178 protein-coding genes (2 of these 178 cut by a window edge) are annotated in these 230686 nt (G+C 67.5%); 92 read left to right on the top strand and 86 right to left on the bottom strand.

Annotated features, from left to right (window positions below; translation table 11 throughout):
• From IFSED24_RS14465 to IFSED24_RS14450, 4 genes are all read left to right on the top strand, one after another.
• On the top strand, window positions 1-890 hold the 3' portion of the coding sequence (locus tag IFSED24_RS14465; protein ID WP_491332183.1) for a hypothetical protein. 367 nt of this gene lie to the left of the window's left edge; the window shows 890 of its 1257 coding nt (coding positions 368-1257); the start codon falls outside the window, past its left edge; its stop codon occupies window positions 888-890.
• A gap of 347 nt (window positions 891-1237) precedes the next feature.
• Complete coding sequence (locus IFSED24_RS14460) at window positions 1238-2890, top strand: thiol-activated cytolysin family protein (RefSeq protein WP_491332182.1); 1653 nt, start codon at window positions 1238-1240, stop codon at window positions 2888-2890.
• 235 nt (window positions 2891-3125) lie between these two features.
• Complete coding sequence (locus tag IFSED24_RS14455) at window positions 3126-3257, top strand: hypothetical protein (RefSeq protein ID WP_491332181.1); 132 nt, start codon at window positions 3126-3128, stop codon at window positions 3255-3257.
• Complete coding sequence (locus IFSED24_RS14450; RefSeq protein ID WP_491332180.1) at window positions 3254-3796, top strand: LamG-like jellyroll fold domain-containing protein; 543 nt, start codon at window positions 3254-3256, stop codon at window positions 3794-3796. Before IFSED24_RS14455 ends, IFSED24_RS14450 begins: the two co-directional genes overlap by 4 nt.
• Before the next feature lie 117 nt (window positions 3797-3913).
• On the opposite strand, the gene IFSED24_RS14445 is transcribed toward IFSED24_RS14450, so the two are convergent.
• The 3 genes from IFSED24_RS14445 to IFSED24_RS14435 form a co-directional block, all read right to left on the bottom strand.
• Window positions 3914-4534, bottom strand: coding sequence for a carbohydrate binding domain-containing protein (locus IFSED24_RS14445; RefSeq protein ID WP_491332179.1), 621 nt, complete (start codon window positions 4532-4534; stop codon window positions 3914-3916).
• 311 nt (window positions 4535-4845) lie between these two features.
• Window positions 4846-5793, bottom strand: coding sequence for a glycosyl hydrolase family 17 protein (locus IFSED24_RS14440; protein WP_491332178.1), 948 nt, complete (start codon window positions 5791-5793; stop codon window positions 4846-4848).
• Between the two features lie 15 nt (window positions 5794-5808).
• On the bottom strand, window positions 5809-6762 hold the full coding sequence (locus IFSED24_RS14435; protein WP_491332177.1) for a glycoside hydrolase family 17 protein: 954 nt from the start codon (window positions 6760-6762) through the stop codon (window positions 5809-5811).
• A gap of 228 nt (window positions 6763-6990) precedes the next feature.
• Between IFSED24_RS14435 and IFSED24_RS14430 the strand changes: the two genes are divergently transcribed.
• The 3 genes from IFSED24_RS14430 to IFSED24_RS14420 all read left to right on the top strand — a co-directional run bounded on the left by IFSED24_RS14430 (window position 6991) and on the right by IFSED24_RS14420 (window position 11126).
• Complete coding sequence (locus IFSED24_RS14430) at window positions 6991-8421, top strand: glycoside hydrolase family 30 protein (protein WP_491332176.1); 1431 nt, start codon at window positions 6991-6993, stop codon at window positions 8419-8421.
• A 132-nt stretch (window positions 8422-8553) separates the two neighbouring features.
• The gene (locus IFSED24_RS14425; RefSeq protein ID WP_491332175.1) at window positions 8554-10041 is read left to right on the top strand and encodes an MFS transporter; all 1488 of its coding nucleotides are present in this window, start codon (window positions 8554-8556) and stop codon (window positions 10039-10041) included.
• Window positions 10042-10088: 47 nt separating this feature from the next.
• Entirely contained in the window at window positions 10089-11126 is a 1038-nt protein-coding gene (locus IFSED24_RS14420) for a glycoside hydrolase family 17 protein (protein WP_491332174.1), read from the top strand.
• A 35-nt stretch (window positions 11127-11161) separates the two neighbouring features.
• On the opposite strand, the gene IFSED24_RS14415 is transcribed toward IFSED24_RS14420, so the two are convergent.
• Window positions 11162-14629 carry a 1,3-beta-D-glucan phosphorylase, GH149 family gene (locus IFSED24_RS14415; protein WP_491332173.1) on the bottom strand — a complete coding sequence of 1156 codons (3468 nt, stop codon included), beginning with the start codon at window positions 14627-14629 and terminating at the stop codon, window positions 11162-11164.
• Between the two features lie 379 nt (window positions 14630-15008).
• On the opposite strand from IFSED24_RS14415, the gene IFSED24_RS14410 reads away from it, so the two are divergent.
• From IFSED24_RS14410 to IFSED24_RS14395, 4 genes are all read left to right on the top strand, one after another.
• Window positions 15009-17168, top strand: coding sequence for a hypothetical protein (locus tag IFSED24_RS14410; protein ID WP_491332172.1), 2160 nt, complete (start codon window positions 15009-15011; stop codon window positions 17166-17168).
• Between the two features lie 45 nt (window positions 17169-17213).
• A complete protein-coding gene (locus IFSED24_RS14405) occupies window positions 17214-18485 on the top strand; it encodes an ROK family protein (protein WP_491332171.1) in 1272 nt (423 codons plus the stop codon).
• Entirely contained in the window at window positions 18482-19333 is an 852-nt protein-coding gene (locus tag IFSED24_RS14400) for a glycoside hydrolase family 16 protein (protein WP_491332170.1), read from the top strand. Before IFSED24_RS14405 ends, IFSED24_RS14400 begins: the two co-directional genes overlap by 4 nt.
• Before the next feature lie 90 nt (window positions 19334-19423).
• Window positions 19424-20776 (top strand): MFS transporter, encoded by a 1353-nt coding sequence (locus IFSED24_RS14395; protein ID WP_491332169.1) that lies wholly within the window; start codon window positions 19424-19426, stop codon window positions 20774-20776.
• 57 nt (window positions 20777-20833) lie between these two features.
• On the opposite strand, the gene IFSED24_RS14390 is transcribed toward IFSED24_RS14395, so the two are convergent.
• Window positions 20834-24193, bottom strand: coding sequence for a glycosidase (locus IFSED24_RS14390; protein WP_491332168.1), 3360 nt, complete (start codon window positions 24191-24193; stop codon window positions 20834-20836).
• Between the two features lie 498 nt (window positions 24194-24691).
• Between IFSED24_RS14390 and IFSED24_RS14385 the strand changes: the two genes are divergently transcribed.
• The gene (locus tag IFSED24_RS14385; RefSeq protein WP_491332167.1) at window positions 24692-26305 is read left to right on the top strand and encodes a FlgD immunoglobulin-like domain containing protein; all 1614 of its coding nucleotides are present in this window, start codon (window positions 24692-24694) and stop codon (window positions 26303-26305) included.
• Between the two features lie 145 nt (window positions 26306-26450).
• Window positions 26451-28250: a glycoside hydrolase family 2 TIM barrel-domain containing protein gene (locus IFSED24_RS14380; protein WP_491332166.1), complete on the top strand. Its 1800-nt coding sequence runs from the start codon at window positions 26451-26453 to the stop codon at window positions 28248-28250.
• Between the two features lie 87 nt (window positions 28251-28337).
• Here the strand turns inward: IFSED24_RS14380 and IFSED24_RS14375 are convergent, their stop codons facing one another.
• The 5 genes from IFSED24_RS14375 to IFSED24_RS14355 all read right to left on the bottom strand — a co-directional run bounded on the left by IFSED24_RS14375 (window position 28338) and on the right by IFSED24_RS14355 (window position 37508).
• Window positions 28338-30662 (bottom strand): Kelch repeat-containing protein, encoded by a 2325-nt coding sequence (locus IFSED24_RS14375; protein ID WP_491332165.1) that lies wholly within the window; start codon window positions 30660-30662, stop codon window positions 28338-28340.
• Window positions 30663-30772: 110 nt separating this feature from the next.
• Window positions 30773-33271 carry a radical SAM protein gene (locus tag IFSED24_RS14370; protein ID WP_491332164.1) on the bottom strand — a complete coding sequence of 833 codons (2499 nt, stop codon included), beginning with the start codon at window positions 33269-33271 and terminating at the stop codon, window positions 30773-30775.
• 220 nt (window positions 33272-33491) lie between these two features.
• A complete protein-coding gene (locus tag IFSED24_RS14365; RefSeq protein WP_491332163.1) occupies window positions 33492-35366 on the bottom strand; it encodes a T9SS type A sorting domain-containing protein in 1875 nt (624 codons plus the stop codon).
• 189 nt (window positions 35367-35555) lie between these two features.
• The gene (locus IFSED24_RS14360) at window positions 35556-36578 is read right to left on the bottom strand and encodes a FlgD immunoglobulin-like domain containing protein (RefSeq protein WP_491332162.1); all 1023 of its coding nucleotides are present in this window, start codon (window positions 36576-36578) and stop codon (window positions 35556-35558) included.
• Between the two features lie 201 nt (window positions 36579-36779).
• The gene (locus tag IFSED24_RS14355; protein WP_491332161.1) at window positions 36780-37508 is read right to left on the bottom strand and encodes a phosphatase PAP2 family protein; all 729 of its coding nucleotides are present in this window, start codon (window positions 37506-37508) and stop codon (window positions 36780-36782) included.
• A 158-nt stretch (window positions 37509-37666) separates the two neighbouring features.
• Between IFSED24_RS14355 and IFSED24_RS14350 the strand changes: the two genes are divergently transcribed.
• Window positions 37667-40774, top strand: coding sequence for a cadherin-like domain-containing protein (locus tag IFSED24_RS14350; protein WP_491332160.1), 3108 nt, complete (start codon window positions 37667-37669; stop codon window positions 40772-40774).
• A gap of 148 nt (window positions 40775-40922) precedes the next feature.
• The gene (locus IFSED24_RS14345; protein ID WP_491332159.1) at window positions 40923-41864 is read left to right on the top strand and encodes an AraC family transcriptional regulator; all 942 of its coding nucleotides are present in this window, start codon (window positions 40923-40925) and stop codon (window positions 41862-41864) included.
• An 83-nt stretch (window positions 41865-41947) separates the two neighbouring features.
• Here the strand turns inward: IFSED24_RS14345 and IFSED24_RS14340 are convergent, their stop codons facing one another.
• Entirely contained in the window at window positions 41948-42808 is an 861-nt protein-coding gene (locus tag IFSED24_RS14340; protein ID WP_491332158.1) for a hypothetical protein, read from the bottom strand.
• 304 nt (window positions 42809-43112) lie between these two features.
• On the opposite strand from IFSED24_RS14340, the gene IFSED24_RS14335 reads away from it, so the two are divergent.
• On the top strand, window positions 43113-44714 hold the full coding sequence (locus IFSED24_RS14335; protein WP_491332157.1) for a right-handed parallel beta-helix repeat-containing protein: 1602 nt from the start codon (window positions 43113-43115) through the stop codon (window positions 44712-44714).
• A gap of 7 nt (window positions 44715-44721) precedes the next feature.
• On the opposite strand, the gene IFSED24_RS14330 is transcribed toward IFSED24_RS14335, so the two are convergent.
• On the bottom strand, window positions 44722-46332 hold the full coding sequence (locus IFSED24_RS14330; protein WP_491332156.1) for an outer membrane protein assembly factor BamB family protein: 1611 nt from the start codon (window positions 46330-46332) through the stop codon (window positions 44722-44724).
• Between the two features lie 494 nt (window positions 46333-46826).
• Between IFSED24_RS14330 and IFSED24_RS14325 the strand changes: the two genes are divergently transcribed.
• Together IFSED24_RS14325 and IFSED24_RS14320 are read left to right on the top strand one after the other, a co-directional pair.
• The gene (locus IFSED24_RS14325; RefSeq protein WP_491332155.1) at window positions 46827-47378 is read left to right on the top strand and encodes an outer membrane beta-barrel protein; all 552 of its coding nucleotides are present in this window, start codon (window positions 46827-46829) and stop codon (window positions 47376-47378) included.
• A 33-nt stretch (window positions 47379-47411) separates the two neighbouring features.
• Window positions 47412-47585 (top strand): PLDc N-terminal domain-containing protein, encoded by a 174-nt coding sequence (locus tag IFSED24_RS14320; protein ID WP_491332154.1) that lies wholly within the window; start codon window positions 47412-47414, stop codon window positions 47583-47585.
• Between the two features lie 72 nt (window positions 47586-47657).
• On the opposite strand, the gene nrfD is transcribed toward IFSED24_RS14320, so the two are convergent.
• The 5 genes from nrfD to IFSED24_RS14295 form a co-directional block, all read right to left on the bottom strand.
• The gene (nrfD, locus tag IFSED24_RS14315; RefSeq protein ID WP_491332153.1) at window positions 47658-48821 is read right to left on the bottom strand and encodes an NrfD/PsrC family molybdoenzyme membrane anchor subunit; all 1164 of its coding nucleotides are present in this window, start codon (window positions 48819-48821) and stop codon (window positions 47658-47660) included.
• 26 nt (window positions 48822-48847) lie between these two features.
• Complete coding sequence (locus IFSED24_RS14310) at window positions 48848-49591, bottom strand: 4Fe-4S dicluster domain-containing protein (RefSeq protein ID WP_491332152.1); 744 nt, start codon at window positions 49589-49591, stop codon at window positions 48848-48850.
• Between the two features lie 4 nt (window positions 49592-49595).
• A complete protein-coding gene (locus IFSED24_RS14305) occupies window positions 49596-50531 on the bottom strand; it encodes a hypothetical protein (protein ID WP_491332151.1) in 936 nt (311 codons plus the stop codon).
• Window positions 50512-52335 carry a DUF2339 domain-containing protein gene (locus IFSED24_RS14300; protein ID WP_491332150.1) on the bottom strand — a complete coding sequence of 608 codons (1824 nt, stop codon included), beginning with the start codon at window positions 52333-52335 and terminating at the stop codon, window positions 50512-50514. The genes IFSED24_RS14305 and IFSED24_RS14300 overlap by 20 nt, the downstream gene beginning before the upstream one ends.
• Window positions 52336-52536: 201 nt before the next feature.
• Complete coding sequence (locus tag IFSED24_RS14295) at window positions 52537-54804, bottom strand: FlgD immunoglobulin-like domain containing protein (RefSeq protein ID WP_491332149.1); 2268 nt, start codon at window positions 54802-54804, stop codon at window positions 52537-52539.
• A 308-nt stretch (window positions 54805-55112) separates the two neighbouring features.
• Between IFSED24_RS14295 and IFSED24_RS14290 the strand changes: the two genes are divergently transcribed.
• Window positions 55113-56519, top strand: coding sequence for a hypothetical protein (locus IFSED24_RS14290; RefSeq protein WP_491332148.1), 1407 nt, complete (start codon window positions 55113-55115; stop codon window positions 56517-56519).
• 6 nt (window positions 56520-56525) lie between these two features.
• On the opposite strand, the gene IFSED24_RS14285 is transcribed toward IFSED24_RS14290, so the two are convergent.
• Window positions 56526-58037, bottom strand: coding sequence for an NAD(P)/FAD-dependent oxidoreductase (locus IFSED24_RS14285; protein ID WP_491335063.1), 1512 nt, complete (start codon window positions 58035-58037; stop codon window positions 56526-56528).
• Between the two features lie 162 nt (window positions 58038-58199).
• Here IFSED24_RS14285 and IFSED24_RS14280 point away from each other — a divergent pair, with 162 nt between their 5' ends.
• The gene (locus IFSED24_RS14280; RefSeq protein ID WP_491332147.1) at window positions 58200-58664 is read left to right on the top strand and encodes a GtrA family protein; all 465 of its coding nucleotides are present in this window, start codon (window positions 58200-58202) and stop codon (window positions 58662-58664) included.
• Complete coding sequence (locus IFSED24_RS14275; protein ID WP_491332146.1) at window positions 58661-59698, top strand: NAD-dependent epimerase/dehydratase family protein; 1038 nt, start codon at window positions 58661-58663, stop codon at window positions 59696-59698. The genes IFSED24_RS14280 and IFSED24_RS14275 overlap by 4 nt, the downstream gene beginning before the upstream one ends.
• 31 nt (window positions 59699-59729) lie before the next feature.
• Here IFSED24_RS14275 and IFSED24_RS14270 read toward each other — a convergent pair whose 3' ends face one another.
• Genes IFSED24_RS14270 through IFSED24_RS14260 form a run of 3 tightly spaced genes read right to left on the bottom strand, consistent with a single transcriptional unit; the run spans window position 59730 to window position 62103 of the window.
• On the bottom strand, window positions 59730-60212 hold the full coding sequence (locus IFSED24_RS14270) for a zf-HC2 domain-containing protein (RefSeq protein ID WP_491332145.1): 483 nt from the start codon (window positions 60210-60212) through the stop codon (window positions 59730-59732).
• Window positions 60209-60796, bottom strand: coding sequence for an RNA polymerase sigma factor (locus tag IFSED24_RS14265; RefSeq protein ID WP_491332144.1), 588 nt, complete (start codon window positions 60794-60796; stop codon window positions 60209-60211). The genes IFSED24_RS14270 and IFSED24_RS14265 overlap by 4 nt, the downstream gene beginning before the upstream one ends.
• 17 nt (window positions 60797-60813) lie before the next feature.
• Complete coding sequence (locus tag IFSED24_RS14260; RefSeq protein WP_491332143.1) at window positions 60814-62103, bottom strand: hypothetical protein; 1290 nt, start codon at window positions 62101-62103, stop codon at window positions 60814-60816.
• A 190-nt stretch (window positions 62104-62293) separates the two neighbouring features.
• Here IFSED24_RS14260 and IFSED24_RS14255 point away from each other — a divergent pair, with 190 nt between their 5' ends.
• The 4 genes from IFSED24_RS14255 (at window position 62294) to IFSED24_RS14240 (ending at window position 65931) form a co-directional block, all read left to right on the top strand.
• Window positions 62294-62638 (top strand): hypothetical protein, encoded by a 345-nt coding sequence (locus IFSED24_RS14255; RefSeq protein WP_491332142.1) that lies wholly within the window; start codon window positions 62294-62296, stop codon window positions 62636-62638.
• Entirely contained in the window at window positions 62602-63252 is a 651-nt protein-coding gene (locus IFSED24_RS14250) for a DUF481 domain-containing protein (protein WP_491335062.1), read from the top strand. The genes IFSED24_RS14255 and IFSED24_RS14250 overlap by 37 nt, the downstream gene beginning before the upstream one ends.
• A 190-nt stretch (window positions 63253-63442) precedes the next feature.
• Window positions 63443-65428, top strand: a complete 1986-nt coding sequence (locus tag IFSED24_RS14245) for a hybrid sensor histidine kinase/response regulator (RefSeq protein WP_491332141.1) — start codon at window positions 63443-63445, stop codon at window positions 65426-65428.
• Window positions 65404-65931, top strand: a complete 528-nt coding sequence (locus IFSED24_RS14240; RefSeq protein ID WP_491332140.1) for a macro domain-containing protein — start codon at window positions 65404-65406, stop codon at window positions 65929-65931. The genes IFSED24_RS14245 and IFSED24_RS14240 overlap by 25 nt, the downstream gene beginning before the upstream one ends.
• Before the next feature lie 100 nt (window positions 65932-66031).
• On the opposite strand, the gene IFSED24_RS14235 is transcribed toward IFSED24_RS14240, so the two are convergent.
• Genes IFSED24_RS14235 through IFSED24_RS14225 form a run of 3 tightly spaced genes read right to left on the bottom strand, consistent with a single transcriptional unit; the run spans window position 66032 to window position 67665 of the window.
• Entirely contained in the window at window positions 66032-66598 is a 567-nt protein-coding gene (locus IFSED24_RS14235) for a DUF4252 domain-containing protein (protein ID WP_491332139.1), read from the bottom strand.
• Window positions 66599-66631: 33 nt separating this feature from the next.
• Window positions 66632-67144 carry an anti-sigma factor family protein gene (locus IFSED24_RS14230; RefSeq protein WP_491332138.1) on the bottom strand — a complete coding sequence of 171 codons (513 nt, stop codon included), beginning with the start codon at window positions 67142-67144 and terminating at the stop codon, window positions 66632-66634.
• On the bottom strand, window positions 67141-67665 hold the full coding sequence (locus tag IFSED24_RS14225) for an RNA polymerase sigma factor (protein WP_491332137.1): 525 nt from the start codon (window positions 67663-67665) through the stop codon (window positions 67141-67143). The genes IFSED24_RS14230 and IFSED24_RS14225 overlap by 4 nt, the downstream gene beginning before the upstream one ends.
• A gap of 119 nt (window positions 67666-67784) precedes the next feature.
• Between IFSED24_RS14225 and IFSED24_RS14220 the strand changes: the two genes are divergently transcribed.
• Complete coding sequence (locus tag IFSED24_RS14220) at window positions 67785-68495, top strand: cytidylate kinase-like family protein (RefSeq protein ID WP_491332136.1); 711 nt, start codon at window positions 67785-67787, stop codon at window positions 68493-68495.
• A 10-nt stretch (window positions 68496-68505) separates the two neighbouring features.
• On the opposite strand, the gene IFSED24_RS14215 is transcribed toward IFSED24_RS14220, so the two are convergent.
• Entirely contained in the window at window positions 68506-71136 is a 2631-nt protein-coding gene (locus IFSED24_RS14215) for a DUF5916 domain-containing protein (RefSeq protein WP_491332135.1), read from the bottom strand.
• Between the two features lie 192 nt (window positions 71137-71328).
• Between IFSED24_RS14215 and IFSED24_RS14210 the strand changes: the two genes are divergently transcribed.
• Complete coding sequence (locus IFSED24_RS14210; RefSeq protein ID WP_491332134.1) at window positions 71329-72315, top strand: hypothetical protein; 987 nt, start codon at window positions 71329-71331, stop codon at window positions 72313-72315.
• Between the two features lie 110 nt (window positions 72316-72425).
• A complete protein-coding gene (locus tag IFSED24_RS14205) occupies window positions 72426-73124 on the top strand; it encodes a cytidylate kinase-like family protein (protein ID WP_491332133.1) in 699 nt (232 codons plus the stop codon).
• A 15-nt stretch (window positions 73125-73139) separates the two neighbouring features.
• On the opposite strand, the gene IFSED24_RS14200 is transcribed toward IFSED24_RS14205, so the two are convergent.
• The gene (locus tag IFSED24_RS14200; protein WP_491332132.1) at window positions 73140-75428 is read right to left on the bottom strand and encodes an ATP-binding protein; all 2289 of its coding nucleotides are present in this window, start codon (window positions 75426-75428) and stop codon (window positions 73140-73142) included.
• Window positions 75429-75663: 235 nt separating this feature from the next.
• Here IFSED24_RS14200 and IFSED24_RS14195 point away from each other — a divergent pair, with 235 nt between their 5' ends.
• From IFSED24_RS14195 to msrA, 3 genes are all read left to right on the top strand, one after another.
• On the top strand, window positions 75664-76719 hold the full coding sequence (locus IFSED24_RS14195) for an isocitrate/isopropylmalate family dehydrogenase (protein ID WP_491332131.1): 1056 nt from the start codon (window positions 75664-75666) through the stop codon (window positions 76717-76719).
• Window positions 76720-76800: 81 nt separating this feature from the next.
• The gene (locus IFSED24_RS14190) at window positions 76801-77409 is read left to right on the top strand and encodes an LON peptidase substrate-binding domain-containing protein (protein WP_491332130.1); all 609 of its coding nucleotides are present in this window, start codon (window positions 76801-76803) and stop codon (window positions 77407-77409) included.
• Between the two features lie 133 nt (window positions 77410-77542).
• Entirely contained in the window at window positions 77543-78091 is a 549-nt protein-coding gene (gene msrA / locus IFSED24_RS14185; protein WP_491335061.1) for a peptide-methionine (S)-S-oxide reductase MsrA, read from the top strand.
• A 71-nt stretch (window positions 78092-78162) separates the two neighbouring features.
• On the opposite strand, the gene rbp is transcribed toward msrA, so the two are convergent.
• Both rbp and IFSED24_RS14175 read right to left on the bottom strand, forming a co-directional pair.
• Window positions 78163-78516: an RNA-binding regulator gene (gene rbp, locus IFSED24_RS14180; protein WP_491332129.1), complete on the bottom strand. Its 354-nt coding sequence runs from the start codon at window positions 78514-78516 to the stop codon at window positions 78163-78165.
• A gap of 289 nt (window positions 78517-78805) precedes the next feature.
• The gene (locus IFSED24_RS14175; protein ID WP_491332128.1) at window positions 78806-79198 is read right to left on the bottom strand and encodes a VOC family protein; all 393 of its coding nucleotides are present in this window, start codon (window positions 79196-79198) and stop codon (window positions 78806-78808) included.
• 171 nt (window positions 79199-79369) lie between these two features.
• On the opposite strand from IFSED24_RS14175, the gene IFSED24_RS14170 reads away from it, so the two are divergent.
• The 3 genes from IFSED24_RS14170 to IFSED24_RS14160 all read left to right on the top strand — a co-directional run bounded on the left by IFSED24_RS14170 (window position 79370) and on the right by IFSED24_RS14160 (window position 85463).
• Window positions 79370-80377, top strand: a complete 1008-nt coding sequence (locus IFSED24_RS14170; protein ID WP_491332127.1) for a hypothetical protein — start codon at window positions 79370-79372, stop codon at window positions 80375-80377.
• Window positions 80378-80391: 14 nt separating this feature from the next.
• Window positions 80392-82371 carry a DUF11 domain-containing protein gene (locus IFSED24_RS14165; protein WP_491332126.1) on the top strand — a complete coding sequence of 660 codons (1980 nt, stop codon included), beginning with the start codon at window positions 80392-80394 and terminating at the stop codon, window positions 82369-82371.
• A 74-nt stretch (window positions 82372-82445) separates the two neighbouring features.
• Window positions 82446-85463: a CapA family protein gene (locus IFSED24_RS14160; protein WP_491332125.1), complete on the top strand. Its 3018-nt coding sequence runs from the start codon at window positions 82446-82448 to the stop codon at window positions 85461-85463.
• Window positions 85464-85470: 7 nt separating this feature from the next.
• Here IFSED24_RS14160 and IFSED24_RS14155 read toward each other — a convergent pair whose 3' ends face one another.
• A complete protein-coding gene (locus IFSED24_RS14155) occupies window positions 85471-85857 on the bottom strand; it encodes a VOC family protein (protein ID WP_491332124.1) in 387 nt (128 codons plus the stop codon).
• A gap of 141 nt (window positions 85858-85998) precedes the next feature.
• Between IFSED24_RS14155 and IFSED24_RS14150 the strand changes: the two genes are divergently transcribed.
• From IFSED24_RS14150 to IFSED24_RS14120, 7 genes are all read left to right on the top strand, one after another.
• A complete protein-coding gene (locus IFSED24_RS14150; RefSeq protein WP_491332123.1) occupies window positions 85999-86574 on the top strand; it encodes a hypothetical protein in 576 nt (191 codons plus the stop codon).
• Between the two features lie 31 nt (window positions 86575-86605).
• Complete coding sequence (locus IFSED24_RS14145; RefSeq protein WP_491332122.1) at window positions 86606-87133, top strand: hypothetical protein; 528 nt, start codon at window positions 86606-86608, stop codon at window positions 87131-87133.
• Window positions 87130-87678: a DUF1697 domain-containing protein gene (locus IFSED24_RS14140; protein ID WP_491332121.1), complete on the top strand. Its 549-nt coding sequence runs from the start codon at window positions 87130-87132 to the stop codon at window positions 87676-87678. Before IFSED24_RS14145 ends, IFSED24_RS14140 begins: the two co-directional genes overlap by 4 nt.
• Window positions 87679-87752: 74 nt before the next feature.
• Window positions 87753-88169 carry a DUF1801 domain-containing protein gene (locus IFSED24_RS14135; RefSeq protein WP_491332120.1) on the top strand — a complete coding sequence of 139 codons (417 nt, stop codon included), beginning with the start codon at window positions 87753-87755 and terminating at the stop codon, window positions 88167-88169.
• A gap of 24 nt (window positions 88170-88193) precedes the next feature.
• A complete protein-coding gene (locus IFSED24_RS14130) occupies window positions 88194-89066 on the top strand; it encodes a 5'-3' exonuclease (RefSeq protein WP_491332119.1) in 873 nt (290 codons plus the stop codon).
• Between the two features lie 125 nt (window positions 89067-89191).
• On the top strand, window positions 89192-91867 hold the full coding sequence (locus tag IFSED24_RS14125; RefSeq protein ID WP_491332118.1) for a protein kinase domain-containing protein: 2676 nt from the start codon (window positions 89192-89194) through the stop codon (window positions 91865-91867).
• A 132-nt stretch (window positions 91868-91999) separates the two neighbouring features.
• Window positions 92000-93898 (top strand): immunoglobulin domain-containing protein, encoded by a 1899-nt coding sequence (locus tag IFSED24_RS14120; RefSeq protein WP_491332117.1) that lies wholly within the window; start codon window positions 92000-92002, stop codon window positions 93896-93898.
• 6 nt (window positions 93899-93904) lie between these two features.
• Here IFSED24_RS14120 and IFSED24_RS14115 read toward each other — a convergent pair whose 3' ends face one another.
• Entirely contained in the window at window positions 93905-94357 is a 453-nt protein-coding gene (locus IFSED24_RS14115) for a CoA-binding protein (protein ID WP_491332116.1), read from the bottom strand.
• Window positions 94358-94455: 98 nt separating this feature from the next.
• On the opposite strand from IFSED24_RS14115, the gene IFSED24_RS14110 reads away from it, so the two are divergent.
• The 3 genes from IFSED24_RS14110 to IFSED24_RS14100 all read left to right on the top strand — a co-directional run bounded on the left by IFSED24_RS14110 (window position 94456) and on the right by IFSED24_RS14100 (window position 97906).
• The gene (locus tag IFSED24_RS14110; RefSeq protein WP_491332115.1) at window positions 94456-96480 is read left to right on the top strand and encodes a hypothetical protein; all 2025 of its coding nucleotides are present in this window, start codon (window positions 94456-94458) and stop codon (window positions 96478-96480) included.
• Window positions 96481-96564: 84 nt separating this feature from the next.
• Window positions 96565-97350, top strand: coding sequence for an SGNH/GDSL hydrolase family protein (locus tag IFSED24_RS14105; protein WP_491332114.1), 786 nt, complete (start codon window positions 96565-96567; stop codon window positions 97348-97350).
• 148 nt (window positions 97351-97498) lie between these two features.
• Entirely contained in the window at window positions 97499-97906 is a 408-nt protein-coding gene (locus IFSED24_RS14100) for a hypothetical protein (protein ID WP_491332113.1), read from the top strand.
• A 47-nt stretch (window positions 97907-97953) separates the two neighbouring features.
• On the opposite strand, the gene IFSED24_RS14095 is transcribed toward IFSED24_RS14100, so the two are convergent.
• Window positions 97954-98451: a P-loop NTPase family protein gene (locus tag IFSED24_RS14095; RefSeq protein ID WP_491332112.1), complete on the bottom strand. Its 498-nt coding sequence runs from the start codon at window positions 98449-98451 to the stop codon at window positions 97954-97956.
• A 174-nt stretch (window positions 98452-98625) separates the two neighbouring features.
• Between IFSED24_RS14095 and IFSED24_RS14090 the strand changes: the two genes are divergently transcribed.
• The 7 genes from IFSED24_RS14090 to IFSED24_RS14060 all read left to right on the top strand — a co-directional run bounded on the left by IFSED24_RS14090 (window position 98626) and on the right by IFSED24_RS14060 (window position 110611).
• A complete protein-coding gene (locus tag IFSED24_RS14090) occupies window positions 98626-99135 on the top strand; it encodes a hypothetical protein (protein WP_491332111.1) in 510 nt (169 codons plus the stop codon).
• A gap of 221 nt (window positions 99136-99356) precedes the next feature.
• Window positions 99357-100733 (top strand): T9SS type A sorting domain-containing protein, encoded by a 1377-nt coding sequence (locus IFSED24_RS14085; protein ID WP_491332110.1) that lies wholly within the window; start codon window positions 99357-99359, stop codon window positions 100731-100733.
• 98 nt (window positions 100734-100831) lie between these two features.
• Entirely contained in the window at window positions 100832-104614 is a 3783-nt protein-coding gene (locus IFSED24_RS14080; RefSeq protein WP_491332109.1) for a S8 family serine peptidase, read from the top strand.
• 171 nt (window positions 104615-104785) lie between these two features.
• A complete protein-coding gene (locus IFSED24_RS14075) occupies window positions 104786-107746 on the top strand; it encodes a chemotaxis protein CheB (RefSeq protein WP_491332108.1) in 2961 nt (986 codons plus the stop codon).
• A complete protein-coding gene (locus tag IFSED24_RS14070; protein WP_491332107.1) occupies window positions 107743-109503 on the top strand; it encodes a hybrid sensor histidine kinase/response regulator in 1761 nt (586 codons plus the stop codon). The genes IFSED24_RS14075 and IFSED24_RS14070 overlap by 4 nt, the downstream gene beginning before the upstream one ends.
• 96 nt (window positions 109504-109599) lie before the next feature.
• Window positions 109600-109815, top strand: coding sequence for a hypothetical protein (locus IFSED24_RS14065; protein ID WP_491332106.1), 216 nt, complete (start codon window positions 109600-109602; stop codon window positions 109813-109815).
• A 160-nt stretch (window positions 109816-109975) separates the two neighbouring features.
• On the top strand, window positions 109976-110611 hold the full coding sequence (locus IFSED24_RS14060; RefSeq protein WP_491332105.1) for a hypothetical protein: 636 nt from the start codon (window positions 109976-109978) through the stop codon (window positions 110609-110611).
• Here the strand turns inward: IFSED24_RS14060 and IFSED24_RS14055 are convergent.
• The 5 genes from IFSED24_RS14055 to IFSED24_RS14035 form a co-directional block, all read right to left on the bottom strand.
• Complete coding sequence (locus IFSED24_RS14055; RefSeq protein WP_491332104.1) at window positions 110592-113240, bottom strand: cache domain-containing protein; 2649 nt, start codon at window positions 113238-113240, stop codon at window positions 110592-110594. The two genes, IFSED24_RS14060 and IFSED24_RS14055, sit on opposite strands and share 20 nt — an antisense overlap.
• A 158-nt stretch (window positions 113241-113398) precedes the next feature.
• Complete coding sequence (locus tag IFSED24_RS14050) at window positions 113399-114802, bottom strand: GTPase/DUF3482 domain-containing protein (RefSeq protein WP_491332103.1); 1404 nt, start codon at window positions 114800-114802, stop codon at window positions 113399-113401.
• Window positions 114799-116319 carry a DUF2868 domain-containing protein gene (locus IFSED24_RS14045; protein WP_491332102.1) on the bottom strand — a complete coding sequence of 507 codons (1521 nt, stop codon included), beginning with the start codon at window positions 116317-116319 and terminating at the stop codon, window positions 114799-114801. The genes IFSED24_RS14050 and IFSED24_RS14045 overlap by 4 nt, the downstream gene beginning before the upstream one ends.
• A gap of 178 nt (window positions 116320-116497) precedes the next feature.
• A complete protein-coding gene (locus IFSED24_RS14040) occupies window positions 116498-118297 on the bottom strand; it encodes a hypothetical protein (protein ID WP_491332101.1) in 1800 nt (599 codons plus the stop codon).
• 11 nt (window positions 118298-118308) lie between these two features.
• Window positions 118309-118812: an acyltransferase gene (locus IFSED24_RS14035; RefSeq protein WP_491332100.1), complete on the bottom strand. Its 504-nt coding sequence runs from the start codon at window positions 118810-118812 to the stop codon at window positions 118309-118311.
• Between the two features lie 316 nt (window positions 118813-119128).
• Here IFSED24_RS14035 and IFSED24_RS14030 point away from each other — a divergent pair, with 316 nt between their 5' ends.
• From IFSED24_RS14030 to IFSED24_RS14020, 3 genes are all read left to right on the top strand, one after another.
• Entirely contained in the window at window positions 119129-119587 is a 459-nt protein-coding gene (locus tag IFSED24_RS14030) for a hypothetical protein (RefSeq protein WP_491332099.1), read from the top strand.
• A 163-nt stretch (window positions 119588-119750) separates the two neighbouring features.
• The gene (locus IFSED24_RS14025; RefSeq protein WP_491332098.1) at window positions 119751-120530 is read left to right on the top strand and encodes a dienelactone hydrolase family protein; all 780 of its coding nucleotides are present in this window, start codon (window positions 119751-119753) and stop codon (window positions 120528-120530) included.
• Between the two features lie 32 nt (window positions 120531-120562).
• Window positions 120563-121174, top strand: coding sequence for a peptidoglycan DD-metalloendopeptidase family protein (locus tag IFSED24_RS14020; RefSeq protein ID WP_491332097.1), 612 nt, complete (start codon window positions 120563-120565; stop codon window positions 121172-121174).
• A gap of 8 nt (window positions 121175-121182) precedes the next feature.
• On the opposite strand, the gene IFSED24_RS14015 is transcribed toward IFSED24_RS14020, so the two are convergent.
• On the bottom strand, window positions 121183-121746 hold the full coding sequence (locus IFSED24_RS14015; RefSeq protein WP_491332096.1) for an NUDIX hydrolase: 564 nt from the start codon (window positions 121744-121746) through the stop codon (window positions 121183-121185).
• Between the two features lie 182 nt (window positions 121747-121928).
• Here IFSED24_RS14015 and IFSED24_RS14010 point away from each other — a divergent pair, with 182 nt between their 5' ends.
• The gene (locus IFSED24_RS14010) at window positions 121929-122207 is read left to right on the top strand and encodes a hypothetical protein (RefSeq protein ID WP_491332095.1); all 279 of its coding nucleotides are present in this window, start codon (window positions 121929-121931) and stop codon (window positions 122205-122207) included.
• Window positions 122208-122274: 67 nt separating this feature from the next.
• Window positions 122275-122712 carry a CGGC domain-containing protein gene (locus IFSED24_RS14005; RefSeq protein ID WP_491332094.1) on the top strand — a complete coding sequence of 146 codons (438 nt, stop codon included), beginning with the start codon at window positions 122275-122277 and terminating at the stop codon, window positions 122710-122712.
• 10 nt (window positions 122713-122722) lie between these two features.
• Here IFSED24_RS14005 and IFSED24_RS14000 read toward each other — a convergent pair whose 3' ends face one another.
• Window positions 122723-123688: an alpha/beta hydrolase family protein gene (locus IFSED24_RS14000; RefSeq protein WP_491332093.1), complete on the bottom strand. Its 966-nt coding sequence runs from the start codon at window positions 123686-123688 to the stop codon at window positions 122723-122725.
• 184 nt (window positions 123689-123872) lie between these two features.
• Between IFSED24_RS14000 and IFSED24_RS13995 the strand changes: the two genes are divergently transcribed.
• From IFSED24_RS13995 to IFSED24_RS13975, 5 genes are all read left to right on the top strand, one after another.
• Complete coding sequence (locus tag IFSED24_RS13995) at window positions 123873-126071, top strand: APC family permease (RefSeq protein WP_491332092.1); 2199 nt, start codon at window positions 123873-123875, stop codon at window positions 126069-126071.
• A 58-nt stretch (window positions 126072-126129) separates the two neighbouring features.
• Window positions 126130-127728 (top strand): right-handed parallel beta-helix repeat-containing protein, encoded by a 1599-nt coding sequence (locus IFSED24_RS13990; RefSeq protein WP_491332091.1) that lies wholly within the window; start codon window positions 126130-126132, stop codon window positions 127726-127728.
• A gap of 101 nt (window positions 127729-127829) precedes the next feature.
• The gene (locus tag IFSED24_RS13985; protein ID WP_491332090.1) at window positions 127830-129212 is read left to right on the top strand and encodes an MATE family efflux transporter; all 1383 of its coding nucleotides are present in this window, start codon (window positions 127830-127832) and stop codon (window positions 129210-129212) included.
• 125 nt (window positions 129213-129337) lie between these two features.
• On the top strand, window positions 129338-130810 hold the full coding sequence (locus IFSED24_RS13980; protein ID WP_491332089.1) for a C10 family peptidase: 1473 nt from the start codon (window positions 129338-129340) through the stop codon (window positions 130808-130810).
• Window positions 130811-130968: 158 nt separating this feature from the next.
• The gene (locus tag IFSED24_RS13975) at window positions 130969-131508 is read left to right on the top strand and encodes a hypothetical protein (protein ID WP_491332088.1); all 540 of its coding nucleotides are present in this window, start codon (window positions 130969-130971) and stop codon (window positions 131506-131508) included.
• 9 nt (window positions 131509-131517) lie between these two features.
• On the opposite strand, the gene IFSED24_RS13970 is transcribed toward IFSED24_RS13975, so the two are convergent.
• Window positions 131518-133251 (bottom strand): FlgD immunoglobulin-like domain containing protein, encoded by a 1734-nt coding sequence (locus IFSED24_RS13970; protein WP_491332087.1) that lies wholly within the window; start codon window positions 133249-133251, stop codon window positions 131518-131520.
• 193 nt (window positions 133252-133444) lie between these two features.
• Here IFSED24_RS13970 and IFSED24_RS13965 point away from each other — a divergent pair, with 193 nt between their 5' ends.
• Window positions 133445-134707, top strand: a complete 1263-nt coding sequence (locus IFSED24_RS13965; protein WP_491332086.1) for an ROK family transcriptional regulator — start codon at window positions 133445-133447, stop codon at window positions 134705-134707.
• 81 nt (window positions 134708-134788) lie between these two features.
• Here IFSED24_RS13965 and IFSED24_RS13960 read toward each other — a convergent pair whose 3' ends face one another.
• The 3 genes from IFSED24_RS13960 to IFSED24_RS13950 form a co-directional block, all read right to left on the bottom strand.
• Window positions 134789-135508, bottom strand: coding sequence for a hypothetical protein (locus IFSED24_RS13960; protein WP_491332085.1), 720 nt, complete (start codon window positions 135506-135508; stop codon window positions 134789-134791).
• A 311-nt stretch (window positions 135509-135819) separates the two neighbouring features.
• Window positions 135820-136422, bottom strand: a complete 603-nt coding sequence (locus IFSED24_RS13955) for a hypothetical protein (protein ID WP_491332084.1) — start codon at window positions 136420-136422, stop codon at window positions 135820-135822.
• A 128-nt stretch (window positions 136423-136550) separates the two neighbouring features.
• The gene (locus tag IFSED24_RS13950) at window positions 136551-137489 is read right to left on the bottom strand and encodes a calcium/sodium antiporter (protein WP_491332083.1); all 939 of its coding nucleotides are present in this window, start codon (window positions 137487-137489) and stop codon (window positions 136551-136553) included.
• Between the two features lie 218 nt (window positions 137490-137707).
• On the opposite strand from IFSED24_RS13950, the gene IFSED24_RS13945 reads away from it, so the two are divergent.
• From IFSED24_RS13945 to IFSED24_RS13925, 5 genes are all read left to right on the top strand, one after another.
• Window positions 137708-138883, top strand: a complete 1176-nt coding sequence (locus IFSED24_RS13945; RefSeq protein ID WP_491332082.1) for a FlgD immunoglobulin-like domain containing protein — start codon at window positions 137708-137710, stop codon at window positions 138881-138883.
• Between the two features lie 77 nt (window positions 138884-138960).
• Window positions 138961-140049, top strand: a complete 1089-nt coding sequence (locus tag IFSED24_RS13940) for a PPC domain-containing protein (RefSeq protein WP_491332081.1) — start codon at window positions 138961-138963, stop codon at window positions 140047-140049.
• Between the two features lie 101 nt (window positions 140050-140150).
• Window positions 140151-142145, top strand: coding sequence for a FlgD immunoglobulin-like domain containing protein (locus tag IFSED24_RS13935; protein ID WP_491332080.1), 1995 nt, complete (start codon window positions 140151-140153; stop codon window positions 142143-142145).
• 137 nt (window positions 142146-142282) lie between these two features.
• Window positions 142283-142828: a C-type lectin-like domain-containing protein gene (locus tag IFSED24_RS13930; RefSeq protein WP_491332079.1), complete on the top strand. Its 546-nt coding sequence runs from the start codon at window positions 142283-142285 to the stop codon at window positions 142826-142828.
• 128 nt (window positions 142829-142956) lie between these two features.
• Window positions 142957-144168 (top strand): acyloxyacyl hydrolase, encoded by a 1212-nt coding sequence (locus IFSED24_RS13925; RefSeq protein ID WP_491332078.1) that lies wholly within the window; start codon window positions 142957-142959, stop codon window positions 144166-144168.
• A gap of 34 nt (window positions 144169-144202) precedes the next feature.
• On the opposite strand, the gene IFSED24_RS13920 is transcribed toward IFSED24_RS13925, so the two are convergent.
• From IFSED24_RS13920 to IFSED24_RS13900, 5 genes are all read right to left on the bottom strand, one after another.
• A complete protein-coding gene (locus IFSED24_RS13920; protein WP_491332077.1) occupies window positions 144203-145126 on the bottom strand; it encodes a hypothetical protein in 924 nt (307 codons plus the stop codon).
• A 2-nt stretch (window positions 145127-145128) separates the two neighbouring features.
• Window positions 145129-145785: a porin family protein gene (locus IFSED24_RS13915; protein WP_491332076.1), complete on the bottom strand. Its 657-nt coding sequence runs from the start codon at window positions 145783-145785 to the stop codon at window positions 145129-145131.
• 123 nt (window positions 145786-145908) lie between these two features.
• A complete protein-coding gene (locus IFSED24_RS13910) occupies window positions 145909-146637 on the bottom strand; it encodes a protein kinase domain-containing protein (protein ID WP_491332075.1) in 729 nt (242 codons plus the stop codon).
• Window positions 146638-146756: 119 nt separating this feature from the next.
• Window positions 146757-147212, bottom strand: a complete 456-nt coding sequence (gene mscL / locus IFSED24_RS13905) for a large conductance mechanosensitive channel protein MscL (RefSeq protein ID WP_491332074.1) — start codon at window positions 147210-147212, stop codon at window positions 146757-146759.
• 165 nt (window positions 147213-147377) lie between these two features.
• Window positions 147378-149810 (bottom strand): M14 family metallopeptidase, encoded by a 2433-nt coding sequence (locus IFSED24_RS13900; protein ID WP_491332073.1) that lies wholly within the window; start codon window positions 149808-149810, stop codon window positions 147378-147380.
• 211 nt (window positions 149811-150021) lie between these two features.
• Here IFSED24_RS13900 and IFSED24_RS13895 point away from each other — a divergent pair, with 211 nt between their 5' ends.
• On the top strand, window positions 150022-152691 hold the full coding sequence (locus IFSED24_RS13895) for a protein kinase domain-containing protein (protein ID WP_491332072.1): 2670 nt from the start codon (window positions 150022-150024) through the stop codon (window positions 152689-152691).
• Between the two features lie 43 nt (window positions 152692-152734).
• On the opposite strand, the gene IFSED24_RS13890 is transcribed toward IFSED24_RS13895, so the two are convergent.
• From IFSED24_RS13890 to IFSED24_RS13880, 3 genes are read right to left on the bottom strand one after another with little or no spacing between them, the layout of a single operon-like run.
• Window positions 152735-155029: a hypothetical protein gene (locus IFSED24_RS13890; RefSeq protein ID WP_491332071.1), complete on the bottom strand. Its 2295-nt coding sequence runs from the start codon at window positions 155027-155029 to the stop codon at window positions 152735-152737.
• Window positions 155030-155082: 53 nt separating this feature from the next.
• The gene (locus IFSED24_RS13885; RefSeq protein WP_491332070.1) at window positions 155083-155289 is read right to left on the bottom strand and encodes a helix-turn-helix transcriptional regulator; all 207 of its coding nucleotides are present in this window, start codon (window positions 155287-155289) and stop codon (window positions 155083-155085) included.
• Entirely contained in the window at window positions 155282-155728 is a 447-nt protein-coding gene (locus IFSED24_RS13880; RefSeq protein WP_491332069.1) for a hypothetical protein, read from the bottom strand. Before IFSED24_RS13880 ends, IFSED24_RS13885 begins: the two co-directional genes overlap by 8 nt.
• Before the next feature lie 243 nt (window positions 155729-155971).
• On the opposite strand from IFSED24_RS13880, the gene IFSED24_RS13875 reads away from it, so the two are divergent.
• From IFSED24_RS13875 to IFSED24_RS13865, 3 genes are all read left to right on the top strand, one after another.
• Complete coding sequence (locus tag IFSED24_RS13875) at window positions 155972-158215, top strand: LVIVD repeat-containing protein (RefSeq protein WP_491332068.1); 2244 nt, start codon at window positions 155972-155974, stop codon at window positions 158213-158215.
• Between the two features lie 91 nt (window positions 158216-158306).
• Window positions 158307-159065: a hypothetical protein gene (locus IFSED24_RS13870; RefSeq protein ID WP_491332067.1), complete on the top strand. Its 759-nt coding sequence runs from the start codon at window positions 158307-158309 to the stop codon at window positions 159063-159065.
• Window positions 159066-159102: 37 nt separating this feature from the next.
• Window positions 159103-159627 carry a hypothetical protein gene (locus IFSED24_RS13865; RefSeq protein ID WP_491332066.1) on the top strand — a complete coding sequence of 175 codons (525 nt, stop codon included), beginning with the start codon at window positions 159103-159105 and terminating at the stop codon, window positions 159625-159627.
• A 13-nt stretch (window positions 159628-159640) separates the two neighbouring features.
• Here the strand turns inward: IFSED24_RS13865 and IFSED24_RS13860 are convergent, their stop codons facing one another.
• Complete coding sequence (locus IFSED24_RS13860) at window positions 159641-160171, bottom strand: hypothetical protein (protein WP_491332065.1); 531 nt, start codon at window positions 160169-160171, stop codon at window positions 159641-159643.
• 258 nt (window positions 160172-160429) lie between these two features.
• On the opposite strand from IFSED24_RS13860, the gene IFSED24_RS13855 reads away from it, so the two are divergent.
• Window positions 160430-161680 (top strand): hypothetical protein, encoded by a 1251-nt coding sequence (locus IFSED24_RS13855; protein ID WP_491332064.1) that lies wholly within the window; start codon window positions 160430-160432, stop codon window positions 161678-161680.
• A 116-nt stretch (window positions 161681-161796) separates the two neighbouring features.
• Window positions 161797-162810, top strand: a complete 1014-nt coding sequence (locus IFSED24_RS13850; RefSeq protein ID WP_491332063.1) for a hypothetical protein — start codon at window positions 161797-161799, stop codon at window positions 162808-162810.
• Between the two features lie 27 nt (window positions 162811-162837).
• Here the strand turns inward: IFSED24_RS13850 and IFSED24_RS13845 are convergent, their stop codons facing one another.
• Both IFSED24_RS13845 and IFSED24_RS13840 read right to left on the bottom strand, forming a co-directional pair.
• Complete coding sequence (locus IFSED24_RS13845; protein ID WP_491332062.1) at window positions 162838-163485, bottom strand: response regulator; 648 nt, start codon at window positions 163483-163485, stop codon at window positions 162838-162840.
• Window positions 163482-165608, bottom strand: coding sequence for an ATP-binding response regulator (locus IFSED24_RS13840; RefSeq protein ID WP_491332061.1), 2127 nt, complete (start codon window positions 165606-165608; stop codon window positions 163482-163484). Before IFSED24_RS13840 ends, IFSED24_RS13845 begins: the two co-directional genes overlap by 4 nt.
• 514 nt (window positions 165609-166122) lie before the next feature.
• On the opposite strand from IFSED24_RS13840, the gene IFSED24_RS13835 reads away from it, so the two are divergent.
• Window positions 166123-167163, top strand: a complete 1041-nt coding sequence (locus IFSED24_RS13835) for a hypothetical protein (protein WP_491332060.1) — start codon at window positions 166123-166125, stop codon at window positions 167161-167163.
• Between the two features lie 107 nt (window positions 167164-167270).
• Here IFSED24_RS13835 and IFSED24_RS13830 read toward each other — a convergent pair whose 3' ends face one another.
• A complete protein-coding gene (locus tag IFSED24_RS13830) occupies window positions 167271-168011 on the bottom strand; it encodes a DUF4386 domain-containing protein (RefSeq protein WP_491332059.1) in 741 nt (246 codons plus the stop codon).
• Between the two features lie 267 nt (window positions 168012-168278).
• Between IFSED24_RS13830 and IFSED24_RS13825 the strand changes: the two genes are divergently transcribed.
• On the top strand, window positions 168279-170237 hold the full coding sequence (locus IFSED24_RS13825) for a hypothetical protein (RefSeq protein ID WP_491332058.1): 1959 nt from the start codon (window positions 168279-168281) through the stop codon (window positions 170235-170237).
• Window positions 170238-170385: 148 nt separating this feature from the next.
• Here IFSED24_RS13825 and acs read toward each other — a convergent pair whose 3' ends face one another.
• Both acs and IFSED24_RS13815 read right to left on the bottom strand, forming a co-directional pair.
• Window positions 170386-172347 carry an acetate--CoA ligase gene (gene acs, locus IFSED24_RS13820; protein WP_491332057.1) on the bottom strand — a complete coding sequence of 654 codons (1962 nt, stop codon included), beginning with the start codon at window positions 172345-172347 and terminating at the stop codon, window positions 170386-170388.
• Between the two features lie 108 nt (window positions 172348-172455).
• The gene (locus tag IFSED24_RS13815; RefSeq protein ID WP_491332056.1) at window positions 172456-173889 is read right to left on the bottom strand and encodes a 3'-5' exonuclease; all 1434 of its coding nucleotides are present in this window, start codon (window positions 173887-173889) and stop codon (window positions 172456-172458) included.
• A 177-nt stretch (window positions 173890-174066) separates the two neighbouring features.
• Here IFSED24_RS13815 and IFSED24_RS13810 point away from each other — a divergent pair, with 177 nt between their 5' ends.
• On the top strand, window positions 174067-175875 hold the full coding sequence (locus IFSED24_RS13810) for a DUF294 nucleotidyltransferase-like domain-containing protein (protein WP_491332055.1): 1809 nt from the start codon (window positions 174067-174069) through the stop codon (window positions 175873-175875).
• Window positions 175876-175932: 57 nt separating this feature from the next.
• Here IFSED24_RS13810 and IFSED24_RS13805 read toward each other — a convergent pair whose 3' ends face one another.
• From IFSED24_RS13805 to IFSED24_RS13795, 3 genes are all read right to left on the bottom strand, one after another.
• Window positions 175933-177705, bottom strand: a complete 1773-nt coding sequence (locus IFSED24_RS13805; RefSeq protein ID WP_491332054.1) for a sodium:solute symporter family protein — start codon at window positions 177703-177705, stop codon at window positions 175933-175935.
• A 58-nt stretch (window positions 177706-177763) separates the two neighbouring features.
• The gene (locus IFSED24_RS13800; RefSeq protein ID WP_491332053.1) at window positions 177764-178015 is read right to left on the bottom strand and encodes a DUF4212 domain-containing protein; all 252 of its coding nucleotides are present in this window, start codon (window positions 178013-178015) and stop codon (window positions 177764-177766) included.
• 176 nt (window positions 178016-178191) lie between these two features.
• The gene (locus IFSED24_RS13795; RefSeq protein ID WP_491332052.1) at window positions 178192-180123 is read right to left on the bottom strand and encodes a propionyl-CoA synthetase; all 1932 of its coding nucleotides are present in this window, start codon (window positions 180121-180123) and stop codon (window positions 178192-178194) included.
• 350 nt (window positions 180124-180473) lie between these two features.
• Here IFSED24_RS13795 and IFSED24_RS13790 point away from each other — a divergent pair, with 350 nt between their 5' ends.
• Window positions 180474-182822 (top strand): FlgD immunoglobulin-like domain containing protein, encoded by a 2349-nt coding sequence (locus IFSED24_RS13790; protein ID WP_491332051.1) that lies wholly within the window; start codon window positions 180474-180476, stop codon window positions 182820-182822.
• A gap of 22 nt (window positions 182823-182844) precedes the next feature.
• Here IFSED24_RS13790 and IFSED24_RS13785 read toward each other — a convergent pair whose 3' ends face one another.
• Both IFSED24_RS13785 and IFSED24_RS13780 read right to left on the bottom strand, forming a co-directional pair.
• On the bottom strand, window positions 182845-183306 hold the full coding sequence (locus IFSED24_RS13785) for a DUF4844 domain-containing protein (RefSeq protein ID WP_491332050.1): 462 nt from the start codon (window positions 183304-183306) through the stop codon (window positions 182845-182847).
• Window positions 183307-183340: 34 nt separating this feature from the next.
• The gene (locus tag IFSED24_RS13780; protein WP_491332049.1) at window positions 183341-183712 is read right to left on the bottom strand and encodes a VOC family protein; all 372 of its coding nucleotides are present in this window, start codon (window positions 183710-183712) and stop codon (window positions 183341-183343) included.
• 153 nt (window positions 183713-183865) lie between these two features.
• Here IFSED24_RS13780 and IFSED24_RS13775 point away from each other — a divergent pair, with 153 nt between their 5' ends.
• On the top strand, window positions 183866-184969 hold the full coding sequence (locus tag IFSED24_RS13775; RefSeq protein ID WP_491332048.1) for a DUF481 domain-containing protein: 1104 nt from the start codon (window positions 183866-183868) through the stop codon (window positions 184967-184969).
• A 33-nt stretch (window positions 184970-185002) separates the two neighbouring features.
• Here the strand turns inward: IFSED24_RS13775 and IFSED24_RS13770 are convergent, their stop codons facing one another.
• The 5 genes from IFSED24_RS13770 to IFSED24_RS13750 form a co-directional block, all read right to left on the bottom strand.
• The gene (locus IFSED24_RS13770) at window positions 185003-185530 is read right to left on the bottom strand and encodes a hypothetical protein (protein ID WP_491332047.1); all 528 of its coding nucleotides are present in this window, start codon (window positions 185528-185530) and stop codon (window positions 185003-185005) included.
• 163 nt (window positions 185531-185693) lie between these two features.
• A complete protein-coding gene (locus tag IFSED24_RS13765) occupies window positions 185694-186170 on the bottom strand; it encodes a methyltransferase family protein (RefSeq protein WP_491332046.1) in 477 nt (158 codons plus the stop codon).
• A gap of 62 nt (window positions 186171-186232) precedes the next feature.
• Complete coding sequence (locus IFSED24_RS13760) at window positions 186233-186919, bottom strand: hypothetical protein (protein ID WP_491332045.1); 687 nt, start codon at window positions 186917-186919, stop codon at window positions 186233-186235.
• A gap of 152 nt (window positions 186920-187071) precedes the next feature.
• Window positions 187072-188733 (bottom strand): right-handed parallel beta-helix repeat-containing protein, encoded by a 1662-nt coding sequence (locus tag IFSED24_RS13755; protein WP_491332044.1) that lies wholly within the window; start codon window positions 188731-188733, stop codon window positions 187072-187074.
• A gap of 225 nt (window positions 188734-188958) precedes the next feature.
• Complete coding sequence (locus tag IFSED24_RS13750) at window positions 188959-189216, bottom strand: hypothetical protein (protein ID WP_491332043.1); 258 nt, start codon at window positions 189214-189216, stop codon at window positions 188959-188961.
• Between the two features lie 176 nt (window positions 189217-189392).
• Between IFSED24_RS13750 and IFSED24_RS13745 the strand changes: the two genes are divergently transcribed.
• Both IFSED24_RS13745 and IFSED24_RS13740 read left to right on the top strand, forming a co-directional pair.
• Window positions 189393-191036, top strand: a complete 1644-nt coding sequence (locus tag IFSED24_RS13745; RefSeq protein WP_491332042.1) for a M28 family peptidase — start codon at window positions 189393-189395, stop codon at window positions 191034-191036.
• A 79-nt stretch (window positions 191037-191115) separates the two neighbouring features.
• Window positions 191116-191886, top strand: coding sequence for a nitrilase-related carbon-nitrogen hydrolase (locus IFSED24_RS13740; RefSeq protein ID WP_491332041.1), 771 nt, complete (start codon window positions 191116-191118; stop codon window positions 191884-191886).
• Here the strand turns inward: IFSED24_RS13740 and IFSED24_RS13735 are convergent.
• A complete protein-coding gene (locus tag IFSED24_RS13735; RefSeq protein ID WP_491332040.1) occupies window positions 191883-193115 on the bottom strand; it encodes a pyridoxal phosphate-dependent aminotransferase in 1233 nt (410 codons plus the stop codon). The two genes, IFSED24_RS13740 and IFSED24_RS13735, sit on opposite strands and share 4 nt — an antisense overlap.
• A 272-nt stretch (window positions 193116-193387) precedes the next feature.
• Between IFSED24_RS13735 and IFSED24_RS13730 the strand changes: the two genes are divergently transcribed.
• Window positions 193388-194332 (top strand): FlgD immunoglobulin-like domain containing protein, encoded by a 945-nt coding sequence (locus tag IFSED24_RS13730; protein ID WP_491332039.1) that lies wholly within the window; start codon window positions 193388-193390, stop codon window positions 194330-194332.
• Between the two features lie 56 nt (window positions 194333-194388).
• Here IFSED24_RS13730 and IFSED24_RS13725 read toward each other — a convergent pair whose 3' ends face one another.
• Window positions 194389-194658, bottom strand: coding sequence for an Lcl C-terminal domain-containing protein (locus IFSED24_RS13725; protein ID WP_491332038.1), 270 nt, complete (start codon window positions 194656-194658; stop codon window positions 194389-194391).
• A 69-nt stretch (window positions 194659-194727) separates the two neighbouring features.
• Between IFSED24_RS13725 and IFSED24_RS13720 the strand changes: the two genes are divergently transcribed.
• Both IFSED24_RS13720 and IFSED24_RS13715 read left to right on the top strand, forming a co-directional pair.
• Window positions 194728-195750 (top strand): hypothetical protein, encoded by a 1023-nt coding sequence (locus tag IFSED24_RS13720; RefSeq protein WP_491332037.1) that lies wholly within the window; start codon window positions 194728-194730, stop codon window positions 195748-195750.
• 116 nt (window positions 195751-195866) lie between these two features.
• Window positions 195867-197558 (top strand): Ig-like domain-containing domain, encoded by a 1692-nt coding sequence (locus IFSED24_RS13715; protein WP_491332036.1) that lies wholly within the window; start codon window positions 195867-195869, stop codon window positions 197556-197558.
• A gap of 244 nt (window positions 197559-197802) precedes the next feature.
• Here IFSED24_RS13715 and IFSED24_RS13710 read toward each other — a convergent pair whose 3' ends face one another.
• From IFSED24_RS13710 to IFSED24_RS13695, 4 genes are read right to left on the bottom strand one after another with little or no spacing between them, the layout of a single operon-like run.
• Window positions 197803-198450, bottom strand: coding sequence for a cytochrome c3 family protein (locus IFSED24_RS13710; RefSeq protein WP_491332035.1), 648 nt, complete (start codon window positions 198448-198450; stop codon window positions 197803-197805).
• A gap of 1 nt (window position 198451) precedes the next feature.
• Window positions 198452-199795, bottom strand: a complete 1344-nt coding sequence (locus tag IFSED24_RS13705; protein ID WP_491332034.1) for a (Fe-S)-binding protein — start codon at window positions 199793-199795, stop codon at window positions 198452-198454.
• Between the two features lie 17 nt (window positions 199796-199812).
• Window positions 199813-200457: a TmcC family electron transfer complex membrane anchor subunit gene (locus IFSED24_RS13700; RefSeq protein ID WP_491332033.1), complete on the bottom strand. Its 645-nt coding sequence runs from the start codon at window positions 200455-200457 to the stop codon at window positions 199813-199815.
• Window positions 200454-201743, bottom strand: coding sequence for an electron transfer complex subunit TmcD (locus IFSED24_RS13695; RefSeq protein WP_491332032.1), 1290 nt, complete (start codon window positions 201741-201743; stop codon window positions 200454-200456). Before IFSED24_RS13695 ends, IFSED24_RS13700 begins: the two co-directional genes overlap by 4 nt.
• 268 nt (window positions 201744-202011) lie before the next feature.
• On the opposite strand from IFSED24_RS13695, the gene IFSED24_RS13690 reads away from it, so the two are divergent.
• Complete coding sequence (locus IFSED24_RS13690; protein ID WP_491332031.1) at window positions 202012-203376, top strand: hypothetical protein; 1365 nt, start codon at window positions 202012-202014, stop codon at window positions 203374-203376.
• A gap of 128 nt (window positions 203377-203504) precedes the next feature.
• On the opposite strand, the gene IFSED24_RS13685 is transcribed toward IFSED24_RS13690, so the two are convergent.
• Together IFSED24_RS13685 and IFSED24_RS13680 are read right to left on the bottom strand one after the other, a co-directional pair.
• Window positions 203505-204176, bottom strand: a complete 672-nt coding sequence (locus IFSED24_RS13685; RefSeq protein WP_491332030.1) for a potassium channel family protein — start codon at window positions 204174-204176, stop codon at window positions 203505-203507.
• A gap of 210 nt (window positions 204177-204386) precedes the next feature.
• Complete coding sequence (locus IFSED24_RS13680; protein WP_491332029.1) at window positions 204387-206828, bottom strand: alpha/beta hydrolase family protein; 2442 nt, start codon at window positions 206826-206828, stop codon at window positions 204387-204389.
• Between the two features lie 155 nt (window positions 206829-206983).
• Between IFSED24_RS13680 and IFSED24_RS13675 the strand changes: the two genes are divergently transcribed.
• A complete protein-coding gene (locus IFSED24_RS13675; protein ID WP_491332028.1) occupies window positions 206984-208018 on the top strand; it encodes a hypothetical protein in 1035 nt (344 codons plus the stop codon).
• Window positions 208019-208095: 77 nt separating this feature from the next.
• On the opposite strand, the gene IFSED24_RS13670 is transcribed toward IFSED24_RS13675, so the two are convergent.
• On the bottom strand, window positions 208096-209289 hold the full coding sequence (locus tag IFSED24_RS13670; RefSeq protein ID WP_491332027.1) for a PP2C family protein-serine/threonine phosphatase: 1194 nt from the start codon (window positions 209287-209289) through the stop codon (window positions 208096-208098).
• 513 nt (window positions 209290-209802) lie between these two features.
• Here IFSED24_RS13670 and IFSED24_RS13665 point away from each other — a divergent pair.
• Window positions 209803-211893, top strand: a complete 2091-nt coding sequence (locus IFSED24_RS13665; RefSeq protein WP_491332026.1) for a FlgD immunoglobulin-like domain containing protein — start codon at window positions 209803-209805, stop codon at window positions 211891-211893.
• A 132-nt stretch (window positions 211894-212025) separates the two neighbouring features.
• A complete protein-coding gene (locus IFSED24_RS13660; RefSeq protein ID WP_491332025.1) occupies window positions 212026-213951 on the top strand; it encodes a FlgD immunoglobulin-like domain containing protein in 1926 nt (641 codons plus the stop codon).
• Window positions 213952-214014: 63 nt separating this feature from the next.
• Here IFSED24_RS13660 and IFSED24_RS13655 read toward each other — a convergent pair whose 3' ends face one another.
• The 3 genes from IFSED24_RS13655 to IFSED24_RS13645 all read right to left on the bottom strand — a co-directional run bounded on the left by IFSED24_RS13655 (window position 214015) and on the right by IFSED24_RS13645 (window position 217681).
• A complete protein-coding gene (locus tag IFSED24_RS13655; RefSeq protein ID WP_491332024.1) occupies window positions 214015-214671 on the bottom strand; it encodes a hypothetical protein in 657 nt (218 codons plus the stop codon).
• A 36-nt stretch (window positions 214672-214707) separates the two neighbouring features.
• Window positions 214708-215340 (bottom strand): YiiX family permuted papain-like enzyme, encoded by a 633-nt coding sequence (locus IFSED24_RS13650; RefSeq protein ID WP_491332023.1) that lies wholly within the window; start codon window positions 215338-215340, stop codon window positions 214708-214710.
• A 184-nt stretch (window positions 215341-215524) separates the two neighbouring features.
• On the bottom strand, window positions 215525-217681 hold the full coding sequence (locus tag IFSED24_RS13645; RefSeq protein ID WP_491332022.1) for a hypothetical protein: 2157 nt from the start codon (window positions 217679-217681) through the stop codon (window positions 215525-215527).
• A gap of 537 nt (window positions 217682-218218) precedes the next feature.
• On the opposite strand from IFSED24_RS13645, the gene IFSED24_RS13640 reads away from it, so the two are divergent.
• Window positions 218219-220891, top strand: a complete 2673-nt coding sequence (locus IFSED24_RS13640) for a FlgD immunoglobulin-like domain containing protein (protein WP_491332021.1) — start codon at window positions 218219-218221, stop codon at window positions 220889-220891.
• A 145-nt stretch (window positions 220892-221036) separates the two neighbouring features.
• Here the strand turns inward: IFSED24_RS13640 and tsaA are convergent, their stop codons facing one another.
• The gene (gene tsaA, locus IFSED24_RS13635) at window positions 221037-221504 is read right to left on the bottom strand and encodes a tRNA (N6-threonylcarbamoyladenosine(37)-N6)-methyltransferase TrmO (protein ID WP_491332020.1); all 468 of its coding nucleotides are present in this window, start codon (window positions 221502-221504) and stop codon (window positions 221037-221039) included.
• 16 nt (window positions 221505-221520) lie between these two features.
• Window positions 221521-222966, bottom strand: coding sequence for a glutamine synthetase family protein (locus tag IFSED24_RS13630; protein ID WP_491332019.1), 1446 nt, complete (start codon window positions 222964-222966; stop codon window positions 221521-221523).
• Window positions 222967-223460: 494 nt separating this feature from the next.
• Here IFSED24_RS13630 and IFSED24_RS13625 point away from each other — a divergent pair, with 494 nt between their 5' ends.
• Together IFSED24_RS13625 and IFSED24_RS13620 are read left to right on the top strand one after the other, a co-directional pair.
• The gene (locus IFSED24_RS13625) at window positions 223461-223787 is read left to right on the top strand and encodes a hypothetical protein (RefSeq protein ID WP_491332018.1); all 327 of its coding nucleotides are present in this window, start codon (window positions 223461-223463) and stop codon (window positions 223785-223787) included.
• A gap of 87 nt (window positions 223788-223874) precedes the next feature.
• A complete protein-coding gene (locus IFSED24_RS13620; RefSeq protein ID WP_491332017.1) occupies window positions 223875-224795 on the top strand; it encodes a hypothetical protein in 921 nt (306 codons plus the stop codon).
• 41 nt (window positions 224796-224836) lie between these two features.
• Here the strand turns inward: IFSED24_RS13620 and IFSED24_RS13615 are convergent, their stop codons facing one another.
• A complete protein-coding gene (locus IFSED24_RS13615; RefSeq protein WP_491332016.1) occupies window positions 224837-226024 on the bottom strand; it encodes an NHL repeat-containing protein in 1188 nt (395 codons plus the stop codon).
• Between the two features lie 104 nt (window positions 226025-226128).
• On the opposite strand from IFSED24_RS13615, the gene IFSED24_RS13610 reads away from it, so the two are divergent.
• A complete protein-coding gene (locus tag IFSED24_RS13610; protein WP_491332015.1) occupies window positions 226129-226389 on the top strand; it encodes a hypothetical protein in 261 nt (86 codons plus the stop codon).
• On the opposite strand, the gene IFSED24_RS13605 is transcribed toward IFSED24_RS13610, so the two are convergent.
• Window positions 226383-226562: a hypothetical protein gene (locus tag IFSED24_RS13605; protein ID WP_491332014.1), complete on the bottom strand. Its 180-nt coding sequence runs from the start codon at window positions 226560-226562 to the stop codon at window positions 226383-226385. The genes IFSED24_RS13610 and IFSED24_RS13605 overlap by 7 nt on opposite strands.
• Window positions 226563-226802: 240 nt before the next feature.
• Window positions 226803-227543, bottom strand: coding sequence for a sulfurtransferase (locus IFSED24_RS13600; protein WP_491332013.1), 741 nt, complete (start codon window positions 227541-227543; stop codon window positions 226803-226805).
• Window positions 227544-227561: 18 nt separating this feature from the next.
• Here IFSED24_RS13600 and IFSED24_RS13595 point away from each other — a divergent pair, with 18 nt between their 5' ends.
• Window positions 227562-228008: a hypothetical protein gene (locus IFSED24_RS13595; RefSeq protein ID WP_491332012.1), complete on the top strand. Its 447-nt coding sequence runs from the start codon at window positions 227562-227564 to the stop codon at window positions 228006-228008.
• A gap of 729 nt (window positions 228009-228737) precedes the next feature.
• Here IFSED24_RS13595 and IFSED24_RS13590 read toward each other — a convergent pair.
• From IFSED24_RS13590 to IFSED24_RS13580, 3 genes are all read right to left on the bottom strand, one after another.
• Complete coding sequence (locus IFSED24_RS13590; protein WP_491332011.1) at window positions 228738-229619, bottom strand: alpha/beta fold hydrolase; 882 nt, start codon at window positions 229617-229619, stop codon at window positions 228738-228740.
• 147 nt (window positions 229620-229766) lie between these two features.
• Window positions 229767-230264, bottom strand: a complete 498-nt coding sequence (locus IFSED24_RS13585; RefSeq protein ID WP_491332010.1) for a hypothetical protein — start codon at window positions 230262-230264, stop codon at window positions 229767-229769.
• A gap of 130 nt (window positions 230265-230394) precedes the next feature.
• Window positions 230395-230686, bottom strand: partial view of a hypothetical protein gene (locus IFSED24_RS13580; RefSeq protein WP_491332009.1) — the 3' portion only. 170 nt of this gene lie beyond the right edge of the window; 292 of the gene's 462 nt are visible here — the last part of the coding sequence; its start codon lies beyond the right edge, outside the window; the stop codon is at window positions 230395-230397.

Here is a 230686-nt window from a genome sequence, read left to right as displayed (position 1 = left end):
TGGTGGATGTTGGACTATCCGCCCTTCGACCTCCGGCACCGACCAATGTGTCGGCTTCGACGAACTTCCTCCAGCAGATCAAGGTCTCATGGGACGCTGCGGACCGTGCGACCAGCTACAAGGTCTATCGCAGCCTCTCGTCGAGCGGCAACTACTCGCTCCAGACCACGACGACTTCGACCACGTGGGTGGATCAAGGCGTTGACCAGGCCAGGACTTGCTACTACCGCGTCGTCGCCTCGAACGAATCCGGAGACAGCCCGCATTCCACCGTCGCCTCTGGATATCGTCGCGGCTGGCGCTTCGATGATTCCGAGACCCGCATCAAGGACACCGACAGCGGCATCGGCCTCGAGTACGATCTCTACGCTTATGGATACAAGGATCTGCAGCGGGTTCTGGCGATCTTCGCCGTCTACAAGGTTGGAGACAGTTATTACTATGTGCCCGGGTCGGGGCGCTGGAACATGGTCGTCTTCGAGTATTCGCGTACGCCGTCGGGCAACAAGACGTTATTCAATGATGATTGGGCGGTGATCTACGATAGTACCTGGCACCCGGCTTACAGGAATAACAACTTCCCGCAGTACATCGCTGTCCGTGTGTATAAATCGTCGTCCATCTCGAGCCTGAATGATCCTTACTACGACCAGACAGAACTGCACCGCATCTATTGGTCGAATTCGGCTGCCGGTATGATGATCCCGCATCTGGCTGGAGATCCTCCGGTCGCGATCGAGGATAATGAGATCTCGATCCAGTCCGATCATGACCAGGCTTTCGAACTCGAATTTGCAGGAAACGGTCCGATGGGTGGCGCGAAAGGCCAACAGGCGAGCATTCATCAGATCGAACTCGAAAGAAGCCTCTCAGAATCTTGTGGACGATGAGATTATGACTTGATTCAGGTGGTCTCGGGTGGCCATGGAAGGACCCTGGCGGGTAATGCCAGGGTCCTTCTCTTGGGGGCGAGGCAGTAGCAACGTAGGGAATTTTGACTCGGGTCGTTCCATTGTTGAGAGCTCTCTCCTTCCCAACCTGACCGCTCCCCATCCTCCTGGGAATCTTAGTCATGCCTCGCCCCTGCTACCCGGAAAGTCCCCATGTCCAGCTAGCTGCTGTCCACAAACCGCCACGACCACCTCCCAAAAAAACGTGATCGCTTTAATCCTCAATCTGCGCGTCTCCCGGTAAGAACCCGATGCTTCACACCGGACCAGACCTGGAGGACACGACCATGCACCCGCTCCGCACCTTCCTGACCCTGATGCTCATCGCCGCCCTGATGGCCCTTCTGCCCGCCTGCAGCAGCGATGACGAGACCATCGCCCCGGACCAGACCACCTTCAACGAGGTCATCGACAGCGGCGGGACCTACGAGATCGTCGAACCCGTCGCCAACATCGAGGTCTTGGGAACGCCCGCCGAGGAGGAGCTTCCCGACGGCACCATCATGGTCTGCGCCACCGAGCGCCACTCCATCGTGGACGCTCCCCTCGACTACGCCACCTTCGACCCCAACGCCGAGCTCATCTACCCCGGTAGCCTGCTACAGGGCAACAGCCTCGGCGGCGCCACGCCCAATCCCATCTCGGTGGATCGCGCCGGCGGCACGGTCACCATCAACCTGCTGAACGGCTCGACCGCGGTCAGCCGGACCGTGGACGAGGTCCGCTACGACACGGTCATCCAGGCCATGAACGACATCATCGCCGACAACAACGGCGTCCTGCCCGCCCAGTTCACCTACCAGTCGGCCGAGGTGCAGTCGCGCGAGCAGATGGCCCTGCGCATGGGGGTCAACGTGAACACGCTGACCTCCGACGTGAACGCCCGCCTGAGCATCAACACCGACTCCAGCTACAGCAGCTTCCTGGTGGAGCTGAACCAGCGCTACTTCACCATGGTCTTCAACATGCCCACCTCGGTGGACGGCCTGTTCGCGGACTCGGTGACCCCGGCCGACCTGGCGCGTTTCGTGTCCGACGGCAACCCCGCCACCTACATCTCCTCGGTGACCTACGGCCGACGCTTCTACCTGCTGATCGAGTCCACCGAATCGGTGGCGGACATGCAGGCCAGCATCTCGGCCTCCTACGACGCGGCCCTGGCCGGCGGCTCGGGCGAGCTCGAAGGCCGCGACTTCTCGACCCTGGAGAACGTCAACGTGAAGGTGTTCGCGCTGGGCGGCGACCACCAGCTGGCCCTGGCCGCCTTCAACGGCGACGTGGACGCCGTGGCCGCCTTCCTCACCGAGGGCGGCGAGATCGACACGGGCGTGCCCATGAGCTACACCGTGCGCAACGTGAAGGACAACAGCACCGTGGCGATCAAGGTGGCCACGGACTACGAGGTGCGGAACTGCCTCGTGCAGTCGGTCGGCCAGTACGTCAACGACTTCGACGGCTCCACCGAGGGCTGGACCGGGTACGCCGATTACCGCGACTTCGGGGTGTACTACGGCGGCGCCATCGACGGCGGCTACATCAAGCTCTGGGACCGCGGCCAGGGCTACACCTGCTACTTCCGGGCGCCCCTGGCCTATCATGGCGACTGGTCGCAGTTCTACGGCGGCGAGATGTCCATGTACCTCTGGGTCGGCGGTCCCGGCAGCTACTCGGCCGTCGACGACGTCGTCTTCTACGACGGGTCGAGCAACCGTCTGGCGCTCCGTTTCGGCCAGCCGAGCCGCACCGGCTTCTTCCCGAAGTACGTGCCCCTGGACGACACCGGCGCCTGGCTCTACAACGGCGATCCCGCCACGGAGGAGGACATCCGCGCCGTGCTCTCCGACGTCGCGGACCTCTTCATCCGCGCCGAGTATTACAACCAGGCCGGCGACTGGGCGGCCATGGACCGTTTCCGGGTGGTCCGGGCCGAGGACAAGTAGCGGAGCGGAAGGGGCGTGGCCGCTTCGGCGGTCGCGCCCCTTGCGACACGAACAGCCCTGGCGATGAGCGTCATGGGATTGGCGCCATGAGCCTAATTCGAATTTCATCCTGATCTACATCCTGTAGCCCGACGGTCTTCTCTGGGGCGATCACTGGAGACACCGCTCTTTCAATTGCCCTATCTTCACGCCAACCCCGACCCGATCGCCCTCCCCCACCAAGGAGCCGCCCGCCATGCCTCGCTCCCTCGCCCCCATCCTCCTCCTCCTCGCCCTGGCCACCTTCGCCGCCGCCCAGACCGTCCCCATCGCCCACTACCCGCTGGCCAGCGACGGCCTGGACGTCACGGCAACCAGGCCGCCATGACCATGGAGAACACGCCGTTCCAGGACTACGGGGTCTATTGCAACGGGGTCTACGGCGACTACACCCTGTACACGCCCAACCTGGTCGGCTTCGATTCCGAACACTTCACCGTGCAGTGCATCTTCAAGTGCGCGGGGTTCAGCGGCTACCACCTGTCGCCGCAGGCGATCATCGTCGGCGGCATCGGCTTCCGCTGGGTCGGTGCCCAGGTCGACGCGGACGGTCTGCTGTACATCCTGCACAACAACGCCAACAACACTCCCACCAGCACCTATCTGCAACTCGACACCTGGTACAACCTGGTGCTCTGCTACGACGGCGCCAGCGATGCCCTGGCGGTCTACCTCGACGAGAGCCTGATCTTCACCCTGACCGACTACCTCCCCGTCCACGGCGACGACTTCTTATTCAGTCCGACCAACTACGGCAGCGGCAAGACCCACCACGGCGTCATCCACGACCTGAAGATCTACGCCGTCTGCGACGCGCCGGTGACAGTGGAGACCCGGACCTGGAGCCGGGTGAAGTCGATGTTCTGAGCGGCTTTGGGTTTCCAGGTTTTCGGTGCACGAAGGGCAACGCCGGACAGGACAGGGAAACGAAAAAGGACCGCCTCCGGATTCGGAGGCGGTCCAAGACACTCGACCTTGACCAGGTTACCGATACAGATCCTTGATGCCGCTCCAGGTCGAGGCTTCGGTCCCCACGGTGGCGTCCACGATAACGCTCAGGTTGTCGTAGTACACCTGCGCGAAGCTCGAGGGGTCGCCGCCGGTGGTGGCCGTCAGCTGGACCGTCACGCCGCCCGACACGTCGGGGCCGGTGGTGGTGGTGAAGCTGAAGGAGGTCCAGACCTCGGGATCGGCGTTGAGCGCCAGCGGGGCGCCGCCGAGGATCTCGGAGCTGGAGACGCCGCCGCCCTCGAGCTCGGAGAAGAACTCCGCGAAGGCCACGCCGCCGGCCATCACGGTGCCACGGGCGTCGAAGGAGATGGTGACGGTCTCGCTGGGCTCGACCACACCGATGCCGATGTTGGCGTTCTTCATCAGCGCGGCCGACGGAGCGACCGAGTTGGTGATGCAGGCGGCGTAGTCGCCCACCGAACCCGGGGAGACGATGGTGAACTGCTCGTCGCCGGTGGGGAAGAGGGACCAGCCGGTGAAGTCACCGGTCTCGAAACCGCCGTTGACGGCGAGATCGACGGGATCGGCCTGGGCGAAGCCCGCAGTGAGGGCCACGGTCGCGATGGCGACCACGATGAGTTTCTTGAAAGTCATGGAGCAACCTCCTGGATTCGGCGCCACTCTCCCGTTCCGGCGGGCTGCCGGCCCGGCGGCGGCGCGTGCAATACGAAGCGTTTCGGGCGATGGATCCCCCTCCGCAGACGATGGACGGCCGCGGAATCGGTAGCCAACGAGTCGCATTATACACTATGTTTGGAAACCGAACAAACTAATTCTACACTTTTTTTCACATGGGAAATGCGACGGGATCCGACCGTTCCGTCCGATCCTTTTTGTTCGGAGACCATACCAAGTATGTCGTGAGCGGATCATCCCGCCGCGGATCCACCGGTTCCCGACCGCTGTCAGACCACCGGCCGTAGGTGCGGGAACGCCTCGCGCATGACTAGCTTGGGCCGGCGATCCACGGTGAACAGGCCCCAGTGCTTCTCCGGCTCGTCGGGGTCCGGCGAACCCTTCCAGGGCTCGTCGAAGGCCTCGAAGACGTAGGTCAGGATCCGCTGCTTGCGGCTCCATCGCATGAGCTCGCGGTAGTACTGCGCCTGGAAGCGTTCGGAGGCGTTCACGGGATCGATGCCGCGGCCGTTGGCCCGGGTCGTCCAGCCGGCCTCGGTGATCACCACGGGCTTGTCGGGGTAATGGCTCGCCACCTGGTCGTAGTTCTGTCTGGTGTAGTCGAGGGCGACGTCCACCGACTGATATTCCCAGACCGGGTAAGTATGCACCGAGAGGAAATCCAGCTCGGCGGCCAGCGGTTCCAGCTTGCCGATCCACGGCACGTAGTTCTCGCAGAAGGTGACCGGATGCCCGATGGACTGCTTGATCCGCCGCACGAATCCGATCAGCGTCTCCACGCTCACCAGATGATCGGTCCATTCGACCGTGGCCTCGTTGCCCACCGACACCGAGGACACCACTGACGCGTGTTCGCCGGCCAGGGCGATCAGCCGGTCGATCTCGCGGCTGTTCGCCCGCCGGTTCTCGGCGAGGGTCTCGGTGTCGAAATCGGCCTGCCAGGGGCAGCCGGGATTGCTCTGTTCGGGGCGCATATCCGCACCGAGCATCACCTGCAGGTTGAGGCCCTCGCGGCGGATCACCTCCAGCACGATCTCCGCGTGCCGGCTGCTGTCGTACAGCCGGATGTGTCGCCAGTAAGGGGCGAGGATCCGCAGGTCCTCGGCGACCTGCTCCACGGTGGGATAGGTCCCGTCCACGGGGGACTGTCCCTCGCGGTAACCGGAATAGCAGATGGCGTTGCCGAACTTGAGCGGTGGCGAGGGTCGTGTCTCCATGCCTGATCATGCTCCTCAGCTGTACTTCAACCGGCCTTCGGTGTCCCACAGACCCCAGAACGCGCCCACGTCGCCCTCGTCTCCGGTCTTCCAGGATTCGTCGAACGACGAGAAGTAGAAGATGTCGATACCTTCCTCCTCGGCCCAGAGGAAGGTGTTGATGAAGTAGTTCAGCGCCTGATCCCGGCCCGGCACCGCGGCGCCGTAGGGCGTGCCCGTGCTCGGCCAACCCGTCTCGCTGATGATGATCGGCTTGCCGTCGGCGATGCGCTGGATGCGCCGGTACATCTCCTGCATGTGGTGCAGCGAGTATTCGAAGGGGCAGCACTCCCAGAAGGGGTAGCAGTTGATCGGGAGCACGTCGCAGGCGGCGGCGATGCGCGGATGCTTCTCGAACAGGAAGTAGGCGTCGACGTATCCCACGGGGACGCCGGGCACCGCTCGCCGCACCCGCGCGATGAAGTCGAGCAGCTGGTCCTCGCTCAGGTCGCCGCGCAGCAGCACCTCGTTGCCCACCGCCAGGATGTCGGCGTGGCCCGCGCTCGCCGCCGCGATCCCGTTCTCCAGCTCGCGCTCGTTCTCCTCGGCGTCCGGACCCAGGTCGATGCCGACCAGGGTCTTCAGCCCCAGTTCGTGCGCGATTCGCGGCGACTCCTGGTTGCCCTCGGTGCAGGAGAAGGTCCGGACCCACCGGGTGTGGGGCGCGATGATCGCCAGGCGTTCCCGGATCTGCTGCTCGCCGATCTCGATGCCGGGGGCCTGGCCGTCGAGGTAGGGGCTGAAGGAGAGCCCGTGCACCTTCCGGTCGAGGATGCGGCGGAACAGGGCGATCCGGTCGTCGCGGGACATGCTCTGGAAATCGACACCGGGAAACCCGGTCGGCGGCGACTGGAAGGAGTCCGGTCGACCGGCCGTGTGGGCGCTGGATCGTGAATCCACCGGAAAGGCGTCGCGATATCCCCTGGACATGATGGTTCCTCTCTCGACTCGCGTCCATGACCCGGTCGCCGGGATCTCTGCTGGCGACCACTTTGTACGGTTTCCGAATATAGTCGACATGCCCGAAGATTTCCACAACCGTGCGTGCCTCGTCGGCTCGTGATCCTGGCGGTCGGGTCAGACGTTGACTCGGGTCGATCGCTGGCGATAGAGTCGTCACCGGCCGCACTCACCCTCCCCCGATCCTCCAGGGAAACGATGATCGAGATCTACCAGACCAGCCGCCAGGGGGATCGACTGGTCCGTCGCGACACCGAGTCGGCGCGCACGGGGAGTGCGGACCGCACTCTGGTCCTCGACGAGTCGCAGACCTTCCAGACCCTGCTGGGCATCGGGGGGGCGTTCACCGAGTCCGGCGCCTCCGTCCTGGCGGAGCTGTCACCGGAGCGGCGGGCCGAGGTGCTGGCGGCCTACTTCGCGCCGGACGGCGCCCGCTACTCGCTCACCCGCACTCCCATCGCGAGCTGCGACTTCTCGGTGCGTCCCTACACCTACGCGCCCGTTCCCGGAGACGTGGCCCTCGAGCATTTCTCCATCGAGCCCGACCGCATCTACCTGCTGCCCATGATCCAGCAGGCCCTGGCCGTGGAGGGGGCGGCGTTCGAGATCATCGCGTCGCCCTGGACGGCCCCGCCCTGGATGAAGACCAACGGGACCTGGAACGGTGGCGAGCTCGAACCTGCGCACTACCGGACGTTCGCCGACTACATCGTCAAGTACCTCCAGGCGTACCGGCGCGAGGGGATCCGCATCGGTGGCATCACCCCCGTCAACGAGCCCCTGGGGAACAACGCCAGCTGGGAGAGCCTGCACTTCACGCCGCAGCTCATGCGCCGCTTCATCGTGGATCATCTCGGCCCGGCACTGGCTGCAGCGAACCTGGATACGTCGATCTGGATCTACGACCAGAACCGCGACCAGGTCCTGCTCGAGTGGGCCGACGTCATCCTGGGCGACGAGGCGGCCGCCAGGCTGGTGGCGGGCGTGGCGGTGCACTGGTATCAGAGCACCATCGACGTGGGCGGCGCGGTGCTCGACGAGGTCCGGCGGCGCTTCCCGCATCACGCGATCCTGCACACCGAGGGCTGCATCGATGCCCTGGGCGACGACGAACCCGCGGGATCCTGGCTCGAGGAAGACTGGTACTGGCGGCCCGAGGCCACCGACTGGGGCATGTACTGGGCCCCCGAACACGAGAAGGTCCACCATCCCGCCTACCGCCCGTTCTACCGCTACGCCCGCGACCTCATCGGCGGCCTCAACCACGGCCTGGTGGGCTGGATCGACTGGAACATGGTGCTCGACCTGCGCGGAGGGCCGAACCACGCCCGGAATTACTGCCTCGCCCCCGTGCTGGTCGACGGCGGCCGCGACCACGTCTACTACACGCCGCTCTACCATGCCGTGGCCCATTTCAGCCGTTTCATGCGCCCGGGCGCCCGTCGCATCGGCCTTGGCGGCCACGATCACCACCTCATGGCGACGGCGGTAACGAATCCCGACGGTTCCGTGGCCGTCGCCGTGTTCAACCTCGCCGAGCACGACGCCCGCTACGATCTGGTGCGCGGCGATCGGTCCACGCGTGTGATGATCCCGGGGCAGGCCTTGCAGACGGTGATCATGTCCTGAACCACCGGCGGACGCGCTCCCGATCTCCTCGCGAGGGCCCAGAATGCCGTTGACTCGGGGATACTGGTAGGGTACTTTGTTCGGGCGACGTACAAAGAACGCGTCTCCTACCCGAACGGAACCGGAGCCCCGATGAGCGGCGTGATTCACTCGCAGACGGCCCCCGAGGACCGTATCAAGCCGACCCAGCGCCTCGCCTACAGCGCCGGGGCCTTCGTCAACAACCTGCTGGCCGCAGCCAGCGGAGGCATGATCATCGTGCTGAACCTGGGGTTCGGCCTGAGTCCGGCCCTGGTGGGTCTGCTGGGCGCGCTGCCCCGGCTCACCGACGCGTTGACCGACCCCCTGATGGGCTACATCTCCGACAACACCCGCACGCGCTGGGGTCGGCGCCGGCCCTACATCTTCTGGGGCGTCATCGCCGCCGGCGTGCTGTTCGCCCTGCTCTGGCAGCTACCGGCCGGACGGAGCGAGACCTTCTACTTCGTGTACTTCCTGATCGGCTCGATCCTGTTCTACATGGGCTACACGGTCTGGGTCACGCCGTGGGTCGCCCTGGGCTACGAGCTCACCCCCGACTACCACGAGCGCACGCGCCTGATGGGCACGCAGAACTTCATCGGGCAGCTGGCCTACGTGGTGTCGCCCTGGTTCCTCTGGATCATGAACTCGGGCACCTTCTTCCGCGACACGAACGGTGAGCCCGACCAGGTGGCGGGCGCGGCGGGCCTGGCCATGGTGATCGGCGCGGTGGTCATCGGACTGGGCGTCCTGCCGGCCATCTTCCTGCGCGAGCGCATGCAGACGATCGCCGTGACGGAGCACGCGGAGCATGGCGAGAGTAGCAGCTTCGTGCGCAACATCCTCGGCTTCTTCCGGGGCTTCGGGGAGACGCTCAAGTCGGGCGCGTTCCTCAAGCTGTGCGCGGCCACCTTCCTCGTGTTCAACGGCTTCATGCTTATCGCCTCGTTCCAGTTCTACGTGATCATCTATTACGTGTGCGGCGGCGACCAGACGGCCGGCGCGAAGTATGCCGGCATCGCGGGCACCGTGGGCGCGGTGAGCACGTTCGCGGTGGTGGCCTTCGTCACCTGGTTGGCCACGCGCATCGGCAAGCGGCACGCGTTCTTCTGGTCGATCGGAATCTCGATCATCGGCTACGGAATGAAGTGGGTCTGCTACAACCCCGACATCCCGCTACTGGTGGTGGTGCCGGCGCCGCTGATGGCCTTCGGCCTGGGCGGACTCTTCACGCTGGTGCCGTCGATGGTGGCCGACGTGGTGGACGCCGACGAGATCATCACCGGCGAGCGCCGCGAGGGCATGTTCGGCAGCATCTTCTGGTGGACGGTCAAGCTGGGCATGTCCGCGGCCCTGGCCGGCGGCGGCTACATGCTCGAGGGCACGGGATTCGACGAGGCGCTGGGCGGCGGCCAGGCCGCGAGCACCATCACCATGCTGCGGGCGCTCGACGCCGGCATCCCCATGCTGGCGTCGGCCGTGGCCATCTGGGCGGTGGCGAGGTTCCCCATCACCGAGGCCAGGGCGCTGGAGATCCGGCAGGAACTGGAGCGGCGCCGCGGCCGGCCCGATGCCGCCGGCGACGTCGCCGGGGCCTGATCGGCCGATCCCGGGGGCGCCGGAACATTCGGAACGGAGATCAGAGCATGATTCCCATCACCGACTTTCACCACACCGGACGGTGGGGTCGCACGCTCCTGCTGGCCGCCCTGGTCGCCGGCGGAATGGGCTCCGCACAGGGTGAACCGGGCTTCCAGCAGGCGCCTGACGCGCTCCTGGAGGGCGAGGTCATGGCCATCGCCTATTCCGGCTTCCGGGAGGGCCAGCACCCGGACCGAGGCGACGGCGCGGTGAACCCGAGCCGGGAGGAGATCCTCGAGGACCTCCAGATCCTGGTGCGTGGAGGATTCCGGCTGATCCGTCTCTATGATGCGGGGGAGAACTCGCGGACCGTGCTGGAACTCATCCGGGAGCATGGCCTGCCCCTCGAGGTCCTGCTGGGCATGTGGCTCAACGCCGAGCTGAGCAACCACGAGGGCTGCGCGTGGCTCACCGAACCGATTCCCGATGAGACGTTGCAGGCCAACAAGCGGCTGAATGCCGCGGAGGTCGAGCGCGGCATCGGACTGGCGAACGAATACCCCGGCATCGTGGTCGCCGTGAACGTGGGCAACGAGGCGCTGGTGGACTGGAACGACCACCTGATGTCCGTGGAGGGGGTCATCGCCTACGTGCGGCGCGTCAAGAGCCGGATCGCCCAGCCGGTGACCGTGGCCGACAACTACGTCTGGTGGATCAACGAGGGGGCGGACCTGGCCAGGGAACTGGATTTCGTGGGCGTCCACACGTATCCGGTGTGGGAGGGCAAGACCATCGACGAGGGTCTGGCCTACACCATCGAGAACATCGAGGGCGTGCGCGCGGCGCTGCCCGACAGCCGGATCGCGGTGCTCGAGGCCGGGTGGGCCACCACGGCGGAGGAGTTCGGCGACCGGGCCGGCGAGGTTCAGCAGCAACGCTACTACGAGGAGATCGAGGCCTGGGGCCGCAAGACGAACACCACGATCTTCTTCTTCGAGGCCTTCGACGAGCCCTGGAAGGGCGACCCGGCCCGACCTCTGGGCGCGGAGAAGCACTGGGGGATCTTCTTCGAGGACCGCACCCCGAAGCTGGTCATGCGGTAGCGCGCCATCGCCCAGGGTGGCCACGTCGGCGCGGATCAGTCGCGCCGGATCATGGCCTCCGGAATGCCCACCTCGAGGGCGGCGATGCCGCCCTGGCGCGAGAGGATCCTGGCGCTGGCCGTCCTGTCGAGGCCATGGCCCGGGTGCCGGACCACGGCGCCGTCGTCGCCGGTCGTCTGCACCCAGGGCGCGTCGTCGCTGCGGACGTAGATCACCGGCACCTGGCACAGGGTCCAGGCCAGACGGCCCGCGGGCATGGCGAGGGTCCGGCCTTCACCCCGAAGATCCACGTAGTCGAACCGGTCCGGTTCCCTGGTGAACTCGTCGCCGTGGAGCAGGACCGGCGCGAACCTGACCACGCCATCCTCCACGACCACGCCCAGCTCGCCGCGCCGGGTGAGGATCTCCTCCTTCACCTGGCCGGTCATGCCCGGCTGCTTGGCGCCGCCGCCAGGTGGGGTGTGGGAATAGGGATCGGGCGGAAAGGCGCCGTACTCCGACGCCGATTTCTGGTAGCCGATGCCCGCCCGGATCCGCACGTACATGGCCGCCAGCCGGCTCTGCGTGTCCGGTGGCAGATCCCCCCGCAGGGCGAATTCCTGCACGGCGAGCAGCAGCTTGGCAACCATGTGCCAGTAGATGCAGCCGAGCCCCTCGTAGCCGTACATCACGCCGGAGCGTCCGGTGTACGACCGGTGGTGGAACATCTCCTCGAACAGCTCGAGCACGGCATCCCCATCGCGGGCCACGGCGTCGGCCCAGCGCTCCTGACCGGCGAGGCGCTGGAGGATCGACGCCACGTCGGCGGCCTGGCCGATGTCGCCATGGAAATGCACCACCCCGTCCACGTCGGCCGAGACCAGCGAGGGGTCGTTGCAGTCCAGCAGCTCGCGCAGCAGACCGATTCGCCGGGCCCGCTCGCCAGCGATGGCGTTGCGCTGCAGGAACCCGGGACGCGGCCGGGCCGGGTAGAGCAGGAAGCTGCGCTGCCGCTCGTCGTAGAGCTCGCTCGCCAGCAGCGCGTCGAGCAACGACAGGGCGTCGGCAGGTTCGAGCACGCCGGAGCTGAGCACCGCGACCTGGCCCTCCAGCATCTCCGGCAGGCGGGACAGCGAGGCGCTGGTCCCGTCGCGGTCGAATGCGAGCAGGTTGTAGGAGTGGTACAGACCATCGTCGCGCCGGTTGGTGGCGATGGAGTGATCGATGGCCGCAAGCGCGAGCCGGCACAGGGTGCGGACGCGGTCGATGCGGAGCGTCCGCCGGCCCGAGAATCCTCGCTCGTACAGGATGGTCCGATACTGGGAGAAGGCCTCGCCCAGGGCGTCCATGATGCGCTTGCGCTGGCGGTCGTCGCGTCGATCGCCGGCGAGGCACTCGTGCTCGGTGTCGAGGACGGCGATCACCCGGTCGAACCAGTCGACCACCTCGCACGAGACGGCGAGTTCCTCCGACTCGAGCGTGGCCAGGCGGCGGACCAGGAAGTCCAGGAAGCGCCGCAGGTAGCACAGGGTCACCACCGACACGCCACCGCCGGCCAGGGCATTGTTGGCGTCGTTCCATTCGGGCCGCTGGGTGTTCATCCAGATCCCGGTGTCCGGCACCAGGTTCGACAGCTTCGCCAGGATGGGCACCAGCAGCTTCTCCAGCAGATTCACGTGGAGCACGCGGCCCTCGTCGTCGACCCGGAGCTTGCCGTCGGTTCCCCGGGCGGCCACCCGCCGGTCGATCTCGGCTGCCCACTCCTCGTCGAAGTCGATGGTGTCCCGGGCGTCGGCCAGGATCGACGCGTACGGCTTGATGCGGTAGGGCACGTCGGCGTAGCTGAAGATGTCGGCGGCCATCAGGCCGGGGAGGGCCCCGGGGTCGTGGGCGTCGAGAGACTCGAGCAGCTTCAGCAGATAGACGATCTGGTGGTCGCCCCAGTAGCCGATGTTGCTCCAGGGATCCTCGGGCTCGGGGACCTCCCAGTCGATCCCGTCGCGGGTGAGCCGGTACGGATTGAACCCGTCGGCGGTGGAGGCGTTGACGAACGTCGCCACCATGTTGCGCAGGAACGCCGGGAAGGACACGGCCAGGGCTTCCCAGTTCTGGAAGATGTCGCGCCAGTTGCCCTCGTAGTGCAGCAACGGGTGGCCGTCTTGATCGCGGACGCGGATCTCGAACTGGTTCCAGGGCCGGCTGGGGTCGCCGTGGCGCCGGCCGAAGTAGAGCGGCAGGTACTCGTGACCGAGGCGGGACAGGTCGTGGTCTCCGGTGTCCATCACGGCCGCGCGCAAGGCGTCCACCGTGAGTCGCTCGGGCCAGGCCGCCAGCAGGCCCTGGTGTCGCTCGGCGACCTCCCGATTGCGAACCCCGAGGAAGGCCACGAAATCGTCGCGCTCGACGTCGTGATTCTCCGCGAAGACCCCGCCGCGCATGACGTTGAAGAGCACGTTGGCCAGGTGATGGGCGGAAGCCTCGGGACACGCGCTCTTCTGCAGGCCGTCGGCGCTGGCGACGATGCGCCGGAGGTTCTCGCTGGCGGTGTCGAGGGCTTCGTTCACCGCGTCGGGCAGCCCGGCCTTCGCTCTCAGGTCACGCCGCAGGCTCGCGATCTGCAGGTGATCGCGACCGCTGTCGGCGGCCATGATCCAGGTGACACTGGCGCCAGGCGGCAGACCCTGGGCGAAGCTCACCAGGTAGTTGCCCCGGCGTCCGGCGAGCCAGCGATCGGCCGGAGGCCGGTCACCGTGCCGGAAGGCGTCGAGGGCGTCCAGGGACAGGTGCACCTCGAGATCGTCCGGGCCGCAACACCAGACCGTGTTGGCTCGCAGCACCTCGAGGGCCTCGGCACGATCGGTGATGCCGGCGCTCAGGGAGAAGATGCCCAGCCCGGTCTCCGGGTCCACCTCGCTGGTCTTGTAAGCATCGACGAGGTTGCTGGCCCGTTGGTAGAGGCGCAGGGGCGCACCACTGGGCAGGATGTTCCGCAAGCCGTCCATCACCCTCACCGTGCGCGGGGTGGCGCCGAGATTGGTGAGGGTGGCCGTGCGCACCCAGCCGAAGCGGTCGCACCCCGCCCAGCGGTAGCGGAGGGCCAGCTCCGACCGACGGTCGATCTCCTCGAAGATCAACCGGTTGCCTAGCACGTTCTTGTAGAGGCTCCGCTCGACGTCGGGCCTGGTGAAAGGCTCCCAGAGTTCGGGCTCTCCGGTCTGCGCTTCCACGCGGACCAGCGTGATCGGCCCGGTGTGGTGGTGGGCGTCGTGGAGCTGGTCGCTGGTCAGGTAGGGGAAGAGGCTGCCCTGGGCATCGACCCGGCCGGCGGTCAGGCCGCCGTCGCTCGTGGCGAACATCCAGAGATCGGTGTCCGTCGGCACGTTCATCAGGAACGGATCCATCTCGTGGAGATCCTGGATCCGGTAGTACGTGTCGCCTTCGAGGTCGACGAACCCGTTGTGCGTCGTCGCCGAGGAGGCCGCGCTATCGGGGTTCGCCGGTGTCTGGATCGGTCGTGGTCTCATGAGGCGCCTTCGTCCTGAAGGTTGCGGATGTTTTCCATCCTATTTCTTCCGCGAGCCAGTCGGATTTCCAGGCTGCAACTATGATATCGTATGTACGGACACCGAACAAACAAATTCTCCCGATCCGGTCGAATGCTGGCGGCCGCTTGGGATGGGAAACGACCTGGCCGACACCACCACGACTCCAGGCATTCGACCCGTCGGGCTGGACCACGGTGGCCGCCAGCCGAATCGAAATAGCGGGGTTGACAGGAATTGGAAAATGAAGCATTCTTTGATCGGTGCCCGTACAAAGTGTTCCGAGCCGCCAGGATGCCTGTCCTAACCCGGCGCGCGGTACGGCCGTAAACGGCGTTTGGTCCCAACACGGAGGCGCGACGTGAAAGCAAACGATGTGGGTCGACCCATACGAACTGTCATCGCGGCGATGCTGGCCGCTCTGGCCTTCCTGACGGTGGGCGGCTGCAGCGACCGGGACCTGAACACGTTGCAGCCCGCCACCGGCGATGACAACCCCGTGGTGTTCTCCGACGCGTTCGAGGGCGGTCTGGACTACTCGGCCTTCGAGTACTCGTTTTACGACGCCTTCACCATCGACGGGGTCGAGACCTTCCGGGGCAACGCGTCGCTGAAGATCTCGATCCGGGCGGAGGAGGGCAAGGCCTGGGCTGGCGGATCGTTCTACACCCAGGGGCCGCGGAACCTGAGTTCCTACAACGCGCTGACCTTCTATGCGCGCGCCAGTCGCGCCTTCACCATCGACGCTCTCGGCTTCGGCCTCGGCATCTTTTACCCGTCGGATTACCAGAGCGAGACGCAGGGCATCCCGTTGACCACCGAGTGGACCCACTACGTCATCCCCATACCGAACTCGTCGCGCATGACCCTCGAGCACGGGATGTTCTGGTACAGCGCCACCGTCAGCGACGGTCCTCCCACCGATATCTGGTTCGACGAGGTGAAGTTCGCCAACGTGTCCGGCATCACCAACGTGCGTCCGGTCATGCCGACCCGATCGGTGCAGGCCCTGGTGAACGAGCAGTTCGAGATTCCCGGCACCCGGACCACTTTCAACGTGAACGGGCGGGACATCCTGGTCCGGCACACCTTCAACCACTTCGACTACACCTCCTCCGACGAGTCGGTGGTGGCCGCGGAGGGCAACATCATCACCGGTGTCAGCCTGGGCGAGGCCACCGTCACGGCCAAGCTGGGCGAGGTGGACGTTCAGGGCGAGATCACGGCGAATGTCGTCTCGGAGATCACGCGCCCGGTGGTGTTCATCGACGACTTCGACACCGGCCTGGACTACGGTTCCTTCGGTGACGGCCAGTATCTCGAGGCCCTCTCCATCGACGACACCGGCGGCGTCAACGGTTCGGCGGCCATCCGGATCACGATCCCGACGGGCCGATTCGCGGGCGGCGCGACCTACTCCACCGATGGCGGGCGCGACCTCACCAGCTTCAATGCCCTGATCTTCGACGCCCGTGCCGATCAGGAGGGCTATAACCTGGCGAACGTGGGCTTCGGCATCGGCCTGGGTGCCGGCGGCATCGACTACATGGCGGATATCCAGGATGTCGAGCTCGGCACCACCTGGCGTCGGGTCGTCGTGCCGATCCCCGCCGCCGCGCGCCTGACGGCGGAAGCCGGCGTGTGGTGGTACTCCGCGGGCCAGCCGGGCAGCATCTGGTTCGACAATATCCAGTACACCACCCTGGACGAGACCGAGCTCAACGACATCCGGCCGGTCATGGACTCCACCTCGGTGGTCGCCGAGATCGGCGACACCGTGAACATCACGGGAACCGGGACGACCTTCGGCGTGGACGGGACCGATGTGGCCGTGGCCCACGGTCCGCTGTACTACACCTATGCCTCGTCCAACGAGAACGTGGCCGTCGCCTCCGCCGGCGTGGTGACCGTCATCGGTGGCGGCACGTCGACCATCACCGCCACCCTGGGCAGCACCCCGGTGGCGGGCGAGGTCGTCGTGACCGTGATCGCCCCACCGAGCACGCCCGCGACCCCGCCGACCCACGACCCGGCCGGCGTGATCTCGCTCTTCAGCGACGTCTACGACGACATCACCGTCGACACCTGGCGCGCCGACTGGAGCTCTCCGCCGGTGACGGTGGAGGACCAGCAGATCCAGGGCGACAACGTGAAGGCCTACGACGGGCTCACCAGTCCGGCCCTGTTTTGCGGCATCGAGTTCACCAACGACCTCATCGATGCCGAGGCGACGGGCATGACCCATTTCCACATGGATATCTTCGCCCCGGCCGGCACGCTGTTCGGTGTCGTCCTGGTGGACTTCGGCGAGGACGGCGAGTTCGATGGCGGCGACGACACCGAGTTCCGGGTGGACTTCAACGCCGACTCGACGCCGCCGCTGGTCAATGGCCAGTGGATCTCTCTGGACATCCCGCTGACGGAGTTCCAGGGCATGAACTTCGGCCACCTCGCGCAGATCCTGCTCACGAGGACCAACACCGGCAGCCTGTGGCTCGACAACGTCTATTTCCACGACTAGGTGCGCATTCGCCGCGATCGGCGGACCACAGCGAGGAGACCGCAGATGCCGAACATGGACTGGACGCGCAAGGGCGAGCGCCGGGTGGATCCCGACCAGCCTCGTCCGCTCGCCGGCGCCGTGCTGCGGTTGATCTGGCAGGAGCGCCGCATCTCGCGCGCGGAGATCGCGCGGATGGCGGGCCTGTCGCGGTCGACGGTCTCGGAGATCGTGGGCGAACTTTTGCCCACCGGCCTGATCGCAGAGACCGGCGCCGGCCCGTCCCGCGGGGGGCGCCGCCCGATCGTGCTCGAGTTCCAGGACGACGCGTACGTTGTGCTCGGCGTGGAGATGGGGGCCAACCACGTGTGCGTGGCTCTCACCGACCTGCGTGGGCGTGTCATCAACTGGGCCTGCCGGCCCCATCCGGTCCGTGATGATCCCCGGGGCGCGCGGGGGGTCATCACCGAACTCTGCACCCAGAGCCTCGATCCGATCGTGGCCGGCGGCATCCCCCTGGCCGGAATCGGCGTGGCCGCGCCCAGCCCCGTGCATCCCTCCGATCCCTACCACCTGGACCGGGTGGTCATGCCGGCCTGGGGAGGCGATCTGGGTCTGCAGGCCCTGGCCGATTCCTTCGGCGTGCCCCTGATGGTGGACAACGACGCCAATCTGGGCGCGCTGGCCGAGCGCTGGTGGGGCGAGGGCCGCGAGGTCGACAACTTCGTCTACATCAAGCTGGCCACCGGCATCGGCGCTGGCTACGTGCTGGACGGCGAGATCTACCGCGGCGCCACCGGGGTGGCCGGCGAGATCGGTCACGTCGCCATCGACCCGCGGGGCAAGACCTGTGTCTGCGGGCTGCGTGGTTGCCTGGCCACCATGGTGGGCGCCGAGGCGCTGTTGCAGCGGGCCGCCGAGCTCGCCGCCGACCAGCCCGACCATCCGGCTCATGGCGGGCGACTGGCCATGAGCGGCTTGTTGCAGGCCGCCCTGGCCGGCGATCCCTTGGCCCTGACGGTGGTCCGGGAGGCCGCCGAGAACCTCGGCATCGCCGTGGCCGGCCTGCTGAACGTCCTGAATCCGTCGCTGGTGGTGGTGGGTGGTGATCTGGCGCGGCTGGGCAGGCTGCTGGTCGACCCGCTCGAGGCCACGATCCAGCAGCGCACGCTGGTGACCTCGATGAAAGCGGTCGAGATCCGGACCAGCGGACTGGGCCTGCAGGCGATCGCCGTCGGAGCCGCCACCCTGATCCTGGAAGCGGCCCTGGCAGACTGCCAGCGTTTCCCCGCCGTTTCCCATCGGTCCCCAAAATCTAGCAGGAGTATGGGCGCATGAAAGACCTTCGTATTTCCGGCCTCCTCGTCCTGGTCTTGATCCTCGCCGGCTGTGCCTCGGAGCCCTACGACCCCGACGTCCATGACGTCCCGCGGGAAGACGACGGCACCATCGAGTACACCCTGGTCTGGGAGGACGACTTCGAAGGCGACGCGGACCAGAGCCCCGATCCCACTCGCTGGACCTACGACGTGGGCAACGGCGACAACGGCTGGGGCAACGCGCAGCTGGAGTACGACACCGCGCGTCCGGAGAACGTCTCGCTCGATGGCGGCGGCAACCTGCGCATCATCGCCCGCGAGGAGTCCTACAACGGGTTCGACTACACCTCGGCCCGCATCAAGACCCAGGGCCTGTTCTCGCAGGCTCAGGGGCGCTTCGAAGCCCGGATCCGGCTGCCGATCGGACAGGGTATCTGGCCGGCCTTCTGGCTGCTGGGCGACGCCATCACGGACGTGGGCTGGCCCCAGTGCGGCGAGATCGACATCATGGAATATCGCGGCCAGGAGACCAACCGAGCGAACGGGGCGCTGCACGGGCCTGGCTACTCGGGCGGGGCCGCGCTGTCCGGCAGCTACACCCTGCCGGGGGCGGGCTTCGACGAGGGTTTCCATATCTTCGCCGTGGAGTGGACGCCCAGCTCGATCTCGTGGCAGGTCGACGGCGTCACCTACATGACCGTGACTCCGGGCGACCTGCCCGGCGGCGCGGAATGGGTCTTCGACGAGACCTTCTTCATCATCCTGAACGTGGCGGTCGGCGGGACCTACGTGGGTTCCCCGGATGCGAGCACGGTCTTCCCCCAGACCATGCTCGTCGATTACGTGAAGGTGTACGAAGCCAACTGATCCGCGGGCCGCCCGCGGCCGCGAATCCGATCCTGACGACGGCGCCGGTGATCGGCGCCGTTTCCCTTGCCGGCCTTCGTGGAGGTGACCATGCCGGACGCGCACCGGATCTCGATCAAGGAGAAGATCGGCTACGGGCTGGGAGACACGGCCTCCAATCTCTACTTCCAGATGTTCATCATCTACCTGCTGTTCTTCTACACCGACGTGTTCGGCATTCCGGCCGCTGCGGCCGGCACCATGCTCATGCTCTCGCGCTTCTGGGACGCGGTGAACGACCCCCTGATGGGGATCATCGCCGACCGCACCCGCACGCGCTGGGGCAAGTTCCGTCCCTACCTGGTGTGGATCTCCATCCCCATCGGTGTGATCGGCGTGGCGACCTTCTACACCCCGGACCTGAGCGTCGGGGGCAAGATCGTCTATGCCTACATCACCTACACGCTCATGATGATGGCCTACACCGCCATCAACATCCCCTACTCGGCGCTGATGGGCGTGCTGTCGCCCGACACCCTGGAGCGCACCAGCGTCTCCACCTATCGCTTCGTGCTGGCCTTCGTGGGCGCGTTCCTGGTGCAGGGGCTCACGCTGCCGCTGGTCCGGCTGTTCGGCGGCGGCGACCAGGCGGCGGGATTCCCGCTGGCCATGGCCGTGTTCGGGGTGCTGGCGGCGATCCTCTTCTACGTGACCTTCGCCACCACGCGCGAACGCGTGCAGCCGCCCGCGAGCCAGCAGACCTCGCTGAAGAGCGACCTGCGCGACCTGACCCGCAACCGCCCCTGGATGATCCTGCTGGTGATGAGCATCTCGTCGCTCGCCTACGCGATCATCCGCAGCGGCTCGACCGTGTACTTTTTCAAGTACTGCGTGGGCGACGAGGGTCAGGCGTCGTTGTTCATGGTCACCGGCACCGTGGCGGTGATCCTCGGCGTGGCCGCGACCCAGTTCCTCGCCCGCCGGCTCGGCAAGACGCGCCTGTACATCGCCGTGATGGGGCTCAGCAGCATCCTGACCGGCGTCTTCTACTTCGTGCCCACCGACCAGACCGTGCTCATCTTCGCCCTGAACATCGTCACCATGCTGGTGATGGCGCCGCAGGCCCCGCTGATCTGGGCCATGTACGCCGACACCGCCGACTACTCGGAGTGGCAGAACGGCCGGCGGGCCACCGGTCTGGTGTTCTCAGCGGCGACCTTCGCCCAGAAGTTCGGCATCGCCCTGGGCGGCGGCGCGGCGGGCTGGCTGCTGGCGGGGTTCGGCTTCGTGGCCAACGCCGAGCAGTCGCCAGAGACGCTGCGCGGGATCCGGCTGATGATGAGCTTCATCCCGGCCGCCGCCGCCGCCGTGGCGGCCCTGGCGGCGCTGGCGTACGGGCTGGACGACGCTCAAATGAAGCGCATCGCGGACGAGCTCGCCGACCGCAAGGTCGACGCCCAGTAGAAGGCCGGCCCGGGTCGCGCCGGGCCGGCCTTGCTCCGTCGAACATCCGACCGTGGATCAGATCGACAGATGCAGGTACGTGCGCACCTCCCACTCGGTACCGTCACCCTGCTTGCTGATGTCGTTCTGGAGATCGTCCCAGCTCGTGTAGGCTGGCTCGTCATCCTCGTCCAGACCGTAGGGCAGACGATAGCGGTTGGAGGACTGATCGAGGGTCCGGTACAGGAACCGCATGCCGATCTTGGTTTCCGGCAGCCCGAAGTGCTGCGGATCACCCAGCGACCAGGACACGTCGGCCACCAGCTGCAGCGGGAAGGTGTAGTTCCAGTCGCGGTGGTAGTCGTAGACGCCCCAGTCGTTGATCTTGACCATGCCCATGAGCGACCACGAGTTGTGGATCAGCCGGACGTCGGCGCCATAGCGGTGGATGATGCGGTTGAGGTTGGTCTGCAGGAAACGGCTGTTGACGGCGTCCTGGCTGCCGTCGAGCGTGTCCACGTCGGTGGCCTCGAAAGTCCAGCCGTTGGGTTCTGCTTCGCCGGCGTAGAGGTTGGCGATCAGCCGTGTTCTCTGGCCCAGCTTGGCCGCGATGCGCGAATGGATCTCCCATTCGACATGACCGGGCGCCGCGCCCGGGAAGGCGAACTGGGTGATGCCGTCGGTGTCGTAGAAGACCCGTGCATCGCGGGTGGTGGGCATGTTCTTGTAGACGAAGCCCAGGTTGAAGGCCCAGGGGGCGCCCTCGCGCTTCTCGTTGTCCCAGGCGTAGAACCAGGTGGTCGGATCCGGGTCGTAGGTCAAAAGGACCTCGAAGGCCGTCATCTCGCGGTTCTCGAGCACGGCGAAGGGGTCGGTGGTCTTGCCGGTCACCGGGTTGTAGAGCAGGTTCCGGCCCACCAGGAGTTCCGACCGGTCCTGATCTGCCGGCGCGGCGGGGATCGGACCCACGTTGGGCTTCTGGTACAGGAAGTTGGGTCCGATCTGCCAGTCGCCCGTGTTGTAGGTGAAGCCGGTAAGCACGTTCTTCTGGTTGCCCAGGCCCGAGTCCTTCAGCTTCCAGCCGGTGAAGGTGATGGTCTCGGTGGGGCCGGCGTCGGCCACCAGGCCCATGTAGGCGCCCTGGCCGTACCAGCGGAAGGCGCCCTTCTCCAGGGAGACCTTGCCCTTGAAGCCCCAGGTGTCCTCGTTCTTGATCTGGTCCTCCTTGACCGGGGCATCGGGATCCGACGGGTCGTAGAGATTGAAGACGTCGTCGACCTTGGGCGACCCGGACCATAGCGCGCCGCCCTCGAAGGCCCAGTCGCCGTAGCGGGTGGCCGCCTGCAGCGAGGCCTTGCGGGTTTGCTCCACCGGCTGGACGCTCGACGTGACCGAGGCGTCGCCGGCGGCGATGTCTTCCTGGAAGATGCCGGCGAGGGCGAAGCGACCGACGTCGCGCTGGTACTTGAGGAAGATGGCCGGGTTGGCGCCCCACCAGAGCTGCGGGCCGAAGGCGGCCTTCAGTCCGCTCAGGTCGTGCTTGAAGGCCACCTCGGCACCGATCGGCGCCATGCCGTTGTAGATGTCGATGTTCTCGCCGTAGTAGGCGTTGCGGTAGAGCCCGAAGAAGTCACCCTCGAAGCCCCAGTGCAGGTGGCCGGTCCGGTAGAAGGCGTTCATCTCGAACCACTTGTCGTCCCAGCTCAGCGAGGCCTGGTAGACCTTGACGCGTTCGATGTCCTCTACGAGGAACGCGTCCGCCTCGTACCAGTTGCCGCTGCCCGGGGGATTCGCCAGTCCGTTCCTCAGCATGACGCTCGGGCGGCCGCGGTTCTCGTAGAAGATCTCGTCGACGGGGTTGCCGGGCACGTTGCCCAGGATGTTCACCGACACGTTGGCGATGACGTTGTCGGCGGGCTTGGCTTCCGCGTCGATGTAGAACGACTGCATGTGGTCGAAGCCCATGAACGAGGGGTAGTCTCCGAGGGGCAGGGCGGGGAACTCGGGCGTCGTGGTGACGGTGCCGCCGGTGCTGTAGGTCTCGAACTCCATGCGTACGCCGGAGATGCGCACCTTATCCATGACCGAGGCCTCGCGCGCGGCCTTGTCGCCGCGGGCCTCGAGCAGGCTCCGGCTCGGGGTGATGGTGTCGAAGTGCGCACTGATCGTCGCCAGATCGGTGCCGGGGGCGTAGGGGTCGAGCTTGAAAGCCTCCGCCAGGGCGTAGTACGCCGCGCGTGGATAGAGCTCGAAGAAGCCATGGGCGTTGGTGGGACCCTTGGCGCAGATGCCCCACCACTCCTCGTTCATGTTGTTCTCGCCGTCGACATAGTCCTCGACGTAGGCGCCGTTGGGCCAGGACGCATTGGTGTCGTGGATGTCGAGGCGCTCCTCCTGGCGGAACTTCCACCAGCCGTCGGCCCACTGGAAGATCATGCCGCCGACGTGGTTGCCCTCGAGCCCCTTGCCGTAGGAGCGTTCGTAGATCTCCCGCCACTGCCCGATGAGGTAGCGGGCCTGCATGGCCTGGTCCTCGCTCATGGTGCGGGCGTTGAAGGCGTCGGAACCGAACTCGGTGTAGCACAGCGGGATGTCCATGGCGTCCTTGACCCGCTGGTTCATGTCGCCCACCGAGATGCCCCGGTACTGGTTGGTGCCGAAGATATCGAGGTTCGGGCACTCCTCGACGATGATGTCGAGGTACTGGATGTCGCCGTTGGCCATGCTCACCGGCCGCTTGCTGTCGCGGGCGTGAATCTCGTCGATCAGTTCGCCCATGAGCGAGTAGAGGAAGCGGGCCCGTGTGGCGTTCTGCTCGCCATCGGGCAGGGCCTCGATCTCGAAGGAGCTCCACGAGAGGCCGTAGTTGTTCTCGTTGCCGAGCAACCACATGAGCACGCCCGGCGTGTCCTTGAACTCCTCGACCATGGCGGCGATCTCGCCCTTCACCATCTCGCGCAGCTTGGGGTCGGAGTAGTCGGTCACCGGTACCCAGACGCCGTCGATGCTGGCGCCCCAGCGGGCCACGGGATGGTTGAGGATGGTGTAGATCCCGTAATTCTCCCAGATGTACTCCACCCAGTGCGGCGGGATGCCCACGTACTGGCGGATGCTGTTGACGCCCATGTTCTGCAGCATGGGCATCTCCGTCGCCAGCACGGACTCGATGAAGTCGTCGGGCTTCCCCCAGAAATCGTAGGAGTAGTTCTCGCCGATGGGCATGTAACCCCAGTTCATGCCGAAGACCATGAAGTCGCGGCCGTCGACCTGGAGCTTCATGCCACGGGCATCCTTCAGCACGGAGACCTGTTCCACGCGGTCGGAGCCGGCGGCCTGGGCCGGAGGGGGCGATCCCAGCATCGTGAACAACATGAGCGCGGTCGCGCCGAGGGCCATCAGCTTGGAGTGGCGGCGGTTGTCGGTCGCTGTCGGTATCACGAGATCCTCCTTGACGCGGTGGTTCGGACCTGGGTCGAGGACGGGGCATGCTCGATGCCGGGAATCGATGGAGTCGATGAGCCGCGTTGGGACCGAGCGGGTAGGTGTTCCAGGCTCCACTCCGCGTTCTTTGTTCGGAACCCGAACATAGTGAACGATTCCGCGGAACCTGTCAAGTTGGGAATGCGCGTGAAATCGAGAATGTCGCGGACGCCATGACGTTGGTGTCGATCCCATCAACAATTTCGTCCGTATCGAAAAAATGCTTTGTGCGGAGACCGAACATAGTGTAAGCTGGACCGTGTGCGGACACAGTAGTCATCGATACGCAGAGGCTCGACAACCGAGACCCGACCACGGAGGTGATATCCTTCGCTGGCGGGGAGTCCTGACGGGATCGCGATCCCGTCCCAGCGAGCCGGCGCCCTCTGCACTGGCGCTCGGGCCACCCATCGGGCGTCGCCAGCGGCGGAATGTCGGCCTGAGAGGTTTGGAGCGATGAAAACTCGAGAGAAAGCTCTGGTGGCGATCGCGGCGGCGATCTTTCTGATCCCCGTCGCGGCCTTCGCCGCGATTCCGGAATTCACCCAGGATTTCGAGTCCCTCGATGCGGCCGATCCGGACGTGCTGGGCAACGACGGCTGGCTGATCTACGCCACCGTCTTCGAATCGGGCAGCGGCGATGTCCTTTACGGCTACGGGCCGTTCCCGGCTCCCAACGATCCCTCGGCGCCGGCGTTCAGCAACGTCGTCACGGGCGAGGGCGGCGTCGAGCAGGGCGATCAGCAGCTGTCGGTCTTCAGTGACTACGAGAACAGCGAGGCGCATCTGGCGGGCGACCTCATCGAGGCCAACGTGTACAAGGAATTCACCATCGAGGCCGCCGACGTCGGCAAGGTCTGCACCTTCGCCTTCCAGGCCAAGATGGGCGCGCTGGAGCCGCCTTCCACGGCCGCGGCGTTCATCAAGACGCTCGACCCCAACGCCGGCTACGCCATCACCAACCTCGTCGACGAGGACATGACCGCCATCCCCGAGGCCTGGGGCGGCTGGTCGCTGCAGTTGACCATCGACGCGGGCCTGGTGGGACAGCTGTTCCAGGTGGGTTTCACCAACACCTGCACCGACTACGACGGCTCCAGCATCTTCTACGACAACGTGGATCTGAGCACCGAGGGCGGCAGCACCCCCGAGGGCATCGAGGCCTACAGCCAGGATTTCGAGGCGCTGAACATGGCCGACCCGGACGCCCTGGGCAACGACGGCTGGCTGGTCTTCGCCAATGTCTTCGAGGCCGGCACCGGCAACTACCTCTACGGCTACGGGCCGTTCCCGGCCCCCAACAACCCGTCGTCGCCGGCCTTCTGCACCATCGTCAGCGGCGAGGGCGGCGCCGAGCAGGGTGAACAGCAGCTCTCCGTCTTCAGCGACTACGAGAACGCCGACGAGCACCTGGCGGGCAACCTCATCGAGGCCAACGTCTTCCAGGAACAGACCATCGGCCCCGACGACGTGGACAAGACCTGGGTCTTCGAGTTCCAGGCCAAGAAGCCGGCTTTCGGGGGCGTGACGCCGCCGACCACGGCCCTGGCCTTCATCAAGACCATCGATGCCGGCAACAACGTGACGAACTTCGTCACCGTGGACATGTCCGACGTCACCACCACCTGGGGAAGCTACTCGCTGAACCTGACCATCGACGCCGGCCTGGTGGGCCAGCTCTTCCAGATCGGCTTCTCCAACACGGCCACGGACTACGACCCCTCCACCGTCATCTACGACAACGTGGCCCTGAGCGAGTATGTCGTCGGGGTGCCCGACGTCTCCAGCGTGCTCGACGCGGCGCTGCGCCAGAACTACCCGAACCCGTTCAATCCCCAGACCCGTATCGAGTTCTCGCTGGACCGCGCCATGCGCGTGGACCTGGCGGTCTACGATATGGCTGGTCGCCTGGTGACGAATCTCGTGAGCGAGGATCTTCCGGCCGGCGATCATCACGTGACCTGGAACGGCCGCACCGAGCGAGGAACGACCGCCCCGTCCGGCCAGTACCACTACGTCATGAAGACCCCGACGGGTCAGACGTCGCGCAGCATGGTCCTGCTGAAGTGACATGGTACGGGGTCTGTTCCTGACGATATCTTGAAGATCGGGCCCCGGCATCAGCCGGGGCCCTTCGTCATGATCGGAGTGGCCGGCCGCGGCACGGAATGCGGCGGCGTCGGCACGCCCGGTCGATCCAGGACGGAGGCGAGAAGTGCATCTCGATCGCGTGCGTTGCTCTTTGACCCTGCTGGCCGTCGTGGCCGTCCTGGCCGCCGCCCAGGTCGCGGGGGCCGCGGCCATTCCCGTGGAGGTCGTGCCCACCGCCGACGGCGGCTGGCAGCTGTTGCGTGACGGCGAGCCCTATGTCCTCAGGGGTGCCGGAGGCGACGGGCCCAAGGACATGCTGGCCGCGGCCGGCGGCACCACCTTCCGCACCTGGGGCGTGGGACCCGAGACCGGGGAGCTCCTCGACCTGGCCCACGACCTGGGGCTGACGGTGGTCGTGGGCCACTGGCTCGGCCACGAGCGGCACGGCTTCGACTACAACGACGTCGACCAGGTGACCGAGCAGTTCGAACGCGTACGGCGGGACGTGCTGGCCTACAAGGATCACCCCGCCCTGCTGGTCTGGGGGGTCGGCAACGAGATGGAAGGGTTCGGGGAGGCCGGGAACGCCGCGGTCTGGTCCCACGTGCAGGCCGTGGCCGCCATGATCAAGACGCTGGATCCGCATCATCCGACCATGACGGTGACCGCGGACATCGGCGGGCGGCGCGTGGATGCGGTCCACCGACTCTGTCCGGCCATCGACATCATGGGCATCAACTCCTACGGCGGCATGCCGTCCATTCCGCAGCGCTATCGGGCGGCGGGCGGCACCAAGCCGATCATCATCACCGAGTTCGGGCCGCCGGGGACCTGGGAGATCGAGCTGACCAGCTTCGGCGCGCCCCCCGAACTCACCAGCACCCAGAAGGCCGCCGTCTACCGCGACGCCTACCAGCGGGGCTGCCTGGACTCCGGCGACCTCTGCCTCGGCGCCTTCGTCTTCACCTGGGGCTTCAAGATGGAGGCCACGTCCACCTGGTTCGGCATGTTCCTGCCCGGCGGCGACAAGCTGGCGGCCGTCGACGCCATGACCGAGCTGTGGAGCGGCCGGCCGCCGGCCGACCGCTGCCCGGAGATCCGGTCCTTCGGCCTGCGCGGTCCCGACGTGGTGGCGCCCGGGGACACGGTGCGGGTCGACCTGGCGATCGTGGATCCGGAGGGCGCCGAGGTCGCGGTGGCCTGGACCATCCGCGGCGAGGCGGAGGAATACGTCACCGGGGGCGACGCTCAGGCCATTCCCTTCGAACTGGACGGCATCATCATCGAGTCCTCGCCCGCGGGCGCCACCCTCGTCATGCCCGGCGGCGGCGTGTACCGCCTGTACATGACCGCCAGCGACGGCCACGGCGGCGGGGCCACGGCCAACGTGCCCCTCAAGGTGGACGGCCCGGCCGGGCCGGTGCGCCTGAAGATGCCGCTGGCGGTCTACGCCGACGGGCAGCCCGCCCCGTGGGCACCGTCGGGCTGGATCGGCACCTTCGACGCGTTGAGCATGGACTACCGATGCACCGACTCGCCCCGCAGCGGCGAGACCTGCCTCCGGTTCACCTACGAGCACCCCGGCATGTGGGCGGGGGTGGCCTGGCAGCATCCGGCCGACGACTGGGGTGACCAGCCGGGCGGTTTCGACCTGACAGGCGCCAGGAAGCTGACCTTCTGGGCCCGCGGCGAGGAAGGCAAGGAACGGATCGACTTCGGGGTCGGCCTGCTGACCTCGGGCAAGCCCCATCACGACACTGTCCACGCGGAGAAGAAGAACGTCCGGCTGGGGACCGAGTGGAAGCGCTACACCATCGACCTCGGGGGCGAGGACCTGTCGCAGGTGAAGACGCCGTTCGTCTGGACGGTGGGAGGGCAGGGGCGCACGATCACGTTCTACCTGGATGATATCCGCTTCGAATAGGCCATGCTGCCAGTGATGCTGACCGGGAGCCAGAGCGAAACCTGAAGTCCGTCGTGAGGACCTTCATCGCGCCCCGGTGATCCCGCGCTAGCGCGTCAACACCATCCGCCCCCCCGTTTCCCGTTCGCCGGCCCGCAACCGGAACAGATACACCCCACTGGCCACCGGCCGCCCATCCTCCCCCCGCCCATCCCAGTCCACCCCGTGCCGCCCGGCCGCCCGCACCTCGTCGCACAGGACCCGCACCCGCCGTCCCGCCAGATCCACGATCTCCACCCGCACCGGTGCCGCCGCCGGCAGCGCGAACTCGATGGTCGTGCGGCCCACCAGCGGGTTGGGATGCGGCGGCCCGAGCAGCAGGCTCGCCTGGGTCGTCGACCCGCCGCCCGGCGCGGCGGTGACGATACCCTCGAACGCCCAGGCGTCGCCGAGCGTCGGCCACCAGGAGCCCCGGCCGCCGAAGACGACCAGCCGGTCCGCGGCCAGGTCCATCACGGCCACGTGGCTTTGTCGCACCCCCGGATACACGTCCCCCTGATCGAGCTCGACCCAGTGCGGGGTCGCGCCGAGCTCGAGTGACCACAGGTCGCCGAGCTCGCCGGGGTCTTCCTGGCTCCCGCCGTGCAGGAGCACCCGGTCGACCACAGGGTCGTACGCTGCGGCGTGCGAACAGCGCGCTACCGGCTGCGGCCCGCCGAGCCACAGCTCCTGCCAGGCCGGCACGTCCCCGAGCGAAAGTGCCCACACGTCGTCGAGATAGTGGTAGGCATTGTCCAGGCCCATCATCATCAGCATCCGCTGGCGGACGGGGTCGTAGATGGCCGTGTGGCCGTCGCGGGGCAGCGGCGCCGTGTCCAGGTCCAGCTCCTGCCAGGTGGGTGTGTCGTCGAGCGAAAGCGTCCAGGTGTCCGCGAGCGTGCCGGTGGCCGTGCTGTAGCCGCCGAAGACGACCATGCGCTGGTTCGCGGCGTCGTAGATCGCCGCGTGGCCGCCGCGCGCCGGCGGGGTCGGCCCGTCCGGCTCGAGCGGGCGCCACTCGACGACCGGTTCGAGCGAGAGCGTCCACACGTCGGCGAGGGCTCCATCGCTGTAGCCGCCGAAGAGGACGAGCCGCCGGTTCGCCTCGTCGAGGATGACCGTGTGCTCCATGCGCGGCTCGGGATCGGTGGGCCAGGTGCCGGCCGGCTCGATCACCGACCAGGCCGGCGACTCGCCCAGCGTGAGCTGCCAGACGTCGTTGCCATACCCGTCGGTGACCCGCGTGCCGCCCACCACCAGCATGCGCTCGCCCACCGGATCGTAGACGGCCGCGTGGCGGTAGCGCCGGCCGTCGTACGTCGGGATCGGGATCCAGGAGGAGTCGGTGCCCAGATGGAGGCGCCAGCAGTCGCCGAAGTAGTACGGCAACTCGTCGATGTAGCCGCCGAACACGATGGCGTCGCCGAAGTCGGGCCAGTAGACGGCCGTGTGCCCCCGGCGTTCCCGCGGGGCCTGACCCGACGGCGTGACCTCCGACCACGCCGGCGCCATGCCCAGCTCCAGCCGCCAGACGTCGCCGTACATCTGTTCGCCCTCGCCGCCGTGGATCACCAGGTCGTGGCTGCCCGGGTCGATGTAGCCGACGTGGCCCCGGCGGGCGGGCGGCCGCTCGCCCGCCGGCTGCAGCTCGGACCAGCCCTGGATCCCGGAGCACTGGAACGCCCAGACGTCGTCGTATTCCTGGCTGACGTCGGTGCCGCCCATCATCAGCAGGCGTTTGGCGTCGAGGTCGAACGCCACGACGCAATCGAAACGCGGATCCGGCGACTGCTCGCCGCTCTCGATCTCGGTCCACATCGGCGCGCCGTGCAGGTTCATCTCCCACATGTCGCCGAGGACGTCGCCGTTGAAGCCGCCGTAGACCAGCATCCGGTGGTTGACCGTATCGTAGGCCACCGCCGCGCGCTGGCGCCCCGGCGGCGGCGTGCCGCCGACCTCCAGCAGCGACCAGGTCAGGGTCTCCGTGGTCAGGTCCAGCTCCCACACGTCGTTCAGGAAGGTGTAGCCGTCGGACTGGCCGCCGAACACGAGCAGACGCCGGTCCTCGGGATCGTAGATCGCGCGCTGGCCGGACGCTCCGATGGGAGGGCCCTCGCCGAGTGGCGTCACCGGCCGCCACACGAACTCGTCGGCGGGCCGCATCTCCCACATATCGTGGAGGCCCGCGCCGTGCTGGCCGGCCCACATGATCAGTCGCTGACCGATGGGGTCGGCGACCATGACGTGGCCCATGCGGTGGCCGGGGCACTCGGGGGCGGAGGGGAGCTGTTGCCAGGTTCCGGCGCGGACCGCCGGCGGGGTGAGCAGGACGAGGGCGGCCAGGAAGAGGCCAGCCGCCGGGAATATGCGGACGTTGGGCGACGTCGCCGGCATGATGGGCTCCTCGGGCTGGGTGGGGCTGCAATCTCCTGAGAAGAGTTTATCACATCCGGGGGCGGGAGCCCAGAGCGGCGCCGTCCTCGATCCCGAGCCACCGCCAATCGTCACGGCCGTCGCGGCGGCCCCCAGCCTTTCCGGCAACGCAGCCCCGGCATCAGGACGACCGGGTGCCCCGCCTCCTCGCGCACCCCGTCGGGCCACGCGAACGTGGGGTCCAGCGAGCGGAAGTGCTCCAGCGTGTAGGGCCACATGGCGATCTCCGCCACACCGCGCGAAGGTCCGGGCCGGATGTGGCAGCCCGGTCCGAAGTCCACTTCCCCCAGCTCGGTCGCGATCATCAGGCGCGGCAGCTCGCGGCCGCTGCCGGTGCGGCGCAGCTCGGTGGCGATGCCGACGATGGTGTCGATGTCCACCGGTCGCCCGGCGTTCCAGCGTCGCTGGATCTGCGCGCCGGCGACGTACAGGTGGTGGAACTCGAAACCGAAACGGCGGCAGCGGGAGGCGAGCGCCCGCATGGCGAGCGCGCTGTCGTTGACATCGTGCATCAGGCAGGAGTTGAGGTAGACGGTGACGCCGCGCTGCTGGAAGAGCTCGACGACCCGGCCGTGGGAGTCCTGGAGCTGGTCCGCACTCAGGACCAGTGTCTCCAGCTCGAAGCGCACGGGGTCGGCGACCTCGAGTTGCTGCAGCGCCGTGTAGCGTTCCACCACCGAGGCGTCGTAGAGCAGCGGCTCGTCGTGGAAGACGCGGCTGCGCATCCGGAAGGATCGCACGTTCGATCCGTCCCGCAGGGCGTGCACCACGCGCTCGACCTCGTCCAGCGAGTCGGGCAGGTCCGTGTCCGTGCGCAGCACGGCGTCCGTGATCTCGGGTCGTGACGCCACATATTGGACGATCTGCTCGAGCTGGCGCTCGTCGCAGTCGGCCCGCACCTCGACGCGGGTGCGATGCACGCGGCAGAGCTTCTCGCAGCCGCTGGCCACGATGTCCGGTCCGATGTCGGGCAGGTAGCCGTAGAGTTCGGCGATCTGCTCCTCGTCGTAGGGAAGATCCTCGTCATCAAGGTCGTCGACATCCGGCAATTCGACGCGGGGGGTGACGAAGAGCGACTCGTCGCCGATGTCGGCCATGAAGCGCGCTTCCAGCATGCCGTCGGCGTTCTCGCGCACGCCGTCGATCTCCAGGTCGCCGGCGAACTGGCTGAAGTACTGGCGGGTGTACGGGGTCCGGATCCAGAGGAAGTCCGGGTCGGCCTCGTCGCGCTCCACCGCCCAGCCGCTGGTGAACCAGTCGATCTTCCCGATCCGCGTCGCCGTCGTCATGTGGGGGATCGCGCGGTCCGAGAGCCGGGCCCGCAGGTCGTTCGCCGCCCGCAACGCCGTCGAGATCGGGCTCCAGTAGCGGCGGTTGCCCTTGATCGCGCTGCAGGGGAAGAAGATGTAGTGCATCTCGGCGCCCCGCAGCCGCAGTTCGTGGAAGAGCCGGGCCAGCGTCTCGCCGTCGTCGTTGCAGCCGGCGAGGAAGGGCGTCTGGACGTAGACCGGAATGCCGTTGCGCGCCAGCTCGGCGATGATCTCCAGCGACGCGACCGAGGCCTCGTCCGGATGGATGAAGTGCCCGGCGACCTCGAGATGCTTGCCCACCGCCGCCAGATCCTCGCGCGCCTTGATCAGGAAACGCAGCCAGAACCCGTCGTGAGAGCGCAGCATCTGGGGATGGTAGGAGATGGTGCGGGCCGCGAGGCGCACGGTCTCGATGTGGGGGATCCGTGCCAGCCCGTAGATGGCCTGCTCCACCGTCTTCCGGTTCATCAGCGGCTCGCCGCCGGTGAGCACGACCTCCCGGATGTGGTCGTTTTTCCCGAGGTATTCCAGCGCCGCGTCCACGTCCGCCACCGTCGGGGGCGGCTGCTCCCGGCATTCCTTGTGCTTGCGGAAGCAGAAGCGGCAATAGACCGGACAGCTCATGTGGAGCACCAGGATCACCCGGTTGTCGTACATCTGCTCGACCACGCCCTGGTGGAACTGGCCGATCCACGTGTGGACCTGGCCCTCGTCCGAGAGCTCGTCGCCGAAGGGGAGGTACTGGTAGCCGATGCCCTCGGAGAGCCGGACCTGCCGCAGCGTGTGGTGCGAGAGCCGCACCGGGTAATCGCGAAGCACCCGCCGGATGCCGTCGCGTTCGTCCGCGGGAACCTCGACGTTGCACAGCGCCTCGTACTGCTCCAGCTCGACCACGCTGACGAAGCCGTTGCCCGGCATCATCTCTTCCAGGAACATGAGCAGGAGTTCCCGGGGCAGTTCTAGATCCCCGCAGCGTACCTGCGCAACCGATCGGGGCGACGCCTGGCTCAAGGCGTCCAGGACCGTCCGGATGAACGCCTCGGCCTGGTCCTCGAAGCCGCAGGCCGCGATCAGCCGCGCCAGGCGTTCCTCACCGTCTCCCTCGCCCAGCACGGCGGCCAGCCGCGGTCCGACGACGGTCGCCACGCCGTAGCGGTCGAGGAAGTCGACCAGGCGATCCTGCACCAGACTGATGTCGAGTTCACCAAGCGAGAACGGTGCCGTGTGACTGCCCGACCAGATGCCGGTTTCGGAATGCATGTCTTCTCTCGCTTTCACTCGCGCGAACCAGGATGCTCGAGAATGGCAACTCCTTTGCGGAGCCGTCTCCTGCGAGACGGCGAGTAGCATGAACAGACGTGGCCATCGTTGGCACCTTACCAGAAGAGCGGTCGACTGACCAGGAGCGCCGCCGCTTGCGGATCCTCTCGCCTCGGATCCAGGCGGTGGCCGACCCGTCCCTGGCGGATCGGCCTCCTGCTCACTGCACGAGCAGCAGCTTCTGCGTCTGTACCTCGGATCCGGCCGCCAGCCGCACCAGGTAGGTGCCCGACGCCAGTCCCCGGGGCCGCCAGGTCAGGTGGTGCACGCCCGCGGTCCTGGTGCCGTCGACGAGCTCGGCGAGTTCCCGCCCCTGGAGATCATGGACGGACAGCCGCACGCGCCTCTCGGCACCGAGGGTGAAGCTGATCTCGGTGCTGGGATTGAAGGGGTTGGGGCTGGCCGGCAGCAGGCGGATGTCCGGGGTCGGCACCTCCACGCCCGTGACGACGACGTCCACCGTTTCGCTGGCCAGGACCACGGGTTCGTTCGAGCTGGCGGCGTGGTACTCGAGGAAGGTCGCCACCTCCGGCGTGTCGAATCCCGCGAGGTGGTCGACGAAGGCCGGATTGACGCTCTGGAAACACACCTCGACCTCGACGCGCGCGGCCGCCGGGATCCGGTAGCGGATCACGTCGGCGCCCGAGCCTTCCTGGCCGTCGGTGCGGTTGAAATCGTCGTCCTCGGTAGCGGCGCCCACGGTGGCGATCAGCGCCCACTCAGGATCCGCGCTGGTCGTGCCGGCCGCCGGCAGCCGGTTGTCCTTCAGGAACCCGGCGGCCCGCAGCAGGGTGTAGGTCGCCTCGTCGTTGACGTCGTGCATGATGCCCTCGTAGACCTGCACCTGCCCGGGCTCGGTGATCAGTTCGTGGTGGGGCTCGAAGGATTCGTCCACGCCCGCGATCCGCCCCTCGGCATCCCACGCCCCCGAATCGAAGACCACCGCGCCGGCCTCATCGTAGGCCGTGAGGTGCACCCACACCCGGCGCAGGGGAATCCCCGTGGGCAGCTTGTGGCCCGTCAAGTTGCGCAGGGTCACCGCCACCTCGGTGTGGCCATCGACCAGTTCGACGTCGGTGGCCAGCTCGACGGTGCGCTCACGCAGGTTGACCAGCGTGTGCTCGATGGTCGCGTCGAGGTGCTCGGACTCGGCCGTCACGCCGATGGCGTCGGCGTTGTCGCGGAGGATGCCCAGCATGTAGGCGTTGCCGCCCACCAAATCGTGGGTCCAGTAGGGCTCGCGCTCCACCGTGTGCCAGGGCGGCATGGTGGAGATGTCCACCGGGTCTTGCGACCGCGGCATGTGGCACTCCTGGCAGGTGGTGCCCGCCGCGGCATGATCGCTGGCGACCCATTCGGTGTAGGCGAGCTGCTCGGGAAATTCGCCGGCCACGTTGCCGTCGTCGTCGACGTAAGGGGTGAAGAGGTTGTGGCAGGTGCCACACAGGCCCGACTCGGCCAGGTGGGCGCCACCCACGGGCAGAAAGCCGGTGATGTTGACCATGGGGCCGGTGAGCGGATCGGCGTAGGGGCCGTACATGAGATGGTCCTCGTTCACCTCGTAGCCGCCGGAGAAGCTCTCCTCCTGGCCGAAGTTGTCGCCCCGGACCTGGTGGCACAGGGTGCAGCTGACCCCGTCGAGGGCGAGCTCGTCCGCCGTCATCTCCGCCACCGAATAGGGCAGTTCGCCGGCCAGCTCGGCCTCGGCGTGACCCAGGGGCGCATGGCACCCCGTGCACTTGTCCTCGATCACCGACTGGAGCTGCGGGTGGGCCGCCACTTCCGCCGAGACGGTCGCCCGCCAGAGCGGATCCTTGGCGGCGTTGGCCATCATGGTCGACCGCCACTGGCTGGTCGGGGAGATGTCCACCCCGTCCTCGATCATGATCGTGCCGCTGCCTGTGTGGCAGGCGGCGCACACCCCCGCGCCCGCGAAATGCTCGGAGTAAGAGGTGGGGAGCGGCTCGCTGGCGAGGCTCGCGGCCACGGGGAGCAGGATGGTCAAAAGGGCGGACAGGCACCGGTAACGACTCATGGCGATCAGACCATCCTTCGGGGTGGGGTGTGCGAGACGACGCTTCGGCTTCACCAGTTGCGGATGGTGGCCCGGGCGGCCGGGACCGTACGATCCATGCCGCCCATATGATAAAAGGTTCATGTTAATGCGCATTCATTATCGTTCACTCGATCCAGCGATAATCTCGAGAACGTCCAGGCGGCTCCATCATTGCACGAGGGTCAGCTTGATCGCCTGCACCGTCGAGGGAGCTGCCAGGCGCGCGACATAGGTGCCCGACGGTACCGGCGACCCACCTGCATCCTGCCCGCACCAGGTCCAGGAATGCGGCCCTGCTGCGCAATCGCCGTCGACCAGGACCGCCACCACCCGGCCGGCGAGGTCGTGGATGGTCAGCGTGAGGTGCCGGGGCTCGGTCAGGGAGCAGCAGATCTGCGTCTGCGGGTTGAACGGGTTGGGATACGCGTCCAGCGCCGCGATCACGGCCGGCGTGGTTCCGACCGCCGAGACCACGGCGGTGGGGTTGTCGAGGTTGACCGCGCCGGTGTCCTCGAGCTGGATGTCGTCGATCAGCAGCGGACCGATCTGGCCGTTGCCGCCGCCAGTCTTGATGAAGAAGGTGCGCAGGTCGCCGGACGAGCGGTCGCGGAAGGCGAAGAAGGTCTCGGCGTCGCTGGCGAGCTGGTCGGCGGCCGTGGCCGGATCGCCGTCGCGGTCGTGCAGCCAGATCGTGGTGCCGTCGTTCGCGTCGTCGATCAGGAGCCAGCAGTTGTACCAGGTTTGCGGTGCCAGCAATGTCAGGACTTCGTACTGGCCGTCGTTGTTGATGCGCAGCTCGTTCGTGGCGTTGGTCATGCTCAGTTCCGCATCGAAATCCCCGAACTGGGTCGGATACGTGGAGCCGGACATCCCGAACGAGAAGTTGAGCTGCTCCTCGTAGCGGAACCGCAGGAAGAGCATACGGACCGTGCCGTCGGCGATGAACGCCGGGTGGTGGAGGAACGTGGAGTTGGTGACCACCGAGAGGACGTGGTTGTCGGGATCCGCGGGATCGAGGGCGACGGTGGAATCGATGCTCGGGGCGCGCCAGTCGTTCAGTCCGTCGATGGGCCCCAGGGCGAGGTTCTCGAAGTCGTCGACCGGGACGAAGGCGGCGTGGGCCGCTCCCAGCGACGCGACCAGCGCGGCGGCCGTCAGGAGCAGGCGAAGGCGAAATGATCTTGTGACCATGGTAGGACCCCCAGGCAAGAGTGAGATCGGGAAGAACCGACAGCAATCTGGCAAGGCGTGGACCGGAATCTCATCCTTGATAAGTGCTTGTCTCATAAGCATCGAAAGGGATTCTAAGCATGAGGGCTGTACGCAGCGGTACGCTGTCGCTCCGTCCAGTACAGCGAGGCGGCTAGGTGTGCGGGCTCTCCGGGCCACCCATCAGAAGCGCCGCGCCATCGCCAGGCCCATTCCCGCCGGCACGACTTGCCAGGCGGCCTGCGGGTCGTGTCCACACCGGGCCACCGTCCGCCCGATGATCCAGCCGATGGTGGCGCCGGCCGCCACATCGCTGGCCCAGTGCTTCATGTCCTCCATGCGGCCCATGGCCGTGAAGCCGGCCAGGACCAGGCTGGCGCCGCCGACCCAGCCGCCGTACCGTCGGGTCAGGACCCCGGCGGTGGTGAACGCCGTTGCCGAGTGCCCCGAGGGGAAGGAGTAGCGCTCGCCGTTGGGTCGTTCGCGGTCGACGGCCACCTTCAGCAGGCTGGTCGACGCGTAGGAGAGGATCAGACCACGGGTCAGGACGTAGCCCGTGCCGGCGGTGCGCGGATCGTCGGCCCAGGCGCCCACGCCCCAGGTCGCCAGCGCCAGCGGGATCTGCAGACGCGCATCGCCCCAGATGTTGCCCAGGTCGGACATCCCGTCCCAGATCCCCTGGTCGAGGGCGCGCGCGGCGCCCTCGGCGTCCTCGAACTGGTAGACGGCGATGGTCAGGGCGGTGCCGCCCAGCAGCCAGAGGCCGTTCTCGGTGGAGGGCAGGGCGCCGAGGTCGTGCAGGAGGTCGCCGGGAAGATCGGCGATCCGTGGGAGGCTGGACTGGGCGGCGGCCGGGGCCGGGGCGAGTGCGGACAGCAGGAGGAGGGTCAGGAGGGTCGCGGTGTTGCGCATCGGTTCTCGCCTTTAAAAGAATTGGGGCGCTGGCGTGGTGGACATTGTACCAGGATGACTTGTGCCATGGAGCCGGAAGTCTGGATGTAACACTCCCCATTATTTGCTAGAATGAACGCGATCTCCTCAACCTCTTGGCCCCAATCAGGAGATCGGCCATGGATTCTCATATCCGGAAGCTCTGGCGTTCCACGATCCTCGTTCTTCTGCTCAGCTTCGCATGTTTCATTGGCTGTGAACTCTCGGACCCGCATCGATCACCGGATCCGTTCGACGGGGGATTGGGCTTCTCCCTCGTTTTTCCTCCTGACAATACAGCGAACGTGGCAAAAGCGGGCGTCGGTGAAAACGATACCGTCAGGGTCTGGCTATACACACTCGGCGTGGATGGCGACGACGCGTTCGCCTGCCGGCCGGCGCCCGGCGACTCGGTTTGGGTTCCCGAGGCCGAGGCATTCCGGATCGGCCCCGGCTCGCTGGATCTGGAGATCGAAACCGTGCTCGAGCTGACCTGGTGGCGTCTGTGGGTCGCGGTGGACTCGCTCCTGGGGCAGACGACCTTTCCCCTGAACGCCGAGGAACTCCAGCGCTCGGTGACCGTCGTCCTGCCGCCGGCGAGCACCGGACGCGACCGGATCGTCGTCTATGGCGGGCTGGCCGTTGGATCGCTGTCCCACTCCGATCAGGATCCCGAAGAGAACGACGTGATGCTGTACCCGGTGGCCGTCGAGAACAACTCCGATCTGGCGGGGCTGGAGCTGGTCTTCGCGGTGGCCGGGGCCGATTCCGTGGACCTGCTGCTCGATCCCGGCTGCAAGCTGTATGCGAGCGGCGACCAGGAGGCCTTCGATATCGCGCTATCCCTCTGGCCGCGGAGTGATCCCGGTCTCCCGGTCTATCGCCTGCAGATCGATGGATTGACGGGCGCGACGCTCGCCAGCGGCTGCGAGGTCCTGTTCTACGTCCTGGCTCACGGGGAGGGCGTCTCCACGGACCTGTGCCTGGTTCCTGGCGCTGGCGATTCGAGTCGAACCGTCTTCCGTCTCACCGATGGTGGCGAGGCATACCCGACGGTGATCAATGGCGGAGAGTGTCGTTTCGCTCCCCGCGCCCTGGACGACCAGGTAGAGGCGCAGGAAGACACGCCATTGTTGATCGACCTGCTCGCCGACAATGGCAACGGTGCGGATTACGATCTGGACGGTGTGATCGACCCCACCACCGTGGCGATCGTGACATGGCCGAACCGGGGCCACGTCACGAACCACGGTGACGGAACCGTGACCTACTCGCCGAATCCCGACGATAACGGAACAGACGTCTTCACCTACACGGTGAGCGACGACGAGGGCACCGTTTCGAATGAAGCGACGGTCAGCATCCACATCGGTTCGGCGAACGATCCGCCGATCGCGGTCGACGACGACGTCCAGACCGATGAGGACATGCCGCTGGTGATCGAGGTGCTTGCGGATAACGGCAACGGAGCTGACCACGATCCGGACGGCGTCCTTGATCCGACGTCGGTAGCGATCATGACCGAGCCGAGCAACGGCCAGGTCGAGAACCACGGTGACGGCACGGTGACCTATACGCCGTCCGCCAACTTCTCCGGAGAGGACTCGTTCACGTACACGGTCAGCGATGACGACGGGGCCGTATCCAGTCCCGCGACAGTCTCGATCCTGGTCGGCGCATCGACTGATCGACCGGTCGCGATCGACGACGACGTCCGTGCCGTAGAGGATGTTCCGCTGTTGATCGACGTGCTCGCGGACAACGGGAACGGCGCCGATTTCGATCCAGACGGCGATATCGATCCAGCCTCGGTGAGGATCATGGCCGAACCGAGCCATGGCGAGATCGACAACCATGGCGATGGTTCGGTGACCTATTCGCCGGCTCCCGACTACTTCGGGACGGACGGGTTCACCTACACGATCAGGGACCTGGAGGGTGGGGTGTCCAATACGGCCTCTGTCGTGATCACCGTCGCGTCGGTGAACGATCCCCCGGTGGCCATGGACGATGAGGCCGCCACCGTCCAGAACGTGGCGATCATGATCGAGGTGTTGAAGGACAATGGCCATGGCGCCGACCACGATGTGGATGGAGCCATCGATCCCGCCTCGGTCGCGATCAAGACCTGGCCCGGCAACGGCGAGGTCGAGAATCATGGTGATGGGACCGTGACCTACCGGTCGGCACCCGAATACTCCGGTAGCGATACTTTTACCTATACGATTAAGGACGAGGATGGCGCCGAGTCCGATCCAGCCACCGTGACGATCGAAGTTGCACCTGGCTGCCATGTCGAACCGCTGCTGATCGATTTCGGAGAAGTCTTCATCGGAGGCTACGAGGAACGTCATCTGTATGTTTTCAACGATGGCGAAGACGATCTATCAGGCAGCATCGTCTGCGATTCGCCTCATTTCTCTCTCCTGGGCGGCGGCCAATACAGCATTCCGCCCGGCATGTTCCACGAGACGATCGTCATCTTCGAACCACAGGCTACCGGCTCGTTCGAGGCCGAGATCGCGACGGGTTGCGAACCGGTGGCCGTCCAGGGCACCGGGATCAGCGAGTGCTTCGCCTTCGATCTGAACAGCGACGAGAACTGGCATCTCAGTGTGGCGATCAGCACACCAGACACCTTGCAGGACTGGTGGAATCATAACCTCGAGCTGTTCTGGGATGATGATACGAACTTCGATGGCGTTCCCGGCCAGGATGGGTATGACGGACGTGGCTCGCTCGATCTGGACATCCCCTATGGTCATCCCGAGGTCAACGATCCGCCGGACGATGCGCTCACCTGGCGTGCTTACTTGTGGTCGCCGAACCTGGAAAGCGATCCTTACTGGCAGTCGGCCATTGCCTATTCATTGAGATACTACTGTGGTGTCACGAATCGTGAATCACTAAGGCTCAAGCTCTGGATGAGATACAGGGACAACAACACCGGGCTAGTGGACTGGACCAACAACAGCATGAGCATATACGAGGACTATTCCTGGCAGTACGCGGATGTGGACTGGGACCATCTTCCGTCGGATATCACCGTCATCTCGATCGTTGTCGAGCTCCTGGGTTATGTGGATGAGAGTTACTATGGCGATTTCTATGTCGATGAGGTTTGTCCGGAAGACCACGTCCCCAGCGGTGCAAAAAGAGCGTTCCCTTCCGGTGGAGCCGTCGTGGAGAGGAATGGTCAAGAGCCGCCCCCGGATCCATCCCCGCCGGCGGCGACGCGGATCCGTTGACGGCGGGATGGAACCAGCGCCGAGGTCGGGGAGAAACTGAAAGTCGGCTCCTCGTTCATCCTCGGCTCTGGGCTTCCAGCCCGCTCATCTTGCCCTTTCTTTTGCTGCGAACAGCGGAAGCTCATCACCGACGCAAGGGGCACTCTCCATGAAACGATCGCGCCCGGCCCCCGCCACCCGCCACATCGCCCACGAGTACCGCCGCCGCATCTGCAACGCCATGAACCTCATCAGCCGCAATCTCGACCGCGACCTCTCCCTCGACGAGATCGCCGCCGCCGCCGCGTTCTCGCGCTTCCACTTCCATCGCGTGTTCAAGGTCGTGGTCGGCGAGACCGTGGCCGCCTTCACGCGGCGCCTGCGCCTGGAGAGCGCCGCCAACCGCCTGCAGGCCGCGCCCGAGGAGCCCGTCACCACCGTGGCCATGGACTACGGCTTCTCCAGCTCGCAGAATTTCGCCCGGGCCTTCCGCCAGCACTTCGGCCTCTCGCCGACCGAGTACCGGAATAGCAAGCCTGGACACACGGTCCGCAACGGCGGCAACGCGGCGTCGCTGCAGGCCGCGTACGATCCCGACTCCGCTTTCACCAACACGGTCGCATACCGCTGGAGGAACACGATGAATGCAGAAGTCAGGGAGATGCCGGAGTACCACGTGGCCTACGTCCGCAAGCTCGGACCCTACGGCAAGGAGACCTGCGAGGACGCCTTCGGCGAGCTGGCGCGGTGGGCCGGTCCGCGCGGCCACTTCGCCGGCGGCATCATGCTGGGCGTCTACTGGGACAATCCCGAGGTCACGCCGCCGGCGAAGTGCCGCGTGGATGCGTGCCTGACCGTGCCCGTGGGGACGGTCACCGAGGGCGCGGTCGGGACACAGACCATCCCCGGCGGCCCGCACGCCGTCTGCCGCTTCGAGATCCAGGCCGACAGCTTCCAGACCGCCTGGGACGACTCGTTCGCCTGGCTGGTGAGCCAGGGCCACGAGTGCGCCGACCGGCCGTGCTACGAGCTCTACCACAACAACGGGGCGACCGATCCCAACGGGACGTGGGTCTTCGACATCTGCATTCCGTTGAAGGCGCGTCTTTAGCGTGTCCGTGGGCGCGGTTGGCGGCGGCGTCGGGCCGACATCGTTGCCGCCGGTCGCGCCTCATCCTTCCTCCGCCCGACCCCTCAGAACGTGACCGCCGCTCCCAGCTTGATCGACTCCACCGTCAGCGGCGTCTCCGACGAGAACGGCCAGTTCATGTTCTGGCGACTGGCGTAGTAGAAGACCGCCGAGACGCCCGTCTTCAGGGCGAACCAGAGGATCGGTCCGACCACGGGCGAGACCTCGATGATCTGCTCGGAGAAGAACTGGATCGCGCCCTGGGCGCCGGAGTAGACCGCGGCGCCGCCGAGCCAGGGCCAGAAGACGGTCCGCGGGAAGATCACCCCGCCCTCGACACCGCCGGTGACGGCGAGGGACTTGAAGACATGCACCTTGAGGCCGGCCGCGAAGAGTTGCCCGAAGCGCAGCTGCTTTCCGTACCGGTCGAAGACCGCCTGGGCTCCCGAGCCGATGTCGTCGTAATCGGTGGCCTCGAGCGAGGTCCAGTTGATCGCGTTCTGGTTGTACATCTCCAGCCGGAGCGCGCCCCCGCCGAATCCGTAACCCAGACGATTGCCCAGGCCGAACCGGGCCAGCTTGCTGCCGAACTCATCCTCCGCGGGCGAACCCGACATCCGGAGGTCATCGGAGAGGAAGCTGCCGAAGCTGTAGCGTTCGTCGATGGAAACCAGTCCGTCTTGCAGGTTGTCCAGGGCGGTGAATCCCAGCTTGAGCTCCAGCAGTCCCAGCGATGCGAAATCCCCGTCGAGGCCGTCGAATTTGGGCTTGGCGAGACCGTAATCGACTTCGATGAACGGGCGATTCTTTCCCCTCTTCACGTCGGCGGCGAACTGGTCGTCGCCATCGTCACTCCAGCGGCCGGGCTGTGCCGAGGCCGCCTGCGACAGGCAGAGCGCGGCGACGAGCAGCAACAGTGTACTCATGCGAATCACGGGAGTGTCCTTTCGACTGGCTGTGCGAACGGTGGCGCACACCGGGACAGGGGGGACTTTTCCAGAGTAAGGCCAGCCGTCGATCTTGACCATGGCCAGTCACATCGGATGGTCGCCTACGCTGCTATCTTGCCTGTTCCCGAGCCCGGGGTGGCGGAATGGACCGCGCGACTCGAATCGCCGGAGTAGCTGGTGTCTCGGGGCCGCAGCGTGTAGAGTCGTCGGGACGGTCGGATCCTGCATCGATCCCTGGCCATCCGGCGACCACCGCGAGCCGTTCCCCTAGAGGTCCCCCATGCGCACCATCGCCCTCCTGCTGCTCCTCCTGCTCACCCTCGGCACCCTCGGCTGCGACGACGATTGCCCCTCGTGCCCGGAGGTCCAGCCACCCGACCCGGAGACCGGCACCGGCACCCTGCGCGTGCCCCAGGACCACTCCACCCTCGCTGCGGCCCTCGCCGCGGCCGCCGTGGGAGATACCCTGCTCATCGCCGGCGGCACCCACGCCGCGGTCGATCTCGACCTGAAGCCCGGCCTCCTGATCCGCGGCACCGGCACCGCCGACGCCCCCACGATCCTCGACGCCGGCGGCCAGGGTCGCATCTTCCGCTGCGAGGGACTCGACTCCCTGGTCGTCCTCGAGAACCTGACCCTGACCGGCGGCTACCTCGAGGGCAACATCGACAGCCGCGGCGCGGCGATCTGGTGCCGGCAGAGCAACCTGCGGCTGGTCGATTGCGCCATCGCGGACAACGTCACGGCGACCCATGACGGCGCCGGCATCGGCGCGAGCAGCTCGGAGCTGGAGCTCGTGCGCTGCCGCTTCGAGGACAACGCCAGCGGGTACTACGGCGGCGGCATCCATGCCGATGCCTGGTCGACCCTGGTGGTGAGCGACTGCCAGTTCGTTCGCAATTCCGCGGTCCGCGGCGGCGGCGGCGTGGCGATCCAGGGTGCGCTGGAGCTGCGGGGCTGCCTGTTCGAGGACAACGACGACGGCGGCGCCAAGCTCGGCAACGGCGCGCTGGTGAGCCAGTGCACGTTCCGTGGCAACCGGGACCGGGGCCTGGACCTGGGGCGCGACTGCCGGGTGGAGAACTGCCTCTTCATCGACAACGTCGGCTACGACGGCGGCGCCGGCCTGCGTGGCGGCGACAATCTCGAGTTTCACGACAGCCTCTTCATCGGCAACAGCTGTCTCGGCGGCGACGGCGGGGGCGCCAGGGTCTACGGCGACAGCCTCCTCGTCACCGGCTGCGGGTTTCTCGCCAACGAGGCTGTCGGCGGAGGGGGCGGTCTCAAGGCGGAGAATGCCGTGATCCAGTCCACGACGTTCAGTGGCAACCGCGCCCACGAGGGCGGCGGCCTCCTCGCGCAGGAGCTGGACCTGATCGACTGCGACCTCGTCGACAACCACGCCGATTTCAGCGCGGCCGTGAGATGCTGGCTGGGCCGGTTCGACGGCTGCGTCGTCGTGCAGAACACGGGCCGCGGCTGGACCGTCCGCACCGGCACCGCCTCGCAGTTCGAGCGCTGCACCGTGGCGGCCAACACGGTCGAAGCCGAATATGGGCTGTTCCGGCTCGGCTATCCCGCCGACCCCAGCCAGTTCTCCGCCTGCATCGTGGCCTTCAACGACGGGGTCCCGTTCACCGACGAATCGGTGATCCCGTCGCTCGCATCCTGCGACCTGTTCGGAAACTCCGGCGGCGACTGGACCGGCGGCATCGCCGACCAGGCGGGGCAGGCCGGCAACCTCTCGCTCGACCCGCTGTTCTGCGACCTCTCCCTGGTGGACGTCTCGCTCTGCGCCGACTCGCCCTGCCTGCCGACCCCGGGCGGGCCGGACCGGATCGTCGGCGCGCGCGACCACGGCTGCGTCTCCTGCGGCGACTGAGTCCGCCCTACTCCTCGGCCGGCGGCGCGTGCTCGCCGTCGGCGTTGATCCGCAGCACCCACAGGTGGCGCTGGGTCGTGGGCTGGCGGCGGTCGCCGCAAATGGCGTGGCCGTCGTCGCCCGCGCGGCACACGGCGTACACGCCCGCGTCCGGCGCGAGCCGCCACAGCTCCTGCCCCGCCGCGTCCAGGCGGAGGATGTCGGTCTCGCTGACCGCCACGTAGCCGCCGCCGGCCGCCGTCGCCAGCGCGCGGTAGTCGGCATAGCCGCCCAGCCCGACCTCCCACAGGTACTGCCCGTCGAGGTCGAACCGGTAGAGCCAGCCGGCGTCGTCCAGGACGGTGTAGCCGCCGTCGCTCTCCACCAGGTCCACGCCGGGCTGGCTGAAGGGCAGATCGCCGCCGGCGAGGTCGGTCCGCCACTGGACGAGGCCGTCCTGGTCGGTGCCGAGCAGGAAGGTGCTCTGGCCGTAGTAGTCGCCGGTCACCACGAAACCGCCGTCCGGGCGCTCGAGCACCGCGGCGGCCAGGGTGGGGCCGTAGGTGCACTCCCAGATCTGGTGGCCGTCCTCGCTCGCGCGCAGCAGCCAGGCCTGGCCGTCCCGCGTGCCGGCCGCCACGAAGCCGCCGCCCGTGCAGGGGCGCACGCATAGACCGTAGTCGAAGCCCTGGGAGCCGAAGTGCGGCCGGGTCCAGACCTCCGATCCGTCGGCGGCGAGGCGGGTCAGCACCAGGTCACGGTCGGCCACGCCCACGGCGACGCAGCCGCCGTCGTCGACCGCCGCGATGTCGTGATAGCGGCCCTCGAAGTAGGGCTCGTAGGTCCAGAGCGGGTTGCCCAGGGGATCGAGCCGGCGGATGAGCGGGCTGTAGCCGTAGCTGCCGGCGACCAGGTAGCCGCCGTCCGCGGTGGCCGCGATCCCCAGGCCCAGCGAGGAGTTGTTGCCGCTGTAGACGAGATCGCGCTCGAACACGGCGCCGCCGTAGAAGACGCCGGTCTCGCTCCACGGTCCCCAGGCTGCGCCCGTCGACCGCGCCCGGACGCGCCAGTACTGCCACTGCCGCGCGGCGGCCGGCACGGTCACGGTGGTGTCGCTCGTGGTGGCCGTGTGCGCGGGGTCGGCGAGGTCGGGATCGAGGCTCACCACCACCTCGTACGCCGCGGCCAGGGGATCGCGCAGCCACGACAGGGGCGCGCTCTCCGGATCGCCGAGGCCGCCGCCCGGCGGCGGAAAGAGCAGCACGCCGCAGACGCCGGCGGGGATCCGCATACCGAGGCCGTCGCTGTCGGTGCGGCCGTCGCCGGCGTGGCCGGTCGCCAGCAGGTAGTGGAAATCGCCGTCCGCGTACAGCGCGACGTTCCAGAGGAATTCGAACGGTGCGGTGCTGTCCACCGCCGCCTCGACCCCGTCGACCTGGAAGACCACCCGGGTCAGCTCGAGATTGGCCTCCACGTGGACGGCGAACGCCGCTTGCGGGTCGTCGTCGACCGGAGAGACGAGATCGATCTTCAGCTCCTCGGTCTCCTCGGGCGTGACCGGGTCGTCGGAGCAGGCGGTCATGGCGGCCAGGAGGATCAGAATGAGGAGCAGGGGGAGGGGCCTGATAGGGTTCGGCATGGAGCATCCTTTGCGGGAATGGCGGGTTCCGATGCGGTCGATTGTCCTCTCTTCGATATTCCGCTGTCAATGATCGCGGTGAAGGGGACGGTGTCGCGCTCGGCGGGTCCCCTGCCTGGTCCGGATGCCGGCGAACACGGAGGGTCGCGAACCAGGGAACCTCTCCATTGCCGGCACCCTGTCCATGGTCTGGAGTATACCGGATATGGAGCGGGGGGTTGGAACACCGAGACCTCTATATTGTTATTTTGAAATCATTTATAGAAACATCGTCCCCCGGGAGTTGTCTTGGGCACATGTTTTCGATAGCGGAGAATGTCCCGCATCCCGCCGTGGCCCCATTCTCCCCCCGCTTCCCGAGATTTCGGCCCGGGTGACGACTACGCGCGGCATGACGGGTAGCTGACTCGAAGACTCTCCCTTAAAGTGGTGGAGTTCACCCGCATCCATGTCGGCAGGAAACGCCTGGCGCCGCCAGGCGTGGGAGGTAGACCATGAAGAATCGCCTCGCGGTCTCGTCAATGCTCCTGATCCTCGTGCTCGCATCCTCCGCGGTCCAGGCGGAAGGACTCTACGTCGGCGCCGGTCTCGGCAACACGTTCTTCAGCTCGAAGTTCGATGTGGGCGACGTGACCGACCAGGTCCAGGAGATCGACGAGAACTCCACCGCCTGGAAGATCTTCGGCGGCTTCAGCGGCCAGGGGTTCCTCGGCGTCGAGGGCGGCTATCGTCACTTCGGCACCATCAAGAGCGACTTCGGCGACGGCGAGATCGAGAACAGCATCAAGGGCTGGGATATCGAGGCGCTCGGGAAAGTCACCATCGCCATCGTCGACATCTTCGCCAAGGCCGGCGTCATGTTCTGGGACAGCGAGGTGACCTTCGGCGATACCTCCGCGGACGACTCCGGCACCAACTTCCTGTGGGGACTCGGAGCCGGGGCTCACCTGGGACCGATCGGCGTGCGGCTCGAGTGGGAGAGCCTGGAGCAGAAGGACGTGGACAATCTGTCGGTGGTGAGCCTCGGCGCCACCTTCGGCTTCTAGACCGCCCCGCCAACCCGCACGAGGGAGAATGTCATGCTCGAAACCGCTCTCGGACTCATCCACCTGATCCTGTTCATCTGGGCCGTGCTCAGCATCTGGGGCAGTGGGGCGTCGCTGCTCGCCAAGCTGATCTGGAGCGTGGTCGTGTTCGTGTTCCCGTTGATCGGGCTGATCATCTGGTTCTTCGCGGGGCCGAAGAAGGGCTGACGCCACCGGCGTCGGCTTCGCCGGCGACCGTCGATACGGGGCGGAGACCCGCAACCGGGGTCTCCGCCCCGTTCATTTCGAGCCGCCCGATCCCTCCCGCGCCATCGCTTCCGGAAACAGCGGCACGATCTTGTTGAACACCCACAGGATCCCGAACGGCAGCGTGAAGATCACCACCGCCACGGCGATCCCTTCCTTCTCCCAGACCCCGGGGAAGTAATCGGTGAACCCGCGCATGGACTTGGACACCAGCTGGCCGCCCACCACAACGTTCCAGCGCATGAGCAGCACCTGGACCAGGAGCATGGCGGACGCGGTCCAGACCATGGCGTTGGCCACGCGGTCGCGCAGATTGAAGAGCGAGTTGATGCCCAGCAGGAAGAAGGGGATCAGCGAGAACACCAGGTACTGCAGCACCACGTAGGAAACGAAGAGCTTCTCACGGATCAGCATCCCCAGGACCTCCCACTCCTCGGTCTGCTTGTAGGCGATGGACAGGACCTCCAGCAGCTCCAGCGACACGGCGATGATCATGAAGCCCCACAGGTACCTGGTGAGCGAACGCACGCACGGCTGGTCCAGCTTCCAGCCGTTGATCCGCGCCACGATCATGTAGTGGAAGATGAGCACCGCGATGCCCGAGACAATGGCCGAGAAGATGAAGATCACGAACATCAGCGGGGTCGACCACCACGGGTTGGCCTTCAGCGAACCGAACAGGAACCCCACGTAGCCGTGCAGCAGGCAGGCCATGGGAATGCCGAGGCCCGCCAGGAACCGGGCGATGCGGTGATCGGCGGCGCGGGTGGCCGCGTCCTCGTGCGTGTTGCCGAGCAGGATCATCCGGCAGAACCAGGCGATGGGGCCGGTGCCCCGGGCCCGGGCGATGAAGCTGTGGCGCATCACGAACCAGATCTCCAGCACGACCACGATCAGGTAGGCCGTGTAGATGAACCCGAAGCCCGCCATGGCCGAGTTGAAGTTGGGCGTGATCATGATGTTGAACGCCCGCTGGGGCTGCCCCAGGTGCATCAGGAGCGGCAGCGGCGCGAACAGCAGGAACACGAACGCCGACGCCAGCGAGAACCGCGCCACGGCCTTCAGCTCGGTCTTGCCGAACACGTGATAGAGCGACGACACGATGAACGCCCCGGCCACCAGCCCCGTGATGTAGGGGTACAGCACGATCATCACCGTCCAGGTGACGTTCAGCTCGTTGGGGAAGACGAAGTCCACGGTTCACCTTTCGGCATGGGTGCGGGTCAGACGACCACGCGGTCCAGTCCCAGGTAGTAGCACTTGGGGTGCGTGCCCAGCTCCGGCTTGAGCAGGCGGTAACGCTGCTGGCGCAGCAGCACGCTCAGCTTGCTCTTGGGATTGTTCAGGTCGCCGAAGAGCCGTGCCTCGCGGGGGCACGCCAGCACGCACGCGGGCGCGAGTCCCCGGCCGAGGCGGTGGTAGCAGAAGGTGCACTTGTCGGCCATGTGGGTCCGCGGGTTGATGAAGCGCGAGCCGTAGGGGCAGGCCTGCACGCAGTAGCCGCAGCCGATGCAATGCTCGCCGTCCACCAGCACCACGCCGTCGTCGGTCTTGTAGGCCGCGCCCACGGGACAGACCTGGTTGCACACCGACTTCTCGCAATGGTTGCAGATCTTGGGCACGAAGAACGCCCGGGCCACCTCGCCCTCGACCGATTCGAAGACCGGGTCGGTACCGGTGGCGGCGTCCACCCGGACCTCGCCGTCGGGGCCGATGCGATAGCGTTCTATCCAGGTGCGGTACACATCCTCGGGCACGTCGTTCTCGGCGCGACAGGCGCGCATGCAGGCGCAGCAGCCGATGCAACGGGTGGTGTCCACGGCGTAAGCCCAGTAGGGCGCGCCCTCGCCGCCGGCCGCCTCGTCCTCGCTCGCCAGCAGTGTGCCGATGGGAAAGACCAGCACGCCGGAGCCGGCGGCCAGCAGCTTCAGGATCTCGCGACGCGATGGGTTGCGATCGTTACGCATGTCTCTACTCCTCGCGGCCATGGCGGATGTTGCCGGCGGCGGCGCTGCTGGTCGGCAGCGGGTGGATACGGTCCTGGTGACAGTCGATGCAGCGCTTGTCGAGGTCGCTCTCGTCCTCGGCCATGACCTCGCGGTGTTCGGGCCAGTCGATGCCCGGCGGCGCGTCGTCGCTACGGAAGCTGGCGTCGCGGTGGCAGAGCAGGCAGAAGCGCGGGTCCGAGTCGCGGAGGATGCGGCCGGCGGACTCGGATTCGCGGAAGAACAGGTGGCAGGTGGTGCAGCGCACGCCGCTGTGCGGACGTTCGGCGAACCCGCGCGCCACCTCACCGTGGCAGTAGTCGCACGTGAAGATCGCCGGATGGCCGGCCGGTCGGGCCAGGGTCTCGTCGGTGCGCCCGACGTGGCAGTCGCGGCAACGATGGATCAGCGGATGCAGCCGTGCGGTGCGCAGGTCGCGGTCCATGAAGAGCGGCTCGTGGGGGTCGTGGCAGGCGATGCACTCGACCTCGGGGTCGGCCACGCCCACGAAGCGGTAGTGGTCCGCGGGCACGATCTGCGCGAAGTCGCCGGGTCGGGCCGGCAGCAGCTCGTGGCACACCAGGCAGGCCGCCTTGCCCCCGGGTCGGACGATCCCGCCCTCGCCGTCGGCGGCCACGTGCGCCGCGCCGGGGCCATGGCAGCTCTCGCATTCGACGAAGGCGTGGGCGTCCTTGGCGTGCAGCGCGACCACGTCGTCGTGGCACTCCTCGCATACCGCCCGCCCGAGGTGCTGCGGTGCGAACCGCCGGGCCTCCGTGACGGCGTCGGCCCGGAAGTGGCCCAGATCGCCGAAGGACTCGGGGACCAGCAGCGAGCGGACGATCAGCGCCGCCACCACGGCGCCGCCGATCAACACGAACAGCCGGATCGTATGCCGGTAGCTATGGCGTGTCGGTTCCATGGAGCCCTTCACTGGCTGGGCCCGGGAGGTCCGTCACGCTCTCCGGGCCGGGTTCATTGGTGGAATCGGCCCGCCGCCGACGCAGGCGCGGCGCCACGATCAGGGCGATGCCGAAACAGGTGAAGCCGAAGAAGAGGGCGAGCGGCGTGCCGGCGCGAAGATCCTCGAGGAGCACCTTGAGCCCGACCAGCACCAGCAGCGGATTGACGAACCAGGCGAGTTCGGCCAGCAAAGGCCGGCGCCCCAGCGCGGCCAGCAGCACCGTCACCGCCGACAGAACCGCCGTGCGCGTCACGGCCACCACGGCGGCCTCGGGCCACGGCAACACGCTGGTCCCCCAGACCGCCAGGGCGGTCACCACCACGATGCCGGCCCCGATCAGCACGAGCATCGCCACGAGGAAGCGCGGCACCCGCCGCCAGTTCGAGACCTCCCGGCTCCTTTGCGCTCCCACCAGGAGCCCATAGGCGGCAGCGGCCAGGATCGTGACGATGAGGCCCGCGGTGGTGAACTCTTCCCAGGACGGGGTCCGGCGCGCCACGAACACCGCGAAGAAGCGCGCCGCCGTCCCGGTGACCACGGCGGCGCCGATCAGGTAGACCGCGCAGTGCAGGCGCAGCGTCCAGCGGTCGAAGATCCCCCCGGTGATGGCCGCGGCCACGCCCAGCCCGGCCCACAGGTACGGGAGCCACGAGCCCGAGACCACGAGCGCCGTGCCGATGAACGTGAGCACCAGCCCGAGCCACGCGTGGTAGAAGAAGTTCAGACCGCGCCCCTGGCGGTTGCGCACCAGCATGAACGCCACCACGTAACCGATGACAGCGACGAGGAGCGTGGCCCAGCCCAGTGCCGCGGTGCTGCGGCCCTCGACATGCAGGAGATGGATGGCGCCGACATAGCCCGCCATGACGCAGCCCAGCGACTGCAGGATCTCGAACAATCCCGCCTCCCGCCGCTGGATCAGGGTGCGCCAGGCGAAGCTGATCAGGTAGACCAGCGGCAACGCCAGCGCCACCGGCAAAGCGCCCGCGGGAGAGGGGTCGGGCCGGCCCGCCGCCTGTTGCGCAGGGTGCGAGGCCAGCATGACGGTGACGAAGACCAGGAAGTTGACCACTCCGGCCACGAACCACTGCGGTCCCTGCCAGTCGCGCAGGTAGCCCAGCCAGACCGTGGCCACTCCCAGCGCCACCAGCACGGCGAGGAAGAGCACGGTGGCGTCGGTGGACCAGTAGAGCCCTGCGCATACCGCGACGGCAGCCAGCAGAACGATCCAGGCGAGCACCTTGAGACGGTGCCGGAGCGCCACGCCGAGGGCGAGGGTCGTGACCAGCACCGTGACTGCTGCGGCGCCCCTGGCGGGCAGGAGGCCGAGCTTGGTGGTGGTCTCCCAGATGAAGGGGTAGGCGACCAGGACGGTGGCCGCTCCCACGAGATTGGCCCGGGCGCGCCGATCGTGCCGCCCGTCGCGGTCGGTCAGGAAGAGCAGCGCGAGGACGTAGGCCAGGCCCAGGGCGAGTCCGATGGGAGCGGAGAGCATGCCGGCGTCGGTGATGGCCCGCAGCAGGAACGCTCCGGCCAGCATCAGGAAGGAGATGCCCACGGCGGGCAGCTGGAAGCCTGGTTGCGAGCGGGGGGCTTGCACGGGGACCTCGGGCGGGCCCGGGGGCGGCGAGGGGGAACTGGTGGCGGTCGGGGCGGTGAGTCCGAGGTGGTCCTCGATGGCGGCGATCCGGATCGCCAGGGCCTCGATGGTGGCGGTGAGTTCGGCCTGTGAACTCGGCTTCTGGCGGCCAGGGTCCTGCATCGAGATGCCTACCTCGACGTGTGAGGGACGAGCAAGCCGGCGGCACCATGAGGGGTCAGAGCACGTCGGGGGCGATGCTCGAATCGGGACCGTAACACAATGTCGATCTTATTAATAGGAGTTTTTGATAATCACAATATCCATTATCAAAAAAGCCATGGAGCTGGCGTCTGGCGGATCGGGCGTTCCGGTTGCTCATCGCTATCGCACCAGCACAGCCTTCTTCATCGCTGCCTCGCCATCCGCCACGACCCGCACCAGATACACCCCGGACGCCACCTGCCGGCCCCGATCGTCCCGGCCCTTCCAGACGAGAACATGGGGCCCGGCCTCGTACCGCCCCCGCGCCAGCGACGCCACCAGCGCGCCGTCGACCCCATGCACCGACGCCCTCACGCTCGCGGGCCGATCCAGCCGGAAGGTAATCGTCGTTGTGGGATTGCACGGGTTGGGCTGAAGGGCCAGGTCCAGCGCCACCTCCGCCCCGGACGGCGTGGGCTCGTCGACCACGCCCGTCACCCCGCCACATTGCCCGGGCCAGATCTGCAGCGAGGAGGGAGCCACGAGGGCGTACACCAGCGATCCCGACACACACACCGCGTGGGTCGAGCCTCCGGTGGCGGCCTGACCGAGGTGGGACAAGCCCGCTGGATCGCCCATGGCCAGCACCTGGAGCGCCCCGCAGGTCGGCCCGTCGCCGACGCCGGCGTAGACGCATCCGTGGGCCACCGCCATGCCTCCCGACCAGCGCGCCAGGTACGAGCTGGCCACGAGCTGGGGCGTCGCGCAATCGCCGACGTCGTAGAGGCGGAGGTACGGCCCCGGGAAGTCGGCATTCCATTGATAGCACTCCAGGGCGGCATGGCCGTCGCCGGCGGCGAGCCGAGAACCGGCCCAATCCCCGAGATACATGGAGCCGCCACCTTGCGGGTGCGTCGGATCGGCGATGCCCAGGGTTCCCAGGAGGAACTGGGGGTATATCAGGCCGTGCAGGCCAGTGATCACGAGACACGAATCGCTCACGGCCAGGCCGTCGGCACGCCCGAACTCCATCTCGTACACGACCTCCGGAGCGTACGGATCGCTGAACGCCACGATCTGCAGAGCGCCGCTGGTATACACGCCGACGCTGGCGATGGCGTGGCCGAAAGCGGTCACGAAGGTATTCAGCGGTGCGGACAGCTCGACCAGGCCGATCAGCACGAGCTGGGTGGGGTCGGTGACGTCGACGGCGGCCAGCTTGCCGCCCCGGAAGCCCACGACGAGGTAGGGTGGCAGCGCGGCGATCCGCGCGGCGTCGGCCACGAGCTCGAGGCGGCCGATCTCCTGCGGCTGCTCGGGCTGCGAGATGTCGACCGTGAGCAGGGCTCTGCCGGACCACTCCGGGTGATCGGCGAGGATGTAGGCATGGGGTTCCATGATGCACAGATCGTGGACCGCGACACCGAGGTCCAGCGAGCCGAGGGCAGGCGGGCTGTGCGGCTCGGTGGCGTCGATGACCATGATCACGCGACCGGGCAGGTCGGCCGGCGTCTCGTCGAAGCAGGACAGGTAGACCATGTTGCCGGCCGTGGCCAGGCCGGTGACGGGGCGCGCCGCCATGATGGCGCCGATCACGTGCGGCGCCCAGGGGTCGGCGAATTCGACCACCATCAGCCCTCGATCCCGAATGGCCAGGAAGGCCTGCGTGCCGTCGGTCGCCACGTGGTTGGGGGCCTCGGGCAGGCCCACCGTGCCGCGGAGCTCCGGCTGGGTGGGCGCCGAGCAATCCACCACGCACAGGCCCGGGCCGCCACCGACCAGCGCCGACATGTTCGTGGTCGCGGCCACGGCGTCGGCGCCGCCGGGAATGGGCAGGCTGCCCATGATTTCGGGCATGCCCACGGTGGTCAGGTCAAGGACGTGCAGGCTGTCGGCGGTCCCCACGAGTCCCCAGGTCTCCTGGCAATCCACGCCCACCGCGGGCGCCAGGTCCAGGCTGCCCACGACCAGCGGCGCGGTGGGGTCGCCCATATCCACTACCAGCAGGCCGGCGTTCCCGCAGGCCACGCAGACCGTGGTGCCGGCCACGGCGACATCGTGAGCCGGTCCCGGCAGCTCGACGCGGCCGAGGATCTGCGGATGGGTCGGGTCCGCGATGTCGATCAGCGAGCAGTGATACTGATAGCCATCGTAATGGCCGCTGACGGAGACGAGCAGATCTCCGCTCATGGCCAGGGCGCTCTGGAAGGGCCCGATCTCCAGGGAGCCGACCCAGGCTGGATTCTCCGGGTCGGACACGTCGAACAGCATCAGATGGCCGAACGAGACCGCGGCCAGACGATGGCCGTCGGTGGCGATGGCGTCGGCCATGCACCCGATCGAGGCGACCTGTCGCAGATAGTCCTCGTAGTGGATGCAGGGCTGCGAGCGGGCGGTTTCGCAGGGGATGATGATCAGGAGCACGAAGAGGACGAGGACGGACTTCATGGCTCTGCCTCTTGTCCGGAGCGGCGGCGTTCTTGGCAGAGGTCGGGGTGGCGGGGAACGCCGCAAAATCAGGGCAACGAAAGTATTGTATCACATGTCTTGTGCCACCGAGAGTGTGTCCGGGCCATTCTGGGATATTTATCGCCGCCATTGTTGATGTTCCGGTACATAGGATGCAACAATCGTACTGTCCGCAGGGCGCTGGTCGGCCCGGACACAATCTCGTTGGCACAACCCGTGGTACTTGAACCTCTCTGGTTTCGCTATTACCCTGATTCGACCCCCCCCTCGAACCCATGGACCAGACCGTGCTGCCAGCCCTCCAACGAACACTAGACCGCATCCCGCTCCAGGCCGTCTTCGCCGTGAGCCTGCTCCTGTGCATCTTGATGGTGCGTGGCGGGCAACCCTGGGGCAACGATGCCACGCTCTACCTGGGCCAGGCGCGCGCGCTGGTCGAGGGCGACCTGGATGGCTACGCCACCGGCCTCGCCTTCGCCACCGAGCACACCGTCGCCCATTTGCCGGCCGTCCTCTACGACTGGGGCTTCCCGCTGATCCTGGCCCCGGTCTACGCCGCCAGGGGCATCGATTTCACCGCCTTCAAGATCCTGATGATCGCCTTCTTCCTGGCCACGGGGCTGGTGATGCACCGCGTCCTCGCCATCGACGGCTTCGGTCCGGCCGCGAAATGGGGCGTGGCACTGTTCCTGATCAGCCCCCTGCTCACCGACTTCACCAATCAGATCCTCTCCGACCTGCCCTCGCTCTTCTTCATCTTCCTGGGGCTGCTCGTGCTGCGGCGCTGGCGACGGGCGGGATCGCCGGCGGGCTGGGGCGTCCTGCTGGGCGTGGTCGTCTGGTATGGGTCCTGGATCCGGCCCAACGGCATCCTGGTGGCGGCGCCCATCGGGATCATCCTGCTCGCCAGCCTGTACCGGCGCCGGTGGAAAGACGTGGTCCGGCAAGCCGTCCCCCTGGTGACGCTCTTGGGCTGCCTGGCGGCCGCAGCGCTGGTGTTCCCCTCAGCCCGGTCCGACGCCTTCATCCTCCGCGACATCGGCCTCGAGAGCATCTGGCACAACGTCATCTTCTACCTGCGGGAAGGCGGCGAGCTGTTCCGCCGCAGCATGGGCCGCTACCTCTTCTGGGTGGGGCTCGGCCCCGCGGTGATCGGGCTGGTGGTGTCCTGGCGGACCCACTGGGCGACCAGCCTGGTGATCCTGCTCAACCTCGTCCTCTACCTCGTGTGGCCGGCGACCCAGGGTCCGCGGTTCCTGTTCCCCGTGCTGGCGCTCTATTGCTTCCACGTGTTCGTGGGCCTGGACTGGCTGGCCGGGCGCCGTCGCGTGCTCGGCTGGCTCCTGCCGCTGTACCTGGCCGTGGTTGGCGGCCACCTGATCGGGGTGTACCTGTACGAGATTCCCGACCGGTACTGGTTCTCGGACGAGAAGGTCGAGGAGGGACCGGAGACGCCCGATGCACACGAGCTCTGGGCGTTTCTGCGCACCACCGAACCCGACGCTCTGGTCGCCTTCCACCGTCCCGGGGCGGTGTACCTCTACACCAGGCGCCGCTGCGCAGGGTACCGGAGGGCGGTGCCGCACGAGGCCGTGGACTACATCGTGATCTGGCGCCAGCGGCACGAGGTGGCGATCGAGGGGCCGGTGGTGTTCGAGAACCGATCGTATGTGGTGATCGGCCCCGGCCGGTGACCCCCGCTACTTCTCCTCGTGGTATTCCTTCTCGGTGTTCACGTCCCAGATGTTGGCCTTGTCGCGGCGGCCGCTGATGATGTTGTCGACCGCGGTCATGGCCGTCAGCATGGAATGATCCTGGTTGTTGTAGCGGTGCATGCCGTTGCGGCCGAGCAGGAACAGGTTGGCGAAGCCGTCGAGGTACGACCTGAGCCGGTCGAAGCGGTCGTAGGTGCCGAAGTAGGCGGGATAGGTCTTGGGCATGCGCAGGACGGTGCCGTCGCGGACCAGATCGCGGTCGATGATGCCGATGCGGTGGAGCTCCTCGCGGCCGAGGTCGATGAGTTCCGCGTCGCTGCGCGACCAGATCGCGTCGCCCTCGTTGCAGAAGTACTCCAGCCCGATCCAGACCATGCCCGGATCGGCCACCATGTACGGGCTCCAGTTGTTGAAGATCTGCAGGCGGCCGACGAGCACGTCGGGTTCCTGGATGTAGATCCAGTTGTCCTTCAGCAGCGAGGCTTTCGGATCCTCCTCGTGGACCTTGAGCTCGTCGACGAGCAGGCCCACGGTGAGGAAGTCGCGGTACACCAGCCCGGCGCCGACCTCGCGGACCTCGGCGGGCACGTCGGTGTCCAGGGCGCCGATCAGGTCGCGCACGGGCATGGTCGAGAAGCAGACGTCCGCCGGGTGGGTCGTGGTCGCGCCGGTGTGGACATCGCGGGCGACCACGCCGGTGATCCCGTCCTCGCCGATCTCGAGTCCGACGACCTCCTGGTTCATCAGCACCCGCCCGCCCATGGCCTCGACCTTCGCCGCGCAGAGCTCCCACATCTGGCCCGGGCCGTACTTGGGGTAGAGGAACTGCTCGATGAGCGAGGTCTCGGTGTCCTTCTGGGCCAGGCCCTTCCTCTTGAAGGGCTTGCTCAGGGCGTGGGTCAGGGTCTTGAGCACCGACAGGCCCTTGATGCGCTGGGCGCCCCAGGACGCCTGGATCTCGCGGCACGGCACGCCCCACACCTTCTCGGTGTACGACTCGAAGAACGTCCGGTAGAGCTCGCGGCCGAACCGGTTGATGAAGAACTGCTCGAGGTTCTGCTCGTGGCGGATTGGTTTCAGACGGGCCTGCAGGTAGCTCAGGCCGATCCGGACCATGCGCGCCAGGCCGAGGTTGGTGATGGTGCGCATGCTCAGGGTGATGGGGTAGTCGAAGAACTTGCGCAGGTAGTAGACGCGGCTCCGACGCGACCGCAGGAGCATCACCTCGTCGGTCTCGGCCGGGTCGGGGGCGTCGGCCTGGCCGGTGGCCGCCCGTTCCGCGGGGAGGAAGTCGAGCCACCAGTCCATGACCCGGTCGGACTTGGAGAAGAAGCGGTGGCCGCCCAGGTCGATGCGGTTGCCCTTGTAGTTGACAGTGCGGGCGATGCCGCCCAAGATATCGTCCTTCTCGAGCACCACGGGCGTGATGTTCGTGCGCTTCAGAAGCTCGTAGGCGGCGGTCAGACCCGCGGGCCCGCCACCGATGATCACCGCCATTCTGCTGGCCACGTGGTCGCCGCTCCCCGGTAGGTGTGAGGATGGCCCTGGAATCTAACCGCCCGGATCATGGTGGTGCAACATGATCTTGTTAGCCAGGTCGTGCCGACGTCGCACCGAACGTTCCGCAGCGGCGCGCGACCGTGCGGCCCTCCGCTCGCCATGAGGGCGCTCCTGAGACAGCTCCTGGTCGACGATACCGATTCCACCCTGCTCCAGCTCTTGCGCTACGCCCTGGTCGGTGGCTGCGCGGCCGTGGTGGACATCGGTTCCTTCACGGCCTTCACCGTCTGGCTGGGTCTCGATTACCGGGTCGGGGTCTTCCTGGCCTTCAGCCTGGGGACGGCCACCAACTTCACGCTGAGCAACGCCTTCGTCTTCAACCGGCGCTCGCTGCCGTTGCGCGTGGCCTTCGTGCGGCACTATGTTTCCAGCCTGGGCGGCCTCCTGGTCAACGAACTGGTCATGATCCTCTGGGTGGAGGCGCTGGATCAGGATCAGCTGCTGCTCGGCAAGGTGATCGCCACGGGGCTCGCCTTCGCGGTGAACTTCACGCTGATCAAGATGTACGCCTTCAACCACCGCATCTCGCTCTTCCGGCGCCTGTTCAAGGGGGACCACACGTGAGCACCTACCTCGTCACCGGCGGATCGGGCTTCTTCGGCGAGATCGTCAAGAACCGGCTGCTGGACGAAGGCCACACCGTGGTCAACGTCGACCTCGAGCAGGACGAGGTCACGCACCCCCGCCTGACCTCGTACCGGCGCGACATCGGCGTGCCGGGTACACTGGACGACATCTTCGCCGCCCACGCCTTCGACGGCGTGATCCACTGCGCGGCGATCCTGGCCCACGCGGTCAAGGACAAGGGGTTCCTCTGGCGCTCCAACGTGGACGGCACCCGGCTGGTGGCCGAGATGACCCGGCGGCACGGGGTGCCGCGCCTCGTCTTCACCTCGTCCAACTGCCTGTGGGCGCACAATCTGGGTCGGCCAGTACGCGAGGACGACCAGCCCGCGCCCGTGGAGATCTACGGTCGCTCCAAGTGGGAGGGCGAACGGATCCTGCAGGAGTATACCGACGACTTCCACGTGATCATCATCCGCTGCCCCACCATCATGGATCACGGGCGGCTGGGGCTGCTGGCCATCCTCTTCGAGTTCATCGAGGAAGGCCGGAAGATCTGGCTGGTCGGCGGCGGGCAGAACCGGTACCAGTTCATCTACGCCCAGGATCTCTGCCGTGCCTGCCTGCGCGCCCTGGAGTTCGACGGTTCCGGGGTCTTCAACATCGGCTCCGACCACGTCCGGTCGTTCCGCGAGGTCTACCAGTTCCTCATCGATCGGGCCGGCACCGGCAGTCGCCTGGCGACCCTGCCCAAGGGACCCGCGCTGCTGGCCATGCGTGCGGCCTACCGGCTGGGCATCTCGCCGCTGGGGCCCTACCAGTACAAGATGATCGCCGAGGATTTCATCTTCGACACGGCCAGGATCAAGGAGCGGTTGGAGTGGGCGCCCACCCTGAGCAATGAGGAGATGTTCTGCCGCGCGTACGAGTACTACCACGAGAACCTGGCGGAGATTCGCTCGCGCAAGAACGTCTCGGCACACAAGCAGCCGGCGAAGATGGGGGTGATCCGGCTGCTGAAGTGGGTGTCCTGATTCCCGGTGACCGCCTCCGGGCGGTGCGCCCTCAGTTCCAGGTGGTATCCCGCGAGGCCAGGCCCCCGAGCCGATCCACATCGGCCACCACGAAGGTCACCCGGGGCGGGGCCTCCGCGGTCCTGCGGGGCTCCACCGCGGCCGTCGGCACCACGCCGGCCTCGTCCTGCATCGGTGCGGCCACGCCCTGACGGCCGACCCAGACCCCGCCGAGGAAGATCAGCCCCGCCACGGCCGCGGCCAGCCCCACGTCGGCCACGCGCCACCGCCACGGACCACGCCGACGCCGGCCGAGCCTCTCCTGTTCGGCCAGCAGCCGGCGCAGGATCCGCCCGTCCACGGTCGCCGGCGCCGCCTCCCGGTAGACCGTCAGCGCCGCCTGCAGCGCCGACGTTTCCTCGGCGCACGCCGCACACACCGCCAGATGCTGTTCGACCTCGTGTTGCGCCGATCCCTCGAGTTCACCCAGCACGTAGGCGCGCAACCGTTCGGCTCCCAGATGTCCGCCGCTCATGATTCCTCGCTTCCGGCCGGTCGTCCGGGCCGCGGTTCCGCCACCGCGAGTCGCTCTCGCAGTCGCTGCAGGGTGTGATGCACGCGCGAGCGCAGCGTGCCCTCGGGATCGCCGGTCATGGCGGCCATCTCGCGGTAGCTGAAGCCCTCGCGCACCCGAAGATGGAACGCGGCGGCGTAGTCCCCGGGCAGATCGTCCAGGACCGCCTCCACCAGGCGCAGTTGCTCCTGCGCCGCCAGCGCCTCGTCCGCGGGGGGTGCCGGGCGTGGCTCCGCTCCCTGATCCAGACGCTCGACGAGCCGTTCCCGGCTCTGCTCCCGCCGGCGCCGGTCTCGCGCCGCGTTGGCCGCCACCGCGAAGAGCCAGGGCCGGAAGCAGCCGCGTGCCTCGAAACGGCCCCGACCCTCGAGAACCTGCAGGAAGACCTCGTGCAGGATGTCCTCGGCGGCGTCGCGTTCGCCGGTCATCCGCCGCAGGAACGCCAGCACCGCCGGGGCGAACGCGCCGTACAGACGCGCCAGCGCCGCGGCATCGCCCTGCCGCGCCAGCCCGGCCAGCCGATCGGCTTCCCGCGCTTCCATCATCTCGCCCCGTTTCCGCGCTAGCGCCAGCGGTCGATCTCCGGATTGTCCGGGTCCAGCTCGCGCCAGTATTCCGCCACCGCCGCCACCAGATCCTGCTTCCCGTGGAACGCCGCCATCGTGAGGCCGTTCCGGAACGCGTAGCACATGATCGCCGCGTCGCCCGCCTCGCCGGCGGCCGTGGCCAGACGGAACAGCACGCTGTGGTAGTTGTCCATGAGCGAGGCGACGCTGCGGTTGCGCGCCCAGGGGAACGCCAGGTCGGTGGCCGATTCCAGGCGGTAGGGTCCGGTGAACAGCTCGTGGGTGCGGGCGACGTCGGTGCCCGCATCACCCGCGCCGCCGTCGCCGTCGGCCACCAGGCGCCAGAGCATCCCCTCCAGGCGGCGCGGCAGCGGACAGTTCTCCTCCACCGCGGGGGCGACGGTGAGCGCCAGGTAGACCGGCCCTTTCCACTCGCCCGCGGCCAGCTTCCCGGCCAGGGCCTCGACCACCCTGGTGGAATACAGCTTGTGGTCGCGGACGTAGTTGGCCATGAACTCGTCGCGCAGACGGGCGCGCTCGTCGGCCGACAGCGGGCTGCGGTCGCCAAAGCGCGCGAAGAGCGTCGTCTCGATCTCGGGCTGGTTCAGGAGCGAGAGGTTGAGCACGTGGACGTCGGGACGGAGGCCCCGCGCGGCCTGCAACGCGTGGCAGCCATAAGTGTCGTTGTCGCCGTTGGTGAAGATGATCGCGTCCGGGGCGGCGCCCACGAGCATGTTGTAGCAGTAGTCGAGGACCGGCGCCGGGATGCTGCCCTTCGCGATCAGGGCGGCCATGTGCGCCTGGGCCTCCTCGTAGAGCCCCAGGACCATGGCCAGCGGCGCGAGGGTGAAGTGGGGCTCGGCCCAGTCGGGCGCCAGTTCGACCGCGCGCTGGCCCAGGGTGTAGCAGCCGGCCGCGCCGTCGGCCAGGGGTTCCCATTCCCCGAGGAAGGTGGACGCCGCGGCGTCCAGGGCCTCGGGACAGCGCGGGTCCAGCTCGAGGGCCCGGGCGAAGTGCGCCCGGACCTCGTCGGCCGCCGTGCCGGCGTAGCGCAGGGCACGGCCGAGCTGAACCTCGGCCACGGCGCTGCGCGGGTGCGCCTCGGCGTAGGCGCGCCACTCGGCCGCCAGGGCGTCGTACTCCGCGGTGGTGAGGCGGTCGCAGCGGATGGAGACCACCTCGCGCGGCATGCCGGGCAGCAGGGAGGGGGCATTGCGGGCGGAGGCGAGGATGGGGCAGACCACGGCCAGCAGGATGGCGATGGCGAGAAGAGGGCGGGTGATCATCGGAACCTCCGGGGCTTACGGTCACTCCAGGCGATCCTGGAGGCAACGGTCGACATGGAGGTAACGCGCCCGGGGTCGCTGATGTTGAGTGGAAAATCGGCCGTGGGCGGGATCAGGCGATGGTGGGTCGCCGACCGGGGACGAACCTCGAAGTTGCCCGATCGCGTGCCATCCTTCATGCTGGGTCATCATGAAGACCCGCCCCCGCATCACGGCCTTCGTCTGCTCCTGGCTGCTGGCCAGCCTCGCCGCCGTCACCGCCCATGCCCTGCCCAAGACCGACACCGTCACCCTGTTCAACGGCGACCGCACGACCTGTGAGATCAAGGAGATGGTCCGCGGCAAGCTCAAGGTCAAGACGGTGGGGATGGGCACGGCGTACATCGAGTGGGACAAGATCGTCCGCGTCGACAGCAACTACGCGTTCCTGTCAAGACCCGCGAGGGTCTCCTGGCTTTCGGCCGGTTGCCCGATTCCGGCACCGATGGCGAATTGCTCGTGGCCTTCGCCGACCATGCGGTCCGGTTCCCCATGATCGACGTGGTGGAGATCCAACCGTCGCGCCTCGAGCTGTGGGACCGGCTGAGCCTGTCCGTCTCCCTCGGCTTCAACTACACCAAATCGACCGAGATCACCCAGATCTACCTGGACGCCAACGCCGATTATCGGGGTCAGGTCTACAGCTGGGGCGCCAGCGTCAGCTCGAATCTCTCCGAGACCAGCACCGAGGACCTCAAGCGCCGCGTCGATTCCAACGCCTTCATGCGCCGGCGCCTCACCGGCCAGTTCAACACCTCGCTCAACGCCGGCTACCAGCGCAACGACGAGCTGGGTCTGCGCGCCCGCCTGCTCGGCGGCGGCGCTCTGGGCTACGAGATCGCGACCACCAACCACCTCGCCCTGGACACCAGCGGCGGTCTCAACCTCACGCGCGAATGGTCCAGCAGTCTCGATGATCCGGCGGAGAACAACCTCGAGGCCCGATTCGACGCCAGCTTCTCGCTCTTCTTCTACGACAGCCCCAAGACCGATCTGCGCCTGCAGGCCGCGGTCATCCCCAACCTTACCACCGAGGGCCGCGTGCGCTTCGAGCTGGACACCACGCTGCGCTACGAGCTGATCACCGATCTCTTCCTCGAGCTGACCTAATACGAGAGCCAGGACAACAAGCCGCCCGCCGGTGCCAGCGGCAAGGTCGACCGTGGGATCGTGTTCTCGCTCGGCTGGTCCAAGTGACCGTCTGAACCGAGGTTGACGCCGGCCGACGGTTCGGGCCAAGATGGGCCCAGTCTTCAGGCGACCGGCCACGCTACTCCTCGCGGATTCATGGAGGTTGGCCATGCCCGATCCCCGCCACGACCTCGAGCGGATCATCGCCTCCCGGATCCTCGACAACATCCCCCAGGCCGTCTTCTGGAAGGACCGCGACTCGGTCTACGTGGGCTGCAACGCCGCCTTCGCCACCGCCGTCCAGCTCGACAGCCCCGAGGAGATCATCGGCAAGACCGACTTCGATCTGCCCTGGCCGCGCGAGGATGCCGAGGCCTACCGCGCCCACGACCGCGAGGTCATGGCCTCGGGCGAGACCAGGCGCGGCATCCTGGAGCCGCTGCAGAGGATCGACGGCGACCGGTCCTGGATCCAGACCACCAAGTTCCCCCTGCGCGATGGTAACGACCGGATCACCGGCGTCCTGGGCATCTTCACCGACGTGACCGCCCAGCGTCGCCAGGAGATCGATCTGCAGGCCACCCGACTCATGCTGCGCACCGTGCTGGACAACATCCCGGTGCGTGTCTTCTGGAAGGATCGCGAGAGCATCTACCTCGGCTGCAACCTGCTCTTCGCCCGCGATGCGGGGCTCGCGCGGCCCGAGGACATCGTCGGCAAGTCCGACCACGAGCTGGGCTGGAAGAACGAGGCCCAGCTCTACCGCGACGACGACGCCCAGGTCATGCGCAGCAAGGAGCCCAAGATCGGCTACGAGGAGCCGCAGACCACGCCCGACGGCGCCAAGATCTGGCTGCGCACCAGCAAGATCCCGTTGCAGGGCCGCGACGGCGAGGTGGTCGGCATCCTCGGCACCTACGAGGACATCACCGCCAGCAAGCAGGCCGAGGCCGAGCAGCGGCGGCTCGAGGCGCAGGTCCTGCACGCCCAGAAGCTCGAGAGCCTGGGGATCCTGGCCGGCGGCATCGCCCACGATTTCAACAACCTGCTGGCGGCGATCCTGGGCCACGCCGAGCTGGCGCTGGCGGACCTGCCGCAGACAACAGTCGGCGCCTCGCACGTGGCCGATATCCGCACCGCGGCATTGCGCGCGCGCGAACTCACCAACCAGATGCTCGCCTACTCGGGCAAGGGGCGCTTCGTGGTGCGCGACCTCCAGCTCGGCGAGGTGGTGCGCGAGATGGGCAACCTGCTCGAGGCGGCCATTCCCAAGAAGGTGAACCTGCGCTACGCGCTGGCCGGGTCGCTGCCCCCGGTGTCGGTGGACGTGGCGCAGATCCGGCAGGTGGTCATGAATCTGGTGACCAATGCGGCCGAGGCGGTGGGCGATGACGCGGGTCTGATCACCCTCACCACGGGTCGCCAGGTCGCCACCGAGGACTATCTCGAGAGCGATTACCTGCAGGAAGAGCTGCCGGCGGGCGAGTACATCTTTCTCGATGTGTCCGACGACGGCTGCGGCATGGATGCCGACACGCGCGCGCGCCTCTTCGAGCCGTTCTTCACCACCAAGTTCCAGGGTCGGGGACTGGGCCTGGCCGCGGTGCTGGGCATCGTCCGCGGCCACGGCGGCACCATCAAGGTCGACAGCGAACCGGGCCAGGGCACGTCGATCAAGGTCCTGCTGCCGGCGCACGGCCAGGCGACCGCCTCGCCGTCCGCCGCCACCGAGTCGGCCGCCACCGGCGAGCCGCTCCACGGTGTGGTGCTCGTGGTCGACGACGAGGAGTTCGTGCGCCGGGTCGCCGGTCAGATGCTGCAGCGTTGCGGCCTCGAGGTGCTGACCGCGTGCGACGGGGTCGAGGCCCTCGAGGTGTATCGCGACCACGCCGCCGACATCGTCCTCGTCCTGCTCGACATGACCATGCCCCGCATGGACGGCGAGGAGACCTTCCGCGAGCTCCGCCAGCGCGATCCCGCGGTCCGGGTCATCCTCTCCAGCGGCTACAACGAGCAGGATGCCACCAACCGTTTCGTGGGCAAGGGCCTCGCCGGGTTCATCCAGAAGCCCTTCACCATGCGCGATCTCGAGGCCAAGGTCCGCGAGACGCTCAAAGCCGGAGGCCCCCCATGCCAACCTGGCGCGACAGCCTGACCCTGATCCAGGACGACATCACCGCCCAGGACACCGATTGCATCGTCAACGCCGCCAACGAAGAGCTCCGGCGCGGCGGAGGCGTCTGCGGCGCCATCCATGCCGCCGCCGGACCCGAGCTCGAGCGCGCCTGCCTCGCCATCGGCCACTGCGGTACCGGCGAGGCCGTCCTGACCGGCGCCTTCGAGCTGCCCTGCCGGGCGGTCATTCACACGGTGGGGCCGGTCTGGGGTGGCGGTGCCGGCGATCTGGAGGATGAGCTGCTGGCCTCGTGCTACCAGGAGAGCCTCGAGCTCGCCGCCAGTCACGGCCACCGCTCCATCGCCTTCCCCTGCATCAGCACCGGGATCTATGGTTTCCCCATCGCGCGCGCCAGCCGGGTGGCGCTGTCGGCCATAGCCGAGGCGCTGGACGCATTGCCGGAGATCCTGGAGGTACGGGTGGTGTGCTATTCGGCGGAGGACCTAGCGGTCTACGAGGCGACGCTGGCCGGAATGGCCTGACTGGCGTCACGGCCTGGTCCGGTATGGCTCGCCGATGGCCGTCAACGCGAAGCGCCCCCAGCTCGTCTGCCGGGGGCGCCGTCGTTCGCGGCTGTGGCGCTCAGTACGAGCGCCGCTTCTCGTGCTCCTCCACCATCACGTCGATGTCATCGAGGTCGAAATCCTGAGCCAGGCCGAGCAGCTTGCCCAGGTCCAGGTCGCCCACCACGTTGATGAAGGCCGCGTTCTCGCCGGGCTCGTAGACCACCACCATCAGTCCCACCATCTCGCCGTCGTGGCGCTTGGTGCTGACGCTGAGGGTCTCGTCCTCGTTCTTCACGTAGATCATCTTCTTCCAGTCGTCCTCGAGGAGCTGCTGGTTGATGCGTTCGACCGCGCTCTCGGTCCGCGTGTCGTTGGCCCGCACCGAGAACGCCTTGACGCGGATCGAGCGGACCATGGCGATGGCCTCGGCCAGGCTGTCCTCGCCGTCGTCGCGGGCGTCCTTGGCGAGGTCGTCGAGCATGTAGCTGAGATCGATGTCCTGGATCTCGCGGGCATCCGCGGGAATCTCGATCCACTCCAGGTCGACGTAGCCGGGCTCGCGCTCGAGCGGACCGGCCAGGGCAAGGCCGGCGGTGAGCAGGACGGCCCAGAAGATCATGGTGTAGAGGTCGTGGCGTTTCATGGTCTTTCCTCCTGAACGTCGTCGTGCGTGCGTCTAGGACCCTGTCTGGAGATGGCGCAGCATGTCGGCGACGGATTGTTTCTCGGTGCGGTCGATGATGTTGGCGGTGTAGGCGAGGACCCACTCGACATCGAGTCGAGCTCTATCCAGATCATCCTGCGTCCAGGAATTGGTTTCCGGGGTGGCGACGGCGAGGTCTCCCGAGGCTGATGTTTGCGGTGCCCGAGTGGGCAGCACCAGGGCGAGCAGCACAGCGGCGGCCACGAGGCCCAGGCCGGCTGAGGTGCGACCCCACCAGTGGCGCGGCGCGCGCGGCGTGAGCGTGGGCTCCACGTCCACCTGGATCGACCGGGTCACGTGGGCCGGGCATGGGATCGCTGGCAGGTCGGCCAGCGTGCGGCGCAGGCGCAGTTCGCGCGCCAGCTCCTCGCGGCAGGCGGGGCAGGCGGCCAGGTGGCTCGCCACTGTGTCCCGTTCGCGGGGCGCCAGTTCGTCGGCCGCGTACTCGGCCAGCAGCAGTTCGATGTGTTCGCAGCGCTCGTTCATCCCGTCATCCGTTTCGCCGTGGACGCGTCGTCGTGCGCGTCGTCGAGGACCATGCGCAGCGCTTTGCGCGCGCGGTGGATCCGGACCTTCACCGAGTTGACGTTGAGGCCGAGGTGGTCGGCGATCTCGCGCACCTTCAGGCCCTGCCAGTAGTGCATCATCATCATGCTCCGCGTCTCGGGAGGGAGCGTCTGCAGGGCGTCCAGGAGCGCGCGCTGGCCGTCGTGGTCGGGTGTCGTGGGGGCGGCCAGGCCCTGGGCCGCCTCGGTGTCCGGGGCGCCCAGATAGGTGTGGACGGTGCGGGCGCGGCGGGAGTGGTCGATGACCAGGTTGTGGGCCACCCGGGTCAGCCAGGCTGCCAGCCGGGACTCGTCCAGATCGGGCCCACGGTGCCAGAGCCGCAGGAAGGCCTCCTGCGTCACGTCGGCCGCATCCTCGGGGTTGCGCAAGCAGTGCAAAGCATGCCCGTAGATGCGATCGCGGTGGTCCTTCAGGACCCGGTTGAAGATCTCTTTTCTCATGACAACAACAAGGACGCGCGGGGTCGCCGATGGTTACATGGGGACCGTGGCGATCCCGTGAAAATCGATCGATGTTGTAGCTGCTGGCATCGTGTCCATCCCGGCCTGGGGGTTTCGCCATGTCCCGGATCGTCGTCGAAACGCTCATCTCCCGGCAGCTCCACCAGTACAATCGCCTGAAGTCCATCCTGCGCGAGGACCCCGCGGCGCCGACGCCCGAACGCGGTCCCGTGGTCACCATCAGCCGCATGGCCGGCTGCTGCGCCCGCGACCTCGCCGCCGAGCTGGCCGAGCGCCTGGACGTGCAGGTGTGGGGACGTGAGCTGGTGGACCTCATCGCCAGCGACAAGGGCCTGCGCCGCGAGGTGGTGGCCAAGCTCGACGAAGGCGTGATCAACACGGTGGACGCCTGGGTGCGCGGCATGCTGGGCCGCCGCCTCTTCCTGCGCGACGACTACGCCCTGGCCCTGGCCCGTACGGTCAAGACCCTGGCCGAGACCGGCGGCGCGGTGATCGTCGGCCGCGGCGCCGGCTTCATCCTGGGCGACCGCGCCGACCTCCGCCTGCGCCTGGTGGCCGGCGACCGCCACCGCATCAAGATCCTGCGCGAGCAGCAGAACCTCAGCCAGGCCGAGGCCCGCGAGATCATGTCGCGCACCGACGCCGCACGGGTGGCGTTCGTTCGTGCCTACTTCCAGGCCGACGTGGACGACCACCGGCACTACGACCTGGTGGTCAACACCGAGCGGATGGACCTGGAAGTCCTGGTGGAGGCGTGCCTTCAGATGGTAGCGGTGAATCGGAGGCGGACGGTGGAGGCGGAGGCCTAGAGGTTCACCTCTACAGCGAGATCCACGTGTTCACCTTCACCAGGAACACGTCGCTGGGCGGCCCCGCGAAGAGCGCGTCCAGATCCCGTCCCAGGTCGAACTCCCCGTCGTTCACGAAATCGCTCCGCCCCTGCGACCACACCAGGTACAGCGTCGACCCCAGCCGGTACTGCCAGCGCACCACCAGGTTGCTGTTGAACTCGCGCACGTTGAAGTCGGGCCGGCCGAAGCTGTAGTCGGTGGCGCCGTCGCCGTTCTCGTCCACGTCGTAGCCATCGTCGGTGGCGGTGAGCTGGTCGTCCGTGTAGACCGCGAAACGGTCGGCGTAGCGGTCGGCCCGCGGGTCGGTGATGCGCTTGAAGGTGTGGTAGCGGCCGGCCGAGACGAACGGCGAGCCGTAGTACTGGATGGTCAGGTTCGGGGTGAGGCAGAGGTCGGCGCGGAAGGTGAGCGCGGTGGTGTGCTGGTCGATGGTGCCGAAGACGTAGCGGTCGCCCAGGTCGCTGCCGGTGGTCTCCACGTACTGCATGCGGTCCAGGTTGCGGGTGTACGACGGGCTGGCCGACAGGCGCAGGCAGTTGCTCGGCTGCCAGACGAGGCTGCTCCAGATCTGCCACTCGTCCCGGCGGTCCTCGTCGTGGAGCGCGGCCCAGGCGCCCAGGTTCAGGCGCACCGGGCGCCGCTGGTCGGTGTTGAAGCCGATGTCGAGGTCCCACAGGCCGGGCCAGCGCGAGCTGGGTCCGCCGCGCAATTCGGTGTTGGAGATCTGCTCGAACGTGCGCGAGCAACCCAGCCAGTAGCTGTCCTGGCTGCGGAACTCGCCGTTGGTGTTGAAGTTGACCGCCTTGCGCAGGAGCGTGCCGCCGAAATCCCAGTCCAGCCAGTAGTTGGCGTTCAGCTGCATGCGGTTGAACACACCGAAGGGATTGCGCTCGACGTAGCTGACCCAGGCCGAGTTGTTGACCTCGTCGGCGCGGCGCATGTAGCCCAGATCGTTGATCTCGAAGCCCGGCGACCGCCAGGCCAGGTTCATCTGACCCTGGACGTGGCTGTTGTTGCCGGTGCGCGTGAGCATGACCGAACCGGCGTGGCCGCTCAGGGTGGTGCGGGTGGAATCGAGGGTGGCGTAGGTCTTGTCGGGGCGCTGGTAGTAGCGCGCCGACGCGGCCTGCGCCTCGAGGATGGACTCCTGGCTGCCGCGCAGGTGGCTGCCCAACAGGCGCACGTTCAGGCGCCAGTCGCGGTCCAGGAAGAAGTGCTGCAGGTCGGCGCCGCCGGCCCACGCCTTGCGCGACAGGAACTGCAGGTGCGGGTCCTGGATGTCGCGGATCACCGAGGTGACCATGCCGCCCAGCACGGTGTCGCCCTCGCGCAGGTCCTGGGTGACACGGCCCACGAAGTAGTTGGTCAGCGGCTCCACCGTCTCCTCGCGCTCGCCGCCGGGGTCCGCGATCTGCGCGCGCTCGCGGGCGGTGATGCTCTCCAGCACGCCCACCGACAGCCCGCCGGCGGTCTTGCCCGAGAGCTTGGCCGCGCCCAGGATCGACGTCTGGTCGGGAACGTCGGCGTACTCGTCGTCGCCCAGGTCGGGGCTGTGGTGCGGGCTGCGGCCGATGCGCCGCGAGTAGAAGAGGAGGTCGCGGGTGAAGTGGCCGCCGGTGATGGCCGGGGCCAGCGGCAGATCGAACACGTCCTGGCCCTCGATGAAGAACGGGCGCTTCTCGGCGAAGAAGGTCTCGAACGCGGTGAGGTTGACCTGGGAGGGGTCGGCCTCCACCTGGCCGAAGTCGGGGTTGACGGTGATGTCCAGCGAGAAGTCGCTGCCCAGGCCGAACTTGGCGTCCAGGCCGGCCGACAGCTTGGCGTCGCTGCCGTCGCGGTAGGGGTTGCCGTCCTCGGCGGGGTAGCGGTCGAGCTGGCCGACCACGTAGGGCAGCAGCTCGGCGCGGCCGGCGGGGACCAGGTCGTCCAGGCCGCAGAGGTCGCCGAAGTTGCTCACCCAGCCGCTCTGGTCGCGGGGGATCTCCTGCCAGGTGGAGCGCTCGCCCTCGCGGAAGATACGGCGCTGGACCTGCAGGCCCCAGGGCCGCTCGTTGGCGGGGTCGAAGCGGAGCTGGCTCAGCGGGATGCGCATCTCGGCGGTCCAGCCCTCGTCGTCCACGCTGGTGGCGCCCTCCCAGACGGGATCCCAGTTGCTGTCCCAGCGGTTGCCGTCGTTGCTGATGTACTCGTCGCCGCGGGTGCCCGAGAGGCTGAGGGTGAACGAGTAGGCGGTGCGGTTGTCGGCGCGGCTGTCGATGTTCACCTCGATCCAGTCGCCGGGGAACCAGTCGTGGCGGGCGAGGTGCGGGGTGACCAGCGCGGGGTCGTCGTAGGCGCGGAAGGCGAAGTAGAGCGCCTCGTCGTCGTAGAGCACCTTGAACGCGGTCTGGTGCGCGGGCGGGACGCCGTCGGCGGGCTGGCGCTGGATGAAGTCGCCCGACCAGTCGACCTGGTTCCAGGCGGCCTCGTCGAGCCGGCCGTCCAGCGCGATGCCGCCCTGGCAGCGGCGGGTCTGGTAGGTGCGGGTGGTCTGGGCGGCGGCGCCGGCCGCGACGGCGACGAGCGCGGCCAGGCAGAGGAGCCGGACTGCGGATTGCATACGGGACCTCGGGGTGTCTGGAGCCGGCGCGCCGTCGGGGGGTGGCGGTCCGGAGCGTCATGCGGTTAGACGTTGAATCGGGGAGGAAGGTTGTCAGCAGTCTTCGGATCTCCGCCAACCTGCAACTGGACGCCCCCACCCCCCGTCCCTAACCTCACCCCACCCCCGAACGCCCCAACCCGGAGGCCCCGCATGCCCCGCCTGCTCCTCGCCGCCCTCGCGGCCGCTGTCCTGATCGGCTGCGCCCAGACGCCCCGTCCCCAGGGCCCCTTCCTCGGCCAGCCCCTCCCCGGCGCCGAGCCGGAGCTCTTCGCCCCCGTTCTCGTCAACGGCGGCATGCGCACGCGTGACATCGCCATGACGCCCGACGGCCGCGAGCTGTACTTCGGCCAGATGGTGGGCGGCTACCGCTACACTACCGTCCTGGCCGCCCGCCAGCAGGACGACGGCTCGTGGAGCGACCCCGCCGTGCTGCCCCTGGCCGCCGACCCGCGCTGGCACGTCATCGAGCCCCACGTCGCCCCCGACGGCCGGCGCCTCTTCTTCGTGAGCGACCGCCCCGAGCAGGACGCGGGCGAGCCCGGCGACGAGGACCTCTGGGTCGCCGAACGCCAGGGCGACGGCTGGTCCGACCCCGTCCGCCTGCCCGCGCCGATCAACACCGAAAGCAGCGAGTTCTTCCCCTCGGTCACCCGCGACGGCGCGCTCTACTTCACGCGCCGCGATCCCGAGTCGCGCCGCGAGTTCATCTTCCGCGCGCGCCCCGACGGCCAGGGCGGCTGGTTGGAGCCCGAGCAGCTCCCCGAGACGGTCAACGCCGCGCCCACCCAGTTCAACGCCTTCGTCGACCCCGACGCGCGCTACCTCATCGTCTGCCTCGCCAACCACCCCGACAACCTGGGCCAGATCGACTACTGGATCGTCTTCCGCGACCCCGACGACACCTGGCACGGTCCGGTCAACCTGGGCGACACCGTCAACGGCCCCGGGCGCGAGGGCTGGTCGCCCTACGTCTCGCCCGACGGCCGGGCGTTCTTCTTCATGAGCGCCCGCGATCACGTCGGCCAGGACCAACCGCTGACCGCCGCCCGCATGCGCGAGCTGCACGCCACGCCGGGCAACGGCCTGGGCCACACGTGGTGGATGGACGCGGGGTTCCTGGAGGAGCTGCGGCCCTGATTCCGCGAAGTCGACTGCGTCTAGTCAATGACCCAGAAACAGGCTATGATTGGTCTGAACCACCGACCGGCGGTCTGCCGCCGCCCGGTGGCCCGGCCAGGAGGCCCGCCATGCTCGACGGACGCATCGACTCGCTGATCAAGGACCAGCTCGCCCAGTACCACCTCTTCCGCGAGCAGCTCGCCGAGAGCCGCGAGCAGAGAGGTGCGCGCACCGCGCCCGTGATCACGGTCAGCCGCATGACCGGCTGCTGCGCCCGCGACGTGAGCCAGCTCCTCGCCGCACGCCTCGATCTGCAGGTCTGGGGCCCCGAGCTCATCGACCTGGTGGCCAAGGACGTGCAGCTCGGCCGGGAGGTGGCCGCGCTCCTGGATCCGGACGCGCTGGCGCGGGTCGACGGCGAGGTCGAGGCCATGGTGGAGCAGCGCCGCTGCCGCGACGACGAATCCACCCGCGCGCTGGTCCGCATGCTGCGGATCCTGGCCGAGACCGGCGGCGTGGTGATCCACGGGCGCGGCGGGGCCATCGTCCTGCGCGACCGGGCCGATTTGCGGCTCCGGCTGGTGGCCGGCGACAAGCAGCGCCAGAAGACCGTGATGAAGCTGCGCGACCTCGAGGAGCGCGAGGCCGGCATCATGATGCGCGCCGGCGACAGCAAGCGCTCGGCGTTCGTGCGCCTGCTCTTCCACAGCGACGTGGAGAATCCCCGCCACTACGACATGGTGCTCAACAGCGAGCGGCTCGAGCCCGAGGACGTCACCGAGCTGGCGGTGCGGCTGCTGGCGCTCAAGGGCCATCAGGTCGACTGACCGCCCGTTCCCCGATCAGACCGATTTTTCCAGCGCCTGGCGCAGCTTGCCCAGCAGCTGCTCGGGCCGCAGGGGCTTCTGGACGAAGTCCGCCCGGGCCTCGGCCAGGTCGAACCGCATGATGGCCTCGCCCGTGTAGCCCGACATGAACACGGTGGGCAGCACGACCCCGTCGGCGTGGAGCTGGTCGCGCAGCTCGGGGCCGCTGGCGCCGGGCATGACCACGTCGGTCAGCAGCAGGTCCGCGGGGGCGGGCCGGGCGGCGAGGTCCGAGCGGCACTCGCCGGGCGAGGCATAGGCACGGACGAGGTAGCCGTGCCGGGTCAGGAGCACCGCCACCATCTCCCTGACCATGACGTCGTCCTCCACCAGGACCACGGTCTCGCCCTGGCCGTCGACGAGGCCGGGGGCGGGGACACTGTCGTCGGGGAGGTTCCGGCTCCCGGCCGGCAAGCAGGGCAGGAGGATCTCCACCTCGCAGCCGCCATCCGGCCGGTTGCGCACGCCCACCCAGCCTCCGTGCTGCTTGACGATGCCGTGGATGGTGGCCAGGCCCAGGCCGGTGCCCTTGCCGGCGACCTTGGTGGTGAAGAAGGGTTCGAAGACGCGGTCCATGATCTCGGGCGGAATGCCGGAGCCCGAGTCGCGGACCACCAGGCTGCCATAGGTGCCGGGTCTCAGCTCGCCGGCCAGCTCGTCGGCCTGGGCCTGCTCGATCCGGCGGCAGCGTGTGGCCAGCTCGAGCGTGCCGCCGTCGGGCATGGCGTCCATGGCGTTGATGGCGAGGTTCATGACGATCTGCTCGATCTGGCCGACGTCGGCGCGCAGGCGGCAGGGGCAGTGGTCGTGGACCAGGCGGAGCGTGATGTCCTCGCGCAGGGTGCGGCGCACGATGGGCTCGAATTCGGCCACCACCTCGCCCAGGTCGAGGTCCTGCATCTCCAGGACCTGGCTGCGGCTGAAGGCCAGGAGTTGCCGGGCCAGCTTCTGGGCTCGCTCGCCGGCGCGCTGGATCGCCGCCACGTCGTCGCGGGCATCCCCCTTGATGGCGGAGTCCTGCAGCAGCATCTCGGTGTAGCCGAGCACCGGGGTCAGCAGGTTGTTGAAGTCGTGGGCGATGCCGCCGGCCAGCCGGCCCACCGACTCCAGCTTCTGGGACTGCTGGAGCTGGCGCTCGAGCCTTCGCTGGTTGGTGACGTCGCGCAGGATCAGCAGCGTGTGGGGTCGGCCCTGGAACACGAGGCGTACCGCGCTGATCTCGGTCTCCAGCTCGCGGCCCTCGCGATGGACGGTGACGGCGGACAGGGTCAGCGCCTGGTCGCTGGGCGGAAAGCGCAGCGCCTGGGCCAGCTCCTGGTCGCGTTCACGCAGCAGGTCGGTCACGGGGCGGTCCCGGAGCTGCTGAGGCGACCAGCCGTAGGTGGCGGCCGCGCGGGGATTGGCGGCCAGGATAATGCCGTCGCTGTCGAGCAGGAGCAGGCCGTCGGCCATGGCGTCGAAGATCTGCCGGTACCGCGACTCGCTCTCGCGCAGCTCGCGCAGCTGCCGCCGGATGGCCTCGCGCATGTTCTCGAAGCTGCCGGCCAGGACGCCCAGCTCGCCGGGATAGGCGTTGCCCACAGGGAGCTCGAGGTCGCCGCCGGCCATGGTCAGGGCGGCCGCGGTCAGCTCGCGCAGGGGCTGGGTCTCCCTCTTGAGGAAGATGAAGAGACCCGCCAGCACCACCAGCGTCACCGCGCTCCAGACCAGGATCAGACGCTGCTGGAGCTGGCGGGCGTGGGCGGTGAGTTCGGAGACGGGGACCTGGTAGCCCACGACCCAGCCCCAGGGTGCGAAGCGGCGCTGGATGACCCACTGATCGTCGCCGGTGGCGGCGCTGAAGACGAAGGTGTCGGCTTCCGTTTGGGTCCGCTCCATGGTCCGGATGCCTTGCCGGTAGGTGAGGTCGCCGCGGGGGAAGTCGGGATGGCAGAGGAGCGCGCCCGAGCTGTCGGCGATGAAGGGGAAGATGCCGAGCTCGGGCGCTCCATGGTGATCCTGGGCGAAATCCAGCAGCACCGTGTCCTGGAACCGCTCGCGGGCGTCGGAGTCCGGGTCGCGGAGCGCCAGCTGCTGCGCCTGGCGGTCGAACTGGCGCAGGATCATCTCCAGGCGCTGGTTGTAGACCTCGAACGCGCCCTCGCGCACCACGTGCTGGACCTGCGCGTTGACCAGCAGGAAGATCCCGGCCGAGGTCGCCAGGTAGGCGGCGAACACCACGGCCAAGATGCGCCAGACCAGCGAGTTGCGCGCCAGGGATCTCATGCTGCCTCCGGTTCGGGATCGGGTGGCTGCCGCTGGAGCCATGGATAAGCGTACGCCGGAGATCCTGCGACCACGGGCCTCGATCCGGCAAGTCAAAAGCACGCGGCGCCGGTCGCTTGACGTCCGTGGCAAACGAACCGATCAATGGGCTCAGATCACCACCCCGGTCTTCTCGTTCCTCCCCAGGCGCCGCGTTGGTCAGTTCCGCGAACCGATCAACGAGGGAGGTAGTGTGATGAAGGCACGTATCCTGATGTTGCCGGGCGACGGCGTCGGGCCCGAGGTCCTCGCCGAGGCCCGGCTCTGCCTCGAGACCATCGCCGGGCTCTTCGGCCACCAGTTCACGCTCGTCGAGGGCTTGATCGGTGACGCGGCCCAGGCCGTGACGGGGCGGTCCCTGCCGGCGGAGACGCTGGCGGCGGTGCAGGTCTGCGACGCGGCGCTGGTGGGTGCGGTCGCCGGCGGTGCGGCGAGCGAGGGCGTCGGCTGCCTGCGCGAGCTCTGCCTCCGCAACGACCTGCACACGAGCAGCCAGCCGGTCCAGGTCTGGCCCCACCTGCACGACCACTCGCCGCTGCGGCCGGATCTCCTGGTCGGCGTCAACATCCTCTTCGTCCGCGACCGCGAGGGCGTGGGCGGCTGGGGCGGCGACCCCATCCCCGTGGGCGAGGGCCGTTTGCCGGAGGAGTCGCAGCTGGTCCGGGTGGTGCGTGCAGCCTTGCGCGCCGCGGTCCGCCGGCGGAGCTGCCTGACCGCGGTCGATCCCACCGATGGACGGCTGGCGCGCCGGACCTGGCGCCTGCTGGTGGATCGTGTGGCGGCCAGCTATCCCGACGTGGCGCTGGAACATCTCTCGTCCGAAGCGTGCCGCGACCGTCTGTTCGACCGGCCTTCGCGTTTCGACGTTGTCCTGGCCTGCGGCGCCGGCCAGGACGACCTGCACCGCCGCGCGGCCACTCTCGCGGGTTCGCCGGGCCTGTTGCCGTCGGCCACCCTGGGCGACGGCAACTTCGGTGTCTACGAACCCGCGCATGGCCCCGCTCCCACGATCGCGGGAATGGGCCAGGCCAACCCCACGGCCGCCATTCTCTCGGCGGCCATGCTGCTGCGCCACTCGCTCGAGCTGTTCCAGGAGGCACGGACCCTGGAACTGGCCGTGGGCCAGGCTCTTCGCGCCGGCCCCCTCACCGCCGACCTCTCCCGCGATCCCGCCCGCGTGTGCGGCACCGCCGACTTCGGCGCCACGATCCGGAGGTTCCTCGAGAAGGCAGCCGAGGCCTCGCATGGCTGACCCGGCCGTCTGCGATCATCACGGGCGAGTCGATCGGTCTTTTTTTATCGTGTTGGCAGACAATCAACAACGGGACCAGAGATGATCACGTCTTCAGGCATGCTACTCCGCGGACTGCCGCTCTTCCCGCTCCCGGATTTCTTCCTCTTCCCGGGAGCCGTGGCGCCGCTGCATATCTTCGAGCCGCGCTACCGGCAGATGGTCGGCGATCTGCTGGACACCTCGGGCCGCTTCGTCCTGGCGGCCTACCGGCCCGGCGCGCCCCACTCGGCCCATGGTCCCCGGGTCCTGGACGTCGGCGGACTCGGCGAGATCGTCCACCACGAGACCCTCGCCGACGGACGCTACCTCATCTGGGTTCTCGGTCTCGCCCGGGTCCAGGTCCAGGAGGTGGTCAGCGATCGACTCTACCGCAAGACGGACGCCCAGCCCGTGGTCGACCACGATCCGGAGCCGGACACCGAGGCCGAGCTCATCCCCCGTCTGATGACCGCCATCAGCCACCGGTCCCCACGCGGGAAGCACCTCGAGGGCGAACTTCCGGTGGGCCTGCTCGCCGACATCCTGCTCAATTCGCTGCCTCTGGATGCCGAGCGCACCGCCCGGATCTTCACCGAACGTTGCCCCGTCGCACGCGCCCACCATGCCCTGGCCTGGCACGGAGAAAGCCGACTGGAACAAGAGGAATAGAATCCGTGTTCAAGCCGGGTGTCCCGGAGCCGAGATTCCGGTCGCGCCACGAGGAGGCAGCAGCATGAAGCGAGTGTCTTTCCCGGCGGCCCTGCTGGCCGCCGTTCTGTTGATCAGTGGAGGAACGAACGCCATGGCCGCAACCAAACATGAGGTCGCCACCGTCGGCGGCGGCTGCTTCTGGTGCATCGAGGCGGTCTTCGAGGAGGTGGCCGGGGTGATCGGGGCCGAGTCGGGCTACGCCGGCGGCCACGACCGCGACCCCGACTACCGCTCGGTCTGCAGCGGCGACACGGGCCACGCCGAGGTGGTGCAGATCACCTACGACCCGTCGGTCATCAGCTACGAGGAGATCCTGATCATCTTCTTCGGCGTGCACGACCCCACCACCCTGAATCGCCAGGGCGCCGATGTGGGGACGCAGTACCGGTCCATCGTGCTGTACCACGACGAGGAGCAGAAGACCGCCGCCACCAAGGTGATCGCCGACCTCGAACGCGAGCATGTCTTCTCACGGCCCATCGTCACCCAGGTCGAGAAACTGGATGGCTACTGGCCGGCCGAGGCCTACCACCAGGACTACTACGCCAACAACACCGCCCAGGGGTATTGCGCGGCCGTCATCGCGCCCAAGCTGGCCAAGTTCCGCAAGGAATACCGGGAGCGATTGAAGCAGGATTGAAGGTGGGGATGAGATGAGGGGCGCTGGGAGGAACCCGGCGCCCCTTTCCTACGCGTGGGACGAGACAGCAACTACCAGCCGCGGCCACCGCCGCCGCCGTAGCCACCACCGCCACCGCCGCCGTAACCACCGCCACCGCCACCGCCGTAGCCGCCACGGCCGCCGCCGCCACCGCCGGTGCGGGGCTTGGGCTGGGACTCGTTGACGCGCAGCGGGCGACCGCTGAAGTCCTGGCCGTTCAGGCCCTGGATGGCCTGGTTGGCTTCCTCGCTGTTGGGCATCTGGACGAAGCCGAAACCGCGGCTGCGGCCGGTCTCACGGTCCTGGATCACCCGGGCGCCTTCCACTTCACCGAAGGGCTCGAACAGCTCGCGGAGGTCGTCGTCGTTGCAGGACCAGGGCAGGTTACCCACGTAGATATCCATGTCGCTTCCTTCCTGCGTCATGGGTCAATCGGATCCGAATCTCAAACCTGGACACAGGAATGGAGCTCGGGCGGCCCGGATCTGGAGCCGCAGGGGAAAATCTAGCATGTTTTCAATCGCCGCAAAGAGAAACTTGTGCCTTTGAGATTGTGTCCGGCCACTGATTGAGGGGTTCAGGGGCTCGATGGCTCACTAAATCTAAGATTACGGCCCATGATCTCTCAGCATTGCGGACTATACATCAAGCCAGGGCCAGGCCCGGAGCCGAGACACAATCTCGATGGCACAACTAGGCGTCCGCCTGGGGTTGGAAGAGGGCGGCGTGGGCTCCGCCCGGATCCCGGATCACGCAGAACCGCCCCCCGCCCATATCCCGAGGCCCATCGACCACCTCGCCTCCCAGCGCTGAGCAAGCCGCCGCGGCCGCCATCACATCCTCGACCAGGATATAGATGAGCCACTGCGGCGGCAGATCGACATTGGAGCCGCGCGCGTGGCAGATGCCGGCGGCGCTGTTGCCGGCGGAGTCGCGCATGTCGAAGTCCTCGTAGTCGCCCATGTTCACGGCGGTGGGCGTCCAGCCGGTGACGGCGGCGTAGAAATCGCGCAACGTCTCGGCGTTCTCGACGGTGAGGTCGCGCCAGGCGACGGCGCCGAAGGGGGGCTGCTTGGGGTCGGTCATGGTGACTCCTGTCGCTGGGAGGGACTGGGGTCTGGAGGATAAGGGGTGGCGGGCTTCGTGGCCAGTCGGCGGAGATAGAGGACAACTAAGGGCATAATAGTCTTGGTGGGTTCGCGAAAACTGAGCTAGGCTGGTCACGTTAACAATTTCGGGGGAAGAAGAAAGGTGGCCATGGCCACGACGGGCGGTAGAAGGGGACTCCTGGCCGTGGACCGCTGGTCCGTGATGGGCCTGACCATGGTCCTCTGCGGCATGGCGGTGGCGGGGCGAGCCCAGGAGGCGAGCCCCGGCATGCTGGTGGTCCACGTGACCGATGACCGCGGCGGCGCCGTGACCGACGGATCGGTGATGTTCTGTCCATCGGCCGGCGATTGCCTCGAACTGCCCATCTCGCGGGCCGGCACGATCCGGCTCGACCCCTCCGTCATCGAGCGTCAGGCGGCCTACACCGTCATGGTGCTCGGGACCGATCGCCAGGTGCGCTACATGACCAGCGAGTGGCGGCGCGATTCGCGGACCGACGGTGGTCCGCCGCGGCTGGTCGGTCAGGCCGGGCAGGGGCTGTCCGTGGATCTCGGTCCGTGGCGGACCGTGGTGTCGGCCGAGCCATGGGAGCCGGCGACGGTGACCTTCGGCGTCCACGCGGTCTTCATGCTCGGGGGACACTTCGGAGCCGACGATGGCGCTCTCGGCGGCATCAGTTCGGTCTCGCCGGGACCTTTGGTCACGCTGGGGGTCCGCTTCGGCCTGCCGACCGATCCGCCCCGCGGTCCCTTCTCGGTGGGCTATCAGGAGCTGACGCTGTCCTATGCCCAGAACCGGTACGCGACCCGCCAGCTCGGTCCCGACAGCGGTACCAGCGACCTGACGTTCCACCGGCTCGGACTGGCCTACGGGCGGGGTCGGATCTGGGAGGACTGGCTGCTGGGGGCGGCGGTGCTGGGGACCTATGGCGGGCTCTTCGACGGGAGCGAGGTGCTCGAGTACGGCGACCGGACCTACCGCATGTTCGGCGTCGGATTGCAGGGACGGGTGGGGCGGCGGCTCGCCGGAAGCGCGGGACGGATTTGGAGCCTGGAAGCGATGCTGGGACTGGTCTACTACCCGGTCGATACCAACACGGATGATCACTGGTATGGCCTGTCGCCCACGGCGACGGTCGGTCTGGTGTGGCGCTAGCACGGAGGTGCGCGATGTCGAAGCGAGTGGAGTGGAACGGGCGATCCCGGTGGCGTGGCCTGGTCCTGGTGGGGGTGCTCGGGCTGGTGGCCGGCGGCATCCTGCTGGGTGGCTGCGATAGCGAGGACAACGACTGGACCGGTCAGGAGCCCGACCTGCGGGCCGACCTCGTCCTGAGCAAGACCGTGGCGGCGGCCAACGGAGCGGCGCTGCACGAGGGGGCGCTCATCCGTTACGAGATCAGCGTGCGCAACCAGGGGCGCGCCGATGCCGAGGGCGTGGTCATCGTGGATTCGTTGCCCGACGCGGTGGTGCTGGTGGGTGCGGAGTTCGCCAGGGGCGAGTTCGAGACCGAGACCGGATTGTGGACCCTGGGCACCATCGCGCCCGATTCGAGCGCCACACTCGCGCTCACCGTGCTGTTGAACGAGGGGACCGCCGGCGATGTGGTGGCCAACGAGGCGTTCGTGCTGGAGATCCAGTCCGACGATTCGGATCCGACGGACAATCAGGCCGCCGTCAGCTTTACCGTGATCGAAGGGCCCGACTACGCCGTGCGGGACGACTTCACCCTGGCCGAGGCCGGCACCCTGACCGTGTCGGCGCCCGGCTTGCTCGCCAATGACGGCGAGGAGGGGATTACCCTGGCGGTCGATCCGGTGCCCGTGGCGCCGCCGCTGCACGGCAGCCTGGTGCTCCTGGCCGACGGCTCGTTCGCCTACACGCACGATGGCAGCGAGGCGCCAGCCGACAGCTTCGCCTACGTGGTGTTCGATGCCGCGGGGACCCGCGATACGGGCTGGGTCTCGCTCGCGGTGACGCCGGTCAACGACCTGCCCACCGGGGTGCCCGACGAGTACCAGGTCGACGAGGGGGCCACGCTCACCGGCAACGTCATGGATAACGACTGGGATGCCGAGGAGGACCCCCTCGCCGCGACCCTGCTCAGCCAGCCGTCCCACGCGGCCCAGTTCGAGTTCGCCGCCGACGGATCGTTCACCTACGTGCACGACGGCGAGGAGTCGGCGCTCGACGGCTTCTTCTACGAGCTTGATGACGGCACCGACACGACCGAGCGCGTCCGGGTGACCATCGACATCGTGGCGGCCAACGATCCGCCCCAGGTGGCTGGGATTCCCGACCAGGCGGTGGACGAGGGCGGCGTCTTCGCGTCGGTTCCCCTCGACGATTACGCCAGCGATCCCGACCACGAGGACGGACAGTTCGTCTGGAGCGTCAGCGGCGCCAGCGCGCTGGCGGTGGCCATCGACCCCGCGACCCACGTGGCCACGATCAGCGCCGAGGACCCCGACTGGTTCGGCACCGAGGTGCTGGTCTTCCGCGTCACCGATCCCGCCGGCGACTGGGACGAGGACCAGGCCAGCTTCCTGGTCCGCCCCGTCAACGATCCGCCGATCATCGACCCCATCGAGGAACAGGTCATCGACGAGGGCGGCACGTTCCGCACCCTCGACCTGGACGATTACGTGCACGACGTGGACGATCCCGACGCGGACCTCATCTGGTGGGTCACCGGCGCGGACCAGCTCGCCGTGGAGCTCGGCGACGATCATGTGGTCCAGGTCCGGCAACCGCACGCCGACTGGCACGGCAGCGAGACCATCCGCTTCCACGTGAGCGATCCCCAGGCCCTCGTCGCCGTGGTCGACGTGGACTTCACCGTCAACTCGGTCAACGACCGTCCCATCGTCAGTCCGCTGCCCAACCAGACGGTGAGCCAGGGCAGTCCGTTCCTGCCCATCGATCTGGACAACTACGTCCACGACGTGGACAACCCCGACGACGAGCTCACCTGGAGCCACCTCGACGGCGAGGACCTGGTGGTGGTCATCAACGCCGATCACGTGGCCACGGTCACGCTGCCGAGCCCCGACTGGGTCGGCACGGCCGAGGTGGTGTTCCGGGCCACCGACCCTGGCGGGCTCTGGGATCAGCGCTCGGCGTTCTTCACCGTGGAGGCCGCGAGCCCCTGAGGCGATCTGGGCGCCGGACCTGATGGCCTGGATGTGGTAGAATCACGGGGCACAACCGTCACCGGAGGTCCTTCATGCCCCGTCGCGCCCTGCCGTTCGTCGCCCTGATCCTGATCCTCGCCGCGGTCGCCGTCGCCCGGCCGCGCGGCACCGTGATCGAGGATTTCGAGGCGCCAACCCTGGAGCTGGCGAGCTACGCCGACCAGGACCAGGACCCCGACGCCTGGGAGCTGACGGGCGACGCCCACGCCGGCCTTCAGGCGCTGCGCCTGCACGGCAACACCTGGAAGCTGCAGACCCTGGCCACCGCGGCCGCGGTCACCGACACCACGGTCTGGCAGATCGCCGTGCGCGCCGACCGTCTCGGCGAGATGCAGGCCTTCGGGGTGAGCGACGGCACCGCGGTCCTCTTCTACACCTTCTGGGGCCGCGACCTGCCCGGGGACACCAACTGGTGGACCGTCTACCAGGGCGCCTACGGCCAGGAGGAGTGGCGCGTCTTCCTGCTGCCCATCGGCGAGGACTGGACCGTCACCTTCGGCGCGCCGCCCACGGCGATCACGCAGCTCGTCTACGTCAACGACGCCGACCAGGGCGAGCGCGGCGAGACCCTCTTCGACGAGATCCGCGACGTCACGGTCGACCTGCCCCACGCCCCGCGCTGCCGCATCCTCTCCTCGGTGCAGGAGGTGCGCAAGGCGGCGGGCGGCCTGCTCTCGGTGGACGTCCAGTTCCAGGCCAAGGTCTTCGACCCCGACAGCGAGACCTTCGCCTACGCCTGGGACTTCGGCGACAGCAGCGCGAGCGACCTGCCCGACCCCGTCCACACCTTCCTCGTCCAGGCCGACCACCCCTGGACCGTGGGCCTCACCGTCACCGACCCCGAGGGCCTGGCCGGCGGCGACACCTGCCGCGTGCGCGTGGAGGACGGCGCGAGCGACCTGCCGCTCACGGTGAACTTCGTGGGCGACGTCTTCACCGGCCGCGGCTACGAGTCCAACGGCGGCATCATCGACACCTACGGCGTGGAGGCGCTCTTCGAGCCCACGCTCGAGATCTTCGGCGAGGCGGCCGACGTGAACGTGGCCAACCTCGAGGTCAGCTACACCGACCGCGGCACGCCGCACCCCACCAAGAGCGTGGTCTTCCGCAGCCGCCCCGAGAACATCGTGGGCCTGCGCTACGCCGGCATCGACGTGGTCACCCTGGGCAATAACCACATCATCGACTACGGCGAGATCGGCATGCTCGACACCATGGACGGGCTCGACGAGCTGGGCATCCCCTACTGCGGCGCCGGCTCCACCGAGTACTTCGCGCTTTTGCCCGCGTTCCACGGCGCCAAGGGGCTGCGCATCGCCTACCTGGGTCTCTGCAACCGCACCGGCCGCCAGTGGAACTACCAGCCGTTCCTCGACGCCGGCTACAGCAAGCCCGGCTTCGCCTTCCTGCTGCCCGACAACCTGGAGAAGTCCATCACGGCCTGCCGCGACCAGGCCGACCTGGTGATCGTCCAGACCCACAGCGGCGCCGAGTACCAGACCGCCCCGCCACCCGACGGCCGCGCCTTCACCGCGCCGCCGCCGGTGGAGGCCAACGCGCTCACCGCGGGCATGGTCGACTTCAAGTTCCGCAACGAGCCCACCCCCGACGAGCGCACGCTGCGCCGCACCGGCCTGGACCTGGGCGCCGACGTGCTCATCAACCACCACCCGCACGTGCTGCAGGGCTTCGAGGCATACGACGGCCGGCTCATCGCCCACAGCCTGGGCAACTTCGTGTTCGACCTCTACTACCCCGAGACCATGCCCACCATGGTGCTCACCCTGGAGATCGACGCCACCGGCATCACGGGCTACACCTTCACCCCGGCCTGGATCAACCACTGGATCCCGCGGCCGGCCACCGGCACCCTGGCGCGCCACATCGTCGAGCGCCTGGCCGACTACTCGCGGCCCATGAATGCGCTCGTGGTGCCCGAGTCCGGGAACCTCCGCGGCCGCATCCTGCTCTCGCGCGCCGAGGCCGACAGCACCGTGCTCACCGAGCAGCGCACCGTTCCGGTGGCCGCGCGCGAGGGCGCCGCCGTCTCGGCGCCGCTCGCGGTGGGCGGCGACGCCTTCCTCTCGGGCATCGACATGGTGGTGGGCGACGGCGGCGGCTGGGAAGTGCGCTGGGGCCGGGAGATCCTCTGGCTCGGCGGCTTCGAGAGCGAGGGCGCCGACCTCTGGGACGTCAACACCGAGGACGAGTGGCTAGACGAGGAGGTCATGCTGGCCGGGGCGCGGTCACTGGGCCTGCGGCGCCAGTCGTCCGACACCGAGCAGACCGGCACCGACCTCGAGAAGCACCTGCCCTGCGATCCCGCGAAACAGCACACCGCGGTGAGCTGGCTCCGCGCCGAGCAGGCCGCCGGCGCCCGCGCCATGGTGCGGTTCTACAACAACCGCTACACCGAGACACCCCTGGCGAGTGAGGACGTGGCCGAGTGGTTCACCGGCGACACCGACTGGCGCCGGCAGTGGCGCGACCTGGACACGCCCGAGGACGCCACCTACTACGAACTGCGCTGCGGCCTCGAGCCGCCCGAGTCGGGCACCGGCCGCGCCTGGTTCGACGAGCTGGCCATGATCGAGTGGGAGCCCTGGCAGCCCGCCGACACGGCCCTCGACGTGCCCGCGCCCAACAACCATCGCTTCGTCCAGGTCCGCCGCCTCGGCGGCACCGCCGGCGAGGTCACCGTGGCCTGGCGCGAGACCGCCTACGGCGACGTCACCACTCGGGCCCCCGAGACCGTGCCGCCGGCGGGCCGGTCGCGCCTGGTCTGCTTCCCCAACCCCTGCAACCCGCGCACCACCGTGCAGCTCGACCTGCCCCTGCACGGCGCCGACCACTGCGAGGTGGCGCTCTACGATCTGCGCGGTCGTCGCGTGGCGTCGCTCCACCGCGGGCCGCTGGCGGGCGCCGGCCCCCACGCATTCAGCTGGGACGGCACCGACGACGCCGGCCGCGAACTGGCCAGCGGCGTCTACCTGGCGCGCGCGGTGGCCGACGGGCGGCTGGTGCAGGGCAAGGTGGTGCTGGTGCGGTAACACGCGTTCAGACGTTCCATTCCGAGTTCTGCAGCACCACCCTATACCCGTCCGGGTCCCGGAACGTGCAGCCGCCGCGAGCCCAGTAGGGGTTCTCGGGGTCCACCTTCGTGAAGCCCGCCGACCCCATGCGCAGGCAGGCCGCCTCCCAGCGGCTGCGGTCGGGCAGGTAGACCACCAGCAGGTGCTCGCCCGAGGGCGCGCCGCCTGCGGGGACGGTGGCGTGGGTGGTGAACTCGAGGTGCCACTGGAGGTCGGGGCGGCCGAGGATCACGCCGTCGTAGCCGTCGTGGTCGCAGAAGCGGCCCAGCTCCTCGAGGTTCAGGCCCCGCAGGTACATGGCGACGATCTCGGCCAGGCGGTCGGTGGGGCGGGCGATGCGCAGGTGCGGCACGGGGATTCCTCCTCGTGGGGTCGTCATCAGTCTAAGGATACGGTGCCGGGGCGGCACGTGCAGGACCGCCGCCGGTCGATGGGATGCAGGCGCGGTCCCGCCTGTGGTATCATCAGTCGAACCCGAGATTGGAAGGGAACCATGAAATTCATCGTCCTGATCGCCGCCGGCCTCGCCGCCGCCGACCCCCTGACCATCGACCTGGCGGGCCTCACGGGCGGCTACGAGTACAGCTCGTCAACCGAACCCAACCTGGGCTACCCGGAGATGCGCGCGGTCGATTTCACCATCCCCGGCGACGTCACCGCCATCGACCAGCTCACCCTGGTCCTGTCCGGCGAGTGGACCGCCGGCGAGATGACCTGCTACGAGGGCGAGGACCCCGTTCCCTCCGAGTTCCTGCCGCCGCTATCCCTTTTTCTGACCTCGCCGACGTTCCCGGGCGACTACTTCGTCGCGAGCCTGGCGATGCCCGCCGGCGAGTTCAGCGAGATCGAGGCCAGCTTCTCATCCTGCTGCCCGCCCGGAGCGCTCGACCCCAACCAGCTGCTCGGAACCGAGATCCACGCCGAGCTGTTCTTCGATATCGCGATCATCGGCATCTGCTGGCTCTCCCTCGACACCTACGGCACGCTCAGTGACGTGCGGCTGGAGGTCCTCGGCACGGTGGCCACCGAGACCAGCACCTGGAGCGCCGTGAAGGGCCTGTACCGCTAGGCCGGCCACCGCAGACTGGAGAGACGAACGGATGCGCACCCTGCTGATCCTGGCCCTGCTCGCCGCCGGGTCCGTCACCGCCGTGGCGGGCCCGCTTCCCACCGCGGCTCCCACCGACACCCTGGTCGCCTTCACCATCCTCGACCAGTTCGACGAGCCGCACACCGAGGCGGCGCTGGCCGGCCGCGTGGCGGTCCTGCTCTGGGCCGACCGCAAGGGCAGCGACCACCTGGAACGCTGGCACAAGGTGATCGTGCGCAAGCTGCGGGACGAGATCGAGGCCGGCCAGGTGGAGGTGCGCATGCTCGGGCACACCGAGGGCGCCCCGGGGTTCATCCGGGGCATGATCAAGGGCCGGTTCCCGGACGAGCCCCAGGAGTGGGCGCTCATGGACTGGGACGGGGTCTTCAACGCACACTACGCGCCCACCGCGGACCACGTCTGCCCGCTGGTCTTCGCGCCCGACGGGCGCCTCCTCTACCGGGGCGCGACCACCCGGCTGAACCAGGCGGATCTCGACGCGGTGCTCGCGGCGGTGCAGGCGGGCTTGGCGTCGTGATCACCTCCGTCGCGCTCTTCCGGGGGATCAACGTGGGCGGCCACCACCGCTTGCCCATGGCCGACCTGGTCCGCCTGCTGACCGACCTCGGCCTCCACGACGTCCGCACCTACATCCAGAGCGGCAACGCGGTCTTCCGTGGCGAACCCGAGGACCCGGCGGCGCTCGCCGCGCGGATCGCGGCCGCGGTGGCCGCGCGGCACGGATTCAGCCCGGCGCTGCTGCTCCTCTCGCGCGACGACCTCGAGGTGGCCATGGCCGCCAACCCCTTCCCCGAGGCCGCGGCCGAGCCCAAGACCCTGCATCTGACCTTCCTCGACGCCCCGCCGCCGGAGCCCGATCTCGCGGCGCTGGAGGAGGTCCGGGCGGCATCGGAACGGTTCCGGATCGTCGGCCGCGTGTTCTACCTCCACGCTCCCGACGGCATCGGCCGCTCCCGGCTGGCCGCCCGCATCGAGCGCGCGCTCGGCGTGGCGGGGACGGCGCGGAACTGGCGCACGGTGGCCGCGCTGGCGGCGCTGGCCTGCGAGGTGGACGGCGCCTGAACCGGGCGCGGCCGGCCGCGCGCTCGTATCTTGTCGCCCTCGCCGCAGCGCAGACCGTGAACATGGAGTCCCAGATGTCCGAACCCAAGACCCGCCCCCACGACGGCGACGTCGAGGCCTTCCTCGCCGGCGTCGCGCACGAGAAACGCCGCGAGGACTGTCGCCAGGTCATGGCGATCATGCACGAGGTCACCGGCGAGCCGGCCACGCTGTGGGGTCCGAGCATCATCGGCTTCGGCTCCTACCACTACCGCTACGCCAGCGGCCGCGAGGGCGACATGCCGCTGACCGGCGTCTCGCCGCGCAAGCAGGCGCTCACGCTCTACATCATGGCGGGCTTCACGCGGTACGAGGACCTGCTCGCCCGACTGGGCAAGTTCAAGACGGGCAAGGGGTGCCTCTACATCAACAAGCTCGAGGACGTGGATCTGCCCACTCTCAAGACGCTGATCGCCCAGTCGGTGGCGCACCTGCGCGCGACCGCGGACTGAACCCCACCCGGAAGGCGCCCGCGCATGGCCTCCACCGCCTACCTCGTCGACGGCATGGCCTACGTGTTCCGCAGCTACTACGGCATGCGGCCCATGACCGCCCCCGACGGCACGCCCATCAACGCCGTCTTCGGTCTGGGCATGACGCTCCAGAAGTTCCTCCATGACCACCGGCCGCAGCTCCTGGCCTGTTGCTTCGACGCCGGCGCCCACACCTTCCGCAACGACCTGTACCCCGCGTACAAGGCCAACCGCGGCGCGCCGCCGCCCGACCTGATCCCGCAGTTCGACCTCTGCCGCGAGCTGACCGCGTGCATGGGCCTGGCCACCCTCACGGTGCCCGGCTACGAGGCCGACGACGTCATCGCCACCCTCACCGTCCGCCTGCGCGCCGAGGGGCACGAGGTGGTCATCGTCAGCGGGGACAAGGACCTGACCCAGTTGCTCGCGCCGGGCGTCCGCATCTACAACCTGGCGCGCGACGAGTGGTGGGACGAGGCCGGCGTGCCCGCGCGTCTCGGCGTCCGGGCGTCGCAGGTGCGCGACCTGCTGGCGTTGACGGGCGACGCGGCGGACAACATCCCCGGCGTGCGCGGCGTCGGTCCCGCGGCGGCCACGGCCTTGCTGGCCGAGTTCGCCGACCTGGCGGCCATCTACGCCGACCTCGACCGCGTCGAGACGTTGCCCGTGCGCGGCGCCAGGGGGCTGCGCAAGAAGCTGGAGGCCGGCCGCGAGAGCGCGCTGCTCAGTCGCGACCTCGTGGACCTCGACCGCGATGCGCCCTGCGATCTGGCGACCGACGATCTCCGCTACACGGGCGCGGTGGCCGCGGATCTCGACGTGTTCGCCGAGACCTGGGGCCTGCGCCGCGTGGCGGACCGCACGCCGCGGCGTTGATCCCGGGCCTGCCGCCCCGAGCAGATATCCGAGCCAAATGATCTGAATATCACTATTCTGTCCCGGCTCTCCGCGGCGGCCCGATCGGCCGTCGCCGTCACATGGTTCCGGCACGTGGAGTCCCGATGCAGTCAGGCCAGATGCTTGCCCATTACCGGGTGGTGGAAAAGATCGGCGCCGGTGGCATGGGTGAGGTCTACCGCGCCCAGGACACGGTGCTCGACCGCGAGGTCGCGCTCAAGATCCTGCCGCCCGAGTTCGCCGCGGACAGCGACCGGCTGGCGCGCTTCCAGCGCGAGGCCAAGTTGCTGGCGTCGCTGCACCATCCCAACATCGCGTCGATCTTCGGCTTCGAGCACACGCCCGAATGCACCTTCCTGATCATGGAGCTGGTGGAGGGCGAGGATCTGGCCGCGGTCATCAAGAAGGGCGCGCTGCCCGTGGACGAGGCGGTGGACATCGCCCGCCAGATCGCCGAGGGCCTCGAGGAGGCCCACGAGAACGGTATCGTCCATCGCGATCTCAAGCCGGCCAACGTCAAGCGCACGCCCGACGGCAAGGTCAAGGTGCTCGATTTCGGGCTGGCGCGGGCCTTCGCCGGTCAGACCGCGGGCGAGGCCCAGGTCTCCAGCGCGCCGACCATGACCGCCGCCATGACCCAGGCGGGGACCGTGCTGGGCACCGCCGCGTACATGAGCCCCGAGCAGGCGCGCGGCAAGGAGGTCGACCGGCGCACCGACATCTGGGCGTTCGGCGTGATCCTCTTCGAGATGCTCACCGGCCGCCAGCTCTTCGCCGGCGAGACCGCCAGCGACACCCTGGCGGGCATCCTCAAGACCGAGCCCGACTGGGATCAGCTGCCGGCCGGGCTGCCGCTGCAGGTGGAGCGTGTGCTGCGCCGCTGCCTGTCCAAGGACCAGCGCCAGCGCCTGCGCGACATCGGGGAGGCCCGGGTGCGGCTGGAGGATCCGGAGGCCGAGTCGGGGGTGTTCTCGGGTCCCCTCGCCGTGGCGGATCTGCCGGTCGCGCGTGGTCGGGCGCTCCTGCCCTGGGGATTGCTGCTCGTGAGCCTGATCGCCGTGGCCTGGCTCGTGCTGGGTCGCGATGGCGGCACCGACGTGCGGTCGGACTGGCACGTGGCCGTGCCGGCTCCCGAGGGCTCGGAATTCAATCTGAGCGGGTCGTATCCCGGCCTGCCCGTGATCTCTCCCGACGGCACGCACCTCGTCTTCAGCGCCAAGTCCGAGACCGACGGCGTCGTCCGCCTGTACGTGCGGGCGCTGAACGCCGGGCGGGCCGTGGCCCTCGACGGCACCCGCGACGCCCAGTATCCCTTCTGGTCGCCGGACGGGCAGTGGATCGGCTTCTTCGACCGGAACGAGGGGCTCAAGAAGATCATGGTGGGCGGCGGGCCGGCCCAGGTCGTCTGTGCCGCGGCCAACGCCAAGGGCGGCACCTGGAACGCGGCGGGCGAGATCCTCTTCACGCCCGAGTACAACGCGCCGCTGCAGGTGGTGGCGGCGGTGGGCGGCGAGCCCCGTCCGGTCACCTCGCTCGAGGACGACGAGGGGATGGATTCGCACCGGCACCCCCAGTTCCTGCCTGACGGCCGGCACTTCCTCTACCTGGCCCGCGGGGCCGGCGGCCGCGATTCCGAGCTGCGCCTGGCCAGCCTGGACGGTGGGCCGCACAAGGTCGTCATGAATCTCGCGAACATGGCCCAGTACGCGTCGGGCCATCTCCTCTTCCTGAACCAGCACACGCTCATGGCCCAGCCCTTCGATCCCGGCCGGGGCGAACTGAGCGGCACGCCGATCCCGGTGGCCACCGACGTGATGGTCATTCCCGGCGCCGCCAAGGGCGTCTTCGCGGCCTCGGACGACGGCGTGCTCGTGTACCTGCGTGGCGAGGCCAACGTGGAGGCCAGCCTGGTCTGGCTCGACCGCCACGGGAACGAGATCGGGCAGGTGGGCGACCAGGCCAGCTACGACACGGCGGTCCTCTCTCCCGACAACGAGAGCGCCGCGGTGACCATCATCGATCCGCAGGCCGGCACCGGCGACATCTGGATCGTCGAGATCGCGCGCGACTTCCGCCGCCGGCTCACCAACGATCCCGCCGACGAGGCCTACCCGGTGTGGCAACCCGACGGTCGCGCGCTGCTCTTCGTCTCCGACCGCGGCGGCCGCTACGCCGTCTATCGCCAGGAGATCGGCGGCACGGGCGAGGCGGAGCTCGTCCTGGATCTGCCCAGTCCGATCATCCTCTGGGACTGCGCCGACGACGGCCGGACCATCCTCTACTCCACCACGGCCGAGGGCACGTCGCTCGATCTCTGGTGCGCTGACTTTTCGGGCGAGACCGAGCCGCGCCTGCTCCGGCGGACCGCGGCGGAGGACGGGGCTGCCCAGTTCTCGCCCGACGGCCGGTGGCTCTCGTTCTGGTCGACTGAATCCGGCAGCGGCCAGGTCTACCTGGCGCCCTGGCCCGAGATGACGCCCATCTCGCAGGTCTCCACCACCACGGGGACCTGGTCGTTCTGGCGCCTGGACGGCCGCGAACTGGTCTACCAGGAGGAAGGCGGCCGGCTGCTCGCCGCGCCGCTGACTTTCGAGGACCGGCGGGCCCGCATCGGCGTGCCGACCCCGCTCTTCGACCATGCCTCCGCCAAGCTGGAAGGCCCCTGGCTCGACCTGACTGCCGACGGCGAGCGCTTCCTGGCGGTCAACTCGCTGGCCTCCGATCCTCCGGCGTTCTGCGACGTGGTGGCCGACTGGGTGGGGTTGATCCATCGACCCTGAACATCGACGAAACGGGGCCGGGCATCTTCCTCGTGCCCGGCCCTGGTCGCGTCCAGGTGGTCAAAAGCAGATCATTTTGATATGATATATGGCGTGCTCTGATTCGCCCCAGCCTCGACCAAGGAGCCTGCCATGACCCGCCACCTCGCCCTCTGCCTGGCGCTGTGTCTCGGCGCCGTCGTCGCCTCCGCCGACACCATCACCTCCACCACCGCCGGCGGCCCCTGGTCCGAGCCCGCCACCTGGGAAGGCGGCGCGGTGCCCACCGTCGCCGACGAGGTGATCCTCGCCGGTCCGGTGACCATCGCCGGCACGGCCTATTGCCAGGAGCTCGCGGTGCTGCCCGCCGGCGCGCTGGCCGGCGCCTTCGCCGGTCCCAGCAACACGCTGGCCGTGAGCGGGTCCGTGGTCAACGAGGGTGCCATCACGAACGGCACGTTCAACTTCTTCCTCGAGGTCGGCGGCGACCTCCACAACGCCGGCGTGTGGGCCAATCACCAGACCGCGTTCGCCGGTGTGGACGACCGCCACCTGTCGCACGCCGCATCCGCCCCGTTCGCCACCGATCTGGTCATGGCTCCCGACGCCGCGGGCGACGCCGTCGCCGACACGCCCCTGACCGTCCAGGGCGACGTCGACATGACCGGCGGCCGGCTCGTGCTCGGACCGGGTTGCCCCTTCACCCTGGACGAGGGCAAGTTCTCGGGCGACCTCGCCGCCGGCGGCAACGAGATGCGCTTCGTCTCCTGGTCCTACCTGGACCGCTGCACCCTCGACGACGTGGTGCTGGTGGGCGAGGTCGAGGCCGCGATCCTGGTCTCCTTCACCACCCGCGTCACGGTCAAGGGCGTGCTGCAGAACCTGTCGTCCACAGGCGGCAGCCAGGTCACCGTCCACGGCGAGATGATCAACCACGGCACCATCCAGAACGACAACTACGGCTTCATCCTCAACCTGCACGGCGACCTCGAGAACCACGGCGCCATCACCTGCAGCCAGGTGGTCTTCCACGGCCTTTACGAGCACCACCTCGCCATGGGACCCGACGCGGTCATCGACGCCTTCGTCTTCCTGCCCGAGTTCCAGGCCGCCACGCTGGTGGCCGAGACGCCGGTGCGCTTCGCCGAGGGCCTGGGCCTGGGCGTGGGCACCCTCGTCCTGGAGCCGGGCAGCTCGCTGACGTTCACCGACTTCGGTGGGGTCGGCACCGGGACCATCCTGGCGGGCGGCAACGAGATCCGCGTGGAGGGGACCGGCGGGATCAGCGGCGTGACCATGGACCAGGGCGTGTTCGCGGGCCAGGTGGCGCTGTTCGACGACATCCAGTGCACCGGCGGCCTCACCGTCACCGGCACGCTGACGAGCTGGCAATGGGACGGTCCCGAGATCACGGTGTCCGGCCTGCTGCGCAACGAGGGCACCATCACCGACGGCGCCTATTCGGTGCACATCACCGCGCTGGGCGACCTGGAGAACCTGGGCGCCTGGGACAACGCGCTCGTGACCCTGGCGGGCAGCCAGGACCAGTTCGTGGGCGCGGGCGAGGGCCTCGCGGTGGCGGAGTTCGTGCTGGCCTCGGGCCTCTCGGCGGCGAGCTACCAGTGGTACCGGGACGGCGCGGCGCTGCCCGGCGAGGACGGGCCCAGCCTGACCCTGGCCGGGGTGGGGGTCGCTGATTACGGCCGCTACCACTGCGAGGGCGGCGGCGAGGTCTCGCGCGCCGTGATCATCGCCGAGGGGCTGGTCACCACCGACGTGCCGCCGTCGGCCGGCGTGCTCCTGGCGCAGAACCACCCCAACCCGTTCAACCCGGCCACCACCATCGACTTCGTCCTGGCCCGCGACGACCGCGTGCGCCTGGCGGTCTACGACCTGGCCGGTCGCGAGGTCGACGTGCTCGTGGACCACGCGCTGACGGCCGGTCGGCACCAGGTGGAGTGGCGACCCCGGAACGTGGCGTCGGGGGTGTTCGTGTACCGGTTGCAGGCGGGGTCGGTGGACCTGATGCGGAAGTGCACGCTCTTGAAGTAGCGGGCCTCAGGCCCCGGGCAGCTTCCCCAGCACACCCCACAGCCAGCGGTGGACCTTGTGGATCCCCGTGGGCTGGGCGAACATGAGGATGCACTCCCCGTGCACCACGTTCAGGCCCTGCTCCTGGCAGAAGCGCACCGCTTCCTCGGAGGCGGAACCCTGCTGCAGCCAGAGGTGCGCGATCCCGGCCGCGGCCGCCTCGCGCACCACCTTCTCGGTCTCCGCCGGCGGCAGCACCACCACCAGGCCACCCACCTTGCCCGCCAGCTCGCTCACTGAACGATGGCACGGACGGCCGCCGATCTCGTCGGCCTCCGGATGCACCAGCTCGAGCCGGTAGCCCTGGCCCGAGAGCGTCTTGAACACGGCGTTGCCGAACTTCTTCCCGCTGCGCGAGATCCCCACCAGGCCCAGGCTCTCCTGTGCCAGGAAGCGCTCCACCGCGGACTGCGTCGTCATGGTAACCTCCGTACGGCTTGGCTCTGTGATCACTGATCATGATCGGCGTTATCATCATGTCCCGGTCCGCTCGACGGCAACAACGATCAGGAGCGATCATGGCCGCGTCCAGCACGAAGCACCGTTTCCTCCGCATTCTCCTCCTCGTCGCCCTGGGCTGCCTGGCCGTCCTGGTGGCCTGCAGCGGTTCCGATGGCCCCACCGATCCTGCGGACCCCGGTGATCCCGGCGGCGATCCCGGCGATCCTCCCGGCGACGACGACCCTCTCTTCGCCGAGACCAGCGCGGCCGTGGACGAGGTGGCCGCCAATCTGACCGACTACCTCCAGAACCAGTCCCTGGTCGACGCCCTCACCGCCGGCGCCGCGGACCTGGCGGCGCACGACTGCGTGGCCTCTGCCGAGTGCCGGATCCGCGAGGGCGCCGACCCCTATCTCCTGGCCCAGTTCACCAACGGCATGCTGCTGATCATGCCCGTGGTCCGCCTCGACACCACCGCCCTGGCCGAGAAGGCCGCGGTCGCGCCGGACTCCCGACCCGAGGTCGAGGAGCACCTGCCGGCCAGCAGGCAGGCCGTGTTCTTCGACCTGCCCGCGTTCCACACCGACGACCCCACCCTCGTCCAGGTCGCCCGCCTCTACGGCTACCAGACCAGCATCCATCGCGACTTTGACGTGGACGATTTCCGCAACCTCGGCATCTACGGCCTGGTCCACTTCGGGGTCCACGGCGGGGCCTTCGAATGGGGCGGCATCGACTACTTCCAGATGACAACCACCGAGTGGCGCAGCACCGGGCGCGACCTGCAGCTCATCGCCACCGGCGACTTCCGCGACGTGTCCGTGCTGCTCGAGCGCCGCATCTATATCGAGTGGTACGAGAACCCCTTCGTCATCGACAAGACCCACTACGCGGTCACCAACCGGTTCATCGACAAGTACTCGGGCGACTTCCCCGACCACTCGCTGGTCTTCGTCGACAACTGCGAGTCGGCCAAGCCGGGCCAGTGGGACAACACCCCGCCGCTCCTGCGCACGCTCGAGGGCAAGAACGTGGGCACCTACGTGGGCTGGACCGAGTCGGTGAACAACGCCCACGCCGTCAAGGTGGAGAACTTCCTGCTGACCCACATGCTGGGCGCCATCCCGTCGGGCCTGCACGGGGTCGAACCAAAGACGCCACCCATCCGCCCGTTCACCTTCCAGGACACCTACATCTCGCTGCAGATCCGGGGCTGGCACATCGACCCCGACGGCGGCCACGGCGCCGTGCTCCTCTACAAGAACCTCACCGACGACGAGTACGAGCTCACGCTGCGGCCGTCCATCAGCCAGCTCCTCGTCCAGGTGGACGGCGAGAACGACGACCAGACCCTCAAGCTCCTGGGCGACTTCGGCTCGCGTCGCGGCACGGTCCACTGCTGCTCGAGCCCGCAGATCCAGCCCGACGGCTGCGACGAGCTCACGGTCAAGACCTGGGAGGACGACCAGATCGTGGTGGAATTCAAGCAGCCGCACCACGGCTACGTGATGGTGGTGGTGGACGGACACCCCAGCAACGCCCACCCGCTCAGCGAGTGGTCCGGCGACCTCACCGTCACCGGCGCGACGAGCATCGGCCCGGACGTGCAACTGACCGCCCGCGCCGTGTGGCGCGCCGAGATCGTGGACGAGCGGCCCATGCCCGACCTGCCGCCGTTGCCCGAGTACGGCTGGACCAGCACCATGTTCGGCCTGGATGCCGATTGCGAGTACACGTTCTCCGGCCGTTTCGAGGACAGCCACTACATCTACGAGTATCCGGAGGAGGCCAACATGGGCACCGTGCCCATGACCGTCGAGGGCGACCGTCGCTATTTCGGCGTGGTGACCCTCAAGCCCGTCGAGGGCTCGCTGCGGTGCCAGGGCCTGTTCAGCGCCGAGGCCTTCGTGCTCAAGACCGACAAGTACGATCCCGAGGCCGAGCCCGTGCCCGACTGGATCCCGGTCAACGTCCCGCTGTACTTCGACGGGACCATGTCCGCCACGGGCGAGATCGAGGCGGGCGAAGCGCCGGGCACCTACACCGTCTCCTGGCCCGACCTGACGGCGGAGTCGCCGCCGCAGGATTCCACCGGGCACTGACGAGGGGACTGGACAGGCGGGACCGCGGCACCGTTATCTTGAGGTGGAGAGGTCCGACGACGACTCCAGCCGAGGACGGTGGCGATGCGATGGATACGCGGATGGCTGGCGTTGGCCCTGGGCACGGCCCTGTTCGCCGCCTGCGCGCCGACCCCGTCCCCGACACCGCGCGCCACCCTGCAGATCCTCTTCGTCGGCAGCAGCCACCTCGCCTGGCACGACGCGCCCACCGACTGCGAGCGCCTGCTCACCGCCGCCGGCCGCCGCGTCCATGTGGGGCGCGTGCTCAAGCCCGGACGCCTGCTCGACGAGCTGGCCGCCGACCAGGATGTCCGCGACGCCATCGCCGCCCGCCCGTGGGACTTCGTGGTCCTGCAGGGGGCCGGCATGACCGCGGCCTTTCCCGACAGCCACCACCTGATCATGCCGCGTCTGGGCCGGCATCCGCTGGCGCCGGCGCTGGCCGGACTGGCGCAGGCGGCGCGGGACCGCGGCGCCGAGCCGATCTACGTCGAGCCGTGGGGCTTCGACGACGGGCTCCTCTGGGTGCCCGGTCGCGGGGAGGACTACCTGGCCCTGCAGGCCGCTATCGAGCGGAACACGGCCGGCCTGGCCGCGCGGCTCGAGCTGACGGTGGCCCCGGTGGGGGCGGCCTGGCGCCTGTCGCGCAGCGAGCACCCCGAGCTGCCGCTCTTCGCCGACGACCACGTCCATCCCAGCGTGCTCGGCTCCTACCTCATGGCCTGCGTCATCTGCCGGACGCTGCAGGGCGACCTGCCCGCCGCGTTGCCTTACCACGGCGGGGTTCCCGAGCATGCGGCGCGCTACCTGCAGGGGGTGGCCGCGCGGATCGCCGCTCCCGGATCGTGAGCGCGAGGCTTCCGCTGGATCCCGCCGGCGGCGATTCTGGCCGATGCAGCTAGATTGCCGTGGTCGGCGGATGCTGGGACGGACCGGAGATGGCGGTCCTGATGCGTCCGGTTCGCAGCGGATCCCGGTTCCACAGGAGGACGTTATCGTGATGAGGCATGAAGCGAAGTTGCTGGCCGGCGTGGCCCTGGTGGCCCTGCTCGCCACGGGATGCGGTTCCACGGGCAAGGGCGTGAGCACGGGCGGCCTCGATCTCGGCCAGCAGCTCACCGGACTGATCGGCCAGGCCACCAGCGCGCTGTCGGGGATCTCGGATGTCGGCACCGCCGAGGAGGCGCTCCCGACGTTCGATTCGGTGAACGAGGGTCTCGACAGCATCGTGCAGCAGGCGTCGCAGCTCGACCCCGAGGCCAGGCAGCAGCTCACCAACATCGCCCGCGACGCCCTGCCCAGCCTGCAGTCCCTGGCCGGCCAGGTCCTGGCTACGCCCGGGGTGGCCGATGTCATTGGGTCGCCGCTGAATGCCATCACCGAGAAGCTGTCGTTCCTGGGCTGATCCGATCAGCGACGACGCACGGCGGCGTAAAAGGCGGTCGGATTCAGCTAGGGAAGATGATCGCCACCGTTGGCGGTGATCTCTCGCTTCGCTCCGTCGAAGCCGTCGAAGATTCGTCGATGCGCCCGCAACGAGAACTCGTCCTCCCGCGTCTCATACGCCGCCACCCACGCGAGCAGCATCTCCAGGTTGGCGTTCTGCTCTTCGGGAGTCGCGTACTTGTGCGGCTCCCAGGGCCGGTTCCGGCAGTTGGCCTGGCAGATCTCCCGCCCGGGATTGAGGAAGACCAGTTCCGTGACGTGGGGGATCACCAGCTCCAGCAGATCGGCGTAGCAGCCCTCGATGACCCAGCTCGGATTCGATTCCAGGAACCCGGCGATATCTTGCTGGCTGTCGGTCAGGTCCCGCCGCGTCGGCTCGGCGCAATCGGCCGCCCAGGCCACCGTATCCAGATCCAGATGCGGACACCCCAGCGCCGCCGCCCGCCGCCGCGCCAGCGTGGTCTTGCCCGAGCCCGAGTTGCCGAAGATGACGATTCTCTGCACCGGCGTCCTCCCGCGAACTCGCCCGTCGACCGTGGCGAATGTGTCCAGAATCTTTCCATATTTTTGATCACACGGACTCGAAATTTGATCTCGACATGATATAATCAAAGAGATCCGCAAGTGTCCTGAAGCCCATCATTCGCCCCGGAACGGCGAAGAATCAAGGAGAACACCATGCGCAAAGCCATCGCTCTGACCACCCTGGCCCTGCTGCTGGTCGCCGGCGTCGCCCAGGCCGAGCTCCAGACCATGACGTTCACCCAGACGCCCAACATGGTCATTCCCGACGCCTCGGGTCCCGTCCAGTCCGACATGGAGATCGACCTCAACCACTACATCGCCGACATCCGCGTCTACATCGCGGTCGACATCACCGACTGGTCGAGCGACCTGCGGATCTGGGTCGAGTCGGCTTACGACACCCGCGTCGAGCTGTTCTTCATCGGCGAGGGCGGCGAGCCCGCCACCGACCCCGCCGGCTGGTACCCCACCGACTTCACGCCCCACGAGGACATGACCCAGTGGATCGGCGAGGGGGCCGACGGCATCTGGAGCATCATCTGCCAGGACCTCTCCGTGGACGCCCAGGGCGTGCTGACCGAGTGGCGGGTCGAGATCACCTACGACGACGCGGTCTCGGCCGATGTGCCCACCTGGAGCGAGGTCAAGGCCCTGTTCGACTAGGCCCGGCGATTTCCGACATCCCGAGAGCTTCATGAGGGCGGCCGGCCGGGCCGCCCTCGTCTTGAATCCTTAGAATACAGATATGTATGACCTTAATACGGCTTTGGTCCTATTGACCTCACCCTCCCGGGAATGCTAGGGTGCTCTTCCCCCGGAATGCCCCCCCACTGGTCCCGTCGCCTCTCGCCTGCGACGGCGACCGAGCCGGAGGTCCGTGTTCCATGAGAAAATTGCTACCAATCCTTTCCTTCGCCGCCCTCACCATCCTCCTCTGCCCGCTGGCCCTGGCCCAGACCTTCACCATCATCGAGGATCTGCCCAACTCCTTCTTCCCGCCCTTCGTCTACCTGTCGGATGACGGCCTGACCATGAGCGGCTCCGGCTTCAACGGGGTCTTCTACTGGACCGAGACCGACGGCGTGGTCTGGCTCGACGACGGGTCGGTCGGCGCGAGCGGTGGTGCCTGCTCGGGCGACGGCCTGAGCCTGGCCGTGACCTTCCAGAACCCCGACGGGCTCAACGCCGCGGGCTACTGGAACGCCACCGACCTGTGGCAGTTCATGGATCCCATCCCCGAGGGCGCGCCCTGCGGCTCCGACTTCAGCACTGCCTACGCCCTCAACTACGACGGCACCGTGGGCGTGGGCCTGGCCTGGATCGGCTGCGACGCCCGGGCCTTCAAGTGGACCATGGGCGTCGGCGCGGTGAACCTGGGCAGCTCGGGCAACAGCAGCCGCGCTACCGGAATCTCGTCCAACGGCATGGTCACCGTGGGCTTCGATGAGCATCCCTCGGCCGGCTATCGCCGTCCGGCCATCTGGACCGACGACATCGAGGGCCCGCAGCTCATCGCGGGCGAGGATGCTGCCGGCGAGTGCTACGCCGCCAGCACCGACGGGGCCATGGTCTGCGGCCAGCTCGACCAGGGCGCCATGTACTGGGACGCCACCAACGGCGCGGTGGCCCTGGGCACCCTGCCGGGCGACGAGCCCTACGGCGCCATCGCCACCGACATCTCCGACCTCGGCGAGGTCGTGGGCTTCAGTGGCAACCCGTTCTTCAGCACGCCGCGCGGCTTCATCTGGACCGTCGAGGACGGCATGATGCCGCTGGCCGACTACTTCACCGCGCAGGGCGTGACCGGCTGGGAGGAGTACGGCATCTACAGCGGCGCCGCCATCTCGGCCGACGGCCAGATCATCGCCGGCGCCTACACCGATCCCGAAAACTTCCCGCCCTACGGCGTGTACATCGTCCGCCTGTCGGGCGGCGTGTCCGTGGACAACGGTGAGATCGCTGATCCCGACGCGGCGCCCAGCGTGAGCGTGCGCCTGGACGGGGCCTATCCCAACCCGTTCAACCCGCAGACCAACGTGAAGTTCAGCCTGGCGCGGGCGCAGCACGTGCGCCTGGCGGTCTTCGACATGACCGGCCGCCTGGTGACCGAGCTGGCCGACCGCCAGTTCTCGGCCGGCGACCACGCGGTCCGCTGGTCCGGCACCAACGCGCTCGGCCAGTCGGTGCCCTCGGGCACGTACCTGCTCCGCCTCGAGTCGGCCGACGGTGTGCGTTCCGACAAGATGATGCTCGTGCGCTAGCTCACCGGCCACGTGCTCTTCGAAGGGGATCCCGCCGCGGGCGGGATCCCCTCGCGCCCCCGCGGCGAATCCCCTCGCCATCCCTGGAGGCCCACGCCATGAAAGCAATGAACGTTCTTCTGATCGCGGCGGTCCTGGCCGCTCTCCTGGCCGTGCCCGCCTCAGCCCAGATTCGGGTCGCCGACCCCGATCAGACCGCCCCTCTCGGCCCGCGGCTGCTCCGCGCCCTGGCCGACGAGACCGCCGACGCCTGGCGGGCCGACGGCACCCTGGCGGTCTGGGTCTTCTTCACCGACCGGGATCTCGCGGGTGACGAGCTGACCGCCGCCCTCGCCGCGGCCGAGTCCGATCTGAACGCGCGGGCCCGGCAGCGCCGCGCCAAGATGCGGGCGCCTGGCCAGGCGCTCGTCGACGCTCGCGATCTGCCGCTCCGTCCGGACCATCTCGCCGGCGTGATCGACACCGGCGCCCGCCAGCGCCACCAATCGCGCTGGTTCAACGCCGTCAGCGTGGCGGCCACGCCGGCCCAGATCGAGGCGCTGGCCCGCCTGCCTCATGTCCAGGAACTCGAGCTGGTGGCCCGTTTCCGCCGCACCGAGCCCGAGCTCACCCGCGCCGACGAGGACCTGGCCGAACGCCTGCGCGAGGCGGCCGCGGAGACCGCGGACCGCTGGACCCTCGAGTACGGCGGCTCCACCGCCGGCCTCGAGCAGATCAACGTGCCGCCGGTGCACGAGATGGGCCTCACGGGCGAGGGCGTCCTGATCGCGCTGCTCGACGCCGGCTTCAAGCGCGCCCACCCCGCGCTGCAGCACGTCGACGTGGTCGATCAGTGGGACTTCGTCAACGACGACGGCATCGTGGAGAACGAGCCGGGCGACCCCCAGTACCAGGACCGCCACGGCACCCACGTCCTCTCCGCCATCATGGGCTTCCTGCCCGGCGATCTCGTCGGGCCGGCCTTCGGCGCCTCGGTGATCCTGGCCAAGACCGAGGACATCAGCGACGAGACGCCCGTCGAGGAGGACAACTGGGTGGCGGCGGCCGAGTGGGTCGAGGGCCTGGGCGCCGACATCATCTCCACCAGCCTCGGCTACTACTACTGGTACGAGTACAGCGACCTCGACGGCGACACCGCCCTGATCACCATTGCCGCCGACCGCGCGGTGGAGCTGGGCATCTGCGTCTACACCAGCGCCGGCAACGAGCGCCAGAACGAGGACTGGCCCCACATCACCACCCCGGCCGACGGCGACAGCGTGGTGGCGCTGGGCGCGGTGGACCTCGGCGGCGTGCTCGCCGACTTCAGCTCGCCCGGCCCCACCTACGACGGCCGTATCAAGCCCGACCTCGTGGCGCAGGGCGTGAACAACTTCGTGGTCAACTACTACGACGACCTCAACTACCAGACCGTCAGCGGCACCAGCTTCGCCGCGCCACTGGCCGCGGGCGTCGCCGCCCTGCTCCTGGAGCGCGTACCGTCGCTCACGCCCATCGAGGTCCGCGAGGCGCTGCGCGAGACCGCCGATCGCGCCGGCTCACCTGACAACGACTACGGCTGGGGCCTGATCGACGCGCTGGCCGCCGCGCGGTACTGGGGGCCGGCCATCGTCCACACGCCGCTGGCCGACACCGAGGACCTCGTCGGGCCCTACACCGTCCAGGCCAGCATCACCGACCGCTTCCCGCTCGACCCCGCCGGCCTTCTCGTCCATTACCGCGTGGACGGTGGCGCCTGGATCCAGGTGCCCCTGACCCCGGCGGGCGGCGACGAGTACGCCGCCGACATTCCCGGCCAGCCCACGGGCGGATTGGTGGAGTACTACCTCGAGGCCCGCGACACCCTCGGCATCACCGTGACCCTGCCCCACGGCGCGCCGAGCAGCAGCTACGCCTTCGTGGTGGGCAGCGACGTGGTTCCGCCCTCCCTGCGGCACGGCCCCGCCACCGACCAGACCCCCACCACTTGGCCGCCGTCGCTCTGGGCCCAGGCCGACGACAACCAGGGCGTGGACTCGGTCACCCTGCGCTACACCCTCAACGGCGGTCCCGAGGAGGGCCCCGTGCCGTTCGTCCTGGACGGCGACACCTGGCGGCTGGACTTTCCCCTCTTGCCGGAATCCATGGCCGTGGGCGACGTGGTCGAGTACACGGTGACCGCCGCCGACCTGGCCACCATCCCCAACACCACCGTCAGCGGCCCGCACGAGGTGCGCGTGCTCGATGCGCTGGCGCGGGTGCTCATCATCGACGACTCGGTCTTCCGCGCCCCGGCGGGCGCCCCCGCCGTGGCACAGCCCGCGGGCGAGCGCGCCATCGGCGACATGGTCCAGTGGCTGACCGGTTTCGGTTACGAGGTCGGCGTCATGGAGCCCGACGAGGTCACCGTCGCGGCGGTTCAGGGCTGGGACGTCCTGTTCATCTACTGCGCCAACAACAGCTTCCCCATCGGCCTGCCGCTCTTGCGCAGCACGCTCATCGACTGGGCCGCCGGCGGCGGGCGCATCCTGATCGAGGGCGGCGCCGTGGGCGAGGTCTGCTTCTACAGCAACCACTATCCAGAATTCGCGGCGAGCGTGTTGCACAGCGCCGATTGGTGGGGCGATTTCTTCGGAACCCTGCTGCCCCAGACCGGCTACGAGGACCACTACTTCCTGATCCGCCCCAACCTGCTGCCCGAAATCATCACGCCCGATTTCTCGGACAATCCCTACGACTACGGGGCCAGCGACACCATGCTGCCGGCGGCAGACGGGGTGATGATCCTGCGCTCGCTGTACAACGCCTCGGTGGGCGGCGGCCTCATCCACGACGACGATACGGGTCCCGAGGGCGGTCAGATCGTCTACCTGACGTTCGACGTCAGCAAACTCGAGGACGCCGAGGCCCGACCGCTGCTCGAGAATTCCCTGGCCTATCTCATCAGCCGCCAGGCCCCGGGCAATGCGTCCATCGCCGGCACCATCCAGCTGGCGGACGACGAGGACGCCTCGGGCGTCACCGTGAGCTGCGGCGGCCAGAGCGTGGTCACCGGACCCGACGGCCAGTATCTCATCGTCGGCCTGCACGGCAGCACCTACACGGTCACCGCCACCCGCGAGGGCTACGGGCCGGCGTCGCGCACCGTGGAACTCGGCCCCGACGACGCGGTCACTGGCATCGACCTCGTGCTGCTGCCCGTGGTGGAGGTCCATGTCCAGGCCACTCCCGATGTCGGCATTCCCGACAACGACCCCGAGGGTGTCGCCAGCACCATCGAGATCGGCGAGGTGGGCACGCTGGTCCAGATCTCGGTGGACATCCTCATCTCGCACCCATCCATCGGCAATCTCGTGGTCACGCTCACCAGTCCCGAAGGCACCGTGATCACCCTGCACAACCGGTCGGGCGGGATCGCCGACAATCTCGCGGGCAACTGGCCCGGCACGCTCATCGTCGACGGTCCCGGAGCCCTGACCGATCTGAACGGCGAGGACGTGGCCGGCGACTGGACCCTGCACGTCTCCGACCATCAGTTCGGCGCCATCGGCACCTTCCACGCCTGGGGCCTGAACCTGCTGGTCGCGCCGGAGAACATCCTCGCCGCACCGGAAAGTCTGCCGGCGGCCACCCGCCTGGTGGGCAACATCCCCAACCCGTTCAACCCGCAGACCGAGGTGGTCTTCGAGCTGCGTCGCGGGGGACCGGTGGCGCTGGATGTGTTCGACCTGCGAGGGCGCCGGGTGCGCCAGCTGGCAGCCGGCGACTGGCCGGCCGGCCGTCATGCCGTGACCTGGGACGGACGCGACACCGACGGCCGCGGTCTACCGAGCGGGGTCTACGTCTGTCGGCTGCGCGCCGACGGGGTCCTCCAGCGGCACAAGCTGACGCTGGTCCGCTGACCTGCCCGACCTGGCCGGTGCGCGTTCCCGTTCACGGAGCGCGCGCCGGCGCCTCGCCACCCTCCTGCACTCCGCGATCAGCTGATTCTGGACCACGAGAACCAGCCCGTTGCCAATCTATACTATTTTAGTAGTTTTTACGGACCAACCACGTGACGCGGAGGATTGCGTATGATCCAGCCTGATTCGCCCAGCCAGGAATCGTCACGGGACCGACCGACCCATTTCGTCGGGGTCGGCGCCTCGGCGGGTGGCCTCGAGGCCATCGAGAGCCTCTTCGCCAGGTTCCCGCCGGATTCCGGCATGGCGTTCATCGTCATCCAGCACCTGTCGCCGGATTACAAGAGCCTCATGGTGGAGCTCCTCAGCAAACGCACCCGGATGGCGGTGCGCCGCGCCGAGAACAATCTCACCGTCGAGGCGAACACCATCTACCTGATTCCGCCCAAGTCCAATCTGACCATCTTCCACGGTACGCTCCTGCTCCAGAACCAGGAACCTGGACACGGCATCAACCTGCCCATCGACATCTTCATGCGCTCGCTCGCCGAAGATCAGGAGGACCGGGCCATCGGCATCATCCTCTCGGGCACGGGCAGCGACGGCATGCACGGCATCCGCGCCATCAAGGAGGCGGGTGGGCTGGTCATGGTGCAGGCGCCGGAAACGGCCAAGTTCGACGGCATGCCCAACAGCGCCATCTCCACGGGTATCGCCGACTTCGTGCTGCCCCCGGCGGACATGGCCTCGACGATCGGAAAGTACGCCAAGCATCCCTACACCACGCGGCGGCAACCCCCGCCGTCGATCTCGGAGGAGGACGGCTGGCTACCGAGGATCCTGTCGCTGCTGCGCGAGCGGAAGAAGCTCGATTTCACCTATTACAAGCCGACCACGATCATCCGCCGGATGCAGCGGCGCATGACCATCAACCAGATCGATGACCCCGAAGATTACGCCCGGTTCCTCGAGAGCGTGCCCCGCGAGGTGGACGACCTCTATCGCGACCTGCTCATCGGCGTGACCAACTTCTTCCGCAATCCCGAGGCCTATGCCGCGCTCGACGAGTACCTGCCGCAGTTGCTGGCCGAGGCGGCGGGATCCGAACTCCGTTTCTGGGTGGCCGGGTGCTCCACCGGCGAGGAGGCCTACACGCTTGCCATCCTGGTCAAGGAGATCGAACGCGAGACCGGCCGGCCGCAGCGGGTCAAGATCTTCGCCACCGACGTGGACGGCGAGGCGCTCTACACCGCCGCCAACGGCCTCTTCCCCGAGAGCTGCGCGGCCGACCTGTCCGGTGAGCTCCTCTCGCGCTATTTCGTGCGCGAGGGCGACGGTTTCAAGGTCAGCCGCCGCCTGCGCGAGATGGTGGTCTTCGCCCGCCACAACCTGATCAAGGATCCGCCGTTCACCAAGATCGACCTGGTGAGCTGCCGCAATCTGCTCATCTACCTCCAGCCCGTCCTGCAGCGCAAGGTGCTCGAGAAGTTCAACTTTTCGTTGCGCGAGGGTGGCCTGCTCATGCTGGGCAACAGCGAGACCATCGGCGATCTGGACAGCCATCTGGAGACGCTCGATCCAGGGGCGCGGATCTATCGCTCGCGCGGTCGCTCGCTCACGATGGCGCCCCGGGTCGAGCTGCCCGCCTTCGACGCCGCTCGCCGCAGCTTCGACCGCGATGCCTGGCGCCGCGACCTCGACCGGAGCGACAGCCGTCCTCGGCTCATCGAGAAGGTGATCCAGGAGGCGGCCAGCGACTACCTGCCACCGACGCTCATCGTCAACGGCCAGAACGAGGTGCTCCACACGCTGGGCGATTCGAGCGACCTTTTCCGCCTGCCCTCCGGCAAGATCACCAACGACGTGGTCAAGATGGCCCATGCCGATCTCTCCATCCCGCTCTCCACGGCGTTGCAGCGGGTCCAGCAAACCCATCGCGAGGTGGTGTACAAGAATCTGCGGCTGCGCTTCGACGACGATGTCCGCGTGTTCAAGCTCCGGGTGAAGCCGCTCCACAGCGCCCGGAACCTGGAGCCCTTGGTGGCGGTGTTCCTGGAGTCGGCCCCCGCGGTCCGCGGCGACGGAGAATCCGAGGTGGTTCCCTACGATCTGGACCGCGAGACCCAGCAGCGCTTGCTCGACCTGGAACAGGAACTGCAGTTCTCGCGCGAGAACCTCCAGGCCACCATCGAGGAGCTCGAGACCTCGAACGAGGAACTGCAGGCCACCAACGAGGAATTGATGGCCAGCAACGAGGAGCTGCAGAGCACCAACGAGGAGCTGCAGTCGGTGAACGAGGAGCTGTTCACCGTCAACGCCGAGCACCAGAAGAAGATCGCCGAGCTCACCGAGACCACCAACGACCTCGACAATCTTCTGGTCGCCACCCAGATCGGCACGCTCTTCCTCGATGAGAACCTCGATGTCCGCCGCTTCACGCCCGGTGTGACCGCCGTCTTGAACCTGCGCGACGGCGACCTCGGTCGCCCCGTGGTCGAGGTGACCCACCGCCTGCAGAACCTCGACCTCGTGGCGAGTATCGTGGAGGTCCAGCGTCGTGGCGAACCGCAACGGATGGAGGCCCGCAACCGCGATGGAGCCTGGTTCCTGGTTCAGGTCCTGCCGTACCGCATCTCGACCACCGAGGTCTCCGGCGTGGTCGTCACCTTCGTGGACATCACGCGGCTCAAACTCGCCGAAACGGCCCTCGAGGACACCGACGAGAGCTATCGCCTGCTGCTGACGAGCATTCCCAGCGGCGTCGCGCTCTTCGAGCTGCACGGCGACTCGCAGGTGCAGGGCAACCCCGACTTCATTATCACGGACATCAATCCGGCCCTCGAGCGTGTCACCGGACTGACGCGTGCCGACCTGGTCGGCCACCGCCTCTCGACGATCGTCACCGGCCAGGGCTGCTCGCCGCAACGTTGGCGCGATGCGCTCGTGGCGTCCCTGGCCAGCGGGGAACCCATGCACCGCAACTGCAGCTGTGTCGATGGCAAGAGCAGCTGCCACGTGTTCGCCTACTGCATCGACGACCGACGCCTCGCCGCGGTGGTCGCCAGCTCGGCTCAGGCCGCGGCGGCCACCGGGTTCGCGGGCGCCGACATCGTGAATCGGAGGGGTCCATGAACAACGAACACAGGCAGGACCAGGATGCTCTCGGACAGGAACTCCGCCAGCGCGCCGAGGATCGCCTCCGTCAGGAGCCCGCGAGCCAGTTCTCCGAGGTGGATCCCACGCGGGTGATCCACGAACTGCAGGTCCACCAGGTCGAGCTCCAGCTGCAGAACGAGGAACTCCTGCGCTCGCAGCGCGAGCTGCTGGCCGCCCGCAACCGTCACGTCAACCTGTTCGACCAGGCGCCGGTCGGCTTCGTCACTCTCGACGCCAACGGCATGATCCTGCACGCCAACCGCACCTTCTGCGAGCTCCTGGACCGCGCCATGGGTCAGCTGGACCGGCGGCCGTTCCGCGAGCTGGTCCATCCGGAGGAACGCGAACTGCTGACCGCCCGCTACCCGGCCTTCTTCCGCGATCCTCGCGGCAAGGCCCTGGAGCTGCGCCTGCAGGGCGCACCCGGCCTCGTACGCGTCTGCCGCATCGAGGCCCGCCGGTCGAATCCCGAGACTGGCGCCGAGGTGCTCGACAAGAACGCGCCGGCTGAGCTGCTGGTCTGCGTCAACGACATCACCGAGATGCGCCGCATGGAGAACGAGAAGGAGCAGCTGGAGGAGCAGCTCCGCCACATCCAGAAACTCAAGAGCTTCGGCCTCTTCGCCGGCGGCATCGCTCATGATTTCAACAACCTGCTCATGTCCATGGTCGGCCATTGCGACCTGGCGCTCTGGGAACTCGGAGCCGGCCATGCCGCCCGTGAGCACATCGAGCAGACCCTGAAGGCGGCGGACCATGCGGCCGAGGTCTGCCGCAAGTTGCTGGCCTACGCCGGGCACGGCAACCAGGAGCAGGTTTCCCATGAACTGGGAGCGCTGGTGAGCGATCTCGAGGCGATCCTGCGGGTGAGTGTCAATCCCCGCGTCGATCTCGTGCACGATCGCCAGGAACAGGAGGCCTGGGCGTACGGCGACGGCGGACAGCTGCGTCAGCTGATCGCCAACCTGGTGAGCAACGCCGGCGAATCGTACGGCGACGGCAAGGGGACGGTCCGCATCCGGGTGGGCACGCGCGAGTTCTCGTCGGAAGCGCTGGGGCCTAGCGTCGTCCCCTCGTCCCTCGAACCCGGATTGCTGCCGTACCTGGAGGTCAGCGACCAGGGCGCCGGCATGGACCCGGCCACGCGCGAGCGCATGTTCGACCCCTTCTTCTCGACCAAGTTCACCGGCCGCGGCCTGGGCATGTCGGTCGTCATGGGGATCATCCGCAGCCACGGCGGCACGGCCCTGGTGGACAGCGAGCCGGGACGGGGCACCACGGTGACCGTGATCCTGCCCGCGCACGCGCCGACGCCAACGGATCGGGTCGTGTCCGTGACGGACCAGCATCCGGCCGAGCTGGCCTCCTCGCGTCCCGTCCTGCTGATCGACGATGACGAGCAGATCCGCAAGGTCGGCGCCGCCATGCTCCAGAACATGGGGCTGGTCCCCCTCGTCGCCGAGGACGGGCCGAGCGGCCTGGACCTCTTCCGCGAGCGCAAGGCCGACCTGGCCTGCGTGCTGCTCGACCTCATGATGCCGGGCATGGACGGGTTCGAGGTTCTCGCCGCGCTGCGCCGGGAGGATCCCACGTGCCGGGTGGTGTTCGTCACCGGATACCACGAGCACGACCTCGTCAGCGGCAGCAACGGCGAACAACCAGACGCCGTGGTCCTCAAGCCGTTCCGGTTGCGCGACTTGCAGGATATCATGCGGCCGTTGCTGGCCGACTGAGCGCGGCGTCGAACACCCGACCCCCATCTCGCACACGCCATGTGGTATCCTCGAGGCGATCGATGGGGGCTTCCATTCGTCCCGCGAGCCACGACCATGGCCATTCGCCCAGCCACCTTCGCGGCCACGGCGTCCATCGATACCGCCTTCGCGCAGCCCGGCCTCTACCGCGTCGACGCGCGGACCTGGCGGTTCGACTTCGCCTGGGACCAGACCGATACGCTGGTGTTCTCCTTCGTCGACGATCAGGAGCAGTTGGACGAGGTCCGCACGGCGCCCGGCTGGCCTCCGGCGTGTACCAGGCGGTCCTGAGCGGGGAGACCGCCGGACCATGGCCAAGCTTGTCCTGGTCCAGTGAGCCGTACGCCAGGTCGCGTCCGGCCGCCAAAGTTGAAGAGACGGCGATGATCTGGTAAACTCACGGTCACGCAGCCACCCCGATCGACGCTGCCCAACGCTGGGGGATATTGTCATGAGGAACCTGCTCGCCCTGTGGTTCCTGCTCGTCCTGGCCGTCCCGGCCACGGCGCAGGACCCGTATGCCTACGTCGAAATCGATCCGCCCTCTTACGAAGTCGTCATCGTGATCCATCCCACCCACACGGCCCGGATCTTCGCCGCTCCGGGCAGCGAGTGGCACGACCCGTTCGATGTCCAGGTCGCCCACGCGGATTTCGACGCGTACTGGGGGATCTGCAGCTACATCGAGCCGATGGTCGAAGCCCAGGAACTCATCCTGTTGCCAACGGAAGCCCCGGACGGCTTCATCCTGCTGGACGAACCCCTGCTCCTGGATGCGCCACCCTCGAGCGAGGATGGCTGGACCACGGTGGCTCTGCAGCAGCTGCGCGGGGGCGGGCACACCGACGGCCCCATCGTCTTCATGGCCACCGTGCCGGGATTCACCGGCTGTGCCTGGGAGAGCCGGGTCAACCTGACGATGCGTAGCCCGGACATCAACGCCGATCTCGTGGTCGACCTCACCGACATCGTCCTCTTCACGCAGGCTTTCTGCGATTACGGAGAGTACCGCGCCTGGGCCGACCTCTGGCCCGACGGGACGATCAATCTGAGCGACCTGGTCGTGTTCAGCCAGGCGATCGACTGAGCTGCGCCAGCTCCGGCCGCCGCACGTGTCTGCCGACCGTCTGCGCCAGCTGCTCCAGCGGATACGGCTTGGCGAGGAACCCGGCCGCGCCCTGCTGGATCAGGTCCGCCACGGTCTGGTTCTGCGAGAACCCCGACGCGATCAGGATCGGCACGTCCTCGCTGATCTGCCGCAGGCGGGCGAAGGTCTCCTCGCCGCTGAGCCGCGGCATGATCAGGTCCAGGATGACGAGGTCGACCTCGGCGGCGTGCTCCTGGAAGTAGGCCGTGGCCTCGACGCCGTCGGCGCAGAGGACCGTCTCGTAGCCGAACCGCTCGAGGGCGCGGCCGGCGAAGGTCCGCACGGCCTCCTCGTCCTCGACCACGAGGATGCGCCCCTCGCCGTCGGCCGTCAGGGTCCGGGGCGCCTCGGCCACGGGCGCGGGCTGGGCGGAGACGGGCAGCAGGATGGTGAATACCGAGCCTGCGGCGGGCGTGCTCGCCACCTCGATCAGACCGTCGTGGTTGACCACGCAACCGTAGACGCCGGCGAGTCCGAGCCCCGTGCCCCGGCCAAGGGGCTTGGTAGTGAAGAACGGTTCGAAGATGCGCCGGCGCGTCTCCTCGTCCATGCCGATCCCGGTGTCCGCCACCGACAGCGCCAGGTAATCGCCCGTTGGGTGGTCCATGCCGCGCAGGCGCGGGTCGTTGTCGGCGAGGGTGACGTTGCGCGTGCTGATGCGCAGCGTGCCGCCCTCCGGCATGGCGTCGCGGGCGTTGAGTCCCAGGTTCAAGAGCGCGTTGTAGAGCTGGGAGGAGTCGCCTTCGACGAAGGGCCGATCGGCGTCGAAGTCGGTCTGCAGCTGGATCCGCTTGTCGATGCTGCGGGAGAGCAGGCTGGATACCTTGGCCACCAGATCGTGGGTGTCCACCGGAGCGTTCTGGTACTTGCCCTTGCGCGAGAAGGCCAGGAGCTGGCGGGTGAGGTCGGCGGCCCGGTTGGCGGCGTCGATGATCTCCTGGGTGGGCTGCGCCTCGGGGCTGCCGGCGGCGGACCGCTCGTGCAGGAGCTGGGCGTTGCCGAGAATGCCGGTGAGCAGGTTGTTGAAGTCGTGGGCGACGCCCCCGGCGAGCTGGCCGATGGCCTCGAGCTTCTGAGCCTGATCGAGCTGCTGGCGCAGGTGGATCTCCTCGGTCCGGTCGCGTAGCACGATGACCCCGCCGGCCGGCGACCCGTCCGCGCTGGCGACGGCGGCGGCGGTGATCTCCACGGTCAGCCGCTCGCCCGCCGGATCCGCGAGCTGGGCCTGGAACGGTTGGCTGGTCTCCGCGATGCAGAGCAGCCGGTCGCAGAGGCCCGTGATGGGCGTTCCGTCCAGATCGAACAGGTGCAGCGATTCGTCGAGCAGGCGACCGACGCCGTCGGGTCCGGAAGCACCGAGCAGGTGTTCGGCCACCGGGTTCAGGCGGAGGATGCGTCCATCGACACCCACGGCGATCACGCCGTCCTGGATCGAATCCAGGATCGTCGCGAGCTCCTCCTCGCTCTTGCGCAGCGCCAGGCTGGCCCGGTTGATGGCCGTGACGTCGCGGCCTTCGGCGACGACCTGGGTGACGCGGCCCTGGTCGTCGAGGATGGGGGAGAGCGAGAAGTCGATCTCGATCACCGTGCCGTCCGGCGCGCTGTTCGTGGCGCTGCTACAGATCCGTCGCTTGTCCTGCACGCACTCGGCGACGATGTGCTGGAGGTCCGTCCTATATACCGTCGAATGGGCCCACCAGGGTGTGTCCCAGAACAGCATTCCCTGGATCTCCTGCTCCTCGGCGCCGATGAAGCTCAGGGCCGTCCGGTTGACGTGCAGCACCCGACCGTCCGGCGAGAGCAGGCCCATGAACTGCACCGTGTTGTCGAGGACCGCCTGCATGGTCTGTTCCCGCTCGCGCACGGCCTGCTCGGCGCTCAGGCGCAGGATCTCGCGGCGCACCGAGGTGACGATCACGAAGACCGAGATCACCGCCATGGCCAGCAGGATCAGCAGGCTCACCGTGGTCAGGGTGCGGGTCATGCCGGCGATCCTGGCCTTCACGTCGTCGAGGTACACGCCCGTGCCCACGATCCAGCCCCAGGGTTCGTAGAGCTCGACGTAGGAGACCTTGTCCTGCGGCTTGGTGCGCTTGTCTCGATCCTGCCATTGGTAATAGCAGAACCCGCCCCGCTCGGGGGATTGCACGATCTCAAGGAAGGCCAGCAGCAGCGGCCGGCCCTCGGCGTCCGGGATGTAGAAGATGTCGCTGCCCTCGATCTCGTTCATGTAGGGGTGCATGAGCACCACGGGCTGCAGGTCGTTGATCCAGAAGTAGTCGCGTCCCTCGGGGCCGTAGCGCAGGGTGCGCAGGCGTTCCATGGCGCGGACCTGGGCCTCTTCCCGGGTGAGTTCGCCGTCGGCGACCTGGCGATCGTAGCTGGCGAGCAGGGTGATGGCCGACTCCACCAGATTCTGGGCCGTCTCCTGACGCGTGGACAGGAGGTGCTTCTCGAAGGCGGGCAACGCGACGATGAAGACCATGGCGACGAACAGTCCCAGGGTCAGCAGGGCCGGGACGATGGTGCGCAGGGCCGTGGCCCGCCAGGTGGCCCAGGTCAAGGGCAACCGGCCGGATCCGCGGCTGGATGTCGTCGCAACTGGCGTTCTCGTGGAGGTCGTGTTGGTCAAGTCGGAATACTCCAGGCTACGCACGGGATCCCTGCTCAGATTCCTGAACTAGGATATCGGTAGCCTGTCTGATTTGTTAAAGATTAATCGTAAGGTCAGGAGGAGCCGCGTTCCTCGTCCCGGGCGAATACCGCCGCGATCTCGTCGGCCAGACGCTCGGTGGTTTCACCCACGTCCCGGCTGCTTCGCAGCCGCCCGAAACTCTTCTCCATGGTACGGCGCGTGCGTTCGTCCAGCGGTGCCAGGAGCTGCCGGGCCTGGGTGTCGAGATCCAGGGCGCCGCGCTGGGCGTGGGACCGGCCGGCCACCAGCGCGTGGTGCAGCCGCGCCCGACCCAGCACCACATGGGGCAGGTTGCGATTGCGTGAAGGCCCGGCCACCAGGGCGCGCCGGCCCATGGGCACGTTGAGCACCTTCACATCCACCAGCCGGTTGGCCGCGAGCAGCGTGGAGGCCGCGCCGATGCCTCCGCCGAGGAGCGTGCCCGCCAGGAAGCTGGCGCCGCCAACCGCCAGGTCGATGGCCCCGCCGGCGGCGGCGCCGCCCACGGCGCCCAGCCCCAGCAGCTGGAGCCGGGTGAGCCCGAAGACGCGCCACGATTCGCTGGAGAACAGGTCCTCGGCATGCAGGGCCTCGAGCGCGGTTTCGCGGCGCTCGAGGGTGTGGTGGTCATACGCCGCCTCCACTGCCTGGCGAGCGCGTCGTTCCAGTTCCTCGAGGCGTTTCTGGAACTCGGCCACGAGGTCGGGCTTGAGCGCCTCGGGATCCTGGTCGACGGCCAGGGTGCGATCGACCTGGAGGGAGAGCGTCTCGGCCAGTCCCGCGGCCACGGCGCGGGCGGCGGCCTCGCGGCGGCGGCGACGGTCGGCGAGCAGGCTGTCGGTGGCCCGCTGCAGCGGGGCGCGCCACTCGTCGCGGAGCTGGCCGAACGCGCGCAGGAGCTCCACGCGCTTGGTGAAGTCGGCGGTCACCGCGTTGAAGACCCGCACCACGCTGAAGTACTGGCCCAGCGCCGTGCGCCACGCGGCGAGATGGTCGGCCTCGCCGATGGGATTGATGAGCGCGAGGCGGGGCTGGCCGGTCCAGCGCAGGATCTCCATCTCGGCGTCGTACTCGGGACCGTAGGGCACCGAACCGTCGACCACGTAGAGGATGCCGGCGCCGGCCATCACCGGGGCCAGCAGCTCGCATTCGTCGGGGAAACGCCCCGTATCGGCCTGTTCGGCGAGGAACTGCCGGACCAGGTCGGGCCGACGATCCGCCGTGGTCTCGCGCGCCTGGAGCCATTCCCAGGCGGCGCGGGCGCGCTGGAAGCCCGGCGTGTCGACCAGGCTGTAGAGCACCTCGCCGTCCACCTTCATGGGGTAGGTGCGGCAGTGGGTGGTGGTGCCGGGCAGGTCGCCGATCCGGACGCTGTCGTCGTGGGCCAGCGTGGCGACGATGCTCGATTTGCCCTTGTTGGGGTGCCCCACCACCGCGAAGCTGGGCTGCTCGTTCATGCGTCACCGCCTGCGGTTCGGGCTAGCCGGAGCCATGGGTCGCCGAGGCTGGCCAGGGTGCGGCGCCAGAGCGCGAGGTCGCGGGACGAGGCCGCCGCGGGGGCGCCGCCGGTCGTCATGGCCAAGGGCAGCACGTGCACCGGGCGGCCCTCGCCGGCCTCGGAGCGCAGCGCGCGCAGGAAGTCGAGCAGCTCACCCATGGGCGGCTCCCAGGCCTTCACGAGCACCACGACGTCGCCGGCCGATGCGATGGCCTCCGTTCGCGCCGCGTCGTCGTCGGCCAGGGAACGCGAACCGCCGGCGGAATGCCAGCCGCCCACCTGGAGGCCGTAGGTGGCAGCGAGCCAGGTAGCGGCGGCGGGGCGGTCGGCGGCGGCCTGGGCCCAGTCGATCACCGTGACCGTGCGCCCGCGGAGACTGCCGGTCTCCGCGAGGTCGGCGGCGGAGTCCGTGGCCGGCCCGGCCTGGTCCGGCGTCTCGGCCCGGGTCTCCACCAGCTCGGTGTTGAGTCGCTCCAGCACCTCGGCCGTGCCCGGCAGGTGAAGGGCCGTGCGGTGCAGGGCCACCCGCAGCCGTGACCAGGCCAGCGCCAGGGTCAGGAGCCGCGGCAGCATGCCGTAGACCACGAGGCACATCACCAGGAACGGCCACCAGCCGCCCAGGCCGGCGGGCGAGCTCGTGTGGGGGAAACTGCCCTCGCCGAGGCGGAAATAGCGGGTCTCGATCACCAGGTCGGCACTGGGCCGTGCGTCCGGCCAGGCCCAGGCCCACGGCCAGGACACGAGGTCGGTCCACCGCTGTAGGTCGGAGGCGTTGGCGGCGAGCGTGGTGCTCCAGGCGAAGGCCAGGTCGGAGAACACCACGAGGTAGACCGCGCTGGCCGTGGCGCCGGTGTAGAAGCTCAGGGCGAAGACCTGCGAGGCGCGCACCACCACCCAGCGATCCACGCGCCCGAAGAGCCGGCGGTGCGACTCCCCCCGCCCCAGCAACGAGGTCAGGAATTCGCGCTGCTGCTGCGGCAGGTAACGCGCCAGCAGGCGCTGCAGTCGGCCGGGGTTCACCAGGCCCATCATGTCCTGCACGGCGCCGAGTCCCGGGATCCGGCGTACCACCCGCATCGGCACCAGCCCCAGCGCGAAGCCCAGCAGGAACACCAGCGGCAGCAGCACGAACACCGCCAGCACGTGGATCACGTTCACCGGATGGGTGCCGTCGTAGTGGAAGACCACGGCTGCGGTGCCCCAGCCGGCGGCGAGGCCGGCCACGGCGAGCAGGGCCAGACCCAGACGCTGGAGCGCGGTCAGACGCTCGCCGAGACGATCGCCCCGCTCTTCACGGACCCGGTGGAGCCAGGCCAGGAGCTGGGCGACGGGCCGCCGCTGCAGCGCGGTCAGCTCGCGACCGATGGCGCGGTCGCGATGGCGCAGGCTCGCCCCCGACACCTCGGCGTCGAGAGCGAGCTGGCGGGCGAGGTCGACGACGTCGCCGAGGGAGGGGTTGGTTGGCTGGTTGTTCATGGTCGTGGCGGATTGTCCCCGACCCCGTGGTGGACGTCAAGGTTGTGCCACGGAGAGTGTGTCCGGTCGATTTCGTGACTTCTACGACCATGGTATATGATTTCTGGCTATCTGGATGACAGTGATGATGCTGTTCTCGGAGTAGATTCCAGGCCAGACACAATCTCGATGGCACAAGTTATTCGCGAGGCCAGCCGCGGGAGTAGCGTTCCTTGAGCGAAGTGAGCGGGGTCAATAAAGCCGTCTGGTGACTGACCAGATTATCCCACAACTCACATAATTGACGCCGCACCACGGCTGATGGCGGCACGGACAGTGCGTTGTCCGGGAGTTCAGTGGCTTTCTCGTCATGATGGATGAAACGGATTCGCGCGGTCGCTCCCGGGTCGAGGTGCAGGGGCATGGTCAGCAAGCCCGATCGGCGTCGCGGTTCGATCTCCTGGTCGTCGAGGGTGACCCGCAGGACCGGACTCTCCGGAGGTTCCCGCCGGACGATCAGATACTCCTCGGGCTCTTCACTCAGGTTCTCGACCACAGCCTCATTGGCGGCCACGAGACACTCGAGCCGCCCATCTGCGCGTCGTCGCTGGAGGAAGCTGCGTCGGATCACCTCGCCGAGCGAATCCCAGGTAAGTCGAGGTAGAGTTTCGTGTACGCCGTCGAGGAATTCGTGGAGGGGCCCCAGGCCTGACCGGCAGAACTCGTGATGGGCCGACATCAGGATTGGCTGGCCGAGCAAGGCCTGGATCTGGAAAGCGGTCGTCGGCCCCAGTACGCTGTGTCGCCGGTAGAGAGCCACACCGTCGGGAGAGCGGACAGCGATGGCCAGATGATCCGCGATGGTGCGCTGGTTGCTCTGCCCTCTCCGGGGGTGGATGTGTGTATTGACGGCGGCCATGAATCCGGCTCGGAGGAGGGAGCCGAGGGCCTGGGGGGCGAACACCCCGTGGGGAAAGACCATGATTGGCGTGAAGGGCACTCCGGTTCGCTGCTCGTGCCGCCGCATGCGCTGGATGGCGGTCTGGGAGAGGCGATCGGTGGACTCCTGGTCCGTATTGCCGAACTCGTGGCGCGTATGGAAGCAGCCATGGACGCAGATGCTGAGGTGTCTTGGCTCCTCGCGGAAGGTGCGGGCGACCTCGGCATCGGTCCGCTCGGTGTTCATCGGAATGAAGGCGATCGTGGTGGTATAGTCGCGTTTCTGCATGTCGGCCAGGATCTCGTCATAATGGAGACAGCCATGCTTGGGTTGCAGGCTGGGATCGTCGATGATCAACGCGGCACGCGCGGCGGCGCTATGGTAGGTCGATTCACCGAAGACCTGCCGGAGATAGATGAGAAACGGCGCGAATCCGGACACGTGATCGCCGAGATCGAAATCGAGACCGGTGGGCTCGTCGAGATCGATGACCTCGCGGACGGCCACGAAGTGCTGGGGACCGTGCGCCCTCGCGAAGAAGACATGAAACGGCTGTCCGCCGGCCAGGATCAACGGCTGTCCGCCAAGATCAGTCAGCCCCTCCAACCAGCCGGTCGGTGTAGGTTTGGTGACCGGGAGCGGGAAGCTGGCCCCATGCAGGGGGCGGGTTGCCGGGGAGTGGTCGTCGAGGAACTCGAGTTGTGCATCCGTGTTCGCATGGTCCCGGCAGGAGACCGCCTCGGACCCGAGCAGGGTGCGCAGGACACCATCGCTCGCGGCTCCGGGCACGAGGCCGAACACCAGCATGCTGCCGACATGTTCACTCAGGGACCGCGCCGTGAGCTCAGGGTCCGGGTCCCGGGCAAGGATGCGGTGCAGGGTCGCGGCCGAGGTGATGAGATGGAGTTGTCCGGGTGCCCAGCTGGAGAGGGTGGCCGCGAGGTTGCCGGGCGAGACCCTCAACCGTCGCGTGCGGACGCCGAAGAAGCGGGAGAAACGGAGGATACGCTCGTCGGTGGGAACAGGCTCTTCGGCCGTCAACACGTGGCAGATCTTCACGTGCTGCTGGCTCATGGCCGTCTCTCCCGCTCGATACGCCGCAATCCGGCGACGAAATCCTCGTAGCTGGTATCGAGTGTCAAGGGAGTGGTCACCTTGGCGACCACGGAGGGCTTGCTGGCGGTGTACAGGGAGTGCGGAGGCACGCTGCGCGTGACGGGAGTCAGGGCCCCGACCACGGTGCCTTCGCCGATGGTCAGGGTCATTCCAGGTGTGGCTGTGATCACGCAATGGGGTCCCACGAGAACGTCCTTGTCGATGATCACCTTGCCGGGACCGCGTACATGAGCAACGATGGTCGTCCGGATGCTGAGCTGGGCGCCATCGCGGATCGTGATGCACTCCGGGTACTCGTTCTCAATGTATACCTGATCCCCGATGAAGACCCGTCCCTCGATCTTGACGCCGCGCCAGCGGTGGAGCAGAGGACGCAGGCTCGTCGCGCCAGGAACCCGCTGGGCCAGGTACGACAGCAGCCTGTTGAGAACCCGTCGGCCGATCCACTTGCGACGCATCGAACCTACCTGTTCTTGTGATCAGCCTGGCCGGTATACATTCTGTCACGCTCGGCGTTCATCTCGACATCGAGACGGCGGCAATGCCGTACCCCCACTGGCCGAGGCCTTCTTCACGCCGACAGTATGATATCACCTGGCAGGAAACAATCCACATTGTCTATGAAGAGGTCATCTGTCCGGTAGGCTGCCCGGGCTTCGCAGCCATGGCATTGGGTGAAGTACGGTCCAATGCCGTGATTCGAGAATCATCATTGCGTTTCGAAAGAGTCGAAGCTGCACCCATTCGCGAGGGGACATTGTCATGAAGAGATCCATGCTGGCCATCGTTCTGACCCTGTCGATGATTCTGGTCGCCATGTCTGTCGCTGACGAAAACCAGGCCGCGGACGCCACCCGGATCCTCGCCGAGGACCTGATGGGCGACTGGACCATGACCGCCGTCCCGGGAATCACCGCCGCGTCGATCGTCTTCGCGGATGACGGTCGTTACGTCAAGACCGAGCAGCATGCCGATGGCGTTGGTGTGGAGACCAAGGGTGAATACCTGCTCCTTCCCGAGCTATCACCGTGCGGACTCGATCTCTGTCTGGGGGAGTGCGGTCAGGACGGCTCGGAGTGGACGACGGTCTTCGCCATCGTCAGGAAGCTCGCCGATGGCCGCCTGGAGATCCGGATGTCCCCCACCGGTACGCGCCCGGCGGCGTTCGACCCGGAAGACGACACCCAGACGCGGTTCCTGACGCGGATCGATCGAGAAGGGCCTGGGCGATGACCTGGCGGCGCTGATTGGTGACCGCCTCGGACTCGTCCACTCCGTGGAACGCGTTGGACGGGCGGTCAGCGTCGTCACGGCATCAGGTGCCCTGTGGCGGTCGAGATCAAAAAGGATGAAATTTATCTCAATAAATGCACAGACCCGAATCAGGGAGACAGGCATGCGTGGGATCGTGATTCTCTTGACGACAATTCTGATGGCGGCAGCGACCGCCGGCGCCGAGGTCGTCACCGAGACCGTGACGTACCGGCAAGGTGAAACCGTACTCGAGGGCTATCTGGCGCACCCTGCGGATACGGATGTCCGCCGGCCCGGCGTGCTCGTGATCCATCAGTGGATGGGCCCGAGCGAGAACGAACGCATGCGCGCGCGCATGCTCGCCGAGCTGGGCTACGTGGCGCTGGCCGCCGACGTCTACGGCCAGGGCATCCGCCCCCGCAACACCGACGAGGCGCGGGAGCAGGCGACCATCTACTACGGCGATCGGGAGCTCTTCCGCGCCCGGCTCGCCGCGGGCCTGACCGAGCTGAAGCGGCATCCCCAGGTGGATGGCGACCGCGTGGCGGTGATCGGCTACTGCTTCGGCGGCGCGGCCGCCCTGGAACTGGCGCGGTCGGGCGCCGCGGTGGCGGGCGCCGTGAGCTTCCACGGCAACCTGGACACGCCGCTGCCCGCCGGTCCCGGCGACATCCAGGCCAGCCTCCTGGTCTGCCACGGTGCCGTCGATCCCTACGTGCCGGCGGCGGACGTCGAGGGTTTCGTGGCCGAGATGGAGGCCGCGGGTGTAGACTACCAGCTCGTCATGTACTCCGGCGCGGTCCACGCCTTCACCCAGCAGGGAGCCGGCGACGACCCGTCGCGAGGCGCGGCCTACGACGCTGCCGCCGACCGCCGCTCGTGGCAGCAGCTGCAGGCCTTTTTCGCCGAGATATTCGAGTAGCCGGGGAGATCGCCGGCAGTAGCGAGGTCAGCATGTCGAGCACCCCCGGACCGGTTCCGATCTTCCCCTTCGCCATGAGCGCGGCCCGGCCGGTCTCGCTGGCCGCCGTCGATTTCGATGTCGCCGACCTCGCCGCCTTCACCGCCTTCATCGACGCGCGACGCGGCACCGCCCCCGCGCTCGTGGGCGGCTACGACGAGGATCGTGTGGTCTACCGCGCCAGCGCTCTCTTCGGCACCGAGGAGGAGCCGCGTACCGTCCACCTGGGCGTGGACGTCTGGACCGATGCCGGCACGCCGCTGCGCGCGCCCCTGGCGGCCGCGGTGCACAGCCGCGCCGTCAACGATCGCTTCGGTGACTACGGCGGCACGGTGATCCTGGCCCACGAAGGCTTCTACACGCTCTACGGCCACCTGGCGCACCGCTCGGTCGCCGGGCTCCGGGAAGGCCAGCTCATCGCGGCCGGCGAGGTCTTCGCCTGGCTGGGCGCGCCCGAGGAGAACGGCGGCTGGCCGCCCCACCTCCACTTCCAGCGCATCGAGGACCTGCTCGATTTCCGGGGCGACTTCCCCGGCGTGGCCCGGCGCAGCGAGCGCGCCCGCTGGCTGGCGCGCTGCCCGGACCCCATGGATCTGCTGGTCTGAGCGCGGAATCAGTCGAGTCTCAGCAGATCCGGCCTTCGCAGGGCCAGCCACCAGAATCCGCAGATCACCAGCGAGTGGCGGATGCGGCCGTCCCGGATCAGGCCGGGCACCGCGGCCAGAGGTCGGCGCAACACCTCGATGTCCTCTCCGTCGTCCTGCTGCAGCGCGCCCACCGGCCGGCAGTTCTCCAGCAGGAAGGTGTGGGTGTGGTTGTCGAAGATGGCCGGATTGGGTTCGACCACGCCGATCGGCTCCACCGGATCGCCGACGTGGCCGGTCTCCTCGCGGACCTCGCGGGCGGCGGCCTCGGCCGGCGTCTCGCCTTCATCCACCAGGCCGCCGGGAATCTCGAGAGTGAAATCGCGGATGCCGTGCCGCCATTGCCGAACCAGCACCACCTCGCGGTCGGGCGTCAGCGGGATGACGTTCACCCAGTCCCGGGTCTCCAGGGTGGTGTAGGGGCGGCTGTGGCCGTTGCGCGGCGAGACGGCCGTGGCCTCCACGAGATGGAAGATCCGGGTCTCCTGGAGCGTGCGTCGTCCGGTGTAGCGGAAAGGCTCGAGCTTGCTCATGGCGGAAGGCTCCTAAGCGTGCGGTCGTCCGGGTGGCTGGGAACAAGGAATGGCCTGTCGACAACGGGGGCAAGCGGATCCGCCCCGCGCCGGTGGTCCCGGGCGGGATTGGACGACCAGGCATCCAGCGTGCTAGGATCGCGCCATCGTTGGTTTCGGAAACCCCGGAGGCCGCCGCCGCCATGCTCGCAGACGACGCCCGAGAGACCCTGGCCGCCGGCCGCGTGTTCGCCACCACCCGGCGTGGCTGGGGCGAGCTGTCGGCGTCCTTCGTGGAGACCACGGTCCATGTAACCGGCCTGGCCGGCTTGCTGCGGGTCGGCAAGCTCGCCGGCCGTCTGGTGGCCGTCGAGGAGGCCGGTCCCGACCTCATCGCGGTCCGCGGTTTCCAGAACAAGCGCGCGGCCGACCAGTTCGTCCAGAAGCGCCTCGACCAGTACGACCGCCTCTGGGACGGCTGAGGCTGCACGAAGATCGACTACCTCTCCTAGGTCAGGAGAGTCCGACACTCGAAGCGAGGAGAGCGGCATGGTCAAGCTGGGCATCATCATCTGCGACCGTTACCGGAGCTGCGCCGGCGGCAAGTGCTTCCGCTCGCTGCAGGAGCGCGTGGGCGGCTTCGCCCGCTACGCCGGCCAGGACGTGGAGCTGGTGGGCTTCACTTCGTGCGGCGGCTGTCCCGGCGGCAACATCGAGTACGCGCCGGAGGAGATGCAGAAGAACGGGGCGACGGTGGTCCACCTGGCCACGGGCTTCGTGGTGGGCTACCCGCCGTGTCCGCACCTGGAGCATTTCCAGGCGTTCATCCCCGAGAAATACGGGATGGACGTGGTGGTCGGCACGCACCCCATTCCGGAGAAGTACAACCTGGTGCACGAGCAGCTCGGCACCTGGCCGGCCATGGCGACCACCACTGACCTGACCGACCTGATGGCCGACCAGCCGACGCGGCTGGCCTACGACTGAGCGACGGCCTTCATCGTCCGTGCGGCTGCAGGTCGGGCAGCGGCGCACCGTCGCGGACGAAGCGGTCGAGCCAGTCGGTAGCCAGTTCGCCCACCTCCTCGCGATGTTCACTGAGACCGTGATCGCCGCCCTCGAACATCACTAGCCGGTACGGGACCCGGGCCGCGAGCAGCGCCTCGGCCATGTGGAGCGCCTGCGTGGGGTGGACCCGCCAGTCGGCGGTGCCGTGCAGGAGGAGGATGGGCGTGGTGGGGCAGAGCCGGTCGGCCCAACGGACCGGGGATCGCTGCGCGAGCGCGGCCTCGCGGTCGGTCCGCCAGCCGGGCACGAGCTGGGCGTAGACGTCGGGCTCCATGTCGGGCCGGCGCTCGAGCAGGTCGAAGGAATCGGCCAGGCCGGCGCCCACCACGGCGGCGGCGAAGCGGTCGCTGCGCGCCAGGGCGAGGTAGACCATGAGGCCGCCACGGCTCCAGCCGTAGAGGCCGAGGCGGTCGGCGTCGGCGACGTCGAGGTTCTCGAGCAGCGGAACCAGGTTGAGCACGTCGGCGACCTCGGCGCCGCCGAACTCCTCGCGACCCTCGCCGCCGTCGTTGCCGCGATACTGCGGGGCGACCACCGCGTAGCCGCGCGCGGCCAGCGGCGCCAGGACCGCGGCGGCGCGCAGGTCGCTCCAGGCGCCGAACTCGCGGTTGCCGCCGCGGCAGAAGATGAGGCCCGGGAGATCGTCGCCCTCGCGGGGTAGGGCGAGGTAGCCGTTCACCGCGAGGCCGTCGCTGGCGTAGGTGATCCAGGCCAGGTCCACCTCGCCCACGATCGGCTCGACGATGTCGCGGACGTGCGGCGGCTGGTCGGCCGCGAGCAGGGCGGCCAGATCGACGGGCTGGCGGCGCAGGATGGTGCCGTTCTCGGCGGCGCGGACGAGCGGGGTCAGGCAGAGGAGGGCGCCGAGGAGGAGGAGCTGGCAAGGCCGTGGCATGGGTCGTCCTTTCGGGCGTGGGGATGGCCTCCGGTCGGCCTTCCGGATAGGCCGAGATCCTACCGCGTTCAGGCCGCGGCCGCCACGGCTCGCCGGTGTGGTAGAGTTCGCCCTGGCGGAAACCCGGCAACCACTGTTTGATGACGGCCGCCGCAGGTTGGGTCGCCACTGACGGGAGGCTGGCATGACCAAGAAGCTCGGGACATTCTACGGGGTCTTCACGCCGACGGTCCTGACCATCCTCGGCGTCATCATGTACCTGCGCTTCGGCTGGCTGGTGGGACACCTCGGCCTGGGCAAGGTCATCCCCATCGTGCTGCTGGCCAACGTCATCACCCTGATCACCACGCTGTCGTTCTCGGCCGTGGCGACCAACACCCAGGTAGGTTCGGGCGGGGCCTACTATATCATCTCGCGCAGCCTGGGCATCGAGCTGGGCGGCGCCATCGGGTTGCCGCTCTTCCTCTCGCAGGCCCTGTCGGTCACGCTCTATGCCTATGGTTTCGCCGAGTCGCTGCGCATCATCTGGGCCGACCTGCCGATCCAGCCGGTGACCTGCGGGGTGATCCTGGCGGTGGGGGTGCTGGCGTTCCTGGGGGCCGAGAAGGCGCTCAAGGCGCAGCTGCCGCTCCTGATCTTCGTCGGCATCTCGCTGTGCGGGCTTGCGGCCGGTGCGCTCGTGCACTCGGGACTGGAAGTGATCCCGCTGGGTCCGGGGTCCGGCGAGGTCGGTTTCTGGGGCGGGTTCGCGGTGTTCTTCCCCGCCGTCACCGGAGTGATGGCCGGACTGGGGCTCTCGGGCGACCTCCGCGATCCCATGCGCTCGCTGCCGCGCGGTGCGTTTGCCGCGGTGGCCACCGGCCTCGCTGTCTACCTGGTCGTGCCGGTCCTGCTCGCGGTGGGCGCCGATCCCGAGACCCTGCGCAGCGATCCTCTCGTGTGGACCCGCATCGCCACCGGCGGCGCCGTGGTGGTGCTGCCGGGCCTGTGGGCGGCCATCTTCTCGTCGGCGGTGGGGTCGATCCTGGGGGCGCCGCGCACCCTGGGGGCCTTGGCGCGCGACGGCCTGGCACCACGTTTCCTGAACCGCCACCGCGATGGCGAGCTGGACCTGCGACCGGCGCTCTTGGTCTCGCTGGCGCTGGCGCTGGGGGCGGTCTTCCTGGGCGACCTGAACACCGTGGCCGCGGTGGTCTCCATGTTCTTCCTGACGGTCTACGGCATGGTGAACATGGTGGCGGCGTTCGAGTCGCTCAGCGGCGATCCGTCGTGGCGGCCGGGCATCCACTCGCCCTGGCCGATCAACCTGCTCGGCGGTGTGGCCTGCCTCGCGGTGATGCTGCTGATCAACCCCGTGGCCGGCATCATCGCACTGGTGGCCGAGGTCGGGCTGTGGCTGTGGCTCTCCCGCCGCGAGCACCAGGCCGGCTGGGGCGACGCGCGCCGCGGCCTGTACGAGAGCCTGGCGCGCTGGGCGCTTATCAAGCTCGACCAGCACCCGGTGACCTCGCGCAACTGGCGCCCGCACGTGCTGGTCTTCGTGGACGACATCCGCACCGAGCTGGATCTCGTGCGCTTCGGCGACTGGTTCAGCCAGGGCCGCGGCGTGGTCACGGTCTGCAAGCTCCTGGTGGAAGGCACGCCCGAGGCCGACACCGACCTCGAACAGCTCGACACCGAACTCCACGACATCCTGGCCGCCGAGGGCATGGTGGCGTTCCCCGAGGTCGACCTCGCCCGCGACCTGGTCGACGGTATCGTCGACGTGGCCCAGGCCAACGGCATGGGCGGCATCGCCAGCAACACCGTCCTGCTGGGCTGGCCCGAGGACGCCGGCCTCCAGGTCTCGTTCCTGCGTGCCATGCGCCGGCTGGAGCGGCTCAAGAAGTCGCTGGTGTTCGCGCGGATCCGGCCGCAGCTGCTCTACCCGCGGGCCGGCCGCGCGCGGCGCATCGTGGTGTGGTGGGGCGGCCTGCAGCACAACGGCGACCTCATGCTGCTGCTCACCTTCCTGCTGGCGCGCAACTCGGCCTGGCGGCGAGTGCAGGTCACCATCATGAGCCTGGCCACCACCGACCTCGTCCGCGAGCGGAACGAGACCTACCTCCACCGCCTGCTCGAGGAGATCCGGATCGACGCCGAGGTCCGGGTGCTGCTCAAGGACCCCGAGGCGAAGGTCGCCGAGATCATCCGGCGCGAGAGCGCCGACGCCGAGGTGGTGCTGCTGGGTCTGGCCACGCCCGAAGCGGGCGAGGAAGCGGAGTACGCCAAGCGCATGGAGGCGCTGAGCGAGGGGCTGCCCAACGTGTTCTTCGTCAAGAACGCCAGCCTGTTCGTGGGGGATCTGGTGTTGCCGGACGAGGAGGGTGGGGCGGAGCAGTAGCCCGATCCATGCTATAATATGGGTGGATTCTTCCCGACCTAGCGAAGGGGGATTCGCCATGTTATCCCACCGTCCTCTTCAGGTCCGAGTCGCCATCCTCTCTATTCTCGTCTTCCTCGCTGCCACCGGCCACGCCGACACTTTCGTCTCGGGCCCGGTCTCCGGAACCTGGTCGGCGGCCGGCAGCCCCTACGTCGCCACCGACACGCTCCGGATCCTGCCCGGCGAGACGCTGGTCATCGAGCCCGGCGTCGCCGTGCGGTTCGAGGAGGGATTCCCGCTGATCGTGCAGGGGGTCCTCCAGGCCGAAGGCGCGCCCGGCGACAGCGTCACCTTCGCCCCCTGGACACCGGAATCCACCTGGAACGGCATCCAGTTCCTCGGTGCAGACGAGGGCTCGATCCTGTCGCACTGCGTCCTCACCGAGGCGTTGCGCGCGGGATACCCGCCCGCGGGCGGCTCGGGCGGGGCCATCTTCAGCATGGACAGCTCGCCCCTGGTCACCCACTGCCGGTTCGAGGCCTGCCGCTCCATCGACGACGGCTGGGACCCCAACGGCGGCGGCGCAATCTGGTGCCAGGGCGGCGCGCCGCGGATCATCGCCAACCGTTTCCGCGACTGCCATGCCGCCGCCGCGTGCGTTCACGGCGGCGGCGCCATCGGCTTCCACCAGACCGACATCGTGATCCGTCACAACGAGATCCTGGACTGCAGCGCGCACGGCCAGGGCGGCGGCATCTCGGGGACCGCCTCCACGGTCGACATCGCCCACAACGTGATCGCCGGCTGCGAGGGCTTCCACTACGGCGGCGGCGTGGCGCTGCGCGACGGCTGCGCGGGGATCCTCTTCGACAACCTGATCGTCGAGAACGCCGCGCCGGATCTGGCCGGCGGCGGCGTCTACCTGCGCGACAGCGATGTCGACGTGGTCAGCTGCACCATCGCCGACAACGTGGTCGGCCTCGAGGACCTGGGCTACGGCGGCGGCCTCTACGTCGACGGCGACCTCGCGGTGGATGTCCGCCACTGCATCTTCTGGGGCAACAGCGCTCCCGACGGCGCCCAGATCTATCCGGCCAACCTCTACTACGTGGACGACTGCGACATCCAGGGCGGCTATCCGTACGGGGACAACCTGGTTCTGGATCCCGTCTTCGTCGCCGATCCCGCGGGGGTCCTGCCCGGGTACTTCCTGTCGTGCGTGGCGGCCGGCCAGGGCGTCGACAGCCCGTGCATCGACGCGGGCTGGTGCGACGTGTCCCAGGTTCCCGAGCTCGCCGAACGGACCACCCGCACCGACCAGGTCGAGGACACCGGCCTCGTCGACCTCGGCTTCCACCATGCCGTGTCCCCGACGACCGGCGTGAGCGGCCCCCCGCGGGTGACCGCCCTGGCGCAGAACCGGCCCAATCCGTTCAACCCGACCACCACCATCGGCTTCGAGCTGGCACAGGCCGGACCGGTGACGCTGACCGTCTTCGATGTCGGCGGACACCGCCTGGCGACGCTGGTGAACGAGGTGCTGGCGGCCGGCCGGCACACGGTGGAATGGGACGGACGCGACGCCATGGGCCGGGCCGTGGCTTCCGGGGTCTATTTCTACCACCTGTCGGCCGGGCGGAAGGACGAGACGCGGCGCATGATGCTGGTCCGTTAGCCGGCGTTGCCTCCCCGCCGAACACCGCTACCTTGAACAGACCGGACGGTCGGGCCCGCGCCAGGGCCCGGCCGTCGTGCATCCTTCCGGAGGCCCGCGCCATGTCCGCCCCTGCCCAAGGCGACCTCACCACCGCGCCCATCGGGCAGCTCGTGCGCCGGCTCGCCATCCCCGCCAGCGTGGGCTTCTTCTTCAACACCATGTACAACGTGGTCGACACCTTCTATGCCGGCCGCCTCTCCACCGACGCCCTGGCCGCGCTGTCGCTGTCGTTCCCCGTGTACTTCGTGCTCATCGCCATGGCCTCGGGATTCTCCACCGGCGCCACGGCGCTCATCGGTCAGGCCCTGGGCGCGGGCGACCGGCGCGAGGCCGCGCTCACCGGCGCTCAGGGCTTGATCCTGGGCGTGCTGCTCACCGCCGTGGTCATGACCACCGGCTACCTCGCCGCGCCCGGACTGTTCCGCCTCCTGGGCGCCACCGACCAGTACCTCGCCATCTGCCTCGAGTACATGAACGTGATCCTGGCGGGGTCGCCCATGGTGCTCACCTTCTACATGTTCAACGGCGTGCTCAACGCCCAGGGCGACACCCGCAGCTTCCGCGACTACCTCATCGTGGCCACCGCGGTCAACATCGGCCTCGATCCGTGGTTCATGTACGGCGGCTTCGGTGTGCCGGCCATGGGCGTGGGCGGCATCGCGCTGGCCACCGTGCTGGCCCAGAGCGGCGGCGTGGTCTTCCTGGGCTGGCGCGCGCGCCGGACCGGCCTGCTGTTCCGCAGCGAGGGTGCGCGCTGGCGACCGCACTGGCCCACCCTGCGCGCCATCACCGGCCAGGGTGTTCCGGCCAGCCTCAACATGATGACCGTGGCGCTGGGGATCTTCATCATCACGTATTTCCTCAGCGAGTTCGGTCAGGACGCCGTGGCGGCCTACGGGGTGGCCACGCGCATCGAGCAGATCGTTCTGTTGCCGGCCATCGGCCTCAACGTGGCGGCGCTCACCCTGGCGGCCCAGAACGGGGGCGCCGGCCGCTTCGACCGCGTGCGTTCGACGGTGCGTACGGCGCTGGCCTACGGCGCGCTGATCATGGTGTTCGGCACGGCCCTGATCTACTTCGGGGCGCGGCCGCTCATGAGCCTGTTCACCGACGATGCCCAGGTCATCGCCATCGGGGTGCCGTACCTGCGGATCGCCGCCTTCATCGAGTTCGCCTACGTGGCGCTCTTCATCAACACCTCGGTGTTGCAGGGTCTGAAGAAACCCGCGTTCGCACTGTGGATCGGCCTCGGCAGGCAGATCGTGGCGCCGGCCGCGGTGTTCTGGCTCGCCACCCGGGTGTGGGACCTGGGGCTCATGGGCATCTGGTGGGGGATCTTCATCATCGCCTGGACGGCGGCGCTGGTGGCCATCGTGTTCGCACAGCAGCTCGTGAAGGGGCTGGAAGCCCGGCAGGCGGTCGTGACGGAGCCGGGGTCCTGAAGCGGTCATCGGCCGCGACGCAACGTTTTCGCAACACTTCCGTCGGATAATGAACGACGATCGACAAGATCCGTCCGCGCCGCCCCTCGGGGTCACGGCGCTCGCCCCGACGAGAGGTTCCTCCCATGAAGCTGCGCCTAGCCCTGGCCGTCTTCAGCCTCACCGTACTCACGGCCACGCGCCTGCTCCTGGCCGCCCCCGCCGATCCCGAGGCGTCCCTGCTCATCGCCCACGCGCAACTCGCCCGCCTCGCGGCGGCCGAGCGCACCGTCGCGTGGCAGGCCGACCTCACCGACGGCGACCGCACGCTGGCCCGGATCTACACGCTGGATCCCACCGGCTACGTCGTCGTGGCCGCCGACACCGACCTGCCGCCGGTGATCGCCTACGCTCTCGACGCTCCCTATCCCGACGACGCGCCGGCCGACAACCCGCTGCGCCGGCTCCTGACCGCGGACCTGACCGCCCGCCTCGCCGCGCTCGACCACCTCGATCCCGCCACCCGCGCCGCCTGGCGCGCCGCCTGGACCGACCTCCGCGCAGGCTCGTCCGAACCGGCCAGGTTCGAGCAGTGGCCCCCCGAAGGCTCCACCCCCACCGGCGGCTGGCTCCCGTCGAACTGGACCCAGAACGCGCCCTACAACGACCTCTGTCCGCGCGACCTCGCCGGCGGCGGCGGCCGCAGCGTGGCCGGCTGCCCGGCCGTGGCCATGGGCATGATCCTGAATTACCACGAGACGATCCAGGAGACCGCTTTCGGCCTGGACGACCGCTACTGGCACAGCTACGCCGGCAACGCCTACTGGATCGACGACGCCGCCGAGCAGTACGACTTCGCCAACTTCCCCACGCTCAACGGCCACCTCGCCACCCTGACCGACCACTGGGCCGCGGGCCTGGCTCCCACCGCCACCGACAAGGCGGCGCTGGTCTTCGCCTGCGGCGTGGCGGCGCGGCAGGTCTATTCCGCCGGCGGCTCGGGCACCTTCGGCGTGGACCAGGCCTACGACGCCTACCTCCGCTTCGGCTTCCAGGATTGTGCGCTGCTCACCGCCGCCGATCCCGACCTCTTTTCCCGGCTCGCCGCCGAGATCCAGGAGGGATCGCCCGCCCACCTCGCGGTGGTCGACCCCGGCTGGACCATGGGCCACAACGTGGTGGTCGACGGCTACAACAGCGACGACTACTACCACCTGAACTTCGGCTGGGGCGGCCCTTACAACGGCTGGTACCTGCTGCCCGAGGAGATCCCCTACGGCTTGACGGTCATCGAGGGCGTGGTCCTGGACATCCAGCCGATCGTCACCGCGGCGGCTGGCGACACGGCTCCGGTCATGACCGGTCCGCGTCTCACCGCCTATCCCAATCCGTTCAACCCGCGGACCACGGTGACGTTCACCGCGCCGACCGCCGCGCACGCCCGGCTCGCGATCTACGACCTCGCCGGCCGTCGGGTCGCCTCGATTCTCGACGAGCAGGTGGCGGCCGGTCGGCGGTCGGTGAGCTGGACGCCGCACGATCGGCCCAGCGGCGTCTACCTGGCGCGGCTGGAACTCGGCGATGCGGTGACCTCGACGCGGATCGTCCTGGCGAAGTGAGCCGGGTCGAAGCGCGTGGAGGCCCAGAGTGACCCTTCTGGCCCTGGCTCGACCACGTCTTTGATCATTCGAGCTTGAGATGCCCGGCGTTCGGAAAATATGATAAGATGTTTTCGTCTCCCGATTCCACCCATGGTCCCGAATCCGGAGGAAGCATCATGACTCGCCTGTTCCTGCTGCTCATGGCCGCCATCCTGGTCAGTGCGCCCGCGCTGGCGGCCGAGATCGTCCTGACCCTGGACGAGGTCCCCGCGGTGGCCTGCGACGCGCCATTCCTCGAAGCCGAATGCGAGCTGCACTTCAGCGCCACCACGGCGGAGGACCAGACACCCGGCTACTGCCTGTTCATCGCCGACGCCAACAACTTCGGACTCCAGGGCGTCTACCTCTACCCTTCGCGCCTGGTGCTGGACCTCACCAACATCGAGGGGGTCGAGTCGGTGGAGGTGGATGTCTACGAGACCCACTTCGCCGGCAGCACCCGGGCCTTCCTCTACGATGCGGACGGCCTCGTGGATTCCATGTCGAGCTACCAGGAAGACAACCAGACGCTCACCGTCACGGCGGGAGCCGGCGTGCCGACGATGTTCGCCGTCTCGGCCCACGAATCCTATGTCTGGGAGATCCGCCTGATCGGCACGGAGATCACGCCGACCGAGGGCCTGTCCTTCACCGGCGTCAAGGCGCTCTACCGCTAGCGGGCGCGGTCAGCGGACCAGCACCAGGCGCTGCGTGGCCACCCGGCCGCCGGCGACCAGCCGCGCGATGTAAGTACCGGCTGGCACCCCCCGGCCGGTGGCGTCGCGGCCGTCCCAGGTGGCGGCATGGCGGCCGGCAGTCCGAGCCCCGCGTTCCAGGTCCGCCACGCGGCGTCCTTGCAGATCGAAGATGGACAGCGCCACCTCGGACGCCGTCAGCAGCGCGTAGTGCAGGGTCGTGCGCGGGTTGAAGGGATTGGGCTGGGCGGTCAACGCGAGCGGGGCCGGGACCACCCCGGGCGCCGCGGTCACCGCATCCACCTCGAGGCGGAACTCCTGGAGCACCGGCGCGAACCGCTCGTCGTCGCTCGTGAGCTGGACGCGGTACTGGAAGCAGGTGTCGCCGCGATGCGCCGACGCCAGCGCCGCGCCGGAGGACTCGTACCAGCCGGCGGCGGTGCCGTCCGGTCCGAGGAACGGCGCCGCGGCCAGCGCGGCCTCGTCGCCGGCGGAACGGATCTGGAAGGCCACGGCGGTGCCCGGCCCCTGCAGGAGCGCCTGCCAGGTCACCTGTCCGGAGCCCGCCGGCGCGGCGAAGCAATGCGGCTGCGAGACGAGTTCGCCCTGTCCGGGCACGGCGGTCACGAACACCTCGCCGTGGGGATGGCTCCCGGCATAGAGGCGTCCGTGGAAGATCTCCAGCGCCTCGAACACGCGACCGGTGTTCTCCTCGATCTGCGACCACTGCCAGGTCTGGGCGTCCTCGGTGGCGCAGATGTTCTGCAGGCCGCCGATGTACAGGCGGTCCTGGAAGACCGTGATGGCGCGGGAGACGATGTCGGGCGAGCCGGCGGGCACGTCGAAGCCGGTCCAGGTGGTCCCATCGAAGGCGTTGAGGGCGTAGCGGAGCAGGCACCACAGCTGACCGCGGTACTCCTGGAATCCGGCCAGGCCGGAGGTGTGGGCGAGGATGTCGTGTTCGATCACCGTGCCACCGGGCGGCAGTTCGAGCAGCACCTTTCCCTCGGGCGCCGCGAAATCGGGTTGCAGCACGATCGAGCCGGCGAACGTGGTCGCCCCGTAGAGCCGGCGGAAGGTGGACTCCGGCGGCTGGGGCACGATGGCGAATTCCTCGACCCAGGTGCCGCCCATGTCGCCGGACGAGAAGAGCACGCCACGCGTGTCGGGATAGCCCTGGCCGGTGGTGACCCAGATCCTGTCGTCGTGGAAGATGATGTCGTAGACATGCACGGAATACGGCAGCGTCTCCCGGCGGACCCAGCCCGCGCCGGCGTTGTAGTAGAGGTTGCCCCAGAGATGGGACCCCTGCGAGTCGATGCCCGGGCTGTAGATCACGCCGTCGTGGACCTTCAGGACCGCGATGCCCTGCTCGAACACCGAGTAGTCCACGCTGCAGCCGTTGGTCCGGTAGTCGTAGACCAGGATGTCGCCGCCGTCGCTCATCATGGGCGGGTCGTTGCCGGCGGCCAGGTAGAGGCGGTCCTGCCAGACGGCGAGGCTCCAGATCCCGTCGTAATCGGTGGCGTCGAGAAGCGGCACGAAGCGCAGCGGATCGGCCAGCAGGACCAGCTCGCCGGGGGCCGTGTCGGCGTCCAGTTGTTCGATGCCGGTCCAGTGGCCGCCCGACCAGTCGGTATCGACCCAGACCTCGGCCCGGGCCGCCAGGGCGGCGCCCAGCATGGCGGCGAGCCAGAGATTGCGGATCATGGTCCGGGTCAGCAATGCGCTCCACTCCAGGAAGGTCGTCGGTCATTCAGGTCAATGATACCACATTCATGCCTCTGGAAAGGTGAGCGTACGGTCCAGCTGGCTGACTGCCACGTCCCGGCTCCCAGCTCGTGCTGGTGGACAAGGCCTTCCGGGACAAATAAGATTCAGGATGGAGCAGGGGTGTCGTCTTGAGGAAAAGAGCGAGATGAATTTCGACCACATGACCTGGAAGGGACTGCGGCGATCCGATCCCGCACGACCGCGACCGCTGGCCGATGCCGTGCTGCGCATGATCTGGGAGGAACGCCGGATCTCCCGGGCGGAAATCGCCCGGCGGGCCGGGCTCTCCCGTTCCACCGTGTCCGAGATCGTGGGCGAGATCCTGCCCATGGGCCTGGTCGCCGAGGTGGGCGAGGGCCCCTCTCGTGGCGGTCGGCGGCCCATCGTGCTCGAGTTCCAGGACGAGGCCTGCGTCATCCTCGGGGTCGAGATGGGTGGCGCCCACGTGGCCGTGGCGCTGACCGACCTGCGCGGCAAGGTGCTGGCCTGGGAGACCAGGGAACACCCTGTCCGTTCCGATCCGGCCGGTACGCGGCGCATGATCACGGAGCTCTGCCAGGCCTGCCTCGAGGCGTCCGAAGCTGCAGGGCGGCCGCTGGTCGGGATCGGGGTCGCCGTTCCCTGCCCGGTGGATCCCGGCGATCCGGACCGCCTCTCCACCGTCGTGATGCCCGCCTGGGACGGACGGCTGGGGCTCGACGGACTTGGCGAGCGGTTCGGGGTGCCCCTGTTCGTGGACAACGACGCCAATCTGGGCGCCCTGGCCGAGCACTGGTGGGGGCTGGGTGGAGAAACGGACAACCTCACCTACATCAAGGTCGCCACGGGCGTCGGTTCCGGACACATCATCGGGGGCGAGATCTATCGCGGCGCCACCGGCGTCGCGGGCGAGATCGGTCACCTGGCCATCGATCCGCATGGCGGACCTTGTGTCTGCGGACTGCGGGGCTGCCTGGTCACGCTGGTGGGTGCCCAGGCGCTCGAGGCCCGTGCCTCCGAGTTGCTCGCCGAATATCCGCAGAGCAGCCTGGCTGGTCGCTTGCCCTCCGTCCACGACATCGAGAGCGCGGCGCTGGAGGGCGATCCTCTCGCCCTGCAGGTGATCCAGGAGGCCGCCGGGCATCTGGGCATCGCCGTCGCCGGCCTCCTGAATCTCCTGAACCCGGCCGTGGTGATCCTCGGCGGCGACCTGGCCAGGGTCGGCGAATTGCTGCTCGCTCCGCTCCGCGAGCGGATCCGCAGCCGCACGCTCGTCAGCTCGGTGGCGGCGGCCGAGATCATGGTCAGCAAGCTCGGTCCGCAGTCGGTGGCCGTGGGTGCTGCGACCGCGGTCCTGAAGGCAGCGCTCAGCGATTCCAGTCTCTTCCCGACCGGCGCCGCCGGCGGCAGGACCGGCACGAAGGGCTAGGCTCCGCGTGATGGCCGAGGGGCAAGACGAAGGGGACCTGCAGCGCAGGTCCCCTGTCACGTCCGTCAGGCCGGATTCGATCTACCGGAAGAGCGACTTCACGCCGTCCCAGCTCTTGTTCTCCACCGACACGCCGCCATCGATGTTGAAATTGATGTTGTCGTAGAAGACCCCCGACCCTTCGTAGTTGGTCGCCGTGTTGGCGAAGCCGATCTGCAGGATCTGGCCGGGCAGGCTCGCATCGATATCGATCATCAGCGAGTAGTCGGCCCAGGTGGCGGGGATGGTCGTCATGTCCACGGTGATGAAGTTGGTCAGCGCGTAGCCGTTGTTGGGATCCAGCGTCTTGATGAACGCCAGAGCGGTGGTGCCGCCTTCGAGGTTGCCGAGCTTGGCCTGGAAATCGAAGACCCAGGTCTCGCCGATGTCCTCGGCCGTGATCGGCTGCTCCTGGAAGACATTGGACTCGATGAGGTTGCCGTTTCCGTGATCGGCATTGGCGTAATCGCTGTAGGTGACCAGCTGCTGGGCGCCCTGCTCGGCGCCGCCCTCGCCAATGGCGACCTGGCAGAAGCCGGAGCCGTCGTTGGGGGCGGGGAAGACGCCGTACCCATAGAGGTAGTCGCCGCCCGGGCTGAAGACGTTGGCGAAGATCAGCCAGCCGTCATCGGCCAGCGCACTGGGGCTGTCCTGGACCAGGCCCTCGAAGTCCTGGCTGTAGGGCGTCAGGGCCAGGCCCGCGGCGGGGATCAGGCAGATCACGACCGCGGCGGCAAACAATGCATTAGCTCGATTCTTCATCTTGGGAACCTCTCGCTGAAGGAGTATCTCGATCCACACCATCGCAATCGACACAGTCCGGTCGGCCTGATTCGGCCTGACCGTCTCAGGATACCTCATGAGTGTACACTATGTTCGGTAACCGAATCAAGTCCTATTTTTGATGTCAGGATGGGGTGATGGATCGACCGAATCACCGAGTTCCTGCCGCCTCGTCACCGCCGCTTCGGATTTGGCCGCACCATGTCCGCGACCCCCAAAACAGTGAGCGCCCGGACCGGAGTCCAGGCGCCCACGCTGACGCGATCACGAAGGATGACCGGAGGCCTACGCTAGGACGCGTCCTCGCTGGCGGTGCCCTTCTCCATCTTCTCGACCTCGGCGGCGGCCGTCATGGCAGCCTTATCGTACTCCGCATCGGCGGTCTTGGTGCAACCGGTCTGGCCGAGGCACTGGTCGTAGGCGGCCTTGGCCACGGCGTGCTGGTAGGCGGCAGCGGCGGTCTCACAGCTACCGGTCTGCTGCTTCACGTAGGCGTAGGTCGCCTTGGCGGCGGTGGCCTCGCAGTGGTTCGCCGCCAGCTCGCTGGCGTAGACGGCCTCGCCCATGGCCTTGGCGTAGGCGGCCTTGGCGGTGGCCTCGCAGCCGGAGGTCTCGAGGGCGGTGGCATAGGCGGCCTTGGCCGCGGTCACGGGGCAACAGCCCGACTCGCCGGCAGCGTAGGCGGCCTTGGCGGCGGTCTTGTCGCAGGTGGCGGCAGCGGCGGCAGCGGTCTTGTCGCAAGCGACGCTCGCGGCGGCGGTCTTGGTACAGCTCGCGCTGGCGCTGGTGGCCTGCGCGGTCTTCTGGGTCTTGTCGCAGGCGCTCGCCGTGGCGGCGCCGAACGCGCTCACGACGAGCGCCAGGATGGCCATGGTCACCAGGGTCTTCTTCATGATTCTATCTCCCGGGAAAGGAAGCCGATGTTCAATGCGAATGAGATCCATTCTCCTCAACAATCTAGGGATCAGTGATATGTACCGCTACCTATAGAGTTCCCTTTTTATCTTCTTTTAAGCTGTTGTCAGTTTAGCAGTAGCCAGCTCATATAGGCAACGTAGCTCGCCACCAGGACCCCTCCCTCCAGCCTGTCCAGTCGGAATCGTGTGAAGAGGAAGACAGCCAGGATGCAGGTCAGGGCCAACATCAGACCGAGATCCAGCCAGGTGAGGGCTCCCTGCGCCAGCGGTCGTATCGTCGCGGTCATCCCGGCGATCCCGAGGATGTTGAAGATGTTGCTGCCGACGACGTTGCCGATGGCGATGTCTCCTTGTCCCCGTGCTGCCGCCACGACGGAGGTGACGAGTTCCGGCAGGCTGGTCCCCAGGGCCACCACGGTCAGACCGATGGCCGCCTGGCTCAGGCCCAGGCGCGTGGCGAGCACGATCGCCGCATCGACCAGGAGATGACCGCCGCCAACCAGCGAGGCCAGTCCCAGAACCACGAGCAGGCAGGCAGCCGGGATGCTGGTCTTGACGGCGGGCATGGCCGCGGCGAACTCCTCCTGGACCCGACTCGTCTCGCGCCGCGCCGCCCAGAAGGTGGTGCCGGTGTATGCGGTCAGGCCGATCAGGAGCAACGATCCCTCGAACCGCGAGACCTGGCCGCCGGCGAGCAGGAGGGCCAGGGTGAGCGATGCGAAGATCATGATCGGCGTGTCGACCCGGAGGATCTTGGCCTGGACGCGCATGGGCCGGATGAGAGCCGCCAGTCCCAGGATCAGGGCGATGTTGGCGATGTTGGAGCCCACCACGTTGGCTACCGATATATCGTTGGCTCCGGAGAACGCCGCATCGAGCGAGACGACGAGCTCGGGTGTGCTCGTTCCGAAGGCGACCACGGTCAGGCCGATGGCGAGGGACGAGACGCCGAGACGGGTGGCCAGCATGGCTGCACCACGGATGAGCGCTTCGCCGCCGAAATAAAGCATGATCAGGCCGCCGGCGGCCTCGATGATCGTCATGGACATCACCAAACCGGCCTTCCTGGTCGGGTAGCAGGGCGGTGTCCAGCGAGTGCGACCTGGCACCTTTGCGATGGGAAGCGGGCGATATCGGCACATTCTAATCATGGTCCAGGTTGATCGACAGCAGGTCCCTTCGCCCACGTCGCTGGAATCCCGATCTCATTTGCGGTAGAATGAGTGTCTTGATTCAGGTTTCGGAAAGAGAGGGGATTGCCATGAGGCGGACGTCCTTCATCCTGCTGGGGCTGTTCTTGCTCCTGGCGCTGGCCACGAGCGCGCCGGCCCAGACCACCACCCGGATCTACTGGACAGAATGGTACAGTTACAACCCGGGCCTGAGCCGCATCGCCCGCGCCAACGTCGACGGCTCCGGCGAGGAGACACTCTTCGACGGTTTCATCGACGGCACCGGCGTCAAGGACCTGGCCGTGGACAGCGCCGGCGGCAAGCTCTACTTCGCCAACCGTTCGGCCGGCCTCATCGAGCGGTCGAACCTGGACGGAACGGATCGCGAGACCGTCGTGGCGGAGGTCAATCCCATCGGTCTGGCGCTCGATGTGGTCGGCGGCAAGATCTACTGGGCCGACTACACCTACAGCGACCCGCGCATCCGCCGCGCCGACCTCGACGGCACCGATGTGGTGGACCTGGTCTCGGCCAGTTCGGGTTGCCAGCTCGAGGGCATCGCCCTCGACCTCACGGGAGGCCACATCTACTGGGCCGAACGCATGACCCAGCACATCAAGCGCGCCAACCTGGACGGCAGCGGCGTCACCTTGCTGCTGGCGTGCTGGGAGGGCATCGGCCATCCGTGGGGGCTCGCCGTGACGAGCAGCCGCATCTACTGGGCCACGGGCGAGTCCATCTACTCGGCCAACCTCGAGGGCGAGGACGTGCAGCCCCTGGTGGAGGATCTGCCCGATTCGCCCCGCTCGCTCGAACTCGACGCGGCGGCAGGCCAGCTCTACTGGGTCACCGGCAATTTCTACGACGCCATGATCCAGCGCATCAACCTGGACGGCACCGGCCTGGAGACCCTGGTCAACGGCCTCTACTACGGCTACGGCCTGGCGCTGGAGATGGGCGGGGGCGTGGCTGCACCAGATGTGGCCATGCCAGCAGTGCGCCTGGAGAGCTACCCCAATCCGTTCAATCCGTCCACGGTGATCGGCTTCGATTTGCCGCGGGCCCAGTCGGTGCGACTGCGGGTCCACGCCCTGGACGGCACCCTCCTGGCGACGCTGATCGACGACCGGCGCCAGGCGGGCCATCACACGGTGCACTGGGATGGCCGCGACCAGCGCGGACGAGCACTGCCCTCGGGCGTCTACCTCTGCCGGCTAGCGGCGGAACAGGGTGCCCAGACCCGGCAGATGACCCTGGTCCGATGACGAGAAGCACATCATGACTCCACCTCGGTCTTGAGGCCTATCATGTCCACTTGACTCGAGAAACAAGAGGGTTCGACATGAACAGGCTCGCGATCATTCTCCTGGTCCTGGGACTCGCCGTCGCGGCGACCGCTACGGATTGGTATCTGGAACCCACGGCCCCGCCCAAGACGCCGGCCACGATCACCCCCCCGCCGCCCAACCCCGAGACGATCCGGCAGGGCGGCGACACCATCGCCGACGCCGTCACCATCGCCATTCCCTACAGTGGCACCGGAACCACCGCCGGCTACACCAACGACTACGACGAGATCTGCCCCTACTCGGGCTCGACCTCGCCGGACGTGGTCTACACCTTCACGGTGGCGACGGCCCAGGCGCTCGACGTGGATCTCCTCGGCTCGGCCTACGACACCAAGGTCTACCTCTATGACGCGGCGCTCGAACTGGTCGCCTGCAACGACGACTTCTACCCCGACTACACGTCGCGGATCGAGGGCGTCGAGGTGGCTGCGGACGAGACCTACTACCTCGTGATCGACGGCTACGGCGGCAACGCCGGCGAGTACGCGCTGAGCATCGATGAATACATCCCTTGCGATCTGACGATCCCGGCCGATGCCATTCCCGAGGGCGAGCCTCCCCTCGTGAACGGCTACATCGATTGCTACAACAACGGCTGCCAGACCAGCATCTGTGACGGCGTCGGCACCAATCATTTCCAGTACCTGGAGGGAAACCTTGCGGGTGAGCTGGTCTTCCACGGTCGCAGCGGCTGGTATATCAGCCCGGATGGCGGACAATATCGCGAAGGTGACTACTTCATCGCCTACCTCGGCGAGGCCGGCGTCATGGAGATCACCATGGACGCCGAATATGCCCTGTACCTTTTCGAGATCCGGCCCACCGACTGTGCCTCCATGGCGGTCTACCAGAACGTGCAATTCGGGCCGTGCGCTCCGGCCACGATGACGGTCACCGGGGATCCGGGCCAGGAGATCTGGCTCCTGCCGATCCCGACCACGTTCCAGCCGCCCTACGGGGCCGACGAGGACGGCGACGGGCTGGCCGAGTTCGACTACCTCCTGGAGTTCACTGGCATGGCTCCCGGCGTGGTCAGCACCGAGGCCCATAGCTGGAGCGAGGTCAAGGCGATGTACCGGTAGGGTCCGCGGGCGGGGTCGAGCACACGACAGCAGTCACTGTCTGCCGGCTGCGAATGGGCATATCATGGGTGAATCCTCGGCAACACCGACCGGAGGAGGCCATGATGACCGGACGCGCCCATCGGTTCGCCCAGATTGCCAGCCTGGCCCTGATCCTCGCCGCCGGACAGCTGCGCGCCGATGGCGACGCGGGCACGTTCCAGCGACTCGGCTTCGACGATCGCCCTCAGTTCTGCCTGTTCCAGGACACGGTGGCCCTGCGCGACGAATACCTGGACCGCGGTCTCCGCTTCCGCGGCCCGGCGCCCCTGGACGGCGGCGGGGTGCTGGCCAGCTGCGCCTTCTTCCTGGTGGTCGGATACACGCCACCCAATTTTCTGGCCTTCAACGAGATGGCCGAATACAGCGACGGCGGCATTCCGTGCGACCCCCAGACCATCCTGCTGACCGAGTCGACCGGCTTCGCCCAGGTCAACGTCGGGGCCGCCATCGAGGTGGGTTATCCGGCCACCATGTCGGCCCACGACGCCAAGGGGAACCTGCTGGCCTCGACCACCGTGGCGCTGGCCCGTGAGACCGTGCCCCTCCTGGTGGAAGCTCCGGGCATCGCCGAGATCACCATCACGGCCCCGGGCGCACGCTACATCATGGACGACCTGCTGTGGGGCGAATCGGCCGGCGGCGACCTCGAACTCGCGCCGGCGGACCTGGCGGTGACCCTCGCCGCCGGCACGATGGCATCCAGGACCGTCACCCTGCACAATCGTGCCGGTCACGATCTCGAATTCTTCGTGCAGGAGAGGTCGGGCGACCAGGCGTCCACGGCCTTGGCGCCCCGTCCGGCCGAACTGCTCGTGCTGGGCGACCCGGTCCCGTTGCCCAACTTGCAGGCCGCGGGACACGAGCAACAGCCGGTCCGTTACCGCAGTTCCGATCGTGGCGGCCGCGACCTGCGCCTGCTGGTCTTCACCGAGTTCGACCCCGACGACCTCAACTACGACACCGACCTGGATCATGCCCTGCGCTCGCTCGACATTCCCTACACCGCGATATACGCCTACATCACCGGATTTCGCGAGGCGTTGCAGGACGAGGACTGGGACGCCGTGATCTTCGACCATCAGCTCACCTATCTCTACGAATTCGACTACCCCGTCTACGACGAGTTGCTGGCCTTCGTCCGCGGGGGCGGCCGGCTGGTGATGAGCACCTGGCAGATCGACGCGGTGCCGGACCATCCGCTCTGGGCGGAGCTTGGTTTTCGCTGGATCGAGAGCTACGAGCAGCCCCTGCCCGTGGTCTGGACCGACGCCGAACCCCGCTTCTTCCAGGTGCCCAACGACGTGCCGGACTTCGTGGAGCTCGGCGACTTCTACGTCATCGACGGCCACCGCCTCGCCGCGCTGCCCGGTTCGGCGGTGCTGGCCCGGCTGCTCCCGAGCGCTGGCCCGGGACGGGGCGACGACGTCATGGTTCTGGCCAACGGCGGGCGCACCCTCTACCGCGGCTTCCTGGACGGCGCCAACGTGGCCGACCGCGACGACGACGGGGTCCTCGACACGGTCGAGCTGTGGCGCGACGTGCTGGTGCAGATGCTGGCCGAAGACGTGCCCTGGGTCCGAGCGACGGCCGAGGGCGTGGTTCCCGCCGGCAGCGCGGGCGCCCTGGACGTGGCTCTCGACGCCACCGCTCTACCGCCGGGAGACTACACCGCGCACCTAGAACTGCGCACCAACGAGGCGGTCCACGACACCTACGTGCTGCCGCTCGCGCTCACGGTCACCAGCGACCCCACGCAGGTGAAGGATCCGGCCGGTGGGCCCGGCACCCTGCAGGCCTACCCGAATCCCTTCAACCCGGCGACCACACTCGCCTTCGATCTGCCCGCACCAGGTCCGGTCAGACTCCAGGTGCACGACGCCGCCGGCCGGCTGGTCCGCACGCTGCTGGCGGACGAACCACGCGATCGCGGCCGCCATCGCGTGCGCTGGGATGGGCGGGACCACGGCGGACGCACCGTGGCGGCGGGCATTTACCTGGCACGCTTGCAATCCGGGGAGACTGTCGAGGTGCAGCGCCTCGTGCTCGTGCGCTGAGTGGCGCGGGTCGCGTGGCCCGGGATCGCGACCATTTGTGTTGAATATCAGCATTCTGTTTGTGATAGGATGGCCTCGACAGTTCCGCCTGGAACTGGTCGCGAGTCGCTCTTCGCCGCCCAACGAGGAGAGAGGTCATGTCCAGACGCCATATCGGTCGCATCGGTCGCCTTGCCCTGATCGTCGCCATCCTCTTGCTGACGTTACCGCTCTTGAGCTGCAGCGAGGACGATGACGAGGGTCCCACCGGTCCGGATCTTCCCGACGGCATCTACTTCAACGCGGCCAACGGCCACTATTATCAGCCCGTGGCCGGAGCGTCCACGTGGACCGAGGCCCGGGACGCGGCGGCGGCCGCCACCTACGAGGAGCTCACCGGGCACCTGGCCGTCGTCGACAGCGAGCAGGAGAACCTGTTCCTCTACAACGACCTCGGGACCGACGTCCAGCGCTACTACCTCGGTGGATTCCAGGACTCCGAGTCGCCCGATTACGCCGAACCGGACGGTGGCTGGTGCTGGTGCACGGGTGGGGAGTTCGCCTACACCGCCTGGGCGCCCAACGAACCCAACAACGGCGGCGCCGAGCATTACCTGGCCTTCATCTGGGGCGAACAGCCCATCTGGAACGATGTCCCCGGGAACTGGGACATGAACGCGGGCTACATCATCGAGTTCGAGTAGCGGGCCGGGGGGCCCGCTGTTGAATTTCGGAAAAGAGTCTGTATATACTCGGCTCCGGGTCTCGATCGATGCCAGGCGCCGGGATCACGCGGCGTGAGCAAACCCTCCCCGTTACTGGAAGGCCAGCCATGAACCCGATCCACCGCTCGACCGAGTTCTGCGCCCGTCTGTTCCCCTGGGCCCTCTGCCTGACCCTGCTGGCCATGGTCCCGGCGGCTCTGGCCGCGGACACCGAGGCGACCGGATTCTCCGGCCCTTCGCACTTCCTCCGCGGCGCCTACCAGTTCGGCTCGGTCCTGCAGACCAACGACTTCCTCAAGGGCGACAACCAGTCCGGCGAGCCCATCGACAGCTTCCAGTCGGCGCGCCTCGAGTTCGGCTGGCAGACCGACGGCTCCCGGGACTGGCACCACGTCTTCAACTTTCCGACCTACGGCATCGGCCTCTACGGCGCCGATCTCGACAACGACGAGGAGCTGGGGACGCCCACCTCGCTCTACGGCTTCTTCGGCTGGCCCCTGGCCCGCACCGGACGCTGGACGTTCAACTTCGAGCTGGCCTTCGGCTTCACCAACGACTGGAAGCCGTACGATCCGGTGAACAACCCCAAGAACGTCGCCATGGGACTCGGCCGCTCGGTGCACATCGAGGTGGGCGCCAACGCGGAGCTTCGCCTGGCCCGGCGCTGGTCGCTCATCGGCGGCGTCACCGGGACCCACTTCTCCAACGGCGGCACCCAGCGCCCCAACCACGGCCTCAACCAGGTCGGCCCCATCCTCTTCGCCAAGTGGGATACCGGCGAACCGGTCGAGCCTCCCGTCCGTCGCTTCGGCATCGCCTACGAGAAGGCCTGGGATCTGACGGTGACCGGTTCCTACGGCAAGCGGAACCTGGATCTCGACTTCACGGATCCCGCTCTCCGGGAGGAATACGGCAACCGCAGCTACTTCATCGGCAACGTGACCGTGGGCGCGGGATACCGGTTCAGCTACAAGTCGCGGGTCGCGTTCGGCCTGGATTTCTGCTACGACGAATCGGTGGGCGACATCATGCGCGTCGACGGCATCAACAAGGGCTACAACGCCGATCCGAGCAGCAGCGACAACCTCGAGCTGGGCCTCTTCGGCGGGTACGAGATCTACGCCCATCGCACCCACCTGATCATCCATCTCGGCTACAAGATCCTCTACAAGGACGTGGAGGGGCGCCTGCCCGAGTTCTACCAGCGCCTGGGCGTGCGGCAGTTCGTCTACCGGAACTGGTTCGCCGGCCTGAACGTGCGCTTCCATGAACTGGGCAGCGCCGACAACCTCGAGTGGGTGGTGGGTTACCGGATGTGAGACGGCCTGGAGAGGGTCGACAGCGAAGCGCCGATCAATAGAAATAGCGCATGTCCAGGGAGAATTGCATCAGTTGCATGGCGGACCCATGCAGGGCGCTGTCGTAATAGGATGTCTGCACATCGATGCCGATGCAGAAGTTCCGGCGGCCCATGGCGGCCAGGCGGGCGCTCCATAACCAGACGTCCTTGGTGCTGCCGCCCAGCTGGTCGCTCTCGTAGCGCCCGCCCGTGAGCGCCAGCCCCAGCGGGGCCTTGATGTCGTAAATCAGGTCGTAGCTCAACGCCAGGCGACCATCGGTATTCCAGCTGTTGTTGCCCTTGCCGTCGAACGACTCGCCATAGATCATCTTGAACGATCCCAGCAGGCCGAACCGGCGGCTGATGCCCCAGCCGGCGTGCAGGCCGCCCACGCCCTGCAGCGAGTTGCGCGAGCGGACCAGGGAGACGTTCTGTCCCTCGATGATGCCGTTGGCCCAGTCGATCAGGTTGATGAAGGTGCCGCCGTTGTTGCCGAGGCTCACCGAACTGCTCAGGATGAACTTGCGCGACTGGAGGACGCGCATCTTCCAGCCGACTCGGTAGCCGACCGAACCGGTGATCCCGTCGGCCAGGAGCGAGGCCGTGTCGCTGCCGACCCGCCCGGTGGCGTTCAGTGCCAGCTTCACGGCGAGCCAGTCCTTGGCGGCGTGCTGGTAGCGGAACCCGATCCCAGCCTGGAAGATATCGGCCTTGGCGGTGCCGAGGATCTGGTTGCCGTCGATTTCGAACAAGGGGACGGTGGCGTTGACGGTCTTGCCGAGGCCCACGATGGTCTGGACATCGGTGGTGATGAACGGTTCGGTGAGTGCCAGGACCGGCACGAATTGGTGGTCGCCGAGCTGGGGTATGGGCGACTCCTGGGCCATGGCGGTGCCGGCGGCGGCCAGCAGGAGCAGCGGGATAAGGACACGTCGCATGGTCACTCACCCCCCAGCGTGAACAGGAAGCTGGCCTGGAGGCTGAGACCCCGGTACTTCACGCTCGGACTGGCGAGTCCCGGCTGGGGTTCGCTTCCATCCCGCTCGACGATGTCGTTGAGCCCCTGGCTGTAGCGGACCTCCACGGTGAGGAAGTTCCGACCCAGCGGCACCATGACACCGGCGCCGAACAGGGCGCCGAGGGTCGAGGAGTGGTACGAGTCGGTGTTGTCCACACGGCCCTCGCCGACATCGATGCTGGCGTCGAGCAGTACGTTCAGTTCCAGGCCGGCCGTGACGAATCCGCGGGTGCCGACGGGGTTGCCGCTCACCCGCACGAGCAGCGGCAGGGCGAAGTAGTTGATCTCGTAGTCGTATTGGGCGATCACCTCGTTGCGGTACTCGAATTCCTGGCGGCAGTGGCGGGGTGCGTAACCGGGCTGGAAACTCAGGGCGACGTCGGAGGTGAGGTTCAGTTCGGCCGTCAGTCCGTAGCCCAGGCTGTGGCTCTGCCGCCACTTGCCTTCCTCCGGGAGTTCGCCGGCCAGGCGGTTGTTGATCCCGGCGATCTGCACCCCGAGCTTGCCGCCCAGCGCGCTGGCCGACGTCGTGGCCATGACCGTGATGAGGCAGATCGTGAGGATCGGACGCAGGATCATGCGCTTCTCTTTCACTCGTTCGTTCCCGCCGTTCCCATTATGAGACGATGACCAGGATGCCGGTCAAGGAGGAATGAGGGATCCGGGCTGGCCTGTGGCCGTCGGGTGGCCTGGTCGGGCATCCTACCGCGAATACCACTCCAAGGTTTCGAGGTACCGGCGCAACTCGCCCGCCGTGACGAACTTGCGGTGGATGAGGCTCGCCTTCAGGCCACAGCAGATGTCCTTGATTTCGGGGGGGTGCTTGGCGTAGCGGCGCTGTCCGCCGATGGCGTCGTAGAACAGCTTGACCAGGTCGCGCACGTCGGCGCGGATGGTGCGGGCGCTTGGCCGACCCCAGTGGAACATGTCCAGCAGCTTGATCTCGAAGCCGACGCCCCGGCGGTTGATGATGATGTTCTCGTCGTGCAGGTCGCCGTGGTACTCGCCCATGTCGTGGATGGCCTCGATGCCGGCCGCCAGCCCGTGCAGCAGGTGCAGGCCCTGGAACCAGCCCATGCGGCGCCCGGGCTGGCGCTTGAGGAACTCGGCGAGCAGCTCGCCCTCCACGTAATCGGAGACCAGCATGGTCACCGGCACGCCCTCGTGCTCCACCTGCTCCTGGGTGTGGTACTGGATCAGGATCGAGCATTCCCGCAGCTTGTGCAGCTTCTTGGCGTAGAACCGCACCGTGCGGTTGGCCTGGTTGCGCTGGGGGAAGAAGAGCTTGGCCGACCGCTCGATGCCCGTCGACCGCTCCTTCACCAGGTAGACCTCGCCCTCCCAGCCGCGGCCGAGGCGGCTGTCCACCACGTACTTGTCGGCCAGGAGGGTGCCCGGCTCGTAATCGAACGAACGGATCCTGCTGGGCATCGCGACCTCGGGGTGAGGGGCCACCGGACGCGCCCGTCATGGAAGCCCCACGGAGGCGGGACAGTCCCGGGCAGACGGATTCGACTGTTCGCCGGCCGGCGCCTCGGCCGCGAGGTCTCTCAGGCCAGATCCGAGGCGCAGAAGGCGCACTTGGTGGCCTTGATGTGGATCGTCGACAGGCAGTGCGGGCATTCCTTGGTCGTGGGGGCGGCCGGAGCGGGCGCCTCTTCCTCGCGCTTCAGCTTGTTGATGTTGCGGATGACCAGGAACACGGCGAAGGCCACGATCAGGAAGCTGATGATCGTGTTGATGAACACGCCGATGTTCATGGTGACCGCACCGGCGGCCTGGGCATCGGCGAGGGTGGCGTAGGGCCCGGCCGCCGCGGCACCCTGGCGCAGGACGACGAAGATGTTGGCGAAGTCGACCCCGCCAAGCAGCATGCCGATGGGCGGCATGATCACGTCGGCGACGAACGACTTGACGATGGTGCCGAAGGCCGCACCGATGATGATGCCCACGGCCATATCCACCACGTTACCCTTGACGGCGAATTCCTTGAATTCCTTCAGCATCGTGGACCCCTGACGTTAAGGAACGGGATCAAGCAGCTGTCGTCCAAGATGTCGTCGCGGCACGGTCGGCAAGATTCTGTTCGGTCGGTGGGATGGTCGCAAGTCAAATCTCGGGCCCGCGCTGCTGGACAGCGCGGGCCCCTCGTTCTCGACTCGCCGGAACGGTCACTTCGCCAGCAGCAGCTTCCGGCTCATCTCCTCGCCATCCGGCGTCAGCAGCCGCACGAAGTATACCCCGCTGGCCACCGGCCGCCCCAGCGCGTCCCGACCGTTCCAGGTGACCGCGTGGTCGCCCGCCGGCAGGTCCTCGCGCACCAGGCTCTTGACCAGCCGGCCGCGGATGTTGAACACGCCGAGCTGGGTCGCGCCGGCGGTCGGCAGGCGGAAGTGGAGCGTGGTCAAGGGGTTGAACGGGTTGGGCGCCGCGGCCAGCGCCACGTCGAGCACGCCAGGCACCGTGCCGTCGTCCACGCCCGTGGCGCCGCCGAAGTCGCCCACGAGCAGGAAGTCGTCCACGCCGGCCTCCACCAGGGAGCCGGCGTCGAGGTCGCTGGCCACGAAGCGCAGCTGCACCTGGGCCGGGGCCGCGAAGTAGTCGGCCAGCAGGAACTGCTGCTCGAGCCACTGGGCATCCGACTCGAGGGTGTGCTCGAGGGTGGTCCAGGTGGCGCCGCCGTCGTTGGAGATCTCCACGTCCCAGGAGTCCTCGCCCGGATTGTTGCCGGCGTCGTTGGTGTACCAGCGCCAGTAGCGGATCGCCACGTCCACGCCGCCCGTGAGGTCGTAGACCGGGGAGTAGAGCGTGGTCTTGCCGCCGTCCACGTCGTTGAAGCCGGCCGACTCGCCGGCCACGTGCTGGCCGGTGATCCAGGCCTGGGTGCCGAGGTCGGTGTGGTCGTCCTCGGGCTGGACCACGGCGCCGTTGTAGCTGGTGCCCACCGGATCGACGCGCACCCAGAGGCCCGCGTTCGCGTCGTCGTCGGGCGCGCCCACGGTCCAGCCGCGGTCGGTTTCCATGGCGTGGTCGAACGCGGTGGCGATCTCGTAGGTGAACAGGACGTCGGGGGCGCCGCGTGGTGCGGTGCCGGCGTAGCCGTAGACGTCGCTGGCCGCGAGGTAGTACTCCACGACCACGCCATCGCCGGGAGCCTGGGGAATGGTGCCGGAGTACTCGCCCGGCAGCCCGGTGGCGGTGAGCGGTTCCTCGATCCAGGCGCCGCCGTCGACGCGCCAGTTCAGGCGGACGCTGCCGGGAGCGATCTCCGCGCCGCCGAAGCCCTCGATCCGGGCGGTCACCTGCTGCGGTCCCATGTAGGGGGCCTGGAACGGCACCGGCGTGTGGATGAACGACGGTCCGCGCAGGTCGCCGGCGGTGGCGATGAGGTAGAGCGCGGGCCAGAGGTTCTCGTCGAAGAGGCCCTGGCGCTCGGCGTCGGAGGGCCAGAAGCCCGTGCTGCCGATCTCGTTGCTGAAGGCGAAGATCTTGGTGTGCTCGTCCTGCTGGCCGTAATCCCAGTCGATGTTGCCGCCGCAGACGTCGTAGAGCACCTCGCCCGGCTGGCCCGGCGTGTAGCCGTTGTACTGGACCATGGCGGCGGCCATCTCCACGAAGGTTGCGTTGTCGGGGGTGTCGGCGGTGGTGTAGCCCCACGGGTAGAGGGTCAGGTCGCCGTAGGTGTGGTAGCTCTGGCGGATCACGAAGTCGTGCTCGTTGATGAACTGCATCATGGCCTGGGTCTCGGGCTCGCTGCCGGCCGACGGGCCGCGGTAGGTCTCCGAACCCGGGTCCCCGCTGCTGCCGTAGTCGCAGCCCCATTCGTAGGGATAGTTGCGGTTCAGGTCGACCCCCATGGTGCCGTCGCCGTTGTTGCGGCGGTTCTTGCGCCACATGCCGCCGCCGGCGGGGTTGGTCAGCTCGTTGTAGACGAAACCGTCGGGGTTGACCCAGGGCACCATGTAGACCGCGTTCTCGTCGAGCAGCGAGACGATCTCGGGATCGCCGGCGCGGTACTGCTCGGCCAGGTACGCCGTGAGCATGAGCACCATCTCCGGGGTCATGACCTCGCGCGCGTGGTGGAGGGCGTCGAAGAGGACCTCGGGCTCCTCGAACTCGTGTTGCTCGGGGTTGTCGGAGACGCGCACGCACCAGAGGTTCCGCCCCTCGTGGCTCCAGCCCAGCGACCATTTGGCGCTGACGACCTCGGGGTACTCGGTGCTGATGCTGTCGAGCCAGGCCACGCCCTCGTCGTAGGTGTGGTAGAGGCCGAAGTTGTCGCGGTTGCCGTTGCGCGCGGCGTAGAACGCCTCCATGTCCTCCTGGAGCACCTCCACGCGCGAGCCCAGGGTGAGCCACCGGGCCAGTTCGTCGCGGGGGACGACCACGTCGGCAAAGCGTCCCGCGCGGCCGGCGACCACGTCCCAGCCGGCCTGGTTCTCGGCGAAGAACTGCTGATCGGACTCGCTCTCGAGCCAGAAGCGGATCAGGCTGTGGCTGGTGTCGGCAGCCACGCTGACGGCCGGCACGACCAGGGCCAGGGACACGAGGACCGCGGCGACCAGGCCGGCGCGGCGGGTGGAACGAGTGCGGGCAGTCTTCACGGTCTTCCCCTCGGCTGGAGCGATCGAACAGCAGGATCACCTGGAATGATACCATGGATCGCGGGCTCAAGTCTTCGGCGGGTCGCGGCTGTCCTGGCGGACGGACTCGCGGCGATTCTGACCTATCGCGTCTATCTTGACGGTTCTGAAAACAGATGAAGGTTATCTGAATTTAAATCCGCCAATGTCGAAAAAGCCCCTGGAGAATGCCATGCCCCTGACCCCAGGACAGAAGCTCGGCCACTACGAGATCACGGCCGCCATCGGCGCCGGCGGCATGGGCGAGGTCTACAAGGCCACCGACACGCGACTCGAACGCACGGTGGCCATCAAGGTCATGCCCGACCACGTGGCGCTCAGCGACGAACTGCGGGCGCGTTTCCAGCGCGAGGCGCGGGCCATCTCCAGCCTCAACCATCCCAACATCTGCACGCTGCACGACGTGGGCCACGAGGATGGGACCGACTTCCTGGTCATGGAATACATCGAGGGCGAGTCTCTGGCCGAGCGCCTCAAGCAGGGCCCGCTCACCACCAATGAGGCGCTGCGCATCGCCATCCAGGTGGCCGACGGCCTGGATGCTGCCCATCGCCAGGGCCTGATCCACCGCGACCTCAAGCCGGGAAACGTCATGCTGACCCGCGGCGGGGCCAAGATCCTGGACTTCGGCCTGGCCAAGCTCAGCACGCCCGGGCCCACCACGGCGAGTTCGGCGTCGCAGGTCACCATCCCGGTGTCCGCGCCCCTGACCATGGACGGGACCATCCTCGGCACCATCCAGTACATGGCGCCCGAGGCGCTGGAGGGCGGCGAGGCCGATGCGCGCAGCGACATCTTCGCCTTCGGAGCCCTGCTCTACGAGATGGCCACCGGTCAGAAGGCCTTCCACGGCAAGAGCCAGGCGAGTCTGATCGCCTCGATCCTCAAGGAGACGCCGCCGTCGGTGTCGCAGCTCCAGCCCCTGGCGCCGCCCATGCTCGAGCAGGTCATCGACCAGTGTCTGCAGAAGGATCCCGACGATCGCTGGCAGACCGCCGGCGATCTGAGGCGCGCCCTGCAGTGGATCATCGATGGCGGCTCGCAGGCCGGCGTCCCGGTGAAGGTCTCGCGGCGACGCAAGCGGCGCGAGACGGTCCTCGCCGCGGCGGTCGGTCTCCTGGCCGTGGTGGCGGCCTACCTGGGTTACACCGCGTGGCGACTGGACCATCGCGAGGTACGCGTGATGCGCACCAACATCCAGCTGACCGACGGCTCCGAGCTCTGGAGCCTGGCCGGCGGCATGGCCGAGCTCTCGCCCGACGGCAAGAAGCTGGCCTACGTCGCCCGCGATTCGACGGCCGACGATCCGCGGCTCTGGATCCGGCCCCTCGACTCCTTGACGGGGATCCCGCTGCCGGGCACCGAGTTCGCCATGTTCCCGTTCTGGTCGCCCGACAGCCGGTACATCGCCTTCTTCGCCGAGGGGAAGCTCAAGAAGGTGCTGGCCACCGGTGGACCCACCCTGACCCTCTGCGAGGCGGCGAGCGGACGCGGCGGCAGCTGGAACACCGACGACGTGATCCTCTTCACCCCGACGTCCACCGACGTGATCCACCGGGTTCCGGCCGCGGGGGGCGAGTCCCTGGCGGTGACCGTCCTCGATTCGACCCAGGAAGACTTCACGCACCGCTGGGTCCAGTTCCTGCCCGATGGGCGCCGCTTCCTCTTCTTCGCCCGCACCGGCAGCGACGCCGGCAGCGAGAACGACGCCGTCTGCCTGGGCAGCCTCGATGCGCCCGGAGTCGAGCGGCTCTTCCGGGCCAGGTCCAACGCGGCCTACGCCGACGGTCAGATCTTCTTCGTGCGCGAGCGGACGCTCATGGCGCTGCCGTTCGACGCCGGGGCCGGCCGCGTCACCGGCGACGCGGTGCCCCTGGCCGAGGGGATCTCCACCCTGACCAACTGGAGCCGCGGCGTGTTCACGGTGGCGCCCGGCGGCCTGCTCGTCTATCGGGAAGGCGATATCGCCAGCGGGTCCCAGCTGGAGATCATGGGCGTGGACGGCAGTCCGCAGGGACGGATCGGTCCGGCACTGACGCAGTACACGCCGCGGGTCTCGCCCGACGGAACGCGGGTGGCCGTGGACATCGAGGACATGGCCAGCAGCAATATCGACATCTGGATCTGGGACCTGAACCGGGGCATCCGCACGCGCCTGACGTTCGATGCGAACACCGACCGGACGCCGGTCTGGTCGCCCGACGGTCGCGAGGTGGCCTTCTACTCGGCACGGGAAGCTGGGCGGGGCCTCTACGTGAAGTCGGCCGACGGCACCGGCGCGGCGCGGCTGGTGGCCGCCTCGGCCGAGCGGCTGTTCCCCATGAGCTGGTCGCCCGACGGCGGCCTCATCGCCTACGTCGAGGCGGTGGGCGCCGATGCGGACATCTGGGTGGCGCACGCCGATACCAGCGAGCCGCCACGGCCGTTCCTGAAGACCCCGTTCGCCGAATGGGACGGCATGTTCTCTCCGGATGGGCGCTGGCTCGCCCTCACCTCCGAGGAGAGCGGCCGCGAGGAGGTCTACGTCACGCCGTTCCCCGGCCCCGGCAGCAAGTGGCAGGTCTCCACCAACGAGGGCGACCGGCCACGCTGGAGCCCCGACGGCAAGTATCTCTACTATCTCGACAACGACGACCACCTCAACATCGCCGAGATCGACGGTTCGGGGCCGGCGTTCTCCGTGGGCCGGGTGCGCCAGCTGCACGAGCTGAATCCGTCGCGACCCGGCGCCATCTACGATCTGTTCCCCGACGGCGAGCGGCTGGTCATCAACCATCGCCTGGGGATGAGCCAGTTGACGCGACTGGTGCTGGTGCAGAACTGGACCGAGGAGTTGCGGTAGGCGGGCGGGAAGCCGACTCGCCGCAGCTCGTGAAACAGTGGCCCTACCGCACCAACGCCACCCGCCTCACCGCTTCCCCCAGCGGTGTCTTCACTCGCGCCAGATACACGCCGGCGGGCAGCTCCCGTCCTCGCCCGTCTCGGCCATCCCAGATCGCGGCCCCGGTGCCCGCCAGCGTCCGCACCCGCCGTCCCCGCGCATCGAAGATCTCCACCGCCGGGGACGAACCGGGGGACCCGGCCAGCGTGAAGGTCGTGCGCGGATTGAACGGGTTGGGCGCCGCCAGCAGGATCGGCCCGGCGGCCGTCCGCGGCGTCAACGCCGGCGCTGCGGTCGGCGTCGCCGGACACTGCAGCGGCCACAGCCGTAGCTCGACGTCGTGGCCGCCGAAGACCACCAGGTTGCCCGCGTGGATCTGCAGGCTCAACCGGGAACCCGGGCCATTGGGCGAATCCGGACCCTCCGGGATGAACGCCAGGTGCTCGGGGTCGCCGGTGCCGTCCCAGCGGTAGAGGTCCACCGTCATCATGGACGCCACGTAGACCACATCGCCGTGCCACCGGATATCCACCACGGTCGGCTCCCAGAAGCACGGCTGTTCCACCCGCGCGAGCCGGGCCGCGGTGGCGGTGTCGGTGACGTCCCAGATCTCCCAGGCGTCGGGCTGGTTCGCGGTGTGGTCCACCACGAAGGCCAGACGCCGGTCGCCGCCCCAGACCACCTGGTGCAGATCGCCGCGGGCGGGATAGACCTCCTGGATCTCGGGCGCGAACGGGTCGGTCACGTCGACACGGAACAGGCCGATGGCCGCGCCGATCCAGAGCTCGCCGTCCAGGATCCGGATCTGGTTGAGGGCCTGGGCGGACGGCCACTGAGGGGTGACCGTCGTCATGGCGGCGGGGTCGCGCACGTCGTTGATCTCGAGGCCGCCGTCGTGGCGGGTCACGTACATGGCGCCCTGGTGCACCTTCAGGTCGAGGGGGCGGTAGTTCTCGGTCACCAGCAGGTCCACCTGGACCGGGTTCGCCGGGTCGGCGAGCGACCAGCTGTGGAAGCGGTTGTCGCCGAACATGATCTCGTAGGCGGTGAACAGGAAGCCGCCGCTCGCGTCGAGGCATTCGATGCCGCTGGGGATGTCCTGCAGGTACACCGGGGCCGTCACGTCGCTCACGTCGCAGACGCCCAGGTCGTCGCCCTTGCCGATGTAGCAATACGAGCCCACGAACACGGCCTCGTAACGCCTCTCGACATAGGGGTTCACGACCACGCCCGTGGGTGGGGGCGCCGTCCCGTAGCCGGCGCGCTCGAAGATCTGCAGGCCGAGGGGTCCCTCGGTGGCCAGGTGCGCGCCCTGGATGATCGACACCACCAGGTCGGTGCCCGGGATTCGCTGGTGGCCGTGGGTCCCCTGGGGAATGGGGATCCAGTTGAGCAGCTCGGGGTCGAAGCGGTCGCGACGGCCGCTGTGGACGTCGTACAGGTACAGGCCGTCGGGGATCTCGTAGCTGTAGCGGCTGGACAGGTAGGCCACGCCGTCGATGATGGCCGCGCCGTGACCGCCCACTGGCAGCTCGCCCAGGAGAACCGGCGCCTGCGGATCGCCGATGTCGACGAAGGTGCTGGTGAAGCGCCGGCCGATCACCACCAGGTCGCCCTCCAGACCCAGCGCCAGATCGCCGGTGGCGCCGCCGACGGCCAGCGATCCCCGGACCACTGGCCAGCTCGGCACGGCGACGTCGATCACGAGCACCGTGCCGGCCGCCATGGCCGCCACCGTATCGCCGTCGCGGGCCAGGCATTCCACCGGCAGGCCGAGGTCGAACTGGTCCGCGATCTGCGGGACGGCGGGGTCGTCGAGGTCGACCAGCACCAGGCCGGCGTCGCCGCCGGCCACCAGCAGGAGGCGGTCGTCGAGGAGCACGAGGTCCTGGGGCTGTCCGGGCAGGAAGAGATGGGTCGCGTAGCTCGGGGCGTCGGGGTCGTCGACGTCGATGATCACGATCGCGCTGCCGAGCAGGATCACGACGTAGTGGTCGATGGCGGTGAGGCGGGCGTGCTCGTATTGCTCCAGGGGGAAGCTGCCGCGCGCCACGGGGTCGGCGGGGTCGCCGATGTCGATCACCCGCAGGCCGACGTGGGACTGGAAGGCGTAGACCGTGCCGCCCTTGACGACGAAGTCGTCGTAACCGGCCGGGCTGACGGATCCCGAGGGATAGGACGGGACCTCGGCGCTGCCGATGCAGCGCAGGCCTCCGGTGTAATCGGCGCAGTCAGTGTCGGCGAGGCCGGCCGCGGCCAGGCCCAGGGCGAGGAGGATCGTGAGTAGCGGGCGAAACATGATCACCAATCCTTCGTTAGTTGGGAAATTATACCATGGGAGGCTGCCGCCTGTCAGTCGGGCTCGAACACGTCCTCGATGGCCACGCCGAACGCCCCGGCCACCGAGAACGCCAGCGACAGCGATGGCACGTACTTCTCCTGCTCGAGCATGATGATGGTCTGGCGCGTGCAGCCGCACTGCGCGGCCAGCGCGGTCTGGGTCAGGCCGTGCTCCTCGCGCAGGCGGCGCACGTGGTTGCGGATGCGGGCCTTAGCCATCGGCGGCACCGCTGTAGTCCACGATCAGGCTCACTATCGGATGCAGCAGCGACACCACCGCGACGGAGCCGTAGGCCAGCAGGTAGAGCCAGCCTGCCGGCACCGCGCCCAGTTCCCGGTAATGCTCGAAGAGCGCCAGGGTGGCCCCGAAGAACAGGATCAGCATGACGATCAGCGAGGCCGCCGAGGCCTGGCGTTCCACGGCCTTGTCGCGCTCGTCGAGGTCGCCGCGCCGCCGTCCGCGTCGGCTCCACACGAGAATGCCGAAATTCAGCAGGTACCCGGGCAGGATGATGTTGGCCGACAGGAGCCGGGCACCCTTGTTCTTCTCGGCGGTGAACGCCTCGGGGCCGACGGTGAAGAACACGGCAAACAGGGCGATGGTGATGAGGAACCAGGCGGTGCCGGAGATGAGGGCCGTCTTGCGGGCGAGTGACATGGGCTTCTCCCTGGTTGGGCGTGTAAGAAAAAATTTACACACCTGGTCGCAAGAAGTCAAGTATTTCTTACACTGACCCATCGCTCCTCGCGCAGGCTGGCTGCCCGTCGATCGCCTGGGTCAGGTGAATTGACGGGGGTTGTTCAGGATTGGTATACTCATTGATCAAATGTCGGCCAGGGGGGCCATGAGCCATGATCTGGAACGACACCGCGATCTGGACCATGATCTGGAGGGATGATCATGCATGGCCGCCACCGTGCCCTGCGGCTGACCACGCTCCTGGCCACGCTGCTCCTGCTGCCGGTCCTCGGCCTCGCCCAGCAGGATTGCCTGGACTACGATGACTACTACCCTGGACCGGCGCCCCTGGCCGGCGGCCTGCTCGGCCAGGGTAGCGCCGAGGGCGTGCTGCGCCACGGCGACACGCTGTTCCTCGCCACCTCCACCGGGATCGCGAGCTTCGACGTATCGGATCCCACCACGCCCCGGGCTCTCGACAAGATCGCCATCCCCGGTACGCGGCTGGCGGTGTCCGGGTCCGTGCTCGCCGTGATCAATTACGAGGAGGATCTGCAGATCCTCGACATCTCGAACCCGGCCGACATGCAGGTGGCGGGCTCGCTGCCCATTCCGGACATGGCCTGGGACGTGGTGGCCAAGGGCGTGCACCTGTACGTGACCTACGGGCCCTGGGGCGGCGGCGTCCTGGTGGTGGACATCTCGCACCCCGAACAGCCCGTGCACGTCAACGACCTCTTCCTGGTCGGCGGCTCGCGGATGGCCCTGTCGGGCACGTACCTCTTCCTGGTGGGACCCTACATCGATACATTCGACAGCGTGGTCCTGGCCCTGGACGTCTCCGATCCGACCGACCCGTCGATCGTCTTCGGCGAATACTACTTCGGCGGCGGCCTCGTCGACATCGCCGTGGACGGGCCGTATGCCTACGTGGCGGATGCCGCCAATCCGATCCGGATCCTCGACATCTCCGACCCGGCCGCCATCGAGCAGGTGGGCTGGATCGGCGGTTCGGGCCCTTCGCGCAGCCTGACGGTCCAGGGCGCCTTGCTCCATGCAGCCCTCGACACGCCGGCATACCCGGAGACCGAAGTGGCGGTCATCGATCTCGACGATCCCCTTGATCCGCAGATCCTGGGCCGCGTGGCGGTCCCCCACACGATCTGGGATCTCGTGGGCGTGGGGTCGACCATCCAGGCCGCCTGTGCCAGCGACGGGCTCCGGGTCGTCGATGCGAGCCAGCCGACCGATCCCGTGCTCCTGCCCTGGGACGAGACGCTGGGCCTGCCCGGTTACGTCCAGGACGTGGCCATGGGATCCACCCACGCCTACATCGTGAATCGGCAGGAGCTGCAGGTGCTCGCCCTCGGGACCCTGCCCACGCCGGCTCTCATGGGTGCCCTGGACATGGGAGCTCAGGGCCGCTGCGTGCACCGCGACGGACCGCTCCTCTTCTGGGGCGATCAGGCGACCGGTGAGGGCACCAGCGGCAGCCTCAAGATCCTGGACGCTACCGAACCGGAAGCGCCGGTGGTCCTGGGGTCTGCGGGCATGCCCGGTCCGCCTTTGGCCGTCACGAGCGACGGCGGGTATGCCTTCGCCATCTCGCAGATCGCCGGGCTGACCGTCGTGGATCTCGCCGACCTCGCCGCGCCGGTCCCGGTCGGCGGTCTCAACCTCCCGGGCCTGGAAAGCGGTATCGACCGTGTCGGGGACCACGTTTTCATCGCCACCAGCACGGGCCTCCACGCCGTGGACATCTCGGATCCGGTGGCACCGCAGCTTGCCGGCACCCTCGAGCTGTCCAACCCCGCCTACGACGTCGCCTGCCGTGGAGAAATCGCACTGGTGGCCGACGCCTGGGACGGCCGACTGTACGTGGTCGATATCTCCGATCCGACCGCGCTCTCCATGCTGAGCACGGTGAGCGGGCCCTTCTCGGCCAGGCGTGTGACGTTCCTGGACTCCTACGCCTACGTCATCGACACGAGCGACGGCGTCTGGATCGTCGACCTCGCCAGCGTCGAGGAGCCCGCGGTGGTGGGCTGGGCGCCGGTCCCAGGCCCCGCGGTGGCCGTGGACGCCTGCGGTTCGCTGGTGGGAGTCGCGTGCAGCGGCCACGGGCTCCACCTGGCCTGGACCCACTGCGATGGCGTGTTGCCGGTCGAACCGGAGACCGGCCCTGCGGTGGCCGCTCTGAGCCTCGCGGCGCGTCCCAACCCCTTCAACCCGGCCACGCGCCTCGACTACGCGGTCGTGAGCACGGGCCACGTCCGGCTGCGGATCTTCGATCTCCGCGGTCGTGCGGTGGCGACCCTGGTCGACGGGGTCGTGGCGGCCGGGTGCCACGAGGTCGTCTGGAACGGTCGCGATGCCGCGGGCCGGGAGGTTCCCAGCGGCGTCTACCTCTCGCGTCTGGAAATGGCCGGGCAGGTGGCGCAGGGTCGGCTGGCGCTCGTCCGGTAGACGGACCCGCCGAGGGCTTTGTCCTTTCCTTCCACAGGCCGACTCGGTAGCCTGGAACGGACAGTCGGGATTCCGTCAGTTGGAGGGACACATGGCCGCCGCGCATAGGCCGGACGACTCCTCGCCCCGGGGCGATTTCAAGCGAGAACTGCTCGACGATGCCTTCGTCATCCAGAAGGGCCTGTGGCAGACCATCGTCGCGCTCCTGATCCGTCCCCGGCGGGTCGTGGAGGCCTACGGCAAGGATGCCGGGACGGCCTATTACTCGCCCGTCAAGTGGGTCCTGCTGACCACGGCGGTGCTGACCTTCCTGCTCTACGCCGCGGTCGATTTCGACCGGATGCTCGACGACCAGATCCAGTCCTCCATCACCAGCAGGGAAGTCCAGCTGGATGCGGAGGACCAGGAGCAGGCGCTCGAGATCGCCGACGCGGCCGCCATGATCTACAAGAAGCTGAACCGCGATTACAGCGCGCTCTCGACGCTGTTCCTGATGCTGCCCGCGTTGTCCCTCTTCAGCTTCCTGCTGTATCGGCGGCGGATCGCGGGTTTCTCTCGGCACATGGCCTTCAACGCCTATTTCATCGGTGAGATCAACGTCCTGCAGCTCGTGCTCGTGGTCCCCATGTTCTTCATGAGCACGGAGTCGTTGCAGGAATCGGGGTACATGATCTCCCTGGATGTGGTCGGCATCGTCTATCTGCTGTACGCCTACCTCCGGCTGTTCGCCACCCGCAGGGTCGATAGCTGGTTCGTCGCCCTCCTGGCGCCGCTGCTCGGCGCCGGGCTCTACACGGCGGTCACCGTGGTGATCGCCGTGGGGGTCGGGACGATCCTGACCTTGAAATGACCACCCTGTCCTCAGCTTACGAACGGGAGTGCCGACCATGACCGGTTCCAGGATCCGCCTTGCCACGACCATCCTCTGCCTCGTCATCTGCAGCGGTCTCGCCTCCGCGGAGACCACGGGGTCCATCTTCATCGGCGGCAGCTTCCCGGCCGGCGATTTCAAGAGCGGCTTCGACGCCGGTTACAACGTCGGCGGGTACCTGACCACGCCGCTCTCCCCGGTCTTCGACCTCGGCGGGATCGTCACCTACCACGAATTCAAGAACCTCCTGGGCGATCTGCCGGTGCTCGGCGACTACTTCGGCGAGGACTTCGACGCCTGGGAGATCCAGGCCCTCGGGCAGGCCAATGCCGGGTGGTTGAGGGGCTTTCTCGGACTGGGCGTGACCAACCACAGCGAGCTCCTGATCGAGGGCGGGGGCGGCCGCATGACCCATTTCTCGTGGCAGCTGGGCATCGCAGCGTGGGTGCACCACTTCGAGGCGAGGGCGGGCTATCACCGGATCCAGCTCGATGGTGAGGCCACCGGCTGGTTCGACGTGACCGTGGGTGTGGTGTTCTAGAGCTTTCTGGACGCTACGCTCCAGGAACGGATCGGCATGCCGGCTTCGCGGTCGGGATGCGCCTGGCCGCCATGACCTCCAGGACGCGCCCCCGATCCTTTGCCTCCACCTGGAACTCGCCGGAGTAGGCGTCGGAGATGTGGGCTTTCCAGAACCGGCGCAGCGGGTTCGGCTCGTCCAGGGGCTTGTAGAACTTGAATCCGTTACGGACCGGGACCACGTGGCTCAGCTGATACCAGCGGAAGACGTCCTCGTAATCCCGCGGCGATTTCGGGCGGAACGGACGCTTCTGGAGCCCGGATTCGTCCAGGCGATACTCGATCCGATTGAGGACTCCGGGGACGAGCGGAACGATACCGCCCACCGCCGCGGCCGCCAGCGCCTTCACCGCGGTCGGCGAGTGGACCACGAAGTACGCGAACACCATGAAGGCGGCGAAGACCAGGGCCACGTAGAGCAGGATGATCGGCTGCAGCTTGCGCGCCGACCAGCGATGCAGGACGGCCGGCCCGTCACCGGGCGCTGCCGTGATTTCAGGTCCCATGAACCCGACCTCCTCGGAGCATGATCGTGCCGACTCTATCATCGCTGAACATCGGGCGTCAAATGGCGTGGCGGACCTCTGCAACATCCGGATCCCATGCGGACGCGTTTTGCTCGACCACCCACCGCTCGCAATGGCCGATGACGCCCCGTCGTTTCCCATGATCCCCGCACGGTTCTTGCCAAAGAGAGGTGAAGCGTCGTGGATCGATGGAGGCGAGCGCGGCAGACAAGGACCCCGTCAGGCGGCTGGATCATCATGGCCAACGAGGATCGCACCTACATCATCGAGCCCGAGGCCACCGACCCGGACCTCATCCGCAGCCTGTCGCCCCTGGGCGACGACATCCTCACGCCCACACCCCAGCAACATCCACGGACCAGGCGTCAACGATCCGCCAGCGTGGAGTCTCGCCCTGTCGAAGGCGCGCGACCGCCCGCCAAGCCCGTTCTCTGGCTCGTGGCCGCCTTCGCGCTGGGTCCGCTTTCCCTGCTCATGACCGCGGACGCCCGGCGGCAACGAGTGCGCTGGATCAGCGCCGGGGCCGCCGTGGTGCTGGCTGGCGCCGCCGTCTGGGTCTGGACACAAGAGGCGGGCGTGCTCGGTGGCGGCGACCGCGCGGTGATCGCTCAGGCCGCCGCCGCCATGGTGGCGGGCGTGGCCTGGCTGGCTGCCTGGTGCGGGGGACTGCTCTCCGCAGCCCGGCGCTGCGATGAAGGTCCGCTGGCGCGTCGCGGCCATCGTCGGCCCCTGGTCGCGGGCCTGGCTGGCTTTGCAGCGCCGGGCCTGGGTCTGCTGCTGGCCGGGCGCAGGGTCCGGTGCGCCATCAGCATCATGTTGGTGGGGCTGGGTGCCACGGCCGGCTTGTCGCTGTGGCGCGCGGTGGACTGGTGGTCCTGGCATCGTTCCGGACCCGCGTCTGTCTTCACCGATCTCCAGCTGGAACAGGCCTTCCTGGTTTTCGTCGGTCTGGCCGGCCTCGGCGTCCTCGCCTGGCTGGTCTCGGCGCTCGAGGCCGGACGGCTGGCCGCAGGACCGCGAGTGGTTCGCACCATGGCGGGCGCCGACCGCATTCCGGCCGCGCTGCTGATCGCCCTGGTGGCCCTGGGCCTCTGGTTCCGTCCCCTGGACCTCAGCCAGGAGCTGGACCGGATCACTGGCACGCTCGCTGAGAATGGACTGCGCCTGGCTCCCCTCTGGACCGCGCATGCGGCGGCCCTGCTCGCCCCGGCCGATCCGGTGCTCGAGCTCCGGGTCGCCGAGCGGGAAGCGGCCATGGGCCACGTCCGCGAGGCCGCGGCCATCCGCGAGAAGCTCCACGGACGCTGGCAGCGGTTCGTCCAGGAGGACCGGGAGGTGGCCGGGGAATTCGCTGGCGGCGCCTCGGCTTTGGAGCGACCGGTGGTGAACTGGCGGCAAGAGACTGAATCATCGCCGTTCGCCTCGCCGAGCTCCACCGGCGGCACGATCCCCGCACCGCCTTCGTCGGTCGTGACGAGCCCGCAGTAGCCCCGGTGGCTGCCCGCACCCGTGGGCCGATGCGGGCGCGTGGCCCTGGCGTCCCGTGGAATTGAATCGCGATTCGTGATATCATGACGGTCCCCGCTCAGACCAGGAGGACCGTCATGCGCTCCCTCGCCCTCGTGACCGGCCTGCTGCTGCTCGCCATGCCCGTCCAGGCCCAGAAATCCACCGACCATGTTGGCGCGCGCGGCGCCCGGGACGCCCGTGAAGGCGGCGAGGACATCGCCACCGCGCTGCCGGTGATGCTGCCCTTCGCCGACACCGGCGCCACCTGCGACAACCTCGACGACTACGACGAGGTCTGCCCGTACTCGGGCTCCACTTCCCCCGACGTGGTCTACACCTTCCTGCCCGGACACGACACCGTGGTCGACGTGGACCTGATGGGGTCGAGCTACGACACCAAGGTGTACCTCTACGACGAGGACCTGAACCTGGTGGACTGCAACGACGACTTCTACCCCGACTACGTCTCCAAGCTGGAGAGCGTGCCGCTCGTGTCCGGGATGCGCTACTACCTGGTCATCGACGGCTACGGCGGTGCCTGCGGCGCCTACGTGGTGACCGTCTGCGAGAACCTGCCCTGCGATTTCGGCTGCTCGTCCGGCGACGTCCTCGAGGGCGAGCCGTCGCTCTACCCCGGCTACGTCGACACCTACAACGGCGGCTGCGACGTGGACCCGCCGGTGTTCCAGATCCTCGAGCGGCCGCTCGACGCCGAGACCCTGCATTTCTGCGGCACGGTGGGCTATTGCCAGAACGGCGCGGACTGGCAGCGCGACAGCGACTGGTTCCAGTTCACGGCCGCCGGCGATCAGGTGCTCATCGAGGCCACGGCGCCCTACTCCTGGCCCGCCAGCTTCGACGTGCTCTTCCTCGACGGCTGCGACGAGATCTCGCTCTTCCCCTACGAGTTCGGCATCTGCGAGACGGGCCAGCTCGTGGTGCCGACCGTGCCGGGCCAGGTCGTGACCTTGCAGGTGCGTCCGTATTACGCGGACATGCAGCCGTGCGGCTACCTCGTCGACGAGTACCTGCTGGCGATCACCGGGTTGTCGGGGGCTGTGACCGTGGATGTGCGGAGCTGGAGCGAGATCAAGGCGCTGTATCGCTGATGGAGTCCCCGCGAAGGGCTCCATCGATCAGGGCAGTGCCAGCCCTTCGCGAATGGCGAAACGCGCCAGCTTCACGCGGTCATGAATCTCCAGCTTCGCCATCAGGTTGGTGCAATGCTGGTCGACCGTCTTGATGCTGCGGTTCATCACCGCGGCGATTTCCTTCTTGGCCAGACCGCGGGCGAGGTAGCCCAGGATCTCGAGTTCCCGCGGTGTCAGGGTCTCGATGCGGGCGCAGGGTGGACCCAGCCCGTTGCTGCCATGAACGAGGGCGATGCGGGCGCAGACCTCGGGCGAGAAGTATTTCCGACCGGCAGCCACTTCCCTGATGGCGTGGACGATGTCCTCCAGCGACTCGGTCTTGCGGATGTAGCTCGCCACGTCGAGATCGAGCGCTTGATGGACGAAATGATCGGAGACGTGGGCGCTGAGCAGGACGACCCGCATCTCGGGCAACTCCGTCCGCAGCAGCCGGACCGCATCGAAGACCGATTGTCCCGGCATGTCGATGTCCAGGATGGCGAGATCTGGACGATGACACCGCGCGGCGGCGATGGCTCTGGCCGTGTCGCCGGCTTTGGCTACCACCTCCATGCTCGCTGCAGACAGCTGCTCGGCGAGCATGTCACAAAGAAAGACGTGGTCATCGGCCAGCAGGACGGTGATGGCCTTCATCTCGATGCCTCCTCGCGTACAAATTCTTCACTGAGCGCAGTGGCGACGAGGCGACACAGATTCTGCATGGTGAAGGGCTTCGCCAGGATGATCGCTCTGCCCTCGAACAGTGCCTCGACCTCGCGCAGAGGGCGGTCGGTGATCAGGATCATCGGTGGATGCTGCTGGCGGGCGAGCCGAGAGATGGCCTTCAGGCTCTCGTCACCCGGGAGGTCGGTATCCACGATGGCCAGGCCGATGACCTGGCCGCCGCTGGCCAGTGTCGTCACCAGCTCCCCGGCCGATGACGCGTCCTGAACACGATATCCCGCGGTGCCGAGCGCTTCGGTCATCGCTTCCCGCGCGAGACCAGGAGCTGCCGCGAGTACGACCGTCCGGTCGTCGCCGCTGGCGGGTGCTGATGCCTCGCATGTCCCATCGCTGCTCGCCATGGGGTCGCACCGCGGGATATGCAGTGTGAACTCCATCCTGTTGCCAGACTGCGAGGTGAAACTCAGGTGACCATGGCACTCCGCAGCGATGCGCTGGACGTTGAACAACCCTAGCTCTGTGCCGATCTGGGCCGGGTCCTCAATGAGGAACGGATCGTGGTTCCGGTCAATACTCCGGTGTGCGTCTCGCAGGCCGGAATCGGAGACCGAGAATTCGACATACCCGTCATTCCCCTCGCCAGGTGGGGCGCGACAAACCAGAGCCAGACCCAGTTGTCCGCCGGAGGGCATGGCATCGCAGGCGTTGAGTGCCAGGTTGAGCAAGGCCATCTGGACACGGTCGGGATCGACGTGGATCCACACTGGCTGATCCGGCATCGGACCCTCTACCAACTGGATGGCTGCTGGCAGGACCGGCCGCAGCAGCTCGACAGTACGTTTGAATAGCGCCGCAGCTGCGATGAACCGCGGTTGGACCACTGATCGGTCGGTCAGAGAGAGTAGCGACTTGATGACCGCCGTGGCTTGTGCCACGGCGACCTCGATCCGCACCAGGTTGTCCTGCTTGCCGGTGGGCAAGTCATCGCGTTTGCGCAGCGACATGGTATGGGCGGAGATGGCCAGCAAGGTGTTGCCGAGGTCGTGGGCGATGCCGGCTGCGAGCCGACCGACACTCTCCAGCTGCTGAGCGTGGCAAAGCTGAGCTTCCAGCTGGCGCCTCCGCGTCATGTCCCGGACCAGACACAGCACGGCCTCGCGACCGCGGTCCTCCACCTGGCGTCGGCTGACCTCCACCAGGAGGCGCCGACCATCCCTGCAGCGATATTCGCGTTCGACCAGTCCATCCTCGGTGTTCAGGCTGGAGACGGTTGCCGCCTCCGCCGACGGACTCCCGGGCATGTATTCGATCTCGTCGATCTTCATGCGGGTCAGATCATCTCGGGAGAAGCCGAGGTGCTCGGTCGCAGCGTGGTTCGCATCCAGGATCTGTCCAGTGCGGCGATCCACCAGCACGATCGAATCGTAGACCTGATCGAAGAGATTCTGGAATCGTTCGAGGGCGCTGGACATCTCCTGGCGGGCCAGGTCTCGCTGGTCCATCTCGCTGATGACCCGGCGTCGCCAGATCTCGACCGACCGCAGCAGGACGAACCAGAGGATCGCGCTGGTCAAGATGATCAGCACGACCCAGGTGAGCGTCATGATTTCCTCTCGGCGCTCGGCGGCAAGGGTGGATCCGAAATCGGCATGGAATCCCTGGGCGTAGGCATCGAGGGCGCCCAGGAATTCCTGCATGCTCGCGTGGTACTGGGGATCGCTCAGCCGCGCGAGGGCCTCGTCCTGACGTCCGTCGCAGGCCAGGGCGATGGCCACCGCCTCGTGTTCGCGCAGCGTGGTCTGGATGGAGTCGGCACGGTCCAGGGCGCACTTGGCCCGGCACTCCTGGCGAACGAACTTGGCGATCAGCAGCTTGTCCGAGAGCTGGGTCGCGATCAGGTCGCGCTCGGTCAGATCGGCGAGTTCAGGATGGTGGACGGTCGCAGCGGCACCGTGAACCAGGACCTCGTTGAGGTGGAAGGCATGATCCCGCAGGGCCTCACCCCTGAGGTAGGCCTCCGTGACCAGTTGACAGGCCTTCAGAGTGTGGGTGACGTGCCAGATCAAGGGCAAGGAAAGGAGGGTGACCAGCACGCAGGCAACCACGACGGCTTGTCGCAATGATGGCCGCCGACTCCCAATCCCGTCTCCCAATCCCCTTTTGCTAGCCATATGACCACTCCACTTTCATGGAGGGTTGCGGTCCGTAGCCGGTACCGCGGGCTCACTATAGCATTACAGATCCTTTCAGTCTAGCTTTTGCGGTGAGCCCTGTAACGATAGATCATCGATTGAGACAAATGAGCAATTTGCACCGCGTGCGAATCCAGACGAGGGTCCGCCCCTGCCAGGATTGAGGTGTTCTCCCTATGGTGATCCCGACCCGGTTGACTGCATCCTGGATGCTTGCCACGGCTTCCGCCAGAAAAGTGGTGGACATGTTCGCCACACGAGGGATTCACCATCCTGGCCACACGACATCGAACTGAGTCCTCGACCGCACCGTTGCTTGATCCGCGGCGATGAATCCACCTCCCCGACATCCGGCTGGAGAAGCCGTACGGCGCAAAAACGGCTGCCGAGGTCGGCATCAACGAGGAGGTAGGTCATGTGGCGAATAGGATGGTTCCTGATTGCATCGCTAGGGTTGCTATTGTTCTGCGGTTGTTCCCAGGATGAAACGACGAGTCCACTCAGTCCGCTTGGTGACGTCGGCGATGTGGTGAAGGAGGGCGAAGTCACGGCTGGCAACAATCTCTCGTTCCCGGTGATCTGGTCGGACGGTTTCGACCTTCCTCTGCGTGGCGCACCCGATGAGACGATGTTCCAAGGCGCGTACGATGAGATCGACGGCATAGCCTGGTACCGCCAGCAGGACGCAGCCAACGAGTGGCAGGCCGAGTCCGCCGACTGGAGCCTGACGCCGGTGATGGTGTCCTGGGTCGATTGGGGCGACAATCTCGAGGCTCGGTCGTGGCCACAGCGGGCCAAGGTGCGTGTCGAGGTCGTGCTCTTCCAGGACCTGACCACGTCGATGACCGGCTACGAGATGTTGCACCTCGATGGCCAGGGCATCGATGAGATGTGGGGCACCAACACCCTGACCTACCCTTCGATGAAGGCCACGGTCTACACGCACAACGCCCGGCTGACCATCCAGAAGCTCACGGTGGAGCCCGACCAGGCCAACCTGGTCTGGAACCCTGCGACCGGCCAGTGGGATGGGGATGTCGAAACCGAGACCTACTACAACAGCACAGTCTGGGAGAGCGGCGAGGGGCCAGGCGACGGATACTCGGCAGAGATCAACATCCAGGGTAAGGTCATCTACGGCATGCTCTGGGACGTTAGCGAGCAAGGTGACGGAGCTGGGAACTATCGGCTCACTTTCAGCCTGGACGGCATGAACGGCGACGTCGACCTGAATACCTGGTTCGACGCCAACACCGCTATCGTCGAACCCGAGATCGAAGAGGAGGAAGAAGGCGAGAAGGCCGAGCCCACCGGTGGTGTCACCCATATCGACGTGATCAACAACCTCTCCTACATCGACGTGGTCATCGTCGAAGGCGGCGGCGGCGGCGGTGGTGGCGGCGGCAATGGTAACGGCGGTGGTGGTGGCGGCGGTCAGGGGGGGCCGAACCACTAGGGAATACCGCGATCATGAACACACCCTCAGCGGGGCCGGCTTTCAGGGGAGCCGGCCCCTTGAACGACTAGCCGTAGACGGCGGTCTCGTCGTCTGCGACGGCGCGTTCAACGGTCGCCGGCACCAGCTGACCCGGGACGGTTGTGGTTAGCGGGGGCCTTGGCAACGCCCTTGATCAGCAGCCACAGGCAGAACGCCAGTTCGCCCAGGAGCGGCGCGGCATAGACCGGCGCCACCGCCGCGGCGTGTTCGGGCCAGAGGAAGAGCGTGAAGCTGCCCACCAGGTAGCCCAGGGAGGCGAGCACCATCAGCACGCCCAGGAATCCCGGGAAGATATCCGACTTGAGGAGCAGGTACCCCAGCACCAGGCAGTGCAGGCCGAAGAACACCAGCCCCAGATCGTACCCGTGCCGGTGCATCTCGAGGAAGAACAGCGCCAGGGCCTGCAGCTGGTCGGGCGCGAACGCGGTCAGGTAGTCGGCTCCGCTCAGCAGGACCAGGGGCGCGAGGTGATTGAGCAGGTTGGTCCCGTAGATCGCGGTCCCGATCAGCCGGAAACCCGCCGCCGTCAGGGCCAGCGTCCTGCCCGCCGGCCGCAGCAGCACGTAGAGGAGCGCGGCCACGGCCACATCGCACAGGAACATCACCAGGTCGCTGGCGAAGCCGAGGCGGAACAACCCCTCCGCGCCGACGATGTTGGCGGCCGTCGCCGCGGCGTCGCCGCGGACGATGAGGCCGGAGCGCACGTAGAGCTCGCTGAAGAGGCCGCAGGCGATGATGACCAGGTAGAGAACACCGGTGATCCGGGCGTAGGTCAGCGGAGAAGTCTGATCGTGGTGCGGTGTCAATCCGGTTCCTCCCTGTGTGCCGCCGGTGGGTATTCTCCAATCTCGCCAGCTTCAGCCTGAGTCCCACGGCCTGAACTGCCGGGACGTCGATCCCCCATCAGTCGCAAAACATGCCGCAGACCGCAAGGGGAATGCCGTGGTCATCCGCCTCGCCGGCGAGCAGCGGATGCGTGCGCTCCGCAACAGCCCTGACCGAGCGTAACGCCGGCGTAACGCCCGTCGCCCATCATGACCTCGGCAACCAACCACCTACCGGAGGAGCGCCTAATGTTGTCGATACCCTTGCGCCCGCTTGCCGGGTTTGTTCTGAGCCTGGTCCTGGTTCTCGCCCTGTCGGGTTGCAGCGATGACGACCCTACATCCCCGGGCGTGGATCCCGGCGACGGCCCTGGCGATCCGGGCGTATCCGCAGAGATCACCGTGACCCCGGCCGGTGGCACCTTCAGCCTGTTCGACGGCACCCTGATCCTGACCTGGCCGGCCAACGCCTTCGCCGCCGATGTCGACATCACCGTCACCCGCGCCGATCCTTCACACAAGGACCTCGCCGGAGTCCTGCCCGGCACCTGCTTCACCCTCGAACCCGAGGATCTGGTTCTGGACGACGGTCAGCTGGACATGGAGATCAGCTACGATCCCGCCGACCTGCCCGCGGATGTCGACGAACGCGGTCTGCGAGTCAGCCGATTGGGCGGCAATGTCTGGCTGCCCCAGATCTCGTATCCCGATCCCGAAGGCCACACCGTGCGCACGCGGCTGAACCAGCTGGCCACCTTCGGCGTGGTCCTGATGACCGAGGGCACGGTCCATCCCGGGAGCCCGGATCTGACCACGGCGGCAGATCTCGAGGTCTGGGGTGGGTATGCCGGCGTGGCGGGGACCCTGGAGATCACTGCAACCGACATCACCCTGGCCGAGCTGGCGCCCCTGGCCAACCTCGAGTGGGTGACCACCCTGGAGATCGTCGGCTGCACCACCCTCGACACCCTGCGGCTGCCGGCGTTGCGCCACGTGGACAAGCTCGAGATCCGGAACAACCCGCTCCTGCGCGCCATCGAATTGCCGGCTCTCGAGGGGGTCGGCGGCAATCTGTGGATCCGGCTGAACGATAGTCTGACCTCGATCTCGCTGCCCAGCCTGGAGGTCTCAGGCGGGGATCACTATGACGACCTGGCCATCGAGCACAATCCGGCGTTGACCAGCCTCGTGGGACTGGAGTCGGTGCGCGAGGTCGTCGGTGCCCTCAAGATCTGGGACAACGACCTGGCTTCGCTGACGGGGCTGGACGGGGTGGAGCGGGTCGGGCATCTGCTCGGCATCAACGAGGATCGGCTGTCTTCACTGGGCGGTCTGGGCAGCCTGGCCCGGGCAGGCGAGGTGAACATCTGGGACTGCGCCGAGCTGGACTCCCTGTCCGGCCTGAACACCCTGGAGACCGTCGTCGGCAGGCTGCGGGTCCAGGATTGTCCCCAGCTGGTCAACCTGCATGGGCTGGACGGGCTGGTCACCGTGCAGAGCTTCACCCTGAGCGGCTGTCACATGGTGGCGAGCATGCAGGGCTTCGGTGCCTCCACGGTCGAGCTGGGCATCCAGCTATGGGACAACGGCAGCCTGTCCAGTCTCAGCGGTCTGGAGGGTGTGGGCAGCTTCCAGGGTCTGTCCATCACGGAATGCCACGCCCTGCAGGACCTCACCGGTCTGCCCGCGTTGCCGCGACTGGCCGGTATCGAACTGCGCCACATGGGCGGTCTGACCTCCCTGACCGGACTCGAATCCCTGGTCGAACTGATGCACCTGACCATGGAGAACTGCCCGGGCTTGACCGATTTCGCGGGTCTCGACAATCTGGGCACCATCTCCTCCCTGCTCTATCTGCAGAACATGAACGGCCTGGAGAACATGGATCACCTCGATGGCCTGACCAGCCTCGGTGGCCTGTTTATGGTGGGTTGCGACAATATCGTCGAGCTTCTGGGGTTGTCCGGGGTCACACGGTTCGGCTGGTCGGGGGTCGAGGCGAACTGGGATCTGATCATCACCGACAACAATTCGCTCGAGGGTGTCCGCGGTCTGCACGGCCTGCTGGTCAATCCCGGCACGGGGCACGCGATTCCCGGTGATCTGAGGATCTTGAGGAACAACGCGCTGACCACGGAGCGCATCGAGACGTTCATCGAGACCATCGGTGGCGAGGTCAGGATCGGCGGGTCCATCGAGTACGACTGACGGTGTAGCTTTGGCCGATTACCGCAGACACGGACGATCCGGGCCTTGCGCGAGCGAGGGGGCCCTCGGGGCCCCCTCCTGGACTCATCCTCGACGCCTGGCCGTCATCTCGGGCCGGAGGCCGTCTGGTGGGCGATCGGCCATGGCTCTACCCCACCAGCTTCTTGTGCGCCTCGATCAGCTTGTCCACAACCGACGGATCCGCCAGGGTGGTCACGTCGCCCAGACCCGTGTACTCGCCCGCCGCGATCTTCCGCAGGATGCGGCGCATGATCTTGCCGCTGCGGGTCTTGGGCAGGCCGGGCACGACCAGGATGGCGTCGGGCGTGGCCACGGGGCCGATGACGTGGCGCACCTGCTCCTTGAGCGTGCCCACGAGCTCGTTGGTGGTGGCGCCGTTGGTGTCGAGGCCCACGATGACGTAGGCGAAGATGCCCTGGCCCTTGATCTCGTGGGGGAAGCCCACCACGGCGGCCTCGGCCACGGCCTCGTGGGCCACCAGCGCGCTCTCCACCTCCGCCGTGCCCATGCGGTGTCCCGACACGTTGATCACGTCGTCCACGCGCCCGGTGATCCAGTAGTAGCCGTCCTCGTCGCGGCGGCAACCGTCGCCCGTGAAGTAGTAGCCCGGGTACTGGCTGAAGTAGGTCTCGTAGAATCGGTGATGGTCGCCCCAGACGGTGCGGGCCTGCCCCGGCCAGGTCTGGGCCAGGCAGAGGTTCCCGCTCACGCCGTTGCCCTCGATGATCTTGCCCTCGTCGTCCATGATCAGCGGCTTGACTCCGAAGAAGGGGAGGGTGGCCGATCCCGGCTTCATGGGCGTGATGCCGGGTATGGGCGTGATGAGGATGCCGCCGGTCTCGGTCTGCCACCAGGTGTCCACCACGCAGCACTGGCCGCGGCCGACCTTCTCGAAGTACCAGCGCCAGGTCTCGGGGTTGATGGGCTCGCCCACGGTGCCGAGCACCCGCAGGCTCTCCCGGGTGCTGCGCTGGAGGTGGCCGTCGCCCTCGCGCGCGATGGCCCGGATGGCCGTGGGCGCGGTGTAGAAGATGTTCACGCCCAGATCGTCGACGATCTGCCAGTAGCGGCCCGCGTCGGGGTAGGTGGGGATGGACTCGAACATCACCGTGGTCGCGCCGTTGGCCAGGGGACCGTAGATGATGTAGGTGTGGCCGGTGATCCAGCCGATATCGGCGGCGCAGAAGTACACGTCGCCGGGGTGGAAATCGAACACCACGCGGTGGGTCATCTGGGCGTAGACCAGGTAGCCGCCCGTGGTGTGCATCACGCCCTTGGGCTGGCCCGTCGATCCGCTGGTGTAGAGGATGAAGAGCGGATCCTCGGCGCCCATCCACTCCACGGTGCAGGTGGACCGCTGCTTGCGGCACTCCTCGTCGAGCCAGAAGTCGCGGCCCGGACGCATCTCCGTGTCGGCATCGGTGCGCCGGGCCACGAGCACGGTCTCCACCATGTCGAGGCCGTCCACGGCGCGGTCCACCGTCTTCTTGAGCTTCAGGACCTTGCCGCCGCGCAGGCCCTCGTTGGCCGTGATCACGATCTTGCACCGGGCGTCGATGATGCGGTCGCGGATGGCCTCGCTGGAGAAGCCGCCGAAGACGATGCTGTGGATGGCGCCGATCCGGGCGCAGGCGAGCATGACGAAGGCCAGTTCCGGGATCATGGGCATGTAGATGCAGACCCGGTCGCCCTTGCTCACGCCGTGGGCCTTGAGCACGTTGGCCACCCGCGCCACCTCGTGCTTGAGCTGCCGGTAGGTGATGCGCTCGTACTCACCCGGCTCGTCCTTGACCCAGACGATGGCGTCCTGGTCGCCCTTGTCGTTGAGGTGCCGGTCGACGCAGTTGTAGCAGGCGTTCAGGCGGCCGCCCGTGAACCAGGCGAAATCCACGTTCTCGAAATCGCTGTCGAGGACCTGGCGCCAGGGATGGAACCAGGTGAGGCGCTCCGCCTCCTTGGCCCAGAAGGTCTCGGGATCATCGAGCGAGAGCCGGTAGAGTCTCTGGAACTCCTCCATGGAACCGATGTAGGACCGGGCGGCCACCTGCGGGTTGGGTCCATAGACTTCGGGCACGTTGTTCTCAGCCATGCTCTCGAGCCTCCTCGTGGAATGACGGATGGACAGCGACGACCTGGCGGTGCTTGTCGTGGAATTTGGATCCATAGAAGATAAATATGTTCCGTTTTCACCGCTCCATCAGGAGCGGCGAAGACGCTCGGGCTGGGTGATGATCCAGCCCTTGTCGCGTTGCCCGGCGATCACGTCGACTGGCGCGTGGCAGTGGAATTGCAGAAGATCCCCCAGGGTGGAGAACCCCTGCTGCTGCAGGCGCGGCATCATGCGGAAGAACAGCTCCGCCGTGACGAGCGCATCGCCGAGCGCCGTGTGGCGGCCGTGCAGGTCGATCTGGTAGATGGCGGCCAGCGATTCCAGATCCCACTTGCCCAGGGCCGGGTTCAGCAGCGACGCCAGACGCAGGGTGTCGATGAAGACCAGATCGTCCCAGGGCTGTCCGTGCCGCTGGCATTCCGTGCGCAGGATGGTGAGGTCGAACGAGACGTTGTGCCCCACCACGACCCGGTTGCGCACCAGGCGCTGGAAACTGGCCCATACCTCGGGGAACGCCCGCGCGCCGTGGACCATCTCATCGGTGATGCCGTGGATCCTCGTGGAGTCGGGAGGAATGGGCCGGCCCGGATCCACCAGGTCGTCCAGCAGGCGATTGCGGTAGAGCCGCTTGCCGTGGGCGCAAACCGCACCGAGCGCCACGACATGATCGACACGCACATCGAGGCCCGTGGTCTCGGTGTCCATGATCAGGATGGGCAGGTCGTCGAGGCTCATGTCGAGGGAGATCTCCGTGCGGGCCGGCGGGACCTCGTGCAGCTCGAGGTCGAATTCGACGCCTGGCCGGTGGCGAGCGAGTTCCAGGGTCGGAAAGATGATGATGGCGCCCTCGTCATTGGCCAGCGCCGTCACCCGTCCTTGCAGCGCGACACCGTCCAGGCGCTCGAACAGTGCCTCCACCGGGCCGTCCGCCTGGCGTGAGCGGGCCATGGCCGCCAGCACGGTGTCGCGGCTGAGGGCGGCGAACAGGGATGTTCCGACCCGGGCGCGCTCGGCACCCAGCAAGGCGCGCGCAGCTCCGTTGAGCAGGCTCACCTGGCCCTGGTCAGTCATGACGACCACTCCGCTGGCGAGTGCGCCCAGTACCGCGACCAGGCGACGGTCGGGACCGTGGCGCTCGCGGGTGACCTCATCCTGATAGAGGGCCAGGGATCCCAGCATGGCCTCGATCTCGGGCGCCATCTCGCCGGGTAGCTGTTTCGGGAGCGCGGCCTCGCGGTCGGCCACCACGTTGAGCACTGCGGTGCGGATGTCCTCGAGCCCCTTGCCCAGGGCGTCGGCGGCCCACCACGAGCGCAGCCAGAGGGGGATGGCGACGCAGAAGGCGGCCGCTCCCAGCATCAGGGCGAGGATGTTGACCGGGCGGCGGGCGGCCAGGTCGGGGAGCATCACCAGGGCGCCGGCGACCGCGCAGACGGCGGCCCAGGCCAGGGATCGTTTGATGAGTTGATGGGCCGGTTCGCGCATGATGTCGATATTATAGGCGATCGGAAGCGTATCCAAGGAAGGAGTTGTCTCCTCCCTTTTAAGCGATCCCCATCGGTGCTAGAGTCGAGGGGTCCGGTGTTTTCGCCCAGTCGCCAACCGGGACGGAACCATGGCTCTCCGTCATCATGTTCGTAAGCAGCGAGGCAGTGTGAGCCGCCGCCGAGAGCAGCGCGGTTCCGGGGTTCCGGCATCATGACCGCCGACATCCGTGAATTCATGCAGCAATACCATCCGCTCAACCTGCTCACCGAGGAGGAGAGGCAGCGGGTGGTCGACACCATGGACACCCAGGCCTTCGCCATGGGGACCAGGATCCTGGCGCAGGGCGGTACGACCAGCGGTTACCTCTACCTGGTCGCAGCGGGCGAAGTCCAGTTGGTGCGCAATGGCGAGGAGGTCCAGGTCCTCGAAGAGGGCGATTGCTTCGGCTACCCCTCCATCATCAACAAGGCGGCGCCGGCCTTCGACGTGATCGCCCGGAACGACATGATCACCCACCGTCTACCGGCCGGGGTGTTCCAGGCACTGCTGCAGAATCCCCGCTTTGCCGAGTTCTTCCTCAAGAACCTCGGTGAGCGGCTACAGAGTCTGACCAGGCGTGGCTTCGCCACACCGGGCGCCGAGCTGACCACCGCCATCGGCGCCCTCATCAGGCGTCCGCCGGTGACCGTGAGTTCCGCGGCGACCGTCGCCGATGCCGCCCGCCTCATGCGGGACGCCCACGAGGACGTGGCCATCGTGGAGGGCGATGCGCCGGGCATCGTCACCGATCACGATTTCCAGGCCAAGGTGCTCGCCGAGGACCAGGGGCCCGATACGCCCATCGTCGACATCATGACCCGGCCGATCAAGACCCTGCCGGCCGACATCCCCGTCCATGGCGCCCTGCTGTTCATGCTCGAGGAACGCATCCACCATCTGCCGGTCACCGGCGAGGACGGCATCATCGGCATCGTGTCGGCCACCGACCTGCTGCGCCACCAGACGAGCAATCCGGTGTACCTCATGCACCGGCTCGATCACCTCGACGACCCCGCGTCCCTGGTCTCGTACAGCCACGATGCCGCCGCCATGGTGGGACACCTCTTCAACGGCGGCCTGAAGGTGGACGAGATCGGCCGCATCCTGGCCAGTCTCAACGATGCGCTCGTGCGCCGCCTCTGCCGGCTCGCCGAGGAGGACCTGGGCCCGCCGCCCTGCCCGTATGCCTGGCTGGTCTTCGGATCAGAGGGGCGTATGGAGCAGGCGCTGCTCACCGATCAGGACAACGCCCTGGTCTACGCCGACGATACCGACGCGGCTCGCCGCTACTTCGGCCTGCTGGCGGAACGGGTGGTCCAGGATCTCGTGACGGCAGGATTCCCGCTCTGTACTGGCGGCTGCATGGCCACCAACTGGCGGAAATCCCTCGACGCGTGGCAGGCCACCCTGACCGAGTGGATCCGCGAGCCCACGCCCGACAACCTCATGGTCTCCTCCATCTTCTTCGACTGCCGTTCGGTCGCGGGCACCCTCGCGGTGGACTCGTTGCTGGATCTGGTGGCGGGAGCCGCCGAGAACGACCTCTTCATGGCCCACCTGGCCCGGGTGTCGCTCCGCTTCAGGCCACCGCTGGGGCTGTTCCAGCGCATCCGCACCGAGGACGGCAGGGTGGATCTGAAAAAGCGGGGCCTGGCTTCCATCGTGGCCGCCGCCCGGGTTTGGGGCCTCGAGGCCGGGGCCCGCGGCCGGCCGACCAGGGAGCGTCTCGAGGCCGCCATGCAGGCTGGCGTCGTGAGCCGGGACCTCGGGCAGACCCTGGTCGAGACCTACCGGTTCCTGCTGCATCTGCGCTTGCGCCAGCAGCTGGCGGCCCTGGCCGCGGGCACGGTCATCGAGAACCACATCCCCCTCAAGAGCCTCTCCACCCTGGAGACCCGCCATCTCAAGGATGCCTTCGGCGCCGTGCAGGAGATGCAGGGTGCGGTGTCCCGCCGATACAGCACGTCCGATCTGGGCTGAGAAGACGCGGCGCGCCCAGGTCCAGGCGCGCCGCGCGGGTTTCGGAAGTGTCGTCTGCTAATGACCGGACGGCGCTCCGGAGCCCATCGGCACCCGGATGTGTTCCACCAGCTTCTGGATCTCCTCCGGCGGCGGCGCCGTCATCTTCGAGACGACATAGGCCACCGCGAAGTTGATGAGCGCACCCACCGCGCCGAACGACCCCGGCGAGATCCCCATGAACCAGTGCGCGGCGTCATCGGGCGCCATGGCGGTGCCCTTGACGAAGAACCAGCCCTTGAACCAGAAGATGTAGAGCAAGGTGCTCAAGAGGCCGGCGAGCATGCCGGCGATGGCGCCGCTGTTGTTCATGCGCTTGTTGAAGATGCCCATCATCAGCGCCGGGAAGATGGATGAGGCGGCCAGGCCGAAGGCCAGGGCCACAACCTGCGCGGCGAAGCCTGGTGGATTGAGCCCCAGCAGGCCGGCCACGATGATGGCGCCGGCCATGGCGAATCGGCTGGCGACGAGTTCCGACTTCTCGGTGATGTTGGGCATGAAGATGCCCTTCAAGAGGTCGTGGCTGATGGCCGAGGCGATGGCCAGCAGCAGGCCGGCCGCCGTCGAGAGTGCCGCCGCGATACCGCCGGCTGCCACCAGGGCGATCACCCAGTTGGGCAGGTTGGCGATCTCGGGGTTGGCCAGGACCATGATGTCGCGGTCGACCTTCACCATCTCGCTGCCCTGCCAGCCGAAGCCGGCGGCCTTGGCATCGAGGTCCGGTCCGTAGTACTGGATGCGACCATCGCCGTTCTTGTCCTCGAACGCCAGCAGGCCGGTCTTCTCCCAGTTGGTGAACCACGTCGGCACGTCTGCATACTTGATGTTGCCCTCGACGCTGCCGACCTCGCCGGTCTGGATGGTGGACATGAAGTTGAGGCGCGCCATGGCACCCACGGCCGGGGCCGTGGTGTAGAGGATGGCGATGAACACCAGAGCCCAGCCGGCCGAGGAACGGGCGTCGCGCACCTTGGGCACGGTGAAGAAACGCGTGATCACGTGGGGCAGGCCCGCCGTGCCGATCATCAAGGACATGGTGAGCAGGAAGAGGTCGAGGGTCGCGCCCTTCTGCGTGGTATAGGCCTTGAACCCGAGATCCGTACAGATGACATCGAGCTTGTCGAGCAGGAACGTCCCGCTGCCGTCGTTCATGGCGCTGCCCAGACCGAGCTGGGGAATGGGATTGCCGGTCAGCTGCAGCGAGATGAAGATGGCGGGCACGGTGTAAGCGAAGATCAGCACGCAGTACTGGGCGATCTGGGTGTACGTGATGCCCTTCATGCCGCCGAAAACGGCGTAGACGAACACGATGGCCATGCCCGCGACGAGGCCGACGGAGAAGTCGACCTCGAGGAAGCGCGAGAACGCCACGCCGATGCCCTTCATCTGGCCGATCACGTAGGTCAGCGAGGCCACGATGAGGCACAGGATGGCCACGCCGCGCGCGCTCTTGCTGTAGAAGCGGTCGCCGATGAACTCCGGGACGGTGAACTTGCCGTACTTCCGGAGGTACGGCGCCAGGAGCATGGCGAGCAGGACATAGCCTCCGGTCCAGCCCATGAGATAGACCGAGGCGTCATAGCCCTTGAAGGCGATGAGGCCGGCCATGGAGATGAACGAGGCGGCCGACATCCAGTCGGCGCCGGTGGCCATGCCGTTGAGCACGGGATGCACGCCCTTGCCCGCCACGTAGAATTCGGAGGTGCTGCCGGCGCGTTGCTTGAAGGCGATCCAGATATAGAGCGCGAAGGATGCGCCCACGATGATGAAAGTCAGGGTTCTGAGATCCATGTTGGTGTCTCCTTCTTTGGATCATCGAGAATGGAACGATCCCGAGGGCTGGTGGGCGTCAGCCCTCGTGCACACCGAACTTCCGGTCGAGAACATTCATCCGGTAGGCATAGAAGAAGATCAGGATCACGAAGGTGTAGATGGAACCCTGCTGTGCGAACCAGAATCCCAGCTTGTAGCCGCCGAGAGAGATCTGGTTGAGCTGGTCGACAAGCAGGATGCCGAACCCGAAAGACACGACGAACCAGATGGTGATGCACAAGGCCACCAGCTGGAGATTCGCCTTCCAGTAATCGCTGGCTTTCGTCATCTGAAGCCTCCTGAGTCGGAGTAGGGGGGCCATGTAGACAAGAGCAAAGATGTGCGATCTTAATTGAAAGCAGATATTTTTAGCACGAGTTTCAGACTGGCGTCAACTGATAACGGATGTCTTTGGTCGTTTATTAGCTAACACGTTGACAACGAGTTCAAGGCTCGGGTGCCGCTTCAGATGCCCTCGGCATCGGCGTCGCTCAGGGGCAGATTGGCGTACTGACCCACACGGTGCTGCCTCAGGGCTGTCCGGATCTCGGCGATGATCGACGGATCGTCGATGGTCGGCGGTGTGACGATCTGTTCCTCCACGGCCAGCCGGCGGATGGTCTTGCGCAGGATCTTGCCCGATCGGGTCTTGGGCAGTCGTCCCACCACGATGGCCGTCTTGAAGGCGGCCACGGCCCCGATCTCCCGCCGGATCAACTGCACTAGCTCGGCCTCGAGATCCGCCACGGGGATCTCGACCCCGTCCTTGAGCACCACCAGACCGATGGGCAACTGCCCCTTGAGTTGATCGTCCACGCCCACCACGGCGCACTCGGCCACGGCCTCGTGGCTGCCGATCAGCTCCTCCATCTCACCGGTGGACAGGCGGTGTCCGGCCACATTGATGACATCGTCGGTGCGGCCCATGACGAACACGTAGCCCTCGTCATCGATGTAGCCGCCGTCGGCGGTGTGGTAGTAGCCCTCGAAGGCCGAGAGGTAGCTGTCCTTGAAGCCCTGGGGGTCGTTCCAAAGCGTGGGCAGGCAACCCGGCGGCAGCGGCAGCTGGATGCAGATATTGCCGGTCTCGCCCCGTGGCACCGGCCGCCCCTCGTCGTCGAGCACCTCGACCCGGTAGCCGGGCACGGCGAAGGTGGCCGAACCGGTCTTCACGCGGTGCGGTTCCAGGCCCATTGGGTTGGCCACGATGGGCCAGCCCGTCTCGGTCTGCCACCAGTGGTCGACGATGGGAATGTCGAGGACCTGGCTCAGCCATTCGTAGGTGGGTGGGTCGAGGCGCTCGCCGGCGAGGTAGAGGGTGCGCAGGCTGGAGATGTCGTACTGGCGGCGCAGGTGGGCGTCGGGGTCTTCCTTCTTGATGGCGCGGAACGCGGTGGGGGCCGTGAAGAAGGCGCTCACTCCATAGTCCTGGATGACGCGCCAGAAGGATCCGGCATCGGGATTGCGCACCGGCTTGCCCTCGAAGAGCACGGTGGAGCAGCCATGGATGAGCGGCCCGTAGACGATGTAGGAGTGTCCGACCACCCAGCCCACATCCGACGCTGCCCAGAAGACCTCGCCGGGATTGGTGTTGTAGATGGTCTTCATGGAGTACTTCAGGGCCACGGCATGGCCGCCATTGTCGCGCACGACGCCCTTGGGCTTGCCCGTGGTGCCGGAGGTGTAGAGGATGTAAAGGGGGTCCGTAGCCGCCACCGGCACGCAGTCCACGGGCTCGGCGTTGTGCATGAGCACATGCCAGTCGTGGTCGCGACCCTCGATCATGGACGCCTCGGCCTGGGGTCGCGGGAACACGATCACCGTGGACGGGGGCGACTCGGCCTGCTCCAGTGCCGCGTCCACCAGGGGCTTGTATTCGATGACCCGGGAGAATTCCAGCCCGCAGCTGGCGGTGATCAGAACCTTGGGCCGGGCATCGTCGATGCGCACAGCCAGTTCATGGGGCGCGAATCCACCGAACACCACCGAGTGCACCGCGCCGAGGCGCGCGCAGGCCAGCATGGCGATGACCGCCTCGGGCACCATGGGCATGTAGATGACGACCCGATCGCCCTTCTCGACTCCCCGGCCCCTGAGCACCCCGGCGAACCGGGCCACCTCGTCGCGCAGCTCGCGGTAGGTGTAACGGCGCTTCACGTGGGCAGCCGAGGAATCGAAGTAGAGCGCCACCTGGCGGCCGCGTCCGTGGTCCACATGGTGGTCGAGGGCCAGGTAACAGGTGTTCATCACCCCACCCGCGAACCAGCGATACAGCCCATCGGCATCCTGGCTGAGCACCGTTTCGGGCTCCTTGAACCAGTGGATCAGGTTCATCTTCTGACGCCAGAAGAAGCGGGGATTCGAAACCGAGAGTTCGTGGACATCGCGGTAACGCATGGCTGGTCCTCCGGTCGATTCAGGGCATTCGAATAGATGACTCCCTGATCGTACAGGATTCCTCATTGAAATTGTAGACCGTTTTTGTCTGGCTGTAGGTGGGCCTCCATCGTGCTGGTCTGCGAGAATCGGGTTTCTGCCCCGGGCGGGATCATCATGCGGGCGCAGGCAGGTGTCTCCGCTTCCTCATCGCAGCCGGCCAAAACCGGGAGGCAGCAGGCAAGCAGGATTGCAACCGGTCGGCCCCGGTGTTGGCCTCATCCCTCAACCCACTCCGGATATGTGTTATCATCCACGTGGCTTCACGAACTCGCACCTTGTCGACCTCGCCCTCGCCAAGGAGTCGGGCCATGCGCCACCACGCCGCCTTCCTGTCCCTCGCGTTCCTCCTCGTCCTCGGCTCTGCCGCCACCGTTGCCGCCGAGCCGGGGGAGGCAACCTGGTCCGACGAATTCTACCGCCCCGGCCTCGATGACTACGTCCTGATCGTCCACCCCTGGCAGGACGGCTTGGTGGTGGGCGGAGCGTTCACGGTGGCCGGTCCGGTCGCCGCCGAGGGCGTGACCTACTTCGACGGCGCGCAGTGGCACGCTCTGGGCGCCGGTCTGGGCGGCATGGTCGAGTCGTTCTGCATCCACGGCGGCGAACTCTACGCCGGCGGCAATATCTACGATCCCGAGGACGGCGCCTTCCACGGGATCGCGCGCTGGGACGGCACCGCCTGGCAACCGGTCGGCACGGGCGGACCCTACAACACCGAGGCGCTCGCGTCCTACGGTGGCGACCTCTATGCCGCGGCCGAGGGCCTGTACCGCCTCGATGGCCCGGTCTGGACCCGCGTGGTGGAGACCGACGCCTACATCCACCAGCTCCTCGTCCACGATGGCCTGCTCCTGGCCGGCGGCGACTTCCACTCGGCCAATGGCATCCAGGCCATCCACATGCTCGGCTGGGACGGCGCACAGGTCCAGGTCGTCTACCAGGGCCTGCCCGAACGGCCCGAGGACCTCGTCATCTTCCAGGGCGCCCCGCACGCCTCGGGAGTGTTCGAACTGCCCGGAATGCCCGGGATCCAGTGGGTCATGGCCTGGAACGGTTCGACCTGGCTCCCGTTAGGTTCGATCCCCGCCGCACAGCATCACTGCCGCGACCTCGCCGTCGCCGCCGGCTCGCTCCACGTCATGGGCACGCGCTGGGCCGGGATCCCCAGCGAGGCCTTCCTCATGCGCTGGACCGGCAGCGAGTGGGTGGAGATCATCGAACCCGTGACCGGCGGCTATTTCCGCACGCTCTACGAGCATGAGGGTTCGCTCTGGCTGGGCGGCCAGTTCTCCGGGGTCGGCGACGTGAGCGCGCCCAACCTCATCCGCCACGACGGCGAAGCCTGGCAGGCGCCCTTCAGCGGCGGACTCGGGGTCGACGAGTGGGTCATCGATCTCGAAGTCGCGGACCAGCGGCTCTACCTCGGCGGCCTGTTCGAGTACGTCGGCCCGCTCCGCTCACCCTTCACCGCGGCCTGGACCCCGGTCGGCTGGGAGGCCCTCACGGGCTGGTACGACCCGGACGGTACGCCTCTGGAACCTTCGGATTCCTCCAACGCCTTCGCCATCGCCACGGCCGGCGATCGCCTCCTGGCCAGCGGCCTCTGGAGTGCCGGCGCCTATTATTACTACTCCGCCGAATGGTCCACCGCGGCCGGCCACTGGGTCATGGCCTCGGACACCGCCCACCGCACCTATCAGATCTGGGGCGATGACCTCTACGCCTCCACCAGCGATTACGAGACCGGCGAACGGGTCGTCCGTCAGCCCCTGGCCGGCGGCCCGTGGGAGACCGTGGGCCAGGCCGGCCCGTCGATGGCCATCTGGGCCATGACGCTCTGGAACGACCGGCTCATCGTGGGTGGCTCGTTCCACATCTTCGAGGACTGGCACTGGGACGGCCTCGTGGCCTTCGACGGCGAGAGCTGGAGCGAAGTCGGGGACGGAGTCGCGGGCACGGTCTACACGCTCTCCGTCCACGATGGCGACCTGATCGTGGGTGGCGACTTCTGGATCCCCGACACCACTATCGAGAACATCGCCCGCTTCGACGGCTCCCAGTGGCACCACCTTGGCGACCTGTCGAGCGGCCACGTCCACGCCCTGGCCACCTACGGCCCCGATCTCATCGCCGCCGGCTGCTTCCAGGACATCGACGACGCGGGCGCCCACCGCATCGCCCGCCACGACGGCGCGCAGTGGCACGCCCTGGGCAGTGGCACCAATGGCCTGGTGCAAAGCCTGGCCGTCTTCGACGGCAGCCTCTTCGTCGGCGGCGCCTTCACCGTGGCTGGCGGCCACGCCTCGAGCAACCTCGCGCGCTGGACCGACCCCACGGTGACCGCCGCACCCGACAATCCCGGACCGCTGCCCGCCAGGACCGCTCTACAGCTTCTGCCCGCCTTCCCCAATCCCTTCAATCCCGGCACCACGATCCACTTCGACCTCGGGCACGACGGGCCGGTGCAACTGGACGTCCTGGATCTCCGCGGTCGGCTGGTGCGAAGGCTGGTCCAGGGCCACCGGACGGCGGGGCACCACCAGGTCAGCTGGAACGGTCGGGACGACGGTGGGCGGGGCGTGGCCTCGGGGACCTACCTGATCCGTCTGGCGGCTGCGGGGGAGGTGGCTAGCGGCAAGTTCACGCTGGCGCGCTGAAGCGAGTCAGGGCTGCCTGGCCCTACCGGGTCGTTCCGGATCCATACAGCCAGGATTCCAGCACGCCGTCCTCGACCTCGATGTCGAGAATCGCGCAGGCCTGCCCGTAGCACCAGATGATGCGCTCGTTCTCCGCCTCGGCCAGGCCCAGGGACCGGGAGGTCGCGAGGAAGTTCCGCACGCGATCCAGCACCGCCGACCGGCTCCGCTGCTCCTCGGCCACCGACATGAGGATCTCGAGTGAGGCATTCATGGCGCGATCCAGGCGGGTGGCGATGCCGCGGTTGGGCATTCCGGGATAGAGGGTCTCGGGGTCCTCGGCGAACTTGTCGCGTGCCATGAGTTGCTGCATCTGCTCGTGCATGGCAGGATTGATGAAGATCCTGTCCAGCGGGGCCTGGAGCTGCGCCGACGCGCCGCTCGCGACCAGGGCGAGCCAGAAGGCCAGCAGTGCCGGTGATGGGTGGATTCGCGATGTCGTCATGCCAGGGACCTCTTCGTATGGGTGGCCGCCGGGTCTAGACGTGCTGATCGACGAGGATCGGGTTCCCGTCAGGATCGATGGCGAGGAAACTCGCCGGCCCCGTGGTCGACTCGTCGGCTTCGGCCACCAGCGGAACGCCTTGCGCCTTCAGCTGGCGCTGCAGATCGCGTATGTCGGTGAAGTCCTCAAGCTTGTTGGCGCTGCTGTCCCAGCCGGGATTGAAGGTCAACATGTTCTTCTCGAACATGCCCTGGAAGAGGCCGATCACGTGGTCACCGTTCTTCAGGATCAGCCAGTTCTGCGCGGCATCGCCCCCGAAGACCGTGAAGCCGAACTTCTCGTAGAAGGCCCTGGATCGTTGCAGATCGCTGACGGCCAGGCTGATGGAAAAATTGCCGAGCTGCATTGGCATTGCCCTTCTTCGTTGGCCTGTTCCCCGCGGATGTCGGCATGTCATTCCGATGGTAGCTCCATTTGTTGTTCTTCGCGCATCAAACCTGGATTAGGATCGCTGATGATCGGCTGAACCGCGCCCTCATGAATGCCAGAGGCTGCCGTCGTGCATAAGGGAAACCCGCTTCTATGTATCTTCATGGTATTGATTTGTGCCGGCAGTGGCGCGGCGCAGACAGCCGCCGATGCCTGGGACCTGTTCGTGCCGCCGCCGGACGACGAGTACGACTGGATCCAGCTTGTTTCCGGTGAATGGCTGAAGGGCGAGCTCGAGGTCATGTACGAGTACACGCTCGAATTCGATAGCGATGAACTGGATCTGCAGACCCTGGACTTCGAGGACGTCTACCAGATCCGCACCCGCAACCCGCAGAGAGTGCTGATCGAAACCGACTCCCGCGAACGGAAGGTCTTGACGGGGATCCTGGTCATGAAAGGCGACCAGGTGCTGTTGCACGACGATGGGGGCGTGGTCGAGATCCATCGGGATCATGTCGTTTCCATCGCCGAGAACACCAGCAGGGAGAAGGATCGCTGGTCGGGGTCGGCAGGATTGGGCCTCAACTTCCGGGGCGGCAATTCGAGGAGCGCCGATCTGACCGTCATCGCGAATGCCAAGCGGCGCACCACGCTCACCCGGTTCGGCGCGGATTACCTGGCCAACTACAGCAGGACGCGGGACGAGGAGATCGCGAACAATCAGCGGTTGAACGGATCATTCGATTGGTTCCTGACCGCCCGATTCTTCTGGCAGGTCCTGGGCGGAGAGTACTTCCGCGACCCGCTGGGCAATATCGGCGACCAGTTCTCGCTGCACACGGGCTATGGATATGAGCTGATTCGTACCGCGAGGACCGAGTGGCGGTCGGGGGCGGGTTTCGGTTATCAGCGTACCCGTTTCCAGTCGGTGGAGGTCGGTCAGGATGAATCTGCGGGCTCACAGTTCCTGGCCATCGGAACGGTCTATGACTATGAGCTGTCGAATCGGCTCGACGTCCTGTTCGATTACTCCATGCGTTGGCTGGACGACGCCAACGGACGCTACACCCACCACCTGCTCGCCCAGTTGTCGTTCGAGCTGATCGATGACTTCGACCTGGATGTTTCCGTGATCTGGGATCGCACGGAAAAACCAAAGGCGGAGGCCGACGGGTCGGTACCGAAGCAGGACGACACCCAGCTGGTCTTTGGGCTTGCTTACGATTTCTGAGCGCGGCGCGTCCCGCCGCAACAGGTGTCCGGCCTAGTGGTGGTGCGAGTGATCGTGACTCGAGGCCATCATCTCGGCCATCTCCTTGTTGTTGCGGTCGGCGTAGGCGTGGAGCTTGGCCACCAGCGCGGGATCCGTCGCGGTGATCAGCGTGATGTCCGCCGCGTCGCCGTCGATGGTCTCCATCTTGGCGCCCGCCATCATCAGCTGCCCGAACTCCGCGCAGGAGCCGCACATCTTGACCTGCATCGGGTTGACCGCGCCGGTCATCATGTCGTTGCCCAGCTTCTCCATGGCCTTGTTGGCGGCGTCGTAGGACTTCTCGTAGCCGGGATCGACCGTGGAGATGTACATCATGCCGTTCTCGATCCGGTGAGTCTCCCAGGTCATGTGTTCCAGCAACTCGGGATCGGTGAGCAGGTTCTTGCAGAACGCGCAGTTCTCGAGGTCGAACCAGCCGGATTCGGTGGCCATGGGATGGTCGTCGGTCGTGGGGTGATCGCCGGCCAGGGCGGGCAGCGTGAGCAGCGAAAGGGTCAGAAGAAGGGCGAAGGTCTTCATCGTTTCTCTCCTCGGATGATCGAGTCGGTGGCAGGAGCCCGAGACGCGGACAGGCCGCGTGTCCGGGTACCTGGGCCAGAGGCTACAAGAAAGATAAAATGAGATGCTTGCGCACCTGTTTTAGCGAGTTTCCCGTTCGGTGATCCCGCCGTGGCCGGGGACGTCACCGCTTCGGGCACCACCGCCCCACGGTCTGCGTATAGACGGTATACTGCTCACCGAAGAGCCGCCTCAGCCGAGGCTCCTCGTGGAAGAGCACGAACAGGTGGGCCGCGAGAAACAGCAAACCTGTGTAGGCGAGGAGCTGGAGCGACTCGTAGAAGAGCGTGGCTCCGACCAGGGCGAAGCCGGCGCCAAGATACATGGGGTTCCGGACAAGGCGGTAGGGGCCGAGAACGACCAATCGCCGGGGTGGGTCGAATGGTGCGGGCGTGCCCTTGCCCAGGCGAACGAAGGCCAGAACGCACCACGCGGCCAGCACCGCACCGGCAATGCCAAGCGATAATCCGGAAACCTGCAGGAGTCCGATGGATTCCGGCTTTTCGATGCCGGACCAGGACAGCAGCCGTGCAGGGATGAAGACCAGCACCAGGCCGATGAAGAGAGTCGCGTACGTCAATGTGCGCGCCAGGACGTTCATGTCGGGCTCCCGCTCCTGGCGACCCGATCCGACTGCCTGGTCCTCGACATGGTCACGCCATCTCAGCGGAAGAGGTTCCTGACCTCGGTCAGCGTGGCGGCCTTGGCGGCCACGACGCCGGGATCCTCCAGCAGGTCGTCCTGGAACCGGGGCTTCAATTCGATCTGGCCGTTGAACACGACCACGGGACCGAGCACGAGGTACGTGTCACCCACGTCGACGGCGGAGATGTCGATGCCCGTGGAGCTGTCGATGTAGACGTAAAGGTTCTCGCCGACGCTGGTGGCCAGTTCGAAGGAACTGGATCCCACGACCAGCACGATGCCGGTGACCGCCGCGAAGCTGCCCACGTTCTCGTAGTCCGCGAGCACCTCGTCCGGTGTCAGCACCAGCGGATCCGGCTCGGCAGCCGAACCGACCACCGAAAAGTCGGGGCTCATGATCTGGATCTCGCCGCTGAAAACATCGACCACTCCGGTGACCGCGACCACGTCGCCGATCTCCAGACCGGTGCCCGGCAGGTAGAACGGAAGGCCGCCGGTGGCGTCCTGGATGTAATGCGTGCCGGCGTTGTAGACGCCGGCGGGGACGTAGACCGTTCCTTCCACCGTGACGGTCTGCCCGTCGAAGGGGCTGTTCGGTGTTCCGTCGGGCAGGTATTGCTGGATGTCGTCGATGTCGACGACCTGGGCGGTGGCGAGGCTGGCGCCGAGGACCATGAAGAGGATGCACTTCAGTAGCCTGGTCATCCTGGAGACTCCCTCCGGTTGTTGGTGTCGGTACGCGAGCCTCGCCCGCTGCGGCGAAGGACCGCGCCTCGAAGAAACGGCCTCCCCACAATCATAGCACGCCGCACACCTGGGCATCCAGTTGCCTGTCGTTGTCGTCGACCGCTTCCAGACTACCGCACCAGCGTCATGCTGCGTGTCTCGGTGTCGCCGCCTTCCAGCACGATCCGATACAGATAGAGACCTGAGGGCGCCGCCCTCCCCAGGTCGTCGTTGCCGTGCCAGACGACCGATCCGGGGCCGGCCTCGACGTGACCCTCGAGCAGCGTCGCCACGTGCCGGCCTGCTGCATCGAAGACGGCCAGGGTCAGATTCTGTGGCCGATCCAGCGTGAAGGTGATGACGGTGCTGGGGTTGAACGGGTTGGGCCGATTCTGCGCCAGGATCCGGACCGCGGCAGGCGTGGCGTCGGGAGCGGCGATGCTGGCGGTGAACTCGTAGGCGCCCATGTCCACGATGCCGTCGATGACCCGGGCGTGGCCCACGAGGTCCAGCGCCGGCAGGTTCGGCGTGCCGGGCATGCCGGCATCGCGGCAGGGAGAATCGGCGGTCAGGGCGTAGGGGTGCGGTCCCGCCGTGTCGAAGAGGGGCGGGTCCTCGATATTGCCGGGGCCGGTGCTCACTGCGCCGACGCATCCCGAACCCGACATATCCGCGACGTCGCAGTAGCGGACGGCCGCGATGCAGTTCGTGTTCGTGTACATCTGCGGCCCGTCAGGCGCCGTGTTGCCCCAGAGGATGTCGTTGGTGCAACTGGGATTGGACGGCTGGATCACGCCCGCCATGACGAAGGTGTTGTAGATGCCGCCGCCCTGGCTGGTGGCCGTGTTGTCGGCGATGGTGTTGTTGGTGACCTGGGGATTGGAGCCTTCGTTCCACAGGCCGCCGCCCCGCAGCGCCGTGTTGCCGGCGATGAGGTTGCCGATGAGGTAAGGATTCGTCAGGTAGCAGTGGATCCCGCTGCCCTCGTTGTCGGTGATCGTGTTGTTGACCAGCCAGGCGAATCCTCCGGAGAGGTAGACGCCCTCGCCGTGGTTCCCGCTGATGTCGTTGCCCTGCACGTCGGGCGAGGCGAAGTTGAAGCAGGCCAGGCCCGCTCCGCGCCCGGCGGTGTTGCCGGTGATCGTGTTGCCGTGGATGTCGGGTGACGACATCAGGCAGTAGATCCCGCCGCCGTCATGGTCGGTGAAGTTCTCGCAGATGACGTTGTCCAGGATGGACACGTTGCTCGCGGCATCGCAGTAGATCCCGCCGCCGCCCCAGGTGGCCAGGCCGTAGACGGCCTCGTTGTCGCGGATCAGGCAGTTGGCCACCGTCACCGTGGCGTGGGCGATGTAGATGCCGCCGCCGCTGTTGTCGGGACAGGTGCCCCAGGCGTAGCCGTCCTGGATGCGGCAGTACCGCACCTCCGAGCGGGGTTGGGCGTTGGGTTCGGTGTCGAGGAACCGCAGCGAGTGCCACCCCGTGGCTGGCACCTCGGCCTGGAACCGGATGGTGTCGTTCTCCGTGCCGACGGCCAGCAGGCAGCCCCTGACGATGAACTTGTACCAGCCCTGGAAACGCACCTCGACCCCCGGTTCGATGGTCAGGGTCTGATCGAGGGGCACGGAGATCTCGCCGTTGATCAGGTAGGGCGAGCCGGCCGCCGTCCAGACGCCGGAGACCTCGCCACCGGGGACGGGGGTGTCGGCGAGGCTGAATCCCGGCACCATCGAGAGCAACAGGAAGACGCACGCTCCCACAACGGGGCGTGCTGGGCGATGGTTCCAACACATGATGGTTCCTCCGATCTGCGCGATTGGCAGATGAGTGAGAGCGGGAAGACGTGTCTCGGTCCGGGGCAGCGTCGCTTCCGCTGACCGTATTCTACCCTTTTTGCATATCTGGAGTCAAATGGTCGGCGGTGGCAGGGGGCACGGCGGGCGAGGCCGAGGCTCCTGCCCGCTGCGCTGGCTGGTGCGTGGCGGCTGCTGGACGTTGACGGAGCTGGCTGCGGTTGCCTAGATCTGCCGCGGATCCCGCGGCTGTTGCCGCTCTTGCCGGCGCCACAGGTACACGCCCAGGGCCGACAGTCCGCCCAGCACGATGACGCCCCGGATCACCCGGAACAGGCTGATGACCCAGGCGATGCCCAGACCGAGGGCGGCCCACTGCACCCACCAGTCGCCGGGCGAGGTCATCCAGTTGACCACCGTCAGGAAGACCAGGATCAGCGGCGCCATGAACAGGAATCTCAGGGAACGAAAGGGATCATGCATGGTCGACGACCTCCGTAGGTCTGACAACGCAGCCGGGCCGGGCAAGGTTGCGCCGAATTGCCTCTTATCACCCCCCGTGCTACCATTCCGGTAGTCCGGTCGGGACGGCCCTTTGGCCAGCCCGGCCGGATCTAGCTCCTGGCCAACTTCAAGCCGCCTCCAGAGGATCGATCGACATGACCAAGCGCCTCGCGCTCGCCGCCGTGTTCGCACTCCTGCTGGCCATCCCGGCCGCCGCAGGCGTCCACTTCGTGCCAGATGCCACCAGGGATCAGGTCGCCCCCGGCCAGCCCAGCCGTGCGCTCTCCACCTGGCAGCTGCCCGAGGGCTTGCTGGTGGTGGATCGCCGTGGTCCGGGGCACGAGGCCGTGGGCGGCGAGGAGCTGGCACCGCGGTTCGCGGATGGAGAGTGGTACCTGGTGGATCGCCCACGACCGGCTCGTGAAGGCGAGCTTGCGGCACCGGTGGATCCTGCCTCTTTCGGCCACGTCCATCTGGTGAGCGAGACCGCCTGGGTGGTCGAGGTCCCGCGCGCTCGGCTCGACGGGTTCCTCGCCGCCGCCCTGCGCATCCAGTACCTCGACCGCACTCCCCTGGTACCGGCGGCGGCTGGCGCCAAGGCCGCCAAGCTCGAGATCACGCCGCCCATGGTCGACCCCGCTCTTAAGGCCGCCTACGTCGACGGCCTCGATCAGCAGGCCTTCAACCAGCTCATCCGCGAGATCACCGGCGACGTGGCCTTCTGGTTCGATGGCGGCCCTCAGACAGTCAGCACGCGGTACTACAACACGGCGGGCAACGAGCTGGTCGCCGATTATCTGGCGCAGAAGCTGGCCGGCTACGGGTACACCGTGGAGCTCGACGACTTCGTGGCCAACGGGCACACCTGCCACAACGTGGTCGCCACGCTGACCGGGACGGTGACCCCGGACGAGATCGTGGTGGTGGGCGGACATTTCGACAGCACGTCGGAGCAGGCGGGGACCAACGCGCCCGGCGCCGAGGACAACGCGTCCGGCACCAGCCTGGTGATGGAGCTGGCGCGTGTGAGCGCCGGACGGCAGTTCGAACGCTCGGTGCAGTTCGTGCTGTTCGATGCGGAGGAGATCGGCCTGCGGGGGAGCCAGCACTTCGTGGACGAGGCGGTGGCCGAGGGGCGGACCATGGTGGCGGCGATCACCGCCGACATGGTGGCCTTCCACGACCGCAACTACGGGGTGGTGATCGAGGGCGAGCACGACTGGCAGTGGTTGATGACGGCCATGGCGAACAACGTGGCCGCGGTCACCGACATACGGTTCCTGGAGACGTACCACAGCTGGGGCAGCGACCACGTGCCGTTCCAGCAGGCCGGGATCGCGGCATTCCTGGCCATCGACTGGGACTGGAGCGAGTATCCGTACTATCACCGGACGACGGATACATGGGAGCGGATCGAGACGACGGCGCCGCTCGGATTGCAGATCGCGCGCGCGGCCGCGGGAACGCTGGCGGATGTGGGCGGCCTGATGGGCCAGACGACCGGTGTGCCTGCGCCGGCCGTTCCGCTGGTGCGGCTGGCGGCCTATCCGAATCCGTTCAATCCGCTGACCAGGCTGTCGTTCAGCCTGGATGTTCCGGCCAGCGGGGAACTGGCCGTCTACGACGTGCATGGGCGCCGGATCGCGACGGTCGCGGCGGGGGACTTCCTGGCGGGCGTGCACGAGGTCGACTGGCAGGGGCTCGACCAGTCCGGGCAGGCGGTGCCGAGCGGGGTCTACGTGGCGCGGTTGCGGACGACGGCGGGGCTGGCCAGCCAGAAGCTGAATCTGATCCGCTAGCTCGACTGGCGGACTCGGGTCATCCGCGACGGTCGGGTCCGGGCTGGACCGACCATCGCCTCGACGGAAGGTCGCCGGCATGACCGAACTCAACGTGGCTGCCGTGCAGATGGATCTGGCCTGGGAGGACCGCGCCGAGAACATGCGCCGTGCCCGCGCCTGGGCCGAACAGGCGGTGGCCGGCGGCGCCCGGCTGGTGATCCTGCCCGAGATGTTCGCCACGGGCTTCTCCATGAATCCCCGCGTCACGGCCGAGACTCCCGACGGCGCCACACCCACCTTCCTGCGCCGGCTGGCACGCGAGCTCTCGGTCGCCGTGATCGGCGGCTACGTGCGGGCCGGGAAGGACGGGCGCGCGCTGAACGCGGCGCTGGCGGTCGGTCCCGAAGGCACGGACCTGGCCGAGTACCACAAGACGCACCTGGTGGGCATCCTGGGCGAGCACGAGGCGCACCACGCCGGCGAAGGGCCACGCCCGTTCTCCCTGGCGGGCGCGGGGGTCGCCTGTTTCATCTGCTACGATCTGCGCTTCCCCGAACTGTTCCGCCTGGTGGCTCGTGACACGGCCCTGGTGGTGGTGATCGCCTCGTGGCCCGAGGCGCGGCAGGCGCACTGGGACGCGCTGCTGGTGGCCCGGGCCATCGAGAACCAGCAGTTCGTGGTGGGGGTCAACCGCGTGGGCGAGGGCGGCGGACTCGGCTTCACCGGCGGCACGGCCATCATCGACCCGTTTGGCGTCACCCGCGCCCACGGCGGCGCCGAGGCCGGCCTGGTCACCGCGACCCTCGACCTCGACGAGGTAGCGACGATCCGCCACCGGTTTCCCTTCCTCGACGATCGCCGGTTCTAGCCGGCGGCCCGATCGGCTCTGGCCAGCACGCCGGTGAGCATGCGGTCCAGGGCGGCCGTCAGCACCTCGTCGCTCACCCCGGAGAACGACAGCCGCACGTGCGACGCGAACCGCTCGCCACCGAAGGCCGTGCCCGGCACCACGGCGATGCCCTGCTCCAGGAAGCGCGCCACGTGGTGGTCGCTCGCCGCCATACCCGCCGGTGCCGCGGGCATCAAGCCGGTCAGGTTGAGGAAGAAGTAGAAGGCACCCTCGGGGCGGTAGAGCCCGTCCGGGAAGTATTCCGCCAGTCGATCGGCGATCAGATCGCGTCGCCGCTGCAGCGTGGCGACCAGTCCGGTCTGCCACGTACGGCGGGGCTCCTCGAGCCCGAGCACGTCGGCGAAGGCCCGCTGGATGAAGGGCACCACGCCGGCGGTCTGGGTGTATTCGCCCAGGGTCAGTCGGGCGATGAGGTCGGGGTCGCGGCAGATGGTGAAACCGATCCGGAAGCCGGTGGCGGCGAACGACTTGCTGCAGGTGTAGACCCCGATGATGTGATCGCCCGGCAGACTCAGCGGGCTCACGTGCTCACGGCCGTCGAACACGAAGTCCTTGTAGGCCTCGTCCGAGACGATACGCACGCCGTGACGGCGGCAAAGCGCGTCGATGCGCTCGAGTTCATCGCGCGAGAACACCTTGCCGGAGGGGTTCTGAGGAGTGTTGAGGTACAGCACGTCCGCCGTGGCGAGCTTGCGGTCGAGCGCGGCGAAGTCGACCTGCAGCCGGCCCTGGTCCTCGACCAGGTCCAGGATGTCGACCTCGTAGCCGGTGTAGGGGAAGATGTTCTCGAGCACGCAGCTCCAGGCAGGGCCGAAGCTGAGCACGCGGCCGCCGCCGAGCAGGGCGAACACGAGCTGCAAGCCCTCCTGGCCGCCGTAGGTGCAGATGACGTGCTCGGGCCCGATGTCGGTGATGCCGTGCTCGGCGGCCATGTGGGCCACCACCGCCTCCTTGAACCACGGTTCGCCGCCGGCCTTGGGGTACCGGGTGAGGCCGGCGTCCAGCGCCCGCTTGGTGGCCTCGATCACGAAGGGAGGCGTGGGATCGGCCAGCTCGCCGCGCTGCAGGTAGGCGAAACGCTCGCCGTCCTGCTCGAATACCGGAGCGATGGAGCGGATCTGCTCGCTGATGGCGACGATGGGGGACAGGCCGATGGACGTGAACGCGGAGGCATAGGGACGGCTCATGGCAGGACCTCGGGTGGGGGACAGGGCGACTTATGGGACCAATCTACCCCACTTTTGTGTCGCGGCCAAACGTCGGTTCATTCACAACCCACCTCGTGGTTTCCCGGGCCGATCCGGCAATCTCCCTGACGCCGGGCGTGGCCAGCTTCCAGAATGCAGATGACATGTGGTTATCCTTTTTGCTAAGATAAAAACCGACCATAATGCTAGCCGCAATGGATTCCAGACATCAATCCTGACTCCAACCAGCCTCCAGCCATCGAGGTGCTGACATGAATCGTTTCCTCTCCCGCACATCCCAATCCACCCTGCTCCTGGTCGGCCTCCTGTTCATCCTCACGCTTGCCGTCGATTCCCAGGCCTACGATCGCTGGTCCCAGAACGATGACGCGACCTATTGCGGTGCGTGTCACGGCGATTTCCGGGCGTCCAACTACGTGTCCCCCACCGACGGGATGCTCTGGGGCAACCTCCACAACATCCACCGCTCCACCATGCTCAACGGCGATTGCGATGCCTGCCACGGCAACAACGAGTTCCCCGTCCTGCTGGCCTCATCCCAGGGTGGCAACGGGCTGGCGGCCATCAGCTGCATGGGCTGCCATGGTCGCGCGGAGGACAACGGGGCCGGCAACCCGGAAAGCCCGCACGGGTACGGGGCGGGGCTTCGTCAGCATCACCACGTTGCCGGTGTGACCGTCTGCTTGAACTGTCACGAGGATTCCGACCCCGCCAACTACACCACCGTGGGTGAAGATGTCCTGCCCCCCTACTATGCCAACCCGGGCACCGGCCACCCCAACATGCCCACGGGCAGCTGCAACGACGATGGCAGCGAGAATTTTGCCGGGGCTCCGCAAGGTCAGGACAACGATGGCGACGGGATCTACGACGGCGACGACGGCGATTGTGCCGGCACGCCGGCTCCCGACACCGCCTCTCCGGCGCTCCTGGTGACCAGCTTCCCCAATCCCTTCAACCCCCAGACGACCATCAGCTTCACCGTCGATCGCGCGGGCCCGGTGCGGGTCGCCGTGTATTCCGTGGACGGTGCACTGGTCAGGGTGATGAGCGAAGGTCACCTGGAAGCGGGTCGCCATAGCGTGCGCTGGAACGGCACCGATGCCAGCGGTCGCCCCGTGAACTCGGGGCAGTACCTGTGCCGGCTCGAAACCAGCACGGCCAGCATGACGCATTCGATGGTGCTCGTACGCTGACCTCGTCTCTTTTGGTGGGTGGGGTTGGCCTTCGCCCCACCCTATCCAGACTGGGTTCAGGCACCGCCTCGGACCAGCCGCACGAAATTATCGATCCGGATGGCATCACCCTGCGGGTCTTGCCCCGTGGCGTACGCGTGGGTCGTGCCGCTCCAGTAGAAGGCGTCGGTGTCGATGAACGGCACGTTGCCGTCGGGGCTTTCCGGAGAGACATCCTCGCCGCTGAACATGACCAGGTAATCCAGTTCCTTGATGGTCGGCAGGCGCCAGCCGTCGCCCCGGACAACGGCGAGGCGAGTGCGCCTTGTCAGCGCTCCTCGCGGCATGATACGTTCCGCGTCCCGCGATTTCTGACTATCAATTTTCGGGAAAACCCATGACCTGGAGAGACCACCATGCCACGCACCCTGATCCTCTTCATCCTGTTCGGTGGTGTGCTTCTGGCTCCATCGGTCTGGGCCTCGCCCTGGGGCCTCGACGTGGAAGGCGGCTCTTACATCTCGTGGTGGTTCACCAGCGACGATGACGACAACGAGGAGTACACCGGCCATGCCATCGACTACGAGGCCGAGCCGGCGAGCTCCTGGGCGGCCGCCTGCGCGCTGCGCTATGGCAATCATGACGTCTTCGGCCTGAGCATCACGGGCCCCTTCGGCACTGCTCCCGAGCAGAAGGAAGTCATCGAGAAGACGACTTCGGCGACCACGGCCCTGCAGGACTACATCGCCTTCCTGCAGCTGTTCGGCGTCGTGAGTCCCGAGAGCAGCGGATTCATGAAGTTCCTGTCCGGACTCCGCCTCGACTACCGGCGCCTGTTCTTCTACGGCAAGGGCATCGCCGTGGAGCAGGCCGTTTTCGCCAGCCGGGATTCCGGCCTCATCGTCCTCGACGTCGGTGACCAGTTCCAGTACCAGGCCAACTTCGAGGACTGGTACCTGACCCTGGTCCGCTTCGGCCCCGCCGACCACTACCTGCGTCTGGGACTCTACCGATCGGTGCTGGAGAAACCGCACGAGTCCATGGATTACGCCGAGGACAACGGGGGAAACCTGGTGGTGGAAACGCGGATCTCGGGAACCGGAGCCTTTGGTCAGGTGGGCAGCAACAGCTGGGATTTCCTGCTCCGCGTGGGCCAGGTGGATTTCGAGCCGCAGGGCGAAGTGGGGCAGAGCTTGTACGGAGGAAGCGGCAGCTTCTCCATGCTCGTGGATTTCGGCTGGAATCCGAGCATCGTGCTGGCCGGTCCCCCTGCCGATGGTCGCTATACCTTGCCCAGGCTGGCTCTCATGCCGGTGGTCGGACTGCTATTCCGCGCCGATTACCTGAATCCCGAGAGTGGAGATGTCGGCTCGGCCGAGGGCGAACTGTCCATGGACATCCTGGTCGACGCCGGTGCGCGCGTGATCTGGCGGTTCTAGGCTGACGCTCCCCGACGCAACGGGGAATTAACCTCTTTCGGATGCGTTCGCCATCAATTAAGATGCTATATGTCCTATTTATTGAAATCATGCTATCACACCATGTGGAGGAATTCATGAACAGCCCCTGGCGACGACTCATCCTGGCTTTCGGCGTGATCGCGCTCGCCGCCATCGTTCCTGCTTGCAGCAGCGATGACGACGATGGTGATCCCATGGACCCCGGCGGCGGCGACGGTGACACCACGGCCCCCACGGTAATCGACGTGTTTCCGCAAGATGGTGCGCTGGAAGTACAGACGGCTGGTTCCATCATGATCAACTTCAGCGAACCCATGGATCAGTCCGATCCCACCGGCCAGATCAGCATGAGCGATGGCAACCTGCTCCTGGCCGACTGGAGTAGCGATTCGAGCCTGTCGATCGAATACGAGGGCTGGCCCGAGGCGACCGAGGTCAGTGTTCTCGTGGGCACGGGATTGGCGGACGTCGCCGGGAACCAGCTCGCGGCGCCGCTGAACCTGTCCTACTGGACCATGGCGAGCGAACTCATGGTGCTGGAACACACACCGGCCGACGGCGCCACGGACGTCAACCGGGCCACGTCCATCGAGTTGCTGTTCTCCAGCTTGGTGGTCCAGACGTCCCTCGAGACCGGCGTCACCATCAGCGACGACACCAGGGCTCCCGTCCCGTTCACGGTCGAGGCGATCGACGCCTACCGGTTCCGCCTGCAACCCACGGAATCGCTGGCCGCTTCCAGCGAGATCACCGTCACCGTGGGGACGGACGTGCAATCGAACCAGGGCAGCCTCGCCGAGCCCTACGTGTTCACGTTCACCACCGGCGAGGTCCTGGACGCAACGCCGCCCACGATCGTGTCCATCGATCCGCCCAGCGGCTCGACCCTGCCGGCCAACCAGACCGCGATCACCATCACGTTCGACGAGCCCATCGACACCGTCGATTTCGCGCCGACCTTCCTCAGCGGCCAGTTCGCCTGGCTGCTGAGCCAGGCTGACCAGGAGCCCGAGTGGGACATGGATCAGATGGTGCTGACGGTCGACCTGCCCGCCGACCTGCCTGCCGGCTTGCCGCTGCGGGTGGTCTTCGCCGAGTACGCCGACGTCAGCGGCAACGTGCAGAGCGGCGAGACCGAGTGGACCGGCACCGTGGCCGGCACCGCCGATCCGTATCCCGTGTGGGACGAGCGTCGCTGGATCACCGTGGGCGAATGGTCCGAGGGTGACGCCGGCAGCGACATTCCCACCGATTCGGGTGACGAAACCATCTGGTACGAGTTCCGCGCCCGGGGCACGGCGGGCCAGTGGGACAGGGTGGAGTTCTACGACGAATGGCTGACCCAGGACTACTACGAGATCCTGGAAGTGTCGGCCTCCGGGATCGAGTTGGCCGGTTTCGCCGAGAGCGACGACGGGTTCACCGAACGGTTCGCCAGCAGCCCGCTCTCCATTCTCGAGCTGCCGTTCGAGGCCGACAACGAGTGGACGGATAGCGCCACGATCACCATGCCCGAGGGTACGTTGACCGTGTCCGGCACGGGGATGGTGGTCGGACAGGAGGATCTGACCTTCGAATACGACGGCTTCTCGGTGGTCTGGACCGACGTGTGGCGGGTGGAATTGTCCATCGAGCTTCGTGCCGGCAGTTCGCTCATCAGCATGGATGCGTCGACGTACTGGTACGCGCCGGGTGTGGGACTTGTCCGCGAGAAGTATCGCGAGGACGCTCTCGAGGAGGACGTCTGGTACGCGTATGATCGGTGGCTGCAGCTCGACCTGGACTAGGTCTGACTGCGGATTTGGGAAGGGCGCCTCCCTGGCGGGAGGCGCCCTTTTCCCTCGATGGCGGTCGACAGGAGGCGGTATGGCACGAGGCGCAGTGGGGTGGGATCCGCGCTGGATTGTACCGATCGTGATTTTCCATGCAGAGGAAACTGCAAGATAGGGGTCGGCAACATTCTGCGCGGAACAACTCGGGACATGTTTCGCTGCAGCCGATCGCTGATCGGCAGGTATTTGCCGCCATGACCTAGTGCTTGTGGCAATCGGTGCAAGCGATTGGGCCGACCGCCTCCCCGCCTCCGCCCTCATGACACCCCACGCAGGAGGCATGGGCAGCCTCGTGCAGCGAAGTCCGCCCGGCGGTGCCGTCGTGGCATTCGGCGCAGGCCGCTTCCTCGCCGGCGGCAGGCAGCAGGCGCCCCGTGTCCGGATCGGCCACGTGATGGCACCGGTCACATTCGTCAGCCAGCGCGGCCAGGTGACCGTCGTGGTCGAAGACCGCCATTCCCGAGGAACGCTCGGCATCCGACGCCGGCGTCCGGGCGGCATGGCAGGCCGCGCAGAGCGCAGGATGGGGACCGCGGCCACCGTCCAGGTGGCAGTCGCCACAGAGGCGGTGGGCGGCCTCGCGGGCGGCGCGCTGGTCCACCGGCCGCACGACCGTGAGGATCAGGCCGCCCTCGGCCTCGCGCGCGTGGCAGCGGGTGCAATCGGTGGTGCCGCCCGTGGCCAGGGCGGCGGTATGCAGGTCGTGGGCGAAGAAGACCGGCGGTCGCTGGCGGTGGCCTCCCTCGGCGACGGTGTCCAGCTCGATGCGGTCGGGAGCGGCCGCGACGGCCACCGTGATCAGCATCCCGGCCAGTCCAGTGCAGAGGCCCATCCTCCGGAGCTTCATCTCAGACCTCCGCGGCCGGGTCCCCGCTACCGGGGAGCTGGATGCAATCGGCCAGGATCTCGATCAGGAACTTGGTCTTCATCTTCAGCTCGTAGTGGCCGACCACGTCCTCGATGCCGCTGTGGCAGTTGTGGCAGGGCGTGATGCAGATCTCGGCGCCGGTGGCGGCCAGCTGCTCGGCCTTGATGCGGGCGCTGGTCATGCGCATGGCCTTCCAGGGCGGGCCGCAGTTGATCATCCCGCCGCCGGCGTTGCAGCAGTAGTTGTGCTCGTGGCGCGGGTTCATGTCGCGGAAATCGCTGCACAGCGCGCGGATCACCTCGCGCAGCTTGCCGCCCAGGCCGTGGCCGCGGATGGTGTTGCAGGGGTCCTGCACGGTGACCGGCGTGGGGAACTTGCGCGCGATGGTGACCTGGCCGTTCTCCAGCAGATCCCAGTAGAACTCGATGGCGTGCACCAGGGGCAGGGGCGGCTGCTTGAAGCCGAGCCAGCGCGGCCCGTCGTACATGGCGCCCCGGAAGGCGTGGCCGCACTCGCCCATCACCACCCGCTTCACGTTCAGGCGCATGGCCGTGTCCCAGTGCTTGCGCGCCACCCGGCCCATCACCTCGAAATCACCCGAGTACATGGCCATGTTGGAGTTGTCCCAGCCGTCGGTGTCGGGGTAGGTCCAGTCGATGCCGGCGGCCTTCATCACCACGGCCATGTTGCCCATGAGCTGGGCCAGGATCCGGGGTTCGGGCGCGATCACCGAGTACATGACGTCGGCGCCCTCGCGTTCCAGCGGCACGCGCGCTCCCGGCAATTCGTCGCAGGCGTCCTCCTCCTGCCACAGCGCGGTGTCGATCCACTCGTCCTGGTGGATCCACATCTGGTTGCCCGTGGTGGCGTGGCTGTCGACCGTGTCCTGCAGGTACCGCGGCACCAGCCCGAGCGTGTGGCAGAGCCGGCGCACGGTGAGCATGAGGTGGGCGATGTCGATGCCGAACGGGCAGTACTGGCTGCAGCGCCGGCAGGTCCCGCAGTCGATGTAGGCGATGACGGCCATCTGGCGCAGATCCTGGGGCGTGAGCGAGCCACGCTCGTTCAGCAGCCGCCACAGCGTGTCCTTGACCTTGGCCACCGGCGAGAAGCGCGGATCCCGGTCGCGCGAGAGGTACGTGTGGCAGGCCGTGGCGCAGAGCCCGCAGCGGACGCAGGTCTCCTGATAGATCCGCAATCGCGCCGACGCTTCGCGACCCAGGACCTGGTCGATGGCGGCCTCGATCCGGTCGCCGGTGAGGGCGGCCGCCGCCTCGTCCAGGGCAGGATCGACCACGGGCAGGTTCACGGGGTACTTGCTCACGCCATCCCTCTCGAGGCTCACCAGTCGCGCGCGCTGCGATGGGCGTATTCGCTGCCCATCAACGTGCGCGTGAAGGAGAAGTTGAACAGGTGCATCAGCCGCGTCCACGGCAGGGACGCCAGCCACACGCAGCCGCACACCGCGTGCAGGCCGACCGCCACGGACGGCGGCAGCAGCTGGTGGCGCGCCACCAGGCCGGTGGCGAACGGCGCCACCGCCACCGCGAGCGCCAGCCAGTCGCGGGGCCCGCTGACGTAGCGCACGGTGGCGTCGGTCGCCCTGCGTACAGCCAGCGCCAGGCCACCCACCACCACCGACCAGACCAGCACCGTGGCCACCGCGTCGGGCCAGGCCGGCAGCCGGAGGCCGAGCGACCGCTCCATCAGGACGACGTGGGCGAGCAGGAAGAGCGGCGCCGCCAGGAGCCCGATGTGGAAGGCGAAGGAGACGACGGTGACCACCGGCCGCTGGCGCATGTTCAGCGCAGCGAACGGGACCAGCCAGTGCGCCAGCGAGCGCAGCGAGCCGCCCGGATTCAGGTAGGCCGTGGCCACGGCGTCGCGCTGCACGGCGCGCCGCACGGCGATGAAGCGCCAGGCGCCGCCGCCGAGCAGCACGGCCAGCGCCAGCCAGACCAGCGGTCCGGTCACGAGGGTGATCATGCCCGACTCCTCTCGCCGGTGCGCAGGTCGGCCACCGCCAGGATGCGGCTGCGGAACTGGCCCTCGGTGTCGAGGCCGCGGATCAACACGTGGTCGCCGCCGGGACCCACCGTGACGGGCCAGAGCTTCCGCCAGGTGCCGCCCACCGGCTGCCCGTCGGCCGCCAGCAGCCAGCCGCCATCACGCTCGAGCCGGGCCAGCACCGGTCCACGGCCCGGCAGGATCGTCGGTCCCTGCAGGCGCTCGCCGGTCAGCGACCAGGGCCGGCCGTCCACCGCCACGGTCCAGCGCCCGCCGGCCTTCACGGCGCAGGCGATGCGCGGATCGTCGCCGGATCCGAAGACGGGGGTTCCCGCCCATTCGTCCCAGCTGGCGGCCCAGGGTTCGCCGTCCACGGCCACGGTCCAGCGGCCGAACTGCGGGGCGACCACCGCCGCCACCCGCCCGTCCGCCGCGGCCACCTGGCGCCAGAGCTGGGTGAAGCCGCGGCTCCAGCAGGGCTCGCCGTCGCGGGCCAGGGTCCAGCCGATCGCGGTCTTCACGGGCGCCAGGACCGCACCGTCGGGGGCGAAGCTGGGGCCCCAGGCGCACGAGAAGGCGCGCGGCCAGGGTTCGCCGTCCACCGCCACGGTGTGCTCGGTGCGGCTGAGCCTGACCAGGGCGGCGGCCCGCGCGCCGTCGGGGGCGAAGGCCGGCTCCCACACGTTCACGAAGCGCCGCGGCCACGGTTCGCCGTCCACCGCCAGCGACCAGAGCCCGGCGGCGAAGGCGGCGACGTCGGCCTCCTGCCTGGGCTCGACCTGCACCGTGCAGGCGGTCCGGGCCCCGTCGGGAGACAGGCACCACTCGCGGATCATGGGGACGGCGCGGGGCCAGGGTTCGCCGGCCGTGGCCAGCGCGTAGCCGTCGTCGGTCTTGACCACGGCCACGGTGCGCCCGTCGGCCGCCCGGCGGAGATCCCAGACGAACTCGAAGGTCTCGGGCCAGGGCTCGCCGTCCTCGACCACCGTCCAGGCGCCGTCCTGGCCGGTGATGGCCGCCAGCCGCCCGTCGTCGGACCAGACGAGCTGGCGGACGCGCTCCCAGGTTTCGGGCCAGACCGTCGCCTCACCGCCGGGGCCGAGGATGCGCACCCGCATGCCGTCGTCGTCGGCGATCACCGCGGCGAGGTGGCCGCCGCCCGGCGAGGGGGCGTATTCGATGATCTCGGCGCCGCCGGCCAGGTCTGCCAGCGACAGCGGCGGTCGGTCGTCGGGTCGCCAGTCCCGGACGGTCGTATCTGACATGCGTCGCCCTTCCCGAAGCATCGGTAGAATCGCGCTGTTCGGGCAAATCTAGGCTGGCGGGAGTGTGATGTCCAAGCAAACTGGTTTCTGTCTGATAGACAGGGCCGTGGTCGTGTTCAGGGCCTTGTCGGCGGGGGATCGCCACGCGACGGCCAGGTCCCCGGTGCCCGGAAATGGCGTCCCGATCCCCGAAGGGATGGGAGTGAGCGAACCGGATCCGTGTGATATCCTGGCCTCCGAGCTTCGCCCCGAGCCCCGAGGTCCCGACATGTGGATACGCAGTCTCTGTCTGGTCGCATTGATCGTCACGGTGTCGGCCGGTCTGGCCCCGGCCCAGGATGCCCACTACTGGAACAAGCAGTACGGCAACCGCGCCTACATGCTGGGCGGCGCCGTCATCGGCAGCAGCGACGATGTCTCGGCGGTCTATTACAATCCCGCCCTGCTCACCATCTCGACCCGGCCCAACCTGACCGTGGCCGGCAACGCCTTCTATACCACCGCGATCACGCTGCGCAATGCCATCGGCGAGGAGCTCGATCTCAGCTCGTCCACCATCGGGACCGTCCCGTCGCTCGTCGCCGGCGAGATCCCGCTCGGCCAGGAGGGCGACCAGCGCCTGGCCTACTCGCTGCTCTTCCGCCAGGATTTCGACTTCCTCCTCGAGCAGCGCGGTGTGGTCTCGCTGCCCGGCCTGCCGAACGATGCGCAGACGCGGGTCAGTCTCGAGGAGACCGGCGAGGAGATCTGGTCGGGGCTGAGCTACGCCCACCGCCTCGGCGGGACGCTGAGCGTCGGCGCCTCGGTCTACGCCACCTACCGGACCCACCGCTCGCGCCGCCACACCCTCACCGCGGCCGAGACGGACGAGGAATTCGGCATTGTCGCCCTGCGCAACGACTTCGACTACACCCACATCGGTCTGCTGGCCAAGGTGGGCGTCGGCGGGCGATCCGGCCCCTGGCATTACGGTCTGTCCCTGACCACGCCCAGCCTCCGCCTCTCAGGGTCGGGCTCGCGTTCGTTCGACCGTATCCTGGCGGGCGGCGAGCTCGATGGCAGCCAGCTGGAGGCCTCGACGGTCACCGACATCCAGAGCGACCTCCGCAGCACCTATCGCACCCCGTTGTCCGCCGGCGCGGGCCTGGCCTACCGCCTCTCACGGACCACGTTCCATGTGGCCGCCGAATGGTTCGGCGAGGTCTCGCCATACCGGTTGCTCGACGCCGAGCGCGTGCTGGACGCGGACACCGGCGAGCCCATCGACCTCGACCTGACCACCAGCAGCCGGTCCATCGTGAACGTGGGACTGGGTCTGGAGCACGAGTTCGGCCACCGCGTGCACGGCTACCTGGGTTTCCATACCGACCGCAGCGCCGCCAGCAACGAGGACCTCCAGAACCAGCTCGCCATCTGGGACATCCACCACGCCTCCGGCGGCGTCTCGCTCCATTTCGGCGACAAGCGGGTGGCCCTCGGCGCGGTCTACGCCTTCGGCGACGAGCCGTTGCCCGGCACCCTCGACCTGGTCCCCGCCGATCCCGACACCGACGATCCCGCTCGCCTACCTCAGGATATCGAGGCCAGCTATCGGAGCTTCCTGCTGCTGATCGGGTTCGATGTGGACTACTGAACGAATCCTGGCTGACCGTTTCGCCGAATACTCTCCCGATTGCCGTGCTCGCGATCATCGTGCTCATCATGAAGAGCTGACGGCCCGTGAGTGGGATGGGACACCGGCGACATCCTGCGTGGAACGACCTACTCTCCCCGTCGCCGATCGCTTCTCCGCTGCAGGCGATCCGCCGAGTGCAAGGACACGAACCGGGCCACCAGGATGGCCATGTACATGAGCCCCGTCACCGATTCCACCACGGACACGGCGCGGGTCAGGGTGTGCGCCGGGGCGACGTCGCCATAGCCCAGGGTCGACAGCGTGGTGAAGCTGAAGTAGAGGATCTCGCCGTAGCCAACGCCCTGGGCCGGGAAGCTGTCGCCGAAGAGGATGGTCCGGTGGTCGAAGACATAGAAGGCTTCGAAGACGTTGGCGAAGATCAACGCCAGCAAGAGATAAACGGCCACGGCGCCGGCGATCTCGGCGTGGGTGATGGAGTCGCTGTCGTAGATCGTGACGAAGACGCGCAGCGCCAGGTAGATCGGCGCCAGGGTCCAGAGGGCCACCTTCAGCAGGTCCAGGGACAGGGGCACGGATCCCCAGGGGAACATAAGATTCAGCAGCGAACCGGCGCAGCCCAGCACCAGCAGGATGCCGAGATCCCGACGCTTGCCCGTGATGATCCTCAAGAGGATGGCCATGAACGTGGCGGTGCCGATGTTGATCAGATCGGTCCAGGTCCGTGGCAGGTCGAGAGCCAGGACGGTCAGGTGCGCGACAAGTACGCCGAGGAGGACGTTGTAGCGGTTGCGGAACACGTTCCCTCCTCGTCGACGGAGAAGAAGGCTCACCCGGTGGTACGATCAGGTGCGAGGCCGGCAATCTACGGGAGATGAGGACGGGCCACAAGTCCGGCCACTCGCGCGGGCTGGTGGCGGACATGTCGTACTGCAGCGCATTTCGCGCACGGGAGATGGCGACGCGGCGGCTCGCTCAGCGGCCCTGGAACGCCACGAGCCGCCAGCATTTCAATCGCCCTTCAAGTACATGTCGAACCAGCGGAGCTGCTCCCAGATCACGTGCTCCACGTTCTCGCGCGCCCGGTAGCCGTGGTCCTCGTGGGGCAGCAGGACCAGCCGGGCGGTGCCGCCCGAGCCGCGCACGGCCTCGAAGAAGACCTCGGACTGGAAGGTGAGCGTGCCGGGGTTGGAGTCGTCGTCGCCGTGGATGATCAGGATCGGCTCGTCGACCTGGTCGGCGAAGAACGTGGGCGACACCTGGATGTAGACGTCCCTGGCCTCGAAGAGCGACCGGCGCTCGGACTGGAAGCCGAACGGCTGGTTGGTCTTGTTGTAGGAGCCGCTGCGGGCGATGCCGGCGCGGAAGAGGTCGGTGTGTGCCAGGAGGTTGGCGACCATGAGCCCGCCATGGCTGTGGCCGATGACGCCGATCCGGTCGGGGTCGGTCACGCCCAGTTCGACCGCCTTGGCGACCGCGGCCTCGGCATCGGCCACCAGCTGGGGCACGAAGGTATCGTAGGTGGTCTCGGGGTCGCCGATCATGGGCATGGCGGTCTGGTCGAGCACCGCGTAGCCCCGCAGCAGGAAGTACAGGTGCGTGGGGCCGTAGAAGCGGCTGAAACGCTGGGTCGAGCCCCGCACCTGGCCGGCGGTGGCGGCGCCGGAATACTCCAGCGGGTAGGCGTAGACCACCGTGGGCAGCGGCGTGCCCTCCTGGTAGCCGGGCGGCAGCATCAGCTCGAAGCTCAGCGGGACGCCGTCGGCGCGTTCGTAGCGCACGAGGCGCTTCTCGATCTCGCGGATCCGGGGAGTGGGATCCTCGAAGCGGGTGATCGGCTCGCGCGTGTAAGCCCGGGTCGCCTCGCCCGCGGCGGCCTCGAACTTTTCGCCCAGAGTGGCCAGGTAGTAGTTGGGCACGTCGGTGGCGGACTCGGAGCGCATCACGAGGCGGTCCTCGTCGCCGGCGAAGGCCGTGATCATCTCGTAGCGGTCGGGCGCGCAGCGGAACAGGCGCTCGGTCTCGCCCGTTTCCAGGTGGCGCAGGTCCAGGAACGGCCGGTCGCCCTGCTCGGTGGCGCCGCTGCCGCGGAAGTAGACCGCCTGGCCGCGCTGGCGCAGCACCCAGCGGCCGTTGTCCAGGGGACGGAACATGGGATAGCCCGGGTCCCCGTAGCGGTCGCCCGTGTCGAGGTCGAACCAGAGGCGCGACGTGCCCGCGTCCACGTCCAGGAGCCAGACGTAGCGCCAGCGGCGCATCCGCTCCCACTGCGTGAGCATGAGCGTCCCGCCCTCGTCGGTCCAGGCGAACCCGGACACGATGCGGTGCTCGGCCCGGAAGACCTCGTCGGGTTCGCCGGTGAAGGGCGCCTCGAGGCGCAGGAGCCGGTCGCGGTGCGGCACCTCGGCCACCGGATCGCCGCCGTCGAGCGCCTCGACCCAGAAGAGCGTGTGGGGCGCGGTGTCGCGCCAGGACACGGTGCGCGGTCCCAGGGGCACGCCGTGGATCGGCACCGCGTCGGCCACCGGCAGCGAGGCGATGCTCGCGATCAGTTCGCCGCGGGCGTCCCAGACCTCGACCTCGCTGGCGAAACGCCAGTAGGCCACCTCGTGAGACCAGGGGCCGACCAGGCGCTCGACGAGGAGATACTCGCCGTCCGGGGAGAACTCGCTCGTGGTGTAGGGCGCAGCCTCGCCGATCATCTCCACCACGCCCCGCGCCGGGTCCACGATCACTAGTTCGGAGGCGGTGTAGTACCCGAAGAGGGCGTCGTCGTGGGCCGTCTCGAGCAGGTTGCGCGCCTCGTAGGTGGACCGCGCCGTGGCGCCCGCCGCCTCGAGGATCGCCGGCCCGGCGGGGATCGCCGGCGGCGCGGGGGCCGAACCGCGCGCCGGGATGCGGCGGACCAGCAGGCGCTCCTGTTCGGGCAGCCATTGCACCGCGTCGCCCAGGAGGGGATTGAGGGCGAGGTCCGCGATCTCGGTGAGGTCGCCCGCCACCGAGCCGACCCACAGACCGAGATGATCGGAGTGCCCGACGGCGAGTGCGAAGCGCTGTCCGTCCACGGTCCATTCCACATCGAAGACCTCGGCGCCGGCGGGCAACGCGAGCGGTGTCTCGGCGCCGCCCTCGACCCGGACCAGCCGCGGCGAGGTGCCCCCGTGCCGGCCGTGGATGCCGTTGAGCACGGGATCGACCCGCAGGCCGGCCAGCTTGTGCATGGGCGCCGCCAGCTCGGCGAGCGGGGGATAGAGCATGGGGTCGGCCAGCAGCAGGTGCTCGCCCGTGGGCGAGGTCCACACCCAGGGGAGCTGGGGCGCGTGCAGGACCTCCAGGATGTCCTCGGGGGGCGATTGCCAGCGGTTCGCCGCCTGGGTCTCGTCATTGGCCGCCGTGGTCACCGTGGCCATGGTCAGGGCCACGAACATCATGATGGTCAGGCATCGCATCATCAGGGTCCTCCCCGCTTCCGGTCGTTCACCATCACGCGCCTGGCGTGCTTCGGCGGGATCCTACCAGACCGGTGGCGCTATTGATACGGGATCATCGTTCATGCTAGTATCGGGGGCAACGACTCGTCGTTGACCTGAACCAGGGGGATTGAACCATGAAGACCATCCTCGCCCTGACGCTCGTCGTCAGCCTGGCGGCCGGCGCGCTCGCCGCGGACCTCGGCACCCGGGCGCCCGCCAAGCCGGCCGGCAACGCCACGCCGCCGCCGCCCGTGCCCGAGATCATCCGCCAGGGCGGCGACACCATCGCCGACGCCGTGCGCATCCCGATCCCGACCGTCGACCTCGCCGGGACCACCGCCGGCTACGCCAACGACTACGACGTTGCCTGTCCTTACGGCGGTTCCACTTCGCCCGACGTGGTCTACTCCATCGTTCCCGAGGTCGACCAGCTGCTGGACATCGACCTGTTCGGCTCGCAGTACGACACCAGGGTCTGGGTGTGGGACGAGACCTTCGAATGGCCCATCGCCTGCAACGACGATTACTACCCGGACTACACCTCCAAGATCGAGAATCTGGCCGTGGTCGCCGGCGTCGAGTACTGGATCGTGGTCGACGGCTACGGCGGTGAATACGGCGAGTACCTCATCGACGTGATCCCGTCCAACGATTGTGAGATCGACTGCCCGGCCGGCGCCCAGCTCGAGGGTGAACCCCCGCTGCAGGCCGGATACGTCGACCTCTACAACGGCGGCTGCTCCACTGACGAAGCTGATCCTCCGCTGCAAGCGCTGGAGAGCCCGATTTTCTGTGGCGTGAGCGGCTTCTTCCAGATCCAGGACGGCTTCCGTTACGACAGGGACTGGTTCACCGCCAGCATCCCCGCCGGCGGCGTGCTCGAGGTCACCATCGCGGCCGAGCTGGATACCAGATTGGCCGAGCTCGGTCCCCAGGACTGCGGCTCGGTGGACATCCTGCAGGAGGTCGTCAGCGACGACTGCAGCGAACCGACCCTGACCGTGGCCGGCGAACCTGGCGCGACGGTGTGGCTCTGGGTCAGTCCGGACGGATACCTGGTCCAGTTGCCGTTCGACGCCTTCGAGTACACGTACGTGCTCGTGTCGAACCTCGACGTGGTCGCCGTCGAGGATCGCAGCTGGAGCGCGGTGAAGGCGTTGTTCGACTGAGGTCGGCACCATCGCCGCGGGCACCGTTCCGCGCGGATGCGCGACAGCACTGATCGACGGTGCGGTCTTGGCGGCTGCTAGTCCTGGTGGACATCCACCGACAGCAACGTCACGTCGTCCTGGGGCTGCCCCCCCGGGCACCAGCCCTCGATCCGGCGGATCGCCTCAGCCAGGCTCGCGTCCGGCGGCATGCCGTGCAGTTCGACCAGTCCGTCGAGCATCTGCTGCTCGCCCATCTCCTGGTCGTTCTCGTCGATGGCCTCGAAGGCGCCGTCGGTGTAGAGCAGCAGGCGGTCGCCCGGCGCCAGCCGCACTGCCTTCTCCTGATACTCGAAATCCGGCAATACTCCGATGGGCAGGCCGCGCGCCAGGGGGCAGGGCCGGGCCTGGGTCGCGGTGATGCGGACCGGCGGCGGATGGCCCGCGGTCACGTAGCGGAACGAACGAGCGCGCCGGTCGAGGATCCCGTAGAGGATGGTGAAGAACTTGCCGGTCTCGGGGCCGGCGCCATAGAGACGGTTGAGGGTCTTGGCCACCGTCGCCGGGGCGGCGGGCTCGTAGCCGATCCCGCTGTCCGGGCTGGCCTCGAACAGCACGGAATCCTCTCGCACCGGCGAAAGCCAGCGGTAGAGCGAGGCGGACAGCAGGGCGGCCGGCACGCCGTGGCCGCAGACGTCCAGGATGTAGAGGCCGACGCGGTTCTCGTCCAGGCGAATGATGTTCAGACCGTCCCCGGCCAGCTCGGCGCAAGGTCGGAAGCGCCAGGCGAACTCGTAGCCCGGCACCTCGGGCGGGGACTCGGGCAACCAGGCCTTCTGGATGATCGCCGCCTCCTCGAGGTCGCGCCGCATCTGGCTGTTGATGGCGCGCAGGCGATCCTCCGCTTCCCGGCGCTGGGTCACGTCGGACTGGATGCCGATGTAGTGGGTCACCTCGCCGCCGTCGTCACGGACCGGCGTGATGGACAGGCGGTTCCAGAAGGGTGAGCCGTCCTTGCGCCGGTTGAGGATCTCGACGCTGCAGTCCCGCCCTTCCCGCATGGCCTGCCGCATGATCTCGACCGTATCCTGATCGACATCATCGCCCTGGAGGAACTTGCAGTTGATCCCGAGCACCTCTTCGGCCGTGTAGCCGGTCAGGCGTTCGAATCCCTCGTTGACGTAGATCAGGGGACGGTCCGGATGGCGTGCGTCGGCGATGGTGATGCCTTCGGCCGCCACCGCGAGTGCCCTGTCCTTCAGGGCCAGCCAGGCCTGGTGGTCGTCGGTCATGTCGTTGGGCTCCAAGAGTCGCTCCCCGGCAGTGGTGACCGGTCCTCGAATTCCCGCACAAGATACTTCAAAACAGAGAACGGCTGCCCTCGGGTGGCGGATCGGTGATTCGGCAGCACCTGCGCTCGGGGGCTCCGCCCGGATCTCCGGACGGGGCCCTTGCCGTGAACTTCCTGTCCCGCATCCACCCTTCTCCGCTATCTTTAACCGACCGCATGATTCGTCTCATTGACCGCGCCTCATCGTTTCTGGGACACTGACCAGGTTCGAGTTCGCCTGGACGTCGGCGTGCCAGCATTCTCCTCGCCCGGGATCGGCCAGACACCAGATTCGCGAAGTCGATGGATCGACTGATCCACACCGTCCCGTCACCAAGACCCCGACACAGGTCCGACTTCTGGCGCCGTGCGCGTGATGTTGCGCGCGTGCCCTTGCTTCTGGGCGGACTCGCGGCTCTCGACTTTGCCAGCACGGCGACGTTGAGCAGGTGATGGACGGCCAGGAGGTATGGCAATGAGGTCAGGGTTTCTATGGACGCTCCTCGCGCTGTTGCTGCCCGCGACTGTTCTGGCGCAGGGCCCGATCATCGGCTGGGGTTCCTACCACTACGTGGAGCAATCGCGGCTGACCGACCTGGTCAAGGTCGAGGCGGGAATGTACCACTGTCTGGCATTGCGCACCGACGGTTCGATCGTGGCCTGGGGAGACAACAGGTGCGGTGCGTGTGAGGTGCCTCTCCCGAACGTGGATTTCATCGACGTTGCTGCCGGTGGAATCATGTACCACGATCTCTGGGCTGGAGCCTGGAAAGCGCATAGTCTGGGCCTGAAATCCGATGGGTCGATCGTGGCCTGGGGAATGGACCATGAGGGTCAGTGCCAGGTACCGGCACCGAATTCGGACTTCGTCGCCGTCACCGCGGGTTACGATCACAGCCTGGGTCTGAAGTCGGACGGCTCGATCGTCGCCTGGGGAGACAATTCATCTGGTCAGTGCGAGGTGCCTGAGCCGAATACGGACTTCGTCGCCATCGCTGCCGGGGAAGGATTCAGCGCCGGGTTACGATCTGACGGCGAGATCGTCACCTGGGGCTGGCTGGGAGACCTGGACCAGAATTTCGGCTTCCAAGCCATCGCGGCGAACGGCGGCAACCTCATCGGGTTGAGGGACGACGGGTCCATCTGCGTCTGGGGCACCGACCATTACGATCAATGCACGCCGCCGGACGCGGCGCTGTTCGACAACGTGGCCATCGCCGCCGGTCAATCACACTATCACGTGATCAAGCAGAACGGTGCGGTCGTGACCTGGGGCCGGTCCGAGGAAGGCCAGTGGGGAGTCCCCGTGCCGAACGACGATTTCACCGCGATTGCGGCCGGCGGGTACGATTCGGGTGCTGCGGTCCACTGGTTCACGCTGGCCCTCGATTCCAGCGGATCGGTGATTGCCTGGGGTGAGCCGGTCAATGTCCCGGCCCCCAACGACGACTTCGTCGCGGTCGCGAGCTGTGAATCGCATGCCCTGGCCCTGAAACCCGACGGTAGGATCATGTCCTGGGGACACGACGATGCGGGTCAGTGCGAGGTCCCGGTCCCTAATTCCGATTTCGTGTCCATTGCTGTGGCCGGTTCTGTTTTTCTTGGGTTTGGTTCTGGCACTAGCCTGGCGCTTCGCGCCGACGGTTCGATCGCCGCGTGGGGGGACAACGGTGACGGACAATGCGATGTCCCGGAACCCAACGCTGGGTTCGTCGCCATCGCGGCCGCCGGAGCGGGCGGTGATCAATGGAGCCTGGGGCTCAGAGCAGATGGTTCCGTGGCTGCGTGGGGGAATAATGTATTCGGCCAGTGCGACGTGCCCCTGCCGAACACGGACTATGTGGCCATCTCTGCAAGCTGCCGTCATGGCCTGGCGCTGAGATCCGATGGTTCCGTCGTGGGCTGGGGGATGAACGGCGATGGCGAGTGCGACGTCCCGGATCCCAACACCGATTTTGTTGCGGTCGCAGCCGGAGCTTACTGCAGCCTGGGCCTGAAGTCCGATGGCTCCGTCGTGTCGTGGGGGTGGGACGGCGGGTACCCGGACGACATCCCGGAGCCGAACAGCGGCTTCGTGGCCATCGCGGCGGGTCCCCCCTTCGTGGGATTGAAGGAGGACGGTTCGGTCGTCACCTGGGGATATGGCGCGGGCGAAGAGCCGACACCTAACGAAGACTTCGTGTCGGTCGCAGCGGGCATCGGATACGCGCTCGGGATCCGCTCCTTAACGCCGGTGGCGGTAGAGGACGACCACCCCTGGCCTGACGATGGAAACGCCTCGGCGCCCCGTTTCACCCGGCTACTCGGCGCCTATCCCAACCCGTTCAATCCCCGGACGACCATGGCGTTCGCGCTCGAGCAGGAGCAGCACGTGACCGTCGATGTCCTGAACCTGCACGGGGCCCGGGTGCGGGTGCTGGTCGCCGGGACCTTGGGTGCGGGCGAGCACACGCTCACTTGGGACGGTCTGAACGCCGCGGGTCAGATGGTGCCGTCAGGCACGTACCTCATCCGCCTGCAGACCCCGAACAGCGTGCAATCAAGAAAGGCGGTGCTCGTGAGATAGACGCCGATCCCGGGTACGCCAGCCTGCTTGCGTCCAGTGACAGATTCAGCTTCTGGCTTTCCTCCTGCCGGACACATCGAGCGATGCCCGAAGTCGCCCACAGACCAAGGCCGAAGGAGAGGAGAATCAACGATGTGTGAACAAAGCGAATCGACCCGCGCGCCTGCCGAGGCCGACCAACGGAGCTCCCATCGCGGGAAGCATTGGGCGTCACTGCCCTTCATCCTCACCGGCGCCGCCGCCCTCCTCTGGTTCCTGATCCGCGTCATTCCCAGACCCTCCCGCGCCACCTACCCTTGCCAGCGCGCCGCCTTCCCCATCGCCTCGACCTTCGTGATCTGGCTCGTCGGCACCCTCGGCGCCGCCTTCACCATCCGCCGCGGCCGCCGCTCCTGGCGCCCATCGCGGATCCTGGGCACCTCGGCCTGCGTGGCGGCCGTGGCGATGATCGGCCTGTCCGCCCTGATCGGCGCCACCGATGGTGTCGACCTGGCGCTCCCCGATCCTCCCAACGAACCCATCGGCGAGGCCAAGGGCCTGAACCCGGGCCGCGTCGTCTGGGTCCACGATCCCGACGCCACCAGCTGGCCGGGCCCCGGCTCCGGGCACTGGTGGGAAGCCGACCAGACCGACCAGGAAGCCGTCCACCAGATGATGACCACCGCGATCCGCAACCTCTCCGGCGAAGCGGACCCCGCCGCTGCCTGGGCCGACCTCATCCGCCACTTCAACCAGACCCACGGCTTCGGCGACGTCGGCTACACGCCTGGCGAGAAGATCCTCATCAAGGTCAACTTCGTGGGGACCCACTGGTACTGGGGCGGCGTGGACACGAACACCTGGGACCTGATCTGGCAGGACTATCCCAACGTCTCGCCGCAGGTGATCGTCGCGCTCCTGCGCCATCTCGTCGGCGAGGTCGGCGTGGCCCAGGCCGACATCTCCGTCGGCGACTTCCAGAGCCTGTTCTGCAACGAGTACTTCGACATCATCAGCGCCGAGTTCCCCGACATCCGCTTCCTCGACTGCTACGGCGGCGACGCCACGCACCCGCGCACCCTCGTTCATGATTCGACGATCCGCCTCCACTGGAGCAACGATCCCGAACTCGTACTACGAGACTACGTACCCCTTTCCATGGCCGAGGCGAAGTACGTCATCAACATCGCCAACCTGAAGAGCCATCTCCTGGCCGGGGTCACCCTCTGCGGCAAGAACCACTACGGTTCGCGCCTGCGCAGTCCCGATGCGGCGGGCTTCTACAACCTGCACGAGGACCTCCCGGCGTACTCGGCTGACGAGGGCTCGTACCGCAACCTCGTCGACATGATCGGCCACGCCCACATGGGCGGGAAGACGCTGCTCTACCTGGTGGACGGACTCTACCCCGGCATCGTCGGTGTGGGTTCGGTGCCCATCCGCTGGTCCGCGCCGCCGTTCTGGGGCGACTGGACCTCGAGCCTGTTCGCCTCGCAGGACCCCATCGCCATCGACTCGGTGTGCTTCGACTTCCTGCAGACCGAGGGGCACCCGGAACAATACCCCCTCATGGCCGGCGCCGACGACTATCTCCACGAGGGTGCACTCGCCCACGACCCGCCGTCGGGCACGTTCTACGATCCCGACCACGAGGACGACGTCGTGCGGCTGGCGAGCCTGGGCGTCCACGAGCACTGGAACAACCCGTCCGACCGGCAGTACTCGCGCAACCTGGGCACGGGGGACGGGATCGAGCTGATCCAGGTGACGGTGGTGACGGGGGTGGAAACGGTGCCGGTCCCGCGGCAGCTTGCCTGCGAGGTCTATCCCAATCCGTTCAATCCTCAGACCACGATCGGCTTCGCGCTCGCGGGCGACGCGCGCGTCGAGGTCGACATCTACGACCTGCGAGGCACGCGGGTCCGCAGCCTGGTCCACGGTCTCCACGGAGCAGGCGAGCACACCGTGACCTGGGACGGTCGAGACGAGTCGGGACGGGGTCTGCCGTCGGGGACCTATTTCGTGAAGCTGCGGTCAGGCGAGACAGCCCTGTCGCACAAGATTTCGATCGTCCGCTGACCGGGGTGTCGACGCGGCATTCCTGCTCGTCGTCATCGTCTCGGACTCTCGATGGAGCTGAAGTCATTGGTGCCGATCGGCCGGCAGGGGTCGATCGATGACGACCGTGTTCGTGCCCACGTTCCAGCGAACCCGGCGGACGCCTTCCCTGGTCAGGGTCAGTTCTTCCGCCTCGACATACGCGACCCTGTCTTCGGGCACTGACCCGGGAAGCAAGTGCAGGAGCCAGATCCGGGGGGTTGCCTTCTCGGTCGCCCGGACCAGGTACGCCCGGATCTTGAGATCATCGAGAGTCCATTCATGGACCTTGAACCATCCCGACAGCTGCAGGTCGTAGTAGATGTGTGCGAGGATGTAGTAATGCATGGAGTCGCGATTCTTGGTTCTCACCGCACGGAGATACTCCCACTGTTGCTCCCGGGTTCGGTATTGCTCCTCCTCGACCACGTCATATCGAGTGCCGAATGCCCGCGTGAGATCCACCTCCGGCTGGCGAACCCTGACGGTTGCCTCGCCGCACTCGATACGCTCCGGCGCGAGAACACCACCCATCAGGGTCTTCTTGTAGTCAACGGGAGTGTCGAACATCGGGAGCTTGGGGATCTCGTGGATGGGAGTCAGCGCAGCTTTGGCCTCCTGGGCCTGGCCTGGCCGTGCAAGTCCCGCGCAGCAAATGACGAGCGTGAATCCGAGCAGGCTCAACTGGCGACCTGGCATCATGATCAACTCCTGCCATGAAGAGGCCATCCGCTGACGTCAGGGGGCACCGTTCCGGTAGACCTCGACCAGGAGATCGCTGTCGAACATCGCCGCCGGCGAGATGACCCGCTCCGCGAGCGGCGGATCGCCACGCCAGCGCTCCTTCAGCTTTTCGCGGACCGCCGGCGAGGACAGATCGAAGTCGCCGAGAGTCTCCAGAGCGCCGATCTCGACGCCGAGACCGCGCTGGTAGATCTTCCAGACCAGCTCGGAACAGTAGATCCGTTCGTCGCTCCATTCGAAGTACAGGTCGTAGTGTTTCCCGGCAAACCCCTCACCGATCCGCTGCATCCGCCCCAGCGCCTCTACAGAAAGAGCAGCCTCGGCATCGGCGAGCCGCTTCACCACGTAGTGCCCACCTTCGCCGCGGGCGATCCATTCGGCCAGCGGTGTGGCCTTGACCGGTTCGACCGCTTCGAACACGACCGGCCGCCCGTCGCGCAGGTAGACGATTCCCAAGTGGCTGTATGCGGAATGCGTCGCCGACTGGATGGCCGCGCTCTGCCGTGACCTGGACGTTTGGAAGATGATGTCCCCGTCGGCGGGTTCATAGGCGGGCTCGGCGGCACAGCCGGATGAGAACGGCATCATCAGAAGAACGACAGCGACGATATCGAGGATCTTTCCCATATCACATCTCCATCCTTGCTGACTGTTGTACGTCTGGGTGTATCCCAAGTCAATCGGCCTGGTTCCGGAATCCCTCGGGAATCTCCTCGGCTATCGCTGGCGCGATTGGCGGCGGTCCCCTTGTGGCCGACGACGAAGGCCCCCGCCAGCGGCGGGGGCCCTGTCGACATCAGCCTGTCATCGCCTATTCCAGCAGCAGGCTGACGTTGCAGAAGGTCTTGCAGATCATCACGCTGGCCGGGTCCAATCCCGTGGCCGACAGCGGCTGGCGATCCTCGTTTATCAGTTCGAGCACGACAGGGAAGCTGGTGTTCAAACCGGCCAGCTGGGCGGCCGAGAAGCTGTAGGCGCCGTTGTTCGGAATGTCGACGTCGACGTGCGGCGCTTCGTCCTGCGACAGGCGCAGCGTGACCGTCCCGTCGCCGGTGCCAGCCCATTGTACCTCGAAGCCGTCGGTCGAGACGGTCTCGTAATGGGTCAGGTTCGTCACGTAAGGTTCTTCGCCGACGAAGACCGGAGCCGCGGTGAACGCCGGCACACCATCACCGGCCGCCACGACGACCTCGTGCGTGGCGCCGAGCGCAAAGAACTCCGGACTGATGAACTCGTAGCGCAGGTCCCCGTCGTCCCATACGCAGACGCTGTCGTCGAAGGAGACCGCGAACGGCTGCAGCGGCGACGCTCCCTCCTCACCGACGAACTCGTCGAAGCGCGCATAGAACTCGTCGCCACGGATCAGGATCTCCGAGAGGAACGTCAGGCTGCGCTCCAGCCTCAGTTCGGCGAAGACTCCCTCCGCTCCGGTGTCCTGGACCATCAGCGCGAAGTCCGAGAAATGCGTGACGTCTGTCGAGGCATCGTTGAGCCCCTGGTCCAGGTCGGTGGTGAGTGCCGCCCAGCCAGTTCCCTCATCGGTGAAGATGGTGACACTGCTCTCGGGGCCACCCATGAGTTCCGCATCGGTGTAATCGAAGAGCAACTCGGCCGCGACGGCGAGGATCGTTCCGGCCGGATCGATCTCGATGGTGAACGCCGGCGTGAGCATGCGCCAGCCATCGGGAACCGGAGCCGGTGCCGGGTTTTCCGTCGCCGTGATGTCGACGAATGCGGAAACAGCTCCGGGCGGGACGGTCAGGTAGCCGACCGAATCGCCGATGATCACCACGCCGCCGCTCGGGCCGATGTTGCCGCCGCCACCGCCGCTACCCAGGTTGACGAGCGTGGTGTTGGTCACCTTGGCCACCACGAAACTCTCGGGATCGTAGCCCGGTGCCGTGATGGGGTTGCGGTTGTAGCGGTTCAGAATCAATGCGTAGTCCCCGGCGGTCAGTTCCGAGAGGTCGGAGGATGTGAACTCGTGGGTGCCGTCGTTCTCGGTCTCGATCGTGATGAGCGATTCCGACATGCCGGCGGGCACGAGGCTCAGGAAGATAGTGGTGCCGGTCTCGTCGCCGGCCCATTCCACCGTGAATCCGTCGAGGGGAAGTCCTTCTTCGTTGTCGATGTTGGTGACGTAGGGTGCTGTGCTGGGGAACGCGATGGTGGTGGACAGGTCCGGAACGTCATCATTGCCGAACACCTCGAACGCGTAGCCCGCTCCGAGGGTGATGAACTCGGACTTGAGGGGAGACCACGGATAGCCGTAGAAGCTCGCGCCGTCTTGCCATTGGAGCCGGTAGTCGTTGCAGAAGACCGAGTCCGGGTGCAGCGGGAAAACCACGTTGCAGGGATCGACGACGGTATCGAACCGGGCGGTGATCATGTCCGTGATGATGACATCACCCAGGTCCATGATTCCACGCATGACGGACAAAACGGCATACACGCCTTCGGCCGGCGTGCCGCAGACCATGCAGGCGAAGTCGGAGAGATGAGTGATCTGCGCCGACGCCTCGTTGGTGGCGGCGTTGATGGTCGTCGTCAGCGGCACCCAACCGGTGCCGCTGTCGGTGTAGATCACGATGGCGCTCTCGCTGGCTCCGGCCAGGTCGCCCTCGTCGTAGTCGAGGACGATGGTGGCGGGCGCGGCGAACGTCGTCCCCGAGGGGCCGATGGTGAGCGCGTCGCCGATCATGGTCTGGCCACCTGGCGCGGCGGTGGGCGAATCGTCCACGGCCATGGTGAAATCGACGTCATCGGCCAGCGCGCCGGCGGGAATCGTCAAGGCCGCAGCACCGGCCATCTCGATGGTGCCGCCGGCAGCGCCGATGGTCTCCTCGACGGTACCGCCACCGGGCGGCGGGTTCGTGACGCCGTCATCGTCGTCGCTGCAGCCGACGAAGAGCACCAGGATCAGGAAGACGGGAAGGGCGAGAGAGCGGGCGAGCAGTGGTCGATACATGGCTTGATCTCCCTTGGGCTACCGGCCGTAAGGCCGAGGGATAGCAGTGGTGATAGATCCGAGATTTGCAGTCGATAACAACCGTCCCGCGAGCGAACAACCACGCCTGGATTCAGATCGTGACCGCCCTTGACGGAGAGCCCGCGACGATGATTCATGGCTCTATTATAGCCATGTTTGCAGAACGGGTTTCAATAGCTGTATCGAGATAAAGCCTTCTGTTTTAATAGTATATCGACCATCCTGCGCAGGCCCGCGCGCTTCTCGAGCTGGTTGGAAGCGATGGTATTGCCTGAGGAGGCACGCCCTTGTGCCCAGGTACTGCCAGGTGGAGAGGTCGAGTAGCACACCCGCGGTGCCGGCATGGTGCCACGGTATCCAGCCCGGTGGAAATCGTCGCGGGCCACCGTCCGTCAGCGACCACCACGACGAGCAGCCTTCCGGGGCGGCGGGACTGTGACGGATCGGCCCGGACGACGTCCAATCTGACAGGCCATTGTCAGCCTTTGTCGCCCACCTCGCCCCGGAGGTCGCCCCGTGTATTCATCACGCCGCCTGCTCGTCGCCGCCTGCCTGCTGTCCGCCTGCCTGCTCACCACCGCCATCGCCCAGCAATGGTCCGAATCCTTCGGCGTCATGGGCCTGTCCGGCCCGCCGCTCTACGACGGAGAGGGCTACTGCCTCGGCAAGTACGCGGGCGATCTCGTGGTGGGTGGCTGGTTCGAGGAGGCCGGCGGCGTGCCCGCTTCCTACATCGCCAGATGGAACGGCGAGACATGGCAAGCTTTCGCCGGCGGCGTCAACCAGATCCCCGCCTTCGTGGTGGGAACACCGTACTCGCTCTACGTGGGCGGCCCCTTCTGGCAGGTGGATGGCAACGACTGGGCCCGCTGTGCCCGCTGGGGGGAAGGTTCCTGGCACGAGATGCCGGGCCTCACCCAGGCGCCGACCTGCGGCACCATGGTGAACGGCTTTCTCTGGGTCGGCGGCTCGTTCCCCACCGAGGATCCGCCCTACTATCCCGTGGGGATGAAGCAGTGGAACGGGTCGCACTGGGTGGCGCCCGATGATTTCGGCAACTGGGACCTGTGGAGCGACGAGGCGCATGCCATCGCCGACGGTTATGAACGGATCCATGTTGGCGGGGACATCATGCGCATCTCGGCTGGAAACGACACCACCTGGAGCCACGTGGCATGGAGCAGCGAAGAGGGCCACGTGGAGTACGGCCGCGGACTGACCGGCGGCGACGTGGAGTGCTTCCAGACCGAGGAATCCTTTCTCTGGATCGGCGGCAGCTTCACCCACGCCGACGGCGTGCACAGCGAGGGGCTCGTGGAGCAGGGCAGCGGCGGCACCTACTTCGCGGTGAACAGCGCGGTGACGCCGCGAGAGGTCCGGGACATGACCATCCACAACGGTGGCCTCTACCTCATCGCCGACGAGGGCACGCCCACCGACCACGTCTGGCGCGTCCGCCACTACGGCGGCGGCCAGTGGGGCGCACCGCTGGGCGGCGACTTCACCGACGGCCTCAACGCCATCTTCAGCCACAGCGACGGCGACCTCTACGTGGCCGGTTTCTTCAAGCGCGGCGTGGTGCGCTGGGACGACGGCGAATGGGTGCACCTGGGCGGCGGCATCGGCACCATCCACCACGACCGGCACTGGTTCAAGGCCATCGTCTCGTTCGAGGGCGACGTCATCGCCGCTGGCGACAACGTCCGGCTGCCGGCGGTCCTCGACGGCCAGAACGACTGCCAGAACGTGGTGCGCTGGGACGGAGACGCCTGGCACCGCATGGCCGACGGCATCGGCAATCAGGTCATCGGTCTCGCCGTCTACGACGATCAGCTCTATGCCGGGGTGCGGTCCTCCTACTTCAGCCTCGAGAATGTCGAGCGCTGGGACGGCGAGGCGTGGCAGCCCAGCGGGCTGGCCACCGGACAGCTGCTCTGCCTCGCGGTCCACGGCGACGACCTCGTGGCCGGGGGCCACTTCACCGCCATGGACGAGGTGCCCGTCGGCCGGATCGCCGCCTTCGACGGCGCCGTCTGGCGCGCCCTGGGCGCGGGCATGGATTCCGGCGTGTGGGTCCTCTTCGTGGACGACGGCGTGCTCTACGCCGGCGGCGAATTCACCACCGCCGACGGCAATCCCGCAAGCCGGGTGGCCCGCTGGAACGGCGCCGGCTGGGAGGCCATGGGCGCGGGCTTCGACGACGGCACGGTCTACGCGCTGTCGTCCTACAATGGGGAGATCTATGCCGGCGGCTCGTTCACCGCGTCGGACGGCGTACCCTGCAGCCACATCGCCCGCTGGGACGGTGCGCAGTGGCAGCCGCTGGCCGGCGGCGTGAGCGGCGACGTCAGCTTCGGCGTGGCGGCCCTGCGCGGCACGACCACCGGCCTCTATGTTGGCGGCGACTTCACCGCCGCCGGCGGCATCCCCAGCGGCGGTCTGGCGCTATGGGACGGCGCCTGGTCCGATTTCTCGGGGGGCGGCGTCTCCGAGGCCTACTACGCGCGGGCCACCGTGTCCGCGCTGCATGTCCACGAGGGCGACCTCTGGGTGGGTGGCACGTTCACGCGGGCCGGGGGCGTGCCGTCCTACTGCATCGGCATCTGGGAGGACGGCTCGCTGGTGCCCAACCTGCTCATGGCGTACACGGCGGCGGCTCGGGACGACGGCTCGGTCGCCATCACCTGGCAGGTGGCACCGGAACTGGCGGGGGCCGAATTCCGGCTCGCGGCGGTCGCGGCCGGCGCGCGCTGGGAGGTTCCGTTCATCGCGCTGGGTGACGCGCACTTCGCGGCTCTCGACACCGCGGATGAACTGGCCGGCGCCGAGGAGGTGCGTTACGCCCTGTCCTACCGGCAGGGCGATCGCTGGCGCGAGCTCGACGCGACCCGGGTGCTGCTCACGCCGCCGACCGCGGCGCGCCTGACCGGCGCCGTGCCCAACCCGTTCAATCCCGCGACGCGGATCGGCTTCGTGCTGGACCGCGAGCAGGACGTCCGCCTCGACGTCCACGATCTGGCCGGACGGCGCCTGGCGACCCTCGCCAGGGGACCGCGGGCCGCCGGCCGCCACGAGGTGACCTGGCGCGGCTGCGACGACGACGGGCGGTCGCTGCCGTCGGGCACGTATTTGGTGCGGTTGGTAGCCGGGGAGGCCGTGCGGTCGCAGAAGGTCGTGCTGGCCCGCTAGAGCGCCCGCGGTTCGCTGGCGCTGTCTCGATGAGAATGGCCGAGCCCGCTCGAGCCATGGCCCGCGCGGGCATCGGTCACGGTGGTGACGGCGTCCACTCTGTCCTGAAGTCCGATCCGTCAGCGCGATCGGCCAGGTCGCGAGCCTACCCGAAGCGATTGTCGGACCGCCTGGTCCGCACCTTTCCGCCGACATCCTCAAGCCAGCCGGTCCGACACTCCGCCGGTGCGTCGAAGGCCGGCACATATGGCTTGATGTCCAGCAACGGTGTGCCGTCGAGCACGTCCACGCCATCGATCTGCAAGACGCGACCGTGGATGCCATCGAGCCCGACGACCGATAGCCCGATGGGATTCGGTCGTTTCGGTGCCCGCGTGGAGAACAGGCCCCGCGGTTCTCCGTCCAGGAACGGAGCGACCTTCAACTCATAGCCGGCGCTACGGTCGAAGAGATAGAGGAGAATGATGTGGGAGAAGCCTTCCAGATCCTGGAGGCCGTCGGCATATTCGGGCAGCAATTCCACCGATCCCTTGATGCCGGCTGCACCGGAGGGCTGGATCGGCATGCCCGCAACATCCGTGAACGGGCTCCGAATGATGCCGATTGGATTCATCTCCACATCAAGCCCTCTAGAACCGGCTCCAGAGCATCTGGTTCGTGACCTCGTGATGGAACATGATCTCGGCCCGCTTGATGCGATCGCCGAGTTCGCGGGGACAGCGGTGGGCGCACATCTCCTTGAGCTCCAGGTACTTGGCCTGGCCGTCCGCACCCATGAGTTCGCGGATCCAGCCGCTGCGCCGGTGGCTGGTCATGGCGTCGTAGATGTTGCTGGGCAGCAACCGCTTGCGCACCCGCTTGGGCTTGGGGGCATTGGGGTCGGGCTCGGGGCCCTCGAGGCCCGTGCGCAGCAGCGAGTAGATCAGCAGGTACGGATTGACGTCCGGCCCCACCGACCGCACCTCGACTCGTTGGCCGGAGCGCCCGGCGAACGGGATGCGGATCATGGAGCTGCGGTCCACGCTGCTGGCGGTGATCTCGTTGGGAGCTTCGTAGTTGGGGTCGAGGCGCCGGTAGGCGTTGACGCTGGCGTTGAGCGTCAGGCAGAGGTCCTCGGCGCTGTGGAGGATGCGCGCGATGAACTGCTGACCGAACGGGGACATGTTGTGCTCCCCGTCCGCGCTGAAGAACTGGTTCTCGCCGTTCCTGGAGATGCTCATGTTGGTGTGCATGCCGCTGCCGTTGATGCCGGTGACGGGCTTGGGCAGGAAGCTGGCCGTCATGTCCATGCTGTGGGCCACCTGGCGGCAGAGCAGCTTGTAGAGCTGGATGCGGTCGGCGGCGATGATCGCCGGCGCGTACTTGAAGTTCATCTCGAACTGGCTGGGGCCCACCTCGGGGTGATCCTTCTCGTTCTCGAAGGCCATGGCGCGCTGCACCTCGGCCGCGGCGTCGATGAAGCGACGCAGGGGGTCCTGGGGCAGGCTGTTGTAGTAGCCGCCGGTGGAGATGAGCTCGAACTCGCCGGTCCGGTAGTACTTGCGCTCGGCGTCGCGGCCGTTGAACAGGAACCCCTCGATCTCGGGGGCCACGTTGGCCACGATGCCATCGTCGCGATACAGGCGCTCGGTATAGGCGAGCAGTCGTCCCCGGAAGTCGGCCGCGTAGGGATTGCCGTCGCGGTCGTAGACGTGGCCGAAGACCAGCACCTTGCCGGGGCCGAAGATGTCGGCGGGCATCCAGTAGAAGGCGCGCCAGTCGATCCTGAGGATGAGGTCGCTCTCGGCGATGCGGGTGAAGCCGCGGATGGACGAGCCGTCGAAGGTCAGGACGTCACTGCTCAGCAGGAACTTCTTGTCGTAGTCCAGCATGTGGAAGCGGCCCTCGAGGTCGGTGAAGACGACGGTGATGGCCTTGATCCGCTTCTCCGACTCGAGGTAGCTGCGTCGCTCGGCCTCCACCTCGTCCATGGGCTTCCATTGCTCCTGGCAGGCCTTGGACTGCAGATTGAACTCCTCGAGCTGCTCGTAGGGGATTTCCAGGAATTCGCGCAGGGGGGCGTTGGAGGGGCTCATGGACGGGGCCTTTCTGGCTTGGGGATCGTCGGCAGCGGTTGTTTGGATCTCTATTATAACACTAAATTGGATGACGCTAGACTTAAAATTGGATTTATTAGTGTTGTGATTTGAAATTATCATGCATTAACGCTAAAGGTAGAAATTTTTAGATAAGTTAGACATTGGTTGTGCCCACGAGAATGTGTCCCGGGCCCACGCCACCGTCCAGGCCCTCTCTTTCAAGCCACTCGCTTCAATTCATGCCGCCGATTCACTCCCAAGGCCGGGCAATGAGCAGGCAGGTCATCCTGATGTATAGATATGGTGAGCATCCATGAGGCTGATATTGCAAATCAGGGGCCGGACACAGTCTCGATTGTACAAGCCTCGGCTTCCGGTATAATGAGGTCGATGGATCATCCGATCCGAGCCTTTCCCTTCGCCCGGGAAGCTCTCGCTCTGCCTCGAGTCCGCACCCACCGACGAGTCCGGGCCAGCCAGGGAGGAATCCCGTGAACCGGAAACTCTCGGCTCCCGTCCTTCTCTCCAGCCTCCTGCTCCTCGCGGCTTCGTCCGGCGCCCGCACCTGGATCGTCGATCCTGACGGCACCGGCGAGGCGCCCACCATCGCCGCCGCTGTCGATTCCGCCGCCTACCAGGGCGACGTCGTGGAGCTGATGGACGGCGTCTACACCGGCGACGGTAACCGCGACGTCGAGGTCTGGGGCAAGCTGGTGATCATCCGTTCCCAGAGCGACGACCCCACGGCCTGCATCATCGACTGCCAGGCCACGCCGGACGATATGCACTTCGGTTTCCAGCTCTACGGCGACGGCTGAAAGGATGAATGTCCCCTGGGTCTTCAGGGGCTCACGATCCGAGGCGCCCACTTCTTCTCGGGCTCTGCCGTCGAAGTGGTACAGACGATGGCCTTCCTGACGAACTGCATCTTCGAGGGCAACCAGGCCGTGAACCACGGCGGCGCGGTGCTCTGTGCGGAGGCCGGACTCGACATCCACCATTGCCTATTCCTCGACAACACCGCCGACACCGCCGGCGCCCTCTTCGCGGGCGAGTCCGAGCTCTCCCTCGAGTTCTGCACCTTCGCGGGCAACAGCAGCACCGACGGCGGCGCCGTTCTCTTCCTTCGTCTCTGGGACAGCCACGTCGCCAACTGCACGTTCTGGGGCAACGGGGCCGATCGCGGTGCGGCGATCTCCCTGCTGAACTTCGAACTTTTCGACCTCTCCATCGGGACGTGCATCGTGGCCGGCAACAACGAGGGGGAAGGCCTCTACTGGGATGGCATCGGCACGGTCGCGCTGAGCAACATGGACATCTGGGACAACGCCGGCGGCGACTGGGTGGGCGCTATCGCCGACCAGGCCGGCGCCATGAACAACATCAGCCAGGATCCCCTGTTCTGCGGCATCCAGGAGGATCCCCTCGACTTCACGCTCCGGGAAGACTCGCCCTGCCTGCCGGAGAACAACCCGGACGGCGTGCTGATCGGCGCGCACGGACTGGGGTGCGCCGTCACGGTGGGCGTGGATGACGGTCCGGCGAGTGCGCGTCTCCTGTGGCTGGCGAACCACCCCAACCCGTTCAACCCCGTGACGACGTTCTCGTTCAGCCTGGATGCCCCCGGCCCGGTGAAGCTGGCAGTCTACGACCTGGCCGGCCGGCAGATCGCCTGCCTGGCCGACCGCCGGTACGGGGCGGGACGGCACCGGATCACCTGGCACGGGACGGACAGCCTGGGGCGGGCGCTGCCCTCCGGGGTCTTTCTGGCGATCCTCGAGGCCGACGGCGAAGCGGTCGGCCGGAAGGTGTCGCTGGTGCGGTAGCGCCGCCGGGTCGCCGGCCCGCCGGCCCCTGAGCCAGGCACTTACAGGATCTCGTAGCAGATGACCTCGAGCGGCTCGGCGTCGACCTCGCCCTCCTGCTCCCGGGGGTTGAACGAGGTCCCGGCGCCCCGGACCACCACCAGCCGGCCCTGTCCCACCAGGTAGCCCGTGCCCTCGTGCATCTCGTGGCCCAGGGGGATCGGCACCCGCCGGAGGTATTCGCCGTCGGGCGCGAAGACATCCCAGGTCTCCAGGATACCGTCGGGCTGATCCTCGTGGCCGTGGGGCGTCAGGACCCAGATCGCACCGTCGTCCGGATCGATCATGATCCGCGAGACGCACGGGTCGCGATCCGCGATGGTCCAGTCCGTGACCGCGGGCGTGCCCGGATTGATGAGGGGCGAGACCCGGGCCTTGTCGGCATCGGTCCGCCGGCGCGGCTCGTAGCGCCGCCCGAACACGCGCACCAGCCGGCCCTCGGTGTCGAACTCCGAGATCTCGTAAATATCCCGCCGCATGGGCGCGTAGATGCGGCCTTCCGGTCCGAGCGCCCAGCTCTGGTCGATGTAGTAGTTGTCCGTCTCGACGAAGAGGCGGCCGCTGGGATCGAACGGGGTCGTGGCCTCGAGGATGCGGTGGAAATCGTCCAGCGAGGATACGCCGACCGAGAGGAAGCGATCGGTGTGGGCGGTCCCGTCGGGTGCGATCACGATGCTGCCGCCGCTGGCCGCGAGCACGCCGTCCCGATAGCGGAGGGTGATCATGACCGCGAGATTCCCATCGGCGGGCGTCCCGACCGGATGGTGGGTGCCCATGGGCGTCCCGTCGATCCCCATGGCGACGATCCTGCCCGGGAAGCCCATCCCCACGCCCAGGACGTCGTCGGCCAGGAAGACCAGCGCCGTGGGCTGGCGCAGCTCGCCGGGACCATCGCCCTCGCGGCTCAGGTCCCGTAGATATTCACCGTCGGCGGAGACGACCACCACGTGACACAGCTGATTGTCGAGCAGGAAGAGGGTGCCGTCGGGGTGCATCGCGAGGTCGGTGATGCGGCCGAAGATCACGTCATCGGTCTCGCCGCCGATGCGCCAGAGTTCGCGGACGGCCAGCGGCCGGTCGCCCTCGGCGGGGCCGTCCTGGTCGATGGTGCGAGGAACCTCGGCGTCGTCGGCCAGGACGATGGCGGAAAGGCACAGCAGGGCCAGGGTCAGGACAGTATGACGGTTCATGGCGGGTACTCCCTCTGGGGCGCGCGCCCGGTGCAGAGGTGGCGGTCGGGAACGAGCGAAGCGGCGAAGTGTCCTGATAACGCGCGAGGGGGCGAAGAGGTTGCGTGACGCGGCGCGCCGGCCGGGTGCGTTTTGAGGGCAATAAATCGCCGCGGCACCATGGCCGATTGGCTGGTGCCGATTTCGTTGTCGATGACGTCATCGTCGGGAAGGTCGGTCAGCACGCTGTAGAAAGCTTCGGAGAGGGGCTCGCCCTTGTCATCGCGGGCGCGATTCTGCCCAAGTCGGTACTCGAGGTGAAGATCGGCCGTTGCAATGCCGGCCGTCAACTTGAACGGCTAGTCAGGCGCCGATCCAATCACTGAGACTTCGCAGCGACCGAGACCAACGAGATCCCGATGGCGGCGCCGCCGCCCAGGATCGGGAACATGCCTTTCACCGCCGGCGAATGCTGCATTGCGAATAAAAGAGCAATCAGCGATATCACCCAGATCCCGAGATTTACCATGGCCAGATTTTTCAAACCGCGGTTGCGCATAGCGTGATCTCCAAGTTATTCGCTCACCAGACACTCCCCATGCCCTTGGACGATCTGAAATATTCATTTGCCTGTCGCCGATCAGGCGGACCAACGCGCCAGTCCTAACCCACCTTCTTCACGAGAGCGGCCCTTGCCCACCTTCATGGGCTGCAGGTGCCAGGACTGCTCGAGCTCGCGGCGGGATGTCCACCAACACGATGATCAGCAGCCAGGCGCCGGCCGTATCGAGCAGGACTCTCAGGGCGTCGGATCCACCATGGGGTTGGCCGGGTCGGCGGCCCATTCCTGCAGAGAGGCCGTGTAGACGGCGACGTCCTTGAAGCCGAGCCGGACCATGACGAACGCACTGCCGGAGGCCGCGATTCCGGCGCCGCAGTACGTGATGTAGCGATCGGAACGATCTTCTGGGTGAATCGCGGCGAGCTCTTCCAGAGACCTGAATCGACCCGACTGGTCGAGCAAATCCAGCACCGTGATGTTCAGCGCGCTCGTGATGTGGCCGGGCCGGGCATACATGCTCATCTGGTCCTGATAGACCGGCTCCGGCAAGGAGTCGATGAGGTGGACGTCATCGTCGTCGATGGCGGCGCGCACCTCGTCGCGGTCGGCGATCAGCTCCGGACGGACGGCGGCCGTGAGCTTCTTCGCAGGTCGGCTGGCGGGATCGGAGGAGAGGGGCTGGTCACCTGCCGTCCATGCGGCCAGGCCGCCGTCGAGCAGCGCTGCATCGTCGAACCCCACCCAGCGCAACATCCACCACACGCGCGCCGCCCAGACGGTATTGCTGCTGTCATACAGCACGACACGCGAATCATCACCGACACCCAGGCGATCCATGGCCGCGCAGAACTTCTCCGGCGTCGGCACGGCATAACCGATCGGGTTGTCCGTGTCCGAGAGGTCGACCATGAGATCGGCGAACCCGGCGCCCGGAATGTGGCCGGCGTCGTATGACACCCTGCCGTTGATGGCCCGCATGCCGCCGGCCTCGACCGGTTGCGCGAGAAGCCCGCCTCGCCGATCGCGCCCCCGGGCGGCGACACCGTCACCGACGCCGTGATGATCACCACGTTGCCGTTCTACGACAGCGGCTCCACCTGCGGCTTCAACGACGACTACGACGCCGCCTGCACGGATCCGTCGACCGCCCCCGACGTGGTCTACGCGACCCTCTGGGCCCAGCGCTCGACCTGGCTCGTGCACTACGCGCTACCCGACGGCGACTGCAACCAGGCGGCGATCCTCGAGGAGGTGACGTGTCGGCCCTGTGAGTACACGACGCTCACCATCAACGGGGAGCCGGGGACGACGGGCTACTTCTGGGTGCACACGCACTACAACGTGTATCCCAACGGCGCCTACCCTTACACGGTGCTGGTCGATGGAGGGACGGTGGCCACTGTCGGTCGCAACTGGTCGGCGGTCAAGGATCAGTACCGCTGATCGGCGGGACCCCGGCCGGTCGACGCCGCGTCGGCCGGCCCCCGCGTTGTCAGGCCAGCTCCTCGAACTCCCCGCTGTCCCGGTTCTTGCGCACGTTGTCCCAGTCGAACGCGCGAGTGCCGGCGTGCCATGTGGACCAAGCTGAGCGGGAACGAGTGAAGAGTGACCGGGCACTGTGTCTGCAACAAGGCCCATGACCAAACGCATTGAAGCGCTGGATTCATAATTCGGGGTCACGATGTGAAAGGGAAGCCGACTTGAACGCCTTGAAAACCGCACAGACTGTTTTCATGATATTATTGGTTCTCGCTACAATTGTATAAATCGGCGGGGGCGGGGCGACGATGGAGCCGTTCTCTTCTCTCAGAGCAAATCCATATATGCAACCGTTGCCGAATTGAAGTGCTTGGACACTCGTCACTTGTGTTGGCAACAACGAGGTTAATCTCCAACTCGTCCCCGAACTTCAAAACCTCCGGTTCTACCGTGGTTTCGAGTTGTAGCCATGCCAAGCGCGGTTCCGGCGGGTTCGTAATGATGTTGTGCGATCCATCGCAACTTGCCATGTACGCCAAAAATACTAGAAGGCAGATTTTCATATTGACCTGCCACCAATTGGGGCTCCACATCCAGAACTAGGATGCGAATGTGATCGGCCGTCAGGGTACCGCTTTAGGTAAATGCGCCGGGACGACTCTCGCGCCCCAGGACACACCAAGTAATCATCGCCTAGGGCTTGATCTTCGCGATGGCCTCCCTGAGCGCCGGATTGAATTCCTCGGCGGCGTCAAGCATCAGGAAGTGGTCGGTCCCCTCCAGCACGATCGCCTCGAACGAGCGCATGTGCTGCCGGTTCGCCTCGGCGTTGACGGGCCACAGGTCGGCGCACACCGCCACGACCGGCAGGGGCAGTTCCTCGAAGAGTGCCGGGCCCTTCCCCGTGATCCACTGCTCCATGTACCTGCGCATCGCGCTCAAGGCGACCTCCTCGGGCGCAGAAGCCATGTCGGCCTGGATCCACTCGGCCAGGTCAGCGTCCATGTCCGGCAGGATCATCGCCGCAGCGAACTGCCGGCAGGCGACGGGAAAGTCGGCCTCCAGCGGGGCGATCATCTCGGCAGCATGCTCCTCGGTGACCGGAAAATCGAGGTTGTGGAGCGAGTCGACGCCGATTAGGCCAAGAACCCGGCCTGGCAGCAGGCGCGCGGCCTCGGCGATGACCAGCCCTCCCATGGAGTGGCCGACCAGGATCACCTCGTTGCCGCCGACGGCGTCCGCCACCGCCCGCACGTCCTCGCCGAAGGAACGCATGGTGTAATCCTCGCGCCCAACGCCCGAGTGGCCGTGACCGGCCAGGTCGACGATTACGACCCGGTGCTGGGCGGCGAAGTACGCCAGCTGCTCGCGCCAGTAGCGAGCGTCACAGCTCCAGCCGTGGACCAGAATCAGGGTCGGCTCGCCGTCACCGTGAACCTCGTAGGCGATAGGTGTGCCGTCGGCCGAGGGGACGACGCCGAGAGTTCCCGCACCGGCGGCGGCGGCAAAGAGAACGCAGCCGAGGAAGAAGCCAAGAAAGGGGGCCATTCGAGTGATCGCACATTTGTGGGTCACGTCTGCTCCTCCAAGAAAATTCTCCCATGTAGCTAGCACCCTGGCGTTAGGCTGCGGGCGGTTCTGGTGCGGTTCGTGGCTTTGCACGAACCGTGACAGAGACGACTGTTAGCTTGAACGGCTTGTTAGATGGTACCCCAAGGAACCTCACCCTTCCGTATCCCGATGCTCTTCAAGACCCAAGCCGGCGAATTCGTCCGCCTTGCCCTTTCTCTTCACTCCTAGGAGGCGCAACGCCTCGTTGATCGGCCACTGCGGACGGGATTCCTGCGATGGCCCCCAACTCGAATCCGCCGTGGAAGCCGTCAAGGGGCCCAGAACTACCGCACCACGATCCCACACGATCGATGACTGCTCTCCGTGACCGCCGAAGTAATCCGTCTCGATGTAAGCCACTCGGGTGTGCTGTGATATCGCGCAGGCCAAGGCCGCGAAGTCGCGCCAGAGGTAGTCGAGTTCCGGCTTCCTCCCGGACGAATGAGTTGGAGACTTTCTGAATCGAGCGGTGAGATCCTTTTCCATCTCTTCTCTCTGGGGCAACATCTCAAAACCCTGGCTCAATCGGATTCTCGGGTAATCCGTATCACCCAGAACCCGCTTCGCCATTCCCAATCGGTATACCAGTGCTTGGAGATTGTGGCTCATCGCATCTCAATCCATCTAACACCCTGGCGATAGGCTGCGGGCGGTTCTGGCGCGGCACTGGCTCTTGCCAGGACCGTGACAAGGGCGACCGTCAGCTTGAGCGGCCTGCTATGTGGGGATCCCCCCACGCTCAGTGATTCTCACTCCACTCGCCGATGACCAACTTGCCGGATTCGATTCTAATCGACTCGACTTCCTCCGTGGTGCCAAACATGAGGCCGTACCAGCCGGGTTCTACTCCTACATAAGTTAGGGAGCTAATCACGAATCCAGCCGAGTCGAGAAGAGAGACGGTGAAGTCTGCATCGCGTTCGACAACTATCGCATTTCTAAAACTCGAGAACGGGTGGGGCCTGTCATAGAGCCAAACGCTTTGCTCTGAGTCGGCTTGATCGCGCTGAGTTGATTCGCGTATTGGGGGT

Source organism: Candidatus Latescibacter sp. IFSED24 (genome assembly GCF_058273205.1).
This window is presented reverse-complemented; position numbering and strand designations above follow the sequence as displayed.

Coding starts and splice junctions, on each gene's coding strand:
- IFSED24_RS14150 (WP_491332123.1), top strand. CDS start 85,999: ATGAAATTCATCGTCCTGATCGCCGCCGGCCTCGCCGCCGCCGACCCC.
- IFSED24_RS13605 (WP_491332014.1), bottom strand. CDS start 226,562: ATGCGCAACCGCGGTTTGAAAAATCTGGCCATGGTAAATCTCGGGATC.
- IFSED24_RS14110 (WP_491332115.1), top strand. CDS start 94,456: ATGGCCGCGTCCAGCACGAAGCACCGTTTCCTCCGCATTCTCCTCCTC.
- IFSED24_RS13945 (WP_491332082.1), top strand. CDS start 137,708: ATGAGGCGGACGTCCTTCATCCTGCTGGGGCTGTTCTTGCTCCTGGCG.
- IFSED24_RS13880 (WP_491332069.1), bottom strand. CDS start 155,728: ATGTCACTCGCCCGCAAGACGGCCCTCATCTCCGGCACCGCCTGGTTC.
- IFSED24_RS13965 (WP_491332086.1), top strand. CDS start 133,445: ATGAATTTCGACCACATGACCTGGAAGGGACTGCGGCGATCCGATCCC.
- IFSED24_RS13950 (WP_491332083.1), bottom strand. CDS start 137,489: ATGACGATCATCGAGGCCGCCGGCGGCCTGATCATGCTTTATTTCGGC.
- IFSED24_RS14370 (WP_491332164.1), bottom strand. CDS start 33,271: ATGCATTCCGAAACCGGCATCTGGTCGGGCAGTCACACGGCACCGTTC.
- IFSED24_RS13850 (WP_491332063.1), top strand. CDS start 161,797: ATGCGCTCCCTCGCCCTCGTGACCGGCCTGCTGCTGCTCGCCATGCCC.
- IFSED24_RS14160 (WP_491332125.1), top strand. CDS start 82,446: ATGCCCCGTCGCGCCCTGCCGTTCGTCGCCCTGATCCTGATCCTCGCC.
- IFSED24_RS14015 (WP_491332096.1), bottom strand. CDS start 121,746: ATGAGCAAGCTCGAGCCTTTCCGCTACACCGGACGACGCACGCTCCAG.
- IFSED24_RS14285 (WP_491335063.1), bottom strand. CDS start 58,037: ATGGCGGTGATCATCGGTGGCGGGCCCGCGGGTCTGACCGCCGCCTAC.
- IFSED24_RS14035 (WP_491332100.1), bottom strand. CDS start 118,812: ATGCGTCGCAAGTGGATCGGCCGACGGGTTCTCAACAGGCTGCTGTCG.
- IFSED24_RS14105 (WP_491332114.1), top strand. CDS start 96,565: ATGCGATGGATACGCGGATGGCTGGCGTTGGCCCTGGGCACGGCCCTG.
- IFSED24_RS14010 (WP_491332095.1), top strand. CDS start 121,929: ATGCTCGCAGACGACGCCCGAGAGACCCTGGCCGCCGGCCGCGTGTTC.
- IFSED24_RS14265 (WP_491332144.1), bottom strand. CDS start 60,796: ATGATGGAAGCGCGGGAAGCCGATCGGCTGGCCGGGCTGGCGCGGCAG.
- IFSED24_RS13660 (WP_491332025.1), top strand. CDS start 212,026: ATGTGTGAACAAAGCGAATCGACCCGCGCGCCTGCCGAGGCCGACCAA.
- IFSED24_RS14365 (WP_491332163.1), bottom strand. CDS start 35,366: ATGAGTCGTTACCGGTGCCTGTCCGCCCTTTTGACCATCCTGCTCCCC.
- IFSED24_RS13630 (WP_491332019.1), bottom strand. CDS start 222,966: ATGAGCCCCTCCAACGCCCCCCTGCGCGAATTCCTGGAAATCCCCTAC.
- IFSED24_RS13730 (WP_491332039.1), top strand. CDS start 193,388: ATGAATCGTTTCCTCTCCCGCACATCCCAATCCACCCTGCTCCTGGTC.
- IFSED24_RS14130 (WP_491332119.1), top strand. CDS start 88,194: ATGGCCTCCACCGCCTACCTCGTCGACGGCATGGCCTACGTGTTCCGC.
- IFSED24_RS14210 (WP_491332134.1), top strand. CDS start 71,329: ATGCCCCGCCTGCTCCTCGCCGCCCTCGCGGCCGCTGTCCTGATCGGC.
- acs (WP_491332057.1), bottom strand. CDS start 172,347: ATGGCTGAGAACAACGTGCCCGAAGTCTATGGACCCAACCCGCAGGTG.
- IFSED24_RS14045 (WP_491332102.1), bottom strand. CDS start 116,319: ATGAACAACCAGCCAACCAACCCCTCCCTCGGCGACGTCGTCGACCTC.
- IFSED24_RS14415 (WP_491332173.1), bottom strand. CDS start 14,629: ATGAGACCACGACCGATCCAGACACCGGCGAACCCCGATAGCGCGGCC.
- IFSED24_RS14020 (WP_491332097.1), top strand. CDS start 120,563: ATGTCGAGCACCCCCGGACCGGTTCCGATCTTCCCCTTCGCCATGAGC.
- IFSED24_RS13735 (WP_491332040.1), bottom strand. CDS start 193,115: ATGAGCCGTCCCTATGCCTCCGCGTTCACGTCCATCGGCCTGTCCCCC.
- IFSED24_RS13825 (WP_491332058.1), top strand. CDS start 168,279: ATGTTGTCGATACCCTTGCGCCCGCTTGCCGGGTTTGTTCTGAGCCTG.
- IFSED24_RS14385 (WP_491332167.1), top strand. CDS start 24,692: ATGAAAACTCGAGAGAAAGCTCTGGTGGCGATCGCGGCGGCGATCTTT.
- IFSED24_RS13835 (WP_491332060.1), top strand. CDS start 166,123: ATGTGGCGAATAGGATGGTTCCTGATTGCATCGCTAGGGTTGCTATTG.
- IFSED24_RS14450 (WP_491332180.1), top strand. CDS start 3,254: ATGACCATGGAGAACACGCCGTTCCAGGACTACGGGGTCTATTGCAAC.
- IFSED24_RS13790 (WP_491332051.1), top strand. CDS start 180,474: ATGCGCCACCACGCCGCCTTCCTGTCCCTCGCGTTCCTCCTCGTCCTC.
- IFSED24_RS14145 (WP_491332122.1), top strand. CDS start 86,606: ATGCGCACCCTGCTGATCCTGGCCCTGCTCGCCGCCGGGTCCGTCACC.
- IFSED24_RS13585 (WP_491332010.1), bottom strand. CDS start 230,264: ATGAGCCACAATCTCCAAGCACTGGTATACCGATTGGGAATGGCGAAG.
- IFSED24_RS13645 (WP_491332022.1), bottom strand. CDS start 217,681: ATGTATCGACCACTGCTCGCCCGCTCTCTCGCCCTTCCCGTCTTCCTG.
- IFSED24_RS13860 (WP_491332065.1), bottom strand. CDS start 160,171: ATGGGACCTGAAATCACGGCAGCGCCCGGTGACGGGCCGGCCGTCCTG.
- IFSED24_RS13600 (WP_491332013.1), bottom strand. CDS start 227,543: ATGCGGGCCATCAACGGCAGGGTGTCATACGACGCCGGCCACATTCCG.
- IFSED24_RS13910 (WP_491332075.1), bottom strand. CDS start 146,637: ATGCCCAGCAGGATCCGTTCGTTCGATTACGAGCCGGGCACCCTCCTG.
- IFSED24_RS13980 (WP_491332089.1), top strand. CDS start 129,338: ATGAAGCTGCGCCTAGCCCTGGCCGTCTTCAGCCTCACCGTACTCACG.
- mscL (WP_491332074.1), bottom strand. CDS start 147,212: ATGCTGAAGGAATTCAAGGAATTCGCCGTCAAGGGTAACGTGGTGGAT.
- IFSED24_RS14280 (WP_491332147.1), top strand. CDS start 58,200: ATGAGGGCGCTCCTGAGACAGCTCCTGGTCGACGATACCGATTCCACC.
- IFSED24_RS13740 (WP_491332041.1), top strand. CDS start 191,116: ATGACCGAACTCAACGTGGCTGCCGTGCAGATGGATCTGGCCTGGGAG.
- IFSED24_RS14170 (WP_491332127.1), top strand. CDS start 79,370: ATGGCCACGACGGGCGGTAGAAGGGGACTCCTGGCCGTGGACCGCTGG.
- IFSED24_RS13895 (WP_491332072.1), top strand. CDS start 150,022: ATGCCCCTGACCCCAGGACAGAAGCTCGGCCACTACGAGATCACGGCC.
- IFSED24_RS13750 (WP_491332043.1), bottom strand. CDS start 189,216: ATGCATGATCCCTTTCGTTCCCTGAGATTCCTGTTCATGGCGCCGCTG.
- IFSED24_RS14300 (WP_491332150.1), bottom strand. CDS start 52,335: ATGCAGGACCCTGGCCGCCAGAAGCCGAGTTCACAGGCCGAACTCACC.
- IFSED24_RS13770 (WP_491332047.1), bottom strand. CDS start 185,530: ATGAAGACCTTCGCCCTTCTTCTGACCCTTTCGCTGCTCACGCTGCCC.
- IFSED24_RS13680 (WP_491332029.1), bottom strand. CDS start 206,828: ATGATGCGATGCCTGACCATCATGATGTTCGTGGCCCTGACCATGGCC.
- IFSED24_RS14025 (WP_491332098.1), top strand. CDS start 119,751: ATGCGTGGGATCGTGATTCTCTTGACGACAATTCTGATGGCGGCAGCG.
- IFSED24_RS14360 (WP_491332162.1), bottom strand. CDS start 36,578: ATGGTCACAAGATCATTTCGCCTTCGCCTGCTCCTGACGGCCGCCGCG.
- IFSED24_RS13780 (WP_491332049.1), bottom strand. CDS start 183,712: ATGCAGCTCGGCAATTTTTCCATCAGCCTGGCCGTCAGCGATCTGCAA.
- IFSED24_RS13715 (WP_491332036.1), top strand. CDS start 195,867: ATGAACAGCCCCTGGCGACGACTCATCCTGGCTTTCGGCGTGATCGCG.
- IFSED24_RS13650 (WP_491332023.1), bottom strand. CDS start 215,340: ATGGGAAAGATCCTCGATATCGTCGCTGTCGTTCTTCTGATGATGCCG.
- IFSED24_RS14125 (WP_491332118.1), top strand. CDS start 89,192: ATGCAGTCAGGCCAGATGCTTGCCCATTACCGGGTGGTGGAAAAGATC.
- IFSED24_RS14220 (WP_491332136.1), top strand. CDS start 67,785: ATGTCCCGGATCGTCGTCGAAACGCTCATCTCCCGGCAGCTCCACCAG.
- IFSED24_RS14405 (WP_491332171.1), top strand. CDS start 17,214: ATGCCGAACATGGACTGGACGCGCAAGGGCGAGCGCCGGGTGGATCCC.
- IFSED24_RS13865 (WP_491332066.1), top strand. CDS start 159,103: ATGACCGGTTCCAGGATCCGCCTTGCCACGACCATCCTCTGCCTCGTC.
- IFSED24_RS13720 (WP_491332037.1), top strand. CDS start 194,728: ATGCCACGCACCCTGATCCTCTTCATCCTGTTCGGTGGTGTGCTTCTG.
- IFSED24_RS14120 (WP_491332117.1), top strand. CDS start 92,000: ATGACCCGCCACCTCGCCCTCTGCCTGGCGCTGTGTCTCGGCGCCGTC.
- IFSED24_RS14190 (WP_491332130.1), top strand. CDS start 76,801: ATGATCACGTCTTCAGGCATGCTACTCCGCGGACTGCCGCTCTTCCCG.
- IFSED24_RS13940 (WP_491332081.1), top strand. CDS start 138,961: ATGAACAGGCTCGCGATCATTCTCCTGGTCCTGGGACTCGCCGTCGCG.
- msrA (WP_491335061.1), top strand. CDS start 77,543: ATGGCCGCAACCAAACATGAGGTCGCCACCGTCGGCGGCGGCTGCTTC.
- IFSED24_RS13755 (WP_491332044.1), bottom strand. CDS start 188,733: ATGTGTTGGAACCATCGCCCAGCACGCCCCGTTGTGGGAGCGTGCGTC.
- IFSED24_RS13745 (WP_491332042.1), top strand. CDS start 189,393: ATGACCAAGCGCCTCGCGCTCGCCGCCGTGTTCGCACTCCTGCTGGCC.
- IFSED24_RS14350 (WP_491332160.1), top strand. CDS start 37,667: ATGGATTCTCATATCCGGAAGCTCTGGCGTTCCACGATCCTCGTTCTT.
- IFSED24_RS14330 (WP_491332156.1), bottom strand. CDS start 46,332: ATGCCGAACCCTATCAGGCCCCTCCCCCTGCTCCTCATTCTGATCCTC.
- IFSED24_RS14340 (WP_491332158.1), bottom strand. CDS start 42,808: ATGAGTACACTGTTGCTGCTCGTCGCCGCGCTCTGCCTGTCGCAGGCG.
- IFSED24_RS13760 (WP_491332045.1), bottom strand. CDS start 186,919: ATGACCAGGCTACTGAAGTGCATCCTCTTCATGGTCCTCGGCGCCAGC.
- IFSED24_RS13920 (WP_491332077.1), bottom strand. CDS start 145,126: ATGCGACGTGTCCTTATCCCGCTGCTCCTGCTGGCCGCCGCCGGCACC.
- IFSED24_RS14115 (WP_491332116.1), bottom strand. CDS start 94,357: ATGACGACGCAGTCCGCGGTGGAGCGCTTCCTGGCACAGGAGAGCCTG.
- IFSED24_RS14305 (WP_491332151.1), bottom strand. CDS start 50,531: ATGGAACCGACACGCCATAGCTACCGGCATACGATCCGGCTGTTCGTG.
- IFSED24_RS13960 (WP_491332085.1), bottom strand. CDS start 135,508: ATGAAGAATCGAGCTAATGCATTGTTTGCCGCCGCGGTCGTGATCTGC.
- rbp (WP_491332129.1), bottom strand. CDS start 78,516: ATGGATATCTACGTGGGTAACCTGCCCTGGTCCTGCAACGACGACGAC.
- IFSED24_RS14375 (WP_491332165.1), bottom strand. CDS start 30,662: ATGCCGGCGACGTCGCCCAACGTCCGCATATTCCCGGCGGCTGGCCTC.
- IFSED24_RS13675 (WP_491332028.1), top strand. CDS start 206,984: ATGAAGACCATCCTCGCCCTGACGCTCGTCGTCAGCCTGGCGGCCGGC.
- IFSED24_RS14325 (WP_491332155.1), top strand. CDS start 46,827: ATGAAGAATCGCCTCGCGGTCTCGTCAATGCTCCTGATCCTCGTGCTC.
- IFSED24_RS13955 (WP_491332084.1), bottom strand. CDS start 136,422: ATGAAGAAGACCCTGGTGACCATGGCCATCCTGGCGCTCGTCGTGAGC.
- IFSED24_RS14260 (WP_491332143.1), bottom strand. CDS start 62,103: ATGATCACCCGCCCTCTTCTCGCCATCGCCATCCTGCTGGCCGTGGTC.
- IFSED24_RS13795 (WP_491332052.1), bottom strand. CDS start 180,123: ATGCGTTACCGCGATGTCCACGAACTCTCGGTTTCGAATCCCCGCTTC.
- IFSED24_RS14060 (WP_491332105.1), top strand. CDS start 109,976: ATGAGGAACCTGCTCGCCCTGTGGTTCCTGCTCGTCCTGGCCGTCCCG.
- IFSED24_RS14205 (WP_491332133.1), top strand. CDS start 72,426: ATGCTCGACGGACGCATCGACTCGCTGATCAAGGACCAGCTCGCCCAG.
- IFSED24_RS13615 (WP_491332016.1), bottom strand. CDS start 226,024: ATGAACCGTCATACTGTCCTGACCCTGGCCCTGCTGTGCCTTTCCGCC.
- IFSED24_RS13725 (WP_491332038.1), bottom strand. CDS start 194,658: ATGCCGCGAGGAGCGCTGACAAGGCGCACTCGCCTCGCCGTTGTCCGG.
- IFSED24_RS14070 (WP_491332107.1), top strand. CDS start 107,743: ATGAACAACGAACACAGGCAGGACCAGGATGCTCTCGGACAGGAACTC.
- IFSED24_RS14090 (WP_491332111.1), top strand. CDS start 98,626: ATGCGCAAAGCCATCGCTCTGACCACCCTGGCCCTGCTGCTGGTCGCC.
- IFSED24_RS13765 (WP_491332046.1), bottom strand. CDS start 186,170: ATGAACGTCCTGGCGCGCACATTGACGTACGCGACTCTCTTCATCGGC.
- IFSED24_RS13805 (WP_491332054.1), bottom strand. CDS start 177,705: ATGGATCTCAGAACCCTGACTTTCATCATCGTGGGCGCATCCTTCGCG.
- IFSED24_RS14460 (WP_491332182.1), top strand. CDS start 1,238: ATGCACCCGCTCCGCACCTTCCTGACCCTGATGCTCATCGCCGCCCTG.
- IFSED24_RS14445 (WP_491332179.1), bottom strand. CDS start 4,534: ATGACTTTCAAGAAACTCATCGTGGTCGCCATCGCGACCGTGGCCCTC.
- IFSED24_RS14270 (WP_491332145.1), bottom strand. CDS start 60,212: ATGAGCGGCGGACATCTGGGAGCCGAACGGTTGCGCGCCTACGTGCTG.
- IFSED24_RS14075 (WP_491332108.1), top strand. CDS start 104,786: ATGATCCAGCCTGATTCGCCCAGCCAGGAATCGTCACGGGACCGACCG.
- IFSED24_RS14225 (WP_491332137.1), bottom strand. CDS start 67,665: ATGAGAAAAGAGATCTTCAACCGGGTCCTGAAGGACCACCGCGATCGC.
- IFSED24_RS13875 (WP_491332068.1), top strand. CDS start 155,972: ATGCATGGCCGCCACCGTGCCCTGCGGCTGACCACGCTCCTGGCCACG.
- IFSED24_RS14255 (WP_491332142.1), top strand. CDS start 62,294: ATGAAGACCCGCCCCCGCATCACGGCCTTCGTCTGCTCCTGGCTGCTG.
- IFSED24_RS13620 (WP_491332017.1), top strand. CDS start 223,875: ATGGCCTTCCTGACGAACTGCATCTTCGAGGGCAACCAGGCCGTGAAC.
- IFSED24_RS14245 (WP_491332141.1), top strand. CDS start 63,443: ATGCCCGATCCCCGCCACGACCTCGAGCGGATCATCGCCTCCCGGATC.
- IFSED24_RS14215 (WP_491332135.1), bottom strand. CDS start 71,136: ATGCAATCCGCAGTCCGGCTCCTCTGCCTGGCCGCGCTCGTCGCCGTC.
- IFSED24_RS13670 (WP_491332027.1), bottom strand. CDS start 209,289: ATGACCGACGACCACCAGGCCTGGCTGGCCCTGAAGGACAGGGCACTC.
- IFSED24_RS14455 (WP_491332181.1), top strand. CDS start 3,126: ATGCCTCGCTCCCTCGCCCCCATCCTCCTCCTCCTCGCCCTGGCCACC.
- IFSED24_RS14085 (WP_491332110.1), top strand. CDS start 99,357: ATGAGAAAATTGCTACCAATCCTTTCCTTCGCCGCCCTCACCATCCTC.
- IFSED24_RS13845 (WP_491332062.1), bottom strand. CDS start 163,485: ATGAAGGCCATCACCGTCCTGCTGGCCGATGACCACGTCTTTCTTTGT.
- IFSED24_RS14175 (WP_491332128.1), bottom strand. CDS start 79,198: ATGACCGACCCCAAGCAGCCCCCCTTCGGCGCCGTCGCCTGGCGCGAC.
- IFSED24_RS13810 (WP_491332055.1), top strand. CDS start 174,067: ATGACCGCCGACATCCGTGAATTCATGCAGCAATACCATCCGCTCAAC.
- IFSED24_RS14080 (WP_491332109.1), top strand. CDS start 100,832: ATGAAAGCAATGAACGTTCTTCTGATCGCGGCGGTCCTGGCCGCTCTC.
- IFSED24_RS13995 (WP_491332092.1), top strand. CDS start 123,873: ATGACCAAGAAGCTCGGGACATTCTACGGGGTCTTCACGCCGACGGTC.
- IFSED24_RS14165 (WP_491332126.1), top strand. CDS start 80,392: ATGTCGAAGCGAGTGGAGTGGAACGGGCGATCCCGGTGGCGTGGCCTG.
- IFSED24_RS14000 (WP_491332093.1), bottom strand. CDS start 123,688: ATGCCACGGCCTTGCCAGCTCCTCCTCCTCGGCGCCCTCCTCTGCCTG.
- IFSED24_RS14310 (WP_491332152.1), bottom strand. CDS start 49,591: ATGCGTAACGATCGCAACCCATCGCGTCGCGAGATCCTGAAGCTGCTG.
- IFSED24_RS13985 (WP_491332090.1), top strand. CDS start 127,830: ATGTCCGCCCCTGCCCAAGGCGACCTCACCACCGCGCCCATCGGGCAG.
- IFSED24_RS13935 (WP_491332080.1), top strand. CDS start 140,151: ATGATGACCGGACGCGCCCATCGGTTCGCCCAGATTGCCAGCCTGGCC.
- IFSED24_RS13930 (WP_491332079.1), top strand. CDS start 142,283: ATGTCCAGACGCCATATCGGTCGCATCGGTCGCCTTGCCCTGATCGTC.
- IFSED24_RS14320 (WP_491332154.1), top strand. CDS start 47,412: ATGCTCGAAACCGCTCTCGGACTCATCCACCTGATCCTGTTCATCTGG.
- IFSED24_RS14200 (WP_491332132.1), bottom strand. CDS start 75,428: ATGAGATCCCTGGCGCGCAACTCGCTGGTCTGGCGCATCTTGGCCGTG.
- IFSED24_RS13710 (WP_491332035.1), bottom strand. CDS start 198,450: ATGAAGCTCCGGAGGATGGGCCTCTGCACTGGACTGGCCGGGATGCTG.
- IFSED24_RS14355 (WP_491332161.1), bottom strand. CDS start 37,508: ATGCGCAACACCGCGACCCTCCTGACCCTCCTCCTGCTGTCCGCACTC.
- IFSED24_RS14295 (WP_491332149.1), bottom strand. CDS start 54,804: ATGAAGTCCGTCCTCGTCCTCTTCGTGCTCCTGATCATCATCCCCTGC.
- IFSED24_RS14435 (WP_491332177.1), bottom strand. CDS start 6,762: ATGTCCAGGGGATATCGCGACGCCTTTCCGGTGGATTCACGATCCAGC.
- IFSED24_RS14135 (WP_491332120.1), top strand. CDS start 87,753: ATGTCCGAACCCAAGACCCGCCCCCACGACGGCGACGTCGAGGCCTTC.
- IFSED24_RS14230 (WP_491332138.1), bottom strand. CDS start 67,144: ATGAACGAGCGCTGCGAACACATCGAACTGCTGCTGGCCGAGTACGCG.
- IFSED24_RS14420 (WP_491332174.1), top strand. CDS start 10,089: ATGATTCCCATCACCGACTTTCACCACACCGGACGGTGGGGTCGCACG.
- IFSED24_RS14425 (WP_491332175.1), top strand. CDS start 8,554: ATGAGCGGCGTGATTCACTCGCAGACGGCCCCCGAGGACCGTATCAAG.
- IFSED24_RS14440 (WP_491332178.1), bottom strand. CDS start 5,793: ATGGAGACACGACCCTCGCCACCGCTCAAGTTCGGCAACGCCATCTGC.
- IFSED24_RS14065 (WP_491332106.1), top strand. CDS start 109,600: ATGGCCATTCGCCCAGCCACCTTCGCGGCCACGGCGTCCATCGATACC.
- IFSED24_RS14195 (WP_491332131.1), top strand. CDS start 75,664: ATGAAGGCACGTATCCTGATGTTGCCGGGCGACGGCGTCGGGCCCGAG.
- IFSED24_RS13695 (WP_491332032.1), bottom strand. CDS start 201,743: ATGTCAGATACGACCGTCCGGGACTGGCGACCCGACGACCGACCGCCG.
- IFSED24_RS13655 (WP_491332024.1), bottom strand. CDS start 214,671: ATGATGCCAGGTCGCCAGTTGAGCCTGCTCGGATTCACGCTCGTCATT.
- IFSED24_RS13925 (WP_491332078.1), top strand. CDS start 142,957: ATGAACCCGATCCACCGCTCGACCGAGTTCTGCGCCCGTCTGTTCCCC.
- IFSED24_RS13800 (WP_491332053.1), bottom strand. CDS start 178,015: ATGACGAAAGCCAGCGATTACTGGAAGGCGAATCTCCAGCTGGTGGCC.
- IFSED24_RS13890 (WP_491332071.1), bottom strand. CDS start 155,029: ATGTTTCGCCCGCTACTCACGATCCTCCTCGCCCTGGGCCTGGCCGCG.
- IFSED24_RS14235 (WP_491332139.1), bottom strand. CDS start 66,598: ATGAAACGCCACGACCTCTACACCATGATCTTCTGGGCCGTCCTGCTC.
- IFSED24_RS14345 (WP_491332159.1), top strand. CDS start 40,923: ATGAAACGATCGCGCCCGGCCCCCGCCACCCGCCACATCGCCCACGAG.
- IFSED24_RS13975 (WP_491332088.1), top strand. CDS start 130,969: ATGACTCGCCTGTTCCTGCTGCTCATGGCCGCCATCCTGGTCAGTGCG.
- IFSED24_RS14030 (WP_491332099.1), top strand. CDS start 119,129: ATGCTGGCCATCGTTCTGACCCTGTCGATGATTCTGGTCGCCATGTCT.
- IFSED24_RS13785 (WP_491332050.1), bottom strand. CDS start 183,306: ATGACGACATCGCGAATCCACCCATCACCGGCACTGCTGGCCTTCTGG.
- IFSED24_RS14005 (WP_491332094.1), top strand. CDS start 122,275: ATGGTCAAGCTGGGCATCATCATCTGCGACCGTTACCGGAGCTGCGCC.
- IFSED24_RS13855 (WP_491332064.1), top strand. CDS start 160,430: ATGGCCAACGAGGATCGCACCTACATCATCGAGCCCGAGGCCACCGAC.
- IFSED24_RS13990 (WP_491332091.1), top strand. CDS start 126,130: ATGTTATCCCACCGTCCTCTTCAGGTCCGAGTCGCCATCCTCTCTATT.
- IFSED24_RS13690 (WP_491332031.1), top strand. CDS start 202,012: ATGTGGATACGCAGTCTCTGTCTGGTCGCATTGATCGTCACGGTGTCG.
- IFSED24_RS13700 (WP_491332033.1), bottom strand. CDS start 200,457: ATGATCACCCTCGTGACCGGACCGCTGGTCTGGCTGGCGCTGGCCGTG.
- IFSED24_RS13665 (WP_491332026.1), top strand. CDS start 209,803: ATGAGGTCAGGGTTTCTATGGACGCTCCTCGCGCTGTTGCTGCCCGCG.
- IFSED24_RS14240 (WP_491332140.1), top strand. CDS start 65,404: ATGCCAACCTGGCGCGACAGCCTGACCCTGATCCAGGACGACATCACC.
- IFSED24_RS14395 (WP_491332169.1), top strand. CDS start 19,424: ATGCCGGACGCGCACCGGATCTCGATCAAGGAGAAGATCGGCTACGGG.
- IFSED24_RS13915 (WP_491332076.1), bottom strand. CDS start 145,785: ATGATCCTGCGTCCGATCCTCACGATCTGCCTCATCACGGTCATGGCC.
- IFSED24_RS14050 (WP_491332103.1), bottom strand. CDS start 114,802: ATGAACGAGCAGCCCAGCTTCGCGGTGGTGGGGCACCCCAACAAGGGC.
- tsaA (WP_491332020.1), bottom strand. CDS start 221,504: ATGAATCCAATCGGCATCATTCGGAGCCCGTTCACGGATGTTGCGGGC.
- IFSED24_RS13870 (WP_491332067.1), top strand. CDS start 158,307: ATGGCCGCCGCGCATAGGCCGGACGACTCCTCGCCCCGGGGCGATTTC.
- IFSED24_RS14430 (WP_491332176.1), top strand. CDS start 6,991: ATGATCGAGATCTACCAGACCAGCCGCCAGGGGGATCGACTGGTCCGT.
- IFSED24_RS13885 (WP_491332070.1), bottom strand. CDS start 155,289: ATGGCTAAGGCCCGCATCCGCAACCACGTGCGCCGCCTGCGCGAGGAG.
- IFSED24_RS14335 (WP_491332157.1), top strand. CDS start 43,113: ATGCGCACCATCGCCCTCCTGCTGCTCCTCCTGCTCACCCTCGGCACC.
- IFSED24_RS14400 (WP_491332170.1), top strand. CDS start 18,482: ATGAAAGACCTTCGTATTTCCGGCCTCCTCGTCCTGGTCTTGATCCTC.